This is a genomic window from Mesorhizobium sp. M0898, assembly GCF_040319695.1.
Lineage (GTDB): Bacteria > Pseudomonadota > Alphaproteobacteria > Rhizobiales > Rhizobiaceae > Mesorhizobium.
Window position 1 is genome coordinate 338,859 of the sequence record NZ_JAMYOE010000001.1, and the last position, 226,398, is coordinate 565,256.

The 226,398-nt window shown below is 62.5% G+C and carries 217 protein-coding genes, 3 tRNA genes, 1 pseudogene and 1 riboswitch (2 of these 222 running past the window's edge); of the genes and pseudogenes, 109 read left to right on the plus strand and 112 right to left on the minus strand.

The genetic code is table 11. The features are described from left to right. The 5 genes from ctaD to NKH90_RS01690 form a co-directional block, all read left to right on the plus strand. Positions 1-295, plus strand: partial view of a cytochrome c oxidase subunit I gene (gene ctaD / locus NKH90_RS01670; protein WP_352816800.1) — the 3' end only. It extends 1,475 nt beyond the left edge of the window; only the last 295 of its 1,770 coding nucleotides appear in the window; its start codon lies beyond the left edge, outside the window; it ends in the stop codon at positions 293-295. Further along, positions 292-996, plus strand: coding sequence for a cytochrome c oxidase subunit 3 (locus NKH90_RS01675; protein WP_352816802.1), 705 nt, complete (start codon positions 292-294; stop codon positions 994-996). Before ctaD ends, NKH90_RS01675 begins: the two co-directional genes overlap by 4 nt. Before the next feature lie 13 nt (positions 997-1,009). Continuing rightward, complete coding sequence (locus NKH90_RS01680; RefSeq protein WP_023678903.1) at positions 1,010-1,732, plus strand: heme-copper oxidase subunit III family protein; 723 nt, start codon at positions 1,010-1,012, stop codon at positions 1,730-1,732. A 10-nt stretch (positions 1,733-1,742) separates the two neighbouring features. Beyond that, on the plus strand, positions 1,743-2,147 hold the full coding sequence (locus tag NKH90_RS01685) for a cytochrome C oxidase subunit IV family protein (RefSeq protein WP_352470444.1): 405 nt from the start codon (positions 1,743-1,745) through the stop codon (positions 2,145-2,147). Positions 2,148-2,291: 144 nt separating this feature from the next. Further along, positions 2,292-2,765: an aminoacyl-tRNA deacylase gene (locus NKH90_RS01690; RefSeq protein WP_352470443.1), complete on the plus strand. Its 474-nt coding sequence runs from the start codon at positions 2,292-2,294 to the stop codon at positions 2,763-2,765. A gap of 65 nt (positions 2,766-2,830) precedes the next feature. Here NKH90_RS01690 and NKH90_RS01695 read toward each other — a convergent pair whose 3' ends face one another. From NKH90_RS01695 to tig, 5 genes are all read right to left on the minus strand, one after another. Beyond that, positions 2,831-3,643, minus strand: coding sequence for a DUF2189 domain-containing protein (locus tag NKH90_RS01695; protein ID WP_023678906.1), 813 nt, complete (start codon positions 3,641-3,643; stop codon positions 2,831-2,833). A gap of 317 nt (positions 3,644-3,960) precedes the next feature. Beyond that, a complete protein-coding gene (locus NKH90_RS01700; RefSeq protein WP_352816805.1) occupies positions 3,961-4,893 on the minus strand; it encodes a heme o synthase in 933 nt (310 codons plus the stop codon). A 147-nt stretch (positions 4,894-5,040) separates the two neighbouring features. Further along, positions 5,041-5,421 (minus strand): c-type cytochrome, encoded by a 381-nt coding sequence (locus tag NKH90_RS01705; protein WP_352614038.1) that lies wholly within the window; start codon positions 5,419-5,421, stop codon positions 5,041-5,043. A gap of 185 nt (positions 5,422-5,606) precedes the next feature. Beyond that, positions 5,607-6,128 carry a hypothetical protein gene (locus tag NKH90_RS01710; protein WP_352470439.1) on the minus strand — a complete coding sequence of 174 codons (522 nt, stop codon included), beginning with the start codon at positions 6,126-6,128 and terminating at the stop codon, positions 5,607-5,609. Positions 6,129-6,288: 160 nt separating this feature from the next. Then, positions 6,289-7,764, minus strand: coding sequence for a trigger factor (tig, locus tag NKH90_RS01715; protein WP_352817176.1), 1,476 nt, complete (start codon positions 7,762-7,764; stop codon positions 6,289-6,291). Between the two features lie 343 nt (positions 7,765-8,107). On the opposite strand from tig, the gene NKH90_RS01720 reads away from it, so the two are divergent. Further along, a tRNA-Leu gene (locus NKH90_RS01720) sits at positions 8,108-8,192 on the plus strand. Positions 8,193-8,279: 87 nt separating this feature from the next. Here the strand turns inward: NKH90_RS01720 and NKH90_RS01725 are convergent. Continuing rightward, complete coding sequence (locus NKH90_RS01725) at positions 8,280-8,864, minus strand: GDYXXLXY domain-containing protein (protein ID WP_352816807.1); 585 nt, start codon at positions 8,862-8,864, stop codon at positions 8,280-8,282. Beyond that, positions 8,861-9,979 carry a DUF2157 domain-containing protein gene (locus NKH90_RS01730; protein WP_352816809.1) on the minus strand — a complete coding sequence of 373 codons (1,119 nt, stop codon included), beginning with the start codon at positions 9,977-9,979 and terminating at the stop codon, positions 8,861-8,863. The genes NKH90_RS01725 and NKH90_RS01730 overlap by 4 nt, the downstream gene beginning before the upstream one ends. Positions 9,980-10,201: 222 nt before the next feature. Here NKH90_RS01730 and NKH90_RS01735 point away from each other — a divergent pair, with 222 nt between their 5' ends. The 3 genes from NKH90_RS01735 to trmFO all read left to right on the plus strand — a co-directional run bounded on the left by NKH90_RS01735 (position 10,202) and on the right by trmFO (position 12,321). Further along, positions 10,202-10,342, plus strand: coding sequence for a DUF1127 domain-containing protein (locus NKH90_RS01735; RefSeq protein ID WP_023678913.1), 141 nt, complete (start codon positions 10,202-10,204; stop codon positions 10,340-10,342). A 48-nt stretch (positions 10,343-10,390) separates the two neighbouring features. Continuing rightward, entirely contained in the window at positions 10,391-10,531 is a 141-nt protein-coding gene (locus tag NKH90_RS01740) for a DUF1127 domain-containing protein (protein ID WP_352816812.1), read from the plus strand. Between the two features lie 380 nt (positions 10,532-10,911). Further along, complete coding sequence (trmFO, locus tag NKH90_RS01745; RefSeq protein ID WP_352816814.1) at positions 10,912-12,321, plus strand: methylenetetrahydrofolate--tRNA-(uracil(54)-C(5))-methyltransferase (FADH(2)-oxidizing) TrmFO; 1,410 nt, start codon at positions 10,912-10,914, stop codon at positions 12,319-12,321. Between the two features lie 26 nt (positions 12,322-12,347). On the opposite strand, the gene NKH90_RS01750 is transcribed toward trmFO, so the two are convergent. From NKH90_RS01750 to yajC, 4 genes are read right to left on the minus strand one after another with little or no spacing between them, the layout of a single operon-like run. Next, positions 12,348-13,175: a phytoene/squalene synthase family protein gene (locus tag NKH90_RS01750; protein ID WP_502898797.1), complete on the minus strand. Its 828-nt coding sequence runs from the start codon at positions 13,173-13,175 to the stop codon at positions 12,348-12,350. Positions 13,176-13,200: 25 nt separating this feature from the next. After that, on the minus strand, positions 13,201-13,590 hold the full coding sequence (locus NKH90_RS01755) for an Mth938-like domain-containing protein (protein ID WP_023678919.1): 390 nt from the start codon (positions 13,588-13,590) through the stop codon (positions 13,201-13,203). Positions 13,591-13,605: 15 nt separating this feature from the next. Continuing rightward, positions 13,606-16,158: a protein translocase subunit SecDF gene (gene secDF, locus NKH90_RS01760; RefSeq protein WP_352816819.1), complete on the minus strand. Its 2,553-nt coding sequence runs from the start codon at positions 16,156-16,158 to the stop codon at positions 13,606-13,608. A 51-nt stretch (positions 16,159-16,209) separates the two neighbouring features. Beyond that, positions 16,210-16,551 (minus strand): preprotein translocase subunit YajC, encoded by a 342-nt coding sequence (yajC, locus tag NKH90_RS01765; RefSeq protein ID WP_352451381.1) that lies wholly within the window; start codon positions 16,549-16,551, stop codon positions 16,210-16,212. Here yajC and NKH90_RS01770 point away from each other — a divergent pair. Next, on the plus strand, positions 16,457-16,771 hold the full coding sequence (locus NKH90_RS01770; protein ID WP_352744843.1) for a hypothetical protein: 315 nt from the start codon (positions 16,457-16,459) through the stop codon (positions 16,769-16,771). The genes yajC and NKH90_RS01770 overlap by 95 nt on opposite strands. Positions 16,772-16,826: 55 nt before the next feature. Continuing rightward, positions 16,827-17,702 carry an ATP-binding protein gene (locus NKH90_RS01775; RefSeq protein ID WP_352526035.1) on the plus strand — a complete coding sequence of 292 codons (876 nt, stop codon included), beginning with the start codon at positions 16,827-16,829 and terminating at the stop codon, positions 17,700-17,702. Positions 17,703-17,855: 153 nt separating this feature from the next. Here the strand turns inward: NKH90_RS01775 and NKH90_RS01780 are convergent, their stop codons facing one another. The 13 genes from NKH90_RS01780 to NKH90_RS01840 form a co-directional block, all read right to left on the minus strand. Then, on the minus strand, positions 17,856-19,388 hold the full coding sequence (locus NKH90_RS01780) for a peptidoglycan DD-metalloendopeptidase family protein (protein ID WP_352816821.1): 1,533 nt from the start codon (positions 19,386-19,388) through the stop codon (positions 17,856-17,858). 587 nt (positions 19,389-19,975) lie between these two features. Further along, complete coding sequence (locus NKH90_RS01785; protein ID WP_352470427.1) at positions 19,976-20,641, minus strand: protein-L-isoaspartate(D-aspartate) O-methyltransferase; 666 nt, start codon at positions 20,639-20,641, stop codon at positions 19,976-19,978. Further along, the gene (gene surE, locus NKH90_RS01790) at positions 20,638-21,396 is read right to left on the minus strand and encodes a 5'/3'-nucleotidase SurE (RefSeq protein ID WP_352470426.1); all 759 of its coding nucleotides are present in this window, start codon (positions 21,394-21,396) and stop codon (positions 20,638-20,640) included. The genes NKH90_RS01785 and surE overlap by 4 nt, the downstream gene beginning before the upstream one ends. Then, the gene (serS, locus tag NKH90_RS01795) at positions 21,396-22,700 is read right to left on the minus strand and encodes a serine--tRNA ligase (RefSeq protein WP_352816824.1); all 1,305 of its coding nucleotides are present in this window, start codon (positions 22,698-22,700) and stop codon (positions 21,396-21,398) included. Before serS ends, surE begins: the two co-directional genes overlap by 1 nt. Positions 22,701-23,165: 465 nt before the next feature. After that, positions 23,166-24,029 carry a twin-arginine translocase subunit TatC gene (gene tatC, locus NKH90_RS01800; RefSeq protein WP_352816826.1) on the minus strand — a complete coding sequence of 288 codons (864 nt, stop codon included), beginning with the start codon at positions 24,027-24,029 and terminating at the stop codon, positions 23,166-23,168. Continuing rightward, positions 24,026-24,712: a Sec-independent protein translocase protein TatB gene (tatB, locus tag NKH90_RS01805; protein ID WP_352771434.1), complete on the minus strand. Its 687-nt coding sequence runs from the start codon at positions 24,710-24,712 to the stop codon at positions 24,026-24,028. Before tatB ends, tatC begins: the two co-directional genes overlap by 4 nt. Before the next feature lie 28 nt (positions 24,713-24,740). Further along, positions 24,741-24,962, minus strand: coding sequence for a twin-arginine translocase TatA/TatE family subunit (locus NKH90_RS01810; protein WP_352490594.1), 222 nt, complete (start codon positions 24,960-24,962; stop codon positions 24,741-24,743). Positions 24,963-25,140: 178 nt separating this feature from the next. After that, positions 25,141-25,920 (minus strand): SMC-Scp complex subunit ScpB, encoded by a 780-nt coding sequence (gene scpB, locus NKH90_RS01815; RefSeq protein ID WP_352816829.1) that lies wholly within the window; start codon positions 25,918-25,920, stop codon positions 25,141-25,143. After that, positions 25,917-26,717 carry a segregation and condensation protein A gene (locus NKH90_RS01820; protein ID WP_023678931.1) on the minus strand — a complete coding sequence of 267 codons (801 nt, stop codon included), beginning with the start codon at positions 26,715-26,717 and terminating at the stop codon, positions 25,917-25,919. Before NKH90_RS01820 ends, scpB begins: the two co-directional genes overlap by 4 nt. A 58-nt stretch (positions 26,718-26,775) precedes the next feature. Next, a complete protein-coding gene (gene nagZ / locus NKH90_RS01825) occupies positions 26,776-27,795 on the minus strand; it encodes a beta-N-acetylhexosaminidase (RefSeq protein ID WP_352816830.1) in 1,020 nt (339 codons plus the stop codon). 116 nt (positions 27,796-27,911) lie between these two features. After that, positions 27,912-31,679, minus strand: coding sequence for an SPOR domain-containing protein (locus tag NKH90_RS01830; protein WP_352816833.1), 3,768 nt, complete (start codon positions 31,677-31,679; stop codon positions 27,912-27,914). Positions 31,680-31,782: 103 nt separating this feature from the next. Further along, entirely contained in the window at positions 31,783-33,540 is a 1,758-nt protein-coding gene (gene argS, locus NKH90_RS01835) for an arginine--tRNA ligase (RefSeq protein ID WP_352816836.1), read from the minus strand. Between the two features lie 61 nt (positions 33,541-33,601). Then, on the minus strand, positions 33,602-34,816 hold the full coding sequence (locus tag NKH90_RS01840; protein ID WP_352816838.1) for a deoxyguanosinetriphosphate triphosphohydrolase: 1,215 nt from the start codon (positions 34,814-34,816) through the stop codon (positions 33,602-33,604). 73 nt (positions 34,817-34,889) lie between these two features. On the opposite strand from NKH90_RS01840, the gene erpA reads away from it, so the two are divergent. From erpA to NKH90_RS01860, 4 genes are all read left to right on the plus strand, one after another. Beyond that, positions 34,890-35,237 (plus strand): iron-sulfur cluster insertion protein ErpA, encoded by a 348-nt coding sequence (erpA, locus tag NKH90_RS01845; RefSeq protein ID WP_352539735.1) that lies wholly within the window; start codon positions 34,890-34,892, stop codon positions 35,235-35,237. 2 nt (positions 35,238-35,239) lie between these two features. Continuing rightward, positions 35,240-35,629 (plus strand): VOC family protein, encoded by a 390-nt coding sequence (locus tag NKH90_RS01850; RefSeq protein ID WP_352470415.1) that lies wholly within the window; start codon positions 35,240-35,242, stop codon positions 35,627-35,629. 30 nt (positions 35,630-35,659) lie between these two features. Beyond that, positions 35,660-36,454: an exodeoxyribonuclease III gene (gene xth / locus NKH90_RS01855; RefSeq protein ID WP_023678937.1), complete on the plus strand. Its 795-nt coding sequence runs from the start codon at positions 35,660-35,662 to the stop codon at positions 36,452-36,454. 77 nt (positions 36,455-36,531) lie between these two features. Next, on the plus strand, positions 36,532-36,849 hold the full coding sequence (locus NKH90_RS01860; protein WP_023678938.1) for a hypothetical protein: 318 nt from the start codon (positions 36,532-36,534) through the stop codon (positions 36,847-36,849). A 24-nt stretch (positions 36,850-36,873) separates the two neighbouring features. Here NKH90_RS01860 and NKH90_RS01865 read toward each other — a convergent pair whose 3' ends face one another. The 8 genes from NKH90_RS01865 to NKH90_RS01900 all read right to left on the minus strand — a co-directional run bounded on the left by NKH90_RS01865 (position 36,874) and on the right by NKH90_RS01900 (position 48,024). Further along, positions 36,874-37,710, minus strand: coding sequence for a tetratricopeptide repeat protein (locus tag NKH90_RS01865; RefSeq protein ID WP_023678939.1), 837 nt, complete (start codon positions 37,708-37,710; stop codon positions 36,874-36,876). Further along, entirely contained in the window at positions 37,697-39,421 is a 1,725-nt protein-coding gene (ilvD, locus tag NKH90_RS01870; RefSeq protein ID WP_352816843.1) for a dihydroxy-acid dehydratase, read from the minus strand. The genes NKH90_RS01865 and ilvD overlap by 14 nt, the downstream gene beginning before the upstream one ends. Before the next feature lie 279 nt (positions 39,422-39,700). Next, positions 39,701-40,921, minus strand: a complete 1,221-nt coding sequence (locus NKH90_RS01875) for an OmpP1/FadL family transporter (RefSeq protein ID WP_352500879.1) — start codon at positions 40,919-40,921, stop codon at positions 39,701-39,703. Positions 40,922-41,381: 460 nt separating this feature from the next. Further along, positions 41,382-44,165, minus strand: a complete 2,784-nt coding sequence (locus NKH90_RS01880) for a valine--tRNA ligase (RefSeq protein ID WP_352816846.1) — start codon at positions 44,163-44,165, stop codon at positions 41,382-41,384. Positions 44,166-44,554: 389 nt separating this feature from the next. After that, the gene (locus NKH90_RS01885) at positions 44,555-45,415 is read right to left on the minus strand and encodes a DUF2497 domain-containing protein (RefSeq protein ID WP_352816850.1); all 861 of its coding nucleotides are present in this window, start codon (positions 45,413-45,415) and stop codon (positions 44,555-44,557) included. 198 nt (positions 45,416-45,613) lie between these two features. Beyond that, entirely contained in the window at positions 45,614-47,005 is a 1,392-nt protein-coding gene (locus tag NKH90_RS01890; protein WP_352737155.1) for a TolC family outer membrane protein, read from the minus strand. 187 nt (positions 47,006-47,192) lie between these two features. Next, the gene (locus NKH90_RS01895) at positions 47,193-47,861 is read right to left on the minus strand and encodes a protein-L-isoaspartate O-methyltransferase family protein (RefSeq protein WP_352816853.1); all 669 of its coding nucleotides are present in this window, start codon (positions 47,859-47,861) and stop codon (positions 47,193-47,195) included. Positions 47,862-47,950: 89 nt separating this feature from the next. Next, positions 47,951-48,024, minus strand: a tRNA-Cys gene (locus tag NKH90_RS01900). Positions 48,025-48,241: 217 nt separating this feature from the next. On the opposite strand from NKH90_RS01900, the gene NKH90_RS01905 reads away from it, so the two are divergent. Then, positions 48,242-48,442 (plus strand): hypothetical protein, encoded by a 201-nt coding sequence (locus NKH90_RS01905; RefSeq protein WP_352816856.1) that lies wholly within the window; start codon positions 48,242-48,244, stop codon positions 48,440-48,442. 64 nt (positions 48,443-48,506) lie between these two features. On the opposite strand, the gene NKH90_RS01910 is transcribed toward NKH90_RS01905, so the two are convergent. Beyond that, a complete protein-coding gene (locus NKH90_RS01910; protein ID WP_023676401.1) occupies positions 48,507-48,767 on the minus strand; it encodes a hypothetical protein in 261 nt (86 codons plus the stop codon). Between the two features lie 220 nt (positions 48,768-48,987). On the opposite strand from NKH90_RS01910, the gene NKH90_RS01915 reads away from it, so the two are divergent. Continuing rightward, positions 48,988-49,062 (plus strand) — tRNA-Asn (locus NKH90_RS01915). Between the two features lie 257 nt (positions 49,063-49,319). Here NKH90_RS01915 and NKH90_RS01920 read toward each other — a convergent pair. Next, positions 49,320-50,225, minus strand: coding sequence for a LysR family transcriptional regulator (locus NKH90_RS01920; RefSeq protein WP_352539727.1), 906 nt, complete (start codon positions 50,223-50,225; stop codon positions 49,320-49,322). 186 nt (positions 50,226-50,411) lie between these two features. Between NKH90_RS01920 and NKH90_RS01925 the strand changes: the two genes are divergently transcribed. The 6 genes from NKH90_RS01925 to NKH90_RS01950 all read left to right on the plus strand — a co-directional run bounded on the left by NKH90_RS01925 (position 50,412) and on the right by NKH90_RS01950 (position 56,616). Next, positions 50,412-50,639, plus strand: coding sequence for a hypothetical protein (locus tag NKH90_RS01925; RefSeq protein ID WP_352470377.1), 228 nt, complete (start codon positions 50,412-50,414; stop codon positions 50,637-50,639). A 50-nt stretch (positions 50,640-50,689) separates the two neighbouring features. Continuing rightward, positions 50,690-51,736 carry an alpha/beta hydrolase gene (locus NKH90_RS01930; RefSeq protein WP_352816860.1) on the plus strand — a complete coding sequence of 349 codons (1,047 nt, stop codon included), beginning with the start codon at positions 50,690-50,692 and terminating at the stop codon, positions 51,734-51,736. Positions 51,737-51,802: 66 nt separating this feature from the next. Next, positions 51,803-52,006, plus strand: a complete 204-nt coding sequence (locus tag NKH90_RS01935; RefSeq protein WP_352470375.1) for a cyclophilin-like fold protein — start codon at positions 51,803-51,805, stop codon at positions 52,004-52,006. Between the two features lie 880 nt (positions 52,007-52,886). Then, the gene (locus tag NKH90_RS01940; RefSeq protein ID WP_352539766.1) at positions 52,887-53,372 is read left to right on the plus strand and encodes a (2Fe-2S)-binding protein; all 486 of its coding nucleotides are present in this window, start codon (positions 52,887-52,889) and stop codon (positions 53,370-53,372) included. Further along, positions 53,369-54,358: an FAD binding domain-containing protein gene (locus NKH90_RS01945; RefSeq protein WP_352766811.1), complete on the plus strand. Its 990-nt coding sequence runs from the start codon at positions 53,369-53,371 to the stop codon at positions 54,356-54,358. The genes NKH90_RS01940 and NKH90_RS01945 overlap by 4 nt, the downstream gene beginning before the upstream one ends. Then, complete coding sequence (locus NKH90_RS01950) at positions 54,355-56,616, plus strand: xanthine dehydrogenase family protein molybdopterin-binding subunit (RefSeq protein ID WP_352816863.1); 2,262 nt, start codon at positions 54,355-54,357, stop codon at positions 56,614-56,616. The genes NKH90_RS01945 and NKH90_RS01950 overlap by 4 nt, the downstream gene beginning before the upstream one ends. Here NKH90_RS01950 and NKH90_RS01955 read toward each other — a convergent pair. Further along, the gene (locus NKH90_RS01955; protein ID WP_352816866.1) at positions 56,555-57,754 is read right to left on the minus strand and encodes an amidohydrolase; all 1,200 of its coding nucleotides are present in this window, start codon (positions 57,752-57,754) and stop codon (positions 56,555-56,557) included. The genes NKH90_RS01950 and NKH90_RS01955 overlap by 62 nt on opposite strands. A gap of 84 nt (positions 57,755-57,838) precedes the next feature. Between NKH90_RS01955 and NKH90_RS01960 the strand changes: the two genes are divergently transcribed. Together NKH90_RS01960 and NKH90_RS01965 are read left to right on the plus strand one after the other, a co-directional pair. Continuing rightward, entirely contained in the window at positions 57,839-58,669 is an 831-nt protein-coding gene (locus NKH90_RS01960) for an AraC family transcriptional regulator (RefSeq protein WP_352816868.1), read from the plus strand. A gap of 70 nt (positions 58,670-58,739) precedes the next feature. Further along, a complete protein-coding gene (locus tag NKH90_RS01965) occupies positions 58,740-59,171 on the plus strand; it encodes a cupin domain-containing protein (RefSeq protein WP_352816871.1) in 432 nt (143 codons plus the stop codon). A gap of 55 nt (positions 59,172-59,226) precedes the next feature. On the opposite strand, the gene NKH90_RS01970 is transcribed toward NKH90_RS01965, so the two are convergent. The 4 genes from NKH90_RS01970 to NKH90_RS01985 all read right to left on the minus strand — a co-directional run bounded on the left by NKH90_RS01970 (position 59,227) and on the right by NKH90_RS01985 (position 61,901). Then, positions 59,227-59,673, minus strand: a complete 447-nt coding sequence (locus NKH90_RS01970; protein ID WP_352816874.1) for a nuclear transport factor 2 family protein — start codon at positions 59,671-59,673, stop codon at positions 59,227-59,229. 130 nt (positions 59,674-59,803) lie between these two features. Continuing rightward, entirely contained in the window at positions 59,804-60,358 is a 555-nt protein-coding gene (locus tag NKH90_RS01975) for a nuclear transport factor 2 family protein (protein ID WP_352816877.1), read from the minus strand. Continuing rightward, positions 60,355-61,338 carry an alpha/beta hydrolase gene (locus NKH90_RS01980; RefSeq protein ID WP_352816879.1) on the minus strand — a complete coding sequence of 328 codons (984 nt, stop codon included), beginning with the start codon at positions 61,336-61,338 and terminating at the stop codon, positions 60,355-60,357. Before NKH90_RS01980 ends, NKH90_RS01975 begins: the two co-directional genes overlap by 4 nt. A 59-nt stretch (positions 61,339-61,397) precedes the next feature. Further along, positions 61,398-61,901, minus strand: a complete 504-nt coding sequence (locus NKH90_RS01985) for a nuclear transport factor 2 family protein (protein WP_352614021.1) — start codon at positions 61,899-61,901, stop codon at positions 61,398-61,400. A gap of 128 nt (positions 61,902-62,029) precedes the next feature. On the opposite strand from NKH90_RS01985, the gene NKH90_RS01990 reads away from it, so the two are divergent. Beyond that, positions 62,030-62,938 carry a LysR family transcriptional regulator gene (locus NKH90_RS01990; protein WP_352816881.1) on the plus strand — a complete coding sequence of 303 codons (909 nt, stop codon included), beginning with the start codon at positions 62,030-62,032 and terminating at the stop codon, positions 62,936-62,938. A 27-nt stretch (positions 62,939-62,965) separates the two neighbouring features. On the opposite strand, the gene NKH90_RS01995 is transcribed toward NKH90_RS01990, so the two are convergent. Continuing rightward, positions 62,966-63,421 carry a carboxymuconolactone decarboxylase family protein gene (locus NKH90_RS01995; RefSeq protein ID WP_352816884.1) on the minus strand — a complete coding sequence of 152 codons (456 nt, stop codon included), beginning with the start codon at positions 63,419-63,421 and terminating at the stop codon, positions 62,966-62,968. Between the two features lie 240 nt (positions 63,422-63,661). On the opposite strand from NKH90_RS01995, the gene NKH90_RS02000 reads away from it, so the two are divergent. Both NKH90_RS02000 and NKH90_RS02005 read left to right on the plus strand, forming a co-directional pair. Continuing rightward, a complete protein-coding gene (locus tag NKH90_RS02000; RefSeq protein ID WP_352816886.1) occupies positions 63,662-64,426 on the plus strand; it encodes a copper homeostasis protein CutC in 765 nt (254 codons plus the stop codon). A 19-nt stretch (positions 64,427-64,445) separates the two neighbouring features. Continuing rightward, positions 64,446-64,943, plus strand: a complete 498-nt coding sequence (locus NKH90_RS02005; RefSeq protein ID WP_352816889.1) for a GNAT family N-acetyltransferase — start codon at positions 64,446-64,448, stop codon at positions 64,941-64,943. Positions 64,944-64,962: 19 nt separating this feature from the next. Here the strand turns inward: NKH90_RS02005 and NKH90_RS02010 are convergent, their stop codons facing one another. Continuing rightward, positions 64,963-65,985, minus strand: coding sequence for an acyltransferase family protein (locus NKH90_RS02010; protein ID WP_352614017.1), 1,023 nt, complete (start codon positions 65,983-65,985; stop codon positions 64,963-64,965). Positions 65,986-66,358: 373 nt separating this feature from the next. On the opposite strand from NKH90_RS02010, the gene NKH90_RS02015 reads away from it, so the two are divergent. From NKH90_RS02015 to NKH90_RS02025, 3 genes are read left to right on the plus strand one after another with little or no spacing between them, the layout of a single operon-like run. Continuing rightward, the gene (locus NKH90_RS02015; protein ID WP_352816891.1) at positions 66,359-67,069 is read left to right on the plus strand and encodes a fumarylacetoacetate hydrolase family protein; all 711 of its coding nucleotides are present in this window, start codon (positions 66,359-66,361) and stop codon (positions 67,067-67,069) included. Continuing rightward, complete coding sequence (gene maiA, locus NKH90_RS02020; protein ID WP_352816894.1) at positions 67,066-67,716, plus strand: maleylacetoacetate isomerase; 651 nt, start codon at positions 67,066-67,068, stop codon at positions 67,714-67,716. The genes NKH90_RS02015 and maiA overlap by 4 nt, the downstream gene beginning before the upstream one ends. 33 nt (positions 67,717-67,749) lie before the next feature. Beyond that, positions 67,750-68,790 carry a zinc-dependent alcohol dehydrogenase family protein gene (locus NKH90_RS02025; protein WP_352500893.1) on the plus strand — a complete coding sequence of 347 codons (1,041 nt, stop codon included), beginning with the start codon at positions 67,750-67,752 and terminating at the stop codon, positions 68,788-68,790. 19 nt (positions 68,791-68,809) lie between these two features. On the opposite strand, the gene NKH90_RS02030 is transcribed toward NKH90_RS02025, so the two are convergent. Then, positions 68,810-69,703, minus strand: coding sequence for a LysR family transcriptional regulator (locus tag NKH90_RS02030; protein ID WP_352501099.1), 894 nt, complete (start codon positions 69,701-69,703; stop codon positions 68,810-68,812). Between the two features lie 139 nt (positions 69,704-69,842). On the opposite strand from NKH90_RS02030, the gene NKH90_RS02035 reads away from it, so the two are divergent. Then, positions 69,843-71,291: an MFS transporter gene (locus NKH90_RS02035; RefSeq protein WP_502898794.1), complete on the plus strand. Its 1,449-nt coding sequence runs from the start codon at positions 69,843-69,845 to the stop codon at positions 71,289-71,291. Between the two features lie 43 nt (positions 71,292-71,334). Here the strand turns inward: NKH90_RS02035 and NKH90_RS02040 are convergent, their stop codons facing one another. Beyond that, positions 71,335-72,213 (minus strand): DMT family transporter, encoded by an 879-nt coding sequence (locus NKH90_RS02040; protein WP_352816897.1) that lies wholly within the window; start codon positions 72,211-72,213, stop codon positions 71,335-71,337. A gap of 106 nt (positions 72,214-72,319) precedes the next feature. On the opposite strand from NKH90_RS02040, the gene NKH90_RS02045 reads away from it, so the two are divergent. Further along, positions 72,320-73,723 (plus strand): aminotransferase-like domain-containing protein, encoded by a 1,404-nt coding sequence (locus NKH90_RS02045; protein ID WP_352500895.1) that lies wholly within the window; start codon positions 72,320-72,322, stop codon positions 73,721-73,723. 30 nt (positions 73,724-73,753) lie between these two features. Here NKH90_RS02045 and NKH90_RS02050 read toward each other — a convergent pair whose 3' ends face one another. From NKH90_RS02050 to NKH90_RS02060, 3 genes are all read right to left on the minus strand, one after another. Continuing rightward, positions 73,754-74,251 (minus strand): MaoC family dehydratase, encoded by a 498-nt coding sequence (locus NKH90_RS02050; protein WP_023676428.1) that lies wholly within the window; start codon positions 74,249-74,251, stop codon positions 73,754-73,756. Between the two features lie 138 nt (positions 74,252-74,389). Then, positions 74,390-74,818 (minus strand): phasin family protein, encoded by a 429-nt coding sequence (locus NKH90_RS02055; protein ID WP_352500896.1) that lies wholly within the window; start codon positions 74,816-74,818, stop codon positions 74,390-74,392. 83 nt (positions 74,819-74,901) lie between these two features. Beyond that, the gene (locus NKH90_RS02060; RefSeq protein ID WP_352816901.1) at positions 74,902-76,206 is read right to left on the minus strand and encodes a DUF445 domain-containing protein; all 1,305 of its coding nucleotides are present in this window, start codon (positions 76,204-76,206) and stop codon (positions 74,902-74,904) included. A gap of 191 nt (positions 76,207-76,397) precedes the next feature. Between NKH90_RS02060 and rirA the strand changes: the two genes are divergently transcribed. After that, positions 76,398-76,859, plus strand: coding sequence for an iron-responsive transcriptional regulator RirA (gene rirA / locus NKH90_RS02065; protein ID WP_023676431.1), 462 nt, complete (start codon positions 76,398-76,400; stop codon positions 76,857-76,859). Between the two features lie 245 nt (positions 76,860-77,104). On the opposite strand, the gene NKH90_RS02070 is transcribed toward rirA, so the two are convergent. Genes NKH90_RS02070 through hemP form a run of 5 tightly spaced genes read right to left on the minus strand, consistent with a single transcriptional unit; the run spans position 77,105 to position 81,207 of the window. Next, positions 77,105-77,893 (minus strand): heme ABC transporter ATP-binding protein, encoded by a 789-nt coding sequence (locus NKH90_RS02070; RefSeq protein WP_352816904.1) that lies wholly within the window; start codon positions 77,891-77,893, stop codon positions 77,105-77,107. Between the two features lie 10 nt (positions 77,894-77,903). Further along, positions 77,904-79,007: a FecCD family ABC transporter permease gene (locus tag NKH90_RS02075; protein ID WP_352539708.1), complete on the minus strand. Its 1,104-nt coding sequence runs from the start codon at positions 79,005-79,007 to the stop codon at positions 77,904-77,906. A 5-nt stretch (positions 79,008-79,012) separates the two neighbouring features. Then, the gene (locus NKH90_RS02080) at positions 79,013-79,921 is read right to left on the minus strand and encodes a heme/hemin ABC transporter substrate-binding protein (RefSeq protein WP_352816909.1); all 909 of its coding nucleotides are present in this window, start codon (positions 79,919-79,921) and stop codon (positions 79,013-79,015) included. An 11-nt stretch (positions 79,922-79,932) separates the two neighbouring features. Continuing rightward, complete coding sequence (locus NKH90_RS02085; RefSeq protein ID WP_352816911.1) at positions 79,933-80,991, minus strand: hemin-degrading factor; 1,059 nt, start codon at positions 80,989-80,991, stop codon at positions 79,933-79,935. Between the two features lie 9 nt (positions 80,992-81,000). Beyond that, positions 81,001-81,207 (minus strand): hemin uptake protein HemP, encoded by a 207-nt coding sequence (gene hemP, locus NKH90_RS02090; protein ID WP_352451949.1) that lies wholly within the window; start codon positions 81,205-81,207, stop codon positions 81,001-81,003. A gap of 201 nt (positions 81,208-81,408) precedes the next feature. Between hemP and NKH90_RS02095 the strand changes: the two genes are divergently transcribed. Genes NKH90_RS02095 through NKH90_RS02105 form a run of 3 tightly spaced genes read left to right on the plus strand, consistent with a single transcriptional unit; the run spans position 81,409 to position 85,385 of the window. Next, positions 81,409-83,622 (plus strand): TonB-dependent hemoglobin/transferrin/lactoferrin family receptor, encoded by a 2,214-nt coding sequence (locus NKH90_RS02095; protein ID WP_502896452.1) that lies wholly within the window; start codon positions 81,409-81,411, stop codon positions 83,620-83,622. 5 nt (positions 83,623-83,627) lie between these two features. Further along, complete coding sequence (locus tag NKH90_RS02100) at positions 83,628-84,059, plus strand: hypothetical protein (RefSeq protein ID WP_352470344.1); 432 nt, start codon at positions 83,628-83,630, stop codon at positions 84,057-84,059. Between the two features lie 36 nt (positions 84,060-84,095). Beyond that, entirely contained in the window at positions 84,096-85,385 is a 1,290-nt protein-coding gene (locus tag NKH90_RS02105; RefSeq protein ID WP_352816917.1) for an energy transducer TonB family protein, read from the plus strand. Positions 85,386-85,453: 68 nt separating this feature from the next. On the opposite strand, the gene putA is transcribed toward NKH90_RS02105, so the two are convergent. Next, complete coding sequence (gene putA, locus NKH90_RS02110; protein WP_352816920.1) at positions 85,454-89,065, minus strand: bifunctional proline dehydrogenase/L-glutamate gamma-semialdehyde dehydrogenase PutA; 3,612 nt, start codon at positions 89,063-89,065, stop codon at positions 85,454-85,456. A gap of 162 nt (positions 89,066-89,227) precedes the next feature. On the opposite strand from putA, the gene NKH90_RS02115 reads away from it, so the two are divergent. Then, positions 89,228-89,680 (plus strand): Lrp/AsnC family transcriptional regulator, encoded by a 453-nt coding sequence (locus NKH90_RS02115; protein ID WP_352816922.1) that lies wholly within the window; start codon positions 89,228-89,230, stop codon positions 89,678-89,680. Between the two features lie 24 nt (positions 89,681-89,704). Here NKH90_RS02115 and NKH90_RS02120 read toward each other — a convergent pair whose 3' ends face one another. Continuing rightward, positions 89,705-90,904: a cytochrome-c peroxidase gene (locus tag NKH90_RS02120; RefSeq protein ID WP_352816925.1), complete on the minus strand. Its 1,200-nt coding sequence runs from the start codon at positions 90,902-90,904 to the stop codon at positions 89,705-89,707. Positions 90,905-90,911: 7 nt separating this feature from the next. Then, entirely contained in the window at positions 90,912-91,358 is a 447-nt protein-coding gene (locus NKH90_RS02125) for a FixH family protein (protein ID WP_352451991.1), read from the minus strand. Between the two features lie 157 nt (positions 91,359-91,515). Here NKH90_RS02125 and NKH90_RS02130 point away from each other — a divergent pair, with 157 nt between their 5' ends. Then, complete coding sequence (locus tag NKH90_RS02130; protein WP_352816927.1) at positions 91,516-92,445, plus strand: sugar kinase; 930 nt, start codon at positions 91,516-91,518, stop codon at positions 92,443-92,445. Here the strand turns inward: NKH90_RS02130 and NKH90_RS02135 are convergent. The 3 genes from NKH90_RS02135 to NKH90_RS02145 form a co-directional block, all read right to left on the minus strand. Further along, positions 92,438-93,439, minus strand: a complete 1,002-nt coding sequence (locus NKH90_RS02135) for an NADP-dependent oxidoreductase (protein WP_352816930.1) — start codon at positions 93,437-93,439, stop codon at positions 92,438-92,440. The genes NKH90_RS02130 and NKH90_RS02135 overlap by 8 nt on opposite strands. 5 nt (positions 93,440-93,444) lie before the next feature. After that, the gene (locus NKH90_RS02140) at positions 93,445-94,392 is read right to left on the minus strand and encodes an alpha/beta fold hydrolase (protein ID WP_352816932.1); all 948 of its coding nucleotides are present in this window, start codon (positions 94,390-94,392) and stop codon (positions 93,445-93,447) included. An 86-nt stretch (positions 94,393-94,478) separates the two neighbouring features. Continuing rightward, positions 94,479-95,294, minus strand: coding sequence for an oxidoreductase (locus tag NKH90_RS02145; protein WP_352470337.1), 816 nt, complete (start codon positions 95,292-95,294; stop codon positions 94,479-94,481). A 107-nt stretch (positions 95,295-95,401) separates the two neighbouring features. On the opposite strand from NKH90_RS02145, the gene NKH90_RS02150 reads away from it, so the two are divergent. Continuing rightward, positions 95,402-95,986, plus strand: coding sequence for a TetR/AcrR family transcriptional regulator (locus tag NKH90_RS02150; RefSeq protein WP_352451959.1), 585 nt, complete (start codon positions 95,402-95,404; stop codon positions 95,984-95,986). Positions 95,987-95,998: 12 nt separating this feature from the next. On the opposite strand, the gene NKH90_RS02155 is transcribed toward NKH90_RS02150, so the two are convergent. Continuing rightward, positions 95,999-97,048, minus strand: coding sequence for a LacI family DNA-binding transcriptional regulator (locus NKH90_RS02155; protein ID WP_352816936.1), 1,050 nt, complete (start codon positions 97,046-97,048; stop codon positions 95,999-96,001). Positions 97,049-97,194: 146 nt separating this feature from the next. Here NKH90_RS02155 and NKH90_RS02160 point away from each other — a divergent pair, with 146 nt between their 5' ends. The 5 genes from NKH90_RS02160 (at position 97,195) to NKH90_RS02180 (ending at position 102,002) form a co-directional block, all read left to right on the plus strand. Next, entirely contained in the window at positions 97,195-98,235 is a 1,041-nt protein-coding gene (locus NKH90_RS02160; protein ID WP_352470335.1) for an ABC transporter substrate-binding protein, read from the plus strand. Between the two features lie 126 nt (positions 98,236-98,361). Next, positions 98,362-99,399: an ABC transporter ATP-binding protein gene (locus NKH90_RS02165; protein WP_352816939.1), complete on the plus strand. Its 1,038-nt coding sequence runs from the start codon at positions 98,362-98,364 to the stop codon at positions 99,397-99,399. Further along, positions 99,396-100,283, plus strand: a complete 888-nt coding sequence (locus NKH90_RS02170) for an ABC transporter permease (RefSeq protein WP_352816942.1) — start codon at positions 99,396-99,398, stop codon at positions 100,281-100,283. The genes NKH90_RS02165 and NKH90_RS02170 overlap by 4 nt, the downstream gene beginning before the upstream one ends. Continuing rightward, a complete protein-coding gene (locus NKH90_RS02175) occupies positions 100,276-101,067 on the plus strand; it encodes an ABC transporter permease (RefSeq protein WP_352804038.1) in 792 nt (263 codons plus the stop codon). Before NKH90_RS02170 ends, NKH90_RS02175 begins: the two co-directional genes overlap by 8 nt. Before the next feature lie 14 nt (positions 101,068-101,081). Then, positions 101,082-102,002, plus strand: a complete 921-nt coding sequence (locus tag NKH90_RS02180; protein ID WP_352500914.1) for a phosphorylase family protein — start codon at positions 101,082-101,084, stop codon at positions 102,000-102,002. 354 nt (positions 102,003-102,356) lie between these two features. Here NKH90_RS02180 and NKH90_RS02185 read toward each other — a convergent pair whose 3' ends face one another. From NKH90_RS02185 to NKH90_RS02200, 4 genes and pseudogenes are all read right to left on the minus strand, one after another. After that, on the minus strand, positions 102,357-104,114 hold the full coding sequence (locus NKH90_RS02185; RefSeq protein WP_352816946.1) for an adenylate/guanylate cyclase domain-containing protein: 1,758 nt from the start codon (positions 104,112-104,114) through the stop codon (positions 102,357-102,359). 341 nt (positions 104,115-104,455) lie between these two features. Continuing rightward, a complete protein-coding gene (locus tag NKH90_RS02190; protein WP_352816948.1) occupies positions 104,456-105,481 on the minus strand; it encodes an aldose epimerase family protein in 1,026 nt (341 codons plus the stop codon). 80 nt (positions 105,482-105,561) lie between these two features. Next, a complete protein-coding gene (locus tag NKH90_RS02195) occupies positions 105,562-107,019 on the minus strand; it encodes an NAD-dependent succinate-semialdehyde dehydrogenase (RefSeq protein WP_352539695.1) in 1,458 nt (485 codons plus the stop codon). A 190-nt stretch (positions 107,020-107,209) separates the two neighbouring features. Continuing rightward, positions 107,210-108,159, minus strand: a pseudogene (locus NKH90_RS02200) (AEC family transporter). 148 nt (positions 108,160-108,307) lie between these two features. On the opposite strand from NKH90_RS02200, the gene NKH90_RS02205 reads away from it, so the two are divergent. Together NKH90_RS02205 and NKH90_RS02210 are read left to right on the plus strand one after the other, a co-directional pair. After that, the gene (locus NKH90_RS02205) at positions 108,308-111,319 is read left to right on the plus strand and encodes a caspase family protein (protein ID WP_352816951.1); all 3,012 of its coding nucleotides are present in this window, start codon (positions 108,308-108,310) and stop codon (positions 111,317-111,319) included. Positions 111,320-111,425: 106 nt separating this feature from the next. Beyond that, a complete protein-coding gene (locus NKH90_RS02210; RefSeq protein WP_352470325.1) occupies positions 111,426-111,974 on the plus strand; it encodes a histidine phosphatase family protein in 549 nt (182 codons plus the stop codon). A gap of 225 nt (positions 111,975-112,199) precedes the next feature. Here the strand turns inward: NKH90_RS02210 and NKH90_RS02215 are convergent, their stop codons facing one another. From NKH90_RS02215 to NKH90_RS02225, 3 genes are all read right to left on the minus strand, one after another. Continuing rightward, complete coding sequence (locus NKH90_RS02215) at positions 112,200-113,360, minus strand: epoxide hydrolase family protein (RefSeq protein ID WP_352817182.1); 1,161 nt, start codon at positions 113,358-113,360, stop codon at positions 112,200-112,202. Positions 113,361-113,682: 322 nt separating this feature from the next. Beyond that, positions 113,683-113,868, minus strand: coding sequence for a hypothetical protein (locus NKH90_RS02220; protein WP_352816954.1), 186 nt, complete (start codon positions 113,866-113,868; stop codon positions 113,683-113,685). Continuing rightward, positions 113,865-114,119: a ribbon-helix-helix domain-containing protein gene (locus tag NKH90_RS02225; protein ID WP_352816957.1), complete on the minus strand. Its 255-nt coding sequence runs from the start codon at positions 114,117-114,119 to the stop codon at positions 113,865-113,867. The genes NKH90_RS02220 and NKH90_RS02225 overlap by 4 nt, the downstream gene beginning before the upstream one ends. Before the next feature lie 213 nt (positions 114,120-114,332). Between NKH90_RS02225 and NKH90_RS02230 the strand changes: the two genes are divergently transcribed. From NKH90_RS02230 to NKH90_RS02250, 5 genes are all read left to right on the plus strand, one after another. Then, positions 114,333-114,617, plus strand: coding sequence for an acyl carrier protein (locus NKH90_RS02230; protein WP_023719977.1), 285 nt, complete (start codon positions 114,333-114,335; stop codon positions 114,615-114,617). 38 nt (positions 114,618-114,655) lie between these two features. Further along, positions 114,656-115,843, plus strand: coding sequence for a beta-ketoacyl-ACP synthase (locus NKH90_RS02235; RefSeq protein ID WP_352816959.1), 1,188 nt, complete (start codon positions 114,656-114,658; stop codon positions 115,841-115,843). A gap of 74 nt (positions 115,844-115,917) precedes the next feature. Then, on the plus strand, positions 115,918-117,207 hold the full coding sequence (locus NKH90_RS02240; RefSeq protein ID WP_352816962.1) for a beta-ketoacyl-ACP synthase: 1,290 nt from the start codon (positions 115,918-115,920) through the stop codon (positions 117,205-117,207). A gap of 83 nt (positions 117,208-117,290) precedes the next feature. Continuing rightward, entirely contained in the window at positions 117,291-118,319 is a 1,029-nt protein-coding gene (locus tag NKH90_RS02245) for a zinc-binding dehydrogenase (RefSeq protein WP_352816965.1), read from the plus strand. 1 nt (position 118,320) lies between these two features. Beyond that, positions 118,321-119,313: a lipid A biosynthesis lauroyl acyltransferase gene (locus NKH90_RS02250; protein WP_352816968.1), complete on the plus strand. Its 993-nt coding sequence runs from the start codon at positions 118,321-118,323 to the stop codon at positions 119,311-119,313. Positions 119,314-119,456: 143 nt separating this feature from the next. On the opposite strand, the gene NKH90_RS02255 is transcribed toward NKH90_RS02250, so the two are convergent. Continuing rightward, complete coding sequence (locus NKH90_RS02255) at positions 119,457-119,885, minus strand: L,D-transpeptidase (protein WP_352470461.1); 429 nt, start codon at positions 119,883-119,885, stop codon at positions 119,457-119,459. Positions 119,886-120,107: 222 nt separating this feature from the next. Here NKH90_RS02255 and NKH90_RS02260 point away from each other — a divergent pair, with 222 nt between their 5' ends. From NKH90_RS02260 to NKH90_RS02315, 12 genes are all read left to right on the plus strand, one after another. Next, entirely contained in the window at positions 120,108-121,397 is a 1,290-nt protein-coding gene (locus NKH90_RS02260) for an acetylornithine deacetylase/succinyl-diaminopimelate desuccinylase family protein (RefSeq protein WP_352709531.1), read from the plus strand. A 130-nt stretch (positions 121,398-121,527) separates the two neighbouring features. Beyond that, positions 121,528-123,006, plus strand: coding sequence for an ABC transporter substrate-binding protein (locus NKH90_RS02265; protein WP_352816971.1), 1,479 nt, complete (start codon positions 121,528-121,530; stop codon positions 123,004-123,006). Positions 123,007-123,260: 254 nt separating this feature from the next. Next, positions 123,261-124,208 carry an ABC transporter permease gene (locus NKH90_RS02270; RefSeq protein ID WP_352816973.1) on the plus strand — a complete coding sequence of 316 codons (948 nt, stop codon included), beginning with the start codon at positions 123,261-123,263 and terminating at the stop codon, positions 124,206-124,208. Continuing rightward, on the plus strand, positions 124,205-125,074 hold the full coding sequence (locus NKH90_RS02275; RefSeq protein WP_352490687.1) for an ABC transporter permease: 870 nt from the start codon (positions 124,205-124,207) through the stop codon (positions 125,072-125,074). The genes NKH90_RS02270 and NKH90_RS02275 overlap by 4 nt, the downstream gene beginning before the upstream one ends. After that, positions 125,071-126,693, plus strand: a complete 1,623-nt coding sequence (locus tag NKH90_RS02280; RefSeq protein ID WP_352816976.1) for an ABC transporter ATP-binding protein — start codon at positions 125,071-125,073, stop codon at positions 126,691-126,693. Before NKH90_RS02275 ends, NKH90_RS02280 begins: the two co-directional genes overlap by 4 nt. A gap of 448 nt (positions 126,694-127,141) precedes the next feature. Further along, positions 127,142-127,606: an Imm26 family immunity protein gene (locus tag NKH90_RS02285; protein WP_352816978.1), complete on the plus strand. Its 465-nt coding sequence runs from the start codon at positions 127,142-127,144 to the stop codon at positions 127,604-127,606. Positions 127,607-127,897: 291 nt separating this feature from the next. Then, complete coding sequence (locus NKH90_RS02290) at positions 127,898-128,521, plus strand: DNA polymerase Y subunit UmuC family protein (protein WP_352816980.1); 624 nt, start codon at positions 127,898-127,900, stop codon at positions 128,519-128,521. 139 nt (positions 128,522-128,660) lie between these two features. Beyond that, positions 128,661-128,852 (plus strand): hypothetical protein, encoded by a 192-nt coding sequence (locus tag NKH90_RS02295; protein WP_352816982.1) that lies wholly within the window; start codon positions 128,661-128,663, stop codon positions 128,850-128,852. A 140-nt stretch (positions 128,853-128,992) separates the two neighbouring features. Further along, on the plus strand, positions 128,993-129,193 hold the full coding sequence (locus NKH90_RS02300) for a DUF4926 domain-containing protein (RefSeq protein ID WP_023676476.1): 201 nt from the start codon (positions 128,993-128,995) through the stop codon (positions 129,191-129,193). Positions 129,194-129,338: 145 nt separating this feature from the next. Further along, positions 129,339-129,764, plus strand: a complete 426-nt coding sequence (locus NKH90_RS02305; protein ID WP_352490691.1) for a hypothetical protein — start codon at positions 129,339-129,341, stop codon at positions 129,762-129,764. Positions 129,765-130,027: 263 nt separating this feature from the next. Continuing rightward, positions 130,028-130,495, plus strand: a complete 468-nt coding sequence (locus NKH90_RS02310; protein ID WP_352500931.1) for a hypothetical protein — start codon at positions 130,028-130,030, stop codon at positions 130,493-130,495. Between the two features lie 193 nt (positions 130,496-130,688). Further along, on the plus strand, positions 130,689-131,072 hold the full coding sequence (locus NKH90_RS02315) for a hypothetical protein (protein WP_352816987.1): 384 nt from the start codon (positions 130,689-130,691) through the stop codon (positions 131,070-131,072). Between the two features lie 53 nt (positions 131,073-131,125). Here the strand turns inward: NKH90_RS02315 and NKH90_RS02320 are convergent, their stop codons facing one another. Continuing rightward, the gene (locus tag NKH90_RS02320; protein WP_352470314.1) at positions 131,126-131,557 is read right to left on the minus strand and encodes a TerB family tellurite resistance protein; all 432 of its coding nucleotides are present in this window, start codon (positions 131,555-131,557) and stop codon (positions 131,126-131,128) included. Between the two features lie 153 nt (positions 131,558-131,710). Here NKH90_RS02320 and NKH90_RS02325 point away from each other — a divergent pair, with 153 nt between their 5' ends. The 3 genes from NKH90_RS02325 (at position 131,711) to NKH90_RS02335 (ending at position 133,313) form a co-directional block, all read left to right on the plus strand. Next, complete coding sequence (locus tag NKH90_RS02325) at positions 131,711-131,881, plus strand: hypothetical protein (RefSeq protein WP_352451984.1); 171 nt, start codon at positions 131,711-131,713, stop codon at positions 131,879-131,881. A 111-nt stretch (positions 131,882-131,992) separates the two neighbouring features. Further along, complete coding sequence (locus NKH90_RS02330; RefSeq protein WP_352470313.1) at positions 131,993-132,820, plus strand: helix-turn-helix domain-containing protein; 828 nt, start codon at positions 131,993-131,995, stop codon at positions 132,818-132,820. Positions 132,821-132,893: 73 nt separating this feature from the next. After that, positions 132,894-133,313, plus strand: a complete 420-nt coding sequence (locus NKH90_RS02335; protein WP_352451986.1) for a VOC family protein — start codon at positions 132,894-132,896, stop codon at positions 133,311-133,313. A gap of 52 nt (positions 133,314-133,365) precedes the next feature. On the opposite strand, the gene NKH90_RS02340 is transcribed toward NKH90_RS02335, so the two are convergent. Next, positions 133,366-134,835 (minus strand): cobyric acid synthase, encoded by a 1,470-nt coding sequence (locus NKH90_RS02340; RefSeq protein WP_352539676.1) that lies wholly within the window; start codon positions 134,833-134,835, stop codon positions 133,366-133,368. 1 nt (position 134,836) lies between these two features. Continuing rightward, positions 134,837-135,451, minus strand: a complete 615-nt coding sequence (locus tag NKH90_RS02345; RefSeq protein WP_352816990.1) for a dimethylsulfonioproprionate lyase family protein — start codon at positions 135,449-135,451, stop codon at positions 134,837-134,839. 151 nt (positions 135,452-135,602) lie between these two features. Here NKH90_RS02345 and NKH90_RS02350 point away from each other — a divergent pair, with 151 nt between their 5' ends. Both NKH90_RS02350 and mmsB read left to right on the plus strand, forming a co-directional pair. Next, the gene (locus NKH90_RS02350) at positions 135,603-136,769 is read left to right on the plus strand and encodes an isobutyryl-CoA dehydrogenase (protein ID WP_352816993.1); all 1,167 of its coding nucleotides are present in this window, start codon (positions 135,603-135,605) and stop codon (positions 136,767-136,769) included. A 189-nt stretch (positions 136,770-136,958) separates the two neighbouring features. After that, the gene (gene mmsB / locus NKH90_RS02355; RefSeq protein ID WP_352816996.1) at positions 136,959-137,843 is read left to right on the plus strand and encodes a 3-hydroxyisobutyrate dehydrogenase; all 885 of its coding nucleotides are present in this window, start codon (positions 136,959-136,961) and stop codon (positions 137,841-137,843) included. Positions 137,844-138,249: 406 nt separating this feature from the next. Here mmsB and NKH90_RS02360 read toward each other — a convergent pair whose 3' ends face one another. From NKH90_RS02360 to NKH90_RS02385, 6 genes are all read right to left on the minus strand, one after another. Next, positions 138,250-139,074 (minus strand): class I SAM-dependent methyltransferase, encoded by an 825-nt coding sequence (locus tag NKH90_RS02360; RefSeq protein ID WP_352470308.1) that lies wholly within the window; start codon positions 139,072-139,074, stop codon positions 138,250-138,252. Between the two features lie 112 nt (positions 139,075-139,186). Beyond that, positions 139,187-139,486, minus strand: coding sequence for a hypothetical protein (locus NKH90_RS02365; RefSeq protein WP_352470307.1), 300 nt, complete (start codon positions 139,484-139,486; stop codon positions 139,187-139,189). 19 nt (positions 139,487-139,505) lie between these two features. Beyond that, positions 139,506-139,805: a DUF6422 family protein gene (locus NKH90_RS02370; protein WP_352470460.1), complete on the minus strand. Its 300-nt coding sequence runs from the start codon at positions 139,803-139,805 to the stop codon at positions 139,506-139,508. Positions 139,806-140,300: 495 nt separating this feature from the next. After that, on the minus strand, positions 140,301-141,680 hold the full coding sequence (locus tag NKH90_RS02375) for an aspartate aminotransferase family protein (RefSeq protein WP_352539670.1): 1,380 nt from the start codon (positions 141,678-141,680) through the stop codon (positions 140,301-140,303). 254 nt (positions 141,681-141,934) lie between these two features. Further along, positions 141,935-144,004 (minus strand): prolyl oligopeptidase family serine peptidase, encoded by a 2,070-nt coding sequence (locus NKH90_RS02380; RefSeq protein WP_352817001.1) that lies wholly within the window; start codon positions 144,002-144,004, stop codon positions 141,935-141,937. Positions 144,005-144,097: 93 nt separating this feature from the next. Then, positions 144,098-145,258 carry an MFS transporter gene (locus tag NKH90_RS02385; RefSeq protein WP_352742262.1) on the minus strand — a complete coding sequence of 387 codons (1,161 nt, stop codon included), beginning with the start codon at positions 145,256-145,258 and terminating at the stop codon, positions 144,098-144,100. Between the two features lie 209 nt (positions 145,259-145,467). Here NKH90_RS02385 and NKH90_RS02390 point away from each other — a divergent pair, with 209 nt between their 5' ends. The 6 genes from NKH90_RS02390 to NKH90_RS02415 all read left to right on the plus strand — a co-directional run bounded on the left by NKH90_RS02390 (position 145,468) and on the right by NKH90_RS02415 (position 154,524). Continuing rightward, positions 145,468-147,045, plus strand: a complete 1,578-nt coding sequence (locus NKH90_RS02390) for a trimethylamine methyltransferase family protein (RefSeq protein WP_023676493.1) — start codon at positions 145,468-145,470, stop codon at positions 147,043-147,045. Between the two features lie 132 nt (positions 147,046-147,177). Then, entirely contained in the window at positions 147,178-149,763 is a 2,586-nt protein-coding gene (locus NKH90_RS02395; RefSeq protein WP_352817003.1) for a GcvT family protein, read from the plus strand. Positions 149,764-149,848: 85 nt separating this feature from the next. Beyond that, entirely contained in the window at positions 149,849-150,688 is an 840-nt protein-coding gene (locus NKH90_RS02400; RefSeq protein ID WP_352817004.1) for a dCTP deaminase domain-containing protein, read from the plus strand. A 118-nt stretch (positions 150,689-150,806) separates the two neighbouring features. Further along, positions 150,807-151,436 carry a class I SAM-dependent methyltransferase gene (locus tag NKH90_RS02405; RefSeq protein ID WP_352817006.1) on the plus strand — a complete coding sequence of 210 codons (630 nt, stop codon included), beginning with the start codon at positions 150,807-150,809 and terminating at the stop codon, positions 151,434-151,436. A 171-nt stretch (positions 151,437-151,607) separates the two neighbouring features. Further along, a complete protein-coding gene (locus tag NKH90_RS02410) occupies positions 151,608-153,185 on the plus strand; it encodes an ArnT family glycosyltransferase (protein ID WP_352817009.1) in 1,578 nt (525 codons plus the stop codon). Positions 153,186-153,210: 25 nt separating this feature from the next. Next, positions 153,211-154,524 carry a M24 family metallopeptidase gene (locus tag NKH90_RS02415; RefSeq protein WP_352817185.1) on the plus strand — a complete coding sequence of 438 codons (1,314 nt, stop codon included), beginning with the start codon at positions 153,211-153,213 and terminating at the stop codon, positions 154,522-154,524. Positions 154,525-154,633: 109 nt separating this feature from the next. Here the strand turns inward: NKH90_RS02415 and NKH90_RS02420 are convergent, their stop codons facing one another. Then, positions 154,634-155,434: a phosphate/phosphite/phosphonate ABC transporter substrate-binding protein gene (locus tag NKH90_RS02420; protein WP_352817012.1), complete on the minus strand. Its 801-nt coding sequence runs from the start codon at positions 155,432-155,434 to the stop codon at positions 154,634-154,636. 84 nt (positions 155,435-155,518) lie between these two features. Continuing rightward, positions 155,519-156,529 (minus strand): fatty acid desaturase, encoded by a 1,011-nt coding sequence (locus NKH90_RS02425; protein WP_352817014.1) that lies wholly within the window; start codon positions 156,527-156,529, stop codon positions 155,519-155,521. A gap of 228 nt (positions 156,530-156,757) precedes the next feature. Here NKH90_RS02425 and NKH90_RS02430 point away from each other — a divergent pair, with 228 nt between their 5' ends. Both NKH90_RS02430 and bmt read left to right on the plus strand, forming a co-directional pair. Next, on the plus strand, positions 156,758-157,600 hold the full coding sequence (locus tag NKH90_RS02430; protein ID WP_352539665.1) for a helix-turn-helix domain-containing protein: 843 nt from the start codon (positions 156,758-156,760) through the stop codon (positions 157,598-157,600). An 88-nt stretch (positions 157,601-157,688) separates the two neighbouring features. Further along, positions 157,689-158,705 (plus strand): betaine--homocysteine S-methyltransferase, encoded by a 1,017-nt coding sequence (gene bmt, locus NKH90_RS02435; protein WP_352454606.1) that lies wholly within the window; start codon positions 157,689-157,691, stop codon positions 158,703-158,705. Between the two features lie 149 nt (positions 158,706-158,854). Here bmt and NKH90_RS02440 read toward each other — a convergent pair whose 3' ends face one another. From NKH90_RS02440 to NKH90_RS02460, 5 genes are all read right to left on the minus strand, one after another. Next, positions 158,855-160,972 (minus strand): vWA domain-containing protein, encoded by a 2,118-nt coding sequence (locus NKH90_RS02440; RefSeq protein WP_352817017.1) that lies wholly within the window; start codon positions 160,970-160,972, stop codon positions 158,855-158,857. A gap of 2 nt (positions 160,973-160,974) precedes the next feature. Continuing rightward, positions 160,975-161,535, minus strand: coding sequence for an RNA polymerase sigma factor (locus NKH90_RS02445; RefSeq protein WP_352452095.1), 561 nt, complete (start codon positions 161,533-161,535; stop codon positions 160,975-160,977). A gap of 68 nt (positions 161,536-161,603) precedes the next feature. Further along, positions 161,604-162,359, minus strand: coding sequence for a dienelactone hydrolase family protein (locus tag NKH90_RS02450; protein WP_352817020.1), 756 nt, complete (start codon positions 162,357-162,359; stop codon positions 161,604-161,606). Between the two features lie 104 nt (positions 162,360-162,463). After that, complete coding sequence (locus NKH90_RS02455; RefSeq protein ID WP_352817022.1) at positions 162,464-163,093, minus strand: hypothetical protein; 630 nt, start codon at positions 163,091-163,093, stop codon at positions 162,464-162,466. Positions 163,094-163,241: 148 nt separating this feature from the next. After that, a complete protein-coding gene (locus NKH90_RS02460; RefSeq protein ID WP_292654762.1) occupies positions 163,242-164,816 on the minus strand; it encodes a trimethylamine methyltransferase family protein in 1,575 nt (524 codons plus the stop codon). 308 nt (positions 164,817-165,124) lie between these two features. On the opposite strand from NKH90_RS02460, the gene NKH90_RS02465 reads away from it, so the two are divergent. Then, positions 165,125-165,823, plus strand: a complete 699-nt coding sequence (locus NKH90_RS02465) for a cobalamin B12-binding domain-containing protein (protein WP_023676506.1) — start codon at positions 165,125-165,127, stop codon at positions 165,821-165,823. 81 nt (positions 165,824-165,904) lie between these two features. Here NKH90_RS02465 and NKH90_RS02470 read toward each other — a convergent pair whose 3' ends face one another. Continuing rightward, a complete protein-coding gene (locus NKH90_RS02470) occupies positions 165,905-166,045 on the minus strand; it encodes an entericidin A/B family lipoprotein (protein WP_023676507.1) in 141 nt (46 codons plus the stop codon). Positions 166,046-166,109: 64 nt separating this feature from the next. Here NKH90_RS02470 and NKH90_RS02475 point away from each other — a divergent pair, with 64 nt between their 5' ends. Further along, positions 166,110-166,739, plus strand: a complete 630-nt coding sequence (locus NKH90_RS02475; protein ID WP_352500949.1) for a DUF1638 domain-containing protein — start codon at positions 166,110-166,112, stop codon at positions 166,737-166,739. A gap of 58 nt (positions 166,740-166,797) precedes the next feature. On the opposite strand, the gene NKH90_RS02480 is transcribed toward NKH90_RS02475, so the two are convergent. Beyond that, the gene (locus tag NKH90_RS02480) at positions 166,798-167,313 is read right to left on the minus strand and encodes a hypothetical protein (protein WP_352500950.1); all 516 of its coding nucleotides are present in this window, start codon (positions 167,311-167,313) and stop codon (positions 166,798-166,800) included. Between the two features lie 44 nt (positions 167,314-167,357). Next, on the minus strand, positions 167,358-168,269 hold the full coding sequence (locus tag NKH90_RS02485) for an NAD-dependent epimerase/dehydratase family protein (protein WP_352500951.1): 912 nt from the start codon (positions 168,267-168,269) through the stop codon (positions 167,358-167,360). A gap of 121 nt (positions 168,270-168,390) precedes the next feature. Between NKH90_RS02485 and NKH90_RS02490 the strand changes: the two genes are divergently transcribed. From NKH90_RS02490 to NKH90_RS02535, 10 genes are all read left to right on the plus strand, one after another. Further along, positions 168,391-168,966 (plus strand): DUF4893 domain-containing protein, encoded by a 576-nt coding sequence (locus NKH90_RS02490; RefSeq protein ID WP_352470292.1) that lies wholly within the window; start codon positions 168,391-168,393, stop codon positions 168,964-168,966. 78 nt (positions 168,967-169,044) lie between these two features. Next, positions 169,045-169,827 carry a formyl transferase gene (locus NKH90_RS02495; protein ID WP_352817026.1) on the plus strand — a complete coding sequence of 261 codons (783 nt, stop codon included), beginning with the start codon at positions 169,045-169,047 and terminating at the stop codon, positions 169,825-169,827. A gap of 43 nt (positions 169,828-169,870) precedes the next feature. Continuing rightward, positions 169,871-170,782: a fatty acid desaturase gene (locus NKH90_RS02500; protein WP_352679959.1), complete on the plus strand. Its 912-nt coding sequence runs from the start codon at positions 169,871-169,873 to the stop codon at positions 170,780-170,782. 235 nt (positions 170,783-171,017) lie between these two features. Then, complete coding sequence (locus NKH90_RS02505) at positions 171,018-171,320, plus strand: virulence factor (RefSeq protein WP_352470289.1); 303 nt, start codon at positions 171,018-171,020, stop codon at positions 171,318-171,320. Next, positions 171,313-171,936 carry a methylenetetrahydrofolate reductase C-terminal domain-containing protein gene (locus NKH90_RS02510; RefSeq protein ID WP_352454616.1) on the plus strand — a complete coding sequence of 208 codons (624 nt, stop codon included), beginning with the start codon at positions 171,313-171,315 and terminating at the stop codon, positions 171,934-171,936. Before NKH90_RS02505 ends, NKH90_RS02510 begins: the two co-directional genes overlap by 8 nt. Further along, on the plus strand, positions 171,933-173,024 hold the full coding sequence (locus tag NKH90_RS02515; RefSeq protein ID WP_023676515.1) for a methylenetetrahydrofolate reductase: 1,092 nt from the start codon (positions 171,933-171,935) through the stop codon (positions 173,022-173,024). The genes NKH90_RS02510 and NKH90_RS02515 overlap by 4 nt, the downstream gene beginning before the upstream one ends. An 80-nt stretch (positions 173,025-173,104) precedes the next feature. Then, positions 173,105-174,079, plus strand: coding sequence for a methyltetrahydrofolate cobalamin methyltransferase (locus NKH90_RS02520; RefSeq protein WP_023676516.1), 975 nt, complete (start codon positions 173,105-173,107; stop codon positions 174,077-174,079). Between the two features lie 113 nt (positions 174,080-174,192). Then, a complete protein-coding gene (locus tag NKH90_RS02525; protein ID WP_352817030.1) occupies positions 174,193-176,262 on the plus strand; it encodes an ASKHA domain-containing protein in 2,070 nt (689 codons plus the stop codon). 186 nt (positions 176,263-176,448) lie between these two features. Next, positions 176,449-176,631 carry a hypothetical protein gene (locus tag NKH90_RS02530; RefSeq protein ID WP_352470285.1) on the plus strand — a complete coding sequence of 61 codons (183 nt, stop codon included), beginning with the start codon at positions 176,449-176,451 and terminating at the stop codon, positions 176,629-176,631. Positions 176,632-176,899: 268 nt separating this feature from the next. Then, positions 176,900-177,883: an alpha/beta hydrolase gene (locus NKH90_RS02535; protein ID WP_352817034.1), complete on the plus strand. Its 984-nt coding sequence runs from the start codon at positions 176,900-176,902 to the stop codon at positions 177,881-177,883. A gap of 6 nt (positions 177,884-177,889) precedes the next feature. Here NKH90_RS02535 and NKH90_RS02540 read toward each other — a convergent pair whose 3' ends face one another. Continuing rightward, positions 177,890-178,789 (minus strand): LysR substrate-binding domain-containing protein, encoded by a 900-nt coding sequence (locus NKH90_RS02540; protein ID WP_352817037.1) that lies wholly within the window; start codon positions 178,787-178,789, stop codon positions 177,890-177,892. A 229-nt stretch (positions 178,790-179,018) separates the two neighbouring features. On the opposite strand from NKH90_RS02540, the gene NKH90_RS02545 reads away from it, so the two are divergent. From NKH90_RS02545 to NKH90_RS02560, 4 genes are all read left to right on the plus strand, one after another. Continuing rightward, complete coding sequence (locus NKH90_RS02545; RefSeq protein ID WP_352452109.1) at positions 179,019-179,204, plus strand: hypothetical protein; 186 nt, start codon at positions 179,019-179,021, stop codon at positions 179,202-179,204. Positions 179,205-179,539: 335 nt separating this feature from the next. Then, positions 179,540-179,674: a hypothetical protein gene (locus NKH90_RS02550; protein ID WP_013894968.1), complete on the plus strand. Its 135-nt coding sequence runs from the start codon at positions 179,540-179,542 to the stop codon at positions 179,672-179,674. Between the two features lie 350 nt (positions 179,675-180,024). Next, entirely contained in the window at positions 180,025-180,963 is a 939-nt protein-coding gene (locus NKH90_RS02555) for a GlxA family transcriptional regulator (protein WP_352501106.1), read from the plus strand. 58 nt (positions 180,964-181,021) lie between these two features. Further along, a complete protein-coding gene (locus NKH90_RS02560) occupies positions 181,022-181,195 on the plus strand; it encodes a type II toxin -antitoxin system TacA 1-like antitoxin (RefSeq protein WP_352500959.1) in 174 nt (57 codons plus the stop codon). Between the two features lie 10 nt (positions 181,196-181,205). On the opposite strand, the gene NKH90_RS02565 is transcribed toward NKH90_RS02560, so the two are convergent. From NKH90_RS02565 to NKH90_RS02600, 8 genes are all read right to left on the minus strand, one after another. Continuing rightward, complete coding sequence (locus tag NKH90_RS02565) at positions 181,206-181,988, minus strand: ABC transporter ATP-binding protein (protein WP_352500960.1); 783 nt, start codon at positions 181,986-181,988, stop codon at positions 181,206-181,208. After that, complete coding sequence (locus NKH90_RS02570; RefSeq protein WP_023676527.1) at positions 181,985-182,761, minus strand: ABC transporter permease; 777 nt, start codon at positions 182,759-182,761, stop codon at positions 181,985-181,987. The genes NKH90_RS02565 and NKH90_RS02570 overlap by 4 nt, the downstream gene beginning before the upstream one ends. A gap of 71 nt (positions 182,762-182,832) precedes the next feature. Continuing rightward, complete coding sequence (locus tag NKH90_RS02575) at positions 182,833-183,783, minus strand: ABC transporter substrate-binding protein (protein WP_352452114.1); 951 nt, start codon at positions 183,781-183,783, stop codon at positions 182,833-182,835. Between the two features lie 115 nt (positions 183,784-183,898). Beyond that, on the minus strand, positions 183,899-184,747 hold the full coding sequence (locus NKH90_RS02580) for a DUF1194 domain-containing protein (RefSeq protein WP_352470280.1): 849 nt from the start codon (positions 184,745-184,747) through the stop codon (positions 183,899-183,901). Between the two features lie 100 nt (positions 184,748-184,847). After that, positions 184,848-185,672 (minus strand): site-2 protease family protein, encoded by an 825-nt coding sequence (locus tag NKH90_RS02585; RefSeq protein WP_352817042.1) that lies wholly within the window; start codon positions 185,670-185,672, stop codon positions 184,848-184,850. A gap of 146 nt (positions 185,673-185,818) precedes the next feature. Then, a complete protein-coding gene (locus NKH90_RS02590; RefSeq protein WP_352817045.1) occupies positions 185,819-188,380 on the minus strand; it encodes a GcvT family protein in 2,562 nt (853 codons plus the stop codon). Between the two features lie 268 nt (positions 188,381-188,648). Then, complete coding sequence (locus NKH90_RS02595; protein WP_352452117.1) at positions 188,649-188,912, minus strand: hypothetical protein; 264 nt, start codon at positions 188,910-188,912, stop codon at positions 188,649-188,651. 156 nt (positions 188,913-189,068) lie between these two features. Further along, positions 189,069-191,558 (minus strand): mechanosensitive ion channel family protein, encoded by a 2,490-nt coding sequence (locus NKH90_RS02600; protein WP_352539649.1) that lies wholly within the window; start codon positions 191,556-191,558, stop codon positions 189,069-189,071. Between the two features lie 273 nt (positions 191,559-191,831). Here NKH90_RS02600 and NKH90_RS02605 point away from each other — a divergent pair, with 273 nt between their 5' ends. The 4 genes from NKH90_RS02605 to NKH90_RS02620 all read left to right on the plus strand — a co-directional run bounded on the left by NKH90_RS02605 (position 191,832) and on the right by NKH90_RS02620 (position 197,031). Beyond that, complete coding sequence (locus NKH90_RS02605; protein ID WP_352500964.1) at positions 191,832-193,091, plus strand: sarcosine oxidase subunit beta; 1,260 nt, start codon at positions 191,832-191,834, stop codon at positions 193,089-193,091. Positions 193,092-193,161: 70 nt separating this feature from the next. After that, positions 193,162-193,458 carry a sarcosine oxidase subunit delta gene (locus NKH90_RS02610; protein WP_023676536.1) on the plus strand — a complete coding sequence of 99 codons (297 nt, stop codon included), beginning with the start codon at positions 193,162-193,164 and terminating at the stop codon, positions 193,456-193,458. Next, a complete protein-coding gene (locus NKH90_RS02615) occupies positions 193,455-196,451 on the plus strand; it encodes a sarcosine oxidase subunit alpha (protein ID WP_352817049.1) in 2,997 nt (998 codons plus the stop codon). The genes NKH90_RS02610 and NKH90_RS02615 overlap by 4 nt, the downstream gene beginning before the upstream one ends. Further along, positions 196,444-197,031: a sarcosine oxidase subunit gamma gene (locus NKH90_RS02620; protein WP_352817052.1), complete on the plus strand. Its 588-nt coding sequence runs from the start codon at positions 196,444-196,446 to the stop codon at positions 197,029-197,031. Before NKH90_RS02615 ends, NKH90_RS02620 begins: the two co-directional genes overlap by 8 nt. 19 nt (positions 197,032-197,050) lie before the next feature. On the opposite strand, the gene NKH90_RS02625 is transcribed toward NKH90_RS02620, so the two are convergent. Continuing rightward, positions 197,051-197,749 (minus strand): nitroreductase, encoded by a 699-nt coding sequence (locus NKH90_RS02625; RefSeq protein WP_352452121.1) that lies wholly within the window; start codon positions 197,747-197,749, stop codon positions 197,051-197,053. A 269-nt stretch (positions 197,750-198,018) separates the two neighbouring features. Here NKH90_RS02625 and NKH90_RS02630 point away from each other — a divergent pair, with 269 nt between their 5' ends. From NKH90_RS02630 to NKH90_RS02650, 5 genes are all read left to right on the plus strand, one after another. Further along, positions 198,019-198,612: a helix-turn-helix domain-containing protein gene (locus NKH90_RS02630; RefSeq protein WP_352500968.1), complete on the plus strand. Its 594-nt coding sequence runs from the start codon at positions 198,019-198,021 to the stop codon at positions 198,610-198,612. Positions 198,613-198,689: 77 nt separating this feature from the next. After that, positions 198,690-201,143, plus strand: coding sequence for a GcvT family protein (locus NKH90_RS02635; protein WP_352817056.1), 2,454 nt, complete (start codon positions 198,690-198,692; stop codon positions 201,141-201,143). After that, complete coding sequence (locus NKH90_RS02640; protein ID WP_352470270.1) at positions 201,140-202,039, plus strand: homocysteine S-methyltransferase family protein; 900 nt, start codon at positions 201,140-201,142, stop codon at positions 202,037-202,039. The genes NKH90_RS02635 and NKH90_RS02640 overlap by 4 nt, the downstream gene beginning before the upstream one ends. After that, positions 202,039-203,220: a pyridoxal phosphate-dependent aminotransferase gene (locus tag NKH90_RS02645; protein WP_352817059.1), complete on the plus strand. Its 1,182-nt coding sequence runs from the start codon at positions 202,039-202,041 to the stop codon at positions 203,218-203,220. Before NKH90_RS02640 ends, NKH90_RS02645 begins: the two co-directional genes overlap by 1 nt. Then, positions 203,217-205,691: a GcvT family protein gene (locus tag NKH90_RS02650; protein WP_352817062.1), complete on the plus strand. Its 2,475-nt coding sequence runs from the start codon at positions 203,217-203,219 to the stop codon at positions 205,689-205,691. Before NKH90_RS02645 ends, NKH90_RS02650 begins: the two co-directional genes overlap by 4 nt. 6 nt (positions 205,692-205,697) lie before the next feature. Here the strand turns inward: NKH90_RS02650 and NKH90_RS02655 are convergent, their stop codons facing one another. From NKH90_RS02655 to NKH90_RS02680, 6 genes are read right to left on the minus strand one after another with little or no spacing between them, the layout of a single operon-like run. Beyond that, the gene (locus NKH90_RS02655; RefSeq protein WP_352817064.1) at positions 205,698-206,279 is read right to left on the minus strand and encodes an NAD(P)H-dependent oxidoreductase; all 582 of its coding nucleotides are present in this window, start codon (positions 206,277-206,279) and stop codon (positions 205,698-205,700) included. Continuing rightward, positions 206,276-207,676, minus strand: coding sequence for an FAD-binding oxidoreductase (locus tag NKH90_RS02660; protein WP_502898795.1), 1,401 nt, complete (start codon positions 207,674-207,676; stop codon positions 206,276-206,278). Before NKH90_RS02660 ends, NKH90_RS02655 begins: the two co-directional genes overlap by 4 nt. Next, the gene (locus NKH90_RS02665; RefSeq protein WP_352817191.1) at positions 207,673-208,971 is read right to left on the minus strand and encodes a cytosine deaminase; all 1,299 of its coding nucleotides are present in this window, start codon (positions 208,969-208,971) and stop codon (positions 207,673-207,675) included. The genes NKH90_RS02660 and NKH90_RS02665 overlap by 4 nt, the downstream gene beginning before the upstream one ends. A 17-nt stretch (positions 208,972-208,988) precedes the next feature. Next, entirely contained in the window at positions 208,989-209,840 is an 852-nt protein-coding gene (locus tag NKH90_RS02670; RefSeq protein ID WP_352490743.1) for an ABC transporter permease, read from the minus strand. Then, on the minus strand, positions 209,827-210,669 hold the full coding sequence (locus NKH90_RS02675; RefSeq protein WP_352817066.1) for an ABC transporter ATP-binding protein: 843 nt from the start codon (positions 210,667-210,669) through the stop codon (positions 209,827-209,829). The genes NKH90_RS02670 and NKH90_RS02675 overlap by 14 nt, the downstream gene beginning before the upstream one ends. 3 nt (positions 210,670-210,672) lie before the next feature. Next, positions 210,673-211,677 (minus strand): ABC transporter substrate-binding protein, encoded by a 1,005-nt coding sequence (locus NKH90_RS02680; protein ID WP_352470264.1) that lies wholly within the window; start codon positions 211,675-211,677, stop codon positions 210,673-210,675. A gap of 379 nt (positions 211,678-212,056) precedes the next feature. On the opposite strand from NKH90_RS02680, the gene NKH90_RS02685 reads away from it, so the two are divergent. Both NKH90_RS02685 and NKH90_RS02690 read left to right on the plus strand, forming a co-directional pair. Continuing rightward, complete coding sequence (locus tag NKH90_RS02685; protein WP_352617542.1) at positions 212,057-212,440, plus strand: RidA family protein; 384 nt, start codon at positions 212,057-212,059, stop codon at positions 212,438-212,440. Positions 212,441-212,496: 56 nt separating this feature from the next. After that, entirely contained in the window at positions 212,497-213,300 is an 804-nt protein-coding gene (locus NKH90_RS02690; RefSeq protein WP_352747869.1) for a creatininase family protein, read from the plus strand. A gap of 64 nt (positions 213,301-213,364) precedes the next feature. Here NKH90_RS02690 and NKH90_RS02695 read toward each other — a convergent pair whose 3' ends face one another. The 3 genes from NKH90_RS02695 to cobD form a co-directional block, all read right to left on the minus strand. Continuing rightward, entirely contained in the window at positions 213,365-214,558 is a 1,194-nt protein-coding gene (locus NKH90_RS02695) for a serine hydrolase domain-containing protein (RefSeq protein ID WP_352817069.1), read from the minus strand. Between the two features lie 76 nt (positions 214,559-214,634). Further along, complete coding sequence (locus NKH90_RS02700) at positions 214,635-215,138, minus strand: tyrosine phosphatase family protein (RefSeq protein WP_352817073.1); 504 nt, start codon at positions 215,136-215,138, stop codon at positions 214,635-214,637. After that, positions 215,135-216,190 carry a threonine-phosphate decarboxylase CobD gene (cobD, locus tag NKH90_RS02705; protein WP_352470258.1) on the minus strand — a complete coding sequence of 352 codons (1,056 nt, stop codon included), beginning with the start codon at positions 216,188-216,190 and terminating at the stop codon, positions 215,135-215,137. Before cobD ends, NKH90_RS02700 begins: the two co-directional genes overlap by 4 nt. On the opposite strand from cobD, the gene cbiB reads away from it, so the two are divergent. Further along, positions 216,189-217,160, plus strand: a complete 972-nt coding sequence (gene cbiB / locus NKH90_RS02710) for an adenosylcobinamide-phosphate synthase CbiB (RefSeq protein ID WP_352817077.1) — start codon at positions 216,189-216,191, stop codon at positions 217,158-217,160. The two genes, cobD and cbiB, sit on opposite strands and share 2 nt — an antisense overlap. Positions 217,161-217,527: 367 nt before the next feature. Here the strand turns inward: cbiB and cobO are convergent, their stop codons facing one another. From cobO to NKH90_RS02730, 4 genes are read right to left on the minus strand one after another with little or no spacing between them, the layout of a single operon-like run. Next, positions 217,528-218,145: a cob(I)yrinic acid a,c-diamide adenosyltransferase gene (gene cobO / locus NKH90_RS02715; RefSeq protein ID WP_352815825.1), complete on the minus strand. Its 618-nt coding sequence runs from the start codon at positions 218,143-218,145 to the stop codon at positions 217,528-217,530. Between the two features lies 1 nt (position 218,146). Then, a complete protein-coding gene (cobU, locus tag NKH90_RS02720; protein WP_352817080.1) occupies positions 218,147-218,668 on the minus strand; it encodes a bifunctional adenosylcobinamide kinase/adenosylcobinamide-phosphate guanylyltransferase in 522 nt (173 codons plus the stop codon). After that, complete coding sequence (locus NKH90_RS02725) at positions 218,661-219,443, minus strand: CbtA family protein (protein WP_352817083.1); 783 nt, start codon at positions 219,441-219,443, stop codon at positions 218,661-218,663. Before NKH90_RS02725 ends, cobU begins: the two co-directional genes overlap by 8 nt. 15 nt (positions 219,444-219,458) lie before the next feature. Then, positions 219,459-219,638, minus strand: coding sequence for a CbtB domain-containing protein (locus tag NKH90_RS02730; protein ID WP_023676561.1), 180 nt, complete (start codon positions 219,636-219,638; stop codon positions 219,459-219,461). A gap of 36 nt (positions 219,639-219,674) precedes the next feature. Then, a riboswitch (cobalamin riboswitch) is annotated at positions 219,675-219,871 on the minus strand. Positions 219,872-220,012: 141 nt separating this feature from the next. Here NKH90_RS02730 and NKH90_RS02735 point away from each other — a divergent pair. From NKH90_RS02735 to NKH90_RS02745, 3 genes are all read left to right on the plus strand, one after another. After that, complete coding sequence (locus NKH90_RS02735; protein WP_352817086.1) at positions 220,013-220,387, plus strand: SRPBCC family protein; 375 nt, start codon at positions 220,013-220,015, stop codon at positions 220,385-220,387. A gap of 218 nt (positions 220,388-220,605) precedes the next feature. Beyond that, positions 220,606-221,604: a heparan-alpha-glucosaminide N-acetyltransferase gene (locus NKH90_RS02740; RefSeq protein ID WP_352817088.1), complete on the plus strand. Its 999-nt coding sequence runs from the start codon at positions 220,606-220,608 to the stop codon at positions 221,602-221,604. Positions 221,605-221,620: 16 nt separating this feature from the next. After that, positions 221,621-222,127 (plus strand): methyltransferase family protein, encoded by a 507-nt coding sequence (locus NKH90_RS02745; RefSeq protein WP_352817090.1) that lies wholly within the window; start codon positions 221,621-221,623, stop codon positions 222,125-222,127. Positions 222,128-222,146: 19 nt separating this feature from the next. Here the strand turns inward: NKH90_RS02745 and NKH90_RS02750 are convergent, their stop codons facing one another. The 4 genes from NKH90_RS02750 to NKH90_RS02765 all read right to left on the minus strand — a co-directional run bounded on the left by NKH90_RS02750 (position 222,147) and on the right by NKH90_RS02765 (position 225,218). Further along, the gene (locus NKH90_RS02750; RefSeq protein WP_023676566.1) at positions 222,147-222,533 is read right to left on the minus strand and encodes a MerR family transcriptional regulator; all 387 of its coding nucleotides are present in this window, start codon (positions 222,531-222,533) and stop codon (positions 222,147-222,149) included. Between the two features lie 139 nt (positions 222,534-222,672). Continuing rightward, positions 222,673-224,070: a magnesium transporter gene (gene mgtE, locus NKH90_RS02755; RefSeq protein ID WP_502894205.1), complete on the minus strand. Its 1,398-nt coding sequence runs from the start codon at positions 224,068-224,070 to the stop codon at positions 222,673-222,675. 351 nt (positions 224,071-224,421) lie between these two features. Beyond that, a complete protein-coding gene (locus NKH90_RS02760) occupies positions 224,422-224,904 on the minus strand; it encodes an SRPBCC family protein (protein WP_352618927.1) in 483 nt (160 codons plus the stop codon). Then, positions 224,901-225,218, minus strand: a complete 318-nt coding sequence (locus NKH90_RS02765) for an ArsR/SmtB family transcription factor (RefSeq protein WP_352817094.1) — start codon at positions 225,216-225,218, stop codon at positions 224,901-224,903. Before NKH90_RS02765 ends, NKH90_RS02760 begins: the two co-directional genes overlap by 4 nt. A gap of 329 nt (positions 225,219-225,547) precedes the next feature. On the opposite strand from NKH90_RS02765, the gene NKH90_RS02770 reads away from it, so the two are divergent. Next, on the plus strand, positions 225,548-226,398 hold the 5' portion of the coding sequence (locus NKH90_RS02770; protein WP_352817194.1) for a phosphatase PAP2 family protein. The gene runs 61 nt beyond the window's last position; the window shows 851 of its 912 coding nt (coding positions 1-851); it begins with the start codon at positions 225,548-225,550; its stop codon lies beyond the right edge, outside the window.

Genomic DNA, 226,398 nt, shown 5'->3' on the forward strand with positions numbered 1-226,398 from the left:
CCACCTGAACTCGTTTATCAGCATCATGGCTTTTATAGTCGGTTTTGCTCAGATTGTGTTTCTGTTCAATCTCATCTGGAGCATCCGCCATGGCCGTGAGGCTGGCGGCAATCCGTGGCGGGCAACGACGCTCGAGTGGCAGACGCCCGAAACACCGCCCGCCCACGGCAATTTCGGCAAGGATCTGCCGATCGTCTATCGCTGGGCCTATGACTACAGCGTACCGGGAGCCAAGGAGGACTTCATACCGCAAAACATTCCGGGCTCCTTCGCGCCCTCCAGGGAGCCGGCATGAGCGTAATCCTGGTCTTCCTGCTCGTGATCGCCGGTATTGCCGGGTGGTGGCTTTCCCATCAGCGGCTAATGACGAAACCGTGGCTCGAGCAAGGTATGATCGGGGATTTTGTCGCTCTGGACCGATCGGCGCTGCCGACCGCAAAGATCGGTCTCGGCGTCTTCCTTGGCGTCGTCGGCAGCCTGTTCGCGCTGTTCACCAGTGCTTACTTCATGCGCATGGCGCTGTCGGATTGGCGGCCGCTGCCCATCCCGCCCCTGCTCTGGCTTAACACCGGCGTACTGGTCTTGAGCAGCATCGCGATACAGTGCGCTTCGCTCGCGGCGCGCAAGGGTCAAGTGGACATGGTCAGGCTCGGCCTCGCCACCGCTGGACTCACGGCGCTCGTCTTCCTGATTGGACAGCTTGTGGCATGGCGGGAACTGAGTGCGGATGGCTATTTTCTGGCATCCAATCCGGCCAACAGCTTCTTCTACCTGCTAACGGGAATGCATGGCCTGCATATACTGGGAGGACTGGTCGGGCTGGGCAGAACGAGCGTCGGCGCCTGGAACGGAGCGCAGCCGCAGCGGCTTCGCCTCAGTGTCGAGCTGTGCGCCATGTACTGGCATTTCCTGCTTTTCGTCTGGCTCGCCATCTTTGCGCTTCTGGCCGGCTGGGCTTCGACTTTAATCGACATTTGCCGAGGGTTGCTGACCTAGGAGGAACGGGCGGATGGCAGAGACGACACTGGCCCACATCGGCCGAACAGAGCCGCGGCCCGCAGGCTGGCAAGGCATCGCCGCCGACTGGTCCTCGGATCAGCGGGCGTTCAAAAACGTGTCCTGGGGCAAGGCCATGATGTGGATCTTCCTGCTCAGCGACACGTTCATCTTCGGCTGCTTCCTGCTCTCCTACATGACCGCGCGTATCTCAACACGTGTGCCGTGGCCCAATCCGAGCGAGGTCTTCGCCCTGCGCATCGGTGGCTCCGACATTCCACTGATCCTTATCGCCATCATGACCTTCGTGCTGATCTCGAGCAGCGGAACGATGGCCATGGCGGTCAATTTCGGCTACCGCCGCGACCGCCGCAAGACGGCAGTGCTGATGCTCTTGACCGCAGCACTCGGCGCGACCTTTGTCGGCATGCAGGCCTTCGAATGGACCAAGCTGATCACCGAGGGCGTGCGGCCTTGGGGCAATCCCTGGGGCGCTGCCCAGTTCGGCGCATCCTTTTTCATGATCACCGGCTTCCACGGCACGCACGTGACGATCGGGGTGATCTTCCTGATCATCGTGGCGCGAAAGGTCTGGCGCGGGGATTACGATGTCGGACGGCCCGGCTTCTTCACCAGCCGAAGGGGCCGCTACGAGAACGTCGAAATCATGGGGCTTTACTGGCATTTCGTCGACCTGGTCTGGGTGTTCATTTTCGCATTTTTCTATCTTTGGTGAGAGGCAGGACATGGCTGAAGCAACCGCAAACGGCCTGGGACAACACGCACTGGACAGCGCCCGTACCCATGATGCGACGACGACCGGCGTTACCCCGGCGGAGGTTCATCAGGAGCACCCGATCAAGCTCTATCTGGTGGTCTGGGCGTGGTTGTTCATCCTCAGCACCTGCTCCTATCTGGTCGACTATTTCGGTCTCCACGGCTATCTCAGATGGTCGCTGATCCTGATCTTCATGATCCTTAAGGCAGGACTGATCGTCGCCATCTTCATGCACATGGCCTGGGAACGGCTGGCACTGGCATATGCAATTATCCTGCCGCCGGTGCTGGTTCTGGTGTTCGTGACGATGATGGTCTTCGAAGCGGACTACACGCTTCTCACCCGAATGGCGTTTTTCGGGGCCGGGCCCTGACATGCAATCCGGATCCGGGCCGTCCGGTCCTGGAGCCTTCGCCTTGAAACAATCCACGACTGGTCCATTTCTGTTGGTATCGGAAACGACAGGCGATGCCGGCGTTTCCACATGCGTCGCGAACACCAGCAAGGGGCGCCCAAGATGACCATCGCAACCAGACTGAAAGACTTCATCGATAGGAAGGGAATTTCCTACGACACCGTCGAGCATCACCGCACGGCGACAAGCAGACAATCCGCCATTGCGGCACATGTGCCTGGCAGCATAATGGCCAAATCGGTGGTCGTTCACCACGACCGTGGCTACGCGCTCGCCGTGGTTCCAAGCACGCACAGGATAGAACTCGCGACATTGCAGGATGTCATGGAGAAGCCTCTTGGACTTGCCTCCGAAGACGAGGTGGTCTCGTTGTTCGGCGATTGCGATGTCGGCGCTGTGCCACCGATCGGCGCTGCCTATGATGTGCCAGTGGTCCTCGATGAAAGCCTCGGCGACGCTCCCGAAATCTATTTCGAGGGCGGTGATCATAGGACGCTGGTGCATGTGAGCGGCAGGGATTTTCGCGACCTGACAAAGGACGCGCGCCAGGCCCGTTTCAGCCATCCGGCCTATTGAAAGCTCTGCCCCACCTGCCCGCACCGGCACTTTCACCGGTGCGCGCAGGGCTGGTTTTTTTCAGCTCACGGTCTGGTGGCCGGCGGCGATTCCACAACTTTCCGATAGACATGCCAGGTCGCATGACCAAGGATCGGCAGCACGACTGCCAACCCGGCGAACACTGGCAGCGAGCCGACGATCAGGGCGACGGCGACGATAAGGCCCCACACGGCCATCACGATCGGGTTGGCCAGGACAACGCGCACCGAGGTGTGGATGGCTTCGTAGGCGCCGACATCGCGGTCGAGCAACAACGGGAATGCGACGACCGTGGTGCACAACACAACCGCGGCGAACACGAAGCCGATGGCGTGACCCAGGATGATGAGCGTCCAGCCGCGTCCCGTGGCAAATATTTCACTGATGAAGCTGGACAGCGATTGCGGCGGCGCCGGGCCGAACAGGGTCTGGTAGAATATCTGGGCCGTCAAAAGCCAGGCGATGAAGATCGCAAGCAGCATGACGCCGACCGCTGCAATAGCCGGCAGTGCTGGAGAACTCCTGACCTCAAAGGCGTGCCTCCACGAGGCGTCGAGCCCGGCTTCCCGTCGCCGGCTGATCTCATAGAGGCCGATCGCCGCGAACGGACCAATCAGTGCAAAGCCGGACACAAGCGGAAACAGCAATGGCAGCGTGTTGTTACCTGATGTCCAGACAGCAAGCACGACACCCGCAATCGGATAGATCAGGCAGAGAAAAACGATGTGCGACGGCTTGACCATGAAATCATCGACGCCACGCCTGAGCGCATCAAAAAGATCGGAGACACCGATTTTTCGAATTCTGGTGTGTTCCAGCGTCTCGCTGGCGCCTGCTATTACGTGAAAGCTTGCCATGACCATTCCTCCAGACCAGGTCCGGTTAAGGTCGCGTTTTACGGTGCTGCCGTTCCGCATGATTGGCCCACGCAAACCGCGACCTGCACCATGGTCAATATACTCTCATGCGGGGGACTTGTCGCGCTTTGTAGGAAGGCCCGGGAGTAAGAAGTCCCGGCTAGCCTGACTAGCTACGGACGCCGTTCTTCGATATGCTCTTCTAGTCGAAGGTGAAGGTCATGGACGGAAGGACAGTTCTCATACTCGGCCTTGGCGTCGTTATTCTGCTGTTGCTGGGATTTTGTGCTCTGCCAATGTGATGTTTTGAGCCGGGGTCAATAGTCGGCTGAAGCGATCACTCGCATTACAATGGTGTCGGCAAGCAACGCTGCAAATATTGCGAAAAGATAGACAATCGAATACGCAAACAGCGCCTTTGCCGGCTTCATCTCCTTGTCGGCGACGAGAACCTTCCAGGCCTGCCAAATGAAACCTGCACCCAACGCGGCTGAAGCAGTGCCGTAATATCCGCTCGCGAAGCCGAAGCCCCAAGGGAGCACGCCGATTGGCGCCAAGAGCAGCGAATAGGCGAAGATTTGTTTTCTGGTCGAGTGCTGGCCGGCCACATTCGGCATCATCGGGACCCCCGCCGCGGCATAGTCACCGACCTTGAAAAGGGCCAGCGCCCAGAAATGAGGCGGCGTCCAGAGGAAAATGATCAGAAACAGGATGAGACTTTCAATGCCGATTGCGCCGGTTGCAGCAGCCCACCCGATCACCGGAGGAAGGGCGCCTGCCGCGCCGCCTATGACGATATTCTGTGGCGTCGAGCGCTTCAGCCACATCGTGTAGATAACGACATAGAAAAAGATGGTGAACGCCAACAACGATGCGGCGAGCCACCCCACCAGCACGCCGAGCGTCATGACCGACAGTGCGGAAAGCACCAGACCGAAGCTGAGAGCTTCGCCAGGTGTGACCCGACCGGACGGAATTGGTCGCTTGGACGTGCGAGACATCAAGGCGTCTATGTCTGCGTCGTACCACATATTGAGCGCGCCGGCGGCTCCCGCTCCAACCGCGATTGCGCCGATGGCAATTACGGCCATAACTGGATTCATCACGCCGGGCGCCATCATCAGGCCGACGAAGGCAGTAAACACGGCGAGCGCCATGACGCGTGGTTTCAAAAGCGCAAAGAAATCACCCGCCGTCGCCTCCGAGAGGCGGATGCCGGTATCCTTGAGACGGCTTTCTTCAGTCGACATTCAGACGACCACCGATGGGAATGGCAGCCTAGCCGGCCAATGTCTTTTTTGCAACGAGTCGCCCTCCCCACCGACACTGCCGGCAGATTGCGGCCGAGGCTATGCCTCGACCTGTTTGCTATACCAAGATCCGGCGGAAGAGCCGGGCTATTTGGAGAATTGCTTCAGATAAGCAATGACATTGGCGACGTCCTCGTCCTTCTTGAGGCCGGGGAATGCCATCTTCGTTCCTTTGACCATCGCCTTGGGATCGTGAAGGTAGGTCGTCAGCGTGGCTTCGTCCCATTTAACGCCGGATTTGCCGGCCTCGGTCATAGCCTTGGAATAGCTGAACCCTGGATGCGTGCCGGCCGTTCGGCCGATGACGCCATTCAAGGACGGACCGATCTTGTTCTGATCCTTGTCCGCGATATGGCAGACCTTGCATTTGGCGAAGACCTTCTCACCCGCCGCGGCATCCTGTGCCCGCGAGGGGCTGGCAATGACGGTGGCGACGGACATGATGACAAAAAACACAAAGGCACGCATGGCATTTCCTCCCTGATCGCCAATTTGCCCTGGCTGACCTGCACAGGCCGACATTTAGTCCGCTGGCATGCGCTCTTGAATGGCAGAACGGATATCCACTGCCTGGGGTTGCGGCACCTACATACCACAGAACCCGGCCGGCAGATAGAGTTCGGCCGTGCCAAGGTTTAATGCGGACAATCTGCTCAAGGCAATTTGGTGTTGCAGCTGGCGGCGATCCGGCCGATCGCCTCTTCAACTCCGGTGAGGTCAAACTCGGCTTTGCCGCGCCCCGACAGCAGCCCGAACCGCCAGGACAGCAGCAGCCGGTCCGCGGCAATCAGTCGCCTGATGCCGTCGGCACCGTCGCGGACCAGCATCCTGCTGCGCGGGCCGACCGACCAGCTTTCGTTGAGCTTGCCGGATTGGCCGACAGTCACCGACATGGCGATGGTTCGGCTCGCGGAAACGGTGTCGCTCAGCTGCAGCCATTCGCTCCAACGCGGTTCGCCGGCGGTCCGGCACGCGATCGTCAAAACCGGGCTGTAGCTCAATGCGCCGCCGCCGGTGATGAGCTTGTTGGTCGCGTAAAGCGAGGCGGTGACAAGGCCATCGCTGCTCTTGTCGAACCGCCAGTTGTCGAGAACCGTATCAGCCTGGGCAATGCCACAGACCGACGCAAGCAGGAACGCCGCCGCCACGCTTCCGATACCGAAGAACTGTCTCAACGATGCCTCCAATAACCGCTGCGGTCAGCAACCCAGCGCAGATAATCATCAAAGCTTCATATCGCTACCTCGACCGCCAGATGCGTGAAATCCGTTGCGTCTGTGCCACAACGAAAAAGGCCGCCTCGAGAAGGCGGCCTTTCGGAATTCAGCAGGGACGTTATTCAGCGCCCTTGGCGGCCTTCTTCTTCGGCGCGGCCTTTTTCTTCGGCTCTTCAGCGTCGTCGTCGGCCTTCTTGGTGTCCGCTTTTTTCGCAGCCGCCTTCTTCGCCGGCTTGGCCTTGGTTGTATCCGTATCCTCCTCGTCGGCCAGCAGCTCTTCCTTGCTGACCTTGACGTCGGTGACCGAAATCTGGCCGAGCAGATGGTCGACCACCTTCTCTTCGAACATCGGCGCGCGCAACGTGTTCAGCGCTTCGGGATTGTTGCGATAGAATTCGAAGGCCTCCTGCTGCTGGTTGGCCGGATAGCGACGCACCTGCTCGAACAGGCCGCGCTGCAATTCCTCGTCCGTCACCGTGACGCCGGCCTTCTCGCCGATTTCGGCGAGAACCAGGCCGAGACGCACGCGGCGCTCGGCAAGCCGCATGTATTCTGCACGCGCTTCTTCTTCCGTCGTCTCTTCGTCGGCAAAGGTCCGCCCGGCAGCTTCGAGATCGCGATTGACCTGGTTCCAGATGTTGTTGAACTCGGCGTCGACGAGTTTGGACGGCGCCTCGAACGAGTAGGCAGCGTCGAGCTGGTCGAGCAACTGCCGCTTGACCTTCTGGCGCGTTATCGAGCCGAACTGGTTCTCGATCTGACCGCGCACCACCTCGCGCAGGCGCTCCAGCGATTCAAGGCCGAGATTTTTGGCCATCTCGTCGTTGATCTCAAGCGCGCCGGGCTTCGACACTTCCTTGACCGTCACGTCAAAAGTGGCTTCCTTGCCGGCCAGATGCGCCGCCTGGTAGTTTTCCGGGAAGGTAACCGTGACCTGCTTCTCGTCGCCGGCCTTGCTGCCGACCAGCTGGTCCTCGAAGCCGGGGATGAATTCCTTCGAGCCGAGCACCAGCGGCTGATCGGTGCCGGCGCCGCCGCCGAAGGCTTCGCCGTCGATCTTGCCGACATAATCGATGGTCACACGGTCGCCCTCGGCGGCCTTGCCGGTCTTCGGCTCGTAAGTGCGGGCGGATTCAGCGACACGCTTGACCTGCTCGTCGATCTCTTCATCCGGCACGTCGAACACGTGGCGCGTCACCTTGATGTCGGAGAAATCCTTGATCTCGATCAGCGGAATGACCTCATAGTTCAGGCGGAACTCGAAATCGGCACCGCCTGCCAGGATCTTCTCGGCTTCCTTCTCGTCCTCGGTCATGATCACTTCAGGCTGCATGGCGGCCTTTTCGCCGCGCCCGGTGATGATCGAACGGGTCGAATCATTGAGAATCTCGTTGACCACTTCGGCCATGAATGATTTGCCGTAGACCTTGCGCAGATGCTGCACCGGCACCTTGCCGGGGCGGAAGCCGTTGATGCGGACCTTGTTCCTGGCATCGGAGAGCCGCGCCATCAGCTTGGCTTCCATGTCACCGGCCGGCACGGTGATCTTGATCTCGCGCTTGAGACCGGAGTTGAGCGTTTCGGTGACCTGCATCATAAAACCTTTGTTTCCACCAATGAGGCCGTCAAACGGCCCCTGCCGTTTACAGCCTGCCGGTATGATCTTGCCGGGAATGGCTTTTGGTGCGGGACTTGGCGATCTGTCCGCTCAACGCGGCACAAATCCTCCAGAAATACGCTCCAAAATGTGAATAAGTCTTTGTTTTTCCTACTTCTTATCACATTCTGCAGAAGCGGATCGTCGCGTCCCGTCACATTCGACACGCCTTTTGTCACAGGCGCGGCCGATTTTCAACCATCTTTGCATTCCGGCCAATGATGCCGATGTGGGCTCTGACATTGACAGAATGATGGCTACATGGGATTGGCCGGGCAATGCGGATGTGGCGGAATTGGTAGACGCCCTGGATTTAGGTTCCAGTGCCGAAAGGCGTGGGGGTTCGAGTCCCTTCATCCGCACCACCCTTCGCTATTCGAGCTTCGGGTGGCAGGCCACTCGAAGCTCCTCCGAAGCCTTGGCGAAGGAGGATCATTGCCAAGGGCGTAGTGCTAGTAAAGCGGCTCCTCGAACAGTGTCTTGTCGCCATCCACCAGCGCTTTGATCTGCGCGGTGCCGTTGGCCGCAATCGCCACCCGGATGCCGAACGGCCGCACCCGCATGTCGTTCTGGATCGCCATCCCCTCGCCTTCCGGCAGATAGAAGCGCTCGATGCCGTAATCCGGCGCGATCGTCGTTGCTCCCTGGCTGATATTCCAGCCCTCGGAGACGTGTCCGACGATATCGGCTTCATCGGATGCTGCCGGCGCCGGCGCTTGCCCGAACCAGGCCGCGGTCGGCCCCCAATAGCCATCGGCGCCCTGCTTTAGCCTGACCACGATCGACGTTTCCTCGCTGGAAAGCTTGCCGGCCGGAATGTTGCCGATCAGTTTCACCGGTATGCGTGAAATGTCGTAGCCGAGCAGAATGTAGTCACCGCGCAAGAGATCGCGCGGATCGATCGGCTCGACCTTGAGCAGGATCTGCTTGCCATCGCGCAGGATCGCCGCGCGTCCGGCGATGATCCAGCTCAGAAAGCTGATCTGGACGAGCGCCAGGACCAGCGCCGAGATGATCAGTCTTTTGCCGGTCATCATGCCGCCGCTCCTGTCATGTTCGAGGCGTTCATGCGCCTTTCTATGCGGATGATAATGAAAGCAAGAACGGCGAGCAGCACCGCCGCCGCAAGGAAGAAGCCTGCCGTGTCGAGCATTGATTGCAGCATCACCACATAGATGATGGCGAGTTCGAAGGCGAAGCCCGCATAGGCAACCCAGCGCAGTCCCCGGCTCTCGCGGCCGCCCAGCACGATCGCCGCGATGATGCCGGCCAGCGCAACAGCCGAGGCAATGGCAAAGCCGCTATTGTAGCTGCTTTCATCCGCCAGTTCGAATTGGATCATCGCCAGGCCGGTGAGAAAGCCGATCAGCGCGTGCAAGGGCAACCTGCCGCCGAGTTGCAAAACCCGCTCGACCGGCCCGGCAGCAAAGATCGCAGCGGTAAAAAGCAGCACCGACGCGGCAACGAGCGGGATGGCGACTTGCAGCGTGTCGTATTCCATGGCCAACAGCACGAGGTAGAAAAGCACCGACAGGATGATCAGGTGGCGCGCCGCCTGGCTGCGCGTCCAGAACGAAACGGCGAACAGAATTAGCGCCATGACCACGAAGAGATGCGGAAATTCCGTGCGCCGGAAGTAGTCGAACCCTCTCAGGAACAGCCAGGCATCGGCGATGCCGACGGCAGCGACGGTCAGCGGGTTTGAGCGCAGCGCCACCGCCGCCAGCGCCGTGCCGGCGCCCCAGGTGATCAAGGCCGAGGCCTCGTCGCCCGACAAATGATACATCTGGCCGATCAGCGCGATCGAACCGCCGAATGCCGCCGCCGCGACGATCCACAGTGCTTCGCCGATCGCCGCATGGTCGCGCATCTTCAGCACCGCCCCGCCGACATAGCCGGCAAGGATAACGGCAAAAAGTGCCGCGACCCGCACCAGCCGCGGGATGACTTCCCAGTTGGCGGCGATGAAGATCAGGATAGCCGCGCCGAACAGCAGCGCCGCCATCATCGCCAGGATCGAGCCGAAACTCAGCGATTTGCGTTCGTTTGCCTCGACGTCGCGCGTCAGCGCATCGGCTGTCGGCGCGTCGATCAGGCCGGCCTGTTGCCATCGTGCGATATCCGACCTGACCCGTGACGAATAACTCGCCATGCCCCTCCCCCTTTGCTTGGTCCTTTTAGTTCGTCCGGCCAAGCGTTTGACCTAACGGCATTTTCCGATCTGGACGGAAAACTGGACGCGCGTTAATGCTGCATTGCACAATTTGCATTGCTGCCATGCACCAATAGCGCTTTTAAATCGATATGACCCCACCTATTTTCACGGTGCACACAAAGACGGAATGATCCGAAAGAAAGACGAAACGAGACTACCATGAACCTGATCCGCAACTATCGCAACTGGCGCCGCTATAGGGACACCGTGTCCGAGCTGAACCGCCTGAGCACCCGTGAACTGACCGACCTCGGCATCAGCCGCAGCGACATTCACTACGTCGCCCGCAAGGCGGTCTAATCCTTCGGGCCGCAAATGGTCCGAACCAGTTTTGAAAAGAGAACGACAATGAACCTGATCCGCAACTATCGTAACTGGCGCGTCTACCGCGAGACGGTTACCGAGCTGGGTCGCCTGTCGAATCGCCAGCTCAACGATCTCGGCATCGTCCGCGACGAGATCAGGATGGTCGCTCGCAGGGCGATCTAACCACAAGAATTTCGCCAGGGTCGACCTCCTCCCCGACCCTGACGGATACGGTCAGCCTTCACCTCCTCCCGAGGGTTGACCACAAAAACGGCGCCCGCCGGACCTCCTCCCCCGGCGGGCGCTGTTTCTAGGTTGTTTCTAAAAAGGGTTTCGCGCCCTTTCAAATGGCGAAAGGAATTTCGTCAAAGCCGACCTCCTCCCCGGCGATGACGAATACGGTCGATCTTCACCTCCTCCCGAGGATCGACCAACAAAACGACACCCGCCGGACCTCCTCCCCCGGCGGGTGTTGTTGTTTTGGGCAATATTCCGCAGCACCCCACTTGCGGTGCGATCCCTGGCAATTGCAATCCTTGCGCCAAGCGACTATTTCGGCGCTCATGGACAAGAACCCCATTCACGTTATCGGCGGCGGACTTGCCGGCTCCGAAGCCGCCTGGCAGGCGGCCGAAGCCGGGGTTCCCGTTGTCCTGCATGAAATGCGTCCCGTCCGCGGCACCGACGCGCACAAGACCGACGGGCTGGCCGAGCTCGTCTGTTCCAATTCCTTCCGCTCCGACGATGCGCAAACCAATGCCGTCGGCCTGCTGCACGCCGAAATGCGGCTGGCTGGGTCGCTGATCATGAGCGCCGGCGATGCGCACCAGGTGCCGGCCGGCGGTGCGCTCGCCGTCGACCGCGACGGATTTTCCGAAGCGGTAACCCGGAAGCTCGAAGCCCACCCGCTCATCACCATTCGGCGCGAGGAAGTGCCGGGCCTGCCGCCGGCGGATTGGGACCAGGCGATTATCGCCACCGGTCCGCTGACCGCGCCTTCGCTCGCTCAATCGATAACCGAAGTGACCGGCGCCGACGCACTCGCCTTCTTCGATGCCATCGCGCCGATCGTCCATTTCGATACGATCGACATGGATATCTGCTGGTTCCAGTCGCGCTACGACAAGATCGGCCCCGGCGGCACCGGCAAGGATTACATCAACTGCCCGATGGATAAGGAGCAGTACCTTGCCTTCGTGCAGGCGCTGGTCGACGGCCAGAAAACCGAATTCAAGCAGTGGGAAGGCACGCCCTATTTCGACGGCTGCCTGCCGATCGAGGTGATGGCCGAGCGTGGCATCGAGACATTGCGCTACGGGCCGATGAAGCCGATGGGACTGACCAATGCGCACAATCCGTCCGTAAAGGCGTATGCCGTCGTTCAGCTTCGCCAGGACAATGCGCTGGGCACGCTCTACAACATGGTCGGCTTCCAGACCAAGCTGAAGCACGCCGAGCAGGTGCGCATATTCCGCACCATCCCCGGGCTGGAAAACGCCGAATTCGCCCGCCTCGGTGGCCTGCACCGCAACACCTACATCAATTCGCCGACGCTGCTCGACGCCTCGCTGCAGTTGAAGTCGCGGCCCGGCCTGCGTTTTGCCGGCCAGATCACCGGCTGCGAGGGCTATGTCGAGAGTGCCGCCATCGGCCTGCTCGCCGGCCGTTTCGCGGCCGCCGAAAGGCTTGGCCATGCGCCGTCGCTGCCGCCCTTGACCACCGCTTTCGGCGCGCTGCTCAACCACATCACTGGTGGCCATATTGTCTCCGACGACGAGCCGGGAAAGCGCTCCTTCCAGCCGATGAACGTCAATTTCGGCCTGTTCCCGCCGGTGGATGCGCCGAAGATCGAAGGCAAGCGGCTGCGCGGCAAGGACAAGACGGTCGCCAAGCGGCACGCCGTGACATCGCGCGCGCTCGCCGACTGCCGCGAATGGCTGGGGCTGCCTTCCCAGGCCGAAGCTGCGGAATAACGATCAGGTTGGCTACGCGGCAGCCTCTATGCGACCGGCCAGCCCCGCGTCGCGCGCCGGAACAAGAGCAAATGCCGGCGCAAGGCCGAAAGCCGCACCGCGCCATCAAGCGGTGAGTGGCGGGAGCCCTCCATCTTGCCGAGATACGCGCCCGTCAGAGCCAGCGGCAGAAAGGCCGGACGCAGTGAAACCGGCAGGGTGGACGCCCCCTGCTCGAAGGCGGAAAGATGTTCCCGTGCCAGCGCGATCATCGCGGCGACAGCGCGTTGCGCTCCAGACCCACCATCGCCCGCAACGAACTCTTCCGGCGACGATCCCGCCGCTGCCAAAATGTCGGCCGGCACAAAGCACTGTCCCCGCTTGCGATGCAGCGGCAGCAGAAGCAGCAGACCGGTCATCGCCTGCGCACAACCTGCCCTGCCGGCAAGTTCGGCAAAGCGTGGTGCTTGGACCGGATCGAGCACTATCGCCGCAAGCTGGATGAGCGCGGCGGCAGTCTCGCCGCAATAGCCTTCGAGGTCGGTGCGCGACGGCATCGGGTCGTCATAGAGATCGAAGATGCGCGCTTCGAGCATATTGTCGAAAGCGGCCTTGGGCAGGCGGTGAGCGGAAATAGTCGCCCACAGCGCGTCCGCCACGGGATGGCCGACCTTAGTCCGATCCTCTTCGGCGGCGATGACGTCTCGCCACCATTGCAGCCGCACCTCGCCCGGCAGCGCTTCGCGGATGCGATCGCGTATGCCGGCAATTTCGGCGTTGAAGGCATAGAGCGAAAACAGCGCGTCCCGCTTGTCTTCGGGCGCGTAGAGCGCGGTCAGATAGCGGTCATGATCGGCGGCGCGCACCGTCTCCATGGCGACTTTGGTGTTTTCGGCCACGTCAGTCGACGGCGATGAGTGCTGCGGCCACGGCGCGGTTTTCCGCCAGCAGCACATTGTAGGTCCGCACAGCCGCCCCGGTCGACATCGGATCGGCGGAAATGCCCGCTTCTTTCAGTGCCGTACGCAGCGCGGCGGGCAACGGCCTCAGATCCTTGCCGCTGCCGACCAGCAGGATCTCGACCTTGTCGGCCTCGTTGAACAGCTTGGCGAAATCCGCCGCCGTCAGCGCCAGCGGATCGGCCGGCTCCCAGCCATAGATGCCAGAAGGCAGGCACAGCAGCGAGCCGCGATGCGACATGTCGGCAAAGCGGAAACCGCCATTGCCGTAAGCCTCGATCGGTGCGCGGCCGGGGAAATGCGCCTCGCGGATGACGATGCCCTTGGCCACTTTTGAGGCAAGCCGTCAGGTGGCTATGGCTTTGCCGCCGCCCACCGGCTTTTCCTCATCGGACGCTGTGGCCTGCGGCCGCAGCTTGAACAGGATAAGCAGTGGCGCGGCGATAAAGATCGACGAATAGGTGCCGAACACGACGCCGAACAGCATGGCCATGGTGAACGAGCGGATCACCTCGCCGCCGAACAGCACCAGGGCCAGCAGCGCCAGGATCGTCGTCACCGAGGTCAGCGTCGTCCTCGACAGCGTCTCGTTGATGGCGTTGTTCAGCAATTGCGGCAGCGGCATTCGCTTGTATTTTCGCAGATCCTCGCGAACGCGGTCATAGACGACGATCGTATCGTTGAGCGAATAACCGATGATGGTAAGGATCGCCGCCAGCGACGATTGGTTGAATTCGAGGCCGGTGAGGACGAAGAAGCCGATCGTCATGACCACGTCGTGAACGGTCGCAACGATGGCGCCGACCGCGAACTGCCATTCGAAGCGGAACCAGACATAGATCAGGATGCCGAGCAGCGCGACCAGCATGGCAATGGTGCCTTGCTTAGCAAGCTCGCCCGAGACCGTCGGCCCGACCACTTCGACGCGGCGGAAATCATACTGGTCCTGCAGCTCGCCGCGCACCTTGTCGATGACGGTCTGCTCGGCATTCTCGCCGCCCTCCTGGGTACCGACGCGGATCAGAACGTCGTTCGGCTCGCCGAATTGTTGAACCTGCACCTCGCCGATATTGAGTTCCGTTAGCCTGCCGCGGATGTCGGCCAGATCGGCATTGCCGGCCTTGGACTGCACCTCGATCAGCGAGCCGCCCTTGAAATCGATGCCGTAATTGATGTCGATAGTCATGAACCCGACGACCGACAGCACCGAAAGCACGCTGGACAGCGTGAACGTCCAGCGGCGGATGCCCATAAACGGAATTTTCGTTCCGGGCGGAACGAAAGTCACAGGCGCCCGCGGCAACTCCTTCGGACGGGCCCGGCGAAGCCAGATCGACACCAGCAGGCGGGTGAAGGTGAAGGCGGTGAAGACGGTGGTCAGGATGCCGATGGCATAGGTGACTGCAAAGCCCTTCACCGGCCCGGTCCCGAGCCAGAACAGCACTACGGTCGCAATCAGCGAGGTGACGTTGGAATCGACGATTGTGGCCAGCGCCTTGCTGAAACCGGTATCGATCGCCTGAATGACCGAGCGGCCGGCACGTCGCTCCTCGCGGATGCGTTCATAGATGAGAACGTTCGAATCGACCGCCATGCCGATGGTCAGCACGATACCGGCGATACCCGGCAAGGTCAGCGTCGCTCCAAGCAACGACAGCAGGCCGACGATCATCGCCACATGCACCGCCAGCGCGATGTTGGCGAGGAACCCGAGGAAGCCGTAGGCAACGAACATGAACGCCACAACCAGGATCGACCCGATGATGCCGGCGACCTTGCCGGCATGGATGGAATCCTGGCCAAGTCCCGGCCCCACCGTGCGCTCTTCGATCACAGTCAGCGTCGCCGGCAATGCGCCGGCACGCAGCAGCACGGCGAGGTCGTTGGCGCTCTCAGCGGTGAAATTCCCCGATATCTGCCCGGTGCCGCCGGGGATCGGCTCACGGATCTGTGGTGCCGAAATCACCTGATTGTCGAGGATGATGGCAAACAGCTTGCCGACGTTCTGCGATGTCGCCTGGCCGAACCGCTGCGCCCCTTTCGAATCGAAGCGGAACGAAACAACCGGCTCGTTGGTCTGAGAGTTGAACGTCGCCTGGGCATCGACGAGGTTTTCACCCGAAACGATGACGCGGTTCTCGATCAGATACGGAACCGGCGGATCGTCCTGCGAATACAGCACCGAGGATCCCGGCGGCGGACGGCCGTTCAGCGCATCCTGCACCGGCATCGATTGGTCAACCATTTGGAAGGTCAGCTTGGCGGTCTGGCCAAGAATTTCCTTCAGCCGTTGCGGGTCCTGCAGACCGGGCACCTGCACCAGGATGCGGTCGTCGCCTTGCCGCTGCACGATCGGCTCGGTGGTGCCGAGTTCGTTGACGCGACGCTCGACAACCTGGATCGCCTGCGTCAGCGCCGTCGAGGTGCGATATTTGATCCCCGCATCGGTAACCGCAAATTTGAGCAGGCCGGGCTCGGAATCATCCAGCGTCATCTCCTGGATGGAGCCGCCGCTGAACAGGCCGGCGGCCACCGGATTGGTCAATGGTTTCAAGGCTGTCTTGGCAGCATCGATCTGCGCGGGATCGGTGATGCGGACCTGCACCGTGCGGCCCGTTCCGGAAAGACCGGTATAGCCGATCTTGGCATCGCGCAGCAGCGTCCTGATTTCGTCGCGCGTCGTCTCCAGCCGATCCTTGATCAGATCGTTCGGATCCATCCTGAGCAGGATATGCGAGCCGCCCTGCAGGTCGAGGCCGAGCGTCATCTGCCGCTTCGGCACCCAGTCGGGAAGCTTGGCCAGCGTGCTGGCGGAAAAAAGGTTGGGCGCAGCGAGGACCACTGTGGCGGCCACGGCCAGCCAGATCAGGATCATCTTGAAGCGCGAAAAATAAAGCATATGGCGTCGTCCGTCAGGGCGTACTGGCGGATCGTTCCGCCGACAATTCGGTTATTTCTTGGCGTTCTGGTTCGCCACCGGCTCGCCCTTGACGCGCACATCGGCAATCGTCGAGCGCAGCGCCGTCACCTTGGTGCCGCCGCCAAGGTCGATCTCGAGCTCGTTGTCGTCAATCACCTTGGTCACCTTACCGACCAAGCCGCCGCCGGTGACGACGGTATCGCCGCGGCGAACCGCCGCCAGCATCTCGCCGCGCTTCTTCAGCTGCGTGCGCTGCGGCCGGATGATCAGAAAATACATGATCACAAAAATCAGAGCAAACGGCACGATCTGGATAAACATTGCGGACGAGTCCCCGCCGATGCCTTGGGCGTATGCCGGTGTCACGAACATCGAGGTACTCCTGAACTTTGAAAAACAGCCGCAAGGCGGCCCCGCCAAATTTGGCCGGAATATAGTCGGTAAAGTTGCCAATGCAACTGCGCGGCCGGGCAAATCGGCTGCTTTTCCGGCCTGGCGAGCCGTGTTAGAGGGTGATCCCGAAAAGCGACGCTCGGTTTTCGCAAAAGATCATGCCCGAACAAATGCTTGGGACGAGTTTCGAAACCGCTGAAATCAGGTAGGTTGCCCTGCCGCACCGCTCTGAACGCGAACAAAAAAGACAAGAGATGACCGACAGCACCATCGCTATCCTGAACCAGAAGCTCGACCGCCTGATCGAGGCGGTCGCCCGCCTCGCCTCGCCGCCGGTGCCTCAAACCGACCTAGGCGAGGCCGATTGCTTCGTCTGGCAGGCCGATCCTGGCTATCTGGAACCGGTGCGCAAGGTCAACCGCGTCGATATCGGCCTGATCCGCGGCGTCGACCGAGTCCGCGACATATTGGTCGATAACACCGAGCGCTTCGCCTCAGGCTACGCCGCCAACAACGTGCTGTTGTGGGGCGCGCGCGGCATGGGCAAATCGTCGCTGGTCAAGGCAGTGCACGCCTCGGTCAACGCTTCGGCGAAGCTCGACCTGCCGCTCAAGCTGATCGAGATCCATCGCGAAGACATCGACACGCTGCCGAAGCTGATGGGCTTGTTGAAGGCAGCACCCTTCCGCTTCATCCTGTTTTGCGACGACCTGTCATTCGACCATGACGACACGTCCTACAAATCGCTGAAGGCAGCACTTGAAGGCGGCGTCGAGGGCCGCCCGGCCAATGTCATCTTCTATGCCACCTCGAACCGGCGACATCTGTTGCCGCGCGACATGATCGACAATGAGCGCTCGACCGCGATCAACCCGTCGGAAGCGGTCGAGGAAAAGGTTTCGCTGTCGGACCGCTTCGGTCTGTGGCTTGGCTTCCACAAATGCTCGCAGGACGAATATCTCGACATGATCGATGGTTATGTCCGCCATCACGATCTCGCCATCGATCCCGAGACGCTGCGCGCCGAGGCGCTGGAATGGGCGACGACGCGCGGCAGCCGTTCGGGCCGCGTCGCTTGGCAATTCACCCAGGATCTGGCAGGCCGGCTCGGCAAGTCGCTCAAGGACTAGACCATGATCCCGAACCGAAGGTCAGCGTAGCAAAAAAGGAGCCCGGTTTCGGACTAGATCATGGTCCAGAAAAGCAACAGAAGAAGCCCGCACCTTGCGGAGCGGACTTCTTCGGCGGGCTGAAGGTCAGGCGGCCCGCAAGTCGCTTTTTCTCTATTCGAGATAGCCTGACGGATCGACCGGCGCCGAGTTCTTGCGAACTTCGAAATGCAGTTTCGGCGAGTCGGTGGTGCCGCTCATGCCGGACAGGGCGATTTCCTGCCCGCGCTTGACCTTTTGGCCGCGCTGCACCTCGATCGAGCTGGCATGGCCGTAGACGGTGACCAGACCGTTTTCGTGACGCACCAGCACCGTGTTGCCGAATTCCTTGAGGCCGTCGCCGGCATAGATGACGACGCCATTTTCGGCTGCCTTGACCGGCGTCCCCTCAGGCACGGCGATGTCGACGCCGTCCTTGCCGCCGCCGAAGCTTGAAATCACGCGGCCGCGCACCGGCCAGCGCATCTTGCCGATGCCGGTTGCATCAGGCGCCACCGCATCGTCGTCCTCGGCCTGCTGGATGACTTTCGCATCCTTCTTTGGCGGCGTGTAGGAGGCGAGCGTCTGCGTCGGCGTTGTCTTGGCCGGTGGCTGAGTGGTGGCCGTCGTCACCGGATCGACCTTTGCCGGCTTCGCGCCGGCGACAACAGCGGTTCCGCCGGCCGGCACTTTCAGGGTCTGGCCGATCTTGAGCAGCCCGTCCTGCATGCCGTTCGCCTGCTTCAACGCGACGACGCCGACGCCGGTCTTTCGGGCGATGGCAGACAGCGTATCGCCTTGCTGAACCGTGTAGGTGCCGCCGGCACCGGCTGGCTTGGCCGTCGCCGAAGCCACTTTGGGCGCGGCCTTTCCATCCTTCGGCTGGCTCGCGGCAGCCGAGGCGTCCACCTGCGCGGCAGACTTGCCTTCCCTGAGCTTCGGTTGCTGCGGCAGCACGGCCACCTTCTCCGGCGCGTCGGCCGGCTGGTCGTGCCTGGTGCCGTTCGCGGGCTTGGCGTCGGCGACTTTCGGCGTGGCGCCGTTGCTCGAATACGCATAGGCCGGGATGACGAGCTTCTGGCCGGTCTTCAGCCCCTTGGTCGCGCTCAGCCCGTTGACTTTCATGATGGCATCGGCCGGCACGCCGTAGCGCCGAGACAGGCCAGAAATGGTCTCGCCGTCCTTGACGACGATCTCGGTTGCATGCGGTGCGCCGGCGGCCGTCGCCATGCGCGGCGCGTCGGGCTCGGCGTTCTTGAACGGCCTTACCGCCGGAGCGACGGTGCCGGTTGCCGTCCTGTCGACACGAGGAGCGGCAGGCGCCATCGGCGGCGCGGCAGCGGTACGCACCGGGCGGGCGGCGGGTGCCAGGGCGGGAGCCGGCGGTGGCAACTGCTGCGCCGTAACCGGTTCGAGGCTTGAGCGGCTGACCGACTGGGTGTGGCTGCCGTCGATCGGCGCGGCCGCAACATCGCCCGGATAGGGCTGGGCAGCATCCTGCTTGTCGATGATGGCGCGCTGGTTGTTGGTCGAGGCGGTGAACACGTCATCGACGCTGTTGAACCGCGCCACCTGGGAACTACACCCCGTCGCAGCGCCTGCGATCATGAGGACGGCGCAGCCACGCGCCAGATTGCGTCCGTTTGCCTTCAAAACACTGAATTGCATCGCACTAACCCGCACAGACCCGGTACAACTGAGTGTGATTAAAGCGCGTTAATGTTACCGGTCGGTTAAACCTGTAGAATCAGACGCAAATTTTCTTAAAATATTCGAGGAAGGCTCTCAACTTCGTCGTCCTAGGGCGGAGCAGGAGCGAAGCTCCGTCGCGGAGACCCTGGGACCCATTCCGTGACCTCGGCCGAATAATGCGGCGGAGCAGCATTCTGCACCCTTGCAACGCCTCAAGGGCGCGGCATGATGGGGTGGACGGCGCCCGACGGCATCGGATGTGCCAGAATGAGTTCGTTGAGATCTCAAACAAGGGAGCCGTCCGTGGAACACCTTATCCGTATTGGCATGATTGGAACGGGCGTCGCGAACCCCACCTTGGCCAGCGGCCGCAAGGACCGTGCTCAAAGGCCGGACATATGGACGCAAGCGATCGAAAACGACGCAAAACAACCGTTGCAGGCAGGGCGCCGTCCACATATGGATCCTAGAGTCTGCGCTGCGTCGCTTCGCTCCTCGCTGCGCCTTAGGATGACGAAACGACAGGCTTCGGCTGATCCCCAAGCGGAGCGATGTACCCGGAATCAGATCACCGCGGCGACACCGTGCAGGATCGGCTGCAGGCGCACCAGGCCGATATCCTCGCGTTCGAAGCGGCTGCCGACCTTGGTCAGCTTGGCCAGCACCTGCTCGCCTTCGTCGGGTCCGATCGGCGCGATGACGATGCCGCCGCTCGACAATTGGTCGAGGAGAAAGCGCGGCAGGCTGTCGAAGGCCGCCCAGGCTACGATGCGGTCGAACGGCGCTTCGTTGGCCAGCCCGTTGGAACCGTCCGCCTGGCGCACGATGACATTGCCGACGGCGAGCGCCTCGAGCCGCTGCCGGGCCTGTTCGGCCAGCGTCTTGTAACGGTCGATGGTGACGATCCGCGCGGCAAGCCGCGACATCACCGCCGCCGTGTAGCCGGATCCGGTGCCGATCTCGAGCACCCGGTTGCCCGGCTCGATGGCAAGTGCCGCGATCACCGCCGCCTGCAGGTCGGCGCCTTCGATGGCCTCGCCGCATTCGATCGGCAGCATACGGTCCGACCAGGCTATCGAGTGGAAATGCGGAGACAGAAAGCCGCGCCGCGGCGTCGCCTCGAAGGCGGCGATAAGCGCCTTCGGCACCGTCCCCCTGCCGCGCAGGCGAAGCAGGAAGGCAGCGAAACCTTCGCGCTCGTCGACCGTTGCAGCGTGGTTCAAGTTCATGCGAGCGCCTTGGCCAGTTGATCGCGGATTTCATGCGCGGTGAGATCGAGCTGCAGCGGCGTCACCGACACCAGCCGATTGCGCAAGGCATTGAGGTCGGTGCCTTGCTTGCCCTCGACTGGCTCGCGGCCGAAGCGCAGCCAGTAGTAAGGCAGGCCGCGCCCGTCGCGCCGCTCGTCGACCCACAGGCTGTGGACCAGCTTGCCCTGCGAAGTGACTACAGTTCCGGCGATTTCTTCCGGCGCACAGTTCGGAAAATTGACGTTGAGCAGCACGTCGTCCGGCAACGGCACGGCGACGAGCTTTTCGAGCAGGGCCGGCGCCAGCGCTTCGGTGGTCTCGTAGGGAACGACGCGGTCCTCGCCGACATAGGAATAGGCCTGGCTGATGGCGATCGATCGCACGCCGAGCAGCGCGCCTTCCATGGCGCCGGCGACCGTGCCCGAATAGGTGACGTCGTCGGCGATGTTGGCGCCGGAATTGACGCCTGACAGGATCAGGTCAGGGGCTTCGGGCAGGATCTTCTTCACGCCCATGATGACACAGTCGGTCGGCGTTCCGCGCACCGCAAAGTGCTTTTCGCCGATTTTCCTGAGCCGCAGCGGCTCCGAGATCGACAGCGAATGCGCATAGCCGGACTGATCCTGTTCCGGTGCCACCACCCAGACGTCGTCCGACAGCGTACGCGCGATGCGTTCGAGTGATGCAAGGCCCTCGGCATGGATGCCGTCGTCGTTGGTCAGAAGGATGCGCATTATTTCGATTCGATCTTTTCCAGACCGCCCATGTAAGGCCGAAGCGCTTCAGGAATGGTTACGCTGCCGTCCTCGTTCTGATAATTTTCGATGACGGCAATGAGCGCGCGGCCGACGGCGGTGCCCGAACCGTTCAGCGTGTGGACGAAGCGGTTGCCCTTGCCGTCCTTGTCCTTGTAGCGGGCGTCCATGCGCCGCGCCTGGAAATCGCCGCATACCGAGCACGACGATATCTCGCGATAGGCATTCTGGCCGGGCAGCCAGACCTCGATGTCGTAGGTCTTGCGCGCGCCAAAGCCCATGTCGCCGGTGCACAGCGTCATGGTGCGGAACGGCAGGCCGAGCCGCTTCAGCACCTCCTCGGCGCATTCGGTCATGCGCTCATGCTCGGCAACCGAAGTCTCCTGGTCGGTGATCGACACCAACTCGACCTTGTAGAATTGGTGCTGGCGCAGCATGCCGCGCGTGTCGCGCCCGGCCGAGCCCGCCTCGGAGCGGAAGCACGGCGTCAGCGCCGTATAGCGCAGCGGCAGTTGTTCGTGCGGCGTGATCTCGTCGCGAACGAGATTGGTGAGCGGCACTTCGGCGGTTGGGATTAGGCCAAGCCTGCCGTCCCCGTGCCGAACGAAGAACAAATCCTCCTCGAATTTCGGCAGTTGCCCGGTCCCGAAAAGCACCTCGTCGCGCACCATCAACGGCGGCTGGATCTCTATATAGCCGTGCTCGGTGGTGTGCAGATCCAGCATGAACTGGCCGAGCGCGCGTTCCATCCGCGCCAGGCCGCTTTTGAGCACGATGAAGCGCGAACCGGAAAGCCGTGCTGCCCGCGCGAAATCCATCATGCCGAGCGCTTCGCCGATCTCGAAATGCTCCTTCACCCAGTTCGGCCGCGTCGGCACCTTGCCGACGACGCGTTTGACGACGTTGTCGTGCTCGTCCTTGCCGACCGGCACGTCGTCGAACGGCACGTTTGGCAGCACTGCCAACGCATCGTTCAGCGCCTTGTCGAGCTCGCGCTCGCGCGCCTCGCCATTCTGGATGAAGGCCTTGATCTCGCCGACCTCGGCCTTCAGCCTTTCGGCAAGAGCTGCATCGCCCGAGCGCATGGCATTGCCGATCTCCTTCGATGCGGCGTTGCGGCGTTCCTGCCTGGTCTGCAGCTCGGTCAGATGCTCGCGCCGCGCCTCATCCGCGGCGATCAGGTCGTAGACCGTGGACTGCGCATCCCCGGCCGACCACGAGCGCTTCTGGAGCGCCTCGACAAGGGCCTTCGGGTTGTCGCGAATCCATTTGATGTCAAGCATGGTCTGTTCGTCCTCGGCACGGCGGTTTCGGGGCAAGGAAATGCCCAAAACAAAGACCAGAGGGCGTAAACCGCATCCCTGATCGATGCAAGATGTCAAGCCGAGTTCCTTCGCGCCCCCCTCTGTCCTGCCGGACATCTCCCCCTCAAGGGGGGAGATCGGCAGCTTCGCCGACGGCTTGCTTTTTCAGCGCCGGAGATCTGCGAAAGCCGCGATGACGGCCGATCTCCCCCCTTGAGGGGGAGATGTCCGGCAGGACAGAGGGGGGCGCTGTCCCGCCGACATTGATGTCGGCAGCACTCGCAACATTTGGTCGAAAGGAATCTGAACCAAAAAAACCCGCCTCAGTGGGCGGGTCGTCGGCGCCGAATCAGCACCATGCCCAAATTAATAGCATAGCTGCCGGCACAAAGCAAGAACAAAGTTGCTATGGCCGGCAAAAAATGCTGCCCGTTTCAACCGAACCTACGTCGAAGACGCGTCCGCCGGCTTTTCGGTCACCTCTTCGGTGGCGTCCTGCTTTTCGCGGGCCACACGGTCGCGCTCCTTGCTGCGTTCGATCAGCCGGGCCGACCAGATCGAGACCTCGTAGAGCAGGATCGTCGGAATGGCGAGGCCGATCTGGCTCATCGGGTCGGGCGGCGTCAGCACCGCCGCCACCACAAAGGCGATGACGATCGCCCATTTGCGCTTCTCGGCCAGGGCCGTTGACGACAGCATGCCGACCCGCGTCATCAGGCTTGTCACCACCGGCAGCTGGAACACCAGGCCGAAGGAGAAGATCAGCGTCATGATCAGACTGAGATATTCGGACACTTTCGGCAGCAGCGAAATCTGCACCTGGTCGTTGGTGCCGGTCTGCTGCATGGCGAGGAAGAACCACATCACCATCGGCGTGAAGAAGAAATAGACCAGCGATGCGCCCATCAGGAACAGGATCGGCGAGGCGATCAGGAACGGCAGGAAGGCGTTGCGCTCGTTTTTGTAGAGGCCGGGCGCGATGAATTTGTAGATCTGCGTGGCGATCAGCGGAAAGGCGATGACCATGCCGCCGAACATGGCGAGCTTGACCTGGGTAAAGAAGAACTCCTGTGGCGCCGTATAGATCAGCTCGACCTTGTGCGGGTCGAGCCCGGCCCATTGGGTTGCCCATCTGAACGGAATGACCAGAAGGTTGAACAGCCGCTTGGCGAAAAAGAAGCAGACCAGGAAGGCAACAAAAAAACCGCCGATCGACCAGATCAGCCGCCGGCGCAACTCGATCAGGTGCTCCATCAGCGGAGCCGACGATTTTTCTATCTCGTCCTTTTCCTTGTCCGAAACGCTCACTTGGCGGCTCCCGCCGTTTTCCTGGCGGCCGGCTTCTTCGTTGCTGACGCCGGCTTCTTCGCTGCTGACGACTGCGCTTTTTGCTCAGCTTTTGCGGCAGCCTTTGGCGCAGCAGTCTTTGCCGGCTTGGCCGGCGCGGCGGCCGCGGCTTTTGCGGGCGCTGGCTTCTTCTTTGCCGCAGGTGCTTTTTTCGGCACGGCCGCTGCAGCCGTTTGCGCCTGCACTGCCGGCGCTACGACGGACTCGTCCGTCATCGCCGGAAAGATCGGCGTCGCCGGCGTCGGCTCCGGCGGGCTGACGCCCGGCGTCGTTGTTGCGCCGTTCTTAAGCGGCTCGGCCGCCTGCTCCGTCGCAGCGGCGGCATCGACGGCCGGCTTGGGTTTCATCACGGTGTCGACGCCGGAACGGACGTCGGCGGCGGCCTGCTCGAATGGATTGAGCTGCTTCCTGATCTCGGCTGCCGGATTGAGGCTTCTCAGCGAATCGACCGACTTCTTGACGTCGTCGAGCTCGGCTTCCTTCAACGCATCGTTGAACTGCCGCTGGAAATCGGACGCCATGGCGCGCAGCTTCGCCGTTGTGCGGCCGAAGGTGCGCAGCATGTTGGGCAAATCCTTGGGCCCGACGACCACGATCATGACGATCGCGATCACCAGCATCTCGGTCCAGCCGACTTCGAACATGGCTATACGTTCCGACTAAAGTTTGGGCTCAGCTTTTGCTGGCCTTTTCCTTCGGTACCGAAACGGTTTCGTCGGCACGGTGTTCAACGGTACGCTTGTCCTCGGCAGTCTCGTCGTCCGCCATGCCCTTCTTGAAGCTCTTGATGCCCTTGGCCATGTCGCCCATCAACTCGGGGATCTTGCCGCGGCCGAACACCAGCAGCACGATCACCAGAACGATCATCCAGTGCCAAATCGAAAATGAACCCATAGCAAATCTCTCTCGAACGGTTTCCCAGACGCTGATCTATGCGCTTTCGGGTTCGGATTCAAACAGAACTGCGACAGAGTTCATGAATGAGTCGCCGAAGTCACGCACTTTCGGCACGGCGGCCCGCTACCAATCGGCGCAGTTCCATCCTGCCTGTGGCTTTAAGATGGCGCTCGGCTCAATCTTCCGTGACGCGCGGCGTCAAAAGGCCGAGTTCTTCGAGGTCGATGTCGGTCAGCGGATCCTCGTCGTCGGTGAGCGCATCGGGGTCGGCCGGCGGCAGCGGCACCGAGAAATTCGACGGCATGCGGCCGGACAGCAGCCCGGCACCCTTCAATTCCTCCATGCCGGGGAGATCGCGTATCTCCTCCAGTGCGAAATGGTCGAGGAAAATGTCGGTCGTGCCATAAGTGACGGGACGGCCGGGCGTGCGACGCCGGCCGCGCATCCTCACCCATTCGGTCTCCATCAGCGTGTCGAGCGTCCCCTTTGACGTCTCGACGCCGCGGATGTCCTCGATCTCGGCGCGCGTTACCGGCTGGTGGTAGGCGATGATCGCCAGCACTTCGAGGGCGGCGCGGGACAGCTTGCGCTGCTGCACCGTGTCACGGCTCATCAGGAAGGCGAGGTCGCCGGCGGTGCGAAACGCCCAGGCATCGCCGACGCGCACCAGATTGACGCCGCGCCGCGCATAGATCTGCTGCAGTTCGGCCATTGCCGCGGCAATGTTGATGCCGTCGGGCAGCCGCGAAGTGAGCTGTTTTTCGCTGACCGGCTCGGCGCTGGCGAAAACGATCGCCTCGGCCATCCGTACGGCCTCCGCCATATGCAGCCGCTCGCCAGGATTCCGAGACAAATTCTGCCCCTGATTTTGTGCCGGGTTTTCGGCGACCGCGCCTTGCTCGGCGTCGTCGTCGACGTTGAACGGAATGACCGAAGCGTTGGCGCGTTCGTTCATGGTGTTACCTCGACTATCTTGATGGCCTGGGCGCGGCCGCGCAGATAAAGCGGCGCGAACACCTGGTCCTGCCGCATTTCCATCTTGCCTTCGCGCACCAGTTCCAGCGTCGCCGCAAACGAGCTGGCAACCGCGGTGCGCCGCTCTTCCGGGCCGGCCAGATATTCGACCAGGAAGCTGTCGAGCGCCGTCCAGTCGCGCAGCGACCCGATCAGCCTGGTCAGCACGTCGCGCGCATCCTTGAGCGACCACACGCCGCGCCTGGCGATCGTCACATTGGTGATCGCCTGCTTCTGGCGCTGCTGGGCATAGGCGGTCAACAGGTCGTAGAGCGAGGCCGAATAGGCATTGCGCTTCTCGACGATGACCATTTCCGGCATGCCGCGTGCAAACACGTCGCGTCCGAGCCGGTTGCGGTTGACCAGCCGTGCCGCCGCGTCGCGCATCGCCTCCAGCCGCTTCAGCCGGAACTGCAGCACCGCCGCCAGTTCCTCGCCGCTTTCGCCTTCGTCGCCGGGCTGCTTGGGAATCAGGAGCTTCGACTTGAGAAACGCCAGCCATGCCGCCATCACCAGGTAGTCGGCGGCAAGCTCCAGCCTCAGCGCCCTCACCTTCTCGACGAACGCCAGATACTGTTCGGCCAGCGCCAGGATCGAGATGCGCGACAGGTCGACCTTCTGATTGCGGGCAAGATGCAGCAGAAGATCGAGAGGACCTTCGAAGCCGGCCACATCGACGACCAACGCCGGATCGCCGGTCAGCCGGGAATCGTCGTTCTCGGCCCACAAGCGGTCCATCGGTGCGGCCTTGCCGGCCTTCAGGTCCAATGTTTCCGCCACTTCGCTTCCTTTGATGCTAGGCCACCGCGTCGAAATAACTGGCAAATTCGGCCCGAATCTCGGTCTCGTCCGCCACGTCGCGGTTCCTGATATAGGTCAGCGCCCGCTCCGCGCGCTCAAACGACTTGCCTTCCAGCCCGGTCGTGCGCGATGCAATGCCGGCCATCTCCTCGAACACGCCGTTGCAGTGAAGGACCAGATCGCAGCCCGCCGCAAGGATCGCGGCCGCCTTTGACGGGAAATCCCCAGAAAGTGCCTTCATCGAGGTGTCGTCGCTCATCAACAGGCCGTCGAAGCCGATTTCGTCGCGGATGATCTCTTCGATGACCTTGCCGGATGTGGTGGCCGGGTTCTTCGGGTCGATCGCGCTATAGACGACATGCGCCGTCATCGCCATCGGCAAATGCTTGAGCTCCCTGAACGGGGCAAAATCATGCCGCTGCAAATCGCCGATCGAGGCGTCGACGGTCGGCAGTTCGAAATGCGTATCGGCGAAGGCCCTTCCATGACCGGGAATATGCTTCATCACCGGCAGCACGCCGCCCGCCATCAGGCCTTCCGCCGCGGCGCGACCCAATTCGATGACGGCGCGCGGCTCCTTGCCATAGGCGCGCGCGCCGATGACGTCGCTGGCGCCCTCGATCGGCACATCGAGCACCGGCAGGCAATCCGCCGTGATGCCGTAGCGCAGCAGGTCGAAGGCATGCAGCCGCGCCATCAGCCAGGCGGCACGGGTGCCGGCGTCATGGTCGTCGCGCCACAAGGCGCCGAGTGCACCGGCAGCCGGATAGTTCGGCGCCAGCGGCGGCCGCAGGCGCTGCACGCGGCCGCCCTCCTGGTCGATGAATACCGGCGCGTCCGCACGCTCGACGCAGTCGCGCATGGCGGCGACCAGATCGCGGATCTGCTCGGTCTCGCCGATATTGCGCGCAAACAGGATGAAGCCCCACGGGCATTCGTTGCGATAGAAACGGATCTCGTTGCGGGTCAGTGATTTCCCGGCGCAGCCGAGGATCATGGATTTTGATTCGGTCATGCGGAACAGTTTAGAGCTTCGCGCCGACAAAGGGAATCGCCCGTAATTGCCTTCAGAGGTTTCCGTTCACGCAAAAAAGCCGGCGCGGACGCCGGCTTTTCGAGGGGCCTTGATGCCTAGTGGGACACGAAGCAATTGCCGCCGGCAGCCTTGTAGCTGGTGCACAGTTTGATCGCCTCGTTGCGAGACTGCGCCGGAACGCGGACGCGGTAGAAGGTGCCCTTGCCGGCAATCTCGGCCTTGACGATGTTGGCGGTGCGGCCGGAAAGCACGCTGCCGTAGCGGCGCTGCAGATCCTGGTAAGTCGCCTGGGCGCTTTCGACTGTCGGCTGCGAAGCGATCTGTATCGACCACGAACCAGCCCCGGCCGCGGCCGGATCGATGGAAGCGACCTGATCGGGCTTGACCTCGCCGACCACGTCGACCGGCTGGTCGGACGGACGCTGCGGCGCCACCGGAACCGTGGCCGGGGTGCTGGCGGACTGCTTGCTGGCTGACGGCTTGGCTTCAGCCTTTGTGTCGGGCTTGGGCGCCGGCTGCAGCTTGGAGGTTTCGGCCTGATCGCCACTCGGCTGGTCGCCAATCTTCGGATCACTTGTGATTTGGTCGATCAGGGGCACGGTGCCGGTCTGCGCGGCGGCGTCGGCCTGGGCCGACGGAGCGACGTGCTGCGGCGCCGGATCGGCCGGCTCGGCAGCAGCCATCTGCGGGGCGGCAGGCGCCGGATCCTCGCGCGCCACCAGCGAACCGTCAGGTTTCACGACCATGGTCCGTACCTTGCGCGGCGCAACGGCGACGATCTCGGGGGTTGCACCCTTCTCGGCCTCCTGCAGAACCTGCGCGATGCGATCCTCGGACTTGGGCGCCGGTGCGGCGGCGGTTTCGGCAGCGCCAGCCGCACTGGCGCCAAGCGTGCTGGAGTCAGACGCGCTGGTGCCGGGCGCATTGGTGCCAGCCCCGTCGGTGTCGGACGCCGCGGTGCCGGGCGCGTCGATATCGTCCGCGGCATCGGGGTCATTGGGCGAAAGATCGACGACGCGGCTCTCCGGTTCGTTGGCCTTCAGGTCCACAGGCTCTTCGGTGTTGGTGACCAGCTTCTGCTGAACCGGCTCGGCGGGCTTGGTGCCCTTGACCACAGCGTCATAAACCTTGTTGTCCTGGTTCGGCACGACGGTGCCGCCTGGATTTTCCGGCTTGATCTTGATCGGCCTGTTGTCGGCCTTGACGATAACCGGCGCATCGCCGCCGCTCTTGCCGCCGAGGGTCAACGCAAAGGCGCCAAGGCCTCCGGCGATCGCCACGGCGCCGACCACCGCACCTATCAGCAGCCCGCGCCTGCGCGGCTGCCTTTCGGCCCCGCGTTCGGCAAGGCCCGGAACCGACATCTCCTCGTCCAGTTCGGGATCGTAGTCGAGCTCATCGAAGGTGAAATCGTCGGCCTGCGAAACCGGCTGGCCACCGGGCAATGGGCCCAGATCGAAACCGTCCGCTGCATCGGCATAGGAAGCAGCCGCCGCGCTGACGGGGGCTTCCGCAGGCTTGGCGCCATAGGCGCGCGTCTCGCTACGATCTTGCTTGTAGCCAGACGCGAAGCCGGCATCGTATTCATCGTCATAGCCAGCACTGCGCACCGGGGCAGGCGCTATATCCGTTGCATTCATTTCGGTGAGAAGGCTGGCAAAATCGGCATCGAGATCGTCGTAGGCGGGCGCCACCGGCTCGTCATCGTCGAAGTTGAGCTCCGGAATGTCGAGATCGTCCGCCAGCGCCACGACGCGCTCGGGCACGTCGACCGTCTCGACATCGGGCATCTCGTCATAGGCGGAAGGCTGTTGACGCGAAGTTGGTGCAGCTTCCGTGTAGGCGGGCCGATCTTCATAGGACGGCCTCTCTTCACGGGATGTCTGGCTTTCATAGGACGGCCTCTCTTCGACCGGTGCGGCCCGATAGGACGGCGTTGCAGCCGGCTGCGGCGGTGGTGCCGAACGCGCCGAAGCCATCGGCTGGCTTGCAAAAGCGGGCTGAGGCTGTGCGACCGGTGTCACGCGGCTCCACGAGCGGGCCGGCTCGGGCGGCGTGGCGCGTGTCGTCAGCCAGTTCAGCGCATCGAGCGGGTCTTCTTCGGCAGCAGCTGCCGCACTCTTGTCGGCCGAGTCGTGATCCAGGCCGATATTCCTGGCGAAGTCGGCATCGAGCGCATCGCTGTCGAGATCATCCGCGGGTCCGGCAGCGGCTTCAACACCGAAATCCTCGCCTTCAAGCTCATCGAGGAGGACACTGCCAAGATCGGCGTCATCGGCGGCACTGGACTGCTGCGGCTCAGCGGGCTCGTGCTCGTCGAGTTCCCAATCCAGCTCGTCGACAGCATGCACCGGTTCGTTGGCGACGTCTTTGACCGCCGCCATTGGCTGTTCGGCGGCCACTGCTGGCTTCTGAACTACCGGCGCGATGGGCTGCTGAACAGCCATCACGGGCTTCTGGGCAGTCTGCGGGCTTGTCTGAGGTTCGTTGACCGCTTGTGCAGGCCGTGTGCTCATCGCACCGAGCAGCGCGTTCAGTTCGTCTTCCAGGCTGCGTTCCTCAGCCACTGGGGCCGTCGGGACGACAGCGGCCGGCGCCGCTGGTTCGGCCGCAACCTGCGCCACGGGCTCTTCAGCTTCCTCGGCAGGCGCATCGTCGAAGCTCAGATCGAAATCGTCGTCGAACGCCGCTTCAGCGGCCGTGCCGGAAAGCCGGGCCGCCTCTGGCTCTTCGATCGACTGCTCTTCGATAAACTCTGGTTCTTCGATTTCGGCAGGCTCGTTCGGACGAACGTCGAAGTCCATGTCGACATCGGCCATGGCATCATCGAAATGGCCGGCAAGATCCTCATCGGCCGAAACCGCCTCAACCGGCGATGCCGGGGCGGCGACGTTTTCCGCCGGCTCATGCTCGTGGAGCATCAGCTCGTCTTCGAGCGAACTTGCCACGGCGCTGTCGAACTCATCGTCGAACGCAGGCGCGGCCGCTTGCGCGGCGGTTTCAACGGCGACGGTCTGCTCCATCGGCTCATGCTTGTCGAACATCAGCTCGTCTTCGAGCGAGCTTGCAACGGCGTTGTCGAACTCAACGTCGAAGGCGGGCGCGGCCGCTTGCGCGGCGGTTTCAACGGCGACGGTCTGCTCCATCGGCTCATGCTCTTCGAGCATCATCTCGTCTTCGAGCGAACTTGCCACGGCATTGTCGAACTCATCGTCGAAGGCGGGCTCGTCGACCGGCTCGATCGCCTCGGCTGCGGCCCTGGGTTCATCCTCACCGGTCACCGCGATCTTGGCCGTCACATCGTCGTCGTGCCGAAAATCCTGGTCGAGCGAGGCGGCAAGTTCGTCGTCACTCGAAAGGTCGTCCTCGAACGGCGACACGTCTTCGAGCGAGCCGGCGACGGCGTTATCGAAATCGTCGTCGAGCTCCGGCTCGACGGCGGGAGCGAACGCCCTTTCGGGGGCGGAGGCAATTTCGTCGGCGGCAACAGAAGTGGCTGCAACAGGAGCAGCATCATCCGCCGCACTGTCGTCGAACGCGAAATCCTGTTCGAACGAGGCAGCAAGCGCGTCCTCCATTTCGTCGGCGGCGGCCGGTTCGGGTGTCGGCTCGCGAAGCTTGGCAGGGGAAGCATTGTCATTGGCGTCGGCGCCGAATTCGCCCATCAACTCCTTCTCGAGATCGATCTCGAAATCGCCCTCGTCCACCGACGGTTCGGCGGCAGCGGTTTTCGGCTGGGCCGGCGTTTGCGGTTTGACCGGCTGGCGCGGGTCGAACCCCATGATCCTGGTCAGTTCCGCGAACGGATCATCGTTGGCGATGTCGTTGTGGTCGGCTGCTCTCAGCTGGGTTCTGTCTGCCATTATTGTTCCCGAACTCGCACTCATTCGGACGCCATGGACGTCGCGTAGGGTTGGCCCTTACCAGCGCAATGTGGGCAAAAGGTGACAGGTTTTTTACTCAAACCTAACGCATTTCGGTGGGCGCATTGGCTCCGATCAGCGTCAGGCCGGACGTCAAAACGTCCGAAACAGCCTGCACCAGCCCTAGTCTGGCATGCGTCAATTGTCGGTCGTTAACCTTAACAAAACGTAAGTCGGGATTATCGGTGCCCCGGTTCCAGTGTCCGTGGAAGCTGGAAGCGAGTTCGTAGAGGTAAAATGCCAGCCGGTGGGGCTCGAGCGCGAGCGCCGCGGCTTCGATCAGCCGAGGATATTCGGCGAGCTTCCTGATCAGGCCGATCTCCCCCTCATCGGTCAGCAAAGCCACTTCGGCGGCCAGCTGGTTGCGGTCGAATATGGCCTCGCCCAATTGCTCGCTCGCCTGCCGGAATACCGAATGGCAGCGCGCCGAGGCATACTGCACGTAGAACACCGGATTGTCCTTCGACTGCTCGGTTACCTTGGCGAAGTCGAAGTCGAGCGGCGCGTCGTTCTTGCGGTAGAGCATCATGAAGCGGATCGGGTCGCGGCCGACCTCCTCCACCACTTCGCGCAAGGTCACGAACTCGCCCGACCGCTTCGACATACGTACCGGCTCGCCGGCGCGAAACAGCCTCACCAGCTGGCAAAGCAGCACGGTAAGCTTGACCTCGTCGCCGGCAATCGCCCGGGCAAGCGCTTCCAGCCGCTTCACGTAGCCGCCGTGATCGGCGCCAAGCACATAGATCAGATCGACGAAGCCGCGATCGACCTTGTCCTTGAGGTATGCGACATCGGCGGCGAAATAGGTGAAGGTGCCGTCCGACTTGACCAGCGCCCGGTCCATGTCGTCGCCGACCGCGGTCGAGCGGAACAGCGTCTGCTCGCGGTCCTCCCAGTCATCCGGTTTCTCGCCCTTGGGCGGCGGCAGCTTGCCCTTGTAGATGTGACCCTTCAGCGTCAGGTCGCTGATCGCCGAGCGTATCTTGCGGGCGTTGTTCGCATGCAGCGTCCGCTCGGAGAAGAAGACGTCGTGATGCACGTTGAGCAGCGCCAGATCCTCACGGATCATCGCCATCATCGCATCGATCGTCCTGTCCTTGACGATGGCAAGCGCCTCCTCGTCCGGCATCTGCAGCAGGGAGCGGCCGAATTCGCTGGCCAGCGCCTGACCAACGGGGATCAGATAGTCGCCTGGATAAAGCCCGGCCGGAATGTCGCCGATCTCATCGCCGAGCGCTTCGCGGTAGCGCAGCATGACTGAGCGTCCGAGCACGTCGATCTGCGAACCGGCATCGTTGATGACGTATTCCTTGGTCACGTCGTAACCGGCGAAGGCCATCAGATTGGCCAGCGCGTCGCCGACCACAGCACCCCGGCAATGGCCGACATGCATCGGGCCGGTCGGGTTGGCCGAGACATATTCGACATTGGTTTTCTTGCCGCCGCCGATAGTCGAGCGGCCGTAGTTGCGGCCTTCGCCGAGCAGCGCCGTCAGATGCGCCTGCCAGAAACCGTCCTTGAGCCTGAGATTGACGAAGCCCGGACCGGCGATCTCGGCGGCCGCGATATCCTCGTCGGCGCGCAGCGCCTCGGCCAGCCTTTCGGCCAGCGCACGCGGGCTCTGGCCGGTCGGCTTGGCCAACACCATGGCAGCGTTGGTCGCGAGGTCGCCATGGCTGGCATCGCGCGGCGGCTCGACGGCGATGCGCGACAGGTCCGGCGACGCGCCATCCTTGTCTTTCAAATCAAGCGCTTCGACGGCCTTTATGATTCGCGCGTTGAAATCGGCGAAGATGTTCATTGCTATGGCTCTGACGGTTTTGCATGGATCCGGCGCGTTGGCCGGCAAAATCGCGCCCGCCCTAGCTCAAATCCGGCGTATGGTCAAACAAACGCCTGTGTTCCTTGAGCGCATAAGTGTCCGTCATGCCGGCCAGGAAATCGGCAACACTGCGCGCCTTGACGCGGTCCTCTGCCCGGTCGAGCCCTTCGCGCCAGCCATCCGGCATGGCGCGCGGATCGGCGAAATAGACGTCGAACAGGTCCCTGACGATCTGGTCGGCATCGGCGCGCACCCGCATGACCTCCGCATGCCGGTAGAGGTGCTTGTAGAGAAACGCCTTCAGCTCCTTTTCCGATACGGCCGTCTCGGCGGAGAAGCTCACCATCGGCTCGCCGGCCGCCCTCACCGCTTCGGCGCTGCCGGGCTTGATGCGCGCCAGATTGGCTGTCGTCGAGACGATCACGTCCTCGACCATGATAGTGATCTGCCGGCGCATCAGCTCGTGGCCGGTGCGTACGTCATCGAGCGCCGGATAGCGCTGACGCACGCCCTTGAGGATCGACCCCGGCAGCGAGACGCCCTCCAGCATATCCAGCGTCAACAGCCCTGCCCTCAAGCCGTCATCGATGTCGTGGGTGTTGTAGGCAATGTCGTCGGCAATCGCCGCGCACTGCGCCTCGATACCGGCGAAGCGGTCGAGCTCGAGGTCGTGCAGTTCGGAATAGTCGCGGATCGCCTGCGGCACCGGCCCCTTCAGCCCTTTGCCCTTGGCATCGGTCAGCGGGCCATTGTGCTTGACCAGCCCCTCCAGCGTTTCCCAGGTGAGGTTCAGCCCATCGAACTCGGCATAGCGCCGCTCCAGCCGCGTCACCACACGCAGCGACTGTGCATTGTGGTCGAAGCCGCCCCAGGCGGCCATCTTGTCGTTCAGCGCGTCCTCGCCGGTATGGCCGAAGGGCGTGTGGCCGAAGTCGTGCACCAGGGCCACCGCCTCGGCCAGGTCCTCGTCGCCGCGCAGCGCCCGCGCCAGAGCGCGTGCGATTTGCGCCACCTCGATCGAATGCGTCAGCCTCGTGCGGTAATGGTCGCCTTCGTGCGCGACGAACACTTGCGTCTTGTGCTTCAGCCGGCGGAACGCCGTCGAATGGATGATGCGGTCGCGGTCGCGCTGGAACGGCGTGCGCGTCGGGCTTTCCACCTCGTCGAACAGCCGCCCGCGCGACTTCGCCGGGTCGCTGGCATAGGCCGCGCGCGGCCGATAGCCGAATCCGATGTCGCCCAACTCGTTGGTCATAGCGTATGCCGCAGTTGACTTGCCCCGTCGCGCTTCATACCTATCATACGAAACCGAATGCAAGGTGACGCCCATGGGCGCTGATGCCAAGACCGCCATGAAAGTCGAGATGACCGACGCCGCCGCCAGGCGGATCGCCAAGATTGTGGCGAGCGAAGCCGGCAAGACGGCGCTGCGCGTTTCGGTCGAGGGCGGCGGCTGTTCCGGCTTCTCCTACAAGTTCGACCTGGTCGATGGGCGCAATGACGACGACGTCGCCATCGAGAAGGACGGCGCCACCGTGCTGATCGACGACCTGTCGCTGGTCTATATGGGCGGCTCGGTGATCGATTTCGTCGACGATCTGATGGGCCAGTCGTTCCAGATCAGAAACCCCAATGCGGTCGCCTCCTGCGGCTGCGGCACCAGCTTCTCGATCTAGAAATGCCCGACATCGGCGCGGTCCGTCAGGTCGCGCTTTCCGCCGGGCGCGACCTCGATGCGACGCTGGCGTTCTGGCGCGAGGTGCTCGGCATGAACCTGCATGCGCGTTTCGATCCGCCGGGCATCGCCTTTATCATGGCCGGTGACGTGCGCCTGCTTTTCACCGACGGCCTGCCTGCCGGCACCGTCTATCTCGACATATCGGGCCTCGACGAGTTCCACGCTTCGGCAAGGGCCGCCGGTGTTCCCTTCACCGCGCCGCCGGCGCTCGTCCATCGCGACACCGAAGGCCTGTTCGGCCAGGCGGGGGAAAGCGAATGGATGGCCTTCCTAAAGGACCCGGCAGGCAATACGATCGGCCTTGTCGAACGTCATCCACCGGATCGCTAGTCTCCGGACCACCAGCCTATCGAGGCCGTCATGAAAATCGTCACCTGGAACATCAACGGCGTTCGCGCCCGCATCGGCAATTTGACCCATTGGCTGACGGAAAGCGCGCCCGACATCGCCTGCCTGCAGGAGATCAAGACGGTCGACGAGCAGTTTCCCCGCGCCGAGATCGAGGCGCTCGGCTACAATGTCGAGACTTACGGCCAAAAAGGCTTCAACGGCGTCGCCATCCTGTCGAAGCTGCGTTTCGACGAGGTCAATCGCGGTTTGCCGGGCGACGATGCCGACGAGCAGGCGCGTTTCATCGAGGGCGTGTTCTCGACCGACAAGGGCGCCTTGCGCGTTGCCTCGATCTATCTGCCGAACGGCAACCCGATCGACGACGAGAAGAAGTTCTCCTACAAGCTTTCCTGGATGGCGCGACTTGAGCGCTGGGCCGAGGAGCGGCTTGCTCTGGAAGAGCCGCTGGTCCTGGCCGGCGACTACAATGTCATTCCCGAGCCGATCGACGCGAAGTATCCGGAAAACTGGCTAAGCGATGCACTGTTCCAGCCCGCGACGCGGCAAGCGTTCCGGCGGCTGAAGAATCTCGGCTTCACCGAAGCCGTGCGTGCCGTCACCGACGCCCCGGACATTTTTACGTTCTGGGACTATCAGGCCGGCGCCTGGCAGAAGAACAACGGCATCCGCATTGACCACCTGCTTCTGTCGCCCGAAGCCGCCAACTGGTTTTCCTCGGCTTCGATCGAAAAACAGGTGCGCGCCTGGGAAAAACCCTCCGACCACGTGCCGGTGGCGATCGATCTGGCGCTGCAGCCGGCCTGACCGGAGCTGCTGTCCGGCGGCACATTGATAAGTTGACCTCTTATCGCCACAAATCGCGCGCTTAATGAGAAATCATCATGGTGGCTGGGGTTCCCATGACTACTCGATTTGCACTCTGCCCGATCGGCTGCGCGCTTGCGATGGCGGTGGCGACGCCGGCTTTTGCCGATGCAGAGTGCCTGGCTAACGGCAAATCATTCCAGATCGGCCGGGTCGCCTGCCTGACGCTTGCCGGCCAAAGCTACCTCGCCCGTTGCGAGATGGTGCTCAACAACACATCCTGGACAAAGCAGCGGGATGGCTGCCCGGAGAACACGCTGGCCCCACATCTGCAGGGCACGCCGATCTCAACACCGGCGCCCAGCGGCATGCCGGCGGAACCGACCGACAATTGATCTAAAAACGGAAATTCTGCCGACCTATTGGTCGCCGCCACCCTTGGTGAGGATGTCGTCGGCCAGCGAGATCGCGGTGCGGCGGTCGGCTTCGCCGGCGGCTGCAAACGCTTCTTCCTGCATGCCGCGGATCCATGGCTGGTCGGCGGGTGAGGCCCGTTCGAGCGCCGCGGTCATCATCGCCAGCCCCCGCACGATCTTGCCGCTTTGGAAAAGCAGGTTGCCGAGCGTCGCCTGCGCGCCCGCATGGCCCTTTTCGGCCGCCAGCTGGAACCAGCGTCCGGCCTGCTTGACGCTGGCCTTGACGCCGCCCTCACCCTTGAGGAACATCTGGCCCATCTCGAACTGGGCGTTCGGGTTGCGGTAGTTGGCGGCGGCGCGCATGTAATATTCCTGGGCCGCCACCTCGTTCTCCTCGACGGGGCTGCCGGGAATGCCCTTCCTCAGATAGTCGCCAAGCGCCACCAGCGCGTCCGAAACATAGCTTTCCTCGGGCGAACCGGGCTCGACATCCTGGTCGACGATCTCGCTGAAGAACTTGAACGCCGCGTAGTCGTCTCGCGCCACGCCATCGCCTTCGGCATACATGCGCGCAAGCTTCCAGGTGGCGCCGATCTGGCCGTTCTCTGCGGCATATTTATAGGCTTCCGCGGCCTGCTCCTTATGGCCGTTCTTGTAGGCGGAAAAGCCGAACTGGAACACCGCCCACGGGCTCGACTGCGGCTTCACGCCGGTCTTGTCGTCGAACACCTTGTCGTCGAAGGCCATGGCCTGGCCGACGGCGCCCAAGGTCGCGCCAAACGTGGCGAGCGCAACCAGTGCCGAAAGGACAGACGACCTCAACAACTCAGATGTCCGCATAGCAGTGTGTTTCTTTGGCACCGCCGGGATGGGTGACCGCGCCGTCGCGGGCAGGTCCGACCGTCTGTGCGTATTTCCAGATCGCGCCCGACTGATAGTCGGTCGTGCGCGCCTTCCATGATTTTGCCCTCGCCGCCAGTTCGGCCTTGGACAATGCAACCTCGATCGTGCCGTTCACCGCATCGATCGAGATCAAGTCGCCATCCCTAAGCAGCCCGATCGGGCCGCCCACTGCCGCTTCCGGCCCGACATGGCCGATGCAGAAACCGCGCGTTGCGCCCGAAAAACGCCCGTCGGTGATGAGCGCTACCTTGCCGCCCATGCCCTGGCCGTAGAGAGCCGCCGTCGTCGACAGCATTTCGCGCATGCCCGGGCCGCCGCGCGGACCCTCGTAACGGATGACGAGAACCTCGCCTTCGCTATAGTTACGGTGCGTAACAGCCTCGAAACATTCCTCTTCCGAATCGAAGCAGCGTGCCGGACCCGAGAATTTGAGTTCCGCCATGCCTGCGACCTTCACGATCGCGCCTTCGGGGGCAAGGTTACCCTTCAAGCCCACGACCCCGCCGGTCTGGGTAATCGGCCTATTGGCGGGACGGACCACATCCTGGCTGTCATTCCAGGAAACATGTTCCATATTTTCGGCCAAAGTGCGGCCGGTCACCGTCAGGCAATCGCCGTGAAGATAGCCATGGTCGAGCAGCGTCTTCATCAAGAGCGGAATGCCGCCGGCCTCGAACATGTCCTTGGCGACGTATTTGCCGCCCGGCTTGAGGTCGGCGATATAGGGTGTTTTCTCGAATATCTTGGCCACGTCGAAAAGATCGAACTTTATCCCGGCCTCGTGCGCGATCGCCGGCAGATGCAGCGCCGCGTTGGTCGAGCCGCCGGTGGCCGAGACCACGGTCGCGGCATTTTCCAACGCTTCTATAGTAACGATGTCGCGCGGGCGGATGTTCCTTGCGATCAGCTCCATGATCTTTTCGCCGGAAGCGAAATTGAAGCGGTCTCGCATCTCGTAGGGTGCCGGCGCGCCGCAGGAATAGGGCAGCGCCAGGCCGATCGCCTCAGCGACGGTGGCCATGGTATTGGCGGTGAACTGGGCGCCGCAGGAGCCGGCCGACGGACAGGCGGCTTGCTCGATCTCGAGCAGCTCGGCGTCGCCGATCGTGCCGACCGAATGCTGGCCGACCGCCTCGAACACGTCCTGCACGGTGATCTGCCGGCCACGGTAGCTGCCGGGCAGTATCGAGCCGCCATAGATGAAGATCGACGGTACGTTGAGGCGCACCATGGCCATCATCATGCCGGGCAGCGACTTGTCGCAACCGGCCAATCCAACCAGCGCATCGTAGCAATGGCCGCGCATGGTGAGCTCGACCGAGTCGGCGATGACCTCGCGCGACACCAGCGACGACTTCATGCCCTGATGACCCATGGCGATGCCGTCGGTGACGGTGATGGTGCAGAATTCGCGTGGCGTGCCGTTGGCGGCCGCCACGCCCTTCTTGACCACTTGCGCCTGGCGCATCAGCGAGATGTTGCAGGGCGCGGCCTCGTTCCAGCAGCTGGCGACACCGACCAGAGGCTGCGCGATCTCGGCCGCCGACAGCCCCATTGCATAAAGGTAGGAGCGATGCGGCGCCCGCTCGGGACCAACGGTCACGTGGCGGCTCGGCAGCTTGGCCTTGGAGATCGCTCTGGCGTCCATACTCGTCCTTGCCGCGGGCGGTGCGGCCTGCCTCTTCGCCTAGCCTTTTGGCGCATGTCCCGAGACAGGTTCGAGGTGCGCCGGGTTTATGGCGGGAAATAGGCAATGTTCTCGGGCGGCCGGGCGACGCGAGGGTTGTTCAGAAACTGTTGCCAAAACGTCACAATTATCGGAGCGAACATCATGGGGGCAATTTGTTGCATTGGCCGAATGCCGGATGACGCACCGAACAAAACGGCCGGGCAGCGCCCGGCCGTTTTGTCGTTTAAAATTCAATAGTTAGAACTTGATCTTGACGGAAGCCGAACCAGCGAGAAGCAGGTCGTTGCCGTAGGTGTAGGTAACGGCATTTGCCACGTCGCCGACACCGCTGAAAGTCGATGACCCGCTCGTCAGCACACCGATCGAGCCGCCGAGCCTGACCTCGACCTGGTCGTTCGGCGAATAGGAGACGCCGCTGGCGACGGCCCAGGTATCCGACTGATAGCCGGAGGTCGTCGAGGTGCCGCGATCCCAGGTCAGCGAAACCACGCCCGACAATTGATCGGTGAACTTGTGCCCGATACCGCCCGTGACCGTCCAGCCGTCGCGATAAAGCAGGTCGAATGAAACGGGCGAGGGCAAACCGGTTACCGGACTGCGCACGCCATTGATGGCAATGACGCCAAGCTTGCTCCACTCCTGCCAGCGGATGGAACCAAAGGCCAGCCAGCCAGGAGCTATGCCGCTCTGCAGCTTGAATTCCAGAGCCTGAGGTATCTCAGCCGACGCCGAGACTGGGTACACGCCGGTAGAGCCGGGAATCAGATCCGCTGGAAAGGCGCCCCTGAAGCCGGTCGTGTCGACGGTTCCCGACAGCCCGTCATATTTGTAGCTCGAAGAGTACATCAGGCTGGCGCGCAGAGCGATCTCGGGGATCTCATAGGCTGCGCCCGCACGCCAACCCCATGCCTCGTCGGATAGCTTGAAGACACCGAGGCCGGTATTGCCGAAGGCGAGCAGTGTCTGACGGGAAAGAAACGCGTCTACCTGCTGGTAGGAGACACCGCCGATGAATCGTACGGAGCCCTTGCCGACGTTCACCTTATAGGAGCAGGTGAGACCGAAATCGTCTGTGTCGACGGCGTATTTGACCGCTGTCGGCGAATAGGCGTTGTTCATGCCGAAATTCGCGTCCGCACCATACGGTCTCGTATAGGTGGCAAGACAGTCTACGGGCTCAAAGATGTTGGCCTTGATGCCGACATGCGGCACCGCATAATCGCCACCAACGTCCACCGCCGATGTCGACAAACCCGAGCCATCGAGGCGCTGCACATTCTTGAGTTTGCGCTGTGGCGAAACATAGGTGACGCCTGCGTCGAACGAATATGGCGCCGCGTCGAACAGCTGGTCGATGTTGACGCCGCCCCGGTCAAAGCCCCCGGCCTGCACCGTCCCAGCCAAAGCCAGCGAAAAAGCCCCCGCGCCCAGCAGCACTTTCAGACGCGAATAACACATGAATCTCCTCCCCGAAATATCCTTGCATCAAGCTAGAACCAATTCAGGTTAACGGCGCAACAACGAATTCGCCGTGCGTACATGTACAGCTTGGCTGAACGCATTTCCGACAAGGTGTCGGCCTTCTTACCGAGGCGGGAAAATGGCCGCCACAATACAGATCGACGAGAAAACTCGGGAAAAACCCCTAAATCACTACAAAACAGGGCATTTTGCGTGCCCAATTAGCCATTGTTACATTACGGCAACAATGGGGCAAAAACATTCAGTTTGCCTCAAGATTTACGCTGCGGAATGCCCGTTTTCGTGGCAGGCGGCCTGTCTGGAAGGCAGATTCGTGACCGGCGAATCTATTGCGGCCAGCAGGCCCAATTTGTTTGATCAGCCGGCCCAATCTGTTCGATCAACTTGTTTGATCAGCCGGCCCAATCTGTTCGATCAACCGGCCCAATCTATTCGATCAACCGGCATCGCGCACCCGCGCCAATGCCACCGAAAGCTTCTCTTGCGCCTCGCGATATTCGGCGAGTTTTTCACGCTCGGCCTCCACCACCTCTTCCGGCGCGTTGGCGACGAATTTCTCGTTGGACAGCTTCTTGTAGAGCCGCGCTATTTCCTCGGTCACCTTCGCAAGCTCCTTGTGCAGGCGCGCTGCCTCGGCGGCAAGGTCGATCAGGCTGCCGAGCGGCAGGCAGATCGTCGCCTCGTTGACGACGATCTGGGCGGATCCCCTGGGTGGCGCCTCGGCGAGCGAGATGTCGCCGACCCGCGCCAGACGCTTGATAGCCGAGCCCTGACGCTCGAGCCTTTCGTGTGTCGCGTCGTTGGCGCCGATCACCACGAGCGGTGCGATAGCCGCCGGCGGCACGTTCATCTCCGAACGCACCGAGCGGATGCCGGAGACAAGGTCGATCAGCCAGTTGATATCGGCGGCGGCCGCCTCGTCCTCGAAGTCGGGCGACGGCCATGCCGCATGACAAAGCAGCGATTGCCGTTGCCTGCCCTCGCCGGCGGTTTCGGCCCACAGTTCCTCGGTCATGAACGGCATCATCGGATGCAGCAGCTTGTAGATCTCGTCGAGCACGAAGGCGACGCAGGCCCTGCTCTCGGCCTTGGCGGCCTCGTCGGTGCCCATGAACACCGGCTTCAGCAGTTCCAGGTACCAGTCGCAGAACTGGTTCCAGACGAAGCGGTAGGCGGCACCCGCCGCCTCGTTGAAGCGGTATGAGGTGATGCCGTCCGTTATGTCGCGCGCGGCTCGCGTCAGCTCCGTCAGGATCCAGCGGTTGACCGCCAGCTTGGCGTCCTGCAGCCAGAAATCGTCGTCGCGCGCCACTTCGTTCATCTCGGCGAAGCGCGTCGCGTTCCACAGCTTGGTGCCGAAATTGCGATAACCGGCAATGCGGGCCGGATCGAGCTTAACATCGCGGCCTTGCGCTGCCATCACAGTCAAGGTGAAGCGCAGCGCATCGGCGCCGTATTCGTCGATGAGCTCGAGCGGATCGATGACGTTGCCTTTCGACTTCGACATCTTCTGCCCGTTCTTGTCACGAACCAGCGCGTGGACATAGACCGTATGGAACGGCTCCTGGTCCATAAAATGCAGGCCCATCATCATCATGCGGGCGACCCAGAAGAAGATGATGTCGAAACCGGTCACCAGCACGTCGGTCGGGTAATAGGTCTTCAGCTCCGGCGTCTGGTCCGGCCAGCCAAGCGTCGAGAACGGCCACAGCGCCGACGAGAACCATGTATCGAGCACGTCCTCGTCGCGGGTCAGGATCTCGCCAGGCTGGAAATTCTCAAGCTTGTCCTCGACCCAGGCCTTCCACGGCCCTTCCAGCGCCAGATAGTATTCGACGGCGGCACCGAGCGCCTCTTCCTCGGTCTTTTCGACAAAGACATGCCCGTCCGGCCCGTACCAGGCCGGGATCTGGTGGCCCCACCAGAGCTGGCGCGAAATGCACCAGGGCTGGATGTTCTCCATCCAGTCGAAATAGGTCTTTTCCCAGTTTTTGGGCACGAAATTGGTGCGGCCATCGCGCACCGACGCGATCGCCGGCTTGGCCAGTTCCGCCGCATTGACATACCACTGGTCGGTCAGAAACGGCTCGATCGGCACGCCGCCGCGGTCGCCGTGCGGCACCGTGTGGCGATGCGGCTCGACCTTTTCGAGAAAGCCGCCCGCCTGCATCAGCTCGACGATCTTCCTGCGCGCATCGAAACGGTCGAGGCCGTCGAGGCTGTCCCAGACGGCCTGGCGCTCGGGCGTCACTTCCAGTCCGGCGAGAAAGTCCTCATTGTCCTTGAGGCTCACCGCCGCATTGACGGTGAGGATGTTGACCGCCGGCAGCCGGTGGCGCTTGCCGACCTCGAAATCATTGAAGTCATGCGCCGGCGTGATCTTGACCGCACCACTGCCTTTTTCGGGATCGGAATACTCGTCCGCCACCACCGGGATCCTGCGGCCGACGATCGGCAGGATGAGGTTCTTGCCGACAAGATGCCGGAAACGCTCGTCGTCGGGGTGGACGGCGACAGCCGTATCACCCAGCATCGTCTCCGGGCGGGTCGTCGCAACGGTAATGAAGGTCCTCGGATTTTCCGGATCGAAGGTCATGCCTTCGACTGGATAGCGGAAGTGCCAGAGGTTGCCGTTGACTTCCTGCTGCTCGACCTCGAGATCCGAGATGGCGGTCAACAGCTTCGGGTCCCAGTTCACAAGGCGCTTGTCCTTGTAGATCAGCCCTTCCTTGTAGAGCGTCACGAACACTTCGAGCACGGCCTTGGACAGGCCCTCGTCCATGGTGAAGCGCTCTCGGCTCCAGTCGGCCGAGGCCCCGAGCCGCTTCAGCTGGTTGAGGATCGCGCCGCCGGACTCGGCCTTCCACTCCCACACCTTGTCGATGAACTCATCGCGCGTCAGGTCGCGGCGGTGAATCTGCTTTTCTATAAGCTGGCGCTCGACCACCATCTGCGTGGCGATGCCGGCATGGTCCATTCCCGGCTGCCACAAGACGTTCTTGCCGCGCATGCGCTCGAAGCGCACCAGAATGTCCTGCAGCGTGTTATTGAGCGCGTGGCCCATATGCAGCGAGCCGGTGACGTTCGGCGGCGGGATGACGATGGTGAAGGCTTCAGCCCCCTCCTCGGCCCCGGCGCCGGCCCGAAACGCGTCGGCCTCTTCCCAGATCCTGGCAATCTTCGGCTCGACGGCTTTGGCGTCGTAGGTCTTTTCGAGCATGGGAAAACGGTCCGCGCTGTCCGGAATTTGTGGTCCGGTGTAAATCGGAAGGTTGTTGCCAAGTCAACCGCAAGGGCGGCATGGCCAATAGATAGCGCCGGGATGGTTCGGTGCAACTCGCGGGACTGAATGTTGCAAGGCAATCGCTTCAGGTTTGCGCTGCCCCTCATTGCCCTGCCGGGCATTTCTCCCCGTATAGTGACGGGGAGAAAAACGCCTGCACTGAAGCTTTCGCCAGTCACGAACGTTGCGGAAAAGGCCCCCAAATTGCGGTCAACCCCTTCTCCCCGTCACTATACGGGGAGAAGGTGCCGGCAGGCGGATGAGGGGCAGCGCCGACTTCGACAATTCGCCGGTCGAGCGCCGCCCATTGGCGGCTCTCCGAATTGCTACTGCGCGCCGCGCGCGACGCGCTCGATTTCCTCGCGCACCAGCCGCTCGACCAGCGTCGGAAGGTTGTTGTCCAGCCAGTCCTGCAGCATCGGCCGCAGCATCTCCTCGGCCATCTCGTCGAAGGTCTTCTTGCTGCGGCTGGCAAACGCGTCCGAAAGTTCACCGAAGGCGGCGGCAACCTGCCGGCCCGCATGCTCCGAAAGGATCGCCGGCCGAAGGGACGGCGCCTCGCTGGCCGCCGGACGCGCCAATCCGATTCTAGAAGATTCCGGGCCGATTTTAGAAGGTTCCGGGCCGCTTTCCGAAGGCTCCGGCCCAATTTCCGAAGGCTCCGGCACAGGTCCAGCAGTCGCCTCGTTCTCGAAAACCTCGGCTTTCGGCTCGGCGTCCGGCGTCCGGAGTGGCTCGGCGCGCTCCGGCTTGGCCATCGCGTCGCCGACCGCGGCGATCTCGCGCCGCCAATCGGCTATGATGGTGTCGGTCGTCTCGGCAGCCTTGGCTGTCGCAGGCCGATCCGGCTTTGCGGGAGCGGTGTTCACCTCAGCCGGCGTAACCGCTGCCTTTACCGGGCCGGCGCGCAGCGGCGTTTCCAGGGGCTCAATGACCGGCGCGGCCGTTGGCTGCACCTCGGCGCGCGTGGCCGGCTTGGCGATCTCCAGCCCGCCGCGCAGTTCGGAGCGGAACGCATCCCCCTCCGCTGCCCGTCCGGCTGCCGGCGCCGGTTGCAGATCCTGGCGCAGCTCGTCCGCGTCGCCCGGCTGCTTGCGGCCGGTATCGCTGTCCTCGATGATCCTTCTGATGGAAGCCAGTATTTCTTCCATGGAAGGTTCGCGCTGTACGCTGCTTGCCGTCGCCATCGTCACATCCGCCGCCCTTGTGACTCGTTCTCAGATTTCCTGTCCGGCAATGCCGGATTCGAATCATGGCAACAGCGTAACCGACGGAACGGCTTGCGAGAATCCCCAATCTGGCGACATCTCTGATTTCAACAGATTAGGTCGGGAGTTGAAAGCCCGCGCGTCGTTCGAGCGCGGGCTGAAAACACGGCCTGGCGATCAGCGGCCGTCCGGCGTGCGCAGACCGATCCACTTGTCCTTGACGGCGTTGTAATGCTCTTCGGGCCTGTACTTCGTCACGTTGAGCGCAAGGCGGTCTGCCGACAAATGGCCAACCGCCGAGAGGATGGCATAGCTCGCCACCACCACGTCGCGTTCGGCGCTGACAAGATTGATCTTGGCGGTGATGAGGGTCGCCTGCGCGTTGAGCACGTCGAGCGTGGTGCGCTGGCCGACATTGCGCTCTTCGATGACGCCGTTCAGGGCAAGCTGCGCGGCGGCGACCACCTGCCGGTTGGCCGTGACGCTTTGCTGCGCGGCGGTGTATTGCGACCATGCCGAGGTCACCGCCTGGCGCACGGTGTCGCGGCTGACATCGACCTCGATACGGGCCTGGCTAAGTGATTCCTTTGATTGGCGAACCAATGCCGAGGTCCGGCCGCCGGAATAGATCGGTATCGTCAATGTCGCACCGATGTTCGCCGAATTGGTTACGCCATCCTGTGTCGAGGAGAGCGAGCCGGGCGCGGTGCCGCGATAGGCGCTCGAAACACCCGCCGACGCCGAGAGTTGAGGCAGCAGCGCGCCTTCGGCAGACTTCACCGAAAACGCCGCCGCGTCGACCAGATGCGCGGTGGCGAGGATGGCCGGATGCTCGGCCGATGCGATCGCGATCGCCGCATCGAGGCTCGACGGCAACAGCTTCGACAGCGGCGAAGCCGGCCTGAGACGGCCGGGCTCATCGCCGACGATCTGGCGATAGGTCGCGGCGCTTGCCAGCGCCGTGGCGCGGGCGGCGCTCAACTGCGCCACCGCGGAGGCACGCTGGGCGTCGGCTTGCGCGACGTCGGTGCGGGTACCTTCGCCGACCTCGAAGCGCGAACGCGCCGCACGCGCCTGCTCGGTCAGGAATTGCAGGTTCTGTTCGGTCAGCACGGCGACCTGACGGTCGCGGATGACGTCCATATAGGCGCTTGCCGCGTTGAAAAGAGTGTTTTCTTCGGCGTTGCGCAGGCTTTCGAACGAAGCGCGGACCCGCGATTCGGCGGCCGCCACATTGTTCCTGGTCTGAAAACCGTCAAACAGCGTCTGGTCGATCTCGACGCCAAAGTTGCCGGTGGTCAACGAGATGTTTCGGTGCAACAGGTTGCTGTGGCTGGCGGTATAATCAATACTTCCGGAACCGGTGATGGTCGGGCGCCAGCCGGACTTGGCGATGGCAACGCCCTCGTCGGTGACGCGAACGCCGGCGCGTGAAGAATTGAGAGAGGAATTGTTCTGATAGGCCTTTGAAAGTGCCCCGAGAATGGTTTCGGCCGAGGCGGCCATTGGAGAAAGCGCGGTCGCCGAAACGAGGACAGCGGTAAAAAGCAACTTGCGTACAGACGGCACGTTATATTCCCTCATTCGTTTTGCACGGGAACTGCGCCACGCTGGCTTCTCCTTCTGATCAGCCGGCGCCGCGTTTTTTATCGTTCCCCCGCTGAAAGCCCCCAAGAAACACCCGGTTATGCAGATCAGCAACGATTGTTCAAACGCAAGCGATCATGACAGCGCCTTCGCTGCAAGGCAAAATCACTCAGAATTCGAAGGCGGGAATGCGTTCGAATCCCGGTAGTGGCTTAATTGCCGCATTAAATGCGCGTCTTCCCGTTACAACCCCTCCAGTCTTAAAAAAAAGCCGGGCTACGCCCGAATTGCCCTGCCCTTCAACGGCGACGAGTCGGCCGCCTTCGGCAAGCTGGTCGAACAGCGCCGCTGGCACCTCGCCGACGCTGCCGCCGATCAGGATGACGTCGTAAGGCGACTTCTCTGCGTGGCCTTGCGGCAGCGGCCCGTGGACCACGGTGACATTGCCGCAACCCAGCGCCGCAAGCGTCGAAGTGGCGGTCTCGGCCAGCGCCGGATCGCTTTCCAGCGCCACCACGGACCTTGCCAGCCGCGACAGGATCGCCGCCGCATAGCCGGTGCCGCAGCCGACATCGAGTGCCGAATCGCTTGGGCCGATATCGGCCAGCTGCATCAGCTTGGCCAATGGCGACGGTTCCATCAGATAGCGCGGACCGTCGGCCGTATCGGCGATGCGGATGTCCTCGTCGATATAGGCAAGGTCACGCTGGCCGGCGCCGACAAAGGCCTCGCGCGGCACCACAAGCACCGCCTCGAGCAGCGGTGCGCTGGTCACGTCGGTGGTGCGGATCTGGCCGTCGACCATCTTCACCCGGCGTTCGGCAAAATCAGCGCTCATGTTCCAACCATCCGCTTGCCGCGCAAAGGCCGCGGCTGTTTCGACCGGAACTGAAGCCCCCTGACGCTGACGCGCGGGAGCTCGGGCATTGGAGGCCTCGCCCGGAATCGAACCGGGGTGCAAGGATTTGCAGTCCTCTGCGTAACCACTCCGCCACGAGGCCTCATTGCTCCCGGCGTTCCACCCGGCTCCAATAGGTTGCGGCGAAAATGCCGTCAAGCGGCCACCATGCATTCCCAACGGTTCCTCGACATTCCATGCCCTGCCTTATCAACGCAATGCCCATCTTAGCAATAACATATTAGCTTATCGTTAAGCATGATTCTGGGCGACGGGAACCCGAAACCGGCGGCCACGTTGGGCAAAGAGGAGGCTCCGCCATGCGTCGAGCAGCTACGAAGGACAGCACGTCGCGCGGATTGTCGCAGTCTGCAGAGCTTGTGCGCTATGCCATCGACCGCCTCAGCATAGAAGGCGCAAACACCCTGCCGCCGCGCGACCGGGCGCGGCTGGCATCGGCTACCGCCGTTCTCAAGGAGCTTTGCGAACGTCTGGAGAGCTGCTTCGACCAACCTCGGTAAACGTATGGGCGGACGACGCCGCTCGCCGACATATGGCAGGCTGGCGGCCGTCAGCGGGGCAATCTCAGTCAGGCCGGCGCCGTCGCTCCCACCAGACGACGAAGCGGCGCCGATGACGACGCACCAGGGCAAATTCGTAGGAGAGCACCAGCAGTCCGATCGGTACCATCCAGAAACCCAGGATCGGCAGGAAGCCGAGAATGCCGCCGATGATCAGCACGACGCCGATCGCAATCCTGAGGCCGCGCGAGCGCGGCATGGTGAACTGGCGGCCGAAGACCGAGATTTTCCGGGCTGGTGGCTGTTCGTCGCTCATTGCCGTCATGTGAAATGTCGATCCGTTTGCATCAGTAGCACCATCAGCCGGAGAAAGCCGCAACGGCCTTTTCTGTTCCTTGACAAGCGAGAGACAGCTCATATGAGGGCGCTCGCCGGCCATTGCCAGCAAGCCTCGCGCCAAAAAGCATCGAAAAAATGCGAAATGCTTCTTTGCAAAGCCGAAACGGGTTTGCTATAGGCTGCCCCACTCACATGAGAGCCTCTGTTCCCCGGTAGCTCAGTGGTAGAGCAACCGGCTGTTAACCGGTTGGTCGCTGGTTCGAATCCGGCCCGGGGAGCCAACATCTACGCTGCGGTGCGATGCGGCCGCGGACCTATTCGATTTCCCTGTAGGATCATGCGCTTCGCTCCAGCCGGCGCGATGGGGAAGAAAGTTGTGGCCAACCTTCGCGCAAGCATCGACGCGATGTTCTGGTTATAACTAACGCTTCGAGTTGGATACCGGACCTCGACCTATGCCTTTCCTGCTGCGCCTATCGAGATTCAGGAATGAGCCGCTATCGACCACGCCCCTGAGTACAATATGACGAAGGGAACATCACGATCCCGACGGATCCCGATGCCGCAACGCGTCGACAATGATCTTGAACGCAGGAAGGTTTTGGCGGCGGCTCGGATAATAGAGAAAATAGCCATCGAAGAAGGGTGACCAGTTGTCGAGGACCTTCACCAGCAATCCTGAGACGACGTGCCGCTCCACGATGTTCTCGGGAACATAGGCGATGCCATAGCCACTCACTGCAGCGTCGATCATGGCGTAGGAGTTGTTGAAGGTAAGTTGACCGTCCACACGGACACGCAGCGCCTGTCCATCCTTCTCGAACTCCCATGCGTACAGACCACCGGCGGTTTCGTGACGCATGTTGATGCAGACGTGCCGGACCAGATCCTGCGGATGCACAGGCACGCTGTGCGCCGCGAAGTATCGCGGCGAAGCCACGGCGACTAAGCGCCAGTCCGGGCCGATGCGGACCGCGATCATGTCTTTCTCGACGCTCTCTCCAAGCCGGACACCGGCATCAAAACCTTCCTCGACAATGTTGCGGAAGGTGCTGTCCAGGATCAGTTCGACGCCGATGTCGGGATAGCCGCTGAGGACCGGCTTAAGCTTCGGCCAGACGACGCTTTCGAGCGCGTGGTCGGACAGGGTCAACCTGATCGAGCCTGACGGCTTTTCGCGGAGCGCCATCAGCGCTGTGATCTCGTCTTCGATTTCACCAATGCGCGGGGTGATCGTCTGTAGCAGCCTTTCGCCCGCAAAGGTCGTCGCGACATTACGCGTCGTGCGGGTCAGAAGGCGTATGCCCATGCGTGTTTCGAGCTGCTTGATCGTGTGACTGAGCGTCGATTGCGCGACGCCGAGCTTTGCCGCCGCCTTGGTGAAGCTGCGCTCTTCTGCGACAGCCTGAAACCACGTCAATTGGTTGAGATCGGTTCTGGCCATGACGTTTCTCTCTCCGTCGCTTGCAGCGGATTATTCGATATAGTCGATAGGTTCATGCCGATTTATATGGGTAATCGCTTTATGGCAAAACCATTAGGTTTGCACTGCAACAATGCATTACCGCGATGTCGGTGATTTGGATGACATGGATGTCGCAAAATGCGGCCGAGGCCGCCGGCAAGCCTGATGGTCGCGGCGATCCAGGCTTCGATCCTTCTGGGCGCGGTAGTCGGAGGGGTGCTGCTGTATGGTCTGACGATCTCCGCGATCTTCATCGGCAGCTTGGTTCTGGCCGGCTTCGCAATCGCGCTGATCGGCAACGGTCGGCGTCTGCTCAAACTCGAAGAGGACTGGCCAAAGTGGCGAGTGGTTCAATTCCAACCCAAACTTACAGGAGATCGGAAATGCCTTTGAATACCCCTGATACGAAAATACCAGCGCGTGAAATCCACCGGCGGGAGCTTTTGAAGCTGACCGGCTCCGGCATCGCCGCCTTCAGTGGGGCGTCACTCTTCAACTTTCCCTTCGCAAAGGCTCAAGACATGTCAAACGGTGCAAACAATTTCTATACAAGCGGTCAGGTGACGCTGGAGAAAGTGACCTTCAAAAGCCAATACCAGATGAATATTGCGGGAAATCTGCTCGTTCCCAAGAACCTCGACCGCAATGCACGTCATCCGGCCATCGTCGTCGGCCATCCAATGGGCGCGGTGAAAGAGCAAAGCGCGACCCTCTATGCCACCAAGATGGCCGAGCAGGGCTTCATCGCCATGGCGATCGACCTGCCATCCTGGGGCGAGAGCGAGGGCGAAGCCCGACAGATCGTTTCGCCGGATGTCTACGCCGAGGCGTTCAGCGCGGCGGTGGACTTCCTCGGGACACACGCGTTCGTGGACCGCAACCGCATTGGCGCGATTGGTGTCTGCGGCAGCGGCAGCTTCGTCATCAGCGCCGCCAAGATCGACCCGCGCATGCGCGCCATCGCCACGGTCAGCATGTATGACATGGGCGCGGCGAACCGAAACGCACTCAATCACTCGCTAAGCGTCGAGCAACGGAAGCAGATCATCGCAGCGGCCGCCGAACAGCGCTACTCCGAATTCGAAGGCGGCCAAGTCCAGTATACGGCCGGCACTGATCTCGAACTGACCGCGTCGACGCATCCCATCCAGCGCGAGTTCTACGATTTCTATCGGACACCCCGCGGAGAGTTTACCCCGGCGGGTGTCTCCGACCAGATAACGACTAAGCCGACGCTGACCAGCAACGTCAAATTCATGAACTTCTACCCGTTCAATGACATCGAGACGATCTCGCCGCGCCCAATGCTGTTCATCAGCGGCGATCAGGCGCATTCGAGGGAATTCAGCGAGGAAGCCTACAGACTGGCAGCCGAGCCCAAGGAACTGGTTTGGGTCCAGGGCGCCGGTCACGTCGATCTCTACGACCGTGTGGACCTGATTCCGTTCGACAGGCTTACCAGCTTCTTCAATCAGCACCTCTCCGCGTGACTGACGAGATGGAGCCTGTGTTTGCTGGGGCGGGCTCCATCTGCCTAGAAAACGGAGGAATGACCCGTGCTGAAATCACTGCTGAGCGCTGGCGTTATTGCATTTGGAATGGTTGGACCCAGGATGGCTCAAGAACGTATTCGCATTTCATCAGACTGGGGCGAGGTCACGGCCGATCTTGCCGATAACGAAGCCGCAAAATCTCTTGCTCAGATGTTGCCGCTTACCATTGAGATGAGCGACCACCTTCGCCAGGAAGAAGACCGGTAAATCTACCGGCTCCATTTCCGGAACAGAGACGGCAGCGCGACTTCTCGGTCGGCACGCTCGGGCTGTGGAGTTCCGATCATTTCGTGATCTGCTATCGGAATGGTCGCGTCCCGTCGCCCGGCATCGTGTGCTCGGGAAGGTCGCCGGCGATGTTTCGAGCTTTGATCGTCCCGGTTCCGTCACGGTGAGAATTGAACGTGCTGGCTGAGGCGTGTGCAGCGCGGTGGCATCACGGGAAACAGCGGCATAAGCCGGGTGCGGATTTCGACAGCGCCTGCCCTGCGGTCACAGACGCCATGACCGGCATGGAGCACCTCCTTGCCCACCGCGGCGATCCGCTCCCTGATTTCCCTCGTGATCGTACTGATCCCCAGGCCGCGTTCAACACTGCCGCGCGATACCGTCCCTAGCCGACCTTCACGAGCAATCCTCCTCGGCCCGCCGGCAACGAGTAGCGCCTCAGTGCGATCACGGTCACGTTTCGTTTCCTGTGCGCTTGCGGCGAATCCTGGCGTCGTCCGATCGCGAACTCGTAGTTCTCAGCTTCATCTTTCATTTGCCGGACGACATTGCCAGTCGCAAGGCCGCCCTGCCCTGGAAAGCCGCCTGCCCTAGATTGGACAGCGGCGCGGCAATGTTCCCAATGTAGGCCGCCCAAGCCAACCTGAATGACGGGAATTACGGAATTACGGTGACACTTTTTGCGGCGGCATTCAGGGCGTTTCCGCCGCAAATCTCAAATGCGCGTTTTTTAGCCTTCCCTGACCGGCAGCGCCTTTTCACCGGAATTGACCGCCCTATTTCGCCTCGACAGGTGGGTGGCTGCTTGCTGGACGAGTCCCTTGCGGCGAGTACGGCATGTGCTTCGAGGTACCCCCACATGAACTTCCACGATCGGCACCTATTGAGGTTGCGGGTGAACGGAGAGGATCACAGCCTTTCCGATCTCGATCCCCGCGTCACGCTGCTCGACCTGCTGCGCGAGCGGCTTCATCTGACCGGAACGAAAAAGGGATGCAATTTCGGCGAGTGCGGCGCCTGCACCGTGCATCTCGACGAACGGCGTGTGAATGCCTGCATGATACTTGCCGTGTCCTGCGAGGGACGCGAGGTCACGACGATCGAAGGGCTGGCAGACGGCGACGCGCTTCATCCCGTGCAGCAGGCGTTCATCGATCATGATGGTTTCCAGTGCGGATTCTGCACGCCCGGCCAGGTGATGTCGGCGGCGGCGCTGATCGAGGAGGGACATACCGGCTCCGATGCCGAGATCCGCGAATGGATGAGCGGCAATCTGTGCCGCTGCTCCGCCTATCCGCAAATCGCCGAGGCGGTGCGCGCGGCGGCCGGGAGGGTGAGCCAATGACCCCATTCGTCTACGCGCGCGCCGATAGCCTGGGCGACACGATCGCGGCCGGTGCCGCGCCGGACAGCGCCTTTCTCGCCGGCGGCACCGAATTGCTCAATTGGCTGCGCCTTGGAATTGCCGGGCCGGCGCGGATCATCGATATCTCCCGCCTCGATGGGCTGGATCAGATCGAGGCACTGCCAGGCGGCGGCTTGACGATCGGCGCGCTGATGCATCTCAACGATGTCGCGCAGCATGCGCTGGTGATGCGCGATTATCCGGTGTTGAGCCAGGCGATCCTCAACGCAGCGTCGCCGCAGCTGAGAAACCTCGCAACGATAGGCGGCAATCTGCTGCAGAAGACGCGCTGCGCCTATTTCCGTGCCGAAGAGCAGCTGCCATGCAACAAGCGTCAGCTCGGCTCCGGGTGCTCCGCATTGCATGGCATCAACGACAATCACGCGATATTCGGCTGGACCGAGGATTGCGTCGCCACCCAGCCATCCGACCCGGCCGTGGCGCTGGCAGCACTTGATGCGGTCATCGTCACCGCGCACCGCAGCGGCGGCCGGCGCATTCCGGCAGCCGAATTCCACCTGCTTCCCGATACGCGGCCCGAGGCGGACAATGTGTTGCAGCAAGGCGAACTGATCACGGCAATCGAGCTGCCGGCAGCGGCACCGCGATCGGCTTACCTCAAGGTGCGCGAGCGCGAATCCTACGAATACGCCATCGTCTCCGCCGCCGCTGTGCTGGAGATGGACGGCCAAACTATCCGTCGGGCGGCCCTGGCGTTGGGGTCCGTCGCGCTGCGGCCGTGGCGGCTGAGCGCCGCCGAGGAGCAGCTCGCCGGTGCCGAAATCGGCGATCGCGAGGCGTTGAGCACCGCTATCGAGCAATCCTTCGCCGAAGCGCGTCCCTTGTCGCAGAACGCCTACAAGATCGAACTGGCCAAGACCGCCGCTTTGCGGGCGATCGAAAGAGCAGCGAGGATGCCGTCATGATGATCAGCCAGCCTGTTGCCCGCCCTGACGGCGGCGCCAAGGTGACCGGCCGCGCCCGCTATGCGGCCGACTATTTCGCCCCCGACCTGCTCTATGCGGTACTCGTGACCGCGCCCGTTCCGGCCGGCCGCGTGACGTCGATCATGGTCGACGACGCGCTCGCCGAGAAGGGCGTCGTGCGTGTGCTCACGCATGAGGACATGCCAAAATTCGGCCGGTTCGCATCGCCAAGGGCCGAGCCGGATACGCAGATGCAGCAGGCCGAAGGCCCGCCGGCCGCGCAGAGCTTCATGCCCATGCAGGGCAACGAGATACGTCACGAGGGCCAGCCGCTTGCCATTGTGCTGGGCGAGACGCTGGAGGCAGCGGAGGCCGGCGCCCGCCGCGTCGCATTGCGCTACGAGTTCGCCGAGCCGGAGTTGCCGGCACCCCCCGAGTGGACCGCCATCGACAAGGCTGCAGTCTCGCCGAGGGAGAGCGGCTTCCTGTTCCTGGAGCCGACGTTTACGAAGGGCGAGGTCGACCGCGGGCTTGCTGACGCCGCCGCCACGGTCGAAGCCGTCTATTTGCAGCCGTCGCGTCATCACAACGCGATGGAGCCCTCGGCGACGCTCGCTGAGTGGAATGACGGAGAGCTGACGCTGCACGATGCCACGCAGCACGTCTACGGTGTCCGCCAGGTGCTTGCCGCCCGCATGAATGTCCCGGCCGAGAGGGTCCGCGTGATTTCCCGCCATACCGGCGGCGGCTTCGGCGGCAAGGGCTGGATCTGGCCGCATCAGGTGCTGGCCGCCGCCGCCGCGCGCATCATGCAGCGCCCGGTCAGGCTCGCGCTCAGCCGCGCCAATGCCTATTCCTGCCTCGGCTACCAGCCGCGCATGGCACAGAAGATCGTGCTGGCTGCGGACAGCTCGGGCAAGCTGACCGCAGTACAGCAGGACGTGGTCAACCTGACCACCGTGAGCGACGATTTCGTCGAGTTCGCCACCGAAGCCTCGAAGGGTCTCTACGCCACGCCGGCGATGCGTCTCAGCCAGCGCGTCGAGCGCGCGAACGTCGCCATGCCGACGGCGCTGCGCGCGCCGGTCGAGGGTCCCGGCACCTGGGCCCTCGAAAGCGCGATGGACGAGCTCGCCCACCGCCTGGGCGTCGATCCGCTCGACCTGCGTCTGATCAACCATGCGGACACGGATCCGGCCACCGGCCAGCCCTGGTCATCGAAGAAGCTGCGCGAGGCCTATGAGGAAGGCGCCCGCCTGTTCGGCTGGCGCGAGCGCCCGCGCAAGCCGCAACGCGACGGCGATTGGCTGATCGGCTACGGCATGGCGACCTGTACCATGGGTTGTTTCCGCCACCCGACGCCTGCAGCCGAGGTCAGGCTGCACAGGGACGGCACGGTGCTCATCCGCACCGGCACGCAGGACATAGGGACCGGAACACTCACCATCTTTCCGCAGATCGCAGCCGACGTGCTGGGCCTGCCGATGGAGAAGATCGAGTTGGAAATGGGCGATACGCAGCTGCCGGAGGCGGGACCGACCTATGGCTCGTCATCGACCATGGGGGTGGGCGCGGCGGTGCTTGCCGCCGCCGAAGATGCGCGTTCGCAGCTTGCCCGTCTTGCCAATCTGCTGCCGGACGAGGTGGAGATGCAGGACGGCAAGATTCGCCGCAGGGGCGCTGCCGGCGGTCAGACGATCGCCGATGTGATGAGCCATACCGACATCGGCGAGATCGTCGGCTCCGGCTCGTTCGATCCGGCGCAGCATGGCAAAGGCCTCGCCATGCGCACTTTCGGCGCGATTTTCATGGAGGTCGGCGTCGATCCGGGGCTCGGCCTGCTCAGGCTCCGTCGCGCCGTCGGCAGCTACAGCGCCGGCCGCATCGTCAATCCCCACACCGCACGCAGCCAGATGACGGGCGGCATCATCTGGGGCTGGGGCATGGCGGCCATGGAGCAGAGCAGGCACGAACCGGTGCTTGGGCGGTTCCTGTCGAAGAACCTTTCCGGGGTCGCCATTCCGGTCAACGCCGACATTCCCGGCGACATCATAATCCACTTCGTCGATGAGGTGGACGAGCATGCCAGCCCGATCGGCGGCAAAGGTATCGGCGAACTCGGCGCCACCGGCGTTGCCGCTGCTGTTGCCAACGCCGTCTTCGACGCCACAGGCAAGCGGATCCGGGAGTTGCCGATCACGCCGGAAAAACTGCTGTCGAAGGATCGGCCCGCGGAAGCGTCTGCTCGACCAGGTTGACGTAATAGCGCATCACCGTCGGCACGATCTCGTCGTTGAAAACGTAGCGGTCGCCATGCAGGCCTTTGCCCGGGCCAGCCTCGCCGGCGCCGATCCAGGCATAGCAGCCGCCGGCGTCGCGGACCATGAAAGCGAAATCCTCGCAGCCGAGACTGGGGCTGAACTCGGTCAAGACATTCTCCCGGCCGACGACGGGGGCGGCGGCCTCGACGGCGCGGGCCGTCGCATCCGCCGTATTGATCAGCGGCGGATAGCCCTTCCTGTAGTCGAGCCTGGCCTTGAGCGAATGCGCGGCGGCAATACCTTGTGCGATCTCGCCGATCAGCCTCTCGCAATGGTCGGAAAGGCCTTGCTCGAAGAAGCGGCAGGTGCCTTGCAGCCAGACCTTGCCCGGCACGATGTTGCCGACATTGCCGCCATGGATCTGCGTGATGCTGACGACAAGCGCGCTCTGCGGGTCGACCGAGCGGCTGACGATGCGCTGGACGGCTTGCACGAAGGCGCTGGCGGCCAGGATCGGGTCGTCGCCGAGCTGCGGCATCGCGGCATGCGCGCCAAGACCCTCGAAGGTCAGCTCGAAATTATCGACGGCCGCCATTTGCGGCCCGACGCGGGCGGCGATCGTCCCCAGCCTGATGCCCGGCCAGTTGTGGACCGCATAGACCGCTTCGACCCGAAAGCGCTTGAACAGGCCGTCCTCGATCATGCGCATGCTGCCGCCCTCGTTTTCCTCGGCCGGTTGGAAGATGAAAGTGACGGCGCCGTCGAAGGCGCGCGATTGACTGAGCAATTTGGCGGCGCCGAGCAGCATCGCGGTGTGGCCGTCATGGCCACAGGCGTGCATCACGCCCTCTTGCCTCGAAGCATAGGGCAAGCCGGTTCTCTCCAGCACCGGAAGCGCGTCGAGCTCGGCGCGAAGGCCGATGGCGCGTGCGCCGCCACCGCTGCGCAGGACACCGACGACGCCGGTGCCGCCGATCCCCTCATGCACCTCGTCGACGCCGAAAGAGCGCAGTTTCTCTGCAACGAAACGGGCCGTTTCGTATTCACTGAATGCGAGCTCCGGATTGGCATGGATATGGTGCCGCCAGCCTACGACCTCTGGTGTCAGCGCGGCGACGGGGTCATTATGCAACATGATGCCTCCTTTCCGCCGACAAAAAGCGGCTTGGTTTGCCAGCCATAGAAGGCCCGGCGAGAGGCGTCTTGAACCGGATTGACCATGGCAAGGACAAACGAAGCGGCAGAGACCGGGAAATACTGGCGCCATCCGTGCTTCCCCGACCTTGGCCTGTTCGAGGCGCGCTTCACCCGGCACCGCTATGACCTGCACACGCACCCGACCTATGTGATCGCCCTGATCACCTCCGGCTGCGAGCGTATTCGCATCGGCCGTCAAAGCGTTCTCGCTCCGGCAGGCACCATTGCCGTCGTCAATCCCGAGGAGTGGCATGACGGCGAACGCGGGGCGGATGAAGGCTGGGCCTACCGGACGTTTTATCCTTCGGTGCCGCTGATGAGCGCGCTTGCCGACGAACTCGGCCGCGACGGCGCTCCGGTGTTTTCGCGCGCGACGATCGAAGACAGCAGTCTCGCCGCAGCATTGACGGCAGCACACCAGGGCTCGACATCCCCGGACACAATGACGGCCGAGACGTCCCTGCTCGTGGCGCTTAGACGGCTGATCGTTCGCCATGGCGACTCGAGCGGACAGGCCGAAGAGATCGAAAGCTCAGGATCGCAGCGGAGGTTTTCGCTCTGTCGCGACCTTATCGAAAGCGAACTTGGTTCGCAGCTCGACCTCAAGCGGCTTGCCGGCGTGGCAGGCGTGACCCGGTTCCAGGTCATCCGCGACTTCAACAAGGCGATCGGCCTGACGCCGGCGGCCTATATCCGGGACCGGCGATTGCGCCGGGCGAGCGCGCTGATCGAACAGGGATCTGGCCTCGCCGACGCCGCTATCGCAGCAGGTTTCGCGGACCAGAGCCATCTGTCCCGTACATTCCGGGCCATGCATGGCATGACGCCAGGCATGTTCAGAAGAGCGGGATAAGGCGCTCCTGAACAGACAAGCTTGCGCGCCAATGCCCGCTGCGCAATGCTGACGCAGCTCGGGGGGAATCATGCGAAAAATCTTGGCTTCGACGCTGCTGCTCGCGGCCATTCTATCCGCAACGGCTGCCCAGGCGCTGGATGCCAGCGGGACGCCGGTCATCGTGACCCCGCTTGCCTCTCACACCGAGACCGCGTCCGGCCAGCCGATCACGCTGCCGCAGAAGAACGTCCAGATCCTGGTCTCGGCCTATCAGATCGCGCCGGGCGCGACCTTGCCGGTCCACAAGCATCCGTTTCCGCGCTATGCCTATGTCGAGGCCGGCACGCTTCAGGTCACCAACGTCGAGACCGGCAAAAGCAACACCTATCAAACAGGTGATTTCATCATCGAAATGATCGGGCAATGGCATCAGGCGACCAATGTCGGCGCCGATCCGGTCAAGCTGCTGGTCATCGACCAGGTCGAAGAAGGTACCAAGAACACGGTGTTGCGCCAGTAGCTGCCACGTCTGAAAACGGCGTCCGGGGCGGATCCAGCACAGCGCGTAACAGGCGTCAGAACGCGAACCCCTCCGGCAAATTGTGATTCCAATAGCCTTCCTCGACAAGTTCACTTATGCGCCAGCCCTCGGACGTGCGTACGACGCGGTCTCGATACCAAAGCCCCTGGAAGAAGACCTGCCTTTTGCCTTCGCCGAGGTCGACCACCATCGGGCATGAACAATGCGCGCGCGCGCTGGCCTCATCCCCGCGGAGATCCAGAAGGATTGTCGAAATGGTGTGCTGCGAGATCAATATCTTCGAAAGGGCGCCTTTCATGTAAGCCACATGCTCATCCACACCGCTCCTGATTCCACCTGTTACAGTGTCGTCAAGCAAGGCATCGGGTGTGAATATTTTGCGATAGGCTTCCCAGTCGCGATCGTCCACCGCATAGCAATAGCGAACAAGCAGCTGTTCGATCTCAAGCCTATCGGAAACCTCCTGCAATGAAAGGGTCATGTCCTGTCTCCGCGGTTGGCGGCACTAATGCCGCATGCGCCAAGCCTGCCCCGACATTTCGATCAATATTCACGTTGCCGATGCTCCGAGCAACCTCGCCGCGCGATTGGGCCTGCGCAAACCCGAACACTCATTTCGCCTCCGCCTTTACCCGGCCGGCAGCGGCGGCCAGCACGGCGCGATCCCCCTCTTCGTACAAGCGACGGATGGAGATTGCCTTGACGCGCCAACCTTCCGGCGTCCGCACCAGCCGGTGGAGATAGCTGCCGCCGACCGTCCAGAACCGGCCGCCGATCCAGTGGGTTGCGCGGACATGGCTGCGTGCGACCGCGTCATTGCCCGCGCCCTCGACGGTGATGTTGGTGATGAGGTGCTGGGTGGCGTCGAAGCCCGGCAGCAGCCGTTGCCACTGCGCGATCAACGCGTCGCGGCCGCTAGTCGTGACCTCGCCGCCGAAGAGGCTGGTGTAGTCGGTCGTGACACGGGCCGCGAGATAGGATCTGACCCGGTTCCATTCACGCAGATCGGCATAGAGGCCGATCCCGGCAATCGCCTCGGCGATTGCGATCCTGTCTTTGACCGTCAGCGCATCTCCCGGAGCGCTCGAGGCGGGCGCCGAGACGGCGGAAATCATCGCAGCGGAAACCGCCGAGGCCAGGACATGCCGGCGCGTGACGAGGCTCATTGTCCCGCCTCCCCCGCACTGCCCAGCGTCGCGCGGAAGTGCGCGGCGACGGTATCGCTTGCGGCCTTCACCGGCGCGGCACGATCGTAGAAATCGAACTGGGTGACGTTGTCGAGCCACAGCTCCCGCTTGGAACTGGTCAGCCGCGTGTAGAATTTGTGCGCCCCCTGCGGAATGGCAGCCGCCTCGCTGTGCACCATCAAAAAAGGCTGGTGCAGGCGCGGAGCAGCCTGGATGGCGTCGAACGTCAGCCAGCCGCGCCAGAACGCCGGATCGGCCTCGTTGCGCCAGGCCGGGATCATGCCGCGATCGGGCTCGGTGTAATAGGGCACCTTGAACATGACCGCGCGCTCGTCGGTCAGGCTCGCGGCCGGCAAGAACGCTTGCTTGCCGGTGCGGCGATACTCAGCCTCGGCCGCATCGCCCACGGCCTCAAGCCTGGCGACGCCATGCCGGCCGCCATAGGCCTGCTCGACCACTTCGGCATCCTGCAACCAGGGCGCAACGAGGGCGACCGATTTGATCGCGGCGTTTTCGGCGGCGGCGGTGACCATATAGCCGGAGCTGGCGCAAATGCCGAGCCCGCCGATGCGGTCCTGATCGGCTTCGGGCCGGCGCGAGAGATAGGCGACCGCCGCTTCGATGTCGGCGATCTTGGCCCTAGGATCCTCGTACTGGCGGCGTAGGCCGCCGCTTTCGCCCCACCCACGAAAATCGAAGGTCAAGGCGACGAAGCCACGATCGGCCATCTCGCGGGCGTAGCGGGCCGGCATCTGTTCCTTCACCGTCATCCAGGCGCCGGTCACGACCAGCGCCGGCCGAGGTTTTGCCGCGTCCATATCCTCCGGCAGATAGAGCTCGCCGATAAGCTGCTCACCATGCGAGGAGAATGTGACGTGCTCGACGCGCGGTGCGGCGACGGCATTGGTGACGGCGAGCGCGGCGGTGGTTGCTACGGCAAGTGTCAGGGTTTTAAACATCGCAAGTCTCCTTTGGCTTGGAGTGAGAAGCGCTGCGCGTTGCGAGAAAGACCGCCGTCTCAGCGCTCGCCAGCCAGTCGGCCGGGCAGCGGCTTCAGCGGGTAATGCGCCCAGTAGAAAGCGTCCGACTGGTACATGTCGGTCAAAAAATTCTGTGCCTCGGCGATCTTGCCGTCCTTGATGCGGAACATCAGCGCGTAGAACTGGTCGATCTCGGGACCTGAGCCGACATTCGACCAGCCGCGATGGACGTCGACAACGAGGTCGCCTTGCGCCTGGAAGAAGATCGGCTCGGCCTTGAACTTGCCATCGGCCAGGCCGCGGAAGAAGGCGACCACCTCGTCCGGCCCGCGCTTGTCGCCGGCGAGCGGATGATGGCCGGGAATGCGCCACACGATATCAGGCGCGAGGAAGGGCCGCACGGCCTCGGGATTACCGGTCGCGTAAGCTGCGTAATAGCCTTTGATGAGCTGGATATTGCGGTCTTCCAGTGGCCCGCTGTGCGCCGGGGCGGCAGACACCGCCAGAAGAGTGCCGGCGGCGAGTAAAGCAAGCCTGGTCATCGGTCCTGTCTCCTTGCCTGTTCGAGCCGTTCCCAACACCGAGGCCCGTTCGTCAGACCCAACATGACGCCTTTCGTTCGCCGGAAAAACCGGTAGAATTCGACAGGGCTATTTGGAAAATCCTTACAATGCGCCTCGACCAATTCAGCGGCATCGTCGCCTTCGTCAAGGTTGCGGAGGCCAAAAGCTTCACCCGCGCCGCCGCCGAGCTCGGCGTCGCTCCGGCCTCGTTGAGCGAGGCGATCAAGGGGCTCGAGGAGCGCCTGGGGGTGCGGCTGCTCAACCGGACGACCCGCAGCGTTGGCTTGACCGAAGCTGGCGCTGAATACCTCGACCACGTGCGCCCGGCAGCCGAAGATATCTGGGCGGCTGGCGCGGCACTGCGCGAAGCTCGCGATCGTCCCGCCGGCACGCTGCGCCTCAGCCTGCCCTGGATCGCCGCGCCGCTGCTGATAGAGCCACTGATGCGGCCGTTCATGGATGCTTATCCCGAAGTGCGGCTTAGTCTGATTTTCGACGACAGCTTCGTCGACATCGCCGCCGAGGGCTTCGATGCCGGCCTGCGCATCGGCGAGCTTCTCGAGAGAGATATGATCGGCGCGCGCCTGGGCGGGCCCCTGCAGATGGTCGTGGTGGGCAGCCCCGATTATCTGGCGCGCAACGGTACGCCGAAGCGGCCGGCAGACCTCGCCGCCCATCGCTGCATCGCATTCGCCCTCACCCGCACCCGCACGATTTCACCCTGGGAATTCATTGTGGAGGGACGCGAAGTCGCATTTACGCCGGACGCATGCCTGGTCGTGAACACGCTTCCGCTGTGCATTACCGCCGCCGCGCAAGGGCTTGGCCTCGCCTTCGCGGTCGAGGGCCTCGCCGCGCCGCTTCTCGCCTCAGGCGCGCTGGTCAAGGTGCTGGAGCCTTTCTGTCCCGCTTACGAGCCGCTCCACCTCTATTATCCGAGCCGCCGCCTCGTACCGCCGAAGCTGCGGGCCTTCATCGACTTCGTCCGCGCGAACGCTCACGAGTTGCGGATCTGACGTGCCGTTGCGAAAAGCGAGCCCCGTTCAGCCCCAGGCGCCGACAATCTGCCTGGTGGTTGCGTTGAGCCGGTTGAATGCGTTGATCAGGGCAATCTGGACGACCAGGGCGGCAAGCGCCTTTTCGTCATAGTGCCGGGCGGCCTCGTCCCAGACTGCATCCGGCACCGGATCCGGCCGATCGGCCACCCGGGTTGCCGCCTCGGTCAGTGCCAGCGCGGCGCGTTCGGCGTCGGTGAAGTAGGGTGTCTCCCGCCATGCGGACACGGCAAAGATGCGCTCGTCCTTTTCGCCGGCCTTCTTCAATTCGCGCGCATGCATATCGACGCAGAGGCTGCATCCGTTGATCTGGCTGGCGCGTAAATGGACGAGCTTGCGCGTCACATATGACAGGTCGGCCGTCTCCGTCGACTTGTCCAGCGCGAGCAGTGCCTGCAAGGCGCCGGGAATGAGCATCACCGGGTTTTTCAACCGTGCTTGCATGGTGGTCTCCTTAGCGTGTTTCTGCCGGCCGCACATTTAGCTTTCGGTCGGCTGTGCTGTTAATCAATCAATAACTCGCTAGCTATGAATCGACATATAGCTGAACGGTTATGGATATGTCAAGCGGCAAAATTGGAGCACCGCCGGCCGCCCTGTCGCGTGTTGAGCCAACAGTTCCGGCTTTCATCGCACCATGCCCGATGCTACCGCTGGGCAGCTGAAATCATCGACGGATCGCCTATGATCGAGACCGAACGCCCTCGCCTGCCGCTGATCGAGATCTGCGTCGAAGGCATAGACGGCCTGCTGGCCGCGCAAGCCGCAGGCGCCGACCGTGTCGAGCTCTGTGCCAGCCTGATCGAGGGCGGCATCACACCGAGCTTCGGCACGGTGCGCACGGCGCTCGAGCTGGCGACGATCCCCTTCCACGTCATCGTGCGGCCGCGCGGCGGCGATTTTCTCTATGGCGAAGCCGAATATCGTTCGATGCTCGCCGATGTCGGCGCGCTTGCCGAGCTCGGCGTCGCCGGTGTCGTCGTCGGTTGCCTCACTGCCGACGGCACCATCGACGAACAGCACATGAGCGAATTGGTTAAGGCGGCGGGAAACTTGAACGTCACCTGCCACCGCGCCTTCGACATGACCCGCGACCCGACAGAGGCGCTGGAGACGCTGATCCGCTGCAAGGTCGGCCGCGTGCTGACCAGCGGCCAGCGCGACACGGCGCTCGAGGGCGCGGACCTGCTCGCCGATCTTGTCAGGCAGGCCGGCGACCGCATCATCATCCTCGGCTGCGGCGGGCTTGATCCCGAGAACATCGGCAAGGTGCGGAGGAAAACCGGGTTGAGCGAAATGCACTTCGCCGCGCTCAAGGACGTGCAGAGCGCTATGCGTTACCGCAACCCAAGGGTCGGCATGGGCGGCACCGACCTCGACCGCGAATACCGCAACACCGTGACCGATGAGGCGATGGTGGCGGCGACCATCGCAGCCGCCCGGCTGTGATCCTGGAAGATCGAACAACATGATCGAAGTGCGTTTGCCGATCGAACGGGTTTCGCCGCAGGATGAGTCCGCAATCCTCGCGCTCAACAACGAGCATGCCGCCGAATTGTCGTGGCTCGAACCCGAGCGCCTGTCCTTCCTGCTCGCCGAAGCGTTTTACACGCGCCGCATCGGTACGCTCGAAGCCTTCATCATGACCTTCGACCAGGACGCCAGCTACGACAGCCCGAACTTCCTGTGGTTTCGCCAGCGTTACCCGCGGTTCGTCTATGTCGATCGCGTCGTGGTCGCCGCCGCAGCGCGCGGGCGCGGCCATGCCCGCCGGCTGTACGAGGATCTGTTCGAGCAGGCGTCACGCGCGGGCCAGGCGATCGTCACCTGCGAAGTCAATGCCGAGCCACCCAATCCGGCTTCGGACGCCTTCCATGCCGCACTCGGCTTTGCGGAAGTGGGCGACGCGGTAATCCACGGCGGCAGGAAAGCCGTGCGGTATTATGCAAGACGGATCGCCGGCTGAACGGCGGGCGCCGTACGCCCTACCAATTGCGGTTCAGCCAGGAGCGGGCCGGCTTTTCGATGATGTAGTAGCTGCACAGCGCGCAAGCGAACGCCGCCGCAAGCATCAACCACGGCGAACTGCCTTTTATGTCGACGAATTGATAAAAGGGCTGCTGCCAAAGATAGAGCGAATACGACCACAGCCCCAGCATCGTCATCGGCAGGGACGATAGAAACCCGGTCAGATACCGGCTGCCGAAGTCGAGCGAATTGACGGCGAGTGCCAGCAGCGGCACCGCGACCAGATAGTGGATGGGGGTTGGCACGGCAGCCATGAAAAGGAGCACAGCCACTACTGAGGCCGCCAGGGCGACATGTGGCCCCTTGAACAGCGCCGGCAGCCTGTCGTCGGCCTTGAGCAGGCATATCACCGCCGACAGCAGGATCGAAGCGATGTGCACGTCGGTGCGCCAATAGGTGCCCTCGTAGCCTATTGCGAGCACCCAGTAGGAGATGGCGCCGTTTGCCATGGCCAGCACCGACAATACGCCGAGCAACATGATGACCCGGGATCGCCCCGAGACGACGACGCTGATCAGCGCCAGGATGATATAGGCGTGCTCTTCGACGCAGAGCGACCAGATATGGTCGAGCGCGCCGGCGCGGGTGACGAGAATTCCGGCATAGTTGTAGGTGAACGTCAGCGCCGTCAGCGCCGCCTTCCACTTGAAGGCGATGAATGTGCCGGACAGGGCAACCATCGCGGCGACGACAAAAATCAGCAGTGCCGGGTAGATGCGGGAGAACCGGCGCTTGAAGAATTTCTTCAGCGGATAGTATTCGACAAACAGGATCTCGGCCATCAGCCGGCCGCTGAGCACGAAGAAGAATTCGACGCCCAGGACGCCGAGATTGATGCCGGGAACGGGGAAGAAATGGCCGATCAGCACCAGCGCGATCGACAGGCCGCGCCAGCCGTCGAGATAGGCAAGCCTGGTTCTTGCCGAGCTATCGGCGACAGGCCTGGACACGACAAGACGCGTCGCGGAGATGTCCGTCATGCCGGTCCCTTCATTGAACCTGCGAAAGGTGGGCTGGAGGCCGCATTCCTCCAGCTATATTGCAGCGCACCAGAGCTTTGTGCAAGTGCGAGATAACGACACGCCCGAAGTACGGGGGCGGACCGAAAGGGGGCTGTCACGTCCGTTCCCCGAAACCAAAGGTCGACAGTCTCAGGCGTTGGCGGCAGGCGCTGCGCGCCATGGCCAGCCTAACGGCAAATGGTACATCTCCATCTTGGCCGGCAGAGCAAAATGTACCGGTGATTTCCGCGGCACCGTGCGGCAGGCCTGCTCTTCCGCCATCCAATGCCTTGCCCGTTTGCCCAAATCGGCCGAATGTGCCGGGGACAGATCCACTGAACAGAGATAGTGCATGACCGGCCTCGTCCTTCCCCTGCCCGCAACCCCGTCGGTGGCCGTGGCCGGCTCGCCGGAGCGTTTTGCCGTGCGCCGGATCTTCTGCGTCGGCCGCAACTACGCCGCTCATGCCCGCGAGCTCGGCAATGACGAGCGCGACCCGCCCTTCTTCTTCACCAAGCCAGGCGACGCAGTGGTCGATGCGGCGGTCGGTTCGGGCACGATTATCCCCTACCCGCCGCTGACCCAAAACCTGCATCACGAAATCGAGCTGGTCGTCGCGATCGGCGGAGCCGGCTTCCGCATCCGGCGCGAGCGCGCGCTGGACCATGTCTGGGGCTACGGCGTCGGCGTCGACCTGACTCGCCGCGACCTTCAGGACGAGGCAAAAAAGGCGGCAAGGCCGTGGGACTGGTCGAAAGCCTTCGACCGTTCAGCGCCCTGCGGCCCGCTGGTTCCGGCGCAAAAATCCGGTCATCCCGACAAGGGCCGCATCTGGCTCGCGGTCGACGGCGAGATCAGGCAGGACGGCGACCTCGCCGAACTGATCTGGCCGGTTCCCGACATCGTCTCGATTTGCAGCGAGGCGCTAGAGCTTAAGCCCGGCGACCTGATCTTCACCGGAACACCGGCTGGCGTCGGCGCCGTCGGGCCGGGCGAAAAGATCACCGGTGGCGTCGACGGCATCGGCGAAATCGAACTGACCATCGGCCAACCGATCCGATGAGCGACATCGTCCTCCATAACTACTACCGCTCCTCGACCTCTTACCGGGTGCGGATCGCGCTGGAGATGAAGGGCCTGTCCTACGACTACGTGCCGCATCATTTGCGCCACGGCGAGCATCTCGAACCCGCCTACCTCGCGGTCAATCCGCAAGGGCTGGTGCCGGCACTGGTCCTGGACGACGGCAGGCTACTGACGCAATCGCTGGCGATCATCGAATATCTCGACGAGACCACGCCTGAGCCACCGCTGCTGCCCACGGATGCGCCTGGCCGCGCCCGCGTCAGGATGCTGGCGCAGATGATCGCCTGCGACATCCATCCGGTGAACAATCTGCGCGTGCTGACCTCGCTGCGCACACTGTTCGGCGCCGGCGACCAGGATGTCGTCAACTGGTTCCGGCACTGGGTCAACGAAGGCTTCCAGCCGCTTGAAAAGATTCTGGCTTCCTCGCCCGAGACCAAGACATTCTGCCATGGCGACACGCCGGGGCTGGCCGACATCTGCCTGGTCGCACAGGTCACCAGCAATGCCCGCTTCGGCGTCGACATGACGCCCTACCCGACGATCTCGCGCATCAATGCCGCCTGCACGGCGCTGCCGGCGTTCCAGAATGCCGCGCCTGAGAACCAGATCGATGCCGAATAGACCGCAAATCGCAGAAGTCATGAGGAACAGCCGATGAAAGCCGTCGTCTTCGAAAAATTCGGCGAGGCGCCGACGATCCAGACCGTGCCGGATCCGACGCCGGCGCCGGAAGGCGTCGTCATCAAGGTTGAGGCCACCGGCCTCTGCCGCAGCGACTGGCATGGCTGGATGGGGCACGACGACGGTATCCGCCTGCCGCATGTGCCTGGCCACGAGCTTGCCGGCGTCGTGGCCGCGGTGGGCAACCAGGTGACCCGCTGGAAGGGCGGCGAGCGCGTCACTGTGCCGTTTGCCGTCGGCTGCGGCCGCTGCTTCGAATGCACGTCGGGCAACCACCAGGTCTGCGAACATCAGTTCCAGCCCGGCTTCAGCGCCTGGGGTTCGTTCGCCGAATATGTCGCCATCGACCATGCTGACACCAATCTCGTACGCTTGCCCGACGAGATGGAATTCGCCACCGCCGCCAGCCTCGGCTGCCGCTTCGTCACCTCGTTCCGCGCCATCGTCGATCAGGGCCGGGTGACGCCCGGCGAATGGGTGGCCGTGCATGGCTGCGGCGGCGTCGGCCTGTCGGCGATCATGATCGCCAGCGCCATGGGCGCCAATGTCGTCGCCATCGACCTCACGGACGAGAAGCTGGACTTTGCCAAAAAGATCGGCGCGGTGGCGACGATCAACGCGGCAAAGACGCCGAACGTAGTCAAGGCGGTCAAGCAGATCACCAATGGCGGCGCGCATATGTCGATGGACGCGCTCGGCCACCCCACAACCTCTTTCAACTCGATCGCGAACCTGCGCCGTCGCGGCCGCCACGTGCAGGTCGGCCTGATGCTCGGCGACCATGCCAGGCCGCAGATACCGATGGACAAGGTGATCGCATTCGAGCTCGAAATCCGCGGCAGCCACGGCATGCAGGCGTTCCGCTACCAGGCGATGATGGAGATGATCCGTACCGGCAAGCTGAAACCCGAACTGCTGGTCGGCAAGAAGATCAGCCTCGAAGAGGCGCCGGCCGCATTGATGGCGATGGGCGGCTTCGAAGGCATAGGCATCGGCGTGGTGACCAGATTCTAGATCACGCCCTGAGCCTGGATCAGCGAAACGACGCGCAGACCTCCCGCACGCAGGCTCGCAGCCAGCGTTGTGCTGGATCGGCATCGAGTCGCGGATGCCACAGCATCGAAATGGTGACCTCCTCGATATCGACCGGCAACGGGAAGCTGTACATGCCCGTGCGCGCGCCCAGCGTGTGCCGTTCGGGGACGCTGGCGATCAGATCGGAGGCGCGCGCCATGGCGAGCGTGGCCGAGAAGCTGGAAACCATGCACACGATCGTCCGCTGGAGACCGAGCAGTTTCAAGGCCTCGTCGATCGGGCCCTTTTCGCGGCCACGCCGCGAAACGCTGATGTGGCGGCCGGCCGCATAGCGTTCCGGCGTCATTGGGCCCTCGCCCAGGCTGTGACCCGTTCGCACCGCACCGATGAAGCGGTCGCGAAACAGCGCCTGAATGCGCATTTCAGGGTTCGTTTCACTGGCAACCCCGATTTCGAGGTCAACCGCCGCGTCACGCAACGACATGTCGTTCTTGTCGGATTTCGGCGCAAAACGCAGCCGCACGCCAGGTGCATCCGCTTCGACACGGGTCAGAAGACGCGGTGCGAACTCCTCGACGAAACTTTCGTTGGCGCGCAGCGTGAAGACCTTGTCGAGAGCAGAGAGGTCGAGGAGCTTGGCCGGGCGCAGCAGCGCTTCCGCATCCTGAACGACGCGGCCTACCTGTTGCTGCAATTCGAGCGCGCGCGGCGTCGCAACCAGGCCACGGCCGGCCCGGACCAACAATGGGTCGCCTGTCGCCTGGCGCAACCGCGCCAACGTCCGGCTCATCGCCGAGGGACTGAGGCGCAGCCGCCCGGCCGCGCGCGCCACACTGCCCTCGCTCAGCAGCACATCGAGGGCGACAAGCAGATTGAGATCGGGTGACGACATGGAAGGACCGTAGCACAGCTCGGCCGCGATGTGGCGTTTCATGCACGAATAAGATGCAAATACTGCGCCTTCCGCCACATCATGCGAGGGAATAGCGTCCGACAGCTCCGATTGGGGGCTGCCGGCAAAGGAGTTCACCTTGGCATCGACCGCTGAAAAGATCTGGGACGAAGTTGCCCCGGTGAGCGCACGCTCGACCCGATGGGCATTGGCAAGCCTGTCGCTTTCAACGCTGCTGTCGTCGCTCGCCACCAGCATCGCCAGCGTCGGGCTGCCATCGCTGATGCAGGCATTCGGCGCATCGTTCCAGCTCGTGCAATGGGTCGTCCTGGCCTATCTGCTCGCCATTACTACCTTGATCGTCAGCGTCGGGCGGCTCGCCGACGTATTCGGCCGCCGACCGCTATTGCTCGGCGGCATTGCCCTGTTCACCTTCGCATCGGTGCTTTGCGGGCTCGCGCCGACGCTCTGGCTGCTGATCGCCGCACGGGCGGCACAGGGGCTCGGCGCGGCCGTCATGATGGCTCTGACGCTGGCCTTTGTTGCCGACGCGGTTCCCCGGGATAAAACCGGCAGCGCCATGGGCCTGCTCGGCGCCATGTCGGCGATCGGCACCACGCTTGGCCCCTCCCTTGGCGGACTGTTGATTGCCAGCCTCGGCTGGCGCGCGATCTTCCTCATCAATCTGCCGTTGGGGGTGCTGGCCTTTGCGCTTGCCTGGCGCTTCCTGCCGGCCGGAAAAAAGACGCCAGATCGGCGCGGTTTCGACGGCATCGGCACGGCCTTGCTCGCGCTGACGCTAGCCGCTTATGCGCTCGCCATGACCCTTGGGCGTGGCAGTTTCGGTTCTCTCAATGTCGGCTTGCTGATTGCCGCCACCGTGGCTGGCCTGCTGTTTGTCATTGCGCAGACAAGGGTCCAGAACCCTTTGATTCAACCTGCGAGGTTCCGCGACCAGGCGTTGAACGCAAGCCTCGCCATGAACCTGATCGTCGCCACTGTGATGATGGCGACGCTGGTGGTCGCACCATTCTATCTGTCGCGCGCGCTCGGGCTAGACGCAGCCATGGTCGGGCTGGTTCTGTCGACCGGCCCTCTGATTACCGCATTGGCGGCGCTGCCGGCCGGACGCCTGGTCGATCGTTTCGGGGCGCACCGGATGACGATCGTCGGCCTGTTCGATCTCGCTATTGGCACCTTTGCTCTGTCGCGGGCGGAATTCGGTATTGCCGGCTATGTCGCACCAATCATCATCGTCTGCACCGGCTACAGCCTGTTTCAGACCTCCAACAATTCGGCCGTGATGACGGGCGTCGCATCCGACCAGCGTGGCGTCGTCTCCGGCCTGCTCAATCTGTCGCGCAATCTCGGCCTGATCACCGGTGCGTCGGTGATGGGCGCGGTGTTCGCCTTCGCATCGGCTGGGGAAGGGACTGGCTTGGCAGTGTTGGCACCTGCGGCAGCGGCACGAGGGATGCAGGTCACTTTCCAGGTGGCAACGGGCCTGGTGCTGATGGCGCTGATCCTTGCGGTATTTTCAGCCCGCGCCACGGCCGGGCGAACTGATATCGTTGCCAAGCATCCTTGAGGGTTTCCACCCGGTTCGCATGCAACTCCGGCAACTGGCGCACCTATCTCGCATATCTCTTGGCACCGACGACGCAAAGTACGACGGCGGCGGTGACGGCGATCATGGCGGGACTGACCTGCTCATGCAGCAGCGCTGCCGCCAGCCCGAGGCCGAAGAAGGGCTGCAGCAGTTGCAACTGCCCGACGGCGGCGATGCCGCCTTGCGCCAGGCCGCGATACCAGAACACGAAACCGATCAGCATGCTGAACAGCGAAACATAGGCCAAACCGATCCAGGCGCCCCTGCCGGCACTTTCGAGCGACGGCGGCAAAGTGATGAACGTCAGCGCCAGCATGAGGGGCAGCGACAGCACCAGCGCCCACGAAATCACCTGCCAACCGCCGAGTTTGCGCGACAGCGCCGCTCCTTCGGCGTAGCCCAATCCACACACGATGATGGCGGCCAGCATCAAGATGTCGCCGAGCGGCGAGACCGACAGGCCTTGGGTGACTGCGAAACCGGCGACAAGGGCGCTGCCGAGGCACGAGAACAGCCAGAACGCCGGCTTCGGGCGATCACCGCCTCGAACCACACCGAAGATCGCGGTCGCCAACGGCAACAGGCCGACGAAGATGATGGAGTGAGCCGACGTGATGTGCTTGAGCGCCAGCGCCGTCAGCAGGGGAAAGCCGACCACGACGCCAAGCGCCACGATCGCCAGCGGGAACAGATCTCGCCGCTCCGGACGCTTCTGACGAAAAATGAGCAGCAGCGCCAGGCCGAGGATGCCCGCCGAAGCCGCACGGGCGACCGTTACGAACACCGGATCGAAATCCATCACCGCCACGCGCGTCGCCGGAAGCGAACCGCTGAAGATCAGCACGCCTATGAACCCGTTAACCCAGCCACTCGCCGCCCAACTACTCGCCGCCTTGTTCATCGATGCCCCGCTCGTTTTCGCCCTCTATCGGGCCGGGCGGTCTGGCTCCGCCAGAGACAATCAGGTACAGTTTGACAAAACCGTCATGGTAGGGCGAGCAGTACGGATGGATGAGCAGACGACAACAGATGAGCGCAGCCGAACGCTTGTCGAAAGCGTCATGGCGACGATCAGGCACAGGATCGCCGCGCGCAGCCTCACACCGGGAACGCGGCTGCCTTCGATCCGGGCGTTCGCCAAGGCCATGCAGGTTTCCAAATCCACCGTGGTCGAAGCCTATGAGCGTCTGGCGGCGGAAGGCATGATCCGCTCGCGGCCAGGCTCGGGCTTCTATGCCGCCGGACCGCTGGCTCCGCTGTCGCTGGCCGAGATCGGCCCCAGGCTTGACCGTGCTGTCGACCCGCTCTGGGTCTCGCGCCAATCGCTGGAAGCCGGCGACGGCGTCCTGAAACCGGGTTGCGGCTGGTTGCCGGCGTCATGGATGCCCGAGGCCGGATTGCGTCGCGCGCTGCGGACGATGGCCCGCGCCGACGACGCAGCGCTGACCGATTACGGCACGCCGCTCGGCTTGCCGGCGCTACGCCATCTGCTGGCGCGGCGCATGGCCGAGCACGGTATCGAAGCCTCCCCGGACCAGATCATGCTGGCGGAATCGGGCACTCAGGCGATCGACCTGCTGTGCCGGTTCCTGCTCGAACCGGGTGACACGGTGTTGGTCGACGATCCCTGCTACTTCAACTTCCATGCCCTGTTGCGCGCCCATCGGGCCAAGGTGATCAGCGTCCCCTACACGCGCTCGGGTCCGGACATCGAGCTGTTCGCGCAGGCACTGAACGAGCATCGGCCGCGCCTCTACATCACCAATTCGGCGCTCCACAATCCGACCGGCGCCATATTGTCCCCGGTCGTTGCCCATCGGGTGCTGAAGCTCGCCGACCAGTCAGGGCTGACCATCATCGAGGACGATATCTTCGCCGATTTCGAACACACGCCCGCGCCCCGGCTGGCTGCCTTCGACGGCCTCAGCCGGGTCATCCACATCGGAAGCTTTTCCAAGACCCTGTCGGCATCGGTGCGCTGCGGCTTCATCGCCGCTCCTCGCGACTGGATGGAAGGATTGACCGATCTCAAGATCGCCACGTCGTTCGGCAGCGGTCGGCTTGCATCCGAACTGGTACTGACGCTGCTGAAGGATGGCCTCTATCGCAAGCACGTGGACCTGCTGCGCGCGCGGCTTTCGCGCGCAATGGAGGAAACCAGCACCCGCCTGAGGGCGATCGGCATCGTGCCATGGATAGATCAGCCGGCCGGCATGTTTCTGTGGTGCAGGCTGCCGGAGGGGATAGATGCCGCGGATGTCGCCCGCCATGCCCTGTCGGCCAACGTCGTGCTCGCGCCCGGCAATGCGTTCAGCCTGTCCCGGTCGGCCAGCCGTTACATGCGCTTCAACGTCGCCCAATCGGGAGACGACCGGGTTTTCAGGGCGCTTGAACAGGCGATGTCGCGTTGATTGCGCTGCCGCAAAACTGAGGCTGAACTCTCAGGCCCCTGCCCGCTTGCGGCGTGCATAAAGCATGACGAGCGTCTCGGCGGTCAGCGCCGGCCTCTGCTCGCCTTCGATCTCGACCGTATTGGCGGCCTTCATCAGATATTGCCCCGGACCTTTGTCTTCCATCGACAACAGCGTGGTGCGCAGCCTGATTCGCGAGCCGACCCTGACCGGCGCCACGAAGCGCACTTTGTCGAAACCGTAGTTGAACGCGGCCTGCGTGTTTTCGGGTACGATCCCCATCTCGAGCGCCAGCGCGCCGATGATGGACAGAGTCAGATAGCCATGCGCGATCGTGGTGCGGAACGGGCTTTGCCGCTTCGCCCGCTCGGGATCGACATGGATCCATTGATGATCGCCCGTGCATTCGGCAAACTGGTCGATGCGGTGCTGATCGACCAGCGTCCAGTCCGAAACGCCCAACTCCTGCCCGGCCATCGCCCTGAGTTGCTCGAAGGTCGGCGGCGTCCTCGGCCGTATCTGCGTCATTCCTGCTTTCCCGATCGCTTGCCTGTTCCGGACCACGACGGGCCGCCCCTGTCAATTCGCCAGTGCGATTCCAGCCCATAATCTTCGGCCGCGAACCGCCGGTCTTCGCCGCCGGCAAGCGTGCTGCCGGGGAACAGCTTACCTCTTGTCGTGGCCGGCGCGGATCTCCTCCATCGCCTCCTTGATGCGGCTGCGCAGGATTTCGATCGATTCGGTGCCGGACGCCCTCGCCAGTTCGGTCATCTCGCCGGCATTCTTCAGCGCGGTCTCGAAGGATTTCCTGGCGAACGCCGCCTGCTTCTGCATCATTTCCTGCGGATTGCCGGGCGCTCTGTAGCTTTGTGCCATGTCGGTGATTTCGCGCAGTGTGTCCTGCAGCATCTCGCGTTGCCTTGACAACAGCGCCGACGCTCCGGCGGCACTCGCCCGTGCCGACTTCTCCAGCGCTTCCAAGTTCCTGGCGTGGTGGGCGAGGATCGCCTCGACATCGACATTCGGCAGCTTCAGGTCGCGGCCGAACTTGCCGAATATGTCGATGAAGGACTCGGACTCCGGTCGTTTTGCCATGCTGGTTCTCTCCCCCTGTTGCCGCCAACGCCGCCACTGCACGGAAGATAGTGCAGCGAAGCTCAGCGGTCCATTCGGACGAGTCAGCCGACAAGAAACAGCCGTTCGGCAGTGTAGAGCACGAGGCCGGCAAGGCCACCGATGATCATGCCGTTGAAGCGGATATATTGCAGGTCCTTGCCGATGTTCATTTCGATAAGCCTTGTCAGTTGCGCGAGGTCCCAGCGCTTGACCTGGTCAGCGATGAACTTCGACACGCCGCTCTTCTGGCTTTCGACGAAGGACGCCAGCGCCACGATGAAGCCCTGGTTCATGTCGGCCCTGATCTGCGCGTCGTCGGCAAGATGGCGGCCGACCTCGACGAACATGGTGGCGAGATGGTCGCGGATCATCGAATTCGGCGCCTTGGCGTCCTGTTCGATGAACAGCCGCAGGCTGTCCCACATATCGCCGGCCAGCGCGCTGAGCTCCGGCCGGGCAAGGAAATCGCGCTTCAGCTTTTCGGCGCGCCTGGCATATTGTTTGGATGTCCTCAGCCGCTCGACGAAGGTTTCGACGAAAAGGTCGAATTCGACTCGCATCGGATGGTGCGGATCGGCCCGCACCTCATCGAGCAGCGAGCCGGCCGACGCAATGATCTTCTTCAACAGATAGGCGTCGGCGCGAAACAGGTTGAACAGCGACGGCAGTTCCTCGCGGATCTTCTCGCGCATCGTCGCCAGCGCCTGCTCGTCGCTCAGGAAGCGGCCGACCACCTTGGTGAACTCGTCGAATAATTTCTGGTGGCGGCGATCGTCGGTCAGCGCCGACAGCAGCTCGGCGGCGAGCGGCGCCAGCGGCACCTTTTCGATCTGCTCCAGCATGCGGCTGGTGACGAAGCCGCGCAGTCCGGATTGCTCGACCGCCGCCAGCGCCTGCGGCACCAGCCGGCCGACGAAGCGCGATAAATCGGCGGCGCGGTTCGGGTCGGCCAGCCAGTCCGCGACCAGCGCCGAAAAGTCGACCTCGGCGAGCTTTTCGCGCACCGGTTCCGGCGCCAGGAAATTCACCTCGATGAAGCGGCCGAGATTGTCGGCGATGCGATTCTGGTTTTCCGGGATGATGGCCGTATGCGGGATCGGCAGGCCAAGTGGCCGCCGAAACAGCGCCACCACCGCATACCAGTCCGCCAGCCCGCCGATCGTCGCCGCCTCGGCGAAAGCGGCGACGAAGCCCAACCACGCATGCCGGCTCTCGAGCGATTTCGCCACCGCAAAGACCAGCACGCAAAACGCAAGTGCTGCGGCGGCGACGAACTTGGTGCGCCTGAGCGCCGAAAGCTTGGCGTCGGCATCGGCGTCGAACCGGACGGACGCGACGGATGCAAATGCCGGGGCTGGTCGTGACATGATGGGCCGCTCCTGATCGTGTATGCGAACTTATCTAGTGTCGCCTGCCCCAGAAAGCGCGCCGCTGGTTCCGGTGCGCGCAATCGTGCACGCAAACTTGACGCCAGAATTCATCTATTATGCAGCGCCAGTCTGGAATTGTTCCAAACTGTAGGCCATATTGACGCCAACCACTGTTATGTGAGGACACAATGCGGCTTACCCGTCAGACCAATTACGCCATGCGCATTCTGATGTATTGCGCCGCCAACACCGAGCGGTTGAGCCGCATCCCCGAGATCGCCGCCGCCTATTCGGTATCGGAACTTTTCCTGTTCAAGATCCTGCAGCCGCTGGTCGAAAACGGCCTGATCGAAACGGTGCGCGGCAGGAATGGCGGCGTCAGGCTCGGCCGCGCGGCCGAATCAATCAGCCTGTTCGATGTCGTGCGGGTAACGGAGGAAAGCTTTGCCATGGCCGAGTGCTTCGAGAACGACGCCGCCGAATGTCCGCTGGTCGACAGCTGCGCGCTGAATTCGGCATTGCGCGAAGCGCTCAACGCCTTCTTCGCCGTGCTGTCGCGCTACACGATCGCCGATCTGGTGGCGGCGCGCCCGAATGTGCGGCACCTGCTCGGCATCGACATGCTGGTGCAAAGGGCGCCGGCCGCCTGATTTTTGGTCGCATCTCAGTTGGTGAGGTCTGTTGAGATTCAGGTCAGGCCGAGCCGGAGTCGAAGACGGGCGCGAAGCGACCAAAATGGTGGTTTCCGAGAACCGGAACGGAGCGTACGTTTGGGTACGTGAGTACCGGCCTGCGCCGGCCATAGCCTTAACTGCCGCACCTCTCATGAATGCTTCGGCCGGCGAAGGCCGGAAGCGCAGGAAACCGCCATTTGCAGGCCGGCATCACCTGAATATCAACAGATAGACTGCGGCAATACGAACGGCATGTTTGCCGCCGGCAACACGCCGACCTTCAGCCGGCAATCGAAGACCTTTTCGATCAGCTCGTCGCTGAGCACCTGCTGCGGCGAACCTGTAGCGGCGAGCCTGCCGCGATGCATGACGAAAATCCGGTCGGCATACATCGCCGTCAAATTGAGGTCGTGCAGGATGGCGACCACGCCGCCGCCGCGTCTGGCGAAATCGCGGGCGATGTCCATGATGATCAGCTGGTGTTTGATGTCGAGGCTGGACACCGGCTCGTCGAGGAACAAATAGCGCGGCTTGCCGTCGAGCACCGGCGCCCAGACCTGGCAGAGTACGCGAGCAAGCTGCACGCGCTGCTGTTCGCCGCCGGACAGCTCCTGGTAGAAGCGGCCGGCGAAACCGTCGAGGTCGACGCGAGCCAGCGCCCGTTCGGGCAGGCGCTGGTCCTCGCCGGACAGCGCGCCGGAGCGCCCGCCGACCAGGCCCAGCCTGACGATCTCACGCACTGTGAACGGGAAGGACAGCGTCGTCGCCTGCGGCAGCACGGCGCGCAGCGTCGCCGCTTCGAGAGGCTTCATCGCGGATAGATTGCGGCCGTTGACGGTGACCTCTCCCGAATAGCCAAGATCGCCGGACAGTGCTCTGAGGAAGGTCGTCTTGCCCGAACCGTTGGGGCCGACGATGGCCGCGATTTCGCCGGGCCGCGCCTCGAAATCGACATTGGCGACAATGCGCTTGCCGCCAATCGCCACCGAGACATCGCGCGCTTCGATCATAGGCAAACCCTCACAAGTCGATGACGCCGCGCTTGCGCAGCAGGATCCACAGGAAGAACGGCGCACCGGCGACCGCGGTGACGATGCCGATCGGCAATTCGGCCGGGGCAACGATGGTGCGGGCGACGGCGTCGGCCAACAGCAGCAGCGCGGCACCAAGCAGTGCCGATGCCGGCAGCAAATAGCGGTTGTCGGGGCCGATCAGCAGGCGCAGCAAATGCGGCACGACGATGCCGACGAAGCCGATGCCGCCGCTGACGGCGACCGACGCGCCGACCGCTGCCGAGACGCCGACAATCGCGGAGTATTTCAGCCGCTGCACCGGAATGCCGAGATGGCCGGCCGTGGCCTCGCCGAGCGCCAGCGCGTTGAGGCCGCGCGCCAGGAACGGCATTGCCGCCAGCGCCAGCACGATGACCGGCCCGACCGAGCCGATCTTCTGCCAGGTTGCGCCGCCCAGCGAGCCGAGCTGCCAGAAGGTCAGGTCGCGCAATTGCCGGTCGTCGGCCATGAAGATCAGGATGCCAGTCAGCGCCATGGCAAGCGCGGCCAGCGCGATGCCGGCGAGCAGCATGGTGGCGACGGAGGTCTGGCCTTGCCGTGTCGCGACCCGATAGAGCAGCAATGTCGTAGCCAGCCCGCCGCAGAACGCAGCCAGCGGCAAAGCCATCGTGCCGAGCGCCGAAGTCAGCGGCGCCAGCATGGTCGAGCCAAGCACGATGACGGCGACCGCACCGAGGCTCGATCCGGCCGAAACGCCGATCAGGCCGGGGTCGGCCAGCGGATTGCGGAACAACCCCTGCATGACGGCACCGGAGACTGCAAGCGATGCGCCGATCAGCACGCCCAGAACAACGCGCGGCAGACGGATGTCATGGATGATCAGGCGGTCGCGGGCGCTCAATGCCGCGTCGCCGGGCAACGCGCCGAACAGCCAATCATGCATGACGCCGATGGCCGAGGCATCGGATGCGCCGGAGGTCAGCGACAACAGCACGGCGATAGCCAGCCCGACGCAGAGCAGCACGATGACGAGGCGGGCGCGCCGCGAACGATCACCCTCGGCTGCCGTCGCCATGATGCCCGCCGCACCGGCGATCGAATGATCGGCCATCGCGCTCAATCCGTGACCTGGCCGCCATAGAGCGAGACGGCGAGGTCGTGGATGGCGTCGGCCGTGCGCGGGCCGAAGCCGAGCAGGTAGCCGCCGTCCATGCGGATCAGCCTGCGGGCGGCACCCGCCGGCGTCGAAGCCACGGCAGGGTTCGAAAACAATTCGTCATCCGCGGTGGCCGGTCCGGCATTGTTCATCATCAGGATCACGTCGGGCCTGGCGGTGATGACTGCCTCGTCCGACAATTGCTTGTAGCCGGCAAAGCCGTCGATGGCGTTGATGCCGCCCGAAAGCTTGATGATGCCGTCGGCGGCGGTGTCGCTGCCGGCGGCAAGCAGCTTGCCGCCCTGCATCGACAGCACGAACAGGATGCGCTCGCGATCCTTGATCGAGGCGGCCTGCTTTTCGGCTACCTTCAGCTTGGCGTCTATCTGGGCCGCCAGCGCATCGGCCTTGGCCTCGGTGCCGAGCGCCTTGCCGACGATGTGGATCTTTTCGAGAATGCCTTGATTATCATAGCGCTCGGGCACCTCGATGAACGGGATGCTTGATTTCTTCAGCACGTCGACGGCTTCCTTCGGTCCGCTGCCGTGCAACGCCAGTATGCCCGACGGATTGACCGACAGCACACCCTCCGGCGACAGCTGGCGCATGTAGCCGACATCCGGCAGTTCCACCGCCGCTTGCGGATATCGGCTGGTCGAATCGCGTGCGACAAGGCGATCCTGTTCACCGAGCGCGTAGACGATCTCGGTGATCGAGCCGCCGATGGCCACGATCCTCGAGCGATCGGCGAAAGTCGCGATGCCCTCGGCGGCTTGAGCCGTCATCAGCGTGGCGAACCCCAGGAAAACGGCGGCCGCAGGACCAAGCGCCGACCTGGAGACCGATGCCAGCCTGGAGACAAGAACCATCGTCGTTTTCCTCAGGCTGCGGTCGGGCTTGGGATACGCGGCAGGTTTTCGGCCAGAAAGCGCCAGTCTTCGCGCTCGCTTTCGCCTTCATGCCGCTTACCGAAGAACTGGATGATCATCTTGCCGTCGGCGCCATAGACTTCGAGCGACGTGACATGGCCGTCCCTGGTCGGCTTGCGCACGGCCCAGACCTCATCGATGTGGTCGGTCCGCAGGTGCAGATGGAAGGTCTCGTCGAGCACGTTGAGCCATGGTCCCATCGGCTTGATCGAGGCGACGGGGCCGGAATGGATCTGGATGCAGCCGCGATTGCCGACAAAGCACATGATCGGCATGGCGCCGGCAGCGGCGTGGTTGAACATGGCGTTCACCGCATCCTTGTCGACCAGCCAGGCGTAATCCTGGCCGACCATGCGCACCGCCTGTCGGCGGCTGATCTTCAGTGTCTTCAGCATGCCGAAGAACTGGTGCACGTCGGTCAGCTGGCTCCAGCGGTCGCGCAGATCGTCGATGCTCGCCGAATTGTCCGCAGTCTCGGTCTCGTCGGTGGTGCCCGCTGAAATCGCCACCGTCGGCTCCTGGTTCGGCGATTCCAGCCCGGCCACCAGTTTCTGATAGGCATAAAGGTTGGAGGCTGGCCTGAGGTGCACCTTGTGTACCGCCTCGCCTGCGGTGTCGAAGAACTGCAGGCTGCGGCGGATGTCGGCGCCGTCGCGCTTTTCCACGGCAAAGCCGTGTGCCCAGACTTTTGGGAAAATGCGCAGGTCGATATTGTCACCGAGCACCATGGCATTGTGATTGCCGGTGACGACCTTGTCGTAGACGCCGATCTTCTCGTGCACCGCGCTTTCGTTGCGGGTCAGCGCCATCACCTCACCGACAGCTTCGAGGCCAGTCAAAAGGTCGTTGACACGCGGCTCGACGCGCACGACGCCGTCGCCGCAATGCGCGGCGACCAGTTCGGCCTCCGAAATACCGAGCTGGGCGGCGAGGTCGCGCTCGCGCATTTTCGGATTGTCTGCCCGTGCCCGCCGGATCTCGTGCGGGGCGGGTTTTACGCGCTGGTCCATTTCTGCCACCTACTTGTTGAGGATGAGCTTGCCCTGCCGGGTGATCTTCAGCCGGTACAGCGCACCATGATGCTCGATGCCGATCTCGTGCTCGCCCTGGAACAGCGTGTTGCTGGACAGCGTTCTCACGGCCGATTGGACCCGGTCGAAACGGACGGAATTTTCGTCGGAACGGCGGACGCGATAGCGAAAGTCGCTGGGATTGTGCGTGTTCATGGGTTCGATCCCTTTCCTGTGCCTGGCATCTGGCTCGGGGCCTGCGTGAAATGCCGATTCAATTCTTGACTCGAATGATCATGTTATCTAGCAGTGCAATACCGGAGTAAATGAGTCAACATTTAAGACGCCGGACGCGATGAAAAATGCCAGCGAGCCCCAAGCCAGCCAGCATCGAACATGGATTCTTGGAGTTGCAGCATGGGGTTGGCGAATTGGGGACGGCTGGCGGGCAGCGGCCTGACACATTGTTCTATGACAAGCAAAATGGCCGCGTTGCTGGCCGGCGCGGCGGCGATCCCGCTGCTCGCCACACCGGCCGGCGCCCAGCAGGCCGCCCAAGCGGCAGCCGACCAGCAGCAGACTGACCCGTCTCAACAGCCCGAAAAGGTAAAGCCGGCCCCGGCGGGTACCACACTGCTCGACAAGATCCTGATCCTCAGCCGTACCGGCGAGACGGCGATCGAGTCGCTTGCTTCAGCCAGCCATGTCGACGAGGAACAGCTCGAGCGCCGCATGGCGACGACGCCCAACGAAATGCTGTTCGGTGTGCCGGGTGTCGCCGTCCAGGCCGACGCAAGGCGTGTCAGTTCCAGCATCAACATCCGCGGCCTGCAGGACTTCGGCCGCGTCTCCGTCATCGTCGACGGCGCCCGCCAGAATTTCCAGCGCTCGGATCATGGCACGCAATCGACCTTCTACATCGATCCCGAATTGATCAAATCCGTCGATGTGATCCGCGGTCCGGTCGCCAACACCTATGGCTCCGGGGCGATCGGCGGCGTCGTATTTTTCGACACCAAGGATGCGCAGGATTTCCTCAAGCCCGACGAGACCTGGGCGGCATCCGCGACCGGGCGCTACGAAACCAACGGCGAAGGCTGGACCACCAGCGCCACCGGCGCCTATCGGATCAACGAGAACTGGGACGTGCTTGGCAATATCCTCTACCGCGACTATGACGACTACGAGCATGGCGGCGGCGACACTGTAGCGGGCACCGGCTTCGACGTCTTGAGCGGCCTCCTCAAGACGACCATCCGCCCCAGCGAAAACAGCGAGCTGAAGCTGGGCTGGATCGGCTCGAACGACGGATGGACCGAGACCAGCGGCAGCGCGCCGGTGAACGACGCCGACCTGAAGGCGAATACCTTCACGGCCCGCTACAACATCACCGACCAAGACAAGAGCTGGCTCGACCTCCACATCAACGCATCCTACAACAAGACCAAGCTCGATCTGACGACCCTTGTCGCGCAAAACCGGTTTGATCCGGTCACCGGTCTGCCCGTGGTTTTGCCGGCGGGTTCGAAATCGACGTTCGACATCGGCACCTCCGGCATCGACATTTGGAACACGTCGAGATTCGAGACCGTCGGCATTGCGCATGAGCTGACCTATGGCGGCGACTGGGTTGGCGACGATGTCGAGACAGGCGGCACGGCGGGCGGCGACAGCTTCTATACGCCCTCGGGCAACAGGAACGTCTCCGGCGCTTACGTTCAGGACAAGCTCACCTGGGACTGGCTCGAGATCATCGCCGGGCTGCGCTACGACAGCTACAAGCTTGACAGCGATGTCGGCGAAACCTCTGGCGACCGGCTGTCGCCACGCATCACAGTGGGCATTTCGCCCTTCGAGAGCGCCAGCCTTTCCGGGCTGCAATTCTACGGCACCTACGCTGAAGGCTATCGTTCTCCGTCGCTGTCGGAGACCCTGATCAGCGGCAACCATCCAGCCGGCGTCAGCTTCCCGTTCCTCCCCAATCCCAATCTCAAGCCCGAAACCGGCAAGACCGTGGAGTTTGGCGTCAATTACAGCACCAACGGCGTCATCGAGGCTGATGACGCGCTGCGGCTGAAGGCGGCCTATTTCAACAACAACGTCGACGACTACATTGATGGCGTAACGCTATCACCGTTCGACCCGACCAGCGGCTGCCCGTTCGGCCCGGGCATCCCGATCTGCTTCCAGTATCAGAACTTCGCCAAGGCCAAGATCCACGGTTTCGAGATGGAGGGCGTCTATGATGCCGCCTGGGGCTTTGCCGGGCTTTCGGCGTCGTTCACCGACGGCCATACGATTTCCTATGAAGGCGAACGGGCGGACCTTGTCACCGTCCCTTCCTCCCAGGTCACCGGGCAACTCGGCTTTCGCTTCCTCGAGGACAGGCTGACCGTCGGCGGCGAGGTGCAATACAACGGCAAGCCGCAGGGCAACGCCGTCGCCAAGGACTACACGCTGGTCAATGCCTTCGCCAGCTACCAGGCAACCGACAATTTCAAGGTCGATTTCCGCGCCGACAATCTGTTCGACGTCAAATACGCCAACCCGCTGAACGCATCGACCACCAGTGTTGTCTACGAGCCAGGCGTCACCCTGAAGCTGGCGGCGACGATGAGGTTTGGAGGCTGACAACAATGACAGGCATCACAGCATCCCTTCGTCTGTTCGCCGCGGTGCTGGCAATGTCGCTTGTTGCGGCTCCGGCGTGGACACAACAGCAAGCACCGGCGCTGATCCTCGAGCTCAACGGCGCGCAGCCTTCCGACAAGGGCTGCCGCCTGACCTTCGTGGTCACCAACAATCTCGGCGCCGACCTTTCCAAGGCGGCATTCGAGATCGCATTGTTCAACGAGGCCGGCGTCGTCGACCGGCTGACCGTGCTCGATTTCAAGGAGCTGCCGGCAGGCAAGACCAAGGTGACGCGTTTCGATCTTGCCGGCACGGATTGCGGCAAGGTCAGCCGCGTGTTGATCAACAGCGCCACGGAATGCGCCGGCGCCGAGCCGAATGCCTGCATGCGCGGGCTGAAGACGCAGACCAGGACCGGCATCGCCTTCGGGGTCTGAATTTTGGGACCGGAACCCGCATTCGCGCGAAACGCCGTGGCGTGGCCACTAGCCGGTTTCCTGCCGCCGGAGCCGGACGATCCGGACTTCGCCATCCCGCGCGAGGCGCTGCGTGTTTCGCTGCGCGACAGGCCGGAAGACAGTTACATCGCCGATGCCGACGGCGACTTGCCGACGGTGCCTGCGGAGCCATTGCGGCAGGCACGACAGACGCGGCGGCGCCGCAACTGGACGGTGGCGATCGCCTGCTCTTGCGCATTCCACGTAGCCGTGGCGCTGGCCTTTCTCACGCTGCCGGACGACCGGCCAAGCATCGAAGGTGCCGACCAGCAAGGCGAAATGCTGCTCGGCGCCGACCCACAGCAGGCGGCCGGCGATGTCGGAGACGATCCGGAAGTGGCCAACGTGACGATGGTGACCATGCTGGACGCCAAGCCGGTCGAAACGGTCGAGGCGCAGGCGGCCGCGGCAGAGGAGACGCCCCAGCCGGTCACCGATGCGGCGGAGACATCGGACAAAGAAGTGGTTGAGCCGGTCAACGAGGCCGCCACGGAAATCGCTGTGCCTGCCGATCGCACCGAGCCAGCACCTGCGCAGCCGGCGCGCCAGGACCCATCGCCCGACGTTCTTGCAACCGACAGGCTGGTGCCTGCCGACGACAATGCCGTGCCGCCGCCAGTCAGCGCGGTCGAAACGGCCGAACCTGCCGAGACGAGTGCGCCGGCACCAGCCGACCCGGCGCCGGCCGAAACGGTTCAGACGACCGAGACAGTCGGCGCGGCGGACGAACCGAAGCCGGACAGGCCGGAGCCCAAGCAGCCGAAGAAGGCAACCGCAAAGAACAAGCCGGTCAAAAAAGCCGAACCGACTGAAACCGAAAAGCCGCCCCTGCGCAAGAAGGCGGGCAAGGCTGCGGCCAAAGCCGACACCAAGAAGAAAAAAGCCGGCTCCGGCGGCCGTGACGAAACGGATGTCGCGCGCGGCATGGCCGACGGCAGGAAGGACGGCAAGATCCTGACCGCCAGCAGAGGCGGCAAATCAGGCATCGGCAATGCAGCCGTCACGAACTATCCCGGCAAGATCAGGTCAAAACTGGTGCGGGCCTTCAATTCGACACGCACGCGCGCCACCGGCACAGCAACCGTTGCCTTTACCGTCGGCTCGAACGGCAGCGTCCGGTCGGCCAGGCTGACGGGCAGTTCGGGTGTTGCCGCGCTGGACAAAGCCGCACTCGACGCAGTCCGCCGGGCTTCTCCGTTTCCTCCCATTCCGGAAGGAGCCGGTCGCTCGGCTTGGCAGTTCGAAGTGCCGCTCGGTATCAGGTAACGATCGTCCTCATGCGGGCACCAAAGTCGGCGCCGCCCCTGCCAGCGATGAGCGAACCCTGGCGAAACCTACGCAGCGGCCAGCAGGCTGGCATTGCCGCCCGCCGCCGTGGTGTCGACGCAGACGGCGCGCTCGTGGGCATAGGCGGCCGGATAATAGACTTCGCTGACCAGCGGCACGATCGGGCCGGCGCGCTCGGCGATGACCTTGCGCACGATGCGCGCGGCCTCGGGCGTACCGGAAAAGGCCACGACATCGACCCGCAGCGAGCGCGCTTCGACCGGGTCCGGCCGGCCGTCGATCGCCGCCAGCGGCAGGCCCTTGCCGGTCAGCGCTGATAGCGCCGCCGGCGCGCCGGGGGCGACGGCGAGCACGGCATTGCCGGCGGCCAGCGCCTGGATCGTCTGGGCAAGCAGCGTACCCGCGTCGGGACCGAGGCAGAGCACACGGCCGCGCGGCGACAGCGACAGCGTGTTGGCCTCGCCGGTCGGCCCGGGCAGGTCGACCTGGCCGAAATCGATGCCGGCGGCAGTGCCGATAGCCGCGGCACCCTTGCCGCGCAGATGTTTCCTCAGGATGGCGACGCGATCCGGCCGCGTCGACCAGCCGCCAAAGGCCGGGTCCGGCAGATTGTCGGCGAGCTCGGTCGCCGTCACCTTGCGGCCTTCGGCAAGATGGGTGCCGGCTTCCGGCCCCTTGCGGAAGCGCCGGAGATAATGTGGCCCGCCGGCCTTCGGCCCGGTGCCGGAAAGCCCCTCGCCGCCGAACGGCTGCGCGCCGACGACGGCGCCGATCTGGTTGCGGTTGACGTAGATGTTGCCGGCATGGATGCCATCGACGAAATGCTGGGCGCGGCCTTCGATGCGGGTGTGCAGGCCAAAGGTCAGGCCATAGCCTTTGCGGTTGATCGCAGCGATCACCGCATCGATCTCGTCGGCATCGAAGGTGGCGACATGCAGCACCGGCCCGAACACCTCGCGCTCCAACTCCTCGATGCCCTTGACCCGAAAGACGTGCGGCGCAACGAAGCGGCCGTCCATCGGCGCTTCGAGCTTGGCGATCAGCCGGCCCTGCAGGCCCATTTTGGTGCAATAGCCACGGATCGACGCTTGCGCCTCGTCATCGATGACCGGGCCGACATCGGTCGATATCCGCCACGGGTCGCCGAGGCTAAGCGCTTCCATCGCGCCTTTCAGCATCTCAAGCATCTTCTTCTCGACGTCCTTCTGCACGTAGAGAATGCGCAATGCCGAGCAGCGCTGGCCGGCGCTCTGGAAGGCGGAGGCCAGGATATCGCGCACCGCCTGTTCGGGAAGTGCGGTGGAATCGACGATCATGGCGTTGAGGCCGCCGGTCTCGGCAATCAGCATGGCGTCAGGCGCGGCGGTGTCGGCGAGCTGCTTTTCGATCAGCTTGGCGACCTCGGTCGAGCCGGTGAAGCAGACGCCGGCAATGCGCGGATCGGCGGTCAGCGGGCCGCCGACCGAGGGGCCGTCGCCGGGCAGAAGCTGGATGATGTCTTCCGGCACGCCGGCCTCGCGCAGCAGCTGGACAGCGCGGAAGGCGATCAGCGGCGTCTGTTCGGCCGGCTTGGCAATCACCGAATTGCCGGTGACGAGCGCCGCCGCAATCTGGCCGGTGAAGATGGCCAGCGGAAAGTTCCACGGCGAGATGCAGGCGATGGCGCCGCGCGCCTCGGTGCCCGCCTCGGCATTGGCGGCCTCAGCCGCATAGTAGCGCAGGAAATCGACCGCCTCGCGCACCTCGGCAACGCCGTCGGCCAGCGATTTGCCAGCCTCGCGGGCGGCCAGCGCAAAGAACTCGACGGCGTTCGCCTCGTAGAGATCGGCCGTGCGGTTGAGGATGGCGGCGCGCTCGGCGACCGGGCGTCTTGCCCATGCCGGTTGTGCCTCGACGGCGATGCGAACGGCGGTCTCGACCTGCTTGGCGCCGGCCTCGCTGACCGTGCCGACCACTTCCGAAGGTTTCGCAGGATTGACCACCGGACGCTGCTTGCCATAGCCGGCAGCGCGGCTGACCGGCTTGGCGTGCCAGCGCTCCGGCCCGGCGAACTCGGCCCTCGCCTTGTCGATCGCAGCCAGCGTCAGCGTGTCGGTGATATCGAAACCCTTGGAGTTGCGCCGGCCGGGACCGAAGATCGCCGACGGCGGCACGATCGCTGGATTGGCGGCGGGACCTTGTTTCTCCACCGTTTCGAGCGGGTCGCGGGCAATGTCCTCGGGCTCGACTTCCTCGTCGGTGAGCTGGTGGACAAAGGAGGAATTGGCGCCGTTTTCGAGCAGCCGGCGGACCAGATAGGCGAGCAGGTCGGAATGAGCACCGACCGGCGCATAGATGCGGCAGCGAGTGCCTTCGGCCCGCCGCACCGTCTCATGCAGCGCCTCGCCCATGCCATGCAGCCGCTGGAACTCGAACGTATCGCGCTCCGTCGTCATCGACAGAATCGCGGCGACGGTGTGGGCGTTGTGGGTGGCAAATTGCGGGTAGATGCGGTCGGTCATCGCCAACAGCTTCTTGGCGCAGGCCAGGTAGGAGACGTCGGTGTTGGCCTTGCGGGTAAAAACCGGATAGCCGTCGAGCCCGAGCGTCTGCGCCCGCTTGATCTCGGTGTCCCAATAGGCACCCTTGACCAGCCGCACCATGATGCTGCGGTCGTATTTCCTCGCCAGCTCGTAGAGCCAGTCGATGACGAAGGCCGCGCGCGGGCCATAGGCCTGCACGACGACGCCAAAACCGTTCCAGCCGGCAAGCTCCGGTTCGGCCAGCACCCGCTCGATGACGTCGAGCGACAAATCGAGGCGGTCGGCTTCCTCGGCGTCGATGTTGAGGCCCATGCGCGAATGGCGCGCCGCCAGCGCCAGCGACAACAGCCGCTCGGCCATGACGGGCAGCATCTTTTCCTTCTGCGTCACTTCATAACGCGGATGCAGCGCAGACAGTTTTACCGAGATGCCGTGGTTCTGGCGGATGTCGGGGCCGTTGGCGCCGGCATCGAGCGAAGAGATGGAATCGGCATATGCCTTGAGGTAGCGCAGCGCGTCGGCCTCGGTGCGGGCCGCCTCGCCCAGCATGTCGAAAGAATAGAGATAGCCCTTCTGCGTCATCGGTCGGCCGCGCCTGACCGCCTCGGCAATGGTGCGGCCGAGCACGAACTGCTCGCCCATTTCGCGCATGGCGGCGGCGACGGCCTTGCGGATGACCGGCTCGCCAAGCCGGCGCACCATGGCGCGCAGCGTGCCTTCGATGCCGCCCTCGCCCTCGTCGAGCACGCGGCCGGTCAGCATCAGCGCCCAGGTCGACGCATTGATGAAGATCGAGCTCGAGCCGCCCGCATGCGCCGACCAGTCGTGCGGCGCGATCTTGTCGGCGATAAGGTCGTCCATCGTCTCGGTGTCTGGCACCCGCAGCAGCGCCTCGGCCAGGCACATCAGCGCCACGCCCTCCTTGGTCGACAGGCCATAGGCGGACAGGAACACCTCCATCAGCCGCGGATCGGACGAGCCGCGCACCGCCCGCACCAGATCGGCGGCACGCGCCGAAATCGCCTTGCGGTCTTGCGCGGACAGCCCGGCCGCCTCGGCCAGCCGCTTCACCGCCTGGTCTTCGTCGGGCAAATAATTGGCACGGATCTGCTGGCGGATGGTATCGAGCGCTGGCATGGCGGTCCTGTAGAGCGAGCATAAGGGAGCGGGCCGGCGGTCACCGGACCGAACGGCGCAAGCTAACATATGTAGGGATTGCAGTCGGTCCAAAGAAGTCGACAGAACAGATCGATCGATCTATCATTAGGACTGATCACCTCCAATTCGACCAGGAATTCAGTGACGGAAGACCAATTGGACCGCATCGACAGGAACATCCTGTCGGCTCTGGGCAGCAATGGCCGGCTTTCCATGTCGGAACTGGCGGCGAAAGTCGGCCTGTCGAAGACGCCGGTGCAGGCACGAGTCAAACGGCTGGAGAAGGACGGCTTCATCAGGGGCTACCAGGCGATCATCGACCGTGAGCGCATGGGCGAAGGCCATGTCGCCTTCGTCCAGGTGAAACTGTCCGACACCCGCTCGGCCGCGCTCGACGCCTTCAACCGCGCCGTGCAGGCGGTGCCGGAGATCGAGCAGTGCCACATGATGGCATCGAACTTCGACTATCTGCTGAAGGTCCGCACCACCGACATCGCCGCCTACCGCCGCGTACTCGGCGAGCGTATCTCCGCCCTGCCGCACGTTGCCCAGACCTCGACGTTTGTCGCGATGGAGACGGTGAAGGATCGGTAGGAGAGCGCTGTTGTTGTCCCGCCCTCACTCCGCCAGTGTCTTCAAAAACGCCACCAGCGCCGCGCGTTCGCGGTCCGAAAGCTGCAGCGGGTGGATCTCGGATGTGCCCTCGACGCTTGCCGGTGCCTTCGAATAATGCGCCACCACCTCGTCGAGGGAGGAAAACTGCCCGGCGTGCATGTAGGGCGGCCGGGTGGCGGCACCCCGCAGCGACGGCGTCTTGTAGGCGCGGACGAGTTCCGGCCCGGTCTTGACCATGAAGCGCAACTCGCGGCAGGCGCTGGCATCGCCGTCGCGAAAGGCGCCGAAACAGTTGAACGGATCGGCCTCGACCTGCGCCACCGCGTCGACGCGGCCGCGATCCGGCGGCAGGCCCGCGACCGGCGGCACGCCGGTGTTGTGGAAGCTGCCGTCGGTAAAACGCGGGCCGTTGTGGCAGGTCACGCAATTGGCCTTGCCGATGAACAGCTTCAGGCCGAGGATTTCCTCCGGCGAAAAGGCGGCGTCGCCTTTCGGCTCGGCGCCCGCAGCCAGGTCGATGGCGAAGCGGTCGAAGCGTGTCTGCGGCGGCGCGATCGAGCGCTCGAAGGCGGCGATCGCCTTGCCGATGTTGGCAAAGACGCGGTTGACCTCCTCGGCTTGACTGGCGGGCATGGCGTTCCAGGCCGCCTTCTCGGCATCGGTGCCGAGCGGGCCGGCATTGGCCGGCACGCCCGAAAGGTCCGGCAGCGGCCCGAAGATGCGCTCGTAGCGCTCGCCGAAGCGGGCCTTGATGTAATGCGCGAAGGCGGCGCGGTTGCCGGCCTGCTCCAGCGGATTTTCGAGCGGTGTCAGCGCTTGCGCCCACAGGCTGTCGCGCCGCCCGTCCCAGAAGAACCAGGGATCATGCGCGACGCCGGCCAACGGCATGGTACGACGGTTGGTGCGGCCGACGGCGACCGCTTGCGGCAAGTCGTCCTGGAATTGGCGGTCGATCTTGTGGCAGGTCGAGCACGATACCGTGCCGTCGCCGCTCATCCCGGTGTCGAAGAACAGCGTCGAGCCGAGTGCCGCGGCGGCCGGCACATCGGCGAAGCGATTGGTGGTGTCGGGCTTCAGCGGCGGCAGCTTGGATAGTGCCAGCGAGGCGATGGTCTGCTTTTCGGCATCGGAAAACTCCGGTCTGCCGCAGCCGGCAAGCAGGGCCACCACCACCAACGCGAGAAGACTGGGAAACCGGCTCATCAGTGGCTCACAGCACCACATTGAAGACGACAGTGTCCGAACCGGCCGCAGCGGAAATGGCAAAATGCAATTGCCACCACCCGCTCATCGTGAATTTGACGCCGTCGATGCGATAGCGCCCCGCGCCGAGGTAATCGGTCGCCTGCGGGCTGGTCGGCAGACCGTGCTTGTGCTGCGGCATGCCGCCGGAAATCGTTATCGCAGCACCTTCCACCGGCGCACCCTCGACGGTTTTCAGCGTCAGCAGCCAGGATTCCAGTTCGCCCTGCCGGATGACGCCTTTCTCGGGCTCGAAAGTCGCCGCGAACAGCTTGTTCGCCGTCGTCTTGGAACGGCCGACGTCCGAGCTTGGTTGCGGTGCATGCGGCGCCGTCAGATAGACGATTGCCAGCACGCCGGCGAGCAAGGCAGCCAAGCCGAGGCCTCCAAGAAGATAACGCCATAACGATGCCAAACCCATTCCTGTTCTGCGGATAACGTTTCGCTGGGCAGATCGCGTCCCACGCCCCTGTGGGAAATCGCGCCCAGTGCAAGAATCCGCCGTCGCCAAGCATGGCGCTGCCGGCAGCAAAAAGCTACAGCACCGCAATTGCAGGATGGAGGAGTGCTTCATGGCAGGAATCGGCATCGCCTCGATCGGCGAGTGCATGCTCGAGCTTTCGGGCCAGGCCGGGCCGAACTGGCGCATGGGCTTTGCCGGCGACACGTTCAACACTTTGTGGGCGCTGCATGCTTTGAGCGGCGAGCGGCCGGCGACCTATGTGTCGGCCTTCGGCGACGACCCGTTCTCACGCGACCAGATCAAGTTCCTGGCCGAGAACGGCATCGGCATCGGCGCCAGCCCGGTGATAGCGGGCGCCCGCCCCGGCCTCTATGCGATCACGCTGACCGGCGCCGAACGTTCTTTCACCTATTGGCGGGCCGATGCGGCCGCAAGGCAGTTGGCTTCGGACCCAGCCGCATTGCAGAAAAGCCTTGAAAACCAAGCGCTTGTCTATTTTTCCGGTATAACTTTGGCAATCCTCGACGAGGCTCCACGCAAGGTACTGCTGACGGCCGTGGCCAAGGCGCGCGCGGCCGGCTCGCTGATTGCCTTCGACCCCAATTACCGGCCGAGGCTGTGGCGCCAAAGCGAGGAAGCGCAGGCCGCGATCCTCGAGGCGCTCGCCGTCGCCGACATCGCGCTCCCGACCTTTCCCGACGAGCAGATGCTGTTTGGTGATACGACACCGCAGAAAACAGCCGAACGGCTGCGAAAGCTGGCCGGCGAAGTCGTCGTCAAGAACGGTGAGGAACCGGCGCTGATCGCGCAAAACGGAACCTTGCAATCGGTTCCGGCGGTGCACGTCGCCACCCCGGTCGACACCACCGGCGCCGGCGACTCCTTCAACGGCGCCTACCTCGCCGCCCGCCTTGCCGGCCATGCCCCGGCAGAAGCCGTGCTGCGCGCTCATCGCGTCGCCGCCGCCGTCGTGCAGGTGCGCGGCGCCCTGGCGCCGTTCGAGACGCTCAAGGGTGCGTTCGAGGCACCCGCTATCTGACCTTGATGACGACCTTGCCCTTGGCGCGTCCTGTTTCGACATAGGCCAGGGCGTCATTGGTCGCTTCGAATGGAAAGACCCGATCCACAACCGGGCGGATCGCGCCGGCTTCGATGAGAGCGGTGATTTTGCTCAGCTGATCGCCCTGCGCCCACATGAACAGGAACGAAAACTGCACGCCGCGGCGCTTGGCTTTGGCCCGAATTCCGCGACTCAGGAAGCGCAGCACCAGCCTCAGCATCAAGTTCAGTCCCTTTTCCCTGGCAAATTCGGCATCCGGTGGACCGGAGATGGAGATGAGCTTGCCACCCGGTTTCAGCACCCTCAGGGATTTTTCCAGTGTCTTGGCGTCCTGGCTGTTCAAGACGACATCGTAGCCCGACAGAACTTTCTCGAAGTCGTCTTTCCTGTAGTCGACGACGACATCGGCGCCGAGACTTTTGACCAGATCGGCACTTGCCGCGCTCGCGGTTGTCGCAACGGTCGCGCCGAGGTGCTTGGCCAACTGAATAGCAAATGTCCCGACGCCGCCGGAGCCAGCCTGAATGAAGACCTTCTGTCCCTTCTTCAGGTTTGCCCGTTCGATGAGCGTCTGCCAGGCGGTGAGACCGACCAGGGGAATCGACGCCGCCTCTTCCATACTGAGATTCTCGGGCTTCAAGGCTACGTCGGCCTCATTCACGGCAATGAATTCGGCGAATGTCCCATTCCGGCCGTCGCGCGGCCGCGCATAGACCTCGTCGCCGGCCTTGAACTTGCTGACTTGCGATCCTACGCGGATAACCTTCCCAGCCACGTCGTGGCCCAGGATGAAGGGCCGGCGGTAGGGCAGGATGAGCTTGAATTCTCCGGTTTTGACCTTGGAATCGAGCAGGTTCACCCCTGCGGCATGGACCTCGACCAAGACATCGCTGTCCTGGAGCTCCGGCTCCGGCATTTCGGCCAGCCGCAGGGCGCCCTTTTTATTATACTTATCGACAACGAATGCCTTCATGGCAGTTACTTTCCAAGAATGTCTGTTGCTGTTCGGGACGAAACAAGCCGAACGTTTTCAGCTGCATGGCCGCCCTGCGGCAAGGCCTCAGCCTCGAGGAAGGACAGCGCCTTCGGGACAAAAGCGGCGTGGTTCTGAAATACCCCGCCATGCCCGGCATCCGGATAGATGACCAGATGCGCCCCCGGGATACGCCCGGCGAGATCGTAGGTATTGCTGCTCGGCACCATCCTGTCCTGGTCGCCATTCGCAACCAAAGTGGGAATGCGGATGGTGCTCAGGTCTTGTGGCGCCTGGAGTCCGTAGGCCTTGATCGCCTTGAGTTGCGCGCCGAACGCGCTCAGCGATATCGCCTTGTCCCGGTTATTCCGGCGCTCTTTCAGCCGTTGCAGAAATGCGTTTGCGGCGCGGCGCCCATTCGGCGTTCTTGTGAAGAAGAGATAGTACTTCGGATCCCGAAAAGTCAGCGCGCCCTTGATCATGTCCACGATCGTCAGCGGCGTCACCTTGTCGATGCCTTGCCCACCGGCCGGCCCCGTGCCAGCCAGGATGAGTTTGCGCACAAGCTTGGGCTCGGTCAGCACAATCTCTTGCGCCACGAAGCCGCCGAGTGAAAAGCCGAAGAGATCGACTTCTTCGAACCCCAGCGCCCGGACAAAGGCGACCGCATCCCGCGCCATGCCGGAAATGGTCGACGGAGTTTTGCCACCCGAAGCACCGACTCCGCGATTGTCGAAGGCAATTACCCGCCGGGTCGCAGCGAGGCCATCGACGATGCGCGGATCAAAATTGTCCAGCTGAGCAGCCAGATGGTTGAGCAGGATCACTGGCACGCCCGTCCTGGGCCCGAGTTCCCTGTACGCAAAAGCTATGCCCCCGACATCGATCGAGAGCGTTGGCGCGTCCTGGAACAATGCCGGTGAACGCGGCGACCGATTGGATCTATGTGTCATGCTTGGCGTCTCCGTTTCGTAGGGCCTGGCCAAATGTGTTGTGGTTGCTAGTCGCATGTGCGTGAAATCCTCTGGCTCGCCGTTGTTCAGACCGGCAGTCGGAACTGCTTGCGCAGGCTCTTGTCGAAAATCCCCGCGGGGGCAAAGCGGCGCAGCAGGCTGACCTGGCGCGCTGCGTTGCCAGCGGTATAGCGCCGTCGCGGGCGGGCATCGGTCGCTGCCTTGACAACCACATCCGCCACCACTTCCGGCCGATCGGCCTTGGGCATCACATCGCCCAGCAGCGCCTTGAGCCCGGCTCGAGCCCGATCGTATTCCTTCAACAGCGAATCCGGCTCGATGCCGTTCTGGTCGAAGACGGTGCGGACGAATGCCGGCTCGATGACGGAAACGCGGACGTTGAAGGCGCGCACCTCGTGGTCGAGCGATTCCGAATAGCCTTCGAGCGCGTGCTTGACCGCCGAGTAATGAGCTGAGTATGGCGCGGGTACCAGTCCCAGAATGGAGCCGATATTGATGATGCGCCCTTCGCCGCGCCGCCGCATCGACGGCAACACCGCATTGGTCATTCGCATGACGCCGAACAGATTGACGTCGAACAGGGCTTGTACCTGGGCGACCGAGGATTCCTCGGCGCCGCCTAGCAGACCGACACCGGCATTGTTGACCAGGAGGTCGATCCGGCCGGTCTGCGCGAGCACGTTGGCAACGAGCGCATTGACGGCCGCATCATCGGTCACGTCGCATGCCAGCATGGTCACTCCGCCCGGACCGTTACTGGTCTTGCGGCGACTTGTCCCGAAGACAGTGAAACCCGCCCGCGCCAAGGCCTCGGCGCTGGCGCGGCCGATGCCCGAGGAGGCTCCGGTCACGATTGCGGTCTTTTCAGAATTCCCGTTCATTTTTGATGTTCCAGGTTCGAGAGGTCTAGCTTATTTCCACGAATTGACTTATGATCGTAATATCAGATTATGAGCATAATGCAATAGCAGGACAGGAAAGAAAGACCATGCGCTATGAAAAGGGCCGAAAAGACGCGTCACGCAGCCGGATCATGGAGGTCGCCGCCGAACGTTTTCGATCTGACGGCATCGCGGCGTCCGGGCTGGCAACCATCATGAGCGACGCCGGGCTGACGAACGGCGCCTTCTATCCGCACTTCCAGTCGAAGGCGGAGCTCGTCCGTGAAAGCGTGGCGGCGGCCTTGGACGCGCAGTCGCATGAAGTGCAGGAAGCATTGGCCGCCGGCGGTCCGGAAATGGCCATAGAGACGTATCTATCGGCCGAGCACCGGGACAATCCTGGAAAGGGTTGCGCTTCGGCCGCGTTGTTGCCGGAAATCGCGCGGCAGCCGCCTGAAACGCGAGCCCTCTATGCCGAGCGCGCTCAATCCCTGGTGCGCCAGATAGCTGAAGCTCTGCCGCAGACGAACGATCCCGAGGGCGCTGCGTTGGGCATGTTTGCAACGCTCATCGGCGCGCTTCAACTCGCGCGCGCCGTGGAAGGAACGGAATTATCGGATCGTATCCTGGCGGCGGGAGCAGCTGCCGCAAAGGCGCTGATCCGGCCGGTTCAAGACGAGGTGGCCTCCTGAGGGCAGCCCGGACTATTCGGCCGGCTCGAATCTGCCTTGCACCAAGACTGTCTCCACCGGCCCAAGCGGATTGATGATCCGGCTCTCCAGGACTTCGATAAGTTTGCGTCCAACACCCGCCATATCCACGGAATGAACTCCGATCTTTGCCGGCAGGAAGCGTGCCAGCCGCGTGCTGTCACGGGTGACAATGTGAACGTCGCGGCCTGGTGTGAGACCCCGCTTGCCGAGAGCGTGCAACGCTCCCAGAAGGCCCAGTTCGTTGGCGCACGCCAAGCCCGTTGGCGGATCTGATGACGCCAGCAAGCGATCGAACCAGCCTGCGCTCGATTCCATGGTGAACATGCCATGACCGATCAACGACTGGTCGATCGGAATACCAGCCTCGGCCATTGCCCTTCCATACCCGGAAAGACGCGTGGCACTCGCCTGGTCCTCCGGAACGAGAAGTTGCAGCGCAATGCGTCGACAACCCTTATCCATGAGCCGCCGGGTCGCCTCGTAGGCAATCTGTTCATTGTCGACATCGACATAAGGATACGCGATATCCAGGTCGGTTCTTCCAAACGCGACGAACGGCATGCGTTTATCCAGAAGCAGCTTGACGCGCGGATCAGCCGACACCAGGCGCGTGATGACCAGGCCGTCTGCGCTGTGCGCCTGAAGCTGCCGCTGCACACTCTCAACGGGATCGTCGTCGGGAGTGGTGGAATAGATGGACAGACTATAACCGGCTTGCCGCGCCGCCAGCGTCATGCCTTCGATTAAAGGAAGCTTCAACAGATCGGACAGATGGTCTCGTGTTTCCATCGGGAGTACTGCCGTCAGCGTCTGCGTTCGACCGGTTTTGAGCGCGCGACCATGATGATTTGGTAAATAGCCGACCCGCTTAGCCGCCTCCTTGACGCGGGCTATGGTCGAGGGCTGCACTTCCGGTCCATCTTTCAGAGCGCGGGAAACCGTGGTCACCGAGAGGGAAAGTTCCGCGGCGATCTGCTTTAGATTGGCCATTGTTCGCCCGACTTCATTTGCGAAAGCGCCGGCTGATTTGCTGACCGCCATAACGTTACCGAATTCGACATCCCGGTCAATCGAAACTCCCGTAGGAAGCAGCTTGACTCCAGTGCATTGAGATGCAATCGTAACGTTACGATTACAAAATAATGGCTCTTTTGAGCGATGTTTGATAAAGTTGGGGAGGAGAACCTATGTCCTGGCTACGCATTTCCTTAACAGCATTCGCAATCTCGGCTGCCCTGCCCGTGCATGCGCAGACGGTCACAATCACGACCGCGGGTGGCGACTATGGCAACGCCATGAAGGAGGCCATGTGGGCCCCTGCTGCAAAAGAGCTTGGCTATGACGTCCGCGAGGAGACCCTAAGCGACGGCCTGGCCGCCTTGAAGATGCAGGTCACCTCGGGTGCGGTCACGACCGACGTCATTCACCTGGGCTCACCGGAAGGTGCCCAGGCGGCCGCACAATCGCTGCTGGAGCCACTCGACTACAAGATCATCGATCCGAAATCCGTGCCGGAGGGTGCAAAGTCCGACTACTGCTATCCGTTTGACTCCTATGGCACCGTCATGTCGTGGAACACCAAGACCTATGGCGAGAACCCGCCGAAGACGTGGGCGGAATTCTGGGATGTTGCCAAATTTTCTGGCCGTCGCGCGTTGCGCGCCAATGCGCAAGACTCGATCGAGATCGCGCTGCTCTCCGATGGCGTGGCACCGGCGGACGTCTATTCCGTGCTCAGCACCCCGGAAGGGCTAGAGCGCGCCATCAAGCGGCTTGAAGCGATCAAACCAGATGTCGCCGTGTGGTGGACCTCGGGCGCCCAGTCCGCGCAGTTGCTGAAAGACGGTGAGGCGGATTTGGTCATTACCTGGAACGGACGCGCCCAAACCGTGAAAGCAGATGGCGGCGCGGCTGACTACACGTTCAAGGGTTCGGTCATCGGCACGGACTGTCTTGGGGTGCCGAAGGGAGCGCCGAACAAGGAAGCCGCGATGAAGCTCATCGCAGCGATGACGCAGCCCGCGCGGGTTGCCAAGCTGACCGATTTCATTGCCTACGGCCCAGTCAATCCTGCGGCATATGAGGGTGGCCTTATTCCCGAGGACCGTCTGAAGACCCTTGCGACCGCGCCTGAAAATGCTGGCACTTCGGTGTTTTCCAATTCAGAATGGTGGGTCAAGAATGGCGAGGCTGCCCAAAGAGCCTTCGATGAAATGATGGCTCGCTGACTCTCAGCTCTGACGCATGTCGCGCAAAAATGTGCAGCGCGACAACGACATGCATGAAAACAAGAAACCTAAAGCGCGTCGCGTGAAGCCAGTCGAACGCGACGCGCTTTAAGGCTGGAGCACATGATGAAGTCGCTCGCGATCACCGTCGAAAGCGTGCACAAGGCTTATGGGTCCTACGTCGCACTGGATGATGTTTCGCTCGACATTCAGGCTGGCGAATTCCTCACGCTGCTAGGGCCATCGGGATCGGGCAAGACCACGTTACTCATGGCTCTGGCTGGTTTTGTCCGGCCGGATTCCGGTAAACTTTTCTTGGGCGATCGAGACATCACCCGCCTGCCGCCCAACAAACGAGACATCGGCATAGTATTCCAGAATTACGCCTTGTTTCCCCACATGAATGTCCTGGCGAACGTCGCGTATCCGCTGGTGCTGCGCAAGGTACCGAGAGCGGAGGCACGTCAGCGGGCGCTCGATACCTTGGCCCGGGTGAAGCTGGATGGCCTGGCGGAGCGCAATGTTGCCGCACTATCCGGCGGCCAACGTCAACGGGTGGCGTTGGCGCGGGCTATCGTCTTCGAACCGCGCGTGATGTTGATGGACGAGCCGCTGTCGGCGCTCGACAAGAATCTGCGCGAGACCATGCAGTATGAGATCCGGCGTCTGCATGATCATCTACGGATCACCACGATCTATGTGACGCACGACCAGCGCGAAGCGCTGATTATGTCTGACCGGATTGCGGTGATGAACTCTGGCCGCATCCAGCAGATAGATACGCCGCAGCGGATTTATGATCGTCCATCGACCCGCTTCGTCGCTGAGTTCATGGGCGAGGCTAACATTGTTGCCCCAGGCTCAGCGCGCAGAATCGACGGCGCCGAAGCATCACGCGAAACTCTGATGATCCGCGCCGAAAGCTTCCATCTCGATGCGAAGCTCGTCGGCGGAGACGGAGTGGCTCTCGAAGGAATACTGCGCGCCAAAGCGTTCCGCGGCGAGAACTGGCTTTTGACGCTGGCGCTTGACGGCGGGCAAGAGGTTCTTGTCTGCATTCCGGCAGCGCTGGCCGGCGGCTGCGCCGAGCTTGCCGCCGGTCAGCGGATGACCGCATATGCACCAGCAGCGAAGGTTCACGCGATACCGGGAGCGATGGCGTGACCGTCGTCCGGGACCCGGCGCTCGCGGCGGATGCGCGGCGCGAGCGGCGGTTTTTTCTTTCACTTTCGCTCCCGGCGCTGTTCATCGTTGGGTTGGCGGCGATACTGCCCATCCTTTGGATCATCCGGCAGTCCTTCCTGACCACCGGGGGCGAGTACACCGTCGGCAACTACGAGAAGGTCCTTTCGAGCGGACTGACATGGTCGGCCCTCGTCACGACCCTCGAACTGTCCTTGGGTACGCTGGCGGCCTGCATTGTTCTCGGCACCCCTCTGGCGCTGGCTCTGGCCAGCGTCAGACCAAGGCTGGCCAACGTGCTCATGGCGTTCGTCATGCTGCCGCTGTGGACCTCCATTCTGGTGCGTACCTATGGTTGGCTCGTTCTCTTGCGGCGCGACGGCCTGATCAACGCGGCTTTGACCGGTTCAGGCCTGACGGCGGAGCCATTGCCGCTGGTCTACAACTTCACGGGAACGCTCATTGGCATGGTTCACTACATGCTGCCGCTCTTTCTGCTGCCTGTTTATGCTGCGATGCGCGATATCGACCCAAATCTCATTCGCGCGGCAGCGAGCATGGGGGCCACTCTCAGGCAGGTCGTCCGCACAGTCATTATGCCGCTTTCGGCGGGCGGCATCTTCTCGGGTTCGATTATCGTCCTCATCTACGCCATAGGTTTTTTCATCACGCCGGCGGTGCTTGGCGGCGGCAAGGTAAATCCTCTCTCTACCCGGATCGAGCGTACACTATCGACCTTTCAGGACTGGGGGTCGGCGAGCGTCCTGGGCATTCTGCTCCTCGTTCTTATGGCGCTGATCGGTGTGATGTTGCTGGCGGCACGCCGCCTGGTGGCCCAGAACACCGTGGAAGCCTCCCATGCTTGAAGCCTATCCGCAAAACAGGCTCGCCCGCATCTTGCTCTGGAGCTTTGCCGCTCTTGTCATGGCATTTCTGATGCTGCCGACGCTCGTGGTGGTGCCGCTTTCCTTTTCGGCGTCGAATCTCCTCGAGTTTCCGCCGCACGCCTACTCGTTGCGCTGGTACGAGAACTTCTTCGGCTCGGCAACGTGGATGGCCGCGCTCAGAACGAGTTTGATCCTTGGCACATTAACGGCGTTGATCGCGGTGCCATTTGCGCTGCTCGCCTGCATTTCAATGAATCGGCTGGGCGGAAAGACCGCTGCGGCCATCCAGAGCGTCCTGCTGACCCCCTCGATCACCCCAGGAATCCTGCTTGCGATCGGTCTCTTCTTCGTGTTGGCCGCACAACATCTGATCGGAACGCTATTCGGTGTGCTGGTCGGACATGTGGTGCTGGCCGTTCCGGTCGCCTGCATCGTGTTGCTACCCGCTCTCGCTCGCTTTGACTGGAACCAGGTTCAGGCGGCGCGCAGCCTCGGTGCAAACTGGGCCAGGGCCATTGGCGGAATAATCGTTCCGCAACTTCGGATCAGCTTGCTGTCAGCGACATTGATGGCGTTCCTGACTTCGCTCGACGAGTCTGTGATTTCGATCTTCATCGCAAGCGGTCGCAACAGCACGATGCCGAAGCTTATGTTCCTGTCGCTGCGCGATCAGATCGATCCGACCATTGCGGCGATCTCGACATTGTGGACCGTCATCGTCGTGGCCGTGGTCCTGATTGTGACCCTTCGCCAAAAATCCTGACCGAGACTGGAAACATGCCCACCAATCACCACGCGGCCGACGATCTGACGGATCATTCGACGGACATCCCTCAGGTAGGGTTGGCCATCATCACCGGATCGGCAAACTGGGGGCTTGCCTTCCCGGAAGATATCGAATTCGATGGTGTGCGCACCTTGCGGCGCGACATGAGTTTTGAAACACCTTTCGGTCGCACCGACAACTGGAAGCTGCTCGAGTTCGATGCGTCGATCACAGCCGAAGGGAGAGCAAAACGCGCGCTGTGCATGTATTCGCACGGCAATCCCCGCGACCGTATCGACCATTCCTGCCATCGCCGCGCGTTCTGGGTATTGATGCGGGCGGGTGTACGGCAAGTTCTCGCCTGCTCGACCGTAGGCGCCGTCAACAAGGCGATCCAGCCGGGCGACATGGTGGTGACTGCCGATATCATCGAACTGACGCAGACCCCGTTTTCACTGCTTCCTGACCGCCAGAGCTTTGACTGTTCGGGCAAGCAAATCGTGTGTCCAAGATGTGCGGCGGTTCTGGTCGAAACGGCCCGCCGTCATTGGCCAGCCGAATGCCGCGTTTATGGCATCGAACAGCAGTTGGTGGCTGCCCATTGTTATGGGCCGCGGCTGACAACGCCTGCCGAAGCCTTGGCGTATCGGGGCATGGGGGCGGATGTACTCAACCATTCCATCGCCCCTGAGGCGACCTTGTCGCGCGAGATCGGCGCGTGTTTCGTGCCTTGCGCGTTCGTGACGGCGGGCTTCAACGACTACATGGATCGCAATCGCCAGAAATTGCTGCAGGAGGACGTGCTGCCCAGTCTCTCCATGACAGCCTCGCGGGTCGCGCTGGAGACCGCCGCGCGACTTCCCGCTGATCCGGAATGCTCCTGTCACGGCTTGAAGTCGCCTCAGCCGAAAGAACGCTCCAGCCGGTTCTGAGACGACCTTGGTGCGCCGGATAGCTGAAGCTCTGCCACCGACCAACAATCCCGAGGGCGCTGCATTGGGCGTGTTTGCGACGTTCGAAACGTTGAGGGCGGCGTTTGAGGATTAGGGTCAAAACTCAATCAGACTGGCTGCCGCCAATGGCCCAGATGGGCGGAACTTGCCGTTTGAATTAGTCGGCGGGAATCAGCACAGAGCGCCATGAGCGGAAGCTTAGCAGGGGTCACGCCAGCGCCCAGTTAACGCTACGAAGCAGACCTTCAGCCTGTGCCGGAAGCGAGGCCCGGCTTACCAAGTGGCATATCCAGGAAGCGCGTCCCCCTCCTCAGCTAGGCACCGTTTTCGGCTCTACGCTATGCCTGCGCGACGAGCCCCTTCCTTAATCGCAGCGAGGGCCAGAGGATTGGTGACGGGATAGGTTCGGATGAAGTTCTCGACGGTGAACCTTGGAAACTCGACGGCAATCCGCCTGGCGATCGACTGCGCCTGCGCCGACTCTTCGAGCAGCGCGTGGCACAGGGCACGGAACATCAGAGTGACGGGAATATCCGGCGGACTTTGGCACAGCGACGACAGACTGTCGGCATAGCGACCGGCGACGAACCGCGCCCGGGCGAGCTGCGCGTAGTACCAACTCGGAGCCTGCGGATTGAGGCGAAACGCCCGTTCGGCGAGAGCACAGCCTTCTTCCGGATTTCCACACACGAGAGCTCGGCTTGAGGCGAGCATCGACAGCACATCGGCGTCATTGGGTGCCAGGGCCAGCGCCCGGTCGTATTCCTCTGCGGCCCCGCTGATATCGCCGTCAATGGCGCGGAGAGCGCCCATGTAAAGGCGCGTCATCGGATCGGTAGGGTCGAGCGCCAGAGCCTTTTCCACGCATTCTCGCCAGCGCTCGACCGAAGCGGCTGAATCTGGCGTGAAGGCATTGAAGGCATCGACCGCATGTGCCAATCCCAACGTCATCCAGGCCCGCGCGAAGCCGGGGTCGAGTTCCACGGCGCGGGACAGCATGCGTATGGCTTCTGCCCTCGCATCGGTCGTGAATCTGTCGTGCAGTTCCACCCCGAGTAGATAGCAGTCGTAAGCACCCAGGCTCGAGGGAGGCTTCCGCCGAGCCACCTCACGCCCGAGATTGGCGAGCTTGCCGAAAGTGCCTGCCAGGGCGTTGAAAACGTTCTGTGTGATGCTGTCCTGCATGAGAAAAAAATCATCGGTCGACTCGTCGAACCGCGCCGACCAAAGGTTGGCTCCGGTCCGGGTGTCGACCAGCTGCACCGCGACGCGGACACGCTGTCCGATCGCCTGGAGGGTGCCTTCCAGCAGGTAATCGGCGTTCAGTTCCCGTCCGACCGAGCGTGTGTCGCTCGCCCGTCCCCGATAGGACTGCATGGTCTGGCGCGAAATGACCGCAAGGTCGGGATAGCGCGCTAGGTCGCCGATCATGTCGGCCGACAGGCCGTCTGCCAGCCGCGTCCAGCCGTCGTCGGCGCTCAGGTTTTCGAACGGCAAAACCGCAATTACCGGCGGCTTACTGTCGTCGCCGGAAGAAAGGCGTGGTTTGGCACCGACGATCTTGCCCGCAGTAGCAGGGTCGATCAAGACGCGGTACACGCGAACCGGTTCGGCGATACTTTTCATTTTCTGCACGCCGAGTGAGGCAAAGCCGATCGGCACCTTTCCCCTCACATGGTCGCAGGCGGTGGCGGAAATCGCGATTCCTCCAGGTTCCGCCAGCCCTTGCAGCCGATCGGCGATGTTCACCGCGTCACCGTGGATGTCGTCACCCTCAACGATAACATCGCCCAGATTGATGCCGATGCGGAAATCAAGCCGCCGTTCTGGCTGCGTGAAAACGTTCACCTCCGCCTTCTGTTGCTGGATTTCGACCGCGCAGCGTAGGGCGTCGACCACACTGTGGAACTCGACCAACATCCCATCTCCCATGGTTTTCACCAGTCGACCATGGTGCGCAGCGATCCTTGGCTTGAATACTTCGTTCAGGTCGGTTCGGAAAAGCGCACGCGTACCCTCGTCGTCGATCTGGCTCAAGCGGCCATAGCCGACGACATCGGCAATCAGGACGGCTGCGAGATGACGTTCCATCCCCCAATCCTTCGCGGATTGTTACCCGCTTTCCAAGCTTACAGCAGGTCGCAGGTTGATGCCATTGCCGCCGCCCCTGAAAGACAGCTTTTCAAGTCTGTGTACTTTGCTGCATGAGAGCCCGAATGTCGGATAAGGGTCAACTTGCGTCGTCAGGGCTCTCGGCGTCAAAGGTCCAAGAGAGTTCGAAGTCGGTCGTTCAGAGTGATTGCGTTTTGACTCCAGTGCGCCGCGCGTCATTGGACGCGCAAAGGACGCTATAACACTTTGAATTTTGCATGACCCTTTCCGAACCGGAGGTCAGCGCAGCAAAACCATGCCGGTTTCCGGGGGGTCCCGCCCTAAGGCAGCCTGAACCGGTATTCGGTCACGTGATGGTAGATCTGCCCGGGCCACAGCGTGGCTTGCGGGAAATACGGCCGGTTCGGCGCATCCGGCCAGATTTGCGGCTCCAGGCAAAAGCCCGAAAACGCCTTGTAATGGCGTCCGCCCAGTCCAGGCGAGGACGGCGCCAGATACTGGCCGGTATAGAGCTGGACGCCCGGCTCGGTCGTCCAGAGCTCCATCTCGACGCCGGAATTCGCGCCTTGCGCCCACGACGCCTGCTTCAGCGGCCCGCGCGTTGAGGCGAGGCAGAAATTCTGGTCATAGGGGAGCTGTTCGCCCTCGGTCTCCATGCGCAGCGGCCGCGCCTGGCGAAAGTCGAAAGGCGTGCCGTCGACCGGCTTTACCGTGCCTGTCGGAATGAGATCCGCGTCGACCGGCAGATAGGCGCCGGCATTCAGCATCAGCCGGTGATCGAGAATGTCGCCGGCGCCGCCGTCATCCAGGTTGAAATAGGAATGCTGGGTGAGGTTGCAGAGCGTCGGCTCCTCGCAGGTGGCGGTCAGTTCGACGCTGAGCGTGCCGGGGATCTTGAGCCGGTAGGTGCAGGTCACGTCGAGCGCGCCGGGAAAGCCCATCGTGCCGTCGGGGTCGTGCAGGGTCAGCGTGACAAAATCCCTGCCATGCAGCGAAACCGCCCAGGCCCGGCGCGAAAAACCTTGCGAACCGCCATGCAGCGTGTGCTTTTCGAGGAAATTGCGCTCGGTCTGATAGCGTTTGCCGGCAAGCGTGAAGCGGCCGTCGCGGATACGGTTGGCATAGCGCCCGACGACGGTGCCGAAGAAGGCGGTGTCCGTCTCATAGTGCTCGAAACGATCATAGCCGAGCACCAGCGGCGCGTCGTGCCCGGCCAGACGCAGATCCTGGATGATCGCACCCAGCCCGATGATGTTGGCGGTGAGGCCGCCTCCACGGATGGTGAAGCGGCGGACGGCCTCGCCCGCCTGCGTCGTGCCGAAAACCTCGCCGTCCTTCATTGCCATGCTCGCAAGTTCATTGATCGATGCCAGCCTGGCCTTTCGAAGCGGCCCAGGATCGTTTTCGGTATTACCGCATCAGGCTTCTAGAGACCAAGTCCGCCGATGCAGACATATTTGGTGTCGAGATAATCCTCGATGCCCTGATGGCCGCCTTCCTTGCCGAGGCCCGATTCCTTGACGCCGCCGAACGGCGCTTCAGGGGTGGTGATGAGCCCTTCATTGACGCCGACCATGCCGTATTTCAGCCCTTCCATGACCCGGAAGGCGCGGCCGAGATCGCCGGTGTAGAAGTAGCAGGCCAGCCCGAACTCGGTGTCGTTGGCGAGTGCCACGGCCTCTTCCTCGGTTTCGAACTTGAATACCGGCGCCACCGGGCCGAAGATTTCTTCCTTCATGAAGCGCATCTTCGGCGTCGCATTGGCGATCACCGTCGGCTGGAAGAACGAGCCGCCGAGCGCGTGGCGCTTGCCGCCGGCGACGACCTTGCCGCCCTTGGCGGTAGCGTCGGCAATCAGCTCCTCGACCTTCTCCACCGCCTTTTCGTCGATCAGCGGTCCCTGCTGGACGCCTTCCTCGAGGCCGGAACCGACCTTCAGCCCGTTGCTCGCAGCAGCCAGCTTTTCGACAAACCGGTCGTAGATGCCGGCCTGCACCAGGAAGCGGTTGGTGCAGACGCAGGTCTGGCCGGAATTGCGGTACTTGGCGGTGATGGCGCCGGCGACGGCCCGCTCGAGATCGGCGTCATCGAAGACGATGAACGGCGCGTTGCCGCCGAGCTCCATCGACACTTTCTTGACCGTCACCGACGACTTCTGGATCAGGATCTTGCCGACCTCCGTCGAGCCGGTGAAGGTGATCTTCTTGACCAGCGGGTTGGCGCAGATCTCGTCGCCGATCTCACCGGCGGCGCCGGTCAGGATATTGATTACGCCTTTAGGGAAGCCGACTTCCTCGGCAAGCGCGCCCCAGGCAAGGCCGGAATAAGGCGTCTGCGACGCCGGCTTGACCACGGCGGTACAGCCGGCGGCAAGCGCCGGGCCAAGCTTGCGGGCCAGCATCGAGGATGGGAAATTCCACGGTGTGATGGCGGCGATGACGCCGACCGGTTCCTTGGTCACCAGGATACGGCGGTCCGCCCAGGGCGACGGCACGACGTCGCCATAGGTGCGGCGGCCTTCTTCGGCGAACCACAATATGTAGGACGCGGCCGAGCCGATCTCGCCCTTCGATTCGAACAGCGACTTGCCCTGTTCGATGGTCAGCAGTTCGGCCAACACGTCCTGATTATCCATCATCGCGTCGTGCAGCTTGCGCAACAGCTTCGAGCGTTCGAGCGCGGTGGTCTTGCGCCATGTCTGGAAGGCCGCATCGGCGGCTTCGATGGCGCGGCGGGTCTCGGCCTTGCCCGACTTCGGCACCGTGCCTATCTTGAGGCCGGTGGCAGGATTGTTGACGTCGACCGTCTGGCCTGAATCGGCCTGCACCCATTCGCCATTGATGAGATTGGCCTGCCGCATGAAATGGCTGGTCTTCTGAAGCATGATCTCGCCTCCGTTCGGCACCTGGCGGGCCGGTCGCTGATTTCGTGAATGGACGTGCGCGATAGCATCGCTAGAGCCACTGCTCTTAGCCCAGGGCAAGCCCCGCAAGCAATCACAAGATGGCATATAGGGTTTGGGCCAGCCAAAGCGAGAGGCGATGCAGCCGGGTTCTTATCCAAAAACCGGGTTCTTATCCAAAAATATGGACGACCACTGTCAGCCAAAACGCAGTGGTCACGACCGCACAGGCGGTGGCGATGGTCATCTGGTTCGACGCCAGCGCCTGGCCGGTGTTGAACTGCACCGCGATGAGATAGGAATTGATGCCGGACGGCAACGCCGCAACCATGACCGCCACCTTGGCCGTCAATGGCGGCAGGCCGATCAGCCAGACCAGGCCGAGAACCAGCGCCGGCATCAGGAACAGTTTCAGCGCCGACAGCGCCAGCGCCGGCCTTACATTGCCAGAAATGCCGAAACGGCGCAGGCTGAGACCCATGGCGAACAGCGCCACCGGGGCGGCCGTGCCGGCCAGCGCGTCGCTCAGCCGCGTCGCAAGCACCGGCAGCGGCGCACCGGTGAAGCGCCACGCCAGCCCGGCCAGTATGCCGATGATCAGCGGATTGATGAATACCCGCCTGAGAAAGCTCCTGACGACGCGGAGCGGATGCACAGGCTCGCTGCCGCCGCGGCCGAACATCTCGAAAAGGATGATCGAGGCCATCATCATCACCGGCAGGTGAATGGAAACGAGCAGTGACAGCACTTCGAACCCGGCCGGCCCGAACACGCCGATGATGAAGGGCGCGCCGAGGAGGACAACGTTGGAGTAGGACGACGACACGCCGCCGACGACGCCAGCGCGGCGTCCCGCCCGAAGATGCGCGTAATGACCAGATGGCCGGCAGCCCAGGTAAGCGCCACTGCTGCGAAATAGGCGCCCCACAGCGACCACGGCGCCACGCCGTGGAAATCAGCCTTTACCATGGTCTGGAACAGTAAAAGCGGCATTGCCACGTTGATGGCGAATTCGGATACGCCCTCGCCGCTCGCCGGCTTCAAATAGCCGGTGAACCCGGCAAGATAGCCGAGCCCGACAAGACTGAAAACGAAGAGGACGGTTTCGGTAAGCGGAGACATTTTTCCCGTGATAGGCGAGGCTCGGCGGCGGCGCAATCGCCCTTCCCTCGCGAATGTACCGGCCAACAATCCGGCCGCTCGGATCTTGCCCGAATTTGCTCATGGTTGGATGCCAGCGCTATACAGGGTTGTTGGGGGGACGCGGCGAATGGGCGCTGTCGGAAATCAGCACTTCTTCAAGCAGGCGTGGCTGACGGCTTTCGTCGGCGCCATGCTTTGCCTCGTGGTGACCTCGGCTCATGCCGCGGAGCCGGCGAGCCTCAAGGGCGTGGCGCTGATTGTCGGCCAGTCGAAATACCAGCACATAGCGGCGCTCCCCAACCCCGCCAACGACGCCCGCGACATCGCCAAGATGCTGACCGATCTCGGCTTCGAGGCGCGCAGCGTCACCGACCGCGACACGGCAAAGCTGAAGCGCGACCTCGAGCGTTTCGCCGAGGATGCAGAGGACGCCGACGTCGCCTTGATCTACTATTCCGGCCACGGCATCGAGGCCGGCGGCGAAAACTATCTGGTGCCGGTCGACGCCGATGTTTCTTCATTGAAGGACGCCGATCAGGCCCTGGTGCCGATCTCCACCGTCATGGACGAATTGAAGACGACCGTGCCGGTAACGATCATGCTGCTCGATGCCTGCCGCACCAACCCGTTTCCGGCGGATGCGGTGCTGCGCCGGGCGCCCACGGCCTCGGCCTCGCCGATTGGCGCCGGTGGCCTGGAGCCGGTGCGCGGTGCCAGGGCACTGGCAAACGCGACCGCGACGGAAAATCTGGGAACGGTGATCGGCTTTGCCGCCGAGCCGGGGCGGCCGGCACTCGATGGCATCGTCGGCGAAAACAGCCCCTACGCAGCGGCACTTCTGCGCCATCTCGCGGCGATGAAGGGCACCGAGTTCGGCTCGGTCATGCGCATGGTGACAGAGGAGGTCTATCTCGACACCAAGGCAAAGCAGCGGCCATGGGTCAATGAAAGCCTGCGCCGGCTGCTCTATTTCGGCGTTGCACCGCAGGAGCCGACCGGCGACGACGGCCTGATCACCGGCGAGCGGCGGCAATTGCTGCTGACGATCGCCGAGTTGCCTGACCCCAAGCGGGTACAGGTCGAACTGGCCTCGCTGCAGGACGGCGTGCCGCTCGACGCGCTTTATGGCGTGCTGAAGGCGCTCGGCACCGAAAACATGCCGGAGGACCCCACCGACCTGCAAAAGCTGCTCGACGCCCAGGCCGAGCGCCTGAAGAAGTTGATCACCGAACGCAACGCCCTGCGCACCGACGACCCCGAGATCAGCCGCCTCGTCGCCTCGGCCGACAAGGCGATCGGCCAGGGCGCCATCGTCACCGCGCGCAACTTCCTCGACCAGGCGGTGGGCCGGGTCGAGCAGGCCAGCGGCGTGGTCGATCGGGCAGAGGATCTGGTCAGGCAGAAGCGTCTTGCCGACGCGGCGATCTATGCCAGGCGCGCCGACGCTTCGGCGCTGGTCTTCGACTATCTGTCGGCCGCCAACGATTACGGCAAGGCCTTCTCGCTGGTCGAGAAATGGGACGACAGGCTGCGCTGGAACTACAAGAACCAGGAGGCGGAAGCGCTTAACGCGCATGGCAACGCCACCGGCGACAGGCAAGCGCTGCAGCACGCCATCGACGCCTACCGCGTCATCCTGAACTTCATCCCCAACGGCGAGCAGAACCGCGACTGGGCGATCACCCGCAACAACATGGCGGTGGTGCTGCAGACGATCGGCGAGCGCGAGCGCCAAATCGACCGGCTGGAAGAGGCAGCGAACATCTTTCGCGATTCGCTTGCCGTGTTCGAGCGCGAGAAGGATGATCTCAACTGGGCGGCCGCCCAGAATAACCTGGCCAATGTGCTGTTGAAGATCGGCGAACGCGAGAGCGACCCGAAACGCCTGAACGAGGCGGTGGTGGCGATGCGCGCCACGCTGGAGAAGCGGCCGCGCGACAAAGTCCCGCTGGATTGGGCCGCCTCGCAAAGCAACCTTGGCCTTGCGCTTTACGCGCTTTCGGAGCGCGAACCGGACGGCGAGCGCCTGGCCGAGGCCGAGGCCGCCTACCGGCTGGCGCTTGAAGAATATACGCGCGAAAAGGCGCCCGTTCAGTGGGCGATGGTCCAGAACAACCTCGGCAATACGCTGGTGTCTCTGGGCACGCAACGCAACGACAAGGCAAAAATCGACGAGGCAGCCGACGCCTTCCGCGCCGCGCTCGAAATCCGCACACGCGATACCTTCCCGCTCTCCTGGGCGAGCAGCCGTCTCAATCTGGGTAACGCGCTGAGCAGTGCTGCCCGTTTCGATCTCGGCACCGGCCTGCTCGAAGAGGCGGCTGCCGCCTATGGCGACGCGCTGACCATATTCACACGCCAGCGTTTTCCGACGGATTGGGCTTCGGCGGAGAACAATCTCGGCTCGATCTACCAGACGCTCGGCCAGCGCACGCGCGATCCTGCCAGGCTTGAGCAATCGGCTGCTGCATACCGGGCGGCACGGCGCGTCTATACCAAAAAGGAGTTTCCGCTCGACTGGGCGATGACCCACTACAATCTCGGCAACACGCTGCAACTGCTCGGCGGCGTGACCGACAAGCCGGTGCATTACGAGGCGGCGATCGAGGCCTATCGCGATGCACTGCGCGAATACAAGCGCGAGACGACGCCGCGGCAATGGGCACTGGCGCAGGCCGGCCTCGGCTCGGCGCTGCAATGGCTGAGCATGAGCGAGGCCGATCCCGGCAAACTGGCCGCATCGATCGCCGCGCGCCGGGCAGCGCTGGAGGTGCTGACCTTCGAGACCTCGCCCGTCGACTGGGCAAACGCGCAGAACGGCATCGGCATGAGCCTGATCAATCTCGGCAATCTCGAACGCACCGGCAAATATCTGGACGAAGCCGAAGCCGCCTTCGAGGCAACGCTCAAGGTCTTCACCCGCGAAAGCCAGCCGATGCAATGGGCCTTCGAGCAGAACAATCTCGGCGACGTCCACTGGAACCGCGGCAGCTATGGCGGCGGCAATGCCGAATACCAAAAGGCGATCGAATTCTTCGAAAACGCCAAGCAGGGCTTTACCGAAGCCGGCTACACACTCCCGATCCCGCTGACCGACCGCAAGATCGATCTGGTGAAGAAGCAGATAGCGAAGAAATAGGCGTTTCGGCCGCAGGTTGCACTCGGCTTGTCTTTCAGCCGGCTTTGCCGTCCCTATATGCCGGTCACCGGGGACCTGCCTGCCGGTCACCCGAAAAGGATGTCTGATGCTTCGATTTGTGCTGGCGCTGCTGTTGCTTGCCGTTTCCGCCACAGCCCATGCGACGGAAGCCGGCTGGGCGCTGCTGCGCGACGGCGGGCATGTGGTCCTGCTTCGCCATGCCATGGTCACAGGCACCACCGATGCGGCCAATTTCGACCTCGGCAAATGCGCCACCCAGGTCAATCTCTCGGAGCGCGGCAAGCAACAGGCGCGCAAGATCGGCGCGCTGTTTGGCGCCCGCGCCGCACCGGTCGAGCGCGTGCTGTCCAGCCGCTATTGCCGCTGCCTCGAGACCGCCCGCATTGCTTTCGAAAGCGAACCGGAGCCGTTCGCACCGCTTGACCTGCTGAAGACCGACGAAAAGGAGAAGGCCGCCCAGATCGCTGCGATCCTGGCCGAGATCCGCGGCTATTCCGGCTCCGACAATCTGGTCATGGTCACGCATCTCGAAAACATCAAGGAATTGACCGGCATCTCGCCGCGTGAAGGCGAAGCCGTGGTCGTCGAGCCGCAAGGCGACGGCCTGCGAGTACTCGGCCGCGTCACTTTCTGACTGCGCCGGCGCCGGTTGAAGCGTTCGCTAGTAGTGAAATCTAGCGTTTGGTATCTTAAGCGGAATACCGGTTCCGACCCGCGATGAGGTCTTGATCGAGTCGAAGGTCGACATTGACCCATTGACCCTTAGTCAGGACCAACGGGCGCTTTCAACGAAAGCGAATGCGATGGTACCGTCTCATCAGGACTTCCGAGCCGTGACAACGGGCGAGGTTTTCGTCCTCTACTTGGCCGGCCGGAGCCTCAGCGGCCGAAAAAACGCCCGGATGTCCTCGACCAGGAGTTCGGGTTGCTCAATCGCCGCGAAATGTCCTCCTTTCGGCATGTCGGTCCAGCGCTCGACACGGAAGACTCGCTCGACCCAGGAGCGAGGTGGCATAGGAAGCTCTCGGGGGAAGACTGCAACGCCGAGGGGCGGTGTTATTCGCTCTCTTGGCCCGAAGATCAGGGGGCAGAGCCGGTTCTCTTTGTAAATCCGGAGCGAGGCCTCGATCGTGTTACCGAACCAGTAGAGCGAGATGTCGGTAAGCAGCGTGTCTAGAGGGATGGCGCGTTCGAGTTCGCCTTCGCAGTCGCTCCAACTGCGGAACTTCTCGGCAATCCATGCGGCTAGCCCGATTGGGGAATCTGTCAGTGCAAAGGCTAGCGTCTGGGGCTTGGTCCCCTGCAGAAAAGCGTAGGCTCCCTCCGTTGCAGCGAAATTCGCCGCACTGTCGAGGAATGCCTTCTCCTCCGGCGTGACAGGTGGGTCGTCGCGACCGAGGGTCGGGCGGAAACTGCCTGGAATGTAATTCAGGTGCAATCCGATAAGGTCGTCCGGGTAAAGCCGAGCGAGCCAGGTCGAGACGCCTGCGCCGATGTCGCCACCTTGTGCGGCGAAGCGATCATATCCCAGTTCGCGCATCAGCCCCCGCCACAGCTTCGCGACACGCTTTGAGCTAACGCCGGCCTGATGCGGCGGGGACGAGAAGCCGAAACCCGGAAGCGACGGTGCGACGACATCGAAGGCGTCCTCGGCATCCCCGCCGTATTTGGCAGGATCCGTGAGCAGCGGAATGACGTGCTCGAACTCGGCGAAGGAGCCGGGCCAGCCATGAGTGAGGATCAACGGCAAGGGTGCTGACCCCTTTCCTTTCTGATGAACGAAATGGATGTCGCACCCGTCTATCGTGACCCTAAACTGAGGCAACAGGTTCAGACGTTTTTCGTGATCGCGCCACCTGAAATCGTATTCCCAGTAACGTGAAAGCTTTCTGAGGAAATCAACGTCAGTACCGTCGTCCCATCCGTATGCGAAGATCGACGACGGCCATCTTGTCGATTGGATACGACGCTGTAGGTACTCGATCTGTTCATCCGGGATGTGGATGTGGAAGGAATGCATGGCCACGGGTGTTGCTCCGATCAGCGGCGAAGAATTGTCCCATCATCAAGGCACAGAACGCAGGAAACTTCACTGAGCGACCGCTTTGTCCGCTACTTGCTCGTTCCCATCTACGAGACGAAGGTAACATTCCACCCTTAGTGGCAATTCGTTTAAGTTACTTGGCGTCAGATTTTCACCGCTACCAGCCAAGCGTCGACACGGAGCTTCCATCCCTCGATCATGTCCGCGAACGCGTCCTCTGTAAGTTCGGACAGATAGGATGCTCCTGCCGGGCTCCAAGGCCGTGAACGCATAGGTAATCGACGCCTCCGTGCCTCCGTTAGTGGTCGGTCGGCAGGCCACCTCGACAAATCCGAAACGCGAATCCGCGTAACGCGAACATAGCGGATGCGATACGCCAGCCGTCCACCCACAGGGTCTCTCCGATCGGCGTGAACAGCGGGAAGCCGCGGTCGATCGGCCCCGAAAGCACGATGCTGTGGCTGCGCTCAAGATGGCTCGTCATCCGCCCTCCCCGCCGGTTTCCGCCAGACCGTGGCTGTCCGCTGCGGCAAGCTCCATTTCGTAGATGCGCTTCAATTGGCCGATTGTTTCCAGGGTCGCCGCGGAGAACGGTGTCCGGCCTTCGAAAGCATGCAGCAGGATGCCCTCGATGAGGTCACCCAGGCTCATGTCGCGATGCTCAGCCAAGGCCTTGAGCACCTTCACCAATCGTTTTTCCAGGCGCACCCCGGTCTGCACGCGTTCTATGGTCATAGATCTTTGTACCATGGTACATTGGTACACCCAATGGTCAGAGATGGGGCGGTTTCGGCATATCGCCGGGGGTTACCAGCGACCCCTATTGCTCTGCCTGGGCAGCAATCCCATCTGCGCGCGGCGTATCAGGCCTTTTCCTGCCCGGAAAAACCGATTAGACAGCCCAAAACACATGCGGACAGATTCCGCCCGCAATCGAAGGAAAAGCCCTTGTCCACCACGTTCGACAAAGTCGCCAAGATCATCGCCGACACCAGCGAGATCGACATCGAGACGATCACGCCCGAAAGCCACACCATCGACGATCTCGGCATCGACAGCCTCGACTTCCTCGACATCGTCTTTGCCATCGACAAGGAATTCGGCATCAAGGTGCCGTTGGAAAAGTGGACGCAGGAAGTCAATGACGGCAAGGCTTCGACCGACGACTATTTCGTCATGAAGAACCTGTGCGCCAAGATCGACGCGCTCGTCGCCGCCAAGAACGCCACGTGAACACAGCGCCTGACGCGCCCGACCCACAACAGCCTCCCATGAACCCCCACGACGTCGTCATATCAGGCATCGGCCTTGTCTCGTCACTGGGCGAGGGTCCGGATGCGCATTGGCAAAAGCTCCTCCAGCCACGGCTTGAGCCGGTTCTGGAGGCCTCGCGCTTCTCGCCCTATACGGTCCATCCTCTGCCCGAGATCGACTGGAACCTGCAGATCGCCAAGCGTGGCGACCAGCGGCAGATGGAAACCTGGCAGAGGCTCGGCACCTATGCGGCCGGCCTTGCGCTCGACGATGCCGGCATCAAGGGTAATGACGAACTCTGCGCGACCATGGACATGGTGGTGGCCGCCGGCGGCGGCGAGCGCGACGAGGCGGTCGATGCGGCCATTCTCGCGGCATCGGAAAGCCGCAATGACCGCGACGTGCTGCTCAACGAGAAGCTGACCACCGAATTGCGTCCGACGCTGTTTCTGGCACAGCTTTCCAACCTGCTCGCCGGCAACATCTCGATCGTCCACAAGGTGACGGGGTCGTCGCGCACCTTCATGGGCGAGGAAGGTGCCGGCGTTGCCGCTGTCGAGACCGCGGCCGCGCGCATCCGCTCCGGCCAGTCGACGCATATACTGGTCGGCGGCGCTTTCCAGACCGAACATTCCGACATGCTGCTCGGCTATGAACTGGCCGGCTACCTGCATCGCGGTCCGTGGCGGCCGGTCTGGCAGAGGCAAGGTGCCGAAGGCGGCGGCGTGGTGACCGGATCCGGCGGCGCGTTTCTCGTCCTGGAGCAGCGCGAGCATGCGGAAAGCCGTGGCCGGAAGATCTATGCGGAACTCGGCCCGGTCCTGTCCGGTCGCGCCAGGCGCCGGCGGGACGAACTCGACGGCGAGATCGCCGTGCTGTTGAAGCAAGCCGCATTGCCGAATGGCGAGCTGCTCGCGATCTCCGGCGCTTCGGGCGCCCATGCCGCGACCGCCGCCGAGAAATCGGCGCTCGACGCCAATCCGGCGATCGCCGCACGCGGCTTTTCGACGCTGACTGGCCACATGAAGGAAGCGCAGTTCCCCTTTGCCGTGGCGCTGGCGGCGCTGGCTGTCGACCGCAAGGCCGCCTATCCTGTCTTCGACGCCACAGTCGAAAAACCGTTTGCCGGTGTCCCGAAGACCGTCCTTGCAACGGCGATCGGCTATCACCAATTCGAGGGCATGGCGCTGATCAAAGCCGCCTAGAGCATCGGACCGAAAAGTGTGGCGCGGTTTCGGGCGATCCGACGCTCCAAGAGAAACAGGTTTTTGGACAACAAATGGCCAATCTGAACGACCACATGGGCAGGCCCATCGTCGCCGTCACCGGCATCGGCGTGGTGACGTCGCTCGGTGTTGGCAAAACCGACAATTGGGCGGCACTTACCTCAGGCAAGTCCGGCATCCATCCGATCACCCGCTTCCCGGTCGATCATCTCAACACCCGCATCTCCGGCATGGTCGATTTCCTGCCGTCGAGTTCCAAGGGCGCCAGTCTCCTCACCTATGAGCTTGCCGAAACCGCCGCCCAGGAAGCGATGTCGGAGGCCGGCCTCGATGCCGGCGATTTCGGCGGACCGCTGTTCCTCGCTTCGCCGCCGGTCGAGCTCGACTGGAGCGAGCGCTTTTCGCTCTACAATTTCGACGCGCCCAATAATTCAGACAGGCACGACACCGGTGCCGAGAGGCTGCTGCGGGTAGCGCGCGGCCTCAGGGAACTCGACATCTTCGAGACCACCCAGTTCGGCTCGATTGCCGACCGGCTTGCCGACCGTTTCGGCACACGCGGCCTGCCGATCACGCTGTCGACAGCCTGCGCTTCGGGCGCCACCGCGATCCAGCTCGGCGTCGAGGCGATCCGCCGCGGCGAATGCGACAGGGCGCTGTCGATCGGCGCCGACGGCTCGGCGACCGCCGAGGCGCTGATCCGCTTCTCGCTTCTGTCGGCGCTCTCCACCCATAACGACATCCCCGAAAAGGCCTCAAAACCCTTCTCCAAGGATCGCGACGGCTTCGTGCTGGCCGAAGGCTCGGGCGCCCTTGTGCTGGAATCGCTGGAGGCAGCACTTGCCCGCGGCGCCACCGTTCTCGGCATATTGCGCGGCTGCGGCGAAAAGGCCGACGACTTCCATCGCACCCGCTCCAAGCCGGACGGTTCGCCGGCGATCGCGGCGGTGCGCGCCGCTCTTGCCGATGCCGGCCTGAGCGAGGACGGGATCGATTATGTCAACGCCCATGGCACCTCGACGCCCGAAAACGACAAGATGGAGCATTTGTCGCTGTCGACGGTGTTCGGCGAGCGGATCTCGTCAATGCCGGTCTCGTCGAACAAGTCGATGATCGGCCATACCCTATCGGCTGCCGGTGCTGTCGAGGCCGCATTTTCGCTGATGACGATGCGCGAAAGCATCATTCCGCCGACCATCAACTACGACAATCCCGACCCGGCAATCGTGCTCGACGTGGTGCCGAACACCAAGCGCAACGCCGAGGTCGGCACCGTCCTGTCGAACTCCTTCGGCTTTGGCGGCCAGAACACCTGCCTTGTCATGGCGCGGGAACCGGTCTAAGCGACCGTTCCGCTCTAGCACTGTTGTCGTGCGCATGGTCCTTTCCGAAACGGTTCTCGGTCATGCGCAACCTGGGATCTGGCATGCGCGCATTGCAACTTATCGAGGATCGCCGGCTTGAAACGGTGGACCTGCCGCCACCGCCGCCGCCGTCGCTCGGCGAGGTGACGCTGCGCATCAAGGCCGTGGCGCTGAACCATATCGACGTCTGGGGCTGGCGCGGCATGGCCTTCGCCAAGCGCAAGCTGCCGCTGGTCGTCGGCGCCGAGGCCTCCGGCGAGGTCGAGGCGGTCGGCCCCGGCGTTTCCAGCCTCCTGCCCGGACAGTTGGTGTCGATCTATGGCGCCCGCACCTGCGGTCTTTGCCGCGCCTGCCGCGAAGGCCGTGACAATCTCTGCGAGCATGTCTCGGGCGTTCACGGCTTCCATCTCGACGGCTTTGCGCAGGAAAAGATCAACCTGCCGGCGCGCCTTCTGGTCCCCGCCCCGCCAGGCGTGAGCGAAATCGGCGCGGCGGTGGCGCCTGTCACCTTCGGCACGGTCGAGCACATGCTGTTCGACAATGCCCGGCTGCAACCCGGCGAGACGATACTGGTCCATGCCGGCGGCTCCGGCATCGGCTCCGCCGCTATTCAACTGGCCAAGAAGATGGGCTGCATGGTCATCACCACCGTCGGCTCGAACGACAAGATCGACAAGGCCAAGGCGCTCGGCGCCGACCACGTAATCAATTATCGCGACGACCGCTTCGAAGGCATCGTGCGCAAGCTGACCAAGAAGAAGGGCGTCGACGTGGTGTTCGAGCATGTCGGCGCCGACACCTTTGCCGCCTCGATGCTGTGCCTGAAGCGCGGCGGCCGGCTGGTCACCTGCGGCTCGACCTCCGGCGTGTCGACACAGATCAATTTGATGCAGTTGTTCCAGCAGCAGTTGAAGCTGCTCGGCTCGTTCGGCTGCCGCATGGAAAATATGGCCGACGCCATGCAGAAGATGGCCGCGGGCCTGGTCGCGCCGGTGATCGACACCGAGGTCGGCTTCGACGGCATCGATGCGGCGCTGAAGCGCATGGAAGGCCGCGACGTCTTCGGCAAGATCATCCTGCGCGTCGGCTGAAATGATCGGCAACGCCTTCAGGAAGATCCGCAGGGACGTGGGATTCCGCTATGGCAGGCGGCTTCGCCAGTTCAACTACTGGCTGGTCGCGCGCGTCGCGATGATCATCATCTCCGCGCTGCGCCTGCTGCCGCCCGACAGGGCGCTCAATTTCGCCGACCGCGCTGCCCGCCGCATCGGCCCCTGGGTAGCGCGCCATCAGGTTGCCGTCGACAATCTGCGCAAGGCCTATCCGGAAAAGAGCGATGCCGAGATCGAGGCGATCGCTTCCGACATGTGGGGCAACATGGCCCGCCTGGCCGCCGAATACATCTTTCTCGATGCTTTGTTCGACTACGATCCCGCTGCGACGAAGCCGGGCCGTGTCGAGGTCAAGGGCGTGGAGCATTTCGTGCGCATCGCGGGCGAGGACAAGCCGCATATCGTCTTCACCGGGCATCTCGGCAATTTCGAGCTGCTGCCGGTGGCTGCGGCGACCTTCGGCATGAACATCACGGCGCTGTTTCGCCCGCCCAACAACCCTTACCTCGCCGAGTACATCCTCTCGACCCGCCGCTCGAGCATGGGATCGCTGCTGCCGTCTTCGACCGGTGCCTCGTTCGCACTTGCGGCCATCCTCGAGAAAGGCGGCAATATCGGCGTGCTGGTCGACCAAAAATTCACCGGCGGGCTCGAGACGACATTCTTCGGCCGCCCCTGCGAGAGCAACCGGGTCCTCGGCACCCTGGCGCGGCACTACGATTGCGATGTCTACCCGGCGCGCTGCGTACGCCTGCCGAACAACCGTTTCCGGCTCGAGATCGAGGACAAACTCACCTTGCCGCGCACCGCCGGCGGCAGTGTCGACGTCCCCGCCACCACCCAGCTTCTCAACGACGTGGTCGAGCGCTGGGTGCGCGAAGACCCCGGCCAGTGGATGTGGTTCCACAAGCGCTGGGAGATCAGCGGCCGCAAAAAGCGTCGGCCAGCGACAATGCGCGACAAACCCGCCTGAGCGCACCATCTTTTTTGGGTGCAAGCCTTATTTTGTTCTTGCTTTGTGCCGGCAGCTATGCTACTAATTTCGATATGGTGCTATTTGGCCCCAACGAACCCGCCGCTCCGGCGGGTTTTTTATTGCGGGCCGAGGAGCAGGCCCTAATTCGTCACGAGAATCCGCGTATTGCCGAAGCCGGCTTCGCGCACCATCGAATAGAACGCGGCGGCGTTGCTGGGGTGGAGGCGCACACAGCCATGCGATGCCGGGCGCCCCAATTGCCGGATCGCGCCGGTGCCGTGGATGGCATAGCCGCCGCGGAAGAACACCGAATAGGGCATCGGCGACATGTCGTATTTGCGCGAATACCACATCCGGGCCGTCCGCTGTGGCCGGTAACTGCCGCGCGGCGTGATGTAGCCCTTGCGGGCGGTGGAAACGCTCCACCGATAATACGAAAGCCCGTATCTTACCGTCATCGTCTGTGAGGAAATATCGATGTTCGCGACCAGGCTGGCCGCACGGCTCTCGAACGACGAACCGAACAGCATCGCTACTAATGCCGCTGCCATGAGAACAGTGTTTTTCATGCAATCAAACCCCTTTGATGCCCCTTGCCTGCCTGCCGTCACGCTGTTCTCCAGCGTTTTGATGGCAAGCCAGCGAGCTAACACCTACTCCCTGACGATTTCACCAATCCAAAGCAGCGAATTTGAACGATTTCCCGCAATAGTTGCCGTAACGACACGCAATCGCCTCGCAATTCGCCATCGGGCTTGCAAAACCCCCTCATCCGCTGCTCAATTCGCCGAATGAATGAACCGAACGAACGGCTCCTCAAGGCTATCGATGACCGAGCCGATGATCTGGTTGCACTGACTGCGGATCTGATCCGCTTTCCGACCATCAATCCGCCCGGCGAAGCCTATCGGCCATGTGCCGAATATATCGGCGCGCGGCTGAAGAAGCGTGGTTTTGAGATCGAATTCATCCGTGCCGAGGGCACGCCCGGCGACACTGACCGTTACCCGCGCGTCAACGTCGTCGCCCGCTTCGATGGCCGGGCGCCGGGTGCTTGCGTGCACTTCAATTCGCATATCGACGTCGTCGAGCCCGGCGACGGCTGGAGCCTCGATCCGTTCGCCGGCATCGTCAGGGATGGCAAGGTCTATGGCCGCGGCGCATGCGACATGAAAGGCGGGCTTGCCGCCTCGATCATCGCCGCTGAAGCCTTCATGGAGGTGTTTCCCGATTTTCCCGGCGCCATCGAGATTTCAGGCACGGTCGACGAGGAGTCCGGCGGCTTTGGCGGCGTCGCGCATCTGGCCAAGCTCGGCTATTTCTCGAGGCCGAAGGTCGACCACGTCATCATTCCCGAGCCGCTCAACAAGGACCGCATCTGCCTTGGCCATCGCGGCGTCTGGTGGGCCGAGATCGAGACCAAGGGCGAGATCGCGCACGGCTCGATGCCGTTCCTCGGCGACAATGCGGTGCGCCATATGGGCGCCGTGCTGCGGGCCTTCGAAGACGAATTGTTTCCGGCGCTCGACCGCAAGATGACGCGCATGCCGGTCGTGCCCGAAGGCGCAAAACGCTCGACCATGAACATCAACTCGATCCATGGCGGCCAGACGGAGGATTTCCGGCCCGGCCTGCCCTCGCCCAACGTGCCCGATTCCTGTCGGCTGACCATCGACCGCCGCTTCCTGCTCGAAGAGGATCTCGCTGCGGTCAAGAGCGAGGTGACCGATATCCTCGAACGGCTGAAGCGCGAGCGCAAAAAGTTCGACTACGAAATCCGCGATCTGATGGAGGTGCTGCCGCTGATGACCGAGCGCGACGCGCCGGTGGTTAAGGCGGTCGCGCAAGGCATCATGGAGATATTCGACCGCGAACCGGATTACGTGATTTCGCCCGGCACCTACGACCAGAAGCACATCGCCCGTATCGGCCACATCTATGACTGCATCGCCTATGGCCCGGGCATCCTCGATCTCGCCCATCGGCCCGATGAATGGGTCGGCATTGCCGACATGCTGGACTCGGCAAAGGTGATGGCGATTGGCCTCGGCGTGCTGCTGAGGGGCGCCGGCCCGCCATGATCCGGCCATGGGCGGAAAAACATTCCTCCCGGCGTCGGCACACGGTACGAAACGCAATTTACTCGGCGGCGAATTCACGCTTCTATCCGCCCGGGTTTGAGCACGTGTTTTAGACATGGGGAGTTGCACGATGAAATTGTGGAAAACCATTCTGGCCGCCGCGGCGCTGGCGTTGGCCGCCGGGACCTCGGCGATGGCCGCGCGCACCGACCTGGTCATCGGCATTACGCTCGAACCCCCGCATCTCGACCCGACCGCGGGTGCCGCCGCGGCAATCGACGAGGTACTCTATGCCAATGTCTTCGAGGGCCTGACCCGCATCGGCCCGAACGGCGAGGTGCTGCCCGATCTCGCGCAAAGCTGGAGCATTTCCGACGACGGCAAGGTCTACACTTTCAAGCTGCATACAGGCGTGAAATTCCATGACGGCACCGACTTCAACGCCGACGACGTGAAATTCTCGCTCGACCGTGCCCGCGCCGACAATTCCGTCAACGCGCAAAAGGCCCTGTTTGCCGCCATCGACAGGGTCGAGGTCGTCGATCCCGCGACGGTGAAGGTCACGCTGAAGAACCCGCAAGGCTCGTTCCTCTACAATATGGGCTGGGGCGACGCGGTGATCGTGGCGCCTGAGACAGCCGACACCAACAAGGAAAAACCGATCGGCACCGGCCCGTTCAAGTTCCAGAACTGGGCCAAGGGCTCATCGATCACGCTGGTCAAGTCGGATAATTACTGGGGCGCCCCGGTATTTCTCGACAAGGCCGAGTTCCGCATCATTCCGGATGCCGCCGCCGCCGTTCCGGCGCTGCTTTCCGGCGACGTTCAGGCCTTTCCGTTCTTCGACCCCGACAGCGTCGCCCAGGTCAAGGACGATCCGCGCTTCAAGGTGGTGATCGGCTCGACCGAGGGTGAAACCATCCTGTCGATCAACAACAAGAAGCCGCCCTTCGACAAGCTGCAGGTCAGGCAGGCGATTTCCTTTGCGCTCGATCGCAAGGCGATCATCGACGGCGCCTCGGCCGGCCTCGGCGTGCCGATCGGCTCGCACATGTCGCCCGCCAGCAAGGCCTATGTCGACTTGACCGGCCTCTATCCGCACAATGTGGAGAAGGCCAAGGAATTGCTGAAGGAAGCCGGCCTGGAGAATGGCTTCAAGGCGACGCTGAAGCTGCCGCCGCCCTCCTATGCGCGGCTTGGTGGCGAGATCATCGCCTCCGAGCTTCGCGAAATCGGCATCGATCTCGAGATTATCCCGGTCGAATGGGCGCAATGGCTGGACCAGGTCTTCACCAAGAAGGACTACGACCTGACCATCGTTTCCCATACCGAGCCTAACGACATCGATATCTATTCGCGTAAGGACTATTACTTCAACTATGACAATCCGGCCTTCGATAAGATCATCGACGAATTGAACCTTACCTCCGACGAGGCCAAGCGCATTACGCTGCTCGGCGAGGCGCAGAAGGTCCTGGCCGATGACGCCGTGGTCGGCTTCCTCTACGAATTGCCGAAGGTCGGCGTCTGGGACGCCAAACTGCAGGGCCTGTGGGAAAATGCCCCGATCCAGGCCAACGACCTGACCAAGGTGAAGTGGACGGATTGATCGCTGACAGAAGGGCGAAAGTTGCACTCCGTCACACCCCCCTCTGTCCTGCCGGACGTCTCCCCCTCAAGGGGGGAGATTGAGCCCTCACCGCCGCTTTCGCTAACCACTAGCGTTGCAAGGACAGCGCCGGCGTGGAAACTGCCAATCTCCCCCCTTGAGGGGGAGATGTCCGGCAGGACAGAGGGGGGTGGGCGGGAACGCAAGCTTCGCCCGGTTTTTGCGTCCGGCAACACAGCGGTTCCTCAACGTCCATGACCGCCTACCTCCTCAAGCGCCTCGCCATCGCCGTCGTCACGCTGGTTCTGGCCTCGATGGTGGTCTTTGCCGTGCTGGAGATCATTCCCGGCGACCCGGCGCGGCTGATGCTTGGCCTGAACGCCAGCGCCGACCAGATCGAATTGCTGCGCAACCAGATGGGTCTCAACGCTCCCGTCGTGCTGCGCTATCTGCATTGGGCCGGCGGCTTGCTGAGCCTCGATTTCGGCCGTTCCTATACCTATTCGGTGCCGGTCATCGATCTGGTCCGTGAGCGTCTCGTCGTCTCGCTGCCGCTGGCGCTGATGGCGCTGGCGCTGTCCACAGTCATTGCCATCCCGGTCGGGCTGTTTTCCGCCAGCCGGCGCGGCCGCGCCGGCGACACGGTTGCGATGGGCGCCGCCCAGCTTGGCGTCGCCGTGCCCAATTTCTGGTTTGCGCTGATGCTGATCTATCTGTTCGCCGTCTGGCTGCGGCTGGTGCCGGGCGGCGGTTTTCCCGGCTGGGGCGCCGGCGTCTGGCCGGCGCTGAAGTCGCTGCTCCTGCCGGCGGTCGCCCTCGCTCTGCCGCAGGCGGCGATCCTCGCCCGGGTCACCCGCTCCGCGCTGATTGAAGTGCTGAATGAGGATTACATCCGCACCGCCCGCGCCAAGGGCCTGCCCTATCGTCTTGTCTTGTGGCGGCATGCGCTGCGCAACGCCTTGATCCCGGTGGTCACCATTCTAGGCCTGCAATTCGCCTTCCTGCTTGCCGGCACCATCATCATCGAGAACGTCTTCTATTTGCCCGGCCTCGGCCGGCTGGTGTTCCAGGCAATCAACCAGCGTGACCTGATCGTGGTCGAGAGCGTCGTCATGCTGCTGGTTGCCGCCGTCATCATCGTCAATTTCGTTGTCGATCTCTCCTATGCGGTGGTCGATCCGCGCCTGAGAGGCAGGCAATGACGCTGCACATCGACATCCCCGACGAGAATCTCGCCGGCATCCTGGCCAAGGCGTTCAAAAACCGTTCGTTCTTCGCCGGCTTCGTCATCACCGCACTGGTGGCTGCGGTCGCGATCCTTTCCTTCTTGTGGACGCCTTATGATGTCACCAGGCTGGTCATTTCCGACAAGACCCAGGCGCCATCGCTGGCGCACTGGTTCGGCACCGACCATTTCGGTCGCGACATCCTGTCGATGATCATGGTCGGCGCCCGCAACTCGATTGCCGTGGCGCTGGTGGCGGTCGGCATCGGCATGGGCGTCGGCGTGCCGCTCGGCGCCTTTGCTGCGGCGCGCGGCGGCATCGCCGATGACGTGCTGATGCGGCTGAACGACCTGGTCTTCGCCTTTCCGGCACTGCTTTCGGCAATCATGATCACCGCCATCTTCGGGCCCGGCGCGTTCAACGCCATCATTGCCATCGGCATCTTCAACATCCCGGTCTTCGCGCGCGTCGCTCGGGCCGGCGCCCTGGCGATCTGGCCCCGCGAATTCATCCTCGCCGCCCGCGCCGCCGGCAAGAGCAGGACGCTGATCAGTATCGAACATGTGCTGCCCAACATCGCCACGCTGCTGCTGGTGCAAGGCACCATCCAGTTCGCGCTGGGCATACTGGCCGAAGCCGGGCTTTCCTATGTCGGGCTGGGCACGCAGCCGCCGATGCCGAGCTGGGGCCGCATGCTGTTCGACGCCCAGACCCGCATGGTGGTGGCGCCGTGGATGGCGATCTTTCCGGGCATGGCGATCGTCATCACCGTGCTTGGCCTGAACCTGCTTGGCGACGGCATTGCCGACATTCTCGATCCGAAGTCGCGGCGGCAGCGATGAGCCTGCTCGAAATCGAGAAGCTGTCGCTGACCATCGGCGGCACGCCCATCCTCAGGGACGTCGAGCTATCCGTCGCGCCCGGCGAAGTCATGGGGCTGGTCGGCGAATCCGGCTCCGGCAAGTCGATGACGGCGCTCACCGTGATGCAGCTCTTGCCCTGGGCGGCACGCGCCACGGGACGCGTTACCTTCGACGACATCGATATTCTGGCGGCGAGCGAGGACCAGATGTGCGCGCTGCGCGGCGACGACATCGGCATGGTGTTCCAGGAGCCGATGACGGCGCTCAACCCGGTCAAGACCGTTGGCGAGCAGGTCGCCGAAGGTATTCGCTGGCACACCAGGGCGAGCCGCGCGGACGCCGAGCAACGGGCGCGAAAAATGCTCGACCGGGTCGGCTTGCCGGCGGCGCAGTTCCCGCTGTCGCGTTATCCGCATGAGCTGTCCGGAGGCCAGCGCCAGCGCGTCGTCATCGCCATCGCCTGTGCGCTGAAGCCCAAGCTGCTGATCGCCGACGAGCCGACGACCGCGCTCGACGTGGTGCTGCAGGCGCAGATCCTCGACCTGCTGCGCGACCTCGTAGCGGAAAACCGCATGGGTCTTCTGCTCATCTCGCACGACCTCGCAGTGGTGACCGAGATGGCAGACCGCATCACCATCCTGCGCCATGGCGAGGTGATGGAGGCCGGCGATACCGCGCGCACGCTGTCCGAACAGCTTCATCCCTACACGCGACAGCTGGCGCAGGCCTCGATGCATGTGCCGGCGCGGGCCCGCACACACGACAGCGGATCGGCCAAACCGCTGCTTCAGGTAGAGAGCGTAACGCGGGATTATCCGGGACGGCGCATATCCCTGTTTAAACGCGCGGCTGCCATCCGCGCCGTCGACGATGTCTCCTTCTCGATGGCGCCCGGCCGGTCGGTGGCGCTCGTCGGCCGTTCCGGCTGCGGCAAGTCGACGCTTGCCCGCATGGTTCTGGCACTCGACAAGCCGACATCGGGAACCATCCGCTTCCGCGGCGATATCCTCACCGACAAGAGCGAGGCGGAGCTGAAGCCGGCACGGCGCGACATGCAGGTCGTGTTCCAGGACCCGTACGGCTCGTTCGACCCACGCCAGAAGGTCGAGAGATTGGTGGCCGAGCCGCTGCATGTGCTGGAGAAGAAGCCGGCGCCCGCCGCGCGGCGCGAGATGGTGGCGTATGCGCTGCACGAGGTCGGCCTCTCACCAGGCGACATGGACAAGTATCCGCATGAGTTTTCGGGCGGCCAGCGCCAGCGCCTTTCGATCGCCCGCGCCATCATCACGCGGCCGAAACTGGTCGTCGCCGACGAGCCGGTCTCGGCGCTCGATGTCTCGATCCGCGCGCAGATCCTCGATCTGTTCGCCGACCTCAACCAGAAGCTCGGCATCGCCTATCTGTTCATCACCCATGATCTGACCGTCGCCCGCGCCATCACCGACGAGGTGATGGTCATGCATGACGGCAAGATCGTCGAGCGCGGCAGGACGAGCGAAGTGCTCGACCACCCGCAGTCCGAGGCGGCCAAAGCGCTGGTCACTGCTGCTCCAGACCTGCACCGGACGATTGCAAAACGGCTGCGCGAACAGGGCTGAGCGGCAAGGGGCACGGGCCTTCCGTTCTCCCACTGTGGGGTCCGAAGGACGGGGCGAGACCGGTGGCTCGCCCCACGAGGAGGCTCCGGTGGTTGGCGACGTGGTGGAGACGACTGTTTGTGGCCAGCCTATGAAAGTAGAAAAAATATGGGGCCATTGGGCCGATCGCCGATCGCGCAACCCGGACCTGATCGTCCCTTTGCGCGCGAAGGAGATTTAGCGAACTTAGGTTTGGAAATTACGGTATTAATGTATGTTTTCTGCCTCGCCCGTTCGGCTTTGTCCTGCCGCGTATTCTCCGCATCGTCGCGCTTAAGCTAAGCAAAACGACTGGCAGCAACGGATAGCCCCCAAACACACGAGAGCTTGGCGCTCCAACAAAGCCGTAACTAATCACCACTCGCGCCTTCCGCATCACGCCGGCATCTGTAGTAAAGGGAACCTTAAAGTGAGACAACTACCCTACAAGGAAGGCACCCTATTTGCCATTCCGTTGAGATCAGGTGGCTACGGGCTTGGCTTGGTAGCTCATATGGCCCCAATGGGAAAGATTATTCTAGCATATCTATTTGGACCAATGCGTCTGGAATTGCCAAAGGCGGATGAATTAAATGACCTTAGTCCAGATAATGCAGTCAGGTGCCTACGGTGTGGCGATCTCGGTTTAATAAATGGAACTTGGCCAATTATTGGCCAAATGAAGATCTGGGCAGAAGACAAATGGCCTATGCCAACCTTCGTTCACAAAGAAAGCCTTTCCAACCGAATTCTTATTCGAAAATACTCAGAGTCTGACCCATCGAAGCTAGAGAGCCAAACTAGCGTAGCTTCGGCGGGCGATTTGGAGCAGGACGGTTTACACGGATATCAAGCCGTCGAATTGATTCTGATCGAGCAGCTGAAACCCCATTGATCAAGGAATGACGGTTACGATGTGAATTACGAATTACGGTGACTCCCACTAGCCGGCCTCTCGTCAATGCCGCGCGGACTTTTTTGGCGGCGTCAGCGGCTAATTTGCATCGGGCGGACTATTCATCCGGGGAGGAGCCCCACGACTGGTGAAGGAGGGATGTCACTGGGTTGTTTGGTGGATAACAATAACGACTATAACTCGCTTATGAATGTAATCGGCCCGAATAAGCTGGGTAGTGCGAGTTTACAGGTAAATGATTTCTCAATTGGTTCGTGAGGAGTTGCCATCATGCATTTTAAAATAGCATTGACACTTGCCGGATTTGTTGCAATTTTTGTTTTCGGAGGATCGGCCTGTACTGTGCCATCAACTCCTGAGATACTGAACTGTTCAAAGGGAATCTTTGCCGATAATTGGCCGTTCACTTGGCGAGCAGTTGAGGAGAAATGTATATCACGCGTAACCTCGCAAATTGCGAAGGAGTTCATGGACTGGAATACGAAGTATGAAGAATTTAATGAGGATACTGGTGCACTTTACCTTTTTATATGGACGAGATTGATTGATAAGAATCTTGCGACTCCATTGCAATTGGACGAGAGAACGAAAGATTTTGATCAAGTAACTCGATCGCTTACGGACTCTTATGTTGGCATTTACGACGATATTGAAAAATTGCAGGAAGAATTGAAAATGTCTTTGGCCCAAAAAGGAGGCGGGGATGCGAATTCGCTCTATGCGATAAGGCTTTTAGGTTTAGTTCCAATTGAGCACGCGCGGCCCACCATTTTGTTCCTGAAGAGTCTGGTTGATCTTGACACCAACACCATTAAGGTCACGGGACAATACGGGGAAGAGATTGTAGAAATGCAAGAGTTGTTGGATTATCGGGCCAGTGCACAAGGTCGTTAGTTGCCATTCACAGATCCTAATTATGACGCGGGTCATTACTTAGTGGCCGCTATTGTGCGGCAGGAACTGGAGAGAATTTCGCAATTTCGGTGCACTTTTATCGCGTTCGCCCGGCTATCATTGCACGTAGATTGACCACATGGCCCGCCTTGCCCGCATAGCGGCGTCCGGCTTCTACAACATCGGCCAGTTCACCTCCACCAACCCTGGGGCAACGCAAGGCAACAAGTATGACGGCTTTGGCAAGCTCGCCCGCCGGGACGTCACGCTGGGCACGCTGACCCACACCACGACCAGCGTGCGCGATGCCTCCGGCCAGACGGGTTGTTGATAAATACGGAGCTCGATATACGGTGGACGTAACTGTTACAGGTCCGGCCGGCACCGTTGAGGTTCGCACCGGGTGGATTTTCAGCCCCCGGTTCAAACGTCCCGTCGCTGATGACACTATTCGTGAAGTAGAGTCCCGCTATGAAACCAAAGATCAACGACGTTGTGAGATTGATTTGTGATATGCTGGGAGAATCCCTTCAGGCCGGAGCTTTAGGAGTCGTTGTTGAAGAGCATTCTTATCCCGAGGAGGCATACGAGATTGAATTCAGTAGCGAAAATGGGAAGACCATCGCTCAATTAGCCTTACTTCCAAACCAGTTCGTACTGATTGCTGTGTAAGGAATTACAGCGCACTCTATTCCATATCTCCTCTCCGAATTACGACATGATCCGGAATTACGCACTACGGTCGCATTACGAATTACGGTGACACCCATTAGCCGGCGGCTCGTCAAGAGCACGAAGCCGTAGGGCACGGTTTTTGATGACTGAGTTCAAGATCATACCTTTCACTGGCGCCGGGGAAATAGAGTTTGGAATGTCCCCGAATCAGATTAGACGGCGTCTTGGGACAAATTTTCGAACATTCAAACGATCTATCGGGGATACGTTTCCTTGCGACTATTTCGAAAATATTGGGGTATTTTGTTACTATAGTAAATCAGGAAAATTGAACGCGGTCGAATTCACGAGTCCTGCCGCTCCTTCTCTGAATGGGGTTCGATTTCTAGGAACAGGATTTGAAACCGCAAAACGTGCACTTATTTCATTGGGCCAAGAAATCGAAGAAGAAATTGATGGGGCAATCGCTTTTGGCCTTGGGGTCAGTATTTATGCCCCGTTGGCAAAAGAAGATTCCATGGCGCCTGTCGAGACAGTGCTAATCTTTCAGAAAGGATACTACCAATAGCAGCAAGGCATACAAATTTTCCGATCCGTTGGAGGAATTGTGGAATTACGGTGACACTCATTAGCCGGCCGCGCGTCAAGAGTGCAGAGCATTTTTTTTGGCAGCGCGAACTGCCAATCCAATTCAGTGCCCAGCATTTGAACCGCACCCGTTCTCGGTTGACAGCTGCGTTCGCACCGCGCCAGATCAGGATCAAGCATCGACCGGCTCCTGGCAGGCGGCATCGCCGCCCCGGAAGAGGAGGATTCTTTCGGTAGTTGGAAATGCCCCGGAAGATCGGAGGTGCAGAGATTATGGATATGGACGGAACCCTTGAGAAGATATTCTCAGTAACAGCCATATGGACATCGGCCGCGACCATCCCTGTTTCGCTGATTTGGGGTGAATCCGCCTGGATGGCGGTTTTTATTGGCGCGATAGTTGCTGCCTCCTTTGCCTTTCCAAGAAGGTTAGCGGAGCTTCTCAATCGTTTCGAACACCCCATCGGTTATCTGGAGAGGAATTTCAAAAATGACTGGACCGGATGGAAGTATACAAAATCAAGCATAAAAATGATATATAATTTGAGTATTATCCAAAAGTATCACTATATATTACTTTTAATTACTGCCATTCATTTTATGATTTCGGGCGCCTTAAGTGAAAGCGGATTGGCTGTCGCGTATCTCGCAATTATGGCTGCATTCTCTTTGATTTCAGTTTCTTTTACACTGCATAAGAGAAACAGGTAGCGCTATGATAGTACTTTGAGCATCCGCTTGAGTGCCAATGAAGGATCTTCCCGGTTCCAAGATTGTTTCCCAAAAAGAAGCTAAAGTCGGTGATGTTGTTTAGTCGAGTGCAAAATTCGATGACGCCACCGGGGCGCCCTCTCTCCGGTCGCTTGATCCCGATTGATATTGATATCAGAAATAGGTGGCTGAAATGAAAATTAGTAAGCAGTGCCTACTTTCGGCCGCTGTGCTGAGTGCTGCGACTGCCGTATTGGTCTTGCTTATATTCTATCAGCAAATCACTGGCCCTTCGCCCAGATGGGAGGACGCGCTATCGCGTGAAAAGTTGACCGCACAATTTGGTGACATAAAAACTATTAGAAGAAGTCGGATTTGGGCCTATCTCGGTAAGCCCGATGAACCAAATATGGTCAAGCAATACGATCTTTGGTCTGACGACGATCTATTTGTAAAATATTTCGACGTAGTATACGACACCGAAGAATACAAGGAAAAAACGGATCATCAAGATCCGATTGCGATATATTGTTTTACAAATGCACAGTTATTTTATTTTACCACAAGTTTATACTGAATTCATCTCAGATTGACCTTGAATTGCTGTAACTCAACAATCCTGCCGATGCCTCAGCCTTGCGGCTTGACCAAATCGGCCGGGCTGATGTCGAGCAGGTCGAGCGTGCGGCGCAACAGCTGCATCTCGCTCCCGGCAAGTTGCGAATCGGCCTTGGCGATCTCGGCCATGTGGCGGGCGAGCAGCTTGCGCCGTTCGACGTCGAGGTCGCGGAATTGGGCGACGGCCTGCGAGCTGTTGGTCTCGTAGCCGAAATCGTTGAGATATTCGATGACGCTGTCGACGCTGGTTTCGGGTATGCCGAAGGCGTCGCGGCAGATACGCCTGAAGGCGGTCATTTCGCTTTCGCTGACCGAACCGTCGGCCAGGATCATACGGAACAGCATCAGCAATTCCGCCGACAGCACCGGATCGTCCGCGACCTTGCGCACGCCGGGGTCGCCGTCGAAGATCGAGCGTATCTGGTCCAGCAATCCCATCGCCATCAGCCCCTTCCGATTCGTCGGGAAGGTAGCGCGGAATCGGCTTGGCGCAAACGGGGTGCGATGGTGGAAAAGCCGCCTGCGTGCACTCATTGGTGTGTGACCGCGCGACTGATAGTATGCCGTTGTACGAATCATGTTGAGGAGGGACCGAACATGAATCTCAGTGCGCCTACCCAGCTTATTTTCATTATATCCCTTGTTATCGCCATTATCGGCGTTCTCGCCGCGCTTGGCGTCCTTGCGTTCATCCCTTTGGCTGCTGTGTGGATTGTCGTCATCGCTTACATCGTGCTGGCCGCCGGCTGCCTGATGCGCGGCGCCTAAACACGTCCAGACAATTCAGAATCTCAGGCAACTCGGAGCGCCCGGCCAAAAGCCGGGCGCTTTTGATTCCGACGAATGGTCTGTTAAAGTCGCGTGGCGGAAGGAAAGCGCATGCCCGACAGCGAAGACGGCAGCCGCCACGAAAGCCCAGGCCTCGATCGGTTCGAGATGGTGCGGCGCGCGCCGAGCCATCGGCTTCAGGGCGCCGTCACCGACATATGCGGCTTTCGCGAAACCATGCCAGGCCATTTCCGCGCCGTCGAATATGCCTCGCTGACCGTGCCGCTGGTCATCAGCTTTGCCGAACCCTTTGCCATCGGGCTCGGCCATGACCCGGGCGACAATGACCGCTTCGCCAGTTTTGCCGCCGGCCTTTATGCCGGGCCGGTAGTGATCGAATCCTTCGGCGGCGCCTGCTGTGTGCAGATCAATTTCAGCCCGCTCGGCGCTCGTCGCTTCTTCGGCCGCCCGATGATCGAACTGACCGACCGCATGGTCGGCCTGGATGACGTGCTCGGCGTAGAAGGCATCGCGCTGCGCGAAAGGCTCGGCAATGCACCGGATTGGAGCTCACGCTTTGCCATCGCCGAAGCCTTCGTTGGCGATCGGTTGGCAACCGCGGACCGCACCCAGGCCGAAATGGTCTGGGCCTATGAGACGATCGTCTCGACGCGTGGGCGGACCCGCATCTCGACGCTGGCCGAAAAGCTTGGCTGGAGCCGCAAGCATCTTACCGGAAAATTTTCGGACGCTATCGGCACCGGCCCAAAAACGCTCTCGCGCATCGTCCGCTTCAATCATGCGCTTGGCCTGTCGAGACAGGCGAACAGCGCTTGGGCCGACATCGCCGCCGACTGCGGCTATGCCGACCAGGCGCATCTGGTACGCGAGTTTCGCGACCTGGCAGGCGTCGCGCCGACGGCGCTTGCCGCGAGGTAACATTTCTTCAAGACGCGCAACCGGCCGTCGCGCAGACTGGGTTGATCGACCAACCCGCTGAAGGAGATCAGCCATGCCGAACACCCCCGAACCACCGCGGCTTTATCCGGCGCTGCGCTACAGGAATGCCGGCAAGATGATCGATTGGCTGTGCGAGGCCTTCGGCTTCAGCGTTCGCGCCCGCTATGGCGAAGGCGACGTGGTGCACCACGCCGAACTCGCTTTCGGCTCTTCGATCGTCATGCTCGGCACGGCGCGCGACGACGCCTATGGCAAGATGGTCGGCGCGCCGGGTTCGGGTGGCGGCAAGTCGATCTACGTTGCGGTCGCTGACGCAGACGCGGCATACGCGCGGGCAAAGACCGCCGGCGCCGAGATTCTGGAAGAACTCACCGACCGCGACTATGGCAGCCGCGAATTCATCTGCCGCGATCCGGAAGGCAACGTCTGGTCGTTCGGCACCTACTGGCCGAAGGCTGACGAGAAAGCATGATCCCGAAAAGTGGAGACCGGTTTTCGGACAAGATCATGCTCAGGCAAAGTATCTAACGCGCCAGCCCAAAAATCGTGTCGCAGTCGAGGTGGGTTTCCAGTTCGGCTGCGATCTCGTCCAGTGCCCGTTCGACCTCGGCGCGGTAGTCGATGCCGCCGCCCTTGACGCCGAGGCTTTCGAGGAATTTCGCCCGGAAGGCATCGGCGGAAAACAGCCCGTGCATATAGGTGCCCACCACCTTGCCGTCGGCCGAGATAGCGCCGTCATCGATACCGTTGATAACGGCGGACGGCCGCAGCGTGTCCGGACCTGTGGTGCGGCCGAGATGGATCTCGTAGCCCTCGAGCGGCAGGTCGAACGGCACCGAGCGCGCGCTGACGTTGCGCACCGTCTTTTCCGGCTCCATCACCGTTTCGACGTCGAGCAGCCCGAGGCCTTGCGTTTCTGTAACGCTGCCCTCGATGCCGTCGGGATCGCGCACGATATGACCAAGCATCTGGAAGCCGCCGCAAATGCCGACGATATGACCACCGCGTTTCCTATGCGCGGCAAGGTCGCGGTCCCAGCCGTTCTCGCGAAATTTCAGGAGATCGCCGATCGTCGACTTCGAGCCGGGAATGACCACCAGACCCGCATCTTCGGGCAAGCGCTCACCAGGCGGCACGAACACCACCTCAACCTGCGGTTCGGCCTTGAGCGGGTCGAGATCGTCGAAATTGGCGATGCGCGAGAGCACCGGCACGGCGATCTTCAGCGCTCGCTTCTCGCCGGACGCCAGTCGCTCGAGCACGACGGAATCTTCCGATGGCAGCCGCGCCGCCGCCTTCAGCCACGGCACGACGCCAAAACAGCGCCAGCCGGTGAATTTTTCGATCGCCTCGATGCCGTCTTCGAACAGCGAGACATCGCCGCGGAACTTGTTGATGAGGTAGCCGACGATCATGCGCCGGTCCTCCTCCGGCAGGATCAGATGGGTGCCGGCGACCGAGGCGATAACGCCGCCGCGATCGATATCGCCGACCAGGATCACCGGCACGCCGGCGCGCGTCGCAAAGCCCATATTGGCAATGTCGCGGCTCCTGAGATTGATCTCGGCCGGCGACCCGGCGCCCTCGACAATGACCAGATCGGCGCCCTCGCCGACCTTTGCCCAGGAGTCCAGCACCGCATCCATCAGCCGGCCCTTCAGCGCCTGGTAGTCGCGCGCCCGCGCCTCGCCGAACACCTTGCCCTGCACGACGACTTGAGCGCCGACATCGGTCTGCGGCTTGAGCAGCACCGGGTTCATGTGGACGGTCGGCGCTGCGCCGCAGGCGATCGCCTGCAGCCATTGGGCGCGGCCGATCTCGCCGCCGCCTGAATCGCCTGGAATATCGGCGACAGCGGCGTTGTTCGACATGTTCTGCGGCTTGAACGGCCGCACTTTCAAGCCGCGCTTCTTCGCCGCGCGGCACAGACCGGCGACGAGCACCGTCTTGCCGACATCCGAACCCGTGCCCTGCAGCATGATCGCCTTGGCCATATCAGTCCCTGCCCTGCGCAACGGTTGCGGTGATCGTCGACTTGGCCGCCAGTGGCCCGCCACGCCAGAGATAGAGCGCCAGCAGCGGCTCCTTGCCGGTGCGCATGGCGTGGTTGATGTCAGAGGCATGGTGGATCACTTCGCCCGCCGCTCGAAGGCGAAAACCGCCGTCGCCCATGCGCCATTCGGTGCCGCCGGTCAGCGGGATGTAGATCTCCTCCGCGACATGGTGGTGATCGGGGTAGACAATGTCGAGCCCAAGGATCAGCAGGCCGCCCGCGACCTCGTAATTGACGAAATGGCCGCGTGTGCCGAACACCTCCAGCCAGCCGTAATTGTCGATGAAAGCCTTGCCGAAATCCGCTTCGCCATAGGTCTGGCCCCAGCGCAGATCTCCGCGACGCTCCGCAACCAGCCGCGCCAGTGGCTTGGCCGCAGCGGGAGCGAGTTCGACGATCCGGCCGAGCTGGACGAGACAAGGCAGTGCATGCGGTTCGAGCGGACGGGACGGCATGTCCCAGCCGATCCGGGCCACGGCGTCGCGCACCAGCGCATCATCGAACGTCTGGAGATAGGCATGGAAGCATCCAAGCAGTTCGTCGAAATTTGTCGTCACACTTTGCTCCAAAGCGCATTCGCACACAGCCGCTGCCCAGATGGTTGGATGGAGACGATCGGGTTGCGCGGCGGCATCATTGGTCTAGATTGGACTGCGCGCAAAGCCAAAAACGACAGGCCAGCAGGCCGGAAACATCAGGGAGCACGCCATGGACGCCGCTGTCGATGCGGGCACCAGCCAGTTCGAACTCAACGAGGACCAGCGCGCCATCCAGGAGATGGCGCAAGCCTTCGCCGCCGACCGTGTGGCGCCGAACGCACTCGACTGGGATCGCAACAAGCATTTCCCGGCCGATGTGATCCGCGAGACAGGTCCGCTCGGCCTTGGCGGCATCTATGTCCGCGACGACGTCGGCGGCTCGGGGCTCGGCCGGCTCGACGCCGTGCTGATCTTCGAGGCGCTTTCGCGGGCCGATCCGGCGTTTTCCGCCTTCATCTCGATCCACAACATGGCGGCATCGATGATCGACCGCTTCGGCAGCGACGAGCAGCGCCGGCGTTTCCTGCCGAAGCTGACCTCGATGGAATGGCTGGCAAGCTACTGCCTGACCGAGCCGGGTTCGGGATCCGATGCCGCGGCGCTGAAGACGCGTGCGGTCAAAAGCGGCGGCGACTATGTGCTGAACGGCGCCAAGCAGTTTATCTCCGGTGCCGGCGACAGCAACCTCTATGTCGTCATGGCGCGCACCGGCGCCGACGGGCCGAAAGGCATTTCCACCTTCGTCGTGCCGAACGATGCGCCCGGCCTTTCCTTCGGCGCCAACGAGCACAAGATGGGCTGGCACATGCAGTCGACGCGCCAGGTCGTCTTCGAGGACTGCAAGGTGCCGGCCGAAAACCTGCTGTCGGTCGAGGGCGCCGGCTTCGGCATCGCCATGGCCGGGTTGGACGGCGGCCGGTTGAACATCGCCGCCTGCTCGCTCGGCGGCGCGCAATCGGCACTCGACAAGGCGCTCGCCTACACCGCCGAGCGCAAGGCTTTCGGCTCGAGGATCAACCAGTTCCAGGCGCTGCAGTTCAAGCTTGCCGACATGGAGACCGAACTGCAGGCAGCGCGCGTCTTCCTCTATACCGCCGCCTCGAAGCTCGACCGCAACGCGCCGGAGGCCTCGAAATGGTCGGCGATGGCCAAGCGCTTCGTTACCGACGCCGGCTTCAATGTCGCCAACGACGCCCTGCAGCTGCACGGCGGCTATGGTTATCTGCACGACTACGGCATCGAGAAGCTGGTGCGCGACCTGCGTGTCCACCAAATTCTCGAAGGCACCAACGAGATCATGCGCGTCATCATCGCTCGCGCCCTGATCGGACGATAGAGAATTTAGTGAATAGTGAATAGTGAATAGTGAATGGTGAATGGTGAATGGTGAATGGTGAATGGTGAGGCTATCATATAGACTATGAGTAATACATGATCACTACTGACTACTGACTACTGACTAATGACTACTGACTACTGACTATTCACTATTCACTATTCACTATTCCACTCACGGAGCGCCATTATGACCACCATCGCCTTCATCGGCCTCGGCAATATGGGCAATCCGATGGCCTCCAACCTGGTCAAGGCCGGGTACGCCGTGCACGGCTTCGACCTGGTGCCGGCGAATCTCGTCATCGCCAGGGAACACGGCGTCGTCATCATGGCCAACGCCGTTGCGGCGGTGAAAGACGCCGATGCGGTCATCACCATGCTGCCAGCCGGTAAGCATGTTCTGTCGGTTTACGCAGACATAGTATCCAGGGCAAAAAAAGGCGCGCTGTTCATCGATTCCTCTACCATCGATGTCGAGTCGGCTCGAAAGGCCCATGCCATCGCCGCCAAGCACGGGTTGCTGTCGATCGACGCGCCGGTCTCCGGCGGCACGGGCGGTGCGGCGGCCGGCACGCTGACCTTCATGGCCGGCGGTTCGAAGGATGCCTTCGCCAAGGCCGAACCAATCCTCAAGCCGATGGCCGGCCGCATCGTTCATTGCGGCGACGACGGCGCCGGACAGGCGGCGAAGATCTGTAACAACATGATTTTGGGCATTTCGATGATCGGCGTTGCCGAGGCCTTCGTGCTGGCAGAAAAGCTCGGCCTGTCGCACCAGGCGCTGTTCGACGTCGCCTCGACCTCGTCCGGCCAGTGCTGGTCGCTGACCACCTATTGCCCGGTGCCCGGCCCGGTGCCGACATCGCCCGCCAACAATGGCTATAAGCCTGGCTTCGCGGCGGCACTGATGCTGAAGGACCTGAAACTGTCGCAGGAGGCCGCACAGAGCGTCGGTGCAGCAACGCCGCTCGGCGCCGAGGCAGCCCAGCTTTATGCGCTGTTCAACGCACAAGGGAATGCCGGCGCGGATTTTTCCGGCATCATTAATTTCCTCCGTGGTGACCCGGCGTAAGCTCCAAGTTCACAGGTTTTCGATCTGCCCAATGCGGAAAGCCGGCAAATTTAGGTTTGCTTAAGCTCTTGCTAACCCTGCAGTAACGATATGCGTTTAAAACGGATTGCGAGGCGGACATCCGCCCGGCGCTCCGGATCAGGTCTCGCGTACCGGAGCCCGTAAGTTTCGCCGTAAGTTTCGCAAGTGTATTGTTGGCGAAGCGCCATGCGTATCTGGCAAAGCCGCGTTCCGATGGAGCGCGGTTTTTGCGTTTCGCATTCTTCAAGGACAATGAGGCGATCGCCCTGGCGTGTCTCCAGATGATCGTCGGCGTCGTGGCTGCTGTCCTGAGCTACGTCGACCCACAGGTGGTCGCGCCCCAATCCCCCAGCGCGTCGGTGCCATGGCTCATCGGTCAGCTACGCTACTTGCGTGCGAGCACGACGTGGGCCTCTTGGGGGAACATCAGCTCCCCTTCAGTTGAATAGATTGCCAGCGAAAAATCTAGATCACCGGTGATCGCTGCGATGACTGCTTCCCGATGCCCGGCATCAATTCTGCTGACCAGCCCGGCCTGCGGAGTCGCTGCCAGCTGTAGTCGCACATATTCCCTAGACGAGGGAAATCGGATGTTTTGTGTCGTCGTGTGGATGGTCACCTGACGAAATCCCGCCTCGGCCACCAATCGGTAAAGCTCGTCCGCATCGGCGAGTGAATGCTCAGACCTTTTCGTTGCCGAAGCGCCTGGACCGAGGTGTCGATCCAAGGCATCCGCCAGCGCCTTCGCCGCAGGAGTGTGCTCAATAGCGCTGAAAACGTTTAAAGCCAGTCGGCCGTCAGGCACCAGAACCCGGAACATCTCACGGAGCGCACTAGATCGATCCGGAAAAAACTGCAGTCCGAGCTGGCAAAGAACCAGATCGAAGGCGGAGTCAGGGAACGGCATTTCGAGCGCGCTTCCCTCGTGCCAGTCGATACGCGCTCCAGCGCCTCTCGGGAGCGACCGAGCAACGGCGAGCATGCCCGTATTGATGTCGAGGCCGACGACCTGCCCACTTCCCATACGCTCGGCCGCCGAGCGTGCCACCACGCCGGTGCCGCAAGCTACGTCCAAAATCCGCTCACCAGATTGAGGCGCAGCACGATCCATCAGGTCCGCAGCCCACAGGGCTGTGATTGCCGGGACCAGGTAGCGCTCGTAGAGGTCCGCGGCGCTGCCTTCCAGCTGCCACCGCTCCTGCTGGGCCATAGTGTCCCTCCCGCACAACGATCTCGGGCAACGGGCCCGATCGGCGCTTCAGCAGCCATCATAAAGCGCGTGTCTGTCGACTAGCAACCGGGCAATGGAAACCGGCAGGGTGCTATTCTTCGCGTTCCGTATCACAACGGTCTTTGCACCATCCGCCCCAAGTAGAATCAAACTCGCATTCTACTGTGCACTCCACGCGCGGCATCTCGCCAATATTTACGAGGCCGATATCCACGAGTTTGTAGCGAGCGATCGCCTTTGGATATTTCCTGAAAACACTCTCAATTTCCGCCACGAAGCCCTTGTGCTCTTCTGGAACCGGCCTTTTGAAAGGTGTTTTGGCGTCCTGCGCAAGAGATACAGTGATGACCGATTGCATAACCAAGGCTAGGATCAAAGAAATGGTGCGCATCAACTGTCTCCAATACGCCTTACGTGGAGAGATGTTTTGATGGTGGATGGCCGCAACTCCGGGACGGGGGGAAGGCCGTATCGAGGGTAGTCTGCGTCAAACATGGCCCACCATCGCCCGTGTAATCGTTGCACGGGCAGTTGCCGTGCGCCTCTATATGCGCGTTGCAAGGGTTCCCGAACCCAAACCCATCATCAGGTAAAGTTACTCCCGCCCGCGCCAGTAGCGCCGCGGCTTCTCTCCGCGCGCTGATGATCAAGAACGCGGCCTTTTCCAGGGCTTCCGATTGTTCGCGCGTGAGACCCCTCCCGAGACAGATATTTAAACATGTGTCACTCCCTCAGATTTGGATTCGCCAAATGCCTCAATTGGGAAAGCAAGCATGCTTCAATTTGCACACCGCTCGACTTGTTCGCTCTTCAACGTGGCGCTATTCGTTGCGACGTGGCGCTAAGGACAGCTAGTCGCCCATTTTGGTCTCCTTGAACGAATGATCCCTTGCTGAAGTTGATCAGGCGAAGTTGACAGGACCGGACTTACGGATGGCTTACGGACGTCACGCTGATCGGCGGCAGGTGACAAGACGGGCGCCGTTCGCACGCTTGCCGCGCTCGGCATGGACGAGTTTTGCCAGCCGGGGAGTGAGGTAGGCTTGGCGCGCCAAAGCTGAATAGTCGGCAGTGCCTGGATGGGGCGCGTTTCCACCCGCAGCCGAATTCGAACTGACTTTGTCCACGTCCTCGACCATCTGCTCGGCGATCGACGCAGCGATCGCCGAGCGTCCGACTGCAGGACGCCCGGCGATAGTTCTACCTTACCCCTTGCGCAAATCCGCTTGCGCCAGATCGAGCGCCGTGGCGATGCGGTCGCAGGCCATGTCGATCGTCTCGCGCGTCCAGATCAGCGGCGGCGACAGGATCATCGTGTCGCCGGTAGCGCGCAGCATCATGCCCTGGACAATCGCGTGGTCGCGAACCATCACCGCCGCGCTGCCGGCAGGCAGGAAGCGCTCCTTGGTCACCTTGTCCTTGACGATCTCGATCGCCCCCATCAGCCCGAACGAGCGCACCTCGCCGACCAGATCGTGCCCACCGAGACGTTCCTGCAGCGCCCTGGCGAAGTAAGGCCCGGTGTCGTTCCTCACGCGCTCGACCAGGCCTTCGCGCTCGATGATCTCGAGGTTCTTCAGCGCCACCGCGCAGGCCACCGGATGCCCGGCATAGGTGTAGCCGTGATAGAATTCGCCGCCCTTCTCGACCAGCGTCGCCGCGATGCGGTCGCCGACCAGCAGCGCCGACAGCGGCTGATAGCCAGAGGTCAGCGCCTTGGCCGTGGTGATGGTGTCGGGCTCGACATCGAAGGCTTGTGCGGCGAACCACTCGCCAGTGCGGCCATATCCGGTGATGACCTCGTCCAGCATCAGCAGGACATCGTATTTGCGGCAGATGCGCTGCACCTCCGGCCAATAGCTCATCGGCGGGATCTTCACCCCGCCTGCCCCCATCACCGGCTCGCCGATGAAGGCGGCCACCTTGTCGGCGCCGGCTTCGAGGATGGCGTCCTCGACCGCTTTTGCCGCGCGCAGGCCGAAATCATGGTCGCTTTCGCCGGGCAGTGCGAGCTCATAGGCATAGGGCATCATCACATGGACGATGTTGGGCACGGCGCCTCCGAGCTGCTTGTGCATCAAATCCATGCCGCCGAGCGAGGCGCCGGCGATGGTCGAGCCGTGATAGCCCATCTTGCGTGAGATGATGCGGTTCTTCTCGGGCCTGCCTTCCAGCACCCAATAGTGACGGACCAGGCGCAGCGCCGTGTCGTTGGCCTCCGAACCGGACGAGCCGTAGAACACCTGGTTGATGTGCCTTGGCGCGATCTCCGCCAGCTTTCTCGACAGCAGAACCGGCGTCGGCGTCGAGCATTTGAAGAAAGAGTTGTAGTAGGGCAACTCCTTCATCTGGGCGTAGGCGGCGTCGGCAAGCTCGTCGCGGCCATAGCCGACATTGACGCACCACAGCCCAGCCATGCCGTCGAGGATTTCCGTCCCTTCGGCATCATAGATGAACGGCCCGTTGGCGTGGGTGATGATGCGCGAGCCGGTCTCGCGCATCTCTTTGTGGTCGGTGAACGGATGAAGGTGATGCGCGGCATCGATCTGCTGAAGCTGCTTCAGCGAATAATTCTGGTAGGTCATGTCTGGTCTTTCCTCTTGAACCAATCCGGCAGCTTTCGCGCCGGGGCGGATTCGTCAGAGGACAGCGGGCGGCGAATAGCCGATGCGAGCGCAGAGCCGCAACAGCTCGGCGCGTAGCGTGCGCGACGACGGCGTCACCGCCACCCCAAATGCGCAACCCGATTTCGCCAGCCGAGCCATGCATGTACCTTAGGCTGCCTCGAGCCCTCAGTTCAAGCCGTGCCGGTCAAGCGACGCCGGTCAATTGGTGCCAGTCAATTGGTGCCAGTCAGGGCCCGCTGCAGGAAGACGTACTTCATCGCCGCCTGTGCGGCCTGCGGCCGCCGGTCGCCGCGTCCACCATGGCCGCCTTCGGTCTCCTCGAAGAACAGCGTCTTGCCGTGGCCGGCCGCCTGCAGCCGTGCCGCCATCTTGCGGGCATGGCCGGGATGGACGCGATCGTCGGCGGTCGAGGTCGTCAGCAACACCGGCGGATAGGCTGCATCCGTGTCTACATGCTGGTAGGGCGAATAGGCGGCGAGCCAGGCTGCCTCTTCCGACTTCGCCGGATCGCCATACTCGGCCATCCATGACGCGCCGGGCGGCAGCTCGGTGTAACGCAGCATGTCGAGCAACGGCACGTCGATGATCACTGCACCGAACAATTCCGGGTGCTGGGTCAGCGAGACGCCGGTCAGCAAGCCACCATTCGATCCGCCCTGGATGCCCAGTGTGGCGGGCGTAGCGATGCCGCGTTTGATCAGATCTTGCGCGACGGCAGCGAAATCGTCGAAGGCATTCTGGCGATTGGCCTTGAGCGCTGCCTGGTGCCAGTTCGGGCCGAACTCGCCGCCGCCGCGGATGTTGGCCTGCACATAGGCATTGCCCTTCTCCAGCCACAGCCTGCCGCGCACGCCGGCATAGCCGGGCAGCAGCGGCACTTCGAAGCCGCCATAGCCGTAAAGCAATGTCGGCACGGGTCCATGCAAGTCGCGCTTCCTGACGACGAAGTACGGGATCATCGTGCCATCCTTCGAGCGTGCCTCGAACTGTTCGGAGAGCAGGGACGACGCGTCGAAACGCGCCGGCTGCGACTTCACCGTTGCCAGCCCCGCAGCGTTGTCGTCCGACCAGATGATCGAGCTCGGCGTCAGGAAATCGGTGAAGGAGAAGGAGACGCTGGAACCGAAATGCTCGGCATGGCTGATGCCGACATTGCCGTTTTCGGGCAACGCCACGGGCTTGAACTCCCAGTCGCTGTCGCTGCGCTTGCCGGCGACGACCTTGCCGCGCACATTGTCCATCAAATTGATGAACAGCCGGTCCTGCGTGCGGGCAATACCGGCGATCGAGACACGGTGCGCCGGCTCGAGCACGGTATCGAGGGATCTGAATAGCCCGGTTTCGATCCAGCGCTCGAAATCGAGTGAATAGAGTCCGTCGGGCTTACACAGAGTGCCGCCCGGCGCAGTCCACGGGGTACGCACGCCGAAGACGAGCTGGCCCTTGAACAGCGCTGTATCGGTGACGTCGTCCGGCAACGGGATGCGCCTGTTCTCGCCGGAAGGCAGCCGCAGGAAACTGTGCGAGGCGAAGAAGTCGATGGTTCGGGCGAGGAAGACATGACGCTTGTCGCCGTCGAATTCGACGGACCCGCCGGCGGCAAGATCCTGCTTCAGCGCCTCGAAGATCGGCAACGCCGCTTCCAGTGGCGTGCCGCGCCGCCAAAGCTTGACCACGCGCGGATAACCGGACTGGGTCTTGTCGTCCTCCTCGAAGGCGGCGGAAACGATAACCGTGTCCTCGTCCAGCCAGCTAAAGCTCGATTTCGAGGCGGGAGCGCGAAAGCCGCCATCGACGAACGATCTGCTTTCGATATCGAATTCGCGCATCTCGCTGGCATCGCCGCCATCCGGCGACAGGTTGAGCAGGCAGCGGCTGAAGTCGGGGTAGAGCCGACTGGCGCCGCTGAACACCCATTTCACCCCCTCTTTCGCCGCCAGGCTGTCGAAGTCGATGATCGTCTGCCATTGCGGCTTGTCGGTCTTGTAGGAGGCGACGGTGGTGCGCCGCCAAACGCCGAGTACGTTCGTCCGGTCCTGCCAGAAATTATAGACATAGCCGTTGATAGCGGCCCCAACGGCGATGTTATCCTCGGCTGTCATCAGGTGGAGCGCCGTCTCGAACGACGTCTGATAGGAAGGATCACCCTGCAGCTCCCCGACCGTAACTGCATTTTGGTGATGCACCCAGTCGAGCGCCTGCTTGCCCCTCCTGTCCTCAAGCCAGAGAAACGGGTCTTCGGCCGCCGAACCCGGCTGGCCCTTGGTATTCGATTTGGTCATGAGGTCTCCGGTTGAGTCGGGTGGCGACATAGCCAAGATCGACATGGGGCCGCTTGCATTCAAGTCATTCGTCAAACGGCGGCTTTCTGGCATTCACACCATCCGTCTTCGAATGACCGTTACAACTGCCAGCGCCAGGCAAATGGCACCGAGCGTCATTGGCAGGCCGCCGGCGCCAACAACATCCATGGCGCTGCCCGCCAGCGGCGGCACGGCGATGCCGCCGACGCCCCACATCAGCGAGAAGGCGGCGTTGCCGGCGACCAGTGCCGAGCCGGTGAACCGCTCGCCGAGTTCAATGATCGACATCGTGTAAATGCCGTAGGAAACCGCGCCCCAGATGAAGACGCACGGCCAGATCAGCGGCGTCTCGATGAGAACCGGCAACAGAACGCATCCGAGCACCGTCATCGAAACACAGATGAACCGCACCAGCCGCGCCGTCAGTCGTTCCGCCAGCAGGCCGAGCGGCACCTGCATAGCGATGTTGCCGGCGATCATCACCGACAGCAGCGCCGACATGCGCGCTTCGGCGATGCCATAATGTGTTCCGTAGACCGGCAGCAAGGCGAGCACCGCCTGTTCGAAACCGGCGGCCACGATCACCGCCGATAACAGCAGCCACGCCTGCGGCACGAACCCCAGCACCGAAACGCGGTGCCCGCTCTCGTCGACCTTGGGCAGCCGTGCCAGCACCGAGGCGAGGCAGGCGCCGCAAAACAGGAATGCGGCGATGCCGACGAGGAACGGCGGCCATCCCTCGGTGCCGACCGCAAGCAGGCACAGCGGCCCCGCCGCAAAGCCCGCCGAAATGATGGTCGAATAGATGCCCATGACGCGGCCGCGGCGTGTCGGCGGCGCCAGTGCGATCACCCAGACTTCGCTCAGCACGTAGAGCGGGTTGGTGACGGCGCCGATCAAAAAGCGCAGAGGAAACCACAGATAGACATTTTGCGTCCAGCCGATCAGCGCCAGCACCAGCGCGGAAAGTGCCGCGCAAGTAAGCGCGGTGCGCCCTGCCCCGAAACGCCGTGCCAGCGCCGGAACCAGCGGCGACGAGACGATGAAGCCGATCGGCGTCATTGCCGCCGACAGGCCGATCATGGCCGGCGAGACGCCCTGGCGCTGCAGGATGAAGCTCAACAGCGGATAGCTCAGCCCTTGCGCGATGGCGAACACCGAGACGGTGGCGATCACGCCGGTGATCGCCGCCCATTGCACTGTCTCGCCGCTGTCCTGTTCCGCCCGGTCCATGATGCAGGACTAGCGTTTCGCTTTCATCGCGGTAAGCACCGGCAACGAAAACCGCTTGCGCCAGCCGGAAGAGAATAAGAGCCTGACGATCCCTCCGGCTGCCCTTCAGGCATGTCGCTTCCCTCGTCCTAGTGGTCGCCGCCTCCGCAATGGCCGGCCGGCCGGCAGTCCATTATGCCGCCGCATTGCCGCAGCGTACGAGGACTATCATGACCGCCGCCCTTCAGCCCGCCGAACCTGCATTGGCAAACGACCGCGCCCGCCGCGGCGGCCGCGCGGGAAAGCGTGCCGGCGGATCGGCGGCGTTCGAGCAGCCGCCGTTTCGGCAGTTGAAGAACCCGCTGGCGCCGACCCGGCTGGTTTCCGACGACGAGCTGGAATCTATCCACCTCGCCTCTCTGCGCGTGCTGCGGGAAATCGGCGTCGACGTGCTGCATGACGAAGCCCGGCGCATTATGAAGGCGCATGGCGCCGATGTCCGCGAAGGCAGCGAGCGGGTGCGCTTCGACAGTGACATGATCCTGGAACTGGTTGCGCACTGCCCGCCGGAGTTCACCATCCACGCCCGCAACCCGGCGCACAACGTGCGCTTTGGCGGCGATAATCTGATCATCTCGATGATGGCGTCGGCACCCAATTGCTCAGACGTCGACCGCGGCCGCCGGCCAGGCAACCAGCAGGACTACCGCAACTTCCTCAAGCTTGCGCAGATGCACAACATATTGAACTGCACGGGCGGCTATCCGGTCGAGCCGATCGACATCCATCCGTCCGTCCGCCACCTTGAATGCATCCGTGATCTCGCCACGCTGACCGACAAGATGTTCCACATCTATTCGCTCGGCAAGGAGCGCAACGTCGACGGCATTGAGATCACCAGGATCGCACGTGGCATCAGCCATGAGCAGTTGCTTGCGGAGCCGTCGGTATTCACCATCATCAACACCAATTCACCGCTCAAGCTCGACGTACCGATGATGGAAGGCATCATCCAGATGTCGAGTAAGGGCCAGGTGGTCATCGTGACGCCGTTCACCCTGTCCGGCGCTATGGCGCCGGTGACGATTGCCGGCGCGCTGGTGCAACAGAATGCCGAGGCGCTGTCAGGCATCGCCTTCGCGCAGATGGTGCGCAAGGGCGCGCCTGTCGGCTACGGCGGCTTCACCTCGAATGTCGACATGAAGTCCGGCGCGCCGGCCTTCGGCACGCCGGAATATATGAAGGCGCAGCTGGTCGGTGGGCAACTCGCCCGCCGCTACAACATCCCCTACCGCACCTCCAACACCTGCGCAGCCAACACGGTCGACGCGCAGGCCGCCTATGAAAGCGTGTTCTCGCTGTGGGGCGCCATCCAGGGCGGCGGCAATCTGATGATGCATGCCGCCGGCTGGCTCGAAGGCGGCCTGCGCTGCTCCTACGAGAAGACCATCCTCGACATAGACCTGTTGCAGATGGTCGCCGAGTTCCTGACGCCGCTCGATCTTTCCGAGGAAGCACTCGGTTTCGACGCCATACAGTCCGTCGGCCCCGGCGGCCATTTCTTCGGCACCCAGCACACGCAGGACCGCTACAAGACCGCGTTCTATGCGCCTATTATCTCGGACTGGCGCAATTTCGAGAGTTGGGCGGAGGCCGGGTCGCCGACGGCGCTCGAAAAGGCCAATCGCGTCTGGAAGGAACGGCTGGCGTCCTATGAAGAGCCTTACATGGATCCGGCAATCCGGGAGGAGCTCAACGCTTTCGTCGACAAGCGCCGGGCCGAAGGCGGCGCGCCGACCGATTTTTGATCATCTGATGAGTAGTCGACCCCCACTCCGTCTTGATGGCAGGCTGGCCGGAAACATCGCTGTATCCGATCTCCGCTTTGTTTTCGCGCCCCGCTCACTCGATTCAATCTCTTCAAACACGGATCTATCTTCATGAAATCTCATGCAAAAGCGGTTGTCATCGGCGGCGGGGTCGTTGGCTGCTCGGTGCTCTATCATCTGGCCAAGGCTGGCTGGGCCGACATAATGCTGATCGAGCGTTCGGAGCTCACTTCCGGCTCGTCCTGGCATGCGGCGGGCGGCTTCCATACGCTGAACGGCGATCCCAACGTCGCCAAGCTGCAGGCCTATACGGTGCAGCTCTACAAAGAGATCGAGGAGATTTCCGGCCAATCCTGCTCGCTGCACCTGACCGGCGGCGTGATGATGGCCGACACGCCCGAGCGCATGGACTTCTTGCGGCTCGCCCACGCCAAGGGCCGCTATCTCGGCATGGACACCGAACTGATCACGCCGTCCGAAGCCAAGGCAATGTTCCCGCTGATGGACGAGACGAATTTCGTCGGCGCAATGTGGGATCCAGTCGAGGGCCATCTCGACCCTTCCGGCACCACCCATGCGTATGCCAAGGCCGCCAGGAAGCTAGGCGCCGAGATCGTGCTGCGCAACCGCGTCGTGGAACTGACGCAAGAGGTCGACGGCACCTGGAACGTCGTCACTGAGCAAGGCACAGTCAAAGCCGAGCATGTCGTCAACTGCGGCGGCCTGTGGGCGCGCGAGATCGGTCGCATGGTCGGCGTCGAGCTCCCGGTGCTGGCCATGGAGCACATGTATCTTCTGACCGAGCCGATGCCGGAGGTCGAGGAATTCAACAAGTCGACCGGCCGCGAGATGATTGGCGTGCTCGATTTCAAGGGCGAGATCTATACCCGCCAGGAACGCAACGGCATCCTGCTCGGCACCTATGAAAAGGCCTGCAAGCCGTGGTCGCCGGTCAGCACGCCGTGGGATTTCGGCCACGAGCTGCTGCAGCCAGACATAGACCGCATCGCACCGTCGCTCGAGATCGGCTTCAAGCATTTCCCCGGCATCGAAAAGGCCGGCATCAAGCAGATCATCAACGGCCCCTTCACCTTCGCGCTGGACGGCAACCCGCTGGTCGGCCCGGTGCAGGGGCTGACCAATTTCTGGTGCGCCTGCGCCGTCATGGCCGGCTTCAGCCAGGGCGGTGGCGTCGGTCTGGCGCTGTCGAACTGGATGGTCCATGGCGACCCCGGTTTCGATGTCTGGGGCATGGATGTTGCGCGCTTCGGCGAATGGGCAACGCTGCGCTATACCAACGCAAAGGTCCGCGAAAATTATTCGCGCCGTTTCTCCATCCGCTTTCCCAACGAGGAATTACCGGCGGCAAGACCAGCGCAGACGACCCCGCTTTACGACACCATGCTCGCCAACAACGCCGTCATGGGCGACAGCTGGGGTCTCGAAACCCCGCTCTGGTTCGCGCCGAGAGGCTCGGAGCCGAAGGACGTCGTGTCCTTCCACCGCTCCAATGATTTCGGCGCGATCAGCGAGGAAGTGCGCGCCACCCGCGAGAAGGTCGGCGTCACCGAGATCGCCAACTTCGCCAAATACGAAGTCTCCGGACCGGGGGCCGAGGATTTCCTCAACCGGCTGATGACCAATCGCATGCCGAAGACCGGCCGCATCGTGCTGACGCCGATGCTGAACGAGTTCGGCCGGCTGATCGGCGACTTCACCATCGCCAAGGCGGGCCCAAGGGGTGGGGAAGAACGCTTCATGATCTGGGGTTCTTCGGCAGCGCAAAAATACCACATGCGCTGGTTCGAGAAGCATCTGCCAAAGGATGGAAGCATCCGCATCCACCGCTTCGACCAGACGCTGGTCGGTCTCTCCATCGCCGGGCCGAAATCCCGCGACCTGCTGCAGAAACTGGTCGATGTCGACATCTCGACCAAGGCCTTCCGCTTTATGGATTTCCGCGAAATGGCGGTCGGCGGCGCGCCTTGCATGGTCAATCGCATCACCTACACCGGCGACCTCGGCTACGAGATCTGGATGGCGCCTGCCTACCAGCGCCTTGTCTACAAGGCGATCAAGGAGGCTGGCGAAGAGTTTGGGCTTGTCGATTTCGGCATGCGGGCTTTGCTCTCTATGCGCCTTGAGAAGAACTTCCCGACCTGGTTCCGCGAGCTACGTCCGATCTACGGACCGTTCGAAGGCTCGATGGACCGCCTCATCAAGCTAGAGAAGAACGACTTCATCGGCCGGGAAGCAGCGGCCAAGGAACAGGCAGAAGGGACGAAACTGCGCCGTGTCTCCTTCATCGTCGATGCCGCGGATGCAGACGTCATGGGCGACGAGCCGATCTGGGCCAAGGTCGGCGGCAAGGATTACGGCACCGTGGAAAAGCCGCATGGCTATGGCGCGCCGCGCTTCGACGCGAGCGGCAAGGAAGTGCGCGGCTCGAACGCCGCCGAAGGCGCGTCTGCCGTGCGCGGCATTGTCGACGGCGACTGGCGCGTGGTCGGCTGGGTCACCTCCGGCGGCTATGCGCATTATGTCGAGAAGTCGATGGCGCAAGGCTATGTACCGGCAGCGCTTGCCGAGAACGACAGCGCCGGCCTGTTCGAGATCGAAATCCTCGGGCACCGGCGTCCCGCACGCATCAATGTCGAACCGCCCTTCGACCCGAGCGGCGAAAAGATGAGGACGTAGGCTGCCGAACCGTTGAGTTTTTATCTAGCTGCCGCTAGCGGCCTCCCGGTGTTGCAGTAATATAGCGAGAACTGGGGGGGAAGGCATGTCATTTGCAAACTATCAGGAGATCGTTGGTATACAAACATCCGCCACTCCAATGATCAAAAAAGGACGGCTGGAGAACATAAAGAGTTGCTATTATAGCTTAACCATTGAGCACGTATTTTTTCCAGACAAATCACACGCGCCGCTAAAGAGGAGTAACTGCGCAACCGACTATATTACCATAGATCCCATGGGGATTGTGTGGGTTAGAATGAAGGAGATACTGGATCTCCCCGACGACATCTGCGGAATTTTATTTCAGACAAATCACTATTCAAAGAAAGGTCTATCGATTCTCAATTTAACAGCCGTGTCTCCGGGATACTGTGGACCAATCACTTTCATTGCCGTAAACTTAAGCGGAAAAAAACTTAATATAAGCTGGTCGGACGAGGTCGCTCGGATTTTCTTCTCAAAGCTTTCAGAAAAAACCAATCTACCATCATCGCAAAAAAATGATGACCTCGAAAAATACGACCGAGAAATTAGCGACAATTTGTCAGATCGAGAGAACAGCTTTCTCGATATCGAAACTCTCCAGAAAAAACTGTCTACCACTTTGATAAAGGACGCTGAGGACACTCTTGGCCGAGCCACGAAACGGGCCGTTTTTTTCGGCGCGATGGTCGTTTTTGGAATGACCATTATTCCGCCCCTAACCGGCTACGTTTATAATATGGTCAATAACGCGGGATATTTTGTAAACAATGAGGAATCGCTCAGACTCGTGATTGAGCGAATGAAGAGAGATACCGACGCGTCAGATATGGGGCACCGAATTGACCAACTCACCGCGGAAGTTGATCTCCTTCGAAAACAACTGGGATCACGTCCTTAGGCAAACGCACGTTTTTGACGCCCGCAGCGGATACGATCGAATCGCACAATCCTACGATCGATCGCCTTGGCGGCGTTTCTGGAGGAGGAACGAGTATCCGATCGTCAAAAAAGTATTTATGCGGTTGCTCCACAAGCACCATTTCCAGACAGCGCTTGATGTCGGGTCCGGAACTGGATTTTACTCGCGTTTTTTAGAAAATTACGTACCGCAGGTGGTTGGGGTCGACATTAGTAGTCAAATGCTCAGGATAGCCGGTGAGAAATCCAAAAGCACATTCGTAAACGCCGATTTTCTACAGTATCATAGTGACGTGCAGTTTGATTTTGCTTTGTCTGCAAGAACACTTTCTCACATTAAGAGCGTAAGCGAATTTTTGCGCTATTTAGACATCAATACGCACGATGGCGCATCGATTATAATTACAGACATTCATCCTCGACACAACTATTATAAGACACGATTTGAATTAAACACAGAAACCATAGAAATTGAGACGTATAAGCATGAAATGACAGAAATAATCGGGGAGATTTTAAGCTCATTTTCGATAAATGTAATGTATAAGGAATTTGAGTTTAGCAACTTGCAGGATAAATGGTTTTCCTCTGAATTCAACTCAGTCATGAACTCGGTGGACCCTGTATTCTACGTGATAGCTTTTAGAAAGCACGACTTATTCGACAAGAGCGTGCGGGAATACCTAACAGGGGTATTAAAATTTAATTCAGCTACTAGCGGCAGTTAGTCATACCGCTTGCTGCGGACGAGTTTATCTCCAATATCAAGGCAAGGCCCTTCGACCCGAGCGGCGAAAAGATGAGGACGTAGGCGCAGCCAGCCGGTCGCATTGTGCGGAGCATACTCTTCATGCTAGCGCAGCCGGCAACACTCTGCTGGCAAGGGCGATGAGATTTCATTGAAGTACAATCTGAGATGGGCCGAGTGGCTGGCCGAGGGACGGATCGGCCCCTTCCCGGCAACGATCGTCATGGTCGCGGCTTATTTTGCCTTGCAGACCATCATACTGTCCCTGTTGAGCTCTTGGGCGGGAACCGGCGTCGGCATCGATGATGCGGAGCAGCTGATCTATGTTCCGTATCTCTGGGCTGGATATGGCGGCTCGCAACCACCCCTGTACACCTGGATCAACTGGCTGGCCGCGCATGTTTTCGGCACCAGTATCTTCACGCTGAAGCTCGTCAAATACTCCGTGCTGTTCCTTGCCGCCTGCAGCGTGTTCGCCGCCATGCGGCGGTTCGGCTACACCAAAGCGACAGCGGCGGCGGCCATGTTCGGCCTGTTTACGATCCCGCAGATCGTCTGGGAATCGCAGCGCGCCTTGTCGCATTCCGTCGCCGTCGTCGGCTTCTGCTCGCTGCTCCTGCTGGCCATGGCCTATCTTCTCGAGCGGCGAAGCATGATCGCCTATGCGGCGTTTGGCCTGGCCACGGCGGCGGCAATTCTTGCCAAATATAATGATGTCTTCCTCGTGGTGGCCCTTGTTGCGGCCGTGCTGTCGCTGCGCGAATGGCGCAGCGCGATTCTCGATCCGAAGTTCGCCATCAGCATAGCGGTCGCGATATTGGTGCTGGCGCCAACCACCTATTGGAGCCTCATGCATCCCGCCGATTTATTGTCGAGAGGCGAGAAGTTCGGAATAGACGCGCAACAAGGGCGCGTGGCGGCGGCCTTTGTCGGCGCCGGCAAGTTTATCATGGGCACCTTCAATTTCGCGGTCTTGCCGGTGCTCGTTTCCGCCCTCACGTTCTGGCTGGCGAAGTTCCGTTTCTCCGAGCGGCACCCGAAAGGTCCGGCAAGGGAAATTCTGTTGTGGCGTACCTTGGCGCTCGGCTTGGCCATGCTTGCAGTACTTGTACTTGCCACCGGCGTGACGGTGGTCAAGGACCGCTGGCTGCTACCGGTCCTGTTCATGTTGCCGCTGGCCATCGTCGCCACTATGGAACGGCTGGCGCCGCGCGGCAGGAATGCGCAGCTCCTGGTGATCGCGGCTGGAGCGATCATCGCCGTGCTGCTCGCGCCCGCCACCTGGTACGTCCAGATAAACGGGACCAGTGGCCTCTCGCGGATGATCCGCGTGGATTACCCCGCCCTCTATCGCCAACTGACTGCGGACGGACCGGTCAAAACCGCAATATCTGATGGTGCATGGGTCGGAAACCTGCGGTTGGTCGATGAAAACCTGGTCGCACTTGACCAGGAAGTGCCTAATTTCGAAACGCTGATGCAGGAGCCGGCCGTACTCGTCTGGCTTGACCGAGACGATCCGCGTCCGGTCATTTTGGAGCAGCTCAAAGCGGCCGGCTATGAGCCGGACGGCCAACCACGGCAAATGATGGTTCCGCTGTTGCGCGGCACCGGCAAGTCCGCCCGGGCCGGCGCCTATGTAAGATTGAAGAGAATGGCGGTGGGAGAAACCACGGCGCCCAAGGAAGGCGTTAGCGGAGGAGCCGAGGGTGGACAGGAACCCGACTGACCGGCCCCGTCATCACCGCAAGATCATGCCGTTCGAGCCGGACGGCTCGAACGATGTGCTGCACAAAAAATCGCGGCTGAAGGCCGCTGAACTCAACCAGCATGCGCTGGGCTATGGAGCGCCGGTGGAAGCCGAATGGCAGGCGGCGGGCATTGCTGCTCCTGACCTGCCCGCCATGCGCCGATACCGGCTCGAGCGCATCCGCGCCGAGCTGAAGCGCCGCGACTATGCGGGAGCCTTGCTCTACGATCCGGTCAACATCCGCTACGCAACGGATGCGACCAACATGCAGCTCTGGGTCGCACACAATCGGACCAGGCATTGTTTCGTCGCCACCGATGGCCCGGTGGTGCTGTTCGACTATTTCTCCTGCGAGCACCTTTCCGATCATTCCGGCGTCGTCGACGAGGTGCGGCCGGCGGTGTCGTGGGCTTATCTGTACAGCGGCGAGCTGACCGGCCAAAAAGCCCGCCGCTGGGCAGCCGGCATCGCCGAGCTGGTATTGGAACATGGCGGCGGCAATCGCCGTATCGCCGTCGACCATATCAATCCCGAGGGCATCGAAGAGTTCGCCCGTCTCGGCATCTCGACCGGCAATGGCGAGGCGGTGATGGAAAATGCGCGGCTGATCAAATCGCCCGACGAAATCCTTGCCATGCGCCGAGCGATCGTCGCTTGCGAGGCGGCGATGGGCGAGATGGAGCAGGCGCTGAGGCCTGGCATCTCCGAGAACGAATTGTGGGCCGAACTCCATCGCGGCAACATCGCGCGCGGCGGCGAATGGATCGAAACCCGGCTCCTGTCGTCGGGCCCGCGCACCAATCCATGGTTCCAGGAGTGTTCGTCGCGGACGATCGAGGCCGGCGAGCTCGTCGCTTTCGACACCGACCTGATCGGTCCTTACGGCTTCTGCGCCGACCTTTCGCGCACCTGGCTTTGCGGTGACGCGCCGCCGTCGCATGAGCAGCGCGACCTGTTCCGCATCGCCGCCGACCAGATCGCCCACAACACGGAGCTGATGCGGCCGGGCATATCGTTCCGCGACCTCGTCGAGTGCTCGTCAGTGCCACCGGGAGACTGCTTCCCGGCCCGTTACGGGGTGCTCTATCACGGCGTCGGCCTAGCCGACGAATACCCGACCTTGCCGCATGTTGGCGACTGGACCGACGACACACCGGACGGAGTGCTCGAACCTGGCATGGTGCTGTGCGTCGAGAGCTATATCGGTCGGCTTGGCGGCTACGAAGGCGTCAAGATCGAAGAACAGATCCTGATCACTGAAACCGGCAACGAGAAGCTTTCGACCTACCCGCTCGACAATCGGCTGCTTGGCGGCTGAGCGACGCTAATGCATGTCGCGCAAAAGTGTGCAGCGGCTTTGCGATAACGACATGCATAAAACAAGAATCTAAAGCGCGTCGCATGAGGCCGACCGAACGCGACGCGCTTTATGCGAGCGCGGCGATCGCCTCGCGCATCGCAGCGACGATCGTTTCCGGCGTTGTCCTGGCCGTGATGAACGGCAAGCCTTTGCGCCGCCTTGTCCAGCCGACGACTGTCACCTTCTGCGCCGCCGGCTCGAAACGCTGCGCCAGCGCCCAGCTCTCGCAATCGATAGCCGCGACGTCCGCCCTGCCCTCGGCAACGGCAACGATCGAAGCACGGTGCCCACAGCTTTCGCTCAGCCCGGAAAAGATATCCAGACTCTCGCCCAATGCTTGCAGGTCGCGGGCTGGCGCGATGATGCCCGACATGGAATCGAGGCTGTTGAAGGTGAAGCGCTTGTTGCATAGCTGATCGAGCGGAATGACGGCACCGCCGTCGGCCGGCGCCCTTGCCGGCGGTGCCTCGCCCGCCCTCATGACGATGGCGCTCGAATAGAGTTCGCCCTGTCCACCCTCGAAGGCGTCGTAGCGCGGCTGGCCGATCAGGTGGACACGCTGCGACAGGCCGAGTTCCATCGGTCCCCAGCAGGTTTGTGCAAAGAGCAGCGCCGGATGCAGCCAGAGCTGGTGAAAATCCAGTTCGTCCGGCGGCAATGTCGCCGGATCTGGCGCGATGGGTTTTCCCCGATCGTCGCGAATACCGCCAGACACGGGAGGCAAATCGCCATTGCGGCGGATGATCGTCTCCGGCGCATCGATGCCTTTTTGTCTGAAAGTATCGCGCAGCCGCGCCCATTGCGCGTCGACCTCGTCCCGCGCTTCCGGCCAGTCGTACATCGGCAAAGCCGCAATGAATTCGCTCATGCCGGGGATTTGACCGTTATGCGGGGAAATTGACAAGGTCAGGAAAGCGTCGTCCGCGCGGCACCGCCTGCAACAACGCAAGAATCATTCTTTCGGCGGCTCGGCGGGTACCGGCGCGCTGCCAAGCCCATTGAGGCTGCGTGCCCTGACGCGCGGCTTGAATGCGCGTCCTGGTTCCGGCATGCGCCGCAGCACGGGATGGACGACCGGCTCCTTCGCCTTGAAGGCATAGGCCTTGAGCAGCGCGAAATAGTTCGGATAGGCGTAGCCATTGTTCATCCGCAGCCATTCGTCGCGGCGGTCGCGAAACACCTTCGGCAGCCTGTACCAGGCCACCGTCGGGCTCTTGTGATGGACGAAATGCAGATTGTTGTTGAGGAACAGGAAGGACAGCGGCGAGCGCTCGACGATGATCGTGCGGCCTTCCGGATGTTCAGACCATTGGTGCTCGGCGTAGGTGCGGATCGAAATCAGCGACTGCCCAAGCCACACCGGCACCAGTATGTAGAGCCATAACGGCATGCCGAAGCCGAACTGCACGACAGGCAGCACCACGACGAGGCCGATCGCATGCAGCAGCCATGCCTTGCGGATGGACTTGTCGCCCGCGGCAACCTGCTTGGCGTCGTCGATGAAAAAGCCGATGCAGGAAAGCCACGGGCCTAGCACCAAACGCCCGATCATCGTGTTGTTGACCTTCAGCAGGAATTTCATCGCCGACGGCAGCTCCTCGTGCTGCCAGAGAGCCTTGTAATAGCTTTCGGGATCATCGAGCGGATCGGTCAGGCGCTCGTCTGCATGGTGGCGCAGATGAATGGTCTTGAACCGGCGAAACGGCCAGACAAGGCCAATCGGCAGGAACACAAAGGCTTCGTTGAGCCGCGCATTCCGGGTTGGGTGGCCGTGCAGGACCTCGTGCATCAGCGAGGATTGTAGCGCCGCAATCAGGGTCAGAAAGGCGAGTGCCAGCAGCGGGTAAGAGGGCCAGAGCAGGAAGCCGGTAGCGAGCCAGCCGCCGTAGCAGAGAAGTGCGAGAAATGCTGTCGGCCATTCGATGGCCGTTGCGCCGTGTCGCCTGTTGCCCATGCTCGTCATGCTATCGACCACTGCCTTCCAGTCGCCGGAACCCGTTCGATTCCTGACAACATTGTGTCAGGAGCGTTGCGTCGGCGCAACGCGATATAGCGCACAAACTGTTGCGATTGCGCATTTTCAGCTGCATATGTTATGTATTGTAAACAGCCAACAGGATTCATTTACGCCTGAAGCCCGCGTTCGCGGCTCTAAGCGCAAATTTTTCCTCCTATTGAATGGGGTGGCGATTTGGACAAGCGCGACCTGTCGACGATCTTTCGCGAGCGCCTGAAAATGCTCTTGACAAGGTCCGATTTGAACCAATCAGCCTTCGCCGCCGCGGTTGGCATCGACCGTTCGGCATTGTCGCAGCTGCTCTCCGGCGCCTCGACCCGCCTTCCCCGTGCTGAAACGCTGCTCAACATCGCCGCCGAATTCAAAGTCTCGCTCGACTGGCTGCTCGGCCTTAGCCACGATGAGGGCGTCACCGGTGAAATCCGCGAGAGCCTTGAGATCGAGGAGGCGCCGGACGGCTTCGACCGCACGCTGCTGGCTCGCTGGCATGCCGAGGCGGCGGGAACGAAAATCCGCTATGTGCCGGCCGGCATTCCCGATCTTCTGCGCACCGAGGCGCTTGTCGACTACGAAGCTGTCATCGCCAACAAGAGCCGCGAGGCACAGGCCGGCGAGACGCAGTACCGCATCGACTACAACCGACGGCCCGAAACCGACATGGAAGTCTGTATGCCGCGCCACACGCTGGAGATCTTCGCGCGCGGGCTGGGCGTGTGGGACCGCTTTCCGGAGGCCGACCGCCACCAGCAGCTCCTGCACATGGCGACGCTGCTCGACGACCTCTATCCCACCTTCCGCCTGTTTCTCTATGACGGGCGGATGCGCTATTCGATCCCCTACACCATCTTCGGGCCCTATCGCGCCGCCATTTACGTCGGCGACATGTATCTGGTGCTGAACGCCACGCAGCCGATCCGCATCCTGACCAGCCATTTCGACAATCTGATCCGTGCCGCGGACGTCAACGCGCATGAAGCGGCCAGCTTCACACGAAAGCTGGCGGAGATGCGATTTTGACCGGTTGCTCTACGTGCCGACATTGACGGCACATAAAGAATTCTTTATATCCTTATCTCAGTTATTCTTCCGGGAAGGCGTATTTCACATGACCAATCCGATCGACGCTCTGCTTGCCGAAAAGGGCGTCCTGCTCGCCGATGGCGCCACCGGCACGAATCTGTTCGCCATGGGCCTTGAGGCCGGAGAGGCTCCCGAGCTCTTGAACGAGACCGCGCCCGACACCATCACCAGCCTGCACCAGAACTTTGTCGATGCCGGCGCCGACATCATCCTGACCAACTCTTTTGGCGGCACCCGCCATCGGCTCAAGCTGCACCACGCGCAGGACCGGGTCTATGCGCTGAACAAGCGCGCGGCCGAGATCGCAAGCGCCGTCGCCGGCAACGCCGGCCGCAAGGTGATCGTGGCCGGCTCCGTCGGCCCGACCGGCGAGCTGCTGGTGCCGCTCGGCGCCATGACCTATGACGAGGCGGTCGAAGCCTTTGCCGAGCAGATTGAGGGGCTGAAGGCCGGCGGCGCCGAAGTCGCCTGGATCGAAACCATGTCGGCGCCTGACGAAATCCGCGCCGCCGCCGAAGCCGCCATCCGCGTCGGCCTGCCCTATACCTATACCGGCTCCTTCGACACCGCCGGCCGCACCATGATGGGACTGCTGCCGAAGGACATCCACGGCGTCGTCGATGGCCTGTCGCAGACACCGCTCGGTGTCGGCGCCAATTGCGGTGTCGGCGCCTCCGACATTCTCGCGTCGCTGCTCGACATGACCGAGGCGAAGCCGGAAGCAACGGTGATCGTCAAGGGCAATTGCGGCATTCCCGAATTTCGCGGTGCCGAGATCTACTATTCCGGCACACCCGAGCTGATGGCCGACTATGTGCGCCTCGCCGTCGATGCCGGCGCCAAAATCGTCGGCGGCTGCTGCGGCACCTCGTTCCAGCACCTCGCCGCAATGCGCAAGGCGCTCGATGCGCACACCAAGTCGGATCGCCCGACCGTCGAGCAGATCGTCGAACGCATCGGCCCGATGCGCAACAAGCAGGCTACGGTCAATGTCGCCGAGACCAGCGAAGCCCGCCGCGAGCGGCGCCGCGGACGCGCCTGACGCTTTCGTCTGCGACATGGTCCGCGCGAAGCAGTGCGGCCGCGAAAAAAGGCCGGCAAGGTTTCCCTCGCCGGCCTGCCTCACCCGCCCGTAGGCCGGCTCCCCCTATCAGAACGATCCCATCTGAAAGAAACCGGCCGTCATTGCCACTACCGGTTACCGCCGAGCGCCGAGGCAAGGCGCACGAGCGAGAGGAACTCGGACCTGTACCCAAATAGGTCGGCTCCCCTGGCAGCGGTGGCAATCTCCATGATCTTGTCGTAGCCGAACTTCGCGGTCGCATCCTCGTCGCGCAGCTTCTGGCCGAACGCAGCAACGGCAACGGAGAAACGCTGGTCGGTGCTGGCCTGGTCGAACGACGCCACCTCGTTGGCTGACGTTACCGGCGTGGTGATCAGCTTCGAGGTGTCCTCGTTCGGCAGTTTGTAGCGGATCTTGACGAAAGCATATTCGTCGGCATTGGCGACACCGCCATTGTTCACCGAGGCCTGGCCGTAGCGCAGCTGGTCGATCTGTTCGCCGCCGCTGCCCTTAGGCGTGATCTCGTAGATTGCGGTGACTGAATGACCTGAGCCGATCTCGCCGGCATCGACCCGGTCATTGTTGAAATCCTCTCGATTCAAGGCGCGGGTTTCGTAGCCAATCAGCCGGTACTCCGAGACCTTGTTCGGGTTGAACTCGACCTGGATCTTCACGTCCTTGGCGATGGTGAACAGCGTCGAGGAGGCATCCTCGACCAGCACCTTCTCGGCCTCCGCCAACGTATCGATGTAGGCAGCAGTGCCATTGCCGTTCTGGGCGATGGTCTGCATCATCTGGTCGTTCAGATTGTCGCGGCCGAAGCCGAACACCGACAGGAATACGCCTGTCTTGCGCTCCTTTTCGATCAGCCGCTTCAGGTCGTCGTCGTCGGTCTGGCCGACATTGAAGTCGCCATCGGTGGCGAGCATCACCCGATTGATGCCGTCCTTGACGAAGGATTTCTGCGCCAGCCTGTAGGCTTCCTTGATGCCGGCCTCGCCTGCCGTCGAGCCGCCGGATGTCAGATTGTCGATGGCAGCGAGGATCTTGTCCTTTTCCGAAGCCTTGGTGGGCTCCAGCACGGTACCGGCATCGCCCGCATAGGTGACGATCGAGACGGTGTCGTCAGGTCTCAGCTTGTTGACCAGCAGTCGGAAGGCCGACTGCAGGAGCGGAAGCTTGTCCTGCTCGTTCATCGACCCCGACACATCGATCAGGAAGACCAGATTGGCCCTGGGCTGCTCGGCCGGCTTCACGTCGAAACCCTTGATGGCGACATGCATCAGCCTGGTGTGCTCGTTCCACGGCGACGGCATGACGCTGACGGTCGAGTTGAACGGCGTCGAGGCGGAGTCCGGGCCTTTCCAGTCATAGGGGAAGTAGTTAACCATCTCCTCGACGCGAACCGTGTCGGCCTGCGGGATAAAGCCTTCCTTCAGCGAGCGCCGGACGAAGGAATAGGAAGCGGTGTCGACATCGATCGAGAAGGTCGAGACCGGGTCTTCAAGTGCGGCATGCACCGGGTTGGTCTTGAAATTCTCGACGCGGTCGCGGTTTTCCTCTTGCGGCAGCATCTGGTCGGCCGGCGCAGCGGCGGGCTGCTGTGCCATCAGCTTGGGCTCGGCAACCGTGCCAGGCATGCGGCCGACCCGCGCGCCGCCATCGGCTGAAGGGGCCGCGGAGCTTGCGTCGCCGTTCAACGCAAGCTCGCTGCTCGGCTGCGGTTCGGGTGCATTGCGGCTGAGCACATCCTGCTGCGTCAGCCCGCCGACTGCGGTCGATTCCGCCTTCGGCGGCGATGTCGGCGCCACAAGCGCCTCGCCGGCGTTACGGCTTTCACTGTCGGCGTCCGCCTTCTTCTGCTTGTCCGCTTCGGCAACGACCGGCGGTTTGACGGTCGCCGGCTTGTCAGCCAGCGTTTCGGTGATCTTATCCCCGCCGAATTCGGGCCCGCCGAATTTGGATTCCCCAAGCATGTAGATGGTAGCGTATCCGGCGATCGGCAGGGCAACGAGCCCGGCAATGGCCGGCGTGGCGAAGAGTTTCTTTTGCATGATTTCGCTCCAGAGCCTTTGTGCTCGCTCTGTGAGACGAAGCCCGCTCACCGATCCTTGGGCGGCCGGCAAAGTTTTTTCTTCCATGTCATAGGCGCGCAGCGCAGCCTGGAGGGCACGCGCCTTTGCGTCCGAGTCCGGCGCCGGTGCTGCGATGTCGCGTAGTCTGTTGAGTTCGTTGTCGTCGACCATGGTCACACTTCCCCGGCTGAACGCATCAGCGTCTTCAGCCGTTTCTTCGCTTCATGGATGTGCCAGGAAACCGTCGTCTCCGAGATCGCCATCGCCTCGGCGGCGGCGGCGTGGCTCAGCCCTTCGCCATAAACCAGCAGCACCGCATCGCGCTGCTTGTCCGGCAGCTTGCGCACCGCTGCCCAGAGCGCCTCGGCCGGGTCTTCCGGCTCAGCCGAGATTTCCCCCGAAATCAGCGCATAGGCGCCATAGGCCTCGGTCTTGACCGTCTCGCGGGCGGTCTTGCGCATCATGTCGCGCGCCGCATTCAGCGTCATGGTGTAGAGCCACGTCGTGAAGGCACCGCTGCCGTGATAGTCGCGGATCGCCCGGCCGAGCCGGACGCAGACTTCCTGGGCGATGTCCTCGGCGTCGGCCTTTTTCCCGCACCAACGATAGGCGGCGCGATAGACGAAACCATAGTGCCTTTCGAGCAACTTGCCGAAAGCACCCCGGTCTCCGCCCTTCGCCCGTCCGATCAGTTCGGCGTCGGAGGCTTCGCTTTCGTCCAGCATCATCGCCATCATTTGCCTGTTGGACGAAGGCTAATGGCGGTTCCTTGGGGCGATGGAAAGAATTTTTTGGTGGGCGGTCACGTCGTAATGGTTGGCGTGACTTGGCCGAGCGTCTCCGCAAACAGCGTCGTCAGCCGCTTCCAGTGGCGTTCGGCGCCGGCTGCATCGAAGGCACTATGGTCCGGCATGCACCAGCCATGCGCCATGCCGGCATAGTTCTCTATGACATGATCAACCTCGGCGGCGCGCAGTGTTTCGGCGAGCCGCGCCGATTGCTCCGGCGGAAAGCTGCGGTCGACACCGGCAGTGCCGATATAGACCCTTGCCTGGAGTGAGGCGGCCTTCCGGTGCGGACTGTCGGCGGCGTCACCGGCCAGATTGCCACCGTGGAAACTGGCAGCAGCGGCGATGCGGTCGGAATAGGTGGCCGCCGCGTTCAGCGCCCGCGCTCCGCCCATGCAGTAGCCGACAATGCCGACCGGCCCGGTCAGGCCTTGCGCAGCGAGCGCATCGAGGAACGCGCCGCTGTCGCGGATCGTCATCTCCTGGGTCGTGCCGCCGACGAGACCTGTGATTGCGGCCTTGCTCCTCTCGTCACTGAACGCAGTCTTGGCTTCGAAAGGGCCGTAGGGCGCGTTGCGGTAAAAAAGGTCCGGCACCAGCACCGCATAGCCTTCGTCGGTAAGCCTTTCCGCCATCTGGTCTAGCGCCGGTCGCGGGCCAAAAGCGTCCATGTAGAGGATGATCGCTGCCTTGGCTGGGGCTGCCGAGCGGAACAGCCCGGCTTTGGCCATGCCGTCACTCGTCTTAATCTGGATCGCTTGCTTGGCCATCGCCCGCTCCGTTGACGTGTCGTGCGATAGATATCCGCGCTGACCGTCGCCGCAAGCTGTAATGAGGCGATCTGCTTCAAGATTTCGTGCGGCATTCGGCGACGCTACAGACGCGCGAATGCTGCCATGTGAAAGGCCTGAACCTCGGCCGGATAGCGATAATCGGTGCCGTAAGGACAGGCGTTGCGATCAAGGCAGCCGCCGGTCCGGCAGGACGCGCCGTTTTGCCCGCGCACATGGGCCAGACAGGTTTCATGTGCAAAACCATTCGCAGAATAAGCCTCGACCGGACAGGATTTCAGGCAAGGTTTTTCCAAACATGTATCGCAAAGGTGAACCACCTCGTGGGGTTGTTGGAGCGCAATCTCATTTTCGAACAGCAGCGCGCCGCGATAGGCGTGCCAGAGCCCGTATTGCGGATGCATGAGGATGCCGAGCGGCGACGGCCGCAAGCCCTCCGCCCGCACCGCCCATTGCTGGAAAGGCAGATATGGCCTATCGGAGGGCGAAACCGCGCGCGCCCCGAATTTTCCGGCCACCGCGCCGATCACTTCGCGAGACCATCTGTCGAGCGGATCGTCGATCGGCTGTGACTGTTTCTCCAACCAGCGCAGGAAGTGCGGCCAAGGTGCGGCACCCGCCTGCCCCACCAGCAGAACGGATCTGGCGGCAGCGCCGGAGAGACCGGAAGGTGTCTCCTCAGCACCTGCAAAATTGAAGCCGCCGCGAAGCATAAGGCCATGGACGGAAAGTGCCGCCGCGATTGTTTGAGTCATGCCGCGCTCGGGATCACCCCTTCTTGTCCGGGTCGGAGAAGGCGCTCCGCCAGACTTCCTTGTGGATGATATTGGCGACTTTAGCCCCGCCTGATTCGGGCTCCTTTCAGGTGAAGGCGTCGGCCATCGACGCCTTCTTCCTGGCGATGAAGTCCTTCAGCCCGTCGTCGATGCCCGGGTCGAGATACGGCGCCTCGTAGCTCTCCAGCCAGCGGCGGGCGAGCTCGTTGGCGCGCTGCGGCGCGGTCTTTTCGCCTTCGGCCAGCCATTGCTCGTAGGAATTGTTATCGGCGATGTTGGAACGGTAGAACGCGGTCTGGAAATTGGCCTGGGTGTGATCGCAGCCGAGATAGTGGCTGCCCGGGCCGACCTGGCGGATGGCGTCCATCGCCTGGCCGTTTTCCGACAGGTCGACACCCTCGGAGAACTTCTGCGTCATGCCGAGCTGGTCGATATCCATCATGAACTTTTCGTAGCAGGAGGCGAGACCGCCCTCGAGCCAGCCGGCCGAATGCAGCACGAAGTTGGTGCCGGCGAGGATCGTCGAGTTCAGCGTGTTGGCGCTCTCGTAGGCGGCCTGCGCATCGGGGATTTTTGAAGCACAGAGCGAACCGCCGGTGCGAAACGGCAGGCCGAGCCGACGGGCAAGCTGTGCGGCGCCATACGAGACCAGCGACGGCTCCGGCGTGCCGAAGGTCGGCGCGCCCGACTGCATCGAGATCGACGAGGCGAAGGTGCCGAACAGCACCGGCGCACCCGGCCGGATCAGCTGGGTGAACGACGCTCCCGCCAGAACCTCGGCTAAAACCTGGGTCAGCGTGCCGGCGACCGTCACCGGGCTCATCGCACCGGCAAGGATGAACGGCGTGACGATACAGGCCTGATTGTGGCGCGAATAGACCTTCAGCGCTCCCAGCATGGTCTCGTCGAAGACCATCGGCGAGTTGGCGTTGATCAGGCTGGTCAGCACCGTGTTGTTCTCGACGAAATCGTCACCGAACACGATCTTGGCCATCGCCACCGTATCTTCCGCGCGCTCGGGCGCGGTCACCGAGCCCATGAACGGCTTGTCCGAATATTTGATATGGCTGTAGACCATGTCGAGATGCCGTTTGTTGACCGGCACGTCGACCGGCTCGCAAACCGTGCCGCCCGAATGGTGGATCGACGGCGCCATATAGGCGAGTTTCACGAAATTCCGGAAATCCTCGATCGTCGCATAGCGCCTGACGCCGTCGAGATCGCGCACGAAGGGCGGTCCATAGACCGGCGCGAACACTGTCGCGTTGCCGCCGATCTGCACCGAGCGCTCGCCGTTGCGGGCGTGCTGGGTATAGACGGACGGAGCGGTCTTCAACAGCGAGCGGCAGAGGCCCTTGGGGAAATGCACCCGCTCGCCCTTGACGTCGGCGCCCGCCTCTTTCCAAAGCTGCAGCGCCTCGGCGTCGTCGCGGAAGATGATGCCGATCTCCTCCAGCACCGTGTCGGTGTTCTTTTCGATCAGCGCCAGCCCTTCCTCGTCCAGCACTTCATAGACGTTGATCTTGCGCTTGATATAGGTGAGCTGTGTGCCGGGGCCGCCGCCCGAACGCGCGGCCCGTCGGGCTGCGGCGCCACCGCTGGCAGCGCGCCCGCGCCGTGCGTTTGACGCTTCCTGATCGACCGGCGCGTTCTCACTCATAATCGTTCTTCCCTGGCTTTCGTTCTGGCCTGATTTACTCCGGCCGGGCTGTTGTACCGGCCTGAAATCCGTTTGCGGCCGCATATTGCGGTCTCTGGCCGGATCGTAGCCATGCACCCTATTCGAAACGGCCCGCCAGCGCCAACGCCTGTCGCAAAATCGACAAGAATTCCAAGAGATTTACGGTCGCTTTCGTTTTGCGGGAAGTCGCAAATCAGCTATGGACAACCGGCCCGTGCGGGTTAGGTATTGACGCGATATTTTTAAGCTGCCGCGATAGTTGTAGCCGGCAAGGAGCCTGAGAAAAAATGGCCGACGACGAGATCATCCTTTCGGAACTCTCCGACGACGAGTTGGTGCAGCAGATGCACGACGATCTTTATGACGGGTTGAAGGAAGAAATCGAGGAAGGCACCAATATCCTTCTCGAGCGCGGCTGGGCGCCTTACAAGGTGTTGACCGAGGCTCTGGTCGAGGGCATGCGTATCGTCGGCGAGGATTTCCGCGACGGCATCCTGTTCGTTCCCGAAGTGCTGCTGTCGGCCAACGCGATGAAGGCCGGCATGTTCATCCTGCGTCCGCTGCTTGTCGCCACAGGCGCGCCGAAGCAGGGCAAGATGGTGATCGGCACCGTCAAGGGCGACATCCACGACATCGGCAAGAACCTGGTCGGCATGATGATGGAAGGCGCCGGCTTCGATGTCATCGACCTCGGCATCAACAATGCGGTCGAAAAATATCTCGATGCCATCGAAAAGCACCAGCCCGACATCATCGGCATGTCGGCCCTGCTGACGACGACCATGCCTTACATGAAGGTCGTCATCGATACGATGAAGGAAAAAGGCATTCGCGACGACTATGTCGTACTGGTCGGCGGCGCACCGCTCAACGAGGAATTCGGCAAAGCCGTCGGCGCCGACGCCTATTGCCGCGACGCCGCGGTGGCAGTCGAGACCGCCAAGGACTTCATGAAGCGCAAGCACAACGTCCGCGCTTCGGCCTGAGCCAATAAGTCCGGCACGAACAAGAAAAGCCGCGCCTTGCAGTGCGGCTTTTTTATTCCCAAATGTTGAGAGCCGTGCGGATCAGGGTTTCTTGACGGTATCGTCAACTGCCTTCGCAGTGGATTTGATATCCTTACCGACGCCGCGCACCGTGTTGGCGCAGGCCGAAACAGCCAAGGCGCAGGCGAGAATAGCGATTGGCGCGACGCGGAACAATTTCATGATTGGTGTCTCCCTCAGCATATAAATTCGCTGGACAGCAACGAAGATCGATTAGACTGGTTCCATGACTACCGCGCGAAAACAACAATCCGATCAAGGCGACAGGCTGCTCGTCATCGCCTGCGGGATGATCGCGCGCGAAGTTTTGGCGGTCAAGGAGCAGCTCGGGCTCGACCATCTCGACCTGACCTGCCTGCCGGCGGAGTTCCATTTCTATCCGGACCGCATCGCGCCGGCCATGGACAGGGCTATCGAGAAGGCCAAGACCGACGGCTACAGACACATCTTCGTCGGCTATGCCGATTGCGGCACGGGTGGCCTGCTCGATCGGATCTGCGAGAAGCATGGCGTCGAGCGCATGGCCGGGCCGCATTGCTTTGCTTTCTACCAGGGCATGGATGCCTATGCGAAGGTCGCCGATGACGACATGATGTCGTTCTACATGACTGACTTCCTCTGCCGGCAATTCGATGCCTTCTTCATGAAGCCGCTCGGCCTCGACAAGCACCCGGAGCTGATCAAGGACTATTTCGGCAACTACGAGAAGCTGATCTATATCGCTCAGACCAACGACCCGGAACTCGACAAGGTCGCCGAAAAGGCGGCGAAAATGCTCGGCCTCGCCTATGAGCGCCGCTCGACCGGCTATGGTGACCTGACGAAGGAACTGGCCAGCGCCTCAGCACATTCGTAAAAGAAATAGCGTCCTCTAAGCGTTTGCCGGAGGCTGCCGTTCATTTTCGCCCACCGATTCACCGATCCGATATGACATCGATAATGCGCCCGGTTTCAAGGCGGATCGGCCCCCGCGCGGTTGGATCTTTAAGCAATATTTCGGCAAGCATTGCATCGACATTGTCGAAATTACTTTGCAGAATTGACGGATCACTTAGCTCCCAATACTCCCCTTCATCGACGACATTGAGACTGGAGAACAAGCGAGTAATTTCGCGAAGAAACCTGATGATCTCGATATGAGCGCCTGCACCTGAAAACTGAGTTTTACAATGTTGTTGAACGAAGAGGTGATTGTCGAACTCAAGCCGCAGCGGTTCCGAATTGGGATGCGGTTGAAGCTCTATTCCAAACACAGGGCCAATATAGTCCACGTTTCGTTCATCAATGACTCGATTGAGCGTCTTCTCGCGCTCATCGATCTCGCGCACCGGCCAGTCTCGCGCAATGGCGAACGCCTTGGCTTCGTGCAGCAAAGCAGCATATTGCTCGTGACCCCGTAACTGTCCTTCAAAGTAGATTGTTACTCCCAACTACCTCTCCCAGTGACGCGCATTCCTGACGAATACCCGCGCTCTTATTCCGCCACAAGCCGGGCGAGCACATCGGCAAAGCTCGTCTTGCAGATGAAGCCCAGCCGCTTCCTCGCCCGCGACGCATCATAGACCCGGTCGATCGACGAAAACATCGTCCAGCCTTTCTTCGCGTAGAGCGCCGGATAATCCGGAAAATAGCGCGCCACGACCGACGGCGCGTCGGCGATCAAGGCCGCGCAATCTTCGGGCTGGAAAGGCGTCGGTGCCGAGATGATGAAAGTGTCGAAGCCCAATTGCGGCGCTTTCTCCAGGGCAGCGATGTGGGCGTCGGCTGCGTCCTCCACCGTCAGCCGGCGGAACAACAGCTCATTGGCCTTGGTGTTGGCATCCGACTGTTCGATCACGTGCGCCATGTCGTCCGCCTCGGGAAAAAACCGGGCGGTGCGCAACACGATCACCGGCAGGCCGAACTGCAAATGATAGAGCCGGCAGAGCTGTTCGGCTGAAAGCTTGGTGACGCCGTAGATGTTGCGCGGTTCAGGCGACATGTCTTCCGTCAGCCATGCCGCCTTGCGCGTCCCGCCGGTGAAGCCGGCGCGAATGGTTTGGGAAATCATCAGCGACGTCGTCGACGTGAACACGAAACGCTGAACGCCGAATGCTGCCGCCGCGTCGAGCAGGTTGAGCGTGCCGCGCACATTCGTCTCGACGAAATCCTCGTTGCGATAACGTTCGATGTCAGGCTTGTGCAGCGCGCCGCTATGGATGATGGCCTCGACGCGGTTCCCCTCGACCGCCCTCATGACCAGGTCGCGATCGGCCACTGAGCCGACGATCGGCGTTTCCGAAGACGGAACGGGATCGAGGCCGGTGACGTCATGGCCAAGAGCCCGCAGGCGCGGCGCCAAGGCGCTGCCCAGCCAACCGGACGATCCCGTCAGCAAGATCCGCATTCTTTCCACCTCGTTTCTGCTGTCGATGCTCAGGCACGGATGACAGAACGCGGCGAAACATTAAGGTATGCGCCAGACAAGAAAACAGCCTGCTCCAGCCATCAAAAAGGAAACGCCACCGATGATCGCTCGCCTCATGTTTGCCGCAGCAACTGTCCTCTGCTTGACCATGCCCGCGTTCGCCGATGGCGAGGTGCAGACGCTGATAACGGCTGCCGACAAGGCGCGGCTCAACAAATATGGCGAGACGCGCAAGGCAGCGCTTGACGAGGCGAAGGCCGGCGATCCCGCCGAGGTCAAGCAGCTCGACGCTTTGCTGGCAAAGCCGCTGGTTCCCTTCTCTGACAGGGACCTGACCGGCAAATGGCAATGCCGCACCATCAAGGCCGGCGGATTGAGCCCGCTCGTCATCTATGGCTGGTTCAAATGCGAGGTGAGCGACGACGGTTCTGGCTGGAGACTGGAAAAGATCACCGGCTCGCAACGCACGAAGGGCCGCTTCTTCGACGATGGCGAGAAACGCGCGATCTATCTCGGTTCCTTCCACGTCAACGACGATCCGGCAAAGCCCTACGGCAGCGGCCCGGAAAGCGATCAGGTCGGCTATGCCTTCCGCAACAGCGCCAGTGAATGGCGCATCGAGTTCCCGGCGCCCTATTACGAATCGAAGCTCGATATCCTCGAATTCAAGCGCTGAGCCCGATCACCAGGGGTTAACCCGGTCAGCCTAGCATTCGCGCGCAAAGAACAGGTTCTTTGCGGGGAGTCGCAGAGCATGGCACTGTCGAAAACAAACCAACGGCCGATCGTCGTCGTCACCGAAGGCGGCCCGCATATCTGGGCGATCGTCAACGCCCTCGCCGATCAACTCGGCCCGGTCAGCGTCATCCTCGAAGCTCCTGAATCCAAAAAGCAATTGCTCCTCGCGCGGGCGCGGCGGCAAGGCTGGACCTCGGCCATCGGTCAACTCGGCACGATGGTGCTGACGCGCCTCGGCAAGCGCTTCTTCGCCGGCCACGCAGCACGGCTTGCCGCCGGGCAGAAGCTGCAAACCGAACCGAAGCCTGGGCAAAAGATCATTTATGTCTCGTCGGCCAACGCGCCGGAGTGCCTGCAGGCGATTGCGGAAATCCAGCCGGGTGTGGTGCTGCTCGCCGGCTGCCGCTTGCTGTCGCGGCAGACGCTGGCGAAAATCCCTTGCCCGGTCCTCAACTACCATGCCGGCATCGCCCCGAAATATCGTGGCATGAACGGCGGTTACTGGGCGCTGGCTTCAGGCGATGCGGAGAACTTCGGCACCACCGTGCATCTGGTCGACGCCGGCGTCGACACTGGCGGCGTGCTGCGGCAGACGCGTGGCAAACCGCAGCCCGGCGACACAGTTTCGAGCTACGCGTTGCGGCAGGCGGCCTTCTCGCGCGACATCTGCGTCGAAGCGGTCAGGGATGCGCTGGCCGGCAAGCTCGGCACGGTGGATCCCGGCCTACCTTCGACACAATGGTATCATCCGACGATATGGTTTTATCTCTGGACGGGGACAAGGAACGGCGTCTGGTGACGCGCCGATTTACCGGACAGCCACCCGCCACTAACATTGCATCATGAGCGACATCGACCACCGCACCATCATTGCCGGCCTTTCGGTCGAGGACCGTCGCGACCTCACCGCCAGGGTTGACCGGCCAGGCATTGTCCGGCTGGCGGTCCATGCCGGGCTGGTTATCCTGCTAGGCGCGCTGATCGCCGCTCGCATCCCGTTCTGGCCCGCGCTCGTCTTGCCGCAGGGAATCCTGATCGTCTTCTTCTTCACGCCGTTGCACGAGACCATCCATGAAACTGCGTTCAGAACGGCGCGGCTCAATCGCACCATCGCCGCCGTGGCCGGCTTCCTTATCCTGCTGCCGCCGGCATGGTTCCGCTATTTCCATTTCGCCCATCACCGCCATACGCACGACCCGGACAACGACCCCGAACTGATGGCCCCGAAGCCGGAGACCATCAGCCAATATCTGCGCTATCTGTCAGGCGGCCCCTATTGGATCGCCATGGGCCGTGTGATCGCAACCAATGCGGCGGGCCGCAACCGCGACGGCTTTGTGCCGGAAAAGCGCCGCGGCAAGGTGGTTGCCGAAGCACGGCAGTTCCTGATCGGCTATGCGGCATTGCTGGCCGCATCGCTCGCCGCGCAGTCGGCGCTGCTGTTGTGGGTCTGGATCGTGCCGGTGCTGGTCGGACAGCCGTTTTTGCGTGCCTACCTGCTGGCCGAGCACGCGTTGTGCCCACATGTCGCCAACATGCTCGAGAACACCCGCACCACCTTCACCACAAGGCTGGTGCGCTTCGTGGCTTGGAATATGCCGTACCATTCCGAGCACCATTCCTATCCGGCCGTTCCCTTCCACCGCCTGCCGCGCTTCCATGACATCGTCGCGGAGCATTTACGCACGACCGAACGAGGTTACGTGCGCTTCCACAGGAAGCTGGTCGGCAGCTACGATGGCCGCGCCGGCTGACCAGTGCTGGAAGAAACTCCGCTTTCAACCGCGGCCGTCGATTGCGTCGCTTTTGAAGGCCCCCGCGTCGTCCCATAACAAGCAGCCCAACAGCGCTTCCGGCAATGCTCGAAACCACTGCATTGGCCAAAAGATCGGAATCGATCTTCGGAGAGCACGATGCAGCGGAGTTAAATGGTAGAGCATCGTTTGTGCGTCCGATTGGACGCACGGCGCTCTGCAGGAGCAGGAAATTATGGCCGATCTGATCGTCGTCTACTGGCGCGACATCCCCGCCCAGGTCATCGTCAAGAAGGGCCGGCAGAACGCCAAGCGCGAACTGCCGCTGCGCTTCACCGAGGCGATCGACATGTGCGCCATGCGCACCGGCGCTGGCGGCACCGACGACTATCTTGCCGAATGGCACAAGGCAGAACCCCTCCCGGTCAGTGACGATCTTGAAGCCGAGGCCGAGAAGGCTCTTCAGGAACTTGATGCGAAATACGACCGTGAGCGGCTGGTCGCTCTGGTCAAGGCGGGGGGCAAAGAGAATGTCTGATCCCCAATCAATGCCGGCGACGACGGCTCAAGCCGGCGTGACCCAGGCGACCATCGTCAAGAAGGCGGCGCCGAAATCCGACTACAAGCCGGCCGACGTGTCGCCGCAGCGGCGTGTGCAGCGCTCTTTCGCGGTGCGCCTTTGGTCTGTGCGGCATTCGCGGCTGCTCGAATGGTTCTACGGCAAATTCGCCGACATGTTCCTGCTCCTCCATCCGCTGTGGAAGGGCATCGGCTACAGCCGTGTCGAAGGGCCTGTGAAATTCGTCGAAAAGCGCGTCAAGGGATTCATGTTCGACTGCCGCATGTGCGGCCAGTGCATCCTTTCCTCGACCGGCATGTCGTGCCCAATGAACTGCCCCAAGCAATTGCGCAACGGCCCTTGCGGCGGTGTCCGCGCCAACGGCAATTGCGAGGTCGAGCCTGACATGCCTTGCGTCTGGGTCAAAGCCTGGGAAGGCTCGCGGAACATGGTGCATGGCGACAAGATTTTGGAAGTGCAGAAGCCGGTGGATCAGTCCTTGCGCGAAACTTCCGCCTGGCTGCGGGTCACCGCGCAGGCCGCGGCCGCCCGCAATGCGGCCCGGAATACTACGAAGACCGGAGCATCGGCATGATCGGCCGTCAGCCAGACGAGAATCCGGCCGGCATCCATTTGCCGCTCGATCCCCTGCCCGGCCACACCTCGCGTGGCCGGCTGGAACGCGTCCTCAGGCGCGGCGAGTTCGCAGTGACGACCGAGCTCAATCCGCCCGACAGCGCCGATCCGGAAGACGTCTACAACCGCGCCAGGATTTTCGACGGCTGGGTCGACGCCATCAATGCCGTCGACGCTTCCGGCGCCAACTGCCACATGTCGTCGGTCGGCATCTGCGCGCTGCTGACCCGCATGGGCTATGCCCCGATCATGCAGATCGCCTGCCGCGACCGGAACCGCATCGCCATCCAGGGCGACGTGCTTGGGGGTGCTGCGATGGGCGTCGCCAACATGCTGTGCCTGACCGGCGACGGCGTGCAGGCCGGCGACCAGCCCGGCGCCAAGCCGGTGTTCGATCTCGACTGCATGTCGCTGCTCGAAACCTGCCGCGTTATGCGCGATAACGGCAAATTCCTGTCCGGCCGCAAACTCACGACCCCGCCGCAGCTTTTCCTTGGCGCGGCGATCAACCCGTTTGCGCCGCCGATCGATTTCCGGCCCTATCGGCTGGGCAAGAAGATCGCCGCCGGGGCACAGTTCGTGCAGAGCCAGTACTGCTTCGACGTACCGATGTTCCGCACCTACATGCAGAAGGTCCGCGATCTCGGCTATACCGAGAAATGTTTCATCCTGTGCGGCGTCGGGCCGCTGGCCTCGGCCAAGACGGCCAAATGGATCCGCTCCAACGTACCGGGCATTCACATTCCCGATCAGATCGTCAAGCGCCTGGAAGGCGCTCAGGATCAGAAGAAGGAAGGCAAGCAGCTCTGCATCGACATCATCAATGAGGTGAAGGAAATTCCCGGTGTGTCCGGCGTCCATGTGATGGCCTATCGCCAGGAAGAATACGTCGCTGAGATCGTCGACGAATCTGGCGTGCTGAAGGGTCGCCGGCCGTGGAAACGCGAAATCCGCCGCGACGACCAGCTCGTTGCCGACCGGCTCGACCACATACTGCATGACGACCTCACCGAAACCCAGGTCGACATGGTCAAGACCGCGCATTGACAGCGCGAATCGTCAGCATTCGCTTGATCAGAAACAGATAACGATATAAAGAACTCTTTATATCACGATGGAGAGATTTCATGACCCGCACCATCGTCGCCTCGGCGACACGAGAAATCATCATCGGCTTCGATCAGCCCTTCTGCGTGATCGGCGAGCGCATCAATCCGACCGGCCGCAAAAAGCTGGCCGCCGAAATGATCGCCGGCAATTTTGAGACCGTCATCAAGGATGCGCTGGAGCAGGCCGCCTGTGGGGCCACCATGCTCGACGTCAATGCCGGCGTCACTGCAGTCGATCCCAACGCCACCGAGCCGGCGCTGCTGGTGCAGACGCTGGAGATCGTGCAAGGCCTGGTCGACCTGCCGTTGTCGATCGACTCCTCCGTGACTGCGGCAATCGAAGCGGCGCTGAAGGTCGCCAAGGGCCGGCCGCTGGTCAATTCCGTCACCGGCGAGGAGGAAAAGCTCGAAGCCATCCTGCCGTTGATCAAGAAATACAACGTTCCTGTCGTGGCCATTTCCAACGACGAGACCGGTATTTCGATGGACCCCGATGTGCGCTTCGCCGTCGCCAAGAAGATCGTTCAGCGCTGTGCCGACTTCGGCATTCCGGCGCATGATGTGGTCGTCGACCCGCTGGTCATGCCGATCGGCGCGCTGGGCGATGCCGGCCGCCAGGTATTTGCCCTGCTACGCCGGCTGCGCGAGGAGCTCAAGGTCAACACCACCTGCGGCCTCTCCAACATCTCGTTCGGCCTGCCGCACCGTCATGGCATCAACGCCGCCTTCATCCCGATGGTGATCGGCGCCGGCATGACCTCGGCGATCATGAACCCGGTGCGGCCGCAGGAAATGGAAGCGGTGCGTGGCGCCAACGTGCTGAACGGCACCGACGAGAACTGCACCAACTGGATCAGGACCTACAAGGACTACAAGCCTGCTGAAGGCGGCCAGGCCGTTGCCGCCCGGACGCAGGTCAACGCGCCGGGCGATGGCAATGGCAATGGCGGACGCAGGCGCGGCGGCCGCGAAGCGCGTATGGCCCGGGGTTGAGCCAGGTCTTGGCCGACACGATATGGGGCCTAGGACTGGGGAGGAACCGAGACATAGCGGCATCGCTGCCGTAGCCAAGACCCGAGCTGCGTAGAAAGTAAAGTCTGGAACGTATGAACTCTCCCGTCAACATCACCGATCCGCTCGTGCTGTTCATGCCGTCGGGCAAGCGCGGGCGGTTTCCGGTCGGCACGCCGGTTCTGGACGCCGCGCGCCAGCTCGGTGTCTATGTCGAGAGCGTGTGCGGCGGGCGTGCCACTTGCGGGCGTTGCCAGATCGAGGTGCAGGAAGGCAATTTCGCCAAGCACAAGATCGTTTCCTCCAACGATCACCTCTCGCCCAAGGGCGCTAAGGAAGAGCGCTACGAACGCGTACGCGGCCTGCCCGAGCCCCGCCGGCTGTCCTGCTCGGCGCAGATTCTCGGCGATCTCGTCGTCGACGTGCCGCAGGACACCGTCATCAACGCGCAGACCATCCGCAAGGACGCCGACACCAGGGTCATCGCCCGCGATGCGGCAATCCGCATGTGCTATGTCGAGATCGAAGAACCCGACATGCACAAGCCGCTCGGCGACCTCGACCGTCTGAAGATCGCGCTGATGAAGGACTGGGGCCTCAAGAGCCTCGATTTCGATTTCCATCTGTTGCCGCAGGTGCAAGGCATTTTGCGCAAAGGCAACTGGACCGCGACCGCCGCCATCCACAAGGACACCGACAGCGAGACCGCACGGGTCATCGCTTTGTGGCCCGGCCTCAAGAACGAGGCGTACGGACTTGCCTGCGATATCGGCTCGACCACGATCGCCATGCATCTGGTGTCGTTGCTGTCGGGCCGCGTCGCCGCCTCGTCGGGCACATCCAATCCGCAGATCCGCTTCGGCGAGGATCTGATGAGCCGTGTCTCGTACGTGATGATGAACCCGGACGGCCGCGAAGGCATGACGGTCGCCGTGCGCGAGGCCATTTCGGGGCTTGTGGAGAAGGTCTGCACCGAAGGCAACGTCCAACGCAACGACATCCTGGATTCCGTGTTCGTCGGCAATCCGATCATGCATCATCTGTTCCTCGGCATCGATCCGACCGAGCTCGGCGGCGCCCCCTTCGCGCTAGCCGTCTCCGGCGCCGTGCACATCAAGGCATCGGATATCGGTTTGAAGCTCAACCAGGGCGCCAGGCTCTATATGCTTCCTTGCATTGCCGGCCATGTCGGCGCGGACGCTGCCGCAGTGACGCTGTCGGAAGGGCCGCACCGCCAGGACGAGATGATGCTGATCGTCGATGTCGGCACCAATGCCGAGATCGTGCTCGGCAATCGCCAGCGGGTCGTGGCGGCCTCATCGCCAACTGGCCCGGCCTTCGAAGGTGCGGAAATCTCCGGTGGCCAGCGCGCCGCACCGGGTGCCATCGAGCGCGTCCGCATCGATCCTGAAACGCTGGAACCGAAATACCGCGTCATCGGCTCGGAACTCTGGTCCGACGAGCCGGGCTTCCTCGACAGTGTGCAGGCGACCGGCGTCACCGGTATTTGCGGCTCCGGCATCATCGAGGTGGTCGCCGAGATGTATCTCGCCGGCATCATCTCCGAGGACGGCGTCGTCGATGGATCGCTGAGCGGCCACTCGCCCCGCGTCGTCGCCAATGGCCGCACCTTCTCCTATGTGCTGAAGGAAGGCGAGCCCAAGATCACCATCACCCAGACTGATGTGCGCGCTATCCAGCTTGCCAAGGCCGCCCTTTATGCCGGCACCAAGCTTTTGATGGAAAAACAGCACACCGATCATGTCGACCGCATCCACTTCGCCGGCGCATTCGGCTCGTTCATCGACCCGAAATACGCAATGGTGCTGGGCCTGATTCCGGATTGCGACCTCGACAAGGTCTCGGCCGTTGGCAATGCGGCCGGCGCCGGCGCCCGCATGGCGCTGTTGAACCGTGGCTATCGCCGCGAGATCGAGGAAACCGTTAGCAAGATCGAGAAGATCGAGACGGCGCTGGAGCCGAAATTCCAGGAACATTTCGTTTATGCCATGGCGCTCCCGAACAAGATCGACCCGTTTCCCAAGCTGTCGGCGGCGGTGAAACTGCCGCCGCGCAAGACGGTGAGCGAAGACGGCATTGCCGGCGACGCTGCCCCGCGGCGGCGTTCGCGCGAAGGCCATGCCGCGCGGCGCGGGCGGGGATGACTCGCCTCCGCCAGGCTGTCAGAACTTCCATTTTCATTTGTATGCAAATGTTTCCAGATCGCGCCGATCTGGAAACGAAATCGCGTTTTCGTGAAATCCGCCAGATACATAGGCGGAGCATTTAACCGGCATCGAACGGCCGGCGGAAACAGTTTTCGGCCACCGCAACGCTCCAAGGAGATCAAGATGTCGATGTTCGAAAGCTTCGGCCGCTATGGTGCGGCCTTCAAGAAAACACGCGAAGCGCGCAAGTCGCTGCGCATCCTCAACAGCTTGCCGCCTGAGATCCAAAAGGACATTGGCTGGCCGGTGTCGCCGCGTTCGAGCGAAAGGCAGCTTTCGGTCGGATGGGGCACGCAGCGCGGATGAAATTCATCGACAAATGCAAGCTGCTCGGTATTCGCCGGAGCCGCAATGCGGCTCCGGCTGCACCCAACAATTGGCTGCGCGCCGCGTTGCTGCCGCGGCGTTGAGCTGCACCGGTAGGCCAGAGACTTCATGGCCGGACGCTTTGTCGACAGCTGGGATCAAACGACCGTGTTGAGATTGCATCAATCTTGACTTTCTTGGTGGCGACACAATCTTCGAAATAGTCGGGGGTTCTCTTAGTCGGCTCAGCCGAAGTCCGTGTATCTGCATGCCCAGTCTCAAAAGCCACGTCGTGTCGTTCGTCCTCAGGTACAGCCGCAAGAAGGCGTTTTCCAGCCCCGAGAACCTGCAGCGCTGGATCGCCTATGCGCGCAGGACGGAAAACCATCAGCCGCCTGCGTCGCTGTGGTCACGCCTGGAGATCACAACCCGCACGATCAACGGCTTTCCCGTCTACGAGATCGCTCCCCAGGCTGGTGAGCGGAGGCGGATTCTCTACCTGCACGGCGGCGCTTACGTCTTTGAAATCACACCCTATCATTGGCGGCTGATCGCCGACATGGCCGACCGCCTCGGGTTCGGTATCACCGTGCCGATCTATCCCATTGCTCCCGAACACGATTTTCACGCCATGTTCGGCATGGTCTGCGCCGTCTACCGCCAGATGTTCGGCGAAACCAGGGCGAATGATATCATCTTCATGGGCGATTCCGCCGGCGGAAACATGGCCGTCGTGCTGACCATGATGGCTGCGCAAGACGGCCTGCCCTTGCCATCACGCCACGTGCTGATTTCGCCCGGTCTCGACGTGTCGCTCGCCAACCCAGAAATGTATGAGGCCGAACGCAACGATCCGTGGCTGGGCATTGCCGGCGGCCGCGAGGCGATCCGGCTTTACAGCGCCGGCATCGATCCCACCGACTGGCGCATCAGCCCGGTTTACGGCGACCTGTCGGTGCTGCCCAAAACGCTGCTGCTGACCGGTTCACGCGATCTGCTCACCCCCGACAATCTGATTTTCGCGGAAAAGGCACGCGCGGCCGGCGTCGAAATTGAGGTCGTCCACGAGCAAGGCATGTTCCATGTCTGGCCGTTGATCGACATGCCGGAGGCGCGTCGCGCGCGGGACAGCATAGTGGCCTTCTTGACCAACGAAACTGACAGTTATCATGCCAAGGCAGGAGAGTTGTCGCTGCAAAGGGCAGACCGCGACGGAACGCCTCGCAATCTGGTTGCGCCGCTCAGGTCGTAGTTTGGCTCAGAACTTCCCAGTTTCCCTGAACATCTCAAACGTCGCGCGGATATGGTCGGCGACTGCCTTCACTGGAGCGCTGGCGTCCGGCGTCACCACCATGGCCAGATTGTAGGTGCCGATGTCAGGCATGCCGTCCTTCGGGCACAGCTCGACCATATCGCTGCCGAGGAACGATTTCGGCAGCGGCGCGACTGCAAGATCCGCCATGATCGCGGCGCGCTGGCCGGCCGTGTGTGCGCTCATATAGGCGATACGGTAGTTGCGGCCCTCGCGGCCAAGCGCCTCCAATGCCCCTGCCCGCCAGGCACAGCCCTCTTCCCACAATGAGACCGGCAGCGGCTCGCGCAGATGCGCGCAACCGCCCTTGGCACCGGCCCAGACGATCGGCTCGGTGAGCAGCACTTCGGCGCCGATCGCGCTGGTCTTGTAGGAGTTGGTGAGCAGCGTGATGTCGAGCGCCCGGTCGTCCATGCGCCGGCGCAGATTGACGCTCTGGTCGATGGTGACGTCGACCGCGATCGATGGATGCGATTGTGCGAACCGCTTCAGCACATGCGGCAGCACACGTTCGCCGTAATCGTCCGGCGAGCCGAGCCGCACCACCCCGACAATGTCTGGAATGATGAACTTCGACACCACCTCGCGATTGATCGACAGCAGCCGGCGCGCATAGCCGAGCAGCATCTCGCCATCGGTGGTCAGCGTCACCGAACGGGCGTCGCGCGCGAACACCGAGCGGCCGAGAATGTCCTCCAGCTTCTTGATCTGCATCGAGACGGCCGACGGCGTGCGTAAGACCGCATTGGCCGCAGTGGTGAAGCTGCCGGTCTCGGCGATCGCGACGAAAGTGCGCAGAACATCCAGATCGAGCAGCGGCAGCGGATGATTGAGTGGGGCGTTCATGGCAAGCGACCTTCAATTTTTCTGATGCAAACCATCATTCCATTTCGTTTGATTGAACATCAGTTTGGGAGGATAGTCAACTCGGTCGGAGGCAGGACGCATCGAAGTGGTCCCGAAACAACCATGACACGGACCTGCAATCGACACGAAATGAAGCTGAAACAAAGCCGGTGTACCGCCTGACGCTGCAAGCGCCGGGACGACCCGGCCCAACGCGAAGGAGAATGAGATGTCTATCCTGTCATCCATCGGTCGGATCGCGACCGAGTTCAGCGAGGCCCGTGCCCGCTACCAGACGGAACGCGCCATCCGCGCGCTGCCGATTGAACTGCAGAAGGATATCGGCTGGCCCGAAGCTGCCGATGCCAAGGCCGGCACTCGCCATGGTGTGGGATCGTGGGCTGGAGCAAAGTAAACCGTGTGTATCAACAGCTGAAGGCCTGCCGCGCAGGTCAGCCCGGCAGGCCTTTTTGTTTGTACTCCAATGATTTTCCCGAGCCATGTCGCCGTCGCATGCCGCATATGAGCAAGTCGCATAGCAGCCCGCACTGGCAATCAACGCATTGTAAATAATCGAAAATCCTGGGCAGAATGCCCAAATTTGTCGCATTCCGTGTCGCTTTTCATATCAAGTGCTTCGCTTTTGCGATTTAGTTTCCCCTCACGTAAGCCTATATCATCATCAACAAACGAGCTGCCCCACTCCATCAAGCGAAGGCGACCCGTCTGAGCAACCGAATGGAGATGATCATGAAGCTTTTTGCCCGCCTCTTTGCCCGTCGCGAAATGAACCTGACGACCGCGCTCGAGCGCCAGCGCCTGGCCAACACCATGCCTGGCCAGACCGGTGCCATGGCTGCCGCGCGCCTCGGCTTCGTCGCCTGAGACGCGGCAATCCCGGCGGAAGCAGCCTTGCGCTGCTTCGAAGTCGATCCAGCGCCGCTTCGGTTTTGCCGAGGCGGCGTTTTCGTGTGCGCAGACTGCATAGGCTCGGTTGGTCGATCCGGCGGCATGTCGCGTCCTTCGCCGCATAGCGATCGCCCATTTGCGACCCGTGTCGCAAATAAAGTCGCTCCGTTGCCGTCTAGCCAATTGACAGGAAACGTCTTTCCTGATGTCGCTGTGCTAATCGCGACATCCTGTTCGCGCCATTGCAGCGTGAGGATCTACCCGTGAATGTCGTAAAGCACCCGATCCGGCGATCGTTCGTATTCTTCCTGGTCCCCGATTTCACCATGATCGCCTTCGCGACGGCGCTCGACCCGTTGCGTTCGGCCAACCGCATGCTCGGCTATGAAGCCTATCGCTGGCGGCTCGCCAGCATCGACGGCAAGCCGGTGCGCGCCTCGAACGGCGTCGAATGCGCCGTCAACACCTCGCTAGAGGAAGAGCGCAAGAAAATGTCCGGACCGGACCGGCCGAACATGGCCATCGTCTGCAGCGGCATCAATGTCGAGCGCTACCAGAACAAATCGGCCTTTGCCTGGTTGCGCGAGGAGTACAATCGCGGCGTTGCCGTCGGCGGCCTGTGCACTGGCGCGCATATCCTGGCCGCCGCAGGCCTGCTGTCCAACAAGCGCTGCGCCATCCATTGGGAGAACCTGCCGGGCTTTTCCGAGGCGTTCCCCAAGGCCAATGTCTTCGCCGACCTCTTCGAGATCGACCAGAACATCTACACCTGCGCCGGCGGCACCGCCGCGCTCGATATGATGCTGAAGCTGATCGGCGACGATTTCGACGAAAGCCTCGTCAACCGCGTCTGCGAGCAGGTGCTGACTGATCGCGTGCGCAGCCCGACCGACCGCCAGCGCCTGCCGCTGCGCGCCCGCCTTGGCGTGCAGAATTCCAAGGTTCTGGCCATTATCGAGCTGATGGAAGCCAATCTCTCCGAGCCGCTCTCGCTGATCGAGGTCGCTGATCATGTCGACCTGTCGCGCCGGCAGATTGAGCGCCTGTTCCGCACCGAGATGGGGCGCTCCCCTGCCCGTTACTATCTGGAGATCCGCCTCGACCGCGCCCGGCACCTGCTGATCCAGTCGTCGTTGCCGGTGGTCGAAGTGGCGGTCGCCTGCGGCTTTGTTTCCGCCTCGCATTTCTCCAAATGCTATCGCGAGTTGTACGCCCGCTCGCCGCAACAGGAACGCGTCGACCGCAAGCAGCTTCTGGCGGCTTGATCTGGCAAATCAGCAGAGGACCGGCGAAGTGTGATATTCCCGCATCGAGAGATGTCGCATGACCACGAGTTCGAGCCTATCCCAAAAACCGGCCGACCCGCACAGCTTCCGCCTCGATGCAGAAAAATGGGCCGCGTTCATGGCGGCACTGGACGCCCCTACGCGCGACCTTCCACGCCTAAAGCGCCTGTTGAGCGAACCGAGCATCTTTTCCGGTCGCGGTCGAGTGTAGGTTGCGGCGACTATACCTGCGCCGTGCGCATAGCCTCGACGCGGATGTCTTCCGTCAGCCGCGCTTTCAGCGCCGAGAATTCCGGGCTGGTCTTCAGCGTGTAGTGGCGCGGATGCGGCAGGTCGACGGCAACGTCCGATTTGATGCGGCCCGGCCGTGCCGTCATCACGACCACGCGCGACGCCATGAAGATCGCCTCCTCGATGTCGTGGGTGACGAACAGCACCGTTTTTTGCCGGCGCTCCCAGATGCCGAGAAGCAGTTCCTGCATCAGCCCGCGGGTCTGGTTGTCGAGCGCGCCGAACGGCTCGTCGAGCAGCAGGATCTCCGGATCGTTGGCCAGTGCCCGGGCAATCGCGGTGCGCTGCTGCATGCCGCCGGAAAGCTGCTTCGGCCAATGGTTTTCAAAACCTCTCAGCCCGACGAGATCGACGTAAGAAGCGACGATCTCGCTGCGCTCGTGCTCGGCCATTCCACGTTCGCGCAGGCCGAAGGCGATGTTCTCGGCGACCGTCAGCCACGGAAACAGCGTATAGGACTGGAAAACCATGCCGCGGTCTGGACCGGGCCGGTCCACCACCCTGCCGTCGAGCAGAACACGTCCCCCACTCGGCGCTTCGAGGCCGGCGACGATCCTGAGCAGTGTCGACTTTCCACAGCCGGATGGCCCCAGGATGGTGATGAAGTCGTTGGCGGCGACCGCCAGATCGATCGGCATCAGCGCCTTGACCGGCTGCCCACCGCCGACACCGGCGAAGGTGCGCGAGACGCCTTCGATGAGCAGCTTGCTCACGCCAGGCTCCATGGAAACAGCCAACGGTTGAGCGCCTTGAAGGCGAAATCGGACAACAGCCCGATCAGGCCGATGACGATGATGCCGAAGATGATCTGCCCTGTCGCCAGCCGCGACTGGCTGTTGATGATCATGTAGCCGATGCCCGACGACGAGCCGATCAGCTCGGCGACGATGACATAGGTCCAGGCCCAGCCGAGCACCAGCCGCAGGGTCTCGGCAATCTCCGGCGCATTGGCCGGCATGATGACGCGCCGCACGATGCCGTTGTCGGACGAGCCAAGCGTGTAGGCCGCCTCGACCAGGTCGCGCCGTGTGCCGCCGACCTTGACCGCGATGATCAGGATGATCTGGAACACCGAACCGACGAAGATCACCAGCAGTTTTTCGAGCTCGCCAACGCCGGCCCACAGGATGAGCAGCGGGATGAAGGCCGATGCCGGCAGATAGCGGGCGAAGGAGACGAACGGCTCCAGGAACGCCTCCACGGGCTTCCAGGCACCCATCACGATGCCGAGCGGCACGGCAACGATGGCCGCCATCAAGAACCCGCCGAAGACGCGCCAGATGGTGATAAGGATGTCGAGCCAGAAGCGGTCCTCGACCAGCAGCCGCCAACCGTCTCTCACCATCGACAGCGGATCGGCAAGGAAAATGCGATTGACGTGGCCGCCAAGCGTGATCCACGCCCAGAACGCCACGAACAGCACGAAGAACGAAATGCCGAGCACGGTTCGAATGCCCGGCGAGACCGGATGCAAGGGGCGCGGCATCTTCGACCGTCCTCTGATCTGAATGAAAAAGCGGCGGCGCACGCGCCGCCGCCGGGCGACAATCCTGCCGGTTAGTCGGCGACGGCGCTGGTGTCGGCCAATGTCGAGACGTCAGGCGCTTCCTTGATCAAACCCATCTGCAGCAGAAGCTCGCCGGCGGTCTTGGAAAAGTCCTGGAATTCCTTGGTGAAGAACTGCTTGTTTTCAGCCTTATCGGCCCATTTCAGGTATTTGGCCGACTCTTCGAATTCCTTGGCCGACTGCTTCACGTCGGCACCCATCGTCTCATAGGATTTCGCCGGATCGCTCTTGATCAGGTCGAGTGCCTCGAAATAGCTGTCGGCAAGCGCCTTGCCCGCATCCGGATTGGCCTTGAGGAACTCCGGCGTGCAGCCGACCGTATCGAGCACCATCGGATAGTCGAGAGTGGTCACAAGGATATGGCCCTGGTCGGACTTTTCGCGCACCGCCGAGATGAACGGCTCATAGGTGACCGCCGCATCGTTCTGGCCGGCGAGAAACGCCTGCGCCGCCGCATCCGGCTCCAGGTTGACGACCGTCACGTCCTTGGTCGACATGCCGTTCTTGTTGAGCACCCAGGCCAGCATGAAATAGGGCGAGGTGCCCGGCGCCGAAGACGCGACCGACTTACCTTTGAGATCGGCGACGGTCTTGATGTCGTTGCGGGCGACGATGCCGTCGGCGCCGTAGGATTTGTCGAGCTGGAATATCTGCTTGGTCGTCACGCCATTGGCGTTCCAGACCAGCCAGGTCTCGACCGTGGTGGCGGCGCATTGCAGGTCGCCGCTGGCGATGGCGAGCGGCCGGCTGGCTTGCGGCACCTTCTTCAAGGTGACGTCGAGGCCGTGCTTTTCGAAGATGCCGGCCTGCTTGGCGAGCGTCAGCGGCGCAAAGCCGGTCCATCCACTGATGCCGATGCTGACCGATGTGGCGGCCATCGCCGGCGCGGACAATCCGACGGCAAGCGTCAAGCTTGCGGCAAGAATTCCGATCCTGTTCATGTCGGTTCCCCTTTTATGTGTTCGGATGCGGAATTTGTGTCACAGACGCCCGCAGGCTTGTCAATGAAGCAGATGCTGCACTGCGGTATGTCACCATCGACAGCAAACTCCGCCATCAGCGGCTGTTGTACATCCAGCTGCGGTCGCGCCACATTTTTTCGCCAACCAGGCAGTCGGTGACGGGGATGTCCTGTGCCAGCACCAATGGCGGATGCGCCGCCCCTTCCGCCGCTCGCTGCGGCGAGGCCGGACCGGCAAGCTCCAGCACCAGCTTGCGGCGGATGGCCGCCGGAAACTGCGTCCAGTCATTGACCGGGATCATGAAGGAGCCCGGCCCGCCGATGACGCAGTCGCTGTAGTAGCGGTCGAGATTGTTGACATCGTAAGCGCTGCTGAACCCGCCCCTGGTCATCAGCGGCAGGCCGTTGATGGTGATGCCTTGCTTGATCACAGCGTCGCGGGTGATATCGACAGGTGCGCCCTGGTTGTTGGGGCCGTCACCCGAAATGTCGATCACCCGCTTGACGCCCTGGAAGCCGCTTTCAGCAAAGAGATCGCTGGCGAATTCCAGCGCGCCGGAGATCGAGGTGCGCCTGGCACTGGCCGGCGGATGAGCGGAAAGCTGCGCTGCCAGCCGCTCGGCGTCGGCACGATTGGCGATCACCGTCCACGGCACCACGACCTGCTGCCAGGTCGCGCCAGCCCATTCGACATAGGTGACGGCAATCTTGCCATGAGCGCCTTCGCCGATTGCCTGCAGGACATCGTCATGCGTCAGAGCCGCCGCATAGCCATGACGCTGGATTTCGAGCTCGTCCGGCGACATGGACAGCGAAACGTCGACCGCCAGCACCAGTTCGACGTCAACCGGCTCGGCGGCGCGGGAGTTTGCAGTCAGCCATAGCACCGACGCCAGCGCGGCGGCACCCGAGACGAGATGTCTTGCACGGGCAAAACCAGACATGCCGCATGGTAAGCGAAAATCGCCGATCGACAAAGAGAAAAGCCCGGCGGAGAGCCGGGCTCATTCGGTCACATTTTTGCGAACCGCCGGAAAACGAATTTCATTTGTGGATGCGGCGCCCGCCCCGTCCCCGCCATTCCACGGCCTTCTCGACATCCGTCTCGGAGGATGGGTCCGGCTTCGGTTTTCTAGCACCGACCCCACGCGCTGCCGTCCAGTTCGGCTTGAATGACGGCGGAACCCACAACAGAATACCTGCAACCGCGGCAGGCAAGATGATCGCAAAACGCAGAATTGAAAGTACGATGCCGCAGATGCCGACGATCTGCGCGGCCCGGCGGACGCCGAAGCGTCTCAGGAACAAATGTCTTGCAATCACGCCGCCATCCAGATCGTAGGCGGGCAGGATGTTGAGAATGATAAGTGACACGTTCAACAATGCGCCAATCCAAAGCGTCCATTCCAGAGGACCGGCCGACCTTGACGGCAGCCACCCGAATGGCCTTTCGGGCACAACTGGGATGAGTTCTCCAAAAACCAGATAATAGGCCGCATCGAAAAACGCGGCGAGCGCGATGTTCGCCAGGGGACCCGCTATCGCAATCCGCGCCCAGGCAGGCGATGGCGCTGCGGCGCGTTTGAAACGCGTGAGCCCGCCGAAGAGATATAATTCTATCCTGTCGGTGGCGACGCCTTGTCGGCGTCCGATCCAGGCGTGTGCCAGTTCGTGCAGAAATATCGACGCAAACAGAAGCGCTGCAAAGATAGAGGTATGGATCAGTGCATCCTTGGGTCGGCTTGCCCACTCGTTCAGGAAGGGCAGCACAATGGGAATTGCGAAGGTCCAGCTGACGCGAACCGGGATATTCCGGTTCAGCTGAAACACAAGCGTATCGTTTTTTCTGTCCCAGCCGATCCGCCGCAAAGGCACCCCCTAATCGCAGCGCGACGGTAAGCGAGAATCATCGCTCCACAAAGCGAAAAGCCCGACGATGAATCGGGCTTCCGCATTCAGGGTCCTGCTGGCACTGCTCGGCTTGCCTGTGTGGAGAATCGTCAGGCAAGCAACGCTTAGCTGCGCGGATTGAGGTTCTCCGGGTCGTAGAGCGGCCTGTAGCCGACGGCGGCCACTTCGACCGGGTACTTCTCGCCGAAATATTCGACGCTCAGCTTGCGGCCCTCCTGGCAATACGCCCAGGGCAGGTAGGCGAGCGCGATGTTCTTGCCGAGGGTCGGACCATAGGCCACCGAGGTCGTGAAGGAGCGGCGGCCGAGCTCGTCGACGAGCGTCTCACCGGTTTGCGGGTCCATCACCGGCATCGTGCCGACCGGATAGCGGAGAACGCCATTGGAATCGGTATTGTCGGTCATGATAAGCGTGCAAAGCATGGCCGGCTGATGCGCCCGGGCGCGATATTCCAGATGCTTTGCCTTGCCGCAGAAATCGGCCTCCTTGACTTTCGGACGGGCAAGGTCGGCTTCCAGCAGATTGTATTCGGTCAACAGGTCCGCATTCTGCAGGCGCAGGCTCTTCTCCAGGCGGCGGCTGTTGGCATAGGTCTCGACGCCAAAGGCCATCACGCCGGTCGACCGCAGCGCGTCCCAGACAGCCAGGCCGTCGTCGTAGCGCATGTGCAGTTCCCAGCCTTGCTCGCCGACATAGGAGATGCGGAAGGCGGTCACGTCCTTGCCGGCGATCCTGACGGGCTTGATCGCGGCAAAGGGAAAATTCTCCGGCGTCAGCCCATCGGGGTTTTCCACGCACTTGCTCAATGTCGCCCGCGCGTTCGGACCCCAGATGCCGACGGTCACATATCTCTCGGTCACATCGGTGACGCTAACGTCGAAGCCTTTGTCCTCTGCCGTCCGGCGCATGTACTGGAAGTCGCGCGGCCCGGCATCGGCGCCGTCGATGACGCGGCAGCGGCCGGCCATGCGGATGACGGTCAGGTCGGCGCGCACCATGCCTTCCTCGTCGAGGAAATGGGTATAGATGCCCTTGCCTATATTGCCGTCACCGCCGATTTTTGCCGCGCACAGCCATTCCATCAGCGCGACATGGTCCGGGCCTTCCACGTCGTACATGGCGAAATGCGACAGGTTGACGATGCCGCAATCCTCGCTCATCGCGAGATGCTCGGCGTTCGAGACGCGCCAGAAGTGGCGGTTATCCCATTCGTTTTGGCGCACCGGCACCCGGTTGCCGTATTTCTCGAGCAGATGCTCGTTGGCGGCGTAGCCATGGGCGCGCTCCCAGCCGCCGAGTTCCATGAAATAGCCGCCGAGTTCCTTCTCGCGCTCCCAGAAGGGCGAGCGGCGGACATTGCGAGCCTTGGAGAAGGGCTCGCGTGGATGGACCGCTGGGTTGTAGACCTTCATAGCGGTTTCGGTGCAGCGATCCCAGATGAACTGTTCTTTCGTCTGGTGCGGATAGAAACGCGAATAGTCGATGGCGTGGTGGTCGATCGCCGTGCGGCCGTCCGTCATCCAGTCGGCGATGAGCTTGCCCATGCCGGGGCCGTCCTTGACCCAAACCGCCACCGCATACCAGAGGCCCCTGACCTTCTGGCTTTCGCCCATCGAGGGGCCGCCGTCCGCCGTCACCTGCAATAGGCCGTTGAAGGAATGGCTCTCATTGTAGCCCAGCTCGCCCAGGATCGGCGTCAGTTCCATGGCGCGCTCGAGCGGCGCCAGGATCTGCTCCATGTCGAGATCGCGTTGCGACGGCGAAAGCCGCGCCTCGTTTTTCTCGAGAATATCGCGCGGATGGCAGAGTCGCGGATTGGTCTCTTCGTAATAACCCCATTCGATCTGCCCGCCTTCGGCGGTCTTGGGGTCGCCGGTATCGCGCATGTAAGCTGAGTTGCCCTGGTCGCGCAGCAGCGGCCAGCCGATCTCCTTGCCGGTGCCGGCGAACTCGGTGTATGGCCCGAAGAAGGTAAGCGGATGGTCGATCGGCATGACCGGCAGGTCCTCGCCCGCCATTTCCGCGATCAGCCGTCCCCAGATGCCGGTGCAGACCACGACATAGTCGGCCTCGATGGTGCCGCGGTCGGTCACCACGCCCTTGATGCGGCCGTTCTCGATGACGAGCGACCTGGCCGACGTATTGGCAAACGCCCTGAGTTTGCCGGAAGCTTCCGCCTGATCGACAAGCTTGCCGGCGACGGTCTGCGAGCGCGGGATGACGAGGCCGGCGTCGGGATCCCACAGGCCGCCCTGTACCATCTGTTCTTCGATCAGCGGGAATTTTTCCTTGATCTCGGCGGGATCGATCAGGCGGGCGCGTGTGCCGAAGGCCTTCGCCGAGGCGATCTTGCGCTTGATCTCCGCCATGCGGGCGTCGTCGCCGACGCGGGCGACCTCGAGGCCGCCGATCCGCGCGTAGTGACCCATCTTTTCGTAGAAATCGATGGAATAGAGCGTCGTCCAGCACGACAGGAAATCATGGCTGGTCGTGTAGCAGAAGTCGGAAGCGTGCGCCGTCGAGCCGATATCCGTCGGGATGCCCGATTTGTCGATGCCGACAATATCGTCCCATCCGCGCTCGATCAGGTGATGGGCGACCGATGCGCCGACGATGCCGCCCAGCCCGACGATGACGACCTTCGCCTTTTCCGGAAACCCTGCCATTGCCCGCGACTCCAAGATGCTATTGCGAGCAGACTATAGGGCGGCGCGGCGCCGCGCTTGCAGCCTGTTTGCGACATCGCCAAAAAAGCCCGCGCCACCAGCCCGTCGAATGCAGTTAGACCTACGCCTTCGCCCTGCTCGGTACGAAGACGCTGCTAGAGCCCGTCCTGCGCAGCTTCGAAGAAAAATGCATACCTTCATCGCCGATTACCGGAAGCAAATAAAAGGCCGGGTGTTTGCCCGGCCTTCAAAAATCATGGCGTCGACTTTACTTGATGCGCGCGACGCCGCCCGAGATCTCGATCGTCTCCGAACCGGTCAGCGCCTCGAGGTCGCCATTCGGCAAGGTAACAAAACAGCCGCTCGGGCAAAATTCCACGGTTTCGCCAGCGGCCAGCGCCAGCTCGGTCTTGCCGCCGCCTTCCGTCACGATCAGCGTGCGGGTCTCGGCGTCCTTGTTAACCGCGCTGGCGGCATGGGCCGAGCCGCCCACGGCCAGAAAAGCGACGGCGGCGACGAGAGACTTCCACATTTTGCAGTATCGGTGTTGCCACCGCCTCTGTTGCATTTCGCAAGGCATTCTCGCCGTTTGCAGGTGAGCTTATATGCAATGCAAGCTGAACGGCAACTGAATGCCGCATTCATGCCGCAATTGGTTTCCGAAGGCTTGAAGGCAAGCTCCAATCAGCTAGTCAGGATCGGGCTTCCGTACCTTGCGTCCCGACTTGGCGAGACGTTTCGCCTCGACCGCCGCTAGGGCTTTTGCTTGTTCCCGCTCGGCGAATTCGACTTCGATCTTGTCGTCGTCGATCGGCCACGCCTCGTGCTTTTTGATCTCGACGACGGCGCGCGGTGTCGACGGAATTTCGATATGCTGGTCGGCGAACACATCGAAGATGGAAAAGCGGATGTCGTTCTGGACGATATTGCCACTAAGAACGTCTGCCAGGAATACGCGGATCTCGAATTCGAGCGCGGCCGGGCCGAAATTGGAAAACAGCACAAAGGGTTCCGGGTTCTTCAGCACCAGCGGATGGCTGCGTGCGATCTCCAACAGAACGCCATGCACGTGCTTGACGTCGCTGCCATAGGCAACGCCGACCTTGATGTCGACGCGGCCGAGCTTGTTGCGGTGCGTCCAGTTGCCGACCGCATTGTTGATCAGGTTTGAATTGGGCAGGATCACCGATTGCCGTTGGAACGTCTCGATCTCGGTGGCGCGCACGCTGATCTTCTTGACCGTGCCGCTGATGTCGCCGGCGACGATCCAGTCGCCGACCTTGAACGGCCGCTCGGCCAACAGGATCAGGCCCGACACGAAATTCGAGACGACATTCTGCAAGCCGAAACCGATGCCGAGGGACAGGGCGCCGGCGACCAGCGCGAGATTGGAGAGGTCGATACCGGCCGCCGAGATGCCGACCAGTGCCGCGACCGCGACACCGGCATAACCGACCGCCAGCCTGATCGAATTGCGCACGCCGGTGTCGACCCGGCCGCGCGCCATCACCGAGCCGTCGAGCCACCCCTGGAACCAGCGCGTCAGGAAATAGCCAATGATGAAGACGACGACGCCGGTGAGAATGCCGGTGACCGAGATCGTCACCGAGCCGATGGTGAGGCCGGTCGCCAGCTTGTAGGCCCAGGCCTGGATGTCGCCGGGCTGGAAGCCCCACATCAACAGGATCAGCGGCAGGAACACCAGCACAATCATGATGTTGATGGCGGCGCTGACGACAAGCCCGAGCTGGTCGAGGGCGGTCTCTTCGTAGCTTGAATTGGCCGCTAGCCAGCGCCCGATCGAAGTTTTGGCGAAACCACCTTCCTCGCCGATCGCTCGCGCCGACAGGAAGCCGATATAGGCGGTGACCAGGATGGTGCCGGTGACCACGACCTGCAGCGAGACGAAAATTGCAAGGCCGATATAGCCAAGCAGTGCCGATGCGATTGTGAATAGGCCTAGCGCGACGGCGGTGTAGCGCAGCCACGCCGGCCACGGGCGCCAGCTTCCGTCGGGGGCCTTGAACGGCTTCAGAAGGCCCATAAGGATCAGGATGATGCCGACGATGATGGTGGCGATGAAGCTTCTGGCGATGGTCAGCGACAGTGGCGAGCCCATCTTGTCGTTGACGACAGACAGGAAGTTGTTGCTGCCGATGACGACAGCCATGGCGGTCGTCAGCCGCACCAGCCAGCGCGCCGGGCCGGTTTCGACCGGGATCAAACGCCAGTTCGGCAGTCGGGGCTCGAGCGCTGCGTTGGTCAGGCGGTTGACGCAGAACACCACCGCGATAACGGCAACCAGCGAATTCAGGAAGATGCCGATATCACCGCGTAAAACGTTGTAATAATCGAAGAAGAAGATCGTCGAGACAAGGAAGGCGCCGACCGCCAGCGTCGGCAGCAACGTCGACCAGAACGCCACCGACAGGCGGCTGAGATAAGAGGGGTCCTCGACGGAGGGATCCGCTTCGAAGACGCGGCCGAACAGGCGTCGGCCGCCGATAAAAAGCACTGCAGCGAATGCGAGCGCCATCAAAGTCGCGGCAAGAATGGCCTGGAACTTGAACTTGAAGGCGAAGCTCAGCCAGGACGAGACCGCCTTATAGAAGCCGGAAAACTCAGCGTTGGCGTCGGAAAAGACTTCGGGGCTAAGCGCATCGGACAGCACGTAGCGTTTGGTAAGCACATTGCGGAACAGCTCGCTGCGCATGTTGCCGATCTTCTCGATCAGCCCACTGATGCGGATCGACAGGTTCTGCGCGCTGGCAATAACGGCGTTGATCTCGGCTTTTTCGGAAGCCAAGGCCTGGCGTTCACCGGTTACGATGTCTGGCTCGGCCGGCTGGCCCGCGGCCGGCGGAGGTCCCAGCATCTCAATCCGATCGTTGATATCGCCGAGACGCGATCGGAACGCCAGCGCGCTGGTGAGCGCCGCCCGCGACAGATCCTCCAATTGCAGACGGATTTCCACGAGGGTGGCATCGTCTTGGCCGTCCTGCTGTATCTTCTTCTCGAGACCGTCGGTTTTGGCCGTCAGACTCTGGATGACCTTCTGCTGGTCTGCGATCAACCCGGCGGCGCCCTGCCCGAGTGCCTGCGCCATAGCAACGAGCGACGGCGGCGCCGAGACAACAAGCGCAAGAATCAAGACCAGGCGGAATAAACGAAAGAACATGATTTTTCTGGCGACTCGCGGGCGGCATCGGCAGTTTTGAAGCACGTCCTTGATAAAGAGGCTCATATCACGGGGCAAGTCATCCCAGGCGTCTCGTTTTTCGAAGTCCCGCCAATCGAAGTCGGCCAATCCAATCGAAGTCGGCCAAATCCAATCGAAGTCGGCCAAATCCAATCGAAGTCGGGGAGTCGAAAAGCGATGGCGCAATCTTGGCTTTGCGTTTGCAGCCTGCTCTATACTCTGCCGTAAAGCCTGAAATGGATGACAATAAGAATGGCGGAATATTCGGCCTTTTCGCTTCTCAAGAACGCGCTGACCGGAAACAAGGACTGGAGGCCGGCCTGGCGCAAGCCCGACCCGAAAGCGTCCTACGACGTGATCGTGATCGGCGGCGGCGGCCATGGCCTGTCGACCGCCTACTATCTCGCCAAGGAGCACGGCATCACAAATGTCGCGGTGCTGGAGAAGGGCTGGCTCGGCTCCGGCAATGTCGGCCGCAACACCACGGCGGTCCGTTCCAACTATCTCCTGCCGGCCAACACGCGTTTCTACGAACATTCGATGAAGCTGTGGGAGAACCTGGCCCATGACCTCAACTACAACGTCATGTTCTCGCAGCGCGGCTGCCTGAACCTCGCCCACACACCTGCTCAGCTCGACGACTATGCCCGGCGCGGAAACGCCATGCGCCATCTCGGCGTTGACGCCGAACTGATGACCACGGCCGAAATCGCGCGCCTGGTGCCGGCGCTCGACGTCTCGGCCACCGCGCGTTTCCCGATCGTCGGTGGCCTGATGCAGCGGCGCGCCGGCACCGCCCGCCACGACGCCGTCGCCTGGGGCTATGCGCGCGGCGCAGATCGCCGCGGCGTCGACATCATCGAAAATTGCGAGGTCACCGGCTTCCTGCGCGACGGCGACCGCATCATCGGCGTCACGACAACGCGCGGCGAAATCCGCGCAAAAAAGGTAGCGGTCGCGGTTGCCGGCAGCACCGGGCGGGTCATGCGGCTTGCCGGCATCGAGACGATGCCGATCGAGAGCCACGTGCTGCAGGCCTTCGTCACGGAATCGCTAAAACCGTTCATCGATACGGTCCTGACCTTCGGCATGGGCCATTTTTATATGTCGCAATCTGACAAGGGCGGGCTTGTCTATGGCGGCGATCTCGACGGCTACAACAGCTACGCCCAACGCGGCAGCCTGCCTATCGTCGATGAGGTGATGAGCGAGATGCTGGCGCTGTTCCCTGGGCTGGCCCGTGTCCGCATGCTGCGCTCATGGGGCGGCGTCTGCGACATGTCGATGGACGGCTCGCCAATCATCACCACCGGTCCGCTGCCGGGCATGTATCTCAACTGCGGCTGGTGCTATGGCGGCTTCAAGGCGACGCCGGCTTCCGGCTGGTGCTTTGCCTGGACCATTGCCAAGGACGAGCCGCACGGTCTCAACGCGGCCTTCACGCTCGACCGCTTCTACCGTGGCCTGGTGATCGACGACAAGGGCCAGGGCGCCACGCCCCGGCTGCATTAGGCCATGATCCCGAAAAGTGGAAACCGGTTTTCGGACAAGATCATGGTCAAACGAGAAGTTTAAGAGATCCATGCTCATCACCTGCCCCTATTGCGGCCCGCGCGACGTGATCGAATTCACCTATCAGGGCGACGGCAATCGCCAGCGCCCACAGCCCGCCTCGCAGAACCTCGACGCCTGGAACGCCTATGTCTACGACCGGCTTAACCCGGCCGGCGACCACAATGAGATCTGGCAGCATTCCGGCGGCTGCCGCGCCCATCTCAGGGTCGTGCGCAATACGCTGACGCACGAGATCTCCAGCACCGCGTTCGCGCGCGGCGACCACAACTCGGTTGCGCGGCACCGGGCCGAGGACAAGCCATGAGCCCGCGCCGTACAGAGGCCGGGGGGCGCATCGACCGGCTGCGGACCATCCGTTTCACCTTCGACGGCGCGCCTTATACCGGCCATGCCGGCGACACGCTGGCTTCGGCGCTGCTGGCCAACGGCGTCACCCTGTTTGGGCGTTCGTTCAAATATCACCGCCCGCGCAGCGTGCTGACCGCCGGCGTCGAGGAACCGAACGCGCTGGTCACAGTGTTGAGGGGCGAGGTTCGCGAGCCGAACATCCCCGCCACAATGGTCGAGATTTATGACGGGCTGGCCGCAGTCAGCCAGAACCGCTTCCCTTCGCTTGCCTGGGACGTCAGTGCCGTGAACCAGCTCGGCGGCAAGCTTTTGTCGGCCGGCTTCTACTACAAAACCTTCATGGGACCGGTGATCGGTCCGCTGAAGGGCACTCGCTTCTGGATGTTCTGTGAGCATTTCATCCGCCGTGCCGCCGGCCTGGGCAAGGCAGGCACGGCTCCCGATACGGCGCGCTACGAACGCATGAACGCGTTTTGCGATGTGCTGGTGGTCGGCTCCGGCCCGGCGGGGCTGATGGCCGCCAGGGCGGCTGCCGATCAGGGTGCACGCGTCATCCTGGCCGAGCTCGAGCCGCATTTCGGCGGCTCGGCCAATTGGTCGCGCGAGACGATCGATGGCATGCCGGCCGCCGACTGGGCAGCGCGCGCCGCCGGTCAGCTTGAAGGCCGTGACAATATCCGCCTTTTGCCGCGCACTACTGTCTGGGGTTATTATGACGGCAACACGCTTGCCGCGCTCGAACGTGTCACCGACCACAAGGAAAAGGCCGGCAAGGGCGAGCCGCGCCATCGCTATTGGACGATCCGCGCCAAGTCGGTGGTGCTGGCCACCGGCTCCCTGGAGCGTCCGCTGGTCTTTCCGGGCAACGATCGGCCAGGCGTGATGCTGGCGCATGCTGCCGAGCGTTTTGCCAATGAATATGGCGTGCTGCCGGGCGACAGGGTCGCGCTGTTCACCAACAATGACAGCGCCTATCGCTCCGCGCTTGCGCTGAAGAAGGCCGGCGCCGTCGTCGTCGCCATCGTCGACGTGCGCCCAGAACTTTCGAGCGAAATGCGCAAGCTGGCCGGCGAAGCGGAGGCCGAGATCCTTTCTGGCCACGCGGTAATCGCCACCGAGGGCGGCAAGGCGCTTTCCGGCTTCAAGGTGCAGCGCTTCGACATGGTCAACGGCGCGCTTTCCGGCGAAGCGCGCAGCATCCACGCCGATTGCCTGCTGATGTCGGGCGGATGGTCGCCGACCATTCATCTGGCCAGCCAGGCCGGCGCGAGAGCGGAATGGAACGAAGCATTGCAAGCGTTCCTGCCGCCCAAGCCGACGACGCGGCAATGGATCGGCGCCGGCGCCTTCACCGGCAGTTTCTCCACCGCCGAGGCGATCGCCGAAGGCCGCGCCGCCGGCCTTTCCGCAGCGGGCGCAACCGCCACGCCGGCGGCCTTGCCTGCCGTCGAGGCAGCACCTGGCGATCCCGATCCGGCGCCGGTGCTCGAGATCAAGGCCAAGGGAAAGAGTTTCGTCGACTTCCAGCATGACGTGACGGCGGATGACGTGCGGCTGGCGCATCGCGAAGGCTTCGTCTCGGTCGAGCATCTGAAGCGCTACACCACGCTCGGCATGGCAACCGACCAGGGCAAGAGCTCCAACATACCCGGCCTCGCCATCATGGCCGAGGCGCTCGGCAAGCCGATCCCAGAGGTCGGCACGACGCGCTTTCGCCCGCCCTTTTCGGCGGTGTCGATCGGCTCGCTAGCCGCCGAACGCTTCGGCGATCTGAAGCCCGAGCGGCTGACGCCGATGCATGACTGGCACGTCGCCAACGGCGCCACCATGTATTCGGCCGGCCTGTGGTATCGGCCGATGATCTACGGCCATCCCGGCGAGACGATCGAGCAGGCCTATGTGCGCGAAGCGAGAGCCACGCGCGAGAGCGCCGGCATCGTCGATGTCTCGACACTGGGCAAGATCGCGGTGCAAGGCCCCGACGCGGCGGAATTCCTCGACCGCGTCTACACCAACGTGTTTTCGACGCTGGCCGTCGGCAAGGCGCGTTATGGGCTGATGCTGCGCGAGGACGGTCTCGCCTTTGACGACGGCACCACGTGGCGGCTCGGCGAGCAGGATTTCCTGATGACCACCACCACCGCCAATGCCGGCAAGGTGATGCAGCATCTGGAATATTTCCTCGACGTGATCTGGCCGGAGCTGAAAGTCCACGTCGCCTCGGTCACCGACCAATGGGCCGGTGCCGCCATCGGTGGGCCGAAGGCAAGGCAGATACTGGCTGCTTGCGTCAGCAGCACCGCCGTCGACAATGCCGCCCTGCCCTTCATGGGCATCGTCCACGGCGAAATCGCCGGCGTGCCGGTGATGATCTGCCGGCTGTCCTTCTCCGGCGAAATGGCCTTCGAGGTCTATTCCGGCGCCGGCTACGGCACCCATGTTTGGGAGGCGCTGATCGAAGCCGGCAAGCCGTTCGGGCTGGTGACCTACGGGCTGGAGGCGCTGGGCACCATGCGCATCGAGAAAGGCCACGTCACCGGTGCCGAGATCGACGGCCGTACCACGGCACGCGACCTGCATCTCGACTGGATGCTGTCGAAGAAGAAGTCGTTCATCGGCTCGGCGATGATGGATCGCGAGGGGCTGATCGCACCCGACCGCCTGGAACTCGTCGGTATTGTTTCGCTCGACAACCAGCCGCTCAATGGCGGCGCACACATCGTCGAGGAGCTTGACGAAGCCAATCCACACGGCTCGCTTGGCCACATCACCGCCTGCTGCTATTCGCCGGCGCTCGGCAAATATATCGCGCTTGCCCTGGTCAAGGGCGGCAAGGCGCGGCGCGGCTCGCGTGCCTACGTTTCCGATCCGTTGCGCAACAGGTTCGGGCCGGTCGAGATCGTCTCCAACCATTTCTTCGATCCGGACGGGAGCCGCATGCATGGTTGAACGCCAATCACCGCTTGAGCCGGTGCTGCATCCGGGCTCGCATGGCAATTTCGAGCACGGTGTCGAAATCATCCTCTCCGAAACCAGGCCGGGGTCGATCCTGCAGCTCGCCGCCTGGCCCGGCGAGGAGAAGACGTTGATGGCCGGCATCCATGCGGTCACCGGCCTGGCTTTGCCCGACGGCGCCGGTGGCGGTGTGACGAACGGCGCCAGGTCGGTGTTCGGCTTTGCGCCGGGAAAATTTACGGTTGTCGATGAAGCCGAGGGATTGGCGCCGGCGTTTGCCGATGTCGTTAGTTCGGCCATCGGTACGGTGACCGACCTTTCGCACGGCCGCACCGCGATCCGTATCGCCGGGCCGAAGGCCGAGTGGGTGCTGGCGAAATTCTTCGCCATCGACTTCGCGCTGCCGGCCTTCCCGATCGGCGCCGGCCGCTCGACCATGCATCACGACGTCTTCGCGCAGATCCAGCGCACGGGCGCCGATCAGTTCGACATCTATGTGTTCCGCTCGTTCGCCCGCTCGTTCTGGAAAGCGCTCTGCCATGCGAGCGAGGAAGTCGGCTACGAAGTGCAGTAGAGCCGGACGGCGCTTCACGTCACTCCGCGAACGTCACCCACTCTTCCAGCGGCGCGCGGTCGGTGCGGAAGGCATTTTCGGGCTTGGACGTATCCTCATGGCCGAGCGCCATGCCGCAGACGACGATCTCCTCGTCGGGAATGTTGAGCACCGGCCTGATCTGCCGGTGATAGGGCGCGAAGGCGGCTTGCGGACAAGTGTGCAGGCCCCTGCCCCGCGCGGCGACCATGATGTTTTGCAGGAACATGCCGTAGTCGATCCACGACCCCTTGTTCAGCCGCCGGTCGACGGTGAAGATCATGCCGACCGGCGCGTCGAAGAAGACGAAGTTGCGGTCGTGCTGCGCACGCATCCTGTCGACCTCGCGCCGGCCGATGCCGAGCACGCCGTAGAGGCCGAAGCCGTTGGCCCGCCGTCGCGTCAGATAGGGTTCGAAGAACTGGTCGGGATAGTAGCGGTACTCGTCCCACTCGGCCTTTTCGGCGCGGATGCCCGAACTGAGGATGGCATCGGTGATGCGCTGTTTGACCTCGCCCTTGGTCACATAGACTTTCCAGGGCTGCATGTTGGTGCCTGAGGGCGCGCGCGCGGCAACGGCGAGAATATCGCGGATGGTCTCGTCGTCGACCATATCGGGCAAGAAGGCGCGTACCGATCGGCGCGAGGTGATCGCGTCATCGACGATCGCCGCCGCAATCCGGGAGTTGTTTTCCAGCATGGCCGTCCCTTTGCGTATGATCCCGAATCCGATTTTCCGGAAGGATCATGCGCCGACTAGAAGTGATGGAGCATCCTTGCGCGTCTTTTTGAACGCCCGATAGCCTACCCGCCTCGACCGGACGCCCCACTCGCCGCTCGTGCGCCGAGCCTTTGCCCGAACCGTCAAAATGGCGCAAGTAAATCTTGTGAGTGCATGAAAATCCTCTTGATTTTTTCATGAACCCGCCATCAAATGAAATTTGCTGGGAATTTTTCATCGAGACAGGGATGGCTTTGCCCTCAACCGCCGCCAGATCGGAACAGGACAGCGGCGAACGGCTGCTGGCCGGCGACATCCGCGCGTTGCGCAAGGCGCGCGGCCTGACGCTTGCTGAAATCGCACTGAAGCTCGGCCGTTCCGTCGGCTGGGTCAGCCAGGTCGAGCGCGGTCTGTCGGTCCCGTCGCTCGGCGATCTCAGGGCCTTCGCCGAATTGTTCGGCGTGCCGGTCAGCCTGTTCTTCAGCCATGACGTACCTGTCGAGACCGAGCGCGGCGTGGTCGTGCGTGCCGGCAACCGGCGCACGCTTGGCACAAGCGATTCCGGCCTGGTGGAGGAGCTTCTGTCGCCCGATCTCGGCGGTAGCTTCGAGATGCTGCGTTCGGTCTTCGCCCCGGGTGCCGAGCTGCAGACCGAGTCGCGCCGGCCGACCGAGGAAGCCGGCTACGTCGCTTCCGGCAGTTTCGATATCGAAATTGCCGGCGTCTGGCACCGGCTTGGCGAAGGCGATTCCTTCCGCTTCGACGGCAAGCCGTTCCGCTGGCGCAATCCTGGAGCGGAACCGGCTGTGGTGATCTGGGTGGTTTCGCCGCCTGTCTATTGAACGAATGCATGTCGCCCAAAAGTGCGTGGCGGTTTTGGGACAACGACATGCATCAAAACAAATAGTCGGAGAAGAACATGGCCGGTTTGCCGACCACGGCACGCGTTGTGATCATCGGAGGTGGTGCCGTCGGCACCTCCTCGCTCTACCATCTCGCCAAGGCGGGCTGGACCGACTGCGTGCTTCTGGAGAAGAACGAGCTGACCTCCGGCTCGACCTGGCATGCCGCCGGCAACGTGCCGACTTTCTCCTCGTCATGGTCGCTGATGAACATGCAGCGTTATTCGACCGAGCTCTATCGCCGGCTGGCCGACGAGGTCGGCTATCCCATGAACTACCACGTCACCGGCTCGCTCAGGCTAGCCCATAGCGCGGAGCGCATGCAGGAATTCCAGCGCGCCAAGGGCATGGGCCGTTACCAGGGCATGGATATCGACGTGGTCGGGCTCGACGAGATCAAGCGCCGTTACCCCTTCATCGAGACGCATGAGCTGAAAGGCGCGCTCTACGATCCGAATGATGGCGATATCGATCCAGCGCAATTGACCCAGGCACTGGCCAAGGGCGCGCGTGACATGGGCGCGAAGATCATCCGCTTCTGTCCGGTCACCGGCGTGCGCCGCGACAACGACGAGTGGGTGGTCGAGACAACGCAAGGCGAGATCCGCTGCGAGATCGTCGTCAACGCCGCCGGCTACCGCGCCGCCGAGGTCGGCAGGATGTTCGGCCGCGAGGTGCCGATGATGGTGATGAGCCATCAATACATCCTGTTTGAGGAAATCCCCGAACTGGCCGCATGGTCGAAGGAGCAGGGCAAGAAGCTGCCGCTGCTGCGCGACGTCGATACGTCCTATTATCTGCGCCAGGAAAAGAACGGCATGAATCTCGGCCCCTATGAGCGCAATTGCCGCGCCCACTGGGTCGGCCACAACGACCCAATGCCCGACGACTTTTCGTTCCAGCTGTTTCCCGACGATCTCGACCGGCTGGAACATTACCTGGCCGATGCTGTCGCCCGCGTGCCGATCCTCGGCACCGCCGGCCTGTCCAAGGTCATCAACGGGCCGATCCCCTATGCGCCGGACGGCAACCCGCTGATCGGCCCGATGCCCGGCGTGCCCAACGCCTTCGAGGCCTGCGTCTTCACCTTCGGCATCGCCCAGGGCGGCGGCGCCGGCAAGGTGCTGGCCGAATGGGTGACCGAGGGCCAGACCGAATGGGACATGTGGTCGTGCGATCCGCGCCGTTTCACCGCCTTTGCCTCGGCCCCGGATTATTGCGTCGCCAAGGGCATGGAGATCTATGACAACGAATATGCCATCCAGTTCCCGCGCCATGCCTGGCCGGCCGGGCGCGACCGCAAGCTGTCGCCGCTCCACGACCGCATCAAGGCACTCGGCGCCCGGTTCGACGCCTATAATGGCTGGGAACGCGCCACCTGGTATGCGAAGCCAGGCGACGACATCTCCGAACAATCCACGCTGACCTTCCGCCGCGACGGGCCGTGGCAGCATCGTGCGCGCGAGGAATGCCTCGCCGTGCGCGATGCCGCCGGCATTCTGGACCTGCCGGGGTTTTCCCGTTTCAATCTCGATGGTCCGGGTGCCGCCGAATGGCTGAGCCTCCAGGTGACAGGCCTGGTGCCGAAACCCGGCCGCATCGGCCTCGTCTATTTTGCCGACGACAAGGGCCGCATCGTCACCGAAATGTCGGTGGTCCGCCACGACGAGAACCTGATGACGCTGATCACCGCCGCGGTGGCTCAGTGGCATGATTTCGAATGGCTGAAATCGCGCATCCCGAAGGACGCCACTTTCAAGCTGGTCGACCGGACGGAGGAATACTCCACCCAGATCCTCGCCGGCCCCAACTCGCGAAAAATCCTCGCCGAACTCTGCGCGGCCGACCTCACCCTGCCCTGGCTGACGCATCAGGAAACCAGTATCGCCGGACGTTGGGCAAAGCTGGTGCGCGTATCCTTCGCGGGCGAGCTCGGCTGGGAAGTCCACAGCAAGGTCGACGATACCGCAGCCATCTTCGACGCCCTCTGGGCAGCCGGCCAGAAGCACAGCCTGAAACCGTTCGGCATGTACGCGCTGGATTCGCTGCGGCTCGAAAAAGGTTACCGCACCTGGAAGGGCGACCTGTCGACCGACTATTCGATCCTGCAGGGCGGGCTGGAGCGCTTCGTCAGATGGGATAAGCCCGACTTCCGCGGCAAGGCGGCGCTGCAGAACGAGAAGCAGCAGGGCATCAAGAGGCGCTTCGTCACGCTGGTCGTCGAAAACCCCGGCGACTGCGATGCGCCCTACATGTCGACGCTGTGGCATGACGGCCGGATCGTCGGCGAGACGACATCCGGCGGTTGGGGTCATCGCATCGACAAGTCGATCGCGCTCGGCATGCTGCGCGCCGACCTCACCGAGCCGGGAACCGCGGTCGAGGTCGAGATCTTCGGCGAACGTTTTCGGGCGATCGTGCAGAAGGATGAGCCGTTATGGGATCCGAAGAACGAAAGGCTCAGAGCATGAAGACTGTCATCCTAACCGATGGCGGCATGGGCCAGGAGCTGGTCCGCCGCAGCAGCTCCGAGCCGACGCCGCTGTGGTCGGCCAGGGTTCTGATCGACGAACCGGATCTGGTGCGCGACCTGCATGCGGAATTCATCCGCGCCGGCGCCCGCGTCATCACCATCAACACCTATTCAGCCACGCCGGAGCGGCTGGCACGCGAAGGCGCGCAAGAGCTGTTCAAGCCCCTGCAGAAGCGCGGCATCGAACTGGCAAGGCAAGCCCGCGACCAGGCTGGCGACGCGGCGATCGCCGGCTGCCTGTCGCCGCTGTTCGGCAGCTATGCGCCGGCGCTGACGATATCCTTCCAGGATACGCTCGACATCTATCGCCGTATCGTTGCCGAGCAGGCGGGCGGCGTCGATCTGTTTCTGTGCGAAACCATGGCGTCGGCCGAAGAGGCGCGCGCCGCCGTCACCGCGGCGTCGGAAAGCGGCAAGCCCGTATGGGTGTCGTGGACGCTTGCCGACCACGGCACGCCGCGCCTGCGCAGCGGCGAAGCCATTGCGGCGGCGGCGGGCGCTCTTGCCGGCCTGCCCGTCGCGGCCCGGCTGATCAATTGCTGCCGGCCCGAAGCGATCGCTGCAGCGCTGCCCGAACTGATCGCTCTCGGCGGTCCGGTCGGCGCTTATGCCAACGGCTTCACCTCGATTGAGGCGCTCAAGCATGGCGGTACGGTGGAAGTGCTGCACGCCCGCCACGACCTCGATCCGGATGCCTATGCCGGCCAGGCGGTCGATTGGGTCGAGGCCGGCGCCGGCATCGTCGGCGGCTGCTGCGAAGTCGGACCGGCCCACATCGCCGCGCTGCGCGACCGGCTCGAACAGGCCGGTTATGAAATTTCGGGAGCAGCATAATGCCCAAGCCATCTTCGCGCATTTCCGGCATCGTGCCTTCGGGCAAGGATGGCTGGGAGGTTCATTCCGCTGCCTGGGCGCGCAAGCAGGCCGGCGAGGACATCATCATGCTGTCGGTCGGCGACCATGATTTCGACACGCCGAGCGAGACGATCGAAGCCTGCGTGACGGCGGTTCGCGCCAGCAATCACCACTACACCCCGCTTGCCGGCGTTCCGCGCCTGCGCAAGGCGATGGCGGCGGCCTCGACGCGGTGCACCGGGGTTGCGACAAATCCCGACCAGGTCATCGCCACCCCGGGCGGGCAGGCCGCGCTTTACGCGGCCATACAAGCGGTTCTCGACCAGGGCGACCATGCCATCGTCGTCGCGCCCTATTACGCCACCTATCCCAACACCTTCAGTGCGGCGGGCGCCGAGTTCAGCGTCGTCGAGACCCCCGCCGAGGATGGCTTTCAGCCGCGCGCCGCCGACATTCGCGCCGCCCTTCGGCCGAACACCCGCGCCATCCTGATCAACACGCCGAACAATCCCACGGGCGCCGTCTATTCGCGCGAGCGCCTGGAAGAGCTGGCGCAGATCTGCCGCGAACATGACCTCTGGCTGCTGTCGGACGAGGTCTACTGGACGCTGGGCGGCGGCGAACACGTCTCACCACGCTCGCTGCCCGGCATGGCGGAACGCACGCTGGTCATCAATTCGATGTCCAAGAGCCACGGCATGACCGGCTGGCGCATGGGCTGGCTGACCGGGCCGGAACCGATGGTCTCGCTGCTGACCGACCTCAATCTGGTGATGACCTACGGCCTGCCGGCCTTCATCAGCCTCGCCTGCGCCGAGGCGCTCGAAAATGGCTACGGCGTCAAGGAGATCGCCGAGCGCTACGCCGCGAGGCGCACCGTCGTCCTCGATGCCATGCGCGGTATGAACAACATCACCGTGCGCGGCTCCGAAGGCGGCATGTACGTCATGCTCGACATATCGGCGATCGAGCCGGACGACGAAAAATTCGCCTGGGCCTTCCTCGACCAGGAAAAGGTCGGCGTCATGCCCGGCTCGAGCTTCGGCGAGGCTGCAGCCGGCCACGTCCGCTTCAGCCTCTGCCAGCCTGAGCCGGTGCTGATGGAGGCTGCCACGCGCCTGCGCCGCTTCGCCTCCAGCTATGGTCGCGAGGCCGCATGAACGCCCCGCCCACCAAAACCATTCCGACCAAGGCCATTCCTCCCAAAGCGCGGGCGGTCATCATCGGTGGCGGCGTCTCCGGCTGCTCGGTCGCCTATCATCTGGCCAAGCTCGGCTGGACCGATATCGTGCTGCTCGAGCGCAAGCAGCTGACGTCGGGCACGACATGGCACGCCGCCGGCCTGATCGGCCAGCTGCGCGGCTCGCAGAACATGACGCGGCTGGCGAAATACTCGGCCGACCTCTACGTCAAGCTGGAGGCCGAGACCGATGTCGGCACCGGCATGCGCCAGGTCGGCTCGATCACGGTGGCGTTGACCGAGGAGCGCAAGCACGAGATCTATCGGCAGGCATCTCTCGCCCGCGCCTTCGATGTCGACGTGCGCGAGATTTCGCCCAACGAAGTCAAGCAGATGTACCCGCATCTCAATGTTTCCGATGTGGTCGGCGCCGTGCATCTGCCGCTCGACGGTCAGTGCGACCCGGCCAATATCGCCATGGCGTTGGCCAAGGGCGCGCGCCAGCGCGGGGCGACGATCGTCGAGAACGTCAAGGTGACCAAGGTGCATACCAGGGCCGGCCGCGTCACCGGCGTTTCCTGGGCGCAGGGCGACGAGCAAGGCCTGATCGAGGCCGATATCGTCGTCAACTGCGCCGGCATGTGGGCACGCGAACTTGGCGCCCGGAACGGCGTCACCATCCCGTTGCACGCCTGCGAACATTTCTATCTCGTCACGGAACCGATCCCCGGGCTTTCCCGCTTGCCGGTGCTGCGCGTGCCGGACGAGTGCGCCTACTACAAGGAAGATGCCGGCAAGATGATGCTCGGCGCTTTCGAGCCGGTGGCCAAGCCCTGGGGCATGAACGGCATAAGCGAGGATTTCTGCTTCGACCAGTTGCCGCAGGACATGGACCATTTCGAGCCGATCCTGGAAATGGGCGTCAACCGCATGCCGATGCTGGCCACCGCCGGCATCCACACCTTCTTCAACGGCCCCGAGAGTTTTACCCCCGACGATCGCTATTATCTCGGCGAGGCGCCGGAGCTTTCCGGCTACTGGATGGCGACCGGCTACAATTCGATCGGCATCGTCTCCTCCGGTGGCGCCGGCATGGCGCTGGCGCAATGGATCAATGACGGCGAGGCGCCCTTCGACCTCTGGGAGGTCGACATCCGCCGCGCCCAGCCGTTCCAGAAGAACCGCCGCTATCTCAAGGAGCGCGTCTCCGAAACGCTCGGCCTGCTCTATGCCGATCATTTTCCGTACCGGCAGATGGCAACCTCGCGAAACGTCCGCCGTTCGCCGCTGCACGAACATCTGAAGGCGCGCGGCGCGGTGTTCGGCGAGGTCGCCGGCTGGGAGCGCGCCAACTGGTTTGCGCGGGAGGGCCAGGAGCGCGAATACCGCTATTCCTGGAAACGGCAGAACTGGTTCGACAACCAGCGCGAGGAGCATCTGGCGGTCCGAAACGGCGTCGGCCTGTTCGACATGACCTCGTTCGGCAAGATCCGCGTCGAGGGCCGCGACGCCTGCGCTTTCCTGCAAAGGCTCTGCGCCAACGACATCGACGTGGCGCCGGGCAAGATCGTCTACACCCAGATGCTCAACCAGCGCGGCGGCATAGAGAGCGACCTCACCGTCTCGCGGCTATCCGAAACAGCCTTCTTGCTCGTCGTGCCCGGCGCCACGCTGCAGCGCGACCTGGCCTGGCTGCGAAAACACCTTGCCGACGAGTTCGTCGTCATCACCGATGTGACCGCTGCCGAAGCCGTGCTTTGCCTGATGGGCCCGGATTCGAGGAAGCTGATCCAAAAGGTCAGCCCCAACGATTTCTCCAACGGGAACAATCCGTTCGGCACGTTTCAGGAGATCGAAATCGGCATGGGCCTGGCCCGCGCCCACCGCGTCACCTATGTCGGCGAGCTCGGCTGGGAGCTTTATGTCTCGACCGACCAGGCCGCCCACGTCTTCGAGGCGATAGAAGAAGCCGGCGCCGACGTCGGCCTGAAGCTATGCGGCCTGCACACACTGGATTCCTGCCGAATCGAAAAGGCGTTCAGGCATTTCGGCCACGACATCACCGACGAGGACAATGTGCTGGAGGCCGGGCTGGGTTTCGCGGTGAAGACTGCCAAGAGAGACTTCCTCGGCCGCGATGCGGTGCTGAAGAAGAAAGAAACCGGCCTGTCACGCCGGCTGGTGCAGTTCCGCCTGAACGACACCGAGCCGCTGCTCTTCCACAACGAGGCGATCCTGCGCGACGGCAAGATCGTTGGTCCGATCACCTCGGGCAATTACGGTCATCATCTCGGCGGCGCAATCGGGCTTGGCTACGTGCCTTGCAAGGGCGAGAGCGAGGCGGATGTCCTGTCGTCGTCCTACGAGATCGAGATCGCCGGCGAGCGCTTTGCCGCCGAGGCCTCGCTCAAGCCGATGTACGATCCGAAGTCGGAACGGGTGCGGATGTAGCGCACCTCAGAACGCGTCGATCCTGGCCGCGACCTTCGCCACGAACCTCGTCCGACTGCCCTCTGTCGACAGGTTCATCGAGTAATGCGCAAGGTAGGAAACCGACCCGCCGGGCTTGATCGTCGCACGCAGCACCCGCTTGACCAGCTTGCGCGGCGGGTCACCCATCAGCATGGCTCGGAACCGGCTGCCGCCATAGGTCGTGACCGCGACCACCTTGCGGATGTTGTGCAATGACGGCTGCACCTTGCCGTCGACCAGCTTGAACGACACGCCGGGCAGGAAGACGCGATCGAAAAAGCCTTTCAGAATGGCCGGATAGCCGAAGTTCCACACCGGAAACGACAGCACCAGCGCCTCGGCCCGCAACAGGCGCTCGACATAAGGCGCCGCCGGATCGCCGGCACTGCGCGCGTCGTGATAGGACAGCCGCTCGGCCCGCGTCAGCCTGGGATCGAAACCCTCGGCATAGAGATCGCAATCGTCGACCACATGGCCGGCCGCTTTCAGCCGCTCGACGATCGTCCGGTGCAGATCGGCGTTGAAGCTGGTCTCCACCGGATGAGCGTAGAGGACGAGGATTTTCAACCCGCCTTCTCCAGCCCCTTGAACAGGAACGACTTGCCCGAGCGATAATCATAGTCCGGGTTTTCCCAGGCGATCATCTTGCCCGGATTGAGCAGCCCTTGCGGGTCGGTTTCGCGCTTGAAGGCGAGCTGCACCTCGTCGGTGCGCTTCATGCCGCCTTCTTCCAGCGTGTAGCGGTGCGGGTTGAAGATCCAGCAGCCATTGTCCTCGTGGATGCGGATGATCTCGTCGAGCCGCTCCGCCGTGGTGAAGCGCACCAGCGGCAGCCCTGCAATGCCGATTGCGCCGTCGAAGCGGATGAATTCGAGATGCGCCGGCACCTCGTCGCCGAAGCGGTCGACCATCGCCTTGACGTGGCCGAGGTGGTCCGGCGACGGATAGCGGGTCTGCAGATAGGTGATCGTCGGATCGACCCGGATGGCACGCAGCGTCGTGTGGTTCCAGGTCAGCTCATAGGCCGGCGGCAATCCCTTGAGATCGGCCTCCTTGTCGGCGCGGAAGACGATCTCGCCCTTGCTGCGCGCCGTGAAGGCGAGGAAGGCATCCATCGCATGCGGCGCGATCATCAGGACGACGATGCTTTGGCCGCGCCGGAAAAACCGCTGGTGGCGCTTGAAGTAATCGTAGGGGATGGGTGCTGCGATCGGTGTGATCAGTTTCGCCAGGATGCCGTCCTGGATGGCGAGATCGTTGCCGAAGCCGGCCGCATCCATGAAATCGTCGAAGCCGACGATGACGTCGATCCAGTCATAGCTGGCGGTCAGCGGCATCTCGACTTCGGTGATGATGCCGTTGGTGCCGTAGGCGTGCATCACCTTCAGCACGTCCTCGCCGGTGAGCTCCATGACCCGCGGCTGTGCCTCCATCGTCACGGTCCTCAGCCGGATGACGTTGCCGAGGTCGCGCAGTCCGCCCCAGCGGATCGAGCCGATACCGCCGGAGCCGCCGGCGACGAAGCCGCCGATCGATGCGGTGTTGTAGGTCGACGGCGACATGCGGAGCTCCTGGCCGGAATGCGCCCGCGTCGCTCTGTCGATGTCGGCGAGCACGGCGCCGGGGCCGGTGACGACACGGCCGGGGGCGATCGTCTTGACCGCGTTCATTTCGGCGAGATTGAGCACCACGCCGCCGGACAGCGGCATCGCCTGCCCGTAATTGCCGGTGCCACTGCCGCGCGGCGTCACCGGGACGCCGTGCCGGTGGCAGGCGGCGAGAATGCGGACGACCTCGTCTTCGGTTTTCGGCGTCACGATCAGGTCGCCGGTGACGTGCTCGAGCTGCTGCTTCAGCACCGGGCTGTACCAGTAGAAGTCGCGGCTCTTCTGCTGGACGATCGCCGGATGGTCGTCGATCTTCAAACCGTCCAGGTCGCGCTTGAGCGCCGCAATATCCATCATTCCACCATCAGATCATCGAGTTCGGCATAATCGGGCAGCTGGCGCTCGATCGCCTGGCCGTCGCGCACCACGATGCGGTCCGATTCGGGTCGCGACAGCAATTCCGTCCAGCTTCGCCCCCTGAAGACGACGAAATCGGCCGGCGCTCCGGCGGCAAGCGTGCCGAAACCATCGAGCCGCATCACCTTGGCCGGCGTTGCGGTGACAGCTTGCGGCCAGTCCGCGACGGGATGGTCTAGATGCAGGATGCGCGTCGCCATGCGATAGACCTCCAGCATGTCGAGATCGCCATAGGCGTAGAACGGGTCGCGCGTATTGTCGGAGGCGACGGCGACGGCAATGCCGCGCGCCTTCATCTCGTGCAGCAGCGTCACCCCGCGCCAGCGCGGCGTTGTCCTGTCGCCTCGCCGGTCCTGCAGATAGAGATTGCACATCGGCAGCGACACCACCGCCAGGCCGGCCTTGGCGACCTTGTCCAGGGTGTCGAGCACGTCGAGATCGGGCTGGCGCGCCAGCGAGCAGCAATGGCCGACCAGGATGTTCCCGTCAAAACCGTTCCAAAGGGCGGCTTCGGCGATTTTCTTCAGCGAGATCGCCGCGATATCGTCGGTCTCGTCGGCGTGGAAATCGAGGTCGAGGCCGTGCTTGATCGCCTGCGCGAACACCTGGTCGAGCAATTCTTCGAGATCCGGCACCATGTAGGTGACGACCCCGAGGACACCCTTGGCGGCAGCCACCCGCTTGGCCAGCCTCTCGAACCATTTCCTGTCGCGCACGCCTTCGATGCCGAGCAGGCAGGCCGCCTGCAGCTCGATGCGGCTGCGCCATTTCTCCCGCATCGTCTCGAACACCGGCCAGGAGATCTCTTCCTGCGGCGCGACGCTGTCGAGATGCGTGCGCAGCGCCCTGGTGCCGTGCGCGTAGGCGCAGCGCAGCGAAAAATCCATGCGGCGGGCAACGTCGTCGGCGCTCCAGCGCGCCGCCCGGTCGGCGCCCGTTGCGTTCAGCGCGCCCATGAAGGTGCCGTCCGGGTTGGGCTTTCGAGGCCAGATATGGCCTTTGTCGATATGGGCGTGGCAGTCGACAAAGCACGGCAGCACGATGCGGCCGCCGAGGTCGGTGGCGTCCGCCGGTGCGTTGGATCGATGCGCCGTAATCCCGGAGATCTTGCCATCGGCGACGGCAATGTCCGCGAGCGCAAATCCGTCGGCGTCAAAGGCAGCCGCAAGCCCCGGCGTCAGCGACGCGTGAAGCCGGACGTTGGAAAGATGGTAGGAACCAGAAGCCGGTATCAAGGCGGCGCTGCTCACCATCACCGCTCCTGCCTCAGCGCGCTCTCGTGCCAGCGCCGCAAAATGAGATGCGAAATCAGCGACAGCACCAGGAAGATCAGGATGCCGGTGAGCGAGATCAGGATCAGCGCCGCGAACAGCCTTGGCGCGTTGAGCCGGTAGCCGGCCTCGATGATGCGCGAGGCGAGGCCGGACGACTGGCCGGTGGCCCCGGCGACGAACTCTGCCACCACCGCGCCGATCAGCGACAGGCCGCCGGCGATCTTCAGCCCGCCGAGGAAATAAGGCATCGCCGCCGGCAGCCGCAGATAGCGCAATTGCTGCCAGCGGGTCGCGCCGTTGAGCTTGAACATGTCGCGCAAATTGCGATCGACGGAATTGAGGCCGAGCGTGGTGTTGGAGAGGATCGGGAAGAAGGCGACGATCCAGGCGCAAAGCAAAAGCTTCGTCGTCTGGTTGTCGACATAGATATTGATCAGCGGAAAGATCGCGACGATCGGCGTCACCTGCAGCACGATGGCGAACGGAAAGAACGACATCTCCACCCATTTCGACTGAGCGAACAGCACCGCCAGCCCGACACCGCCGACCACGGCGAGAAGCAGGCTCAAGAAGGTGATCCTGAGTGTCACCAGCAGCGAGGAGAACAGCAGCCCGGCATCGTCGTGCAGCGTCTGCAACACCACGCCGGGGCGCGGCAGGATGTATTTCGGAATGTCGTTCCAGACACAGATGCGGTCCCACAGCCAGATGGCCAGGATCATGATCGCCAGCGGCAGCAGCCATCTGCCGATGCGCTCGAAGCGCTCCTGGCGGACGCGGCGCGCCTCCTCCGGGTCGAGCGCCAGGACTGGTTCTTCAATGGCCGTCATAATGCGGTCCGGCAGTTGAGTTGATGGCGCCGATCAGCACGTCGGATGCCTGGCGGCAGAGCGCGGCATAGTCGGGCGAGGTGCGAAACGCCTCGTCGCGCGGATAGGATGCATCGACGGCAAGCTCGGCAAACACCCGGCCCGGCCGCGCCGCCATGACGACGATGCGGTTGGAGAGGAATACGCTTTCGAAGACGCTGTGGGTGACGAAAACGACGGTAAAACGCTCATCCTGCCATAGCTCGAGAAGGTCGTTGTTGAGCTTGAAGCGGGTGATCTCGTCGAGTGCGGCGAACGGCTCGTCCATCAACAGAATGCGCGGCTTGGTTACCATGGCGCGGGCGATCGAGACGCGCATCTTCATGCCGCCCGACAGTTCGCGCGGCACGGCCTTCTCGAAGCCGGTCAGGTGAACCCGCGCCAGCATCTCCATCACCGCCGGCGCCGCCTTGGCACGCGACACGCCCTTCAGCCGCAGCGGCAGCCAGACATTGTCGAAGACGTCGGCCCAGGGCAGCAGCGTCGGTTCCTGGAAGACGAAGCCGATATTTGAACGGTCGCCGATATTCGAACGCTCGAGGGCACCGCTGCCGCGCCAGTCGAGCACGCCCGAGGTCGGCGTCGACAGGCCGGCAATCAGCCGCAGCGCCGTCGACTTGCCGCAGCCGGACGGTCCGAGCAGGCTGAGGAAATCGCCTTCCCGGATCGTCAGCTCGACATTGCTGAGCGCGGTGACGCCGTTGGAAAACACCTTGCCGACACCGCGCAGCGCCAACAGCGTCGGCCCTGGTATGCTTCCTGGCTGTTGCGCCACTTTCTCCAGCTTCACGGCCTACTTCTTCAGGTCGAGCCCGACGCTCTTGTTGACGAAGGCCAGCGTGTAGGCCTTCTTGATGTCGATGCCCGCCGGCGTGACCTTGGCCTTGATCATCTTGTCGTAGAAACTCTGGATGCGCGCATCGGTCATGGCGCCGATGCCGAGCTTTTCGCTGTCGCCGGAATCGACCACGCCGAACTTCTTCAGCTGCTCGATCGAGAAGGCGATCTGCTCATCCGTCATGTCCGGATTTTCCTTTTTGATCATCTCGTTGGCGGCCTTGTTGTCACCGTAGAGATAATTGTACCAGCCTTTGGCCGAGCCATCGACGAAGCACTGGACCACCTCGGGACGCTTGTCGATCGTCTCCTGCATGGTCTCGACCGTCGTTGCATATGTGTCCCAGCCATAGTCGGCCAGCAGAAACTGGTTCGGCGTGAAACCGCCCTGCTTCTGGACGGCGAATGGCTCCGAGGTGACGTAACCCTGCTGGATCGACTTCTTGTTGGCGATGAACGGCGCCGGGTTGAAGGTGTAGGGCACGCGCTTGGCGGCATCGAAGCCGAGGTCGGTGACCATCCACTGGAAGAAGGTCTGCGCACCTTCGTCGCCGAGGATGTACTGGTCGGCGTTCTTCAGGTCTTCCCATTTATCCAGCCCCTGCCCGGGATGGGACATGATGACCTGCGGGTCCTTCTGGAAGTCGGCCGCCACGACGCGCATCGGTATGCCTTGCTGCACGGCATCGAAGGCCGACAGCAGGTTGCCGCCCATGTAAAAATCGATCTTGCCGGCCAGCAGCAGCGGCCGGCCGCTGACCTGTGGGCCGCCCTGCATGATCGTCACGTCGATGCCGCAGGCGGCATAGGTGCCGTCCACCACGGCCTGGTAGTAACCGCCATGCTCCGGCTCGGCCAGCCAGTTGGTGCCGAAGGTGACTTTTTCGTTCGCTGCCGCGGCAAGCGTGCCTGCGCCAAGCAGCACGATCACGCCCGCCGAAATCTTGAGTTTTCCGTACATCCACACCACCCTTTGTTCGCTCCGGCGCGTCACGCGTCGGGCTCGACACCATTGTTTCAAGAAGCAAGACACATGCCACCGGCGCGTTGCGCCGGGACCGCCCGCTTGTGCAATGCCCGCCTGAGCAATGGCGGCGCGAAGGCCGGACGGGTCATGCTGTACGAAAGGCATCGTGCCTATTTTTTGATCGCCTGTCCACAATCGCCCTCGTGACATGCACCGCCATCTTGATGCCCGCATCGATCCGGCCTTAGAGCGACGTGCGTCCACTTGGACGCACAAAGTACGCTCTAAAACTTTGAATCTTCGCATCGTGCTTTCCGAAAATCGATCCCGATTTTCGGGCCGATGCGATAGGCTGCCGTGAACGGAGATTGCCATGTTCAAATTTCTCACGCCGAAGTCGATCAAGCCGCCCTTCGCCCGCTACAGCCATGGTGTCGAACTGCCGCCCGGCAAGCGGCTGGTGCTGTGTTCGGGCCAGGTCGCAATCACCCCGGACGACCAGATCCCCGAGGAGGCCGGCGCACAGGCCGAGCTCTGTTTCCGGAACATATCGGCGATTCTCGGCGAGGCCGGGCTCGGCCTGTCCGACATCGTCCGCATCAACACCTACGTCACCGACCGCGCCTTCCTGCGGCCCTATATGGAGGTTCGCGACCGGCTGTTCGCCAGCCCGGCGCCGGCCTCGACGCTGATGATCGTGTCCGGTTTTGCCCGGCCGGAATTCAAGGTCGAGATCGAGGTGATTGCGGCGGGATGATCGACAGCCGATCGTTCCCGCGTTAGGTCTGGGCTTGTCGGTTCAAGAGGCATGACATGACCACTGCAAAAAAACGCGTATGGTGGGGTGACTACCGGACCACCGAATACGCGACCGTCGATCCTGAGACGACCATTGCCGTTCTGCCGCTGGCAGCGATCGAACAACACGGGCCGCATCTGCCGGTTTCGACCGACACCTCGATCATGAACGGCATGCTGGAAACGGTGATCGCGCGCCTGCCCGGCGATCTCGACATCCGCATCCTGCCGGTCCAGGCGGTAGGCAAGTCGAACGAGCATTTGCATGCGCCGGGCACCCTCACCCTGCCGGCGACGACCTTGGTCGAGGCGTGGACCGAACTTGGCCTGTCGGTCGCGCGTTCCGGCGTCCGAAAACTGATTGTCGTGAACTCGCATGGCGGCAATGAGGAGATCATGGGCATCGTCACCCGCGAATTGCGCGTGCGGGCAAAGATGCTGGCGGTAAAGACCAGCTGGCAGCGTTTTGGCCGGCCGGCCGGCATGTACACCGAGCTCGAGGACCGCCACGGCATTCATGGCGGCGACGTCGAGACCTCGCTGATGCTGCACTTCCGGCCCGACCTCGTCGACATGGGGAAGGCCGACAATTTCGTGTCCAAGGTCGCCCGCGCCGAAAAGGAATTTGCGCTGCTGCGCCACACTGGAACACACGCCTTCGCCTGGATCGCCAGCGACCTCAACCCGAATGGCGTGGTCGGCGACGCCAGCATTGCAACCGCCGAAAAAGGCCGGCTCACCGCCGAGCATCAGGCCGACGGTTTCATCGGCCTGCTGAGGGACGTGGGCAAGGCAAAGCTGGCGGATTGGTTGGCGTAGGTGTTTGATCCCACCAGATCAGGCCTCGCTCACGAGGGGCGATTCCATTCGCGCGCGAGGATCCTCACTTCACGTCTTGAAGCGGCGACACCGTGTAGATTTCGTCCAGTATCTTCACCATCAAGGTGTTGGCGGTCGCCTGGCCGTCGAGCGCGAGAGTCAGGTTGGTCCATATGACCAGGGTGACATCATTGGCCGGATCGTAGCCCATGAAGGACTGGTAACCGGGCATCTCGCCTTCGTGATAGTAGATTTGGTTAGGCCCGAAGGTCAGCGTTAGGATGCCATAGCCGTATTTTTGCATGGCGGGTTCGCCCGGCTCCGGCGCCTCAGGGCTTGCAAGCCACTGCCGCTGGAAGTCGGCATTGAAGAGCTTGCCCCCGACCAGCGCGCGCATCCAGGTCGCGAGGTCATCCGCGGTGGAGATGACTCCGCCAGCCGCAAAGTAGGCGGACGGGTTCTGCCATGTGTCGTCGTTGGGCTTGAGCGTTCCCGCCCTGGCCGCAGCCTGGAGGTCGTCCGGATAGGGCGCATCAGCCAGGGCGTACGACGTACTGCCGTAGAGATAGCCGTTTGAGTATGGCTCGGGGATGGCGTTCGACGTGCTCGGCGGCAACGCCGTGTTCTTCATGCCGAGCGGCCCGAACAGGCGGTCCCGGAAGATGGTCGAGAGCGGCTTGCCGTCGATCTTCTCGGCAACAAGGCCGAGCAGATAGTAGTTGGTGTTGTTGTACTCGAATTCGGCACCCGGCGCGAAGTCCGGCGGCCGTTTGAACGCCATGCCGAGTACTTCATCAGCGGTCCATACCCTGTAAGGATACTTGTCCAGGCTTTCGGCAAGTTCCGGCGCATTGGTGAAGTTAGGGAGGCCGCTCCGCATTGTTATGAGCTGCCGAATGGTTATCTCGTCGCCGTTGGGAACGCGCTGGACGTATTTCGAGATCAGATCGGCGAAGCTCAGTTTCCCTTCCTGCACCAGTTGCACGATGACAGCGGCGGTCATCGTCTTGGTGTTCGAGGCCGCACGGAAGTGGGTATCGGCGCGCGGCGGGTTCGTGGCACCCAGTTCAGTCGTACCGTAGCCGAAGACGAGGTTGCCCGGAGTCTTGAGCAAAACCATGGCGCCGGGCAGCATAAGTTCCTTGGCCAAACCCTCGACAGTGGCTTGGAGCGCTGCCAGGTCGATCGACTTGAGAGCCGGCATGGACGCGGCCATGGCGCTGCCTGTCGCGCAGACCACGCCAACAACGATGGCCAAAATTCTCCCGATCATCATTCGCCCCTTGGCCGTGTCCTAGAACTCCTGCGCATTTTCCCGGAATTTGTTTTTAAGCTCAGATTTTCAATTCGAACGGCGTGCCTTCGAAAGCATCCGCGCCGCGCCCGATCGCCTGGATCGCTTCGATCATCCGGCCCCTGCGATCGAGCAGTGCGTCGGCAATTGCGATCAGCCGCGGATTGGGTGTCGCCGTGGGCGACAGCGCGCGCAGCGTCTCGGCCAACTCGGCCTCGTCGCGCTTCGGCGCCAGCGCTGCCGCGATGATGTAGGCCGAGGCGGTCGAACGGCTGATGCCGGCATAGCAATGCACCACCAGCGGCCGCGAGCGATCCCATTGGCGTGCGAAATCGAGCAGGTTCACGACATGCTCCTCGCCCGGCATCGTCATGCCCTCCTGCGCTACCGCAATGTCGTGCATGACCAGATGCAGATGGTTTTCCCTGGTGATCGAGGCCGGTCGCATCACCTCCGTTCCGGCGGCAAGCAGCGAAAGCAGCCGCCCGGCCCCGGTCCTTGCCACCGTTTCCTCGATTTTTGCCAGGGAACAAACATGGATCATCGCGAAGTCTCCTTGGACCCATCGTCGCGCCGCGAGGCCCAGCCGGCAAGTGCCGATTCGAGCCGCCGCCATTCTTCGTCGGCTCCCGGCAGGCCGGCGCGCAGCACATCCGGCCGGCCGGCGAAATGCCGAAGCAGGATGCCGCGCTGGCCGAGCACCGAAAACAGGCCGGCGGCGCCCGCCAGCCTGATATAGCGGAACAGCGTGGTGCCACCGGCGACAGGCACGCCGAAGCGGCCGAACAGCGTATCGAGCCGTGCGGCATCCTCGGCCAGACGGCGCCGCATCCCGGCCTGCCAGCCGGTATCGGCAAGCGCCCTTATGCCATATTCGAGCGCCGGCCCGGCAACCGCCCATGGCCCGAATTGCGCCTCCAGCCGCTCGACCGTCAGCGCATCGGCCAGTGCAAAGCCAAGCCGCAGGCCGGCCAGGCCGAAGAACTTGCCGAACGAACGCAGCACGACGATGCCGCCCTGGTCGACGTCGCCGGCCAGGCTTTCGCTGCGCGGGCCGACATCCATGAAGGCCTCGTCGACCACCAGCAGCCCACCTCTGGCGCGCAATGTCCCGGCAAGTCGAAGCAATCTTTCGCGCTCGACGACGCGCCCGTCCGGGTTGTTGGGATTGACGACGACGGCAAGGTCGGCCGCCGCCAGGGCTTCGAAATCATCGACTTCAGCCGCCGCATGGCCGGCGATCGCCGCTGCCCGCCGATGCTCGGCATAAGTCGGCCCGAGCACCAGCGCCGTGCCCGGGCTGACCAGGGAAGCGACGCGCGGCAACAGGATCTGCGTGCCGGGCGCCGCTGCGACATTCGCCGCCGACGGGGCGCCATAGGCGCTTGCCGCGCGTTCAGCCAAGTCGCGGCTGCGCGCTGTTTCCGGCAATCGCGACAGGGCGGTGGCGGGCAAATCGAAAAGCGGGTAGGAGTGCGGATTGATCCCGGTCGAGAGGTCGACGAAAGGCAGCGGCGCGCGAGGGAAAAGCGCCCTCGCCCGGCCAAGGCTTCCGCCGTGGTCCACTGCCGCCGTCACTCCATCAAGAGACTTCATGCCGATCCTGATCACTTTCCTGTCGCTGGCCATCGAACTTGTACTCGGCTACCCGGCCCGGCTCTTCGATGCCATTGGCCATCCCGTCACCTGGTTCGGCAGGCTGATATCCTTTCTCGACCGCAGGCTCAACCGCGCCACTGATTCCGACGCCCACCGTGGCGGCTGGGGCGTCTTCGCGCTGCTGGTGATCGTGCTGGTGCCGGCCGCCCTCGCCCTCTGGCTCGAAACCTTGCTTTGGAGCATTCCCCTCGGCTGGTTGGTCACCGCAATCCTGGCGACGTCGCTGCTGTCGCAGAAGAGCCTGGCCGAGCATGTCGAAGCGGTCGCCGATGCCCTCGACACCGGCGGACTGGACATGGGCCGAATTGCCGTCTCGCGGATCGTCGGTCGCGACCCGGAAAAGCTCGACAGGGCCGCTGTCTGCCGCGCCGCGATCGAAAGCCTGGCCGAGAATTTCTCCGACGGCGTCGTCGCTCCGGCCTTCTGGCTCGGTATCGGCGGGCTCGCCGGCGGCGTCGCCTACAAGGCCGCCAACACCGCCGATTCGATGATCGGCCATCGCACCCCGCGCCACGAAGCCTTCGGCTGGGCGGCTGCGCGCTTCGACGACTGGATCAATCTGCCGGCGTCGCGGCTGACGGCGCTGCTGATCGTACTCGCCGCTTTCCTGGTCAAGGGCGCCGACGCCAAGGGCGCCTGGCACGCCGTGCGGCGCGATGCGAAAAAACACCGCTCGCCCAATGCCGGCTGGCCGGAGGCAGCGATGGCCGGCGCGCTCGGCCTGGCGCTCGCCGGCCCCCGTTCCTACGATGGCGTCATGGTCGAAGACGCGTTGATGGGCGAAGGCGGCCGGCGCGATGATGTCGAGAGCACCGACATCCGACGGGCCCTCAAACTCTACCGTGTCGCCGACTTACTGCTGATCGCGCTATTCGGCGTGGTCGCGATGGTTGTTATCTTGGCGTGATCTGCGCTCGAGATCGAGCGGAAACAAAAAACCCACCATGCGGCGGGTCGTTGGAGCCAATTAGCACCATACCGAAATTAGTAGCATAGCTGCCGGCACAAAGCAAGAACAAAATAAGGCTACGCCTCAAATAATCGCGTCAGGTCGGCGCCGCCCCTCACCCTTACCATTCCCGGGGCGAGCCGCTTCGTGCGGCTTTCCCTTCTCCCCTTGTGGGAGAAGGTGGCCGCGAAGCGGCCGGATGAGGGGTGTTCCAGCTTGGCACCAAACAGCGCCCCGGCCAGCACCTCTCAACCGTCTTGGCGCTGCGCGCCAATCCACCTTCTCCCACAAGGGGAGAAGGAAGAAGAGGCGCCAGCAACACCCCTCAGAACTCGATCCCCTGCTGCGCCTTCACGCCGGCGGAGAAGTGGTGCTTGGTCACGCCCATCTCGGTGACCAGATCGGCCGCCTCGACCAATACCGGTTTGGCGTTGCGGCCGGTGACGACGACATGCAGGCCTTCGCGACGCGCCTTCAGCGCCGCGACCACCTTTTCGAGATCGAGGTAGTCGTAGCGCAGCGCGATGTTCAGCTCGTCGAGCACCACGAGGCTGATCGACGGCTCGGCCATCAGCTCCAGCGCTTTCGCCCAGGCAGCCTCGGCCGCCGCGATGTCGCGCTTCAGGTCCTGTGTCTCCCAGGTAAAGCCTTCGCCCATGGCGTGCCAGACGACACGATCCCCAAAACTAGCAAACGCGTCCTTCTCGCCGGTGTGCCATTTGCCCTTGATGAACTGAACGACGCCGACGCGCTTGCCATAGCCGAGCATCCTGAGTGCCAGCCCAAAGGCGGCCGTGGTCTTGCCCTTGCCCGGTCCGGTGTTGACGATCAGCAGCCCCTTCTCGACCGTCTTGGCCGCGACCTCTGCGTCCTGCACCGCCTTGCGCTTGGCCATCTTGGCGCGGTGGCGTTCCTCGTCCTTGGGATCGATAGTATCAGCCATGTCATTTCACCTTGAGCGGCAGCCCCGCCACCATCAAAAGCACGGTGCCGGCAACAGCCGCGACGTCCTGGTTCAGCCGGCCGGCGGCGTCGCGAAACCGTCTTGCCAGCGCATTGTCCGGCACGATGCCCTGGCCGACCTCGTTGGACACCACGAACCACGGCCCACGCGGCCGCGACAGCACATCGGCCAGCCTCCGGCATTCGGCCTCGACATCATGGTCGGCCAGCATATGGTTGGTCAGCCACAGCGTCAGGCAATCGATCAGCACCGGCTGGCCGTCAGGCAGCGCTCCGATCGCGCCGGCAAGGTCGAGCGGCGCATCGATGGTCGTCCAGCCGGCGCCGCGGCGCGAGCGGTGCAGCGCGATGCGCTGGCGCATCTCGTCGTCATAGGCTTGCGCCGTGGCGATATAGCTCCAAGGCGGCGGGCCGACCGTCACCAGGCTCTCGGCATGCGCGCTCTTGCCGGAGCGGGCACCGCCGATGACCAGGGTCAGTGACCCGGCAGCGCGGTCAGGCAAAGCTATCGCGCAGGCTGGTCGCCGTGCCCGTGAAGCGTCCGCGCACCACGCCGACGACCGCGCCGAGCACCAGCCAGAACACCAGATTGGTCAGCGTCACCGCCACCACCAACTGGTGGTGCAGGCCTTCCGGGATCGCCGTCTCGAAGCTATCGGGCTGCGGCGCGCCGACGATATGCGGCGCAACGATCAACGCCACGGCAAGAGCCACCAGCGGCAGCGATCTGCGGAAGACGATAAGGCCGAGACCGGCCGCTGTCGCCACCACTGTTGCCCACCACCATATCTGGCGTTGGACAAGGTCGGCCGCCGGCATCGCCGGCAGTTCCGGCGGCAGGCCGAGGCCCGGCGCCAGCGTGAACGCGGCAAAGCCGGCCAGCCCCCAGAACAGGCCCTGGCGCCAATTGCCGATGCCGCCGGCGAATTCCGAAACCGCAACCAGGACCAGCGCAAAGCCGATGCCGGTGACGATATTGGCAACGACGCTGAAGCCGAAGCGCTCGAAACCGTCGGCCGGCGCCCAGCCTTCGTCTTCCGCCGGAGCCATTGCTTCAGCCGGTGCCGGCGCGGCGCTGCTCATAGCCGTCGTGCCCGCGGCGTTTTCGGCCGGTGCCGCAGGTGCCGCGGCATGGCCATGGCCGCCGCCGGCCTGTTCGTAGACTTCCGCCTTCAGGATGAGCGGCACCGTGGCATAGGCTTGCATGCAGGCGAGAGCCACGCCGGCCACAAGCCCTGCGATCGCCGCGATGAACACGACGTTGCGAAACAGTGTCATGATGTCAGCCCCTTGTCAGTGGCAGGGAAAGCCCATCGAATGGCGATAGTCGTGCGCGGCATTGTGGACCGCATCGATATGCGAGAAGCCGACAAAGCCCATGACGAAAATGCCGAGGAATGCAGCAAGCGCCAGCTGCATGAGACGCGACTGCGAGGAGGCGGAAGCGCCGAGCGAAACGGAAGCGGTATTCATGTCTTGTCCTTTCGCCCTCCACCCGAGGGCATAGAAGTCAGTTTCCTGTCGCCGGCAGGTCTCCTGGCTCGCGGATCAGCGCCCTTCCCCACCTTCCCGAAGGCGAACCTTCAGTGGCATATGGAGAGGACTACCGCACACAGTTGCGGGGGCAGCCACGGCATTGGGCAAACAACTTGCCCTCACCGCATTCCCTCTTGGTTCCAAACGGAACCGACGACATCAGCGACTATAGGCAGAATCGCCGCGCCCGGCAAACCAAATTCCGCCGGATCGTGTGGCGAATGCGCCGCCTCGCCAAGCCGGTTGGCCGGCGCCGCGATTGACAATTTTCGCAGCCGGGTGTCGGCTGGCGGATGGAGAGGAAGCCGGGCATGCAACCCAGCCCGAACAAGCGATCCCTACAACGGCCTGACGCGGCCCGAGCCGACGCTGCCGTCAACAGCCTATTGGGACATCGCGGCCTATCAGCGCGATCTCGAGGCCATCTGGTATCGCAACTGGCTGCTCGTCTGCCGCGACGCGAAGCGCTCGCCGATCCGGCCGCCGATATCGACAACATCGTCGCGTTCGGTACCCAGGTGCTGGAGGAGGATGCTGATATCTGCGAGGTCAACCAGATGGGCCTGCGCTCGATGCGCCATAAGGCCGGCGTGCTGATGCCCGAGGAATACGACTTGCACCGCTTCCACAACTGGGTGTGCGAGCGCCATGCGGCGCTCGCACATCAAAGCGATTTGGGCAGATAACGCCAGGTGACGAAGCCGCAGGCCACCGCCAGCAGCCCGAGCGTCGCGAAAACCGCGCCCAGGCCGAAGAACGCCAGCACGCCGGCCAAAGGCTTTCCGGCTCTGGCCTAAAGCAGCCCTGATGCCGACCGGCGCCAACACGACGCAAGGCCCTGCTTCTTTTGACGGTGGCAACCGTGATAGTCGTCTTGCCGGGGCTGAACCAAGACAGCGAGACCATGAGCATCGACACGCCGAGCGCAGCCGTTCAGGATCAACCGAAGTCGAAGCGCATCGCCGCTATCGACATTGCACGCGGCATCGCGTTGCTTGCCATGGCGAGCTATCATTTCACCTGGGACCTCGAATTCTTCGGCTACACCGATCCCCGCCTCACCGCCTTCGGCTGGTGGAAAATCTACGCGCGCTGCATCGCCTCGAGCTTCCTGTTCCTGGTCGGCATCAGCCTCTATCTCGCCCATGGCAAAAAAATCCGCTGGACCGGCTTCTGGAAGCGCTTCGCCATGGTTGCCGGGGCAGCGCTCGCAATATCGCTGGTCACCCGCATCGCCACGCCCGACGGCTTCATCTTCTTCGGCATATTGCATGAGATCGCGCTCGCCAGCCTGCTCGGCCTGGCGTTCCTGCGCCTGCCGGCGCTGCTGACGCTGCTTGTCGCCGTATTCGTCGTCGCTGCGCCTTTCTACCTGCGATCCGAGCTTTTCGATCATCCGGCTTTGTGGTGGGTCGGCCTGTCGGCGACCAACCCGCGCTCCAACGACTACGTTCCGCTGCTGCCCTGGTTCGGCGCCGTACTTGCCGGCATCGCGGTTACGAAGCTCGCTGCCACCTCCGGCGCGCTGACGCGGCTGTCGGCCTTGGCGCCCGGCCGCTGGGCAAATCCGCTGGTCTTCATCGGCCGGCACAGCCTTGCCTTCTACCTGATCCATCAGCCGGTGCTGATCGGCTCGGTCTGGCTGTTTTCGCAATTCATGCCGGCGCAGGCCGAAACCAGGGAGGTGAGTTTTCTGAAATCCTGCCAGATATCCTGCGAGCAGGCACGCGACACCGAGTTCTGCTCCAGCTATTGTGCCTGCATGCTGGACACTCTCCAGGGCGAAGCCTCGCTTGACCGGCTCTACAGCGACGACCAGTCCCCGGAGTGGAAGGCGCATATTGGCGAGCTCGCCGGCACCTGCACCGCCCAAACCGAGGCGGCGGAACCGGGAACGCGCTAATCGAGGGAGGACAATAATGAGCGACAGTCACCCGAAACCCGTGCAGCAAAATCCTGGGCAGCCGAAGCTGGGGCACATCCCATGGCCGCCGCTGATCTATGTCGCCGCCATCATCGTCAGCGTCGCGCTAGGGCTGCTCTATCCACTGCCGTGGATCGGCGATCTTCTCGGCGACATCCTGTTCGCCGCCGGCCTTGTGGGGTTGGTGGCGGTTGCCGCGCTCTGGTTCACGGCAATCCGCACCATGATCCGCGCCAAGACGACGCTCAACCCGAACGGCGTGCCTGACCATCTGGTGACCACCGGACCCTTCGCCGTCAGCCGCAACCCGATCTACCTCGCCAACACGCTGCTGCTGGTCAGCCTCGCCTTTGTCACTGGGATCGCCTGGTTCCTGCCGCTGGCAGTCATCGCGGCGTTCCTGACGCAGAAGCTGACGATCGAGAGCGAGGAGAAGGTGCTGACGGCCAAATTCGGCAAGAAATACCGGGACTACGCCAAAAGGGTGCGGCGCTGGATTTGAGCCGGCGCTGACGCCACGCTCATGTGGTGACGCCGAGTTCCACCAGCCGCTCGACGCAGGATTCCTCGGCCTGGTCGAGCTCTGCCAGGGTCTCTTCGAGGTCACGGCGTTTCTGGCGAAGATCCTCGCGCTTTTCCTCGATGCGCTTGATCATCAGCTTGAGCTGGCCTACCTCGCCGGGCGGCTCCCTGTACATCTGGATGATCTCGCGGATTTCGTTGATCGAGAAGCCGAGTCTTTTTCCCCGCATGATCTGGCGGATGAGATGCCGGTCCGACGGACGGAACAGCCGCGTGCGGCCGCGTCTTACCGGCTGTACCAGCCCTTCGTCCTCATAGAAGCGCAACGTCCGCGTCGACACGTCGAATTCGCGGGTCAGCTCCGTGATCGAATAATATTCCCGCATCGTCACTCCAATGCCCCGGCCACGCCGCGAGTTCCAACTGGCCGGCGCCGCCAGCGCCCAGGCGCGTACCAGAATCGGCGGACAAGGCACCTTTCAAAGCCTCGCATGGCATTTACGTAAAAGTCAATTGAGGTGACGTTCAGCGCACGCCGAACCACCATGTGGCGAGCCCGAGAAAGGCAAAGAAACCGACGACATCGGTGACTGTGGTGACGAAAACCGCCGAAGCCACAGCCGGATCGATCTTGAAGCGGTCGAGCAGCAGCGGGATAAGGATGCCCGCCAGAGCCGCCACGAACATATTGATGATCATCGCAGCCGCAATGATGCCGCCGAGATTGCGATCGTGGAACCAGGCAGCAGCCACGAGGCCGATCAGGATGGCAAAGATGATGCCGTTGATGAAACCCACCCCGATTTCGCGGCGGATGATGCGGCCGGCATTGTAGATGTCGAGGTCCCTGGTCGCCAGCGCCCGCACCGTGACCGTCATGGTCTGCGAGCCGGCATTGCCGCCCATGCCGGCGACGATCGGCATCAGCACCGCCAGCGCCACGATATGCTCGATGGTGCGGTCGAACAGGCCGATCACCGAGGCCGCCAGGAAAGCCGTCAAAAGATTGACCAGCAGCCACGGCACGCGCGAGCGCGAGGTCGAAAAGATGCTGTCCGAGAGTTCTTCGTCGCCGACGCCGCCCATGCGCAGCAGATCTTCCTCGGCCTCCTGCTGGATGACGTCGACGACGTCGTCGATGGTCAGCACGCCGACCAGCCGCTCGTTCTCGTCGACGACGGCGGCGGACAGAAGATCGTATTGTTCGAATTCGCGTGCCGCCTCCTCCTGGTCCATGGTGGCCGGGATGGCATGCCTGGTCTCATGCATGACCTCTTCGACCTTGACCGAGCGCTTGGTACGCAGGATCTGGTCGAGGTCGATGGCGCCGAGCAGCTTGAAGCTCGGATCGATGACGAAGATCTGGCTGAAACGGTCGGGAAGATTGTTGTCCTCGCGCATGTAGTCGATGGTCTGGCCGATCGTCCAGAACGGCGGCACCGCGACGAACTCGGTCTGCATGCGGCGGCCGGCGGTCTCTTCGGGATAGTCAAGCGAACGCCGCAGCCTGATCCGCTCGGTGAACGGCAGCTGCGACAGGATCTCGTCCTGGTCCTCCTGGTCGAGGTCTTCGAGAATGTAGACCGCGTCATCGGAATCGAGATCCTGCACCGCCTGGGCGATCTGCGCATTGGGCAGACTGTCGACGATGTCGCGGCGGATCGCCTCGTCAACCTCGGTCAGCGCGGAAAAATCGAAATCCTTGCCCAGCAATTCGACCAGCGCGCGTCGCTGTTCCGGGTGCAGGGCCTCGAGCAGGTGGCCGAGTTCCGACTGGTGCAGATCGTCGACTTCGCGCTTCAGCGTCAGCGTATCGCGATCGGCGATCGCGGCACCGATCTGGGCGAGGAACGACGACAGGATGACGCCGTCCTCGTCATAGATGTCGGCGCGGCGCTCCTCGGCCGCCCGGGCGCCGGTCATCTGTTCGTCCTGGCCTTCCACCAGCGCCTCCCGCCATCGGATTTCCGGATAAGGTGCCTGTCAGGTCTAGACCATGATCCTGACAATCGGAATCGATTTTGCGAAAGGACCATGCACAACGACAAATTGCTACAGCGCCGTTCGCGCGTCCAAACGACGCGGCGCATACCGGATGGTAGGAGGAGAGGACGTTCTACAAACCTGCGGCGCTGCAAACCTTCGCGGCGGCAGGTAAAGGGCAGCGTATCTCCCCGCCCCGGTCAACCAGATGGGCAGATCGACACTGATTCAAAAACGGCGAGGCCGACGGTGCGACGGCCTCGCTGGATATTGGACTTAACGGCTTCCCGATCAGGCGGCGTGGCGCTTGGCCTCAGCCGCATAGCGGTCCAGGAGACCGCTCCAGCCACCCTCCGATTCGAAGGCCTCGCGCATCGCCTCTGCGGTTTCGCCCATGTTCTCCAGAAGCCTGTGCTCGAGTTCCACGCGCGTCGCGTTCTCGCCGAGCGCGACAAAGCGGATCTCGACTTCGGTCAGCAATGCCGGATCGTAGCGCCAGCCGGCTCCAATGCGCCAGGCGAGCGTCAGCCTCGACGGCGGATCCCAGGCGAGAACCTCGCCCCAATCGCATTGTGACCCATCCTCGTCGATCTCGTACCAGCGGCCGCCGGCTTTCGGTTCGATCACCGCGGTCGTCAGGGCGGATTTGCCGATCGAGTGCGAAGCCGGCCACCAGCGCCCGAATCCTGTGGTGAACACATCGAATGCCTTGTCGAGCGGCACCTCCACCGTCACCGACTTCCTGACCGGCGCGGGCTTGATCATGGTCGTCATTTCCTCTTCTCCTTGCTGTTGTCGACTTCCCGTTTGAAGGCGTCGAGCGCATCGCCCCACATGCGGTCGAGCCAGGCACGCATCTCGCCGAGCCCATGCGGGTCGAGATGATAGATGTTGCTGGCACCTTTCGGCTCTGCGCGGACCAGCCGGGCTTGCTTCAAAACCTTGAGGTGCTGCGATACCGCCGGCTGCGAGACCGGAAGCACTCGCGTCAGATCGATGACCGAGCGTGGCCGATCGGCGATGAGCTCGAACACCTTGCGGCGCGTCGGATCGGCCAAGGCCATCATTCCTGCATAATCATAAACCATGACTTATGATAAGCTAAAACTTATGATATGTAAACCGAAGGCGTGGCGGGCCCGTGTTTAAGCAACCGGCCGGCTCGAGGCTTCCTTCACGCGGGGCATGGACAGCAATGCGGATGCAAGATTGCTCAGGGAATCGATCCACGGCATGCGGGCCGGCCGGCAAATGTCGACCACCGGGGAAAAGTAAACCTGGCGGCAAGGTTTTTACCTTATCGGTGTATGTGTCTCTCCGGCGAAACGTTAAGAACGGGTAAATTGGTTTGGCCCTAACTACGGAAGCCTCTCGGTACAGGCCCTCCGCCATATGGCAATTGCGCCTCTCCTTGTTCATGGCGACATACGTTTTAGGCGCATCTGCACTATATCCAGAAGTATTCTATACGTCTGCCTTAATCTATTTTCACAAGTTTCTTGTTGGCATTCCGGTGTTGTTTATCGGTGGCGTCTGCTGTACCGCGCTAATCCATGGCCGGCGGCAACCGGTTCGCTACGCACTGGATTTGGTTCAAGGGCGCTGGCGCGGTTGTCTGCTGGTGCTGCTGTTCTTCTTTGCCAGCTTGACCGCGTTCTCTACCTACAAGATCGCCATCCCGTCCGTCGTCCCATACTATGCCGACAACTGGTTGGCCGACGCTGATGAATGGCTGCACGGGATGCCGCCATGGGAGATCGTCCATAAGCTCGACAGCAACAATTGGTCGTTCGTCGTCTTCAACAGCTATGAAGTCATTTGGTTTTACCAGTGGTTCGGCGCCATCCTTTTCGTGTCGCTCTGGTCGGACGAGATTGCCCGCATCCGCTATCTCTGCGCAGCAGCGCTGACGTTGTCCGTCCTCGGAACGGTCTTGGCCGTGGCGCTGGCATCGGTCGGACCGGTTTACTACCACCACTTTGTCGGCGTGGATCGCTTCCACGGATTGAATGTGGCCTTGGACAGGCTGGACCATAGTTACATGGTGCGGGAACCCGCGGCATATCTCCTGATGGCTTACCAAAGCGGCCGGCCAAGTCTTGGCGGCGGCATCTCGGCCATGCCAAGCATGCATGTCGCCTTTGCCGCATTGAACGCCTATTTGCTGTCATCGATCAATCGCTGGGTTGGCGTTCTGGGTTGGACCTTTGCAGCCCTGATCCTGTACGGATCGGTGTTCACCGGCTGGCACTATGCCGTGGACGGCTA

Coding starts and splice junctions, on each gene's coding strand:
- NKH90_RS02610 (WP_023676536.1), top strand. CDS start 193,162: ATGCTCATCACCTGCCCCTATTGCGGCCCGCGCGACGTGATCGAATTC.
- NKH90_RS02185 (WP_352816946.1), bottom strand. CDS start 104,114: ATGGAACGTCATCTCGCAGCCGTCCTGATTGCCGATGTCGTCGGCTAT.
- NKH90_RS01975 (WP_352816877.1), bottom strand. CDS start 60,358: ATGAGCCTCGTCACGCGCCGGCATGTCCTGGCCTCGGCGGTTTCCGCT.
- NKH90_RS02015 (WP_352816891.1), top strand. CDS start 66,359: ATGACCGGCCTCGTCCTTCCCCTGCCCGCAACCCCGTCGGTGGCCGTG.
- NKH90_RS02235 (WP_352816959.1), top strand. CDS start 114,656: ATGAACCCCCACGACGTCGTCATATCAGGCATCGGCCTTGTCTCGTCA.
- NKH90_RS02385 (WP_352742262.1), bottom strand. CDS start 145,258: ATGGACCGGGCGGAACAGGACAGCGGCGAGACAGTGCAATGGGCGGCG.
- NKH90_RS02250 (WP_352816968.1), top strand. CDS start 118,321: ATGATCGGCAACGCCTTCAGGAAGATCCGCAGGGACGTGGGATTCCGC.
- argS (WP_352816836.1), bottom strand. CDS start 33,540: ATGAACATCTTCGCCGATTTCAACGCGCGAATCATAAAGGCCGTCGAA.
- NKH90_RS02635 (WP_352817056.1), top strand. CDS start 198,690: ATGGCCGGTTTGCCGACCACGGCACGCGTTGTGATCATCGGAGGTGGT.
- NKH90_RS02555 (WP_352501106.1), top strand. CDS start 180,025: ATGATCGCCTTCGCGACGGCGCTCGACCCGTTGCGTTCGGCCAACCGC.
- NKH90_RS01885 (WP_352816850.1), bottom strand. CDS start 45,415: ATGGCGACGGCAAGCAGCGTACAGCGCGAACCTTCCATGGAAGAAATA.
- NKH90_RS02415 (WP_352817185.1), top strand. CDS start 153,211: ATGCCGTTCGAGCCGGACGGCTCGAACGATGTGCTGCACAAAAAATCG.
- NKH90_RS01980 (WP_352816879.1), bottom strand. CDS start 61,338: ATGTTTAAAACCCTGACACTTGCCGTAGCAACCACCGCCGCGCTCGCC.
- NKH90_RS01735 (WP_023678913.1), top strand. CDS start 10,202: ATGAACCTGATCCGCAACTATCGCAACTGGCGCCGCTATAGGGACACC.
- NKH90_RS02060 (WP_352816901.1), bottom strand. CDS start 76,206: ATGTCACGACCAGCCCCGGCATTTGCATCCGTCGCGTCCGTCCGGTTC.
- ilvD (WP_352816843.1), bottom strand. CDS start 39,421: ATGGACGCCAGAGCGATCTCCAAGGCCAAGCTGCCGAGCCGCCACGTG.
- NKH90_RS02040 (WP_352816897.1), bottom strand. CDS start 72,213: ATGAACAAGGCGGCGAGTAGTTGGGCGGCGAGTGGCTGGGTTAACGGG.
- NKH90_RS01725 (WP_352816807.1), bottom strand. CDS start 8,864: ATGATGACCGGCAAAAGACTGATCATCTCGGCGCTGGTCCTGGCGCTC.
- NKH90_RS01880 (WP_352816846.1), bottom strand. CDS start 44,165: ATGCTCGAAAAGACCTACGACGCCAAAGCCGTCGAGCCGAAGATTGCC.
- NKH90_RS02310 (WP_352500931.1), top strand. CDS start 130,028: ATGCCCCGGAAGATCGGAGGTGCAGAGATTATGGATATGGACGGAACC.
- NKH90_RS02255 (WP_352470461.1), bottom strand. CDS start 119,885: ATGAAAAACACTGTTCTCATGGCAGCGGCATTAGTAGCGATGCTGTTC.
- NKH90_RS02240 (WP_352816962.1), top strand. CDS start 115,918: ATGGCCAATCTGAACGACCACATGGGCAGGCCCATCGTCGCCGTCACC.
- NKH90_RS01680 (WP_023678903.1), top strand. CDS start 1,010: ATGGCAGAGACGACACTGGCCCACATCGGCCGAACAGAGCCGCGGCCC.
- NKH90_RS02730 (WP_023676561.1), bottom strand. CDS start 219,638: ATGAATACCGCTTCCGTTTCGCTCGGCGCTTCCGCCTCCTCGCAGTCG.
- NKH90_RS02300 (WP_023676476.1), top strand. CDS start 128,993: ATGAAACCAAAGATCAACGACGTTGTGAGATTGATTTGTGATATGCTG.
- NKH90_RS01925 (WP_352470377.1), top strand. CDS start 50,412: ATGGTCGCGGCGATCCAGGCTTCGATCCTTCTGGGCGCGGTAGTCGGA.
- NKH90_RS02595 (WP_352452117.1), bottom strand. CDS start 188,912: ATGTGGAAGTCTCTCGTCGCCGCCGTCGCTTTTCTGGCCGTGGGCGGC.
- NKH90_RS02505 (WP_352470289.1), top strand. CDS start 171,018: ATGGCCGATCTGATCGTCGTCTACTGGCGCGACATCCCCGCCCAGGTC.
- nagZ (WP_352816830.1), bottom strand. CDS start 27,795: ATGACCGAATCAAAATCCATGATCCTCGGCTGCGCCGGGAAATCACTG.
- NKH90_RS02525 (WP_352817030.1), top strand. CDS start 174,193: ATGAACTCTCCCGTCAACATCACCGATCCGCTCGTGCTGTTCATGCCG.
- scpB (WP_352816829.1), bottom strand. CDS start 25,920: ATGAACGAACGCGCCAACGCTTCGGTCATTCCGTTCAACGTCGACGAC.
- NKH90_RS02130 (WP_352816927.1), top strand. CDS start 91,516: ATGGCAGGAATCGGCATCGCCTCGATCGGCGAGTGCATGCTCGAGCTT.
- NKH90_RS02225 (WP_352816957.1), bottom strand. CDS start 114,119: ATGACCATAGAACGCGTGCAGACCGGGGTGCGCCTGGAAAAACGATTG.
- mmsB (WP_352816996.1), top strand. CDS start 136,959: ATGACCACCATCGCCTTCATCGGCCTCGGCAATATGGGCAATCCGATG.
- NKH90_RS02070 (WP_352816904.1), bottom strand. CDS start 77,893: ATGATCGAAGCGCGCGATGTCTCGGTGGCGATTGGCGGCAAGCGCATT.
- surE (WP_352470426.1), bottom strand. CDS start 21,396: ATGCGCATCCTTCTGACCAACGACGACGGCATCCATGCCGAGGGCCTT.
- NKH90_RS02540 (WP_352817037.1), bottom strand. CDS start 178,789: ATGAACGCCCCACTCAATCATCCGCTGCCGCTGCTCGATCTGGATGTT.
- NKH90_RS02010 (WP_352614017.1), bottom strand. CDS start 65,985: ATGACGGACATCTCCGCGACGCGTCTTGTCGTGTCCAGGCCTGTCGCC.
- NKH90_RS01995 (WP_352816884.1), bottom strand. CDS start 63,421: ATGCAAGCACGGTTGAAAAACCCGGTGATGCTCATTCCCGGCGCCTTG.
- NKH90_RS01750 (WP_502898797.1), bottom strand. CDS start 13,175: ATGGAGACGGTGCGCGCCGCCGATCATGACCGCTATCTGACCGCGCTC.
- NKH90_RS02030 (WP_352501099.1), bottom strand. CDS start 69,703: ATGTCGTCACCCGATCTCAATCTGCTTGTCGCCCTCGATGTGCTGCTG.
- NKH90_RS02570 (WP_023676527.1), bottom strand. CDS start 182,761: ATGCCGCGCCCCTTGCATCCGGTCTCGCCGGGCATTCGAACCGTGCTC.
- NKH90_RS02535 (WP_352817034.1), top strand. CDS start 176,900: ATGCCCAGTCTCAAAAGCCACGTCGTGTCGTTCGTCCTCAGGTACAGC.
- NKH90_RS02315 (WP_352816987.1), top strand. CDS start 130,689: ATGAAAATTAGTAAGCAGTGCCTACTTTCGGCCGCTGTGCTGAGTGCT.
- NKH90_RS02055 (WP_352500896.1), bottom strand. CDS start 74,818: ATGGCAAAACGACCGGAGTCCGAGTCCTTCATCGACATATTCGGCAAG.
- NKH90_RS02485 (WP_352500951.1), bottom strand. CDS start 168,269: ATGCGGATCTTGCTGACGGGATCGTCCGGTTGGCTGGGCAGCGCCTTG.
- NKH90_RS02000 (WP_352816886.1), top strand. CDS start 63,662: ATGATCGAGACCGAACGCCCTCGCCTGCCGCTGATCGAGATCTGCGTC.
- NKH90_RS02470 (WP_023676507.1), bottom strand. CDS start 166,045: ATGAAATTGTTCCGCGTCGCGCCAATCGCTATTCTCGCCTGCGCCTTG.
- NKH90_RS02135 (WP_352816930.1), bottom strand. CDS start 93,439: ATGAAGGCATTCGTTGTCGATAAGTATAATAAAAAGGGCGCCCTGCGG.
- NKH90_RS01965 (WP_352816871.1), top strand. CDS start 58,740: ATGCGAAAAATCTTGGCTTCGACGCTGCTGCTCGCGGCCATTCTATCC.
- NKH90_RS02360 (WP_352470308.1), bottom strand. CDS start 139,074: ATGGCCCAGCAGGAGCGGTGGCAGCTGGAAGGCAGCGCCGCGGACCTC.
- NKH90_RS02155 (WP_352816936.1), bottom strand. CDS start 97,048: ATGGCGGTCAGCAAATCAGCCGGCGCTTTCGCAAATGAAGTCGGGCGA.
- cobD (WP_352470258.1), bottom strand. CDS start 216,190: ATGAAGTCTCTTGATGGAGTGACGGCGGCAGTGGACCACGGCGGAAGC.
- NKH90_RS02455 (WP_352817022.1), bottom strand. CDS start 163,093: ATGCTTCGCGGCGGCTTCAATTTTGCAGGTGCTGAGGAGACACCTTCC.
- NKH90_RS02330 (WP_352470313.1), top strand. CDS start 131,993: ATGCCCGACAGCGAAGACGGCAGCCGCCACGAAAGCCCAGGCCTCGAT.
- NKH90_RS02210 (WP_352470325.1), top strand. CDS start 111,426: ATGCTTCGATTTGTGCTGGCGCTGCTGTTGCTTGCCGTTTCCGCCACA.
- NKH90_RS02280 (WP_352816976.1), top strand. CDS start 125,071: ATGAGCCTGCTCGAAATCGAGAAGCTGTCGCTGACCATCGGCGGCACG.
- NKH90_RS02150 (WP_352451959.1), top strand. CDS start 95,402: ATGCGCTATGAAAAGGGCCGAAAAGACGCGTCACGCAGCCGGATCATG.
- NKH90_RS02725 (WP_352817083.1), bottom strand. CDS start 219,443: ATGACACTGTTTCGCAACGTCGTGTTCATCGCGGCGATCGCAGGGCTT.
- NKH90_RS02205 (WP_352816951.1), top strand. CDS start 108,308: ATGGGCGCTGTCGGAAATCAGCACTTCTTCAAGCAGGCGTGGCTGACG.
- NKH90_RS02515 (WP_023676515.1), top strand. CDS start 171,933: ATGATCGGCCGTCAGCCAGACGAGAATCCGGCCGGCATCCATTTGCCG.
- NKH90_RS02745 (WP_352817090.1), top strand. CDS start 221,621: ATGAGCGACAGTCACCCGAAACCCGTGCAGCAAAATCCTGGGCAGCCG.
- NKH90_RS01970 (WP_352816874.1), bottom strand. CDS start 59,673: ATGACCCTTTCATTGCAGGAGGTTTCCGATAGGCTTGAGATCGAACAG.
- NKH90_RS02270 (WP_352816973.1), top strand. CDS start 123,261: ATGACCGCCTACCTCCTCAAGCGCCTCGCCATCGCCGTCGTCACGCTG.
- NKH90_RS01955 (WP_352816866.1), bottom strand. CDS start 57,754: ATGTTGCATAATGACCCCGTCGCCGCGCTGACACCAGAGGTCGTAGGC.
- NKH90_RS02220 (WP_352816954.1), bottom strand. CDS start 113,868: ATGACGAGCCATCTTGAGCGCAGCCACAGCATCGTGCTTTCGGGGCCG.
- NKH90_RS02670 (WP_352490743.1), bottom strand. CDS start 209,840: ATGACGGCCATTGAAGAACCAGTCCTGGCGCTCGACCCGGAGGAGGCG.
- NKH90_RS01830 (WP_352816833.1), bottom strand. CDS start 31,679: ATGGCAGACAGAACCCAGCTGAGAGCAGCCGACCACAACGACATCGCC.
- trmFO (WP_352816814.1), top strand. CDS start 10,912: ATGGACAAGAACCCCATTCACGTTATCGGCGGCGGACTTGCCGGCTCC.
- NKH90_RS02490 (WP_352470292.1), top strand. CDS start 168,391: ATGATCGCTCGCCTCATGTTTGCCGCAGCAACTGTCCTCTGCTTGACC.
- NKH90_RS02340 (WP_352539676.1), bottom strand. CDS start 134,835: ATGGCCAAGGCGATCATGCTGCAGGGCACGGGTTCGGATGTCGGCAAG.
- NKH90_RS02195 (WP_352539695.1), bottom strand. CDS start 107,019: ATGCTTCAGAAGACCAGCCATTTCATGCGGCAGGCCAATCTCATCAAT.
- NKH90_RS02640 (WP_352470270.1), top strand. CDS start 201,140: ATGAAGACTGTCATCCTAACCGATGGCGGCATGGGCCAGGAGCTGGTC.
- NKH90_RS02290 (WP_352816980.1), top strand. CDS start 127,898: ATGCATTTTAAAATAGCATTGACACTTGCCGGATTTGTTGCAATTTTT.
- NKH90_RS02275 (WP_352490687.1), top strand. CDS start 124,205: ATGACGCTGCACATCGACATCCCCGACGAGAATCTCGCCGGCATCCTG.
- NKH90_RS02165 (WP_352816939.1), top strand. CDS start 98,362: ATGAAGTCGCTCGCGATCACCGTCGAAAGCGTGCACAAGGCTTATGGG.
- NKH90_RS02420 (WP_352817012.1), bottom strand. CDS start 155,434: ATGAGCGAATTCATTGCGGCTTTGCCGATGTACGACTGGCCGGAAGCG.
- NKH90_RS02265 (WP_352816971.1), top strand. CDS start 121,528: ATGAAATTGTGGAAAACCATTCTGGCCGCCGCGGCGCTGGCGTTGGCC.
- NKH90_RS02545 (WP_352452109.1), top strand. CDS start 179,019: ATGTCTATCCTGTCATCCATCGGTCGGATCGCGACCGAGTTCAGCGAG.
- NKH90_RS01865 (WP_023678939.1), bottom strand. CDS start 37,710: ATGCGGACATCTGAGTTGTTGAGGTCGTCTGTCCTTTCGGCACTGGTT.
- NKH90_RS02750 (WP_023676566.1), bottom strand. CDS start 222,533: ATGCGGGAATATTATTCGATCACGGAGCTGACCCGCGAATTCGACGTG.
- tatB (WP_352771434.1), bottom strand. CDS start 24,712: ATGTTCGAAGTCGGCTGGACCGAGATGCTGGTGATCGCGATCGTCATG.
- NKH90_RS02045 (WP_352500895.1), top strand. CDS start 72,320: ATGGATGAGCAGACGACAACAGATGAGCGCAGCCGAACGCTTGTCGAA.
- NKH90_RS02180 (WP_352500914.1), top strand. CDS start 101,082: ATGCCCACCAATCACCACGCGGCCGACGATCTGACGGATCATTCGACG.
- NKH90_RS01820 (WP_023678931.1), bottom strand. CDS start 26,717: ATGGACCGCTTGTGGGCCGAGAACGACGATTCCCGGCTGACCGGCGAT.
- NKH90_RS02460 (WP_292654762.1), bottom strand. CDS start 164,816: ATGAGTGAGAACGCGCCGGTCGATCAGGAAGCGTCAAACGCACGGCGC.
- secDF (WP_352816819.1), bottom strand. CDS start 16,158: ATGCTTTATTTTTCGCGCTTCAAGATGATCCTGATCTGGCTGGCCGTG.
- serS (WP_352816824.1), bottom strand. CDS start 22,700: ATGCTTGACATCAAATGGATTCGCGACAACCCGAAGGCCCTTGTCGAG.
- NKH90_RS01775 (WP_352526035.1), top strand. CDS start 16,827: ATGACCGACAGCACCATCGCTATCCTGAACCAGAAGCTCGACCGCCTG.
- erpA (WP_352539735.1), top strand. CDS start 34,890: ATGGGCGCTGATGCCAAGACCGCCATGAAAGTCGAGATGACCGACGCC.
- tig (WP_352817176.1), bottom strand. CDS start 7,764: ATGCAGGTCACCGAAACGCTCAACTCCGGTCTCAAGCGCGAGATCAAG.
- NKH90_RS02605 (WP_352500964.1), top strand. CDS start 191,832: ATGGCGGAATATTCGGCCTTTTCGCTTCTCAAGAACGCGCTGACCGGA.
- NKH90_RS02630 (WP_352500968.1), top strand. CDS start 198,019: ATGGCTTTGCCCTCAACCGCCGCCAGATCGGAACAGGACAGCGGCGAA.
- NKH90_RS02550 (WP_013894968.1), top strand. CDS start 179,540: ATGAAGCTTTTTGCCCGCCTCTTTGCCCGTCGCGAAATGAACCTGACG.
- NKH90_RS02615 (WP_352817049.1), top strand. CDS start 193,455: ATGAGCCCGCGCCGTACAGAGGCCGGGGGGCGCATCGACCGGCTGCGG.
- NKH90_RS02245 (WP_352816965.1), top strand. CDS start 117,291: ATGCGCGCATTGCAACTTATCGAGGATCGCCGGCTTGAAACGGTGGAC.
- NKH90_RS02575 (WP_352452114.1), bottom strand. CDS start 183,783: ATGAACAGGATCGGAATTCTTGCCGCAAGCTTGACGCTTGCCGTCGGA.
- NKH90_RS02560 (WP_352500959.1), top strand. CDS start 181,022: ATGACCACGAGTTCGAGCCTATCCCAAAAACCGGCCGACCCGCACAGC.
- NKH90_RS01730 (WP_352816809.1), bottom strand. CDS start 9,979: ATGGCGAGTTATTCGTCACGGGTCAGGTCGGATATCGCACGATGGCAA.
- NKH90_RS01950 (WP_352816863.1), top strand. CDS start 54,355: ATGATGATCAGCCAGCCTGTTGCCCGCCCTGACGGCGGCGCCAAGGTG.
- NKH90_RS01685 (WP_352470444.1), top strand. CDS start 1,743: ATGGCTGAAGCAACCGCAAACGGCCTGGGACAACACGCACTGGACAGC.
- cobO (WP_352815825.1), bottom strand. CDS start 218,145: ATGGCTGATACTATCGATCCCAAGGACGAGGAACGCCACCGCGCCAAG.
- NKH90_RS02645 (WP_352817059.1), top strand. CDS start 202,039: ATGCCCAAGCCATCTTCGCGCATTTCCGGCATCGTGCCTTCGGGCAAG.
- hemP (WP_352451949.1), bottom strand. CDS start 81,207: ATGAACACGCACAATCCCAGCGACTTTCGCTATCGCGTCCGCCGTTCC.
- NKH90_RS02445 (WP_352452095.1), bottom strand. CDS start 161,535: ATGGCGATGATGCTGGACGAAAGCGAAGCCTCCGACGCCGAACTGATC.
- NKH90_RS02100 (WP_352470344.1), top strand. CDS start 83,628: ATGACAGGCATCACAGCATCCCTTCGTCTGTTCGCCGCGGTGCTGGCA.
- yajC (WP_352451381.1), bottom strand. CDS start 16,551: ATGTTCGTGACACCGGCATACGCCCAAGGCATCGGCGGGGACTCGTCC.
- NKH90_RS02660 (WP_502898795.1), bottom strand. CDS start 207,676: ATGATGGATATTGCGGCGCTCAAGCGCGACCTGGACGGTTTGAAGATC.
- NKH90_RS01740 (WP_352816812.1), top strand. CDS start 10,391: ATGAACCTGATCCGCAACTATCGTAACTGGCGCGTCTACCGCGAGACG.
- NKH90_RS02495 (WP_352817026.1), top strand. CDS start 169,045: ATGGCACTGTCGAAAACAAACCAACGGCCGATCGTCGTCGTCACCGAA.
- NKH90_RS02260 (WP_352709531.1), top strand. CDS start 120,108: ATGAATGAACCGAACGAACGGCTCCTCAAGGCTATCGATGACCGAGCC.
- NKH90_RS02760 (WP_352618927.1), bottom strand. CDS start 224,904: ATGACGACCATGATCAAGCCCGCGCCGGTCAGGAAGTCGGTGACGGTG.
- NKH90_RS02120 (WP_352816925.1), bottom strand. CDS start 90,904: ATGAGCCGGTTTCCCAGTCTTCTCGCGTTGGTGGTGGTGGCCCTGCTT.
- bmt (WP_352454606.1), top strand. CDS start 157,689: ATGACCAATCCGATCGACGCTCTGCTTGCCGAAAAGGGCGTCCTGCTC.
- NKH90_RS02075 (WP_352539708.1), bottom strand. CDS start 79,007: ATGGCCGATCATTCGATCGCCGGTGCGGCGGGCATCATGGCGACGGCA.
- NKH90_RS01895 (WP_352816853.1), bottom strand. CDS start 47,861: ATGAGCGCTGATTTTGCCGAACGCCGGGTGAAGATGGTCGACGGCCAG.
- NKH90_RS02740 (WP_352817088.1), top strand. CDS start 220,606: ATGAGCATCGACACGCCGAGCGCAGCCGTTCAGGATCAACCGAAGTCG.
- NKH90_RS01810 (WP_352490594.1), bottom strand. CDS start 24,962: ATGGGTTCATTTTCGATTTGGCACTGGATGATCGTTCTGGTGATCGTG.
- NKH90_RS02175 (WP_352804038.1), top strand. CDS start 100,276: ATGCTTGAAGCCTATCCGCAAAACAGGCTCGCCCGCATCTTGCTCTGG.
- NKH90_RS02650 (WP_352817062.1), top strand. CDS start 203,217: ATGAACGCCCCGCCCACCAAAACCATTCCGACCAAGGCCATTCCTCCC.
- NKH90_RS01990 (WP_352816881.1), top strand. CDS start 62,030: ATGCGCCTCGACCAATTCAGCGGCATCGTCGCCTTCGTCAAGGTTGCG.
- NKH90_RS01690 (WP_352470443.1), top strand. CDS start 2,292: ATGACCATCGCAACCAGACTGAAAGACTTCATCGATAGGAAGGGAATT.
- NKH90_RS02350 (WP_352816993.1), top strand. CDS start 135,603: ATGGACGCCGCTGTCGATGCGGGCACCAGCCAGTTCGAACTCAACGAG.
- rirA (WP_023676431.1), top strand. CDS start 76,398: ATGCGGCTTACCCGTCAGACCAATTACGCCATGCGCATTCTGATGTAT.
- NKH90_RS02765 (WP_352817094.1), bottom strand. CDS start 225,218: ATGGTTTATGATTATGCAGGAATGATGGCCTTGGCCGATCCGACGCGC.
- NKH90_RS01910 (WP_023676401.1), bottom strand. CDS start 48,767: ATGACGGCAATGAGCGACGAACAGCCACCAGCCCGGAAAATCTCGGTC.
- NKH90_RS02405 (WP_352817006.1), top strand. CDS start 150,807: ATGCGGTTGCTCCACAAGCACCATTTCCAGACAGCGCTTGATGTCGGG.
- maiA (WP_352816894.1), top strand. CDS start 67,066: ATGAGCGACATCGTCCTCCATAACTACTACCGCTCCTCGACCTCTTAC.
- putA (WP_352816920.1), bottom strand. CDS start 89,065: ATGCCAGCGCTCGATACCATCCGCCAGCAGATCCGTGCCAATTATTTG.
- NKH90_RS02690 (WP_352747869.1), top strand. CDS start 212,497: ATGACCACTGCAAAAAAACGCGTATGGTGGGGTGACTACCGGACCACC.
- NKH90_RS02475 (WP_352500949.1), top strand. CDS start 166,110: ATGACTACCGCGCGAAAACAACAATCCGATCAAGGCGACAGGCTGCTC.
- NKH90_RS02440 (WP_352817017.1), bottom strand. CDS start 160,972: ATGGTCGACGACAACGAACTCAACAGACTACGCGACATCGCAGCACCG.
- NKH90_RS01780 (WP_352816821.1), bottom strand. CDS start 19,388: ATGCAATTCAGTGTTTTGAAGGCAAACGGACGCAATCTGGCGCGTGGC.
- NKH90_RS02395 (WP_352817003.1), top strand. CDS start 147,178: ATGAAATCTCATGCAAAAGCGGTTGTCATCGGCGGCGGGGTCGTTGGC.
- NKH90_RS01785 (WP_352470427.1), bottom strand. CDS start 20,641: ATGAACTTGAACCACGCTGCAACGGTCGACGAGCGCGAAGGTTTCGCT.
- NKH90_RS02140 (WP_352816932.1), bottom strand. CDS start 94,392: ATGACACATAGATCCAATCGGTCGCCGCGTTCACCGGCATTGTTCCAG.
- NKH90_RS01875 (WP_352500879.1), bottom strand. CDS start 40,921: ATGTGTTATTCGCGTCTGAAAGTGCTGCTGGGCGCGGGGGCTTTTTCG.
- NKH90_RS02335 (WP_352451986.1), top strand. CDS start 132,894: ATGCCGAACACCCCCGAACCACCGCGGCTTTATCCGGCGCTGCGCTAC.
- NKH90_RS01705 (WP_352614038.1), bottom strand. CDS start 5,421: ATGCGTGCCTTTGTGTTTTTTGTCATCATGTCCGTCGCCACCGTCATT.
- NKH90_RS02735 (WP_352817086.1), top strand. CDS start 220,013: ATGCAACCCAGCCCGAACAAGCGATCCCTACAACGGCCTGACGCGGCC.
- mgtE (WP_502894205.1), bottom strand. CDS start 224,070: ATGACCGGCGCCCGGGCGGCCGAGGAGCGCCGCGCCGACATCTATGAC.
- NKH90_RS01940 (WP_352539766.1), top strand. CDS start 52,887: ATGAACTTCCACGATCGGCACCTATTGAGGTTGCGGGTGAACGGAGAG.
- NKH90_RS02080 (WP_352816909.1), bottom strand. CDS start 79,921: ATGGTTCTTGTCTCCAGGCTGGCATCGGTCTCCAGGTCGGCGCTTGGT.
- NKH90_RS02620 (WP_352817052.1), top strand. CDS start 196,444: ATGGTTGAACGCCAATCACCGCTTGAGCCGGTGCTGCATCCGGGCTCG.
- NKH90_RS01695 (WP_023678906.1), bottom strand. CDS start 3,643: ATGGCAAGCTTTCACGTAATAGCAGGCGCCAGCGAGACGCTGGAACAC.
- NKH90_RS02425 (WP_352817014.1), bottom strand. CDS start 156,529: ATGACGAGCATGGGCAACAGGCGACACGGCGCAACGGCCATCGAATGG.
- NKH90_RS02160 (WP_352470335.1), top strand. CDS start 97,195: ATGTCCTGGCTACGCATTTCCTTAACAGCATTCGCAATCTCGGCTGCC.
- NKH90_RS02375 (WP_352539670.1), bottom strand. CDS start 141,680: ATGACCTACCAGAATTATTCGCTGAAGCAGCTTCAGCAGATCGATGCC.
- NKH90_RS02465 (WP_023676506.1), top strand. CDS start 165,125: ATGGCCGACGACGAGATCATCCTTTCGGAACTCTCCGACGACGAGTTG.
- xth (WP_023678937.1), top strand. CDS start 35,660: ATGAAAATCGTCACCTGGAACATCAACGGCGTTCGCGCCCGCATCGGC.
- NKH90_RS02145 (WP_352470337.1), bottom strand. CDS start 95,294: ATGAACGGGAATTCTGAAAAGACCGCAATCGTGACCGGAGCCTCCTCG.
- NKH90_RS02450 (WP_352817020.1), bottom strand. CDS start 162,359: ATGGCCAAGCAAGCGATCCAGATTAAGACGAGTGACGGCATGGCCAAA.
- NKH90_RS02305 (WP_352490691.1), top strand. CDS start 129,339: ATGACTGAGTTCAAGATCATACCTTTCACTGGCGCCGGGGAAATAGAG.
- NKH90_RS01985 (WP_352614021.1), bottom strand. CDS start 61,901: ATGACCAGGCTTGCTTTACTCGCCGCCGGCACTCTTCTGGCGGTGTCT.
- NKH90_RS02600 (WP_352539649.1), bottom strand. CDS start 191,558: ATGTTCTTTCGTTTATTCCGCCTGGTCTTGATTCTTGCGCTTGTTGTC.
- NKH90_RS02325 (WP_352451984.1), top strand. CDS start 131,711: ATGAATCTCAGTGCGCCTACCCAGCTTATTTTCATTATATCCCTTGTT.
- NKH90_RS01920 (WP_352539727.1), bottom strand. CDS start 50,225: ATGGCCAGAACCGATCTCAACCAATTGACGTGGTTTCAGGCTGTCGCA.
- NKH90_RS01770 (WP_352744843.1), top strand. CDS start 16,457: ATGATCACAAAAATCAGAGCAAACGGCACGATCTGGATAAACATTGCG.
- NKH90_RS02050 (WP_023676428.1), bottom strand. CDS start 74,251: ATGACGCAGATACGGCCGAGGACGCCGCCGACCTTCGAGCAACTCAGG.
- NKH90_RS01840 (WP_352816838.1), bottom strand. CDS start 34,816: ATGACCAACGAGTTGGGCGACATCGGATTCGGCTATCGGCCGCGCGCG.
- NKH90_RS01675 (WP_352816802.1), top strand. CDS start 292: ATGAGCGTAATCCTGGTCTTCCTGCTCGTGATCGCCGGTATTGCCGGG.
- NKH90_RS02390 (WP_023676493.1), top strand. CDS start 145,468: ATGACCGCCGCCCTTCAGCCCGCCGAACCTGCATTGGCAAACGACCGC.
- NKH90_RS01960 (WP_352816868.1), top strand. CDS start 57,839: ATGGCAAGGACAAACGAAGCGGCAGAGACCGGGAAATACTGGCGCCAT.
- NKH90_RS02025 (WP_352500893.1), top strand. CDS start 67,750: ATGAAAGCCGTCGTCTTCGAAAAATTCGGCGAGGCGCCGACGATCCAG.
- NKH90_RS02590 (WP_352817045.1), bottom strand. CDS start 188,380: ATGGCAGGGTTTCCGGAAAAGGCGAAGGTCGTCATCGTCGGGCTGGGC.
- NKH90_RS02680 (WP_352470264.1), bottom strand. CDS start 211,677: ATGTACGGAAAACTCAAGATTTCGGCGGGCGTGATCGTGCTGCTTGGC.
- NKH90_RS01850 (WP_352470415.1), top strand. CDS start 35,240: ATGCCCGACATCGGCGCGGTCCGTCAGGTCGCGCTTTCCGCCGGGCGC.
- cbiB (WP_352817077.1), top strand. CDS start 216,189: ATGCCGATCCTGATCACTTTCCTGTCGCTGGCCATCGAACTTGTACTC.
- NKH90_RS02625 (WP_352452121.1), bottom strand. CDS start 197,749: ATGCTGGAAAACAACTCCCGGATTGCGGCGGCGATCGTCGATGACGCG.
- NKH90_RS01905 (WP_352816856.1), top strand. CDS start 48,242: ATGCGTCGAGCAGCTACGAAGGACAGCACGTCGCGCGGATTGTCGCAG.
- NKH90_RS02500 (WP_352679959.1), top strand. CDS start 169,871: ATGAGCGACATCGACCACCGCACCATCATTGCCGGCCTTTCGGTCGAG.
- NKH90_RS02095 (WP_502896452.1), top strand. CDS start 81,409: ATGGGGTTGGCGAATTGGGGACGGCTGGCGGGCAGCGGCCTGACACAT.
- NKH90_RS01700 (WP_352816805.1), bottom strand. CDS start 4,893: ATGTCGACTGAAGAAAGCCGTCTCAAGGATACCGGCATCCGCCTCTCG.
- NKH90_RS02215 (WP_352817182.1), bottom strand. CDS start 113,360: ATGCATTCCTTCCACATCCACATCCCGGATGAACAGATCGAGTACCTA.
- NKH90_RS02700 (WP_352817073.1), bottom strand. CDS start 215,138: ATGATCCATGTTTGTTCCCTGGCAAAAATCGAGGAAACGGTGGCAAGG.
- NKH90_RS01945 (WP_352766811.1), top strand. CDS start 53,369: ATGACCCCATTCGTCTACGCGCGCGCCGATAGCCTGGGCGACACGATC.
- NKH90_RS01860 (WP_023678938.1), top strand. CDS start 36,532: ATGGTGGCTGGGGTTCCCATGACTACTCGATTTGCACTCTGCCCGATC.
- NKH90_RS02520 (WP_023676516.1), top strand. CDS start 173,105: ATGACCCGCACCATCGTCGCCTCGGCGACACGAGAAATCATCATCGGC.
- NKH90_RS02365 (WP_352470307.1), bottom strand. CDS start 139,486: ATGCGCACCATTTCTTTGATCCTAGCCTTGGTTATGCAATCGGTCATC.
- NKH90_RS02085 (WP_352816911.1), bottom strand. CDS start 80,991: ATGGACCAGCGCGTAAAACCCGCCCCGCACGAGATCCGGCGGGCACGG.
- NKH90_RS02320 (WP_352470314.1), bottom strand. CDS start 131,557: ATGGCGATGGGATTGCTGGACCAGATACGCTCGATCTTCGACGGCGAC.
- NKH90_RS02295 (WP_352816982.1), top strand. CDS start 128,661: ATGGCCCGCCTTGCCCGCATAGCGGCGTCCGGCTTCTACAACATCGGC.
- NKH90_RS02530 (WP_352470285.1), top strand. CDS start 176,449: ATGTCGATGTTCGAAAGCTTCGGCCGCTATGGTGCGGCCTTCAAGAAA.
- NKH90_RS02005 (WP_352816889.1), top strand. CDS start 64,446: ATGATCGAAGTGCGTTTGCCGATCGAACGGGTTTCGCCGCAGGATGAG.
- NKH90_RS02190 (WP_352816948.1), bottom strand. CDS start 105,481: ATGGCAATGAAGGACGGCGAGGTTTTCGGCACGACGCAGGCGGGCGAG.
- NKH90_RS02685 (WP_352617542.1), top strand. CDS start 212,057: ATGTTCAAATTTCTCACGCCGAAGTCGATCAAGCCGCCCTTCGCCCGC.
- NKH90_RS02510 (WP_352454616.1), top strand. CDS start 171,313: ATGTCTGATCCCCAATCAATGCCGGCGACGACGGCTCAAGCCGGCGTG.
- NKH90_RS02400 (WP_352817004.1), top strand. CDS start 149,849: ATGTCATTTGCAAACTATCAGGAGATCGTTGGTATACAAACATCCGCC.
- NKH90_RS02380 (WP_352817001.1), bottom strand. CDS start 144,004: ATGACCAAATCGAATACCAAGGGCCAGCCGGGTTCGGCGGCCGAAGAC.
- NKH90_RS02580 (WP_352470280.1), bottom strand. CDS start 184,747: ATGTCTGGTTTTGCCCGTGCAAGACATCTCGTCTCGGGTGCCGCCGCG.